Raw genomic sequence first — 230,686 nt, 5'->3', positions numbered from 1 at the left:
CTTTCTGTCACTACGAAGGAGTCGATCAGGAAAAAGTTTCTGAAAGACTCAAAACGTTTTCTGGTGTTAAAAGAAGATTTACTGAAAAACAAGTAATGGACACAATTATTATTGACGACTATGCACATCATCCAGCTGAGATAAAAGCTACATTGGATGCAGCACGCCAAAAATATCCAGATAAAGAAATTGTCGCTGTTTTTCAGCCGCATACATTTACAAGAACCGTTGCTTTGTTAAGTGATTTCGGAAAGTCACTGGATCTAGCTGATTATGTTTATTTATGTGAGATTTTCACTTCTGCTCGTGAGCAATCAGGCGAGATTACTATTCAAGATTTGCTCAACAAAACAGAAAAAGGCTTAGCAGTCGTTGGTGAAGAGGATATGTCTCCGCTACTTAAACACAGAGGTTCTGTATTTGTGTTCATGGGTGCAGGCGATGTAGAGAAGTTTGAACATGCTTTTGAAACCTTACTGAGCCAATCTAAAGCGCAGTATTAAGTTAAAGTCTTAATGATTTTAATAGTAAAAAGGCTATCTCTTTTGAGGTAGTCTTTTTGTTTTGAGACATTCGTATAAAGAGTCATGATAGGAAACATAAGAGTTTAGGTACGTTCTCTTTTTTGTAGGCGCCATTTTTGTTAAAATACATTAACAAGAGTCTTAAATGAACTGAGAAAATAGAGGAGTCGAGACGAATGCCTGAACAGAAAAAATTACTTTTGATTGATGGATATAGTATAGCTTTTCGTGCGTTCTACGGGTTACACAGTCAATTAGAACGAATGAAAAATAGAAATGGATTACACACGAATGCCCTTTACGGTATTCACAATATGCTTGAAGTCGTTGTGAATAAAGAACAACCTACACACGCTCTTGTAGCGTTTGATGCAGGTAAAACGACTTTCCGTCATGAATTTTTTGAAGAGTATAAAGGCGGACGTTCAAAAATGCCTGCTGAATTTGCTGAACAAATTCCCTTTATCCAGGATTTGTTATCAGGATTTGGGCTACAGTCTTATCAACTAGTCAATTTCGAAGCCGATGATATTATTGGAACGCTTTCTACTCAAGCAGAAGCAGACGGTTTTGAAGTCGTTATTTTAACTGGGGACCGAGATTTGACTCAACTAGCTTCAGATAAAGTTAGAATCGATATTACTAAAAAAGGCGTTAGTGATATTAAAGAATATACTGCAGATTCGATCATGGAAGAAATGGGTATTTCGCCGAATCAGATTATCGACATGAAAGGTCTCGCAGGAGATGCATCTGATAATATTCCAGGAGTTTCAAACATTGGAGAAAAGACAGCTTTAAAACTCTTAAAAGAATACAGCACAGTTGAAGGCTTGTATGAAAATATTGAAGAGATGAAGAAGTCCAAACGAAAAGAAAATCTGATCAATGAAAAAGAAACAGCACTATTAAGTAAAAAGTTAGCAACAATTGATATCCAAGCACCTATTGAAATTTCTGTAGAAGAATTAAAGTACAGTGGAATGAACATGGAGAAACTCATTTCTTTTTACAAAGAAATGGATTTTCAATCCCACTTGAACAAATTGGATACCGCTGAGTATATGGAACAATTAGCAGAAGATGTAGAAGATATTGACTACGAATACGCCCAATCCATCACATCAGATATGTTCAAACCAGATATGGCATTGTATATCGAAATGCTTGAAGATAATTACCATCAATCGGAAATTGTCTCAGTAGGTTGGGGTAATGATCAAAAGATATATGTTGTGGAACCTGAGGTCGCTTTTAAATCTCCAGAATTTAAAAAATGGATTGAATCAGAAGATGTTCCTAAAACGCTTTATGATACCAAAAGAACTTACGTGGCTTTAAATAGAAAAGACATTAACCTTAAAGGAACCGAGTTTGATATTTTACTGGCTTCTTATTTATTGACAGCGGAAGACAGTAGTAGTGGGGACGTAGCGGATGTAGCGAGCAAGCACCATTATAATGGACTGTCTCCAGACGAAGTGGTTTATGGAAAAGGAAAGAAAAAGAAAGTTCCGGAAAATCTTGTATTGATGAGAGACCATATCGCACATAAAATTAATGCTATCTTCAAATTATCTCACCAGATGAATGAAGAACTGGCCAAAAATGAACAGGAAAATCTACTCAAGGAGATGGAAATCCCTCTAGCAATCGTGCTAGCTGAAATGGAAATCCGAGGAATTACCGTAGACGCTCAAAGACTAGAAAAAATGAAAGCTGAATTCGCTGAAACCTTACACACGATTGAACAAAGAATTTACAAAGAAGCTGGAGAAGAATTCAATATTAATTCTCCGAAACAACTTGGTGTTATTTTGTTCGATAAAATGGGTTATCCTGTTATCAAGAAAACAAAAACTGGCTATTCTACAGCTCAAGATGTACTTGAAAAGCTTCAAGATCAAGCACCTATTGTAGAATTCATTTTACAATATAGACAAATCGCAAAAATTCAGTCTACTTATATTGAAGGTTTGCTCAGAGTGATTCAACCAGAAACAGGGAAAATCCATACACGTTATCTTCAGACAGTTGCGAGGACAGGACGCTTGAGCTCAGTGGATCCTAACCTTCAGAATATACCCGTTAGACTAGAAGAAGGGCGAAAAATCAGACAAGCTTTCATACCCAGAAAAGAAGGCTGGAAAATCTTTGCATCCGATTATTCTCAAATCGAATTAAGAGTACTCGCACATATTTCTGACGACGAACATCTGAAACAAGCCTTTATCGAAGAACAAGATATTCATACGAGTACAGCGATGCGAGTATTTGATCTTAAAGATCCAAGCGAGGTAACTGTAAATATGAGAAGGGATGCTAAAGCCGTTAACTTTGGAATTGTCTACGGAATCAGTGATTATGGTCTTTCTCAAAGTTTGAATATCACTCGAAAAGAAGCTCAAGAATACATTGATACGTACTTTAGTCGATTCCCTGGTGTTAAAACCTTTATCGATGATGTTATTCGCGAAGCAAAAGACAAAGGGTTCGTTGAAACCTTGTTCCATAGAAGAAGATATTTACCGGATATCAATTCTCGAAACTTCAATTTAAGATCATTTGCTGAAAGAACAGCTATGAATACGCCAATCCAAGGTAGTGCTGCAGATATCTTGAAAGTAGCTATGATTAATATGGCGGAAAAAGTGAAAGAAAAAGGACTTGAAGCTACGTTGCTTTTACAAGTTCACGATGAGGTCATCTTCGAAGCACCTGAAGAAGAGATACCGGTTCTAGAAGAACTAGTCAAAGAAGTTATGGAAAATGCAGTAGAACTATCTGTACCGCTCAAAGTTGAAAGTAGCTGGGGTAAGAGTTGGTACGAAGCCAAATAATATAACTAATCAGCTAAGAAGCGAGTTTACTCTCGCTTCTTTAACTGTTTTTATAGGAGAATGAAAGGAAGAACCGTGTGCCTGAATTACCAGAAGTAGAAAGTGTCCGGACAGGACTCGAAAAGCTGATCAAAGGATTAAAAATCAAACAAGTGACCGTTTTATGGGATAGAATTATTGCGGAACCGAGTGACATTCGCCTATTTAAAGAAAAAATTAAAAACCAACGCATTGAATCAATAGGAAGAAGAGGAAAATTTTTATTATTTTTCTTAACAGATTACGTAATGATCTCGCATTTGAGAATGGAAGGGAAATACCGAATAGAATCAACGGATGTCCCCATTTCAAAGCACACCCATGTGATTTTTGAACTAGAAGATGGACGGGAGCTCAGATATCTTGATGTTAGGAAATTCGGTAGAATATCACTGATTCCAAGAGACACTGAGCTTGCTCACGCATCGATTGCCAAACTAGGGCCAGAACCAGTAAGAGAAACTTTGGTGTTAGAAACATTTAAAATTCAATTGCTTAAAAGGAAAAAAACGATCAAAGCAACACTTTTAGATCAAACGGTCATTGCCGGTATTGGGAATATTTATGCAGATGAGATTTTATTTGAAGCAAAAATTCACCCAGCACGTATGGCGAACACGTTAACTGAAAGAGAAATTGTTACTCTATACGAAGCTATTTTACTCGTTATGGGTAAGGCAGTAAAAGCAGGTGGGACAACCATACGAACCTACCAGAACGCTTTTGGAGAAACAGGGTCTTATCAATCATTCTTGAACGTATATGGAAAAAACGGGCAACCTTGCCCACGTTGCGAAACAACTATTGAAAAAACGAAAGTAGCGCAAAGAGGAACGCATTACTGTCCAAATTGCCAGTCAGATATTCAGTTGGTTCGTTAATAAGAGAAAAGAGTAGAAAAGGAGGCTGATTATGACTTATGTATTAGGTTTGACAGGAGGTATTGCATCTGGCAAGTCGACTGTCAGTCGTTTATTCTTAAAACATGATGTTCCTGTGGTGGATGCAGACGTCGGGGCTAGAATTATTATTGAACCAGGAACTGAAGCTTTAAAAAAAGTACAGAACCTATTTGGTGAAGAAATTCTACTGGAAAATGGAGAATTGAATCGGAAAAAACTAGGAGAACTCATTTTTAGTGACCCTTTAAAGAGAAAACAGTTAAATGACTGTCTGTCTTATTATATTAGAGAATGGATTCTTTCAGAGAAAGATCGATTAATTACTTCTGGACATGATCTGATTGTACTAGATATTCCATTATTATTTGAATCAGGTTACAAAAAAGATGTTGATGAGATTATGGTTGTTGCAGTAGATAAAGAGACGCAACTGGCACGTTTGATGAAGCGAAACGAACTTAGTCAAGCAGAGGCGATTCAAAGAATGGAGTCTCAGATGGATTTATTAGAAAAAGTAGCCCAAGCAGATTATGTTATCTATAACAATGGAACACTAGAAAATACAGTGAATCAAGTCGAAGAATGGCTTATAAGTAAAGGGTATTACAGTACTTAAAGCTATGGTATACTGAATATAACTGAAGGTACCGTTAGATTATAAGAAAAGGACTGATTCCTATGCAATGTCCTCGCTGTCAGCATAATGGAAGTAGAGTAGTCGATAGTAGACCAGCTGATGAAAATAAAGCCACTCGTAGACGAAGAGAATGCGAAAGTTGTGGATTCAGATTTACAACCTTTGAGCGATTAGAGCAATCACCAATACTCGTTGTGAAAAAAGATAAAACTCGTGAAGAATTCAGTCGAGAAAAACTTTTAAGAGGTCTGAGACGAGCGTTTGAAAAAAGACCCGTTACAGCTGAAGAACAAGAAAAAATTGTCACTCGAGTAGAGTATAAGATCAGAGACCGTGGAGATAGCGAAATTGAATCTACTAAGATCGGTGAGTACATTATGCAAGAACTTGCTGAAGTAGATGATGTAGCTTATATACGGTTTGCGAGTGTATACAGACAATTCAAAGACATAGAGGTATTTATGAAAGAAATGCAAGAACTAGCGAAGAAAAGAAAGAATGACAAATAATGTTCAAGATAGATAAAATGAAAGGAGAGAGTGCACAATGAATTATCCCTGGCAACAAGTCAACCCAAAAGATTTTTTCACATTACGTCAAGTTGTACCTCTCTCTGATCAAGATGTACGTATTTTGACAACAATCTACCAACCCCTTATTGGAAATGCGGCATTCACATTGTATATGAATTTAAAAGAATCAATCAGAAGCGGCAGTGGTTGGACAGAGGCTAAACCTTTATCTGAGCTGATGACGCTTCTTGATATTGGAATACCAGAATTATATCAGGCACGCATTCGACTTGAAGGTTTGGGGTTGTTGAGCGTTTATAAAAGTAAAAAAGACTCAGATCAGTTTCTTTTTGAAATTAAACCGCCACTTTCTGCCGAACGGTTTTTTAATGATCATCTGATGAGTCTGATCTTGTTTGAAAAAATTGGAGAAAGAATGTTCAACGAAATTAGACAGCAGTTTTTTAGTGAAAAGCCTAAAGCAGAAGATTACGAGGAAATTACAAAGTCTTTCTTAGATGTCTACTATTTTGACATTCAAAAACATAATCAATTGTCAGTAGTCGAATTTGATGACAATGAGTTTTCATCTTCGATGCATTCACCGGTTCAAATGATGAGTGAACAAAGTGACTTCGATTGGACGTTCTTTGTAGAAGGATTAAATCATCATTTTATCAATAAAAAATCACTTACAAAAGAAATCAGAGAATTAATTATCTCTATCTATGAAATTTATGGCGTCAACGAACTGGATATGCAAAAATATGTTCTTGAGTCTACAGATATAGAGACTTCAAATATCGACCAGGAAAAACTACCACAAATTGTTCAAAGAGATTTCCATAAAAAACAAGCTAGACAAGTTCAGATACAAGATAAAGTAACAGGCTCAATCCAAGAAGAACAATCTGTTAAAAGTGGGCGAAAAACACAATTGAAACAAAAAGGATTTAACAATCAGGAAATCGAAATCATCCTGCATGCTCAGGAAGTAAAACCAATTGAATACTTGAAATCTATTAAGAATCAAAAGGGTGGATTTGTTTCCAGCAATGAAACATGGGTTATTAAAGAACTTGTAGAACAATCTTCTCTTTCGACAAGTGTGATCAATATACTAATCAATTATGTATTGATCGGGAAAAACGCACCCGTGCTGGAAAAAAGTCTTGCACTGAAAGTCGCAAATGACTGGGCGCAAAACGATATAAACTCACCAGAAGATGCTCTACAGAAAGTAAAACAACTATATGCTGAGTCAAAAAGCGATAGACAAAGCAAACAAAGATCCGGTTCAAATCGTTCAAATTCTCAAAAGTATGTTAGGAAAGAAACTTTACCAGATTGGGCAACAGAAGAGAACGTTGGAGAAGAAATCGATGCTAAAAAGCAAGAAGAATTCAGACAAAGACTTGAGCGGATCAGAAATAGAAGTAAAGGTGGTGACAGTTAATGGAAAGCATTCGTAACCAGTTGGAAAATATGATGAATTCAACTAAAATGAACGAGAAATTTAGAGAAATCATGAAAAATGAAGTGTTTAAAGATCCCGATGTTCGACGGTTTATTGCTGAAAACAGGACGGTACTCGATAACGAAGCAATTGAAAAAAGTGCGTCTAAGTTGTATGAATTTGTTGTCGAAAAGAAGAAAGCCGCCGCTCAGAGTGGACAGCTTATGCCGGGGTATAAACCAAGCCTTTCGATCAACAATAAAAGAGTAGATGTAACCTACGAGCCATCTTCTGATTTGATTAATCGTCAGAAACAAGAAGCTATCAATAAACGGATCCATTCAATGTATATGTCAAAAGACATTAAGCATTTCAATATTGATCAGTTTGATAGTACACCAGGAAGAAATAAAGCGGTAGAGGAAGCCTATGATTTTATTGATCAGTTTCTTGAGAATCCTGATACCTTCCAGCAAGGGCTATACCTTCATGGAAAATTCGGAGTCGGGAAAACGTTTCTTCTTGGAGCGATTGCTCACGAGTTATCGAAACAAGGTCATCCATCAACACTCGTTCATTTCCCAACATTTGCTGTCGAAATGAAGAATTCGATTGGTCAAAATACAACTGAAGAAAAGCTTTCTGCCTTGAAAAATGCGAAAATATTAATGATTGATGATATTGGGGCAGATTCTATGTCGAGCTGGATTAGAGATGATATCCTGGGAGTCGTTTTGCAGCATAGAATGCAGGAACAACTTCCAACGTTCTTCTCTTCTAATTTTGATATGGCCCACTTGGAACAAGAGCATCTTAGAGTGACACAAAGAGGCGAAAATGAGCCGTTAAAAGCTAAACGGATTATGGAACGAGTAAAGTTTCTTTCCAAAGAAGTAGAAATGACAGGCGATAACAGGAGACATGCTTAACAAGAAAACTGTTGAAAGCTAAAGTCAAGCGTGGTATTCTACTATTATTCTAATAATAAAACTTAGAGAAAGATAAATTTGATAAGAACTTGTTTTAAAGAGAGGAAGACACTAGCTGAAAGTCTTCTAAAACAATTTATCATCTACCCCTTTCGAGTGCTGCTTTGAACTGAGTAAGAGCAGACGCGTCTCTGCGTTAAAGAGCTAATGAAGACAGAAAGTCAGCTTTCTGTAAAACTGGGTGGAACCACGTAATCCATTACGTCCCAATGAATGAGATCAATCTCATTCATTGGGACGTTTTTTGTACGATAAGTAAAGAGAATAAAAAGCAGGAGGAATTTATATGTCAGAAATCGCAGTTAAATTACCAGATGGTTCCGTGAAAAATGTGGAATCAGGATCATCACCAAAAATGATTGCAGGCAGTATTGCTAAATCATTGGAGAAAAAAGGCCTAGCCGGTAAGTGGAATGGCCAGCATGTTGATTTTGATCAACCCCTTTATGAAGACGGAGAACTTGAAATCATTACACCAGATCACGAAGATGCTTTAGGAATCCTTCGTCATTCTACTGCCCACTTAATGGCTCAAGCAATCAAGAGATTATTCCCAGATGTTAAATTCGGAGTAGGACCAGCGATTGAAACAGGCTTTTACTATGACACAGATTCAGAAACACCTATCACAGAAGAAGATTTAGAATCTATTGAAAAAGAAATGATGGCAATTGTTAAAGAAAACCTGCCATTTGTACGAAAAGAAATTTCTAGAGAAGCAGCGCTTGAATTGTTTGCAGCAGATCCTTATAAAGTAGAACTTATTACAAATTTATCAGAAGATGAAACAATATCTGTTTATGAACAAGGTGAATTTGTCGATCTATGTAGAGGCGTACACGTGCCTTCGACTGGTCGTATTCAAGTATTTAAATTACTTTCTCTAGCAGGAGCTTACTGGAGAGGGAATTCAGATAATAAAATGATGCAACGTGTTTACGGTACGGCTTTCTTCGATAAAAAAGCCTTGAAAGAGTTTATCAAGATGCGTGAAGAAGCTAAACAACGCGATCACCGTAAGTTAGGTAAAGAACTGGATATCTTTATGCTGTCACCAGAAGTTGGATCAGGCCTTCCTTTTTGGCTACCTAAGGGAGCTACGATCCGTCGAGTGATTGAAAGATACATCACAGACAAAGAAATCAGCATGGGTTACCAGCACGTATATACTCCGATTATGGCGAATGTCGATTTCTACAAAACATCTGGACACTGGGATCACTATCATGAAGATATGTTTCCACCAATGGACATGGGTGATGGAGAAATGCTTGTATTGCGTCCGATGAACTGCCCGCATCACATGATGGTATTCAAAAATGACGTAAGAAGTTACCGAGATTTACCAATCCGTATCGCGGAATTAGGTCAAATGCACCGTTATGAGAAAAGTGGCGCTTTATCAGGACTACAGCGCGTTCGTGAAATGACTTTGAATGATGCTCACGTATTTGTAAGACCAGATCAAATCAAAGAAGAATTCCGCAGAGTTGTTGAATTGATGCTAGCTGTATTCGAAGATTTCGATATTAAAGACTATCGCTTCCGACTAAGTTATCGTGATCCGAAAAACACAGAAAAATATTTTGACGACGATGAAATGTGGGAAAAAGCACAGTCTATGTTGAAAGATACTTTGGACGAGATGGGGATGGATTACTTCGAAGCCATTGGTGAAGCAGCCTTTTACGGTCCAAAGCTGGACGTACAAGTCAAGACTGCGATGGGGATCGAAGAAACATTATCAACTGTTCAATTAGATTTCTTGCTACCGGAAAGGTTCGACCTGACTTACGTTGGTGAAGATGGTAATGACAACCATAGACCAGTTGTTATCCACCGTGGTATTGTATCAACAATGGAACGATTTGTAGCTTACTTGATTGAAAGATACAAAGGAGCTTTCCCTACATGGTTAGCACCAATACAGGCTAAAATCATTCCAGTTAACTTGGATATCCATGCTGACTATGCTAATCAGTTGAATGAAGAACTGAAAGCGAAAGGATTACGAATCGAAATTGATAATCGCAATGAAAAAATGGGATACAAGATTCGTCATGCACAAACGCTTAAAATCCCCTATCAAATCGTAGTCGGTGACAGTGAAGTAGAGAACCAGACAGTGAGTGTTCGTAAATATGGTGAAAAAGAAACCATCACATATTCTAAAGATGAATTCATTTCAAATATTGTAGCTGAATCCAATAAATGATTTAATACTCAAATAGTGTTGACAGGTGAATAAATATTTGGTATTATATAAGAGTTGAGAAAACAAAGCAGAAGCACCCGCTTCTCGCCTTTTGGATTCAGATCCATGGGCAGATATCGAACGTATATAACTCAAAATAGTTACGACTATTTTGAAATCAGATGAGTACTTCTTGTCTGATTGCGGAGATAGAGACGGGGCTTTGAAAAAGGTCACGTCTCTTTTTCTGTCTCTGTTTTTTTCGCAAATACTTTGGAGGTGAACCACCATAGCAAAAGACATGATTGTCAATGATCGTATTCGTGCTAGAGAAGTACGTTTGATCGGCAAAGACGGTGAACAGATCGGGGTAGTCCAACGCAATGAAGCAATGCGCTTAGCTGAAGATGCCAATCTAGATTTAGTTCTAGTGTCACCTAACGCTAAGCCACCTGTTGCTCGTGTAATGGATTATGGGAAGCATCGCTACGAAATGCAAAAGAAAGAACGTGAAGCAAGAAAGAATCAAAAAATCGTTAACGTCAAAGAGATTCGTTTGAGTCCAACTATCGATGATCACGATTTTGATACAAAATTGCGTAACGCACGTAAGTTCTTGGAAAAAGGCGATAAAGTGAAAGTATCTATTCGATTCCGTGGACGTGCGATTACTCACAAGGAAATAGGACGTGTAGTATTAGAACGCATGGCGGAAGCAGCATCTGACATTTCACAAGTCGAATCGAAAGCTAAAATGGATGGTCGTAGCATGTTCTTGATGCTGGCACCGAAATCTGAGAAATAAGATAAGTGTAGGAGGAAATCAACAATGCCTAAGCAAAAGACACATAAAGGTTCAGCAAAACGTTTCAAGAGAACGGGTTCTGGTAAACTTAAACGTAGCCACGCAAAACGTAGCCACATGTTTGCAAACAAATCTCAAAAACAAAAACGTCACTTGCGTAAATCTACAATGGTTTCACACAGTGATTACAAACGTATCAGACAACAACTTGCTAAAATGAAATAATAAATGTACGAGCACTCGTTTGATCGAGAGTGCAACCAAGGAGGAAATCAACAATGGCACGAGTTAAAGGTGGAGTAGTCTCCCGCAAGCGCCGTAATCGCGTTTTAAAGCTAGCTAAAGGGTATTACGGAGCGAAGCATCGCTTGTTTAAAGTTGCAAAACAACAAGTAATGAAATCTTACCAATATGCATACAGAGACCGTAAACAAAACAAACGTAACTTCCGTAGATTATGGATTGCACGTATTAACGCTGCAGCACGTATTAACGGCCTAAGCTACTCTAAATTGATGCACGGACTTAAACTTGCAGAAATCGACATGAACCGTAAAATGTTAGCTGAACTTGCAGTAAGTGATGCAGCAGCATTTACAACTTTGGCTGACCAAGCTAAAGACGCTTTAAACAAATAATACGTTAAAACCCGCTTATATAAGCGGGTTTTTTTTATACACTTTTTATGAACCCTATTTATAGTATTCGCTCACCAGTGGACGATTATGAATAGATAGATTAGGAAAAACAGTAGAATATTTATAGAGACTATACTTCATATTTATACGAATTCAAGATAATTTATATGTCAAATATGACGAAAAATAGTCGGGGTAGCCTAATTTGTTTTAAACGAGAGATTTCGATATAGAAATTGTATAAAAATAAGATATAATCTTTTAATACATGATATAATAAAACAAATGACAAGAATCCCAGTTTGCCCAAATTGGAGTATAGTCTCTTGAAACAGCTAACGAGGAACTCAATAATGAATAGCGGCAATATTTATTATATGAGCCTATACATAAGTTGCAATCCCTTATATAGAAATGGAAGGTATGAGGCAATGAAAAGATCTAAAAAGCGAATAGCAGTCATTGGAACGGGCATAACAGGGCTCACGACAGCGTTCAGATTAAAAAAAACAATAGAAAAATACAGCCTTCCTTTCGAATTGCTTGTATTGGAAAGTTCTATCCGTTCTGGTGGGAAAATCCATACAATGAAGATGGGGGAAGATTACGTAGATTTAGGAGCTGAATCAATTGATGTAGGATCCGGTGAAGCAATGGATCTGATTAATGAACTCGGCTTAACTGAACAAATAAGATACAGCCAGAATGGAAAACAGGATATTTATGCATTCAACAAGTTGTATCATATAGATAGTCCTACTTATAAGGGCATACCGGCTAAACGGTCTGAAATCTGGAAATATGATTTGCTATCGTTTCAAGGAAAAGTATCCTATTTAAAAGATACCTATCTTCCATCTTCAGAAATAACAGAACAGACAAGTGTGATTGATTATTTGAATGAAAGAATCGGAACAGAACTAACGGAATATGTAGCAGAACCGTATTATTCTGAAATCTACATGAATCACATGGAGTCCACTGGTATAGACATGATTGATAGTACCATTCTGAAATTAGAGAGGGAACACGGCAATCTGACGAATGCTCTTGAAGCGAATCCTGATATATTAGATTCTAATAGAAAACAGATTTCTTTTGAGAAAGGTTTAGAAACATTAACGAATAGGTTGATGGATTTACTCAAGGAACATGTTGTTTTTTCAAAGAAAGTCACAGAGATTAAAAAGAGTATTGAAGGTACTTATATACTGGATATAAATAAAAAAGAACAAGTCAGAGTTGGGGCGGTTGTAGTCGCAACAGACCCTGGTAACTACAAAGAGATCTTCACAGATGTAGAATTCAAAGAACCATTCAAAGAGATCAAAACAAACTCAATTGGTTTTGCAATGTTCAGTTTTCCAAAAGGTTCTTTGAAAATCAAACCTGAAGGAAATGGCATACTGTGTTCTAGAAGAAATGATTCTCATATCTCAAGCGTTGTTTGGTTGAATAAAAAATGGGCAAGTTTGAAAAATAAAGATGAAGAGTTATTAGGCGTTTATTTTGGTCACGGGAATGAAGAAATTATGCTATCTTTAAGTAACAAACAGATTGAAGAATTGCTACTTAAAGACTTAGAGAAAATGCTTGGCATAGATGCACCGCCAATTTACCATGTTCTTAAAAGATGGAAAAACTCTTTCCCTAAACAATCCTTTAATGGGGAAAATGCTGGAAGTAAATTAATTGACTCAATTCAAACTGCTTATCCCGGGATTTATCTGGCAGGGAATGGCGTCAAAGGATTTGGCATCAATAGCTGTATAAAGCAGGGCAACGAAGTCAGTGAGCACATTATCACACACTTAAAAAAACAAAATAGTTTGTAATAAAGTCTTTTAATCTAATTCGAGGTTAAAAAACAACTGAATTGAACTCATTAGAGTGGATTTAGTTGTTTTTTTATTTTCATCTGGAGTATTCTAGAATAAAATAGAAAGGAAGGCTGATTATGCAAGTCACAGTTTTAGGATATTATGGAGGATATCCTACGAATGACGTAGGAACGAGTGCTTATCTGATACAATCGGAAGGGTTTAATTTATTACTCGATGCTGGGAGTGCATCTCTATTAACGCTGGAGCATCACATTGACCCACTAGAATTGGATGCCGTTTTACTTTCTCATTATCATCATGACCATATTGCAGATTTAGGTGTCCTTCAGTTCACTAGGCAACTTAAAAAAACAGACAAAGGTGATCGTGCTCCACTGTTGTCTATTTATGGGCATAGCGAAGATAAGCAAGCTTTTGAGAAAACAACTCTTGAAGAAGTGAGCCAAGGAATTGACTATACAAAAGAAAGCCAGACATCAATCGGACCATTTGATGTTACGCATCTAAAAACGTTACACCCAGTTCCCTGCTATGCTTTTAGAATCGTTGAGAGAGTTACAGGAAAAACAGTTGTGTATACAGCCGATTCTGGTTATATTGAAGAGTTCATTCCTTTTGCAAAGAATGCGGATTTGTTCATTACGGATACAAATCTTTTCAAAGGAATGGAAAGGCATCTGGTTCATATGACTTCTAGAGAGTGCGGATATATTGCCCATAAAGCAAATGTTCAGACAATGGTACTCAGTCACCTTCCACAAACAGGAGACTTAAAGCAATTACAAAAAGAAGCTGCAGAAGAAGCACCTAAAACTAAAACGTTACTGGCTGAAAAAAATTTGCAGATTATTATTTAAAGGAGACCAACCATGTATTATGTTAAAAATGAACGAAATGGACAGGAAATAGTAGACGCGCGAATTAACTTAGCGATTGAATATTATCTATTAAATGAAATAGAACTGGATGAACCTATGCTGTTGTTTTACATTAATGATAATGCCATTATAGTAGGCAAGAACCAGAATACATTTGAAGAAGTCAATACGGACTATGTCAATCAGCATGATGTAACAGTCGTCAGAAGATTTTCAGGCGGAGGTGCTGTGTACCACGATTTAGGTGTACTATGCTTTTGTTTTATAACAAAAGACGATGGAGATTCTTTCAGAGACTTCAAAAAATTCACTTCACCGGTCATTGATGCGCTTCATAAAATGGGTGTAGAAGGTGCTGAGTTAAAGGGTCGTAACGATCTGGTCATTGATGAGAAAAAATTCTCAGGAAACGCGATGTATTCTAAGAATGGTCGATTAACGGCTCACGGTACACTAATGTTTGATTCGGAAATAGAAGCAGTAGTAGGCGCTTTGAGACCTAAGAAGCATAAGCTGGAATCGAAAGGAATTAAATCGATTAGAAGCCGTGTAACAAACATTAAGCCTTATTTGAGTGATGAGTATCAATATATGAATGCAAAAAACTTTAGAGAAAAGTTATTGCTGAATATATTTGATGTCTCAGAAGTATCCGAAGTGAAAGAATATAAACTAACTGAATCGGACTGGGAGAAAATAGATAAATTTGCAGAAACTTATACAGCGAACTGGGACTGGAATTATGGGAAATCCCCTGTATTTGATCTGGAGCGTAGTGAAAGACTATCTGTTGGAACGGTGGAAGTGAAACTGAACGTGAACAGAGGGGTAATCCAAGATATTAAAATTTTCGGAGATTTCTTTGGCTTAGGGGAAATATCAGACGTAGAGGATAAGTTGATCGGTAAGACTTATGAAGAGAAAGCTATTCGTGAAGCATTTGAAGAAGTAGATATAAATAAATACTTTGGAAAAGTAGAGATTGATGAATTAGTTAATTTATTTTACTAAGTGGTTGTAGAAAATAGTCTTGGTGATGTCCAAACAAGGACATCATCAAGACTATTTTTGCATATCTATTCATACTCATAAGAAGGAATGTTCAGCTCATTAAGCCATTTAACGACTTAAAGCATATTGAAAAAGAATCAATGTGACAGAACAATTTCTTATTTATAATGATTATAATTTATTGTCGTTTTAGTACGGTTATTGTAAATGACCTATAAACCCTTTGATAAAGACGTTTTAACGCATATGTCTACATGTGTCGATCGAAAAAAAAGCGATATTTGACAAAAAAATGACGAAAGGGGTTTACAATAGTTCACAATTGATATATAGTTATAAATGTAGTCAACAAGCAAACAAATATACTATAAAAAAACAGAGATTTGAAGGGAGCAATACATAATGGTCACATTATTTACATCACCAAGTTGCGCATCATGTAGAAAAGCGAAGGCATGGTTAGAAGAATTTGGCATCCCTTATGAAGAAAGAAACATTGCCTCAACACCTATTACAATTAGTGAAATAAAATCTATTATGCGTATGACAGAAGAAGGAACTGAAGAAATTATTTCAACGCGTTCAAAAGCATTTCAACAGTTAAACGTTGATATTGACGATCTTTCTTTACAAGAGCTTTTCACATTGATTCAAGAAACACCAAGTTTACTACGTAGACCAATCGTTTTAGATGAAAAACGTATGCAAATTGGATACAATGAAGATGAAATTCGTCAGTTTATCCCTAGAGAAGTAAGAGCTTTAGAATTACAAAAAGCCCAGCGTCTAGTTGCACTTTCAAATAGTTAAGCAGAATACTGAAAATATTTTAGAGCTTATCAAAGATTCGACACTGTCTGGTACGGTCGAATCTTTTTTATTTTCTTTAAATCATTGACTTGTATTCGTTTCACTCATTTTGTATAATAGCTAGAGCGCAGTAACTCTGTGTGAAGAGGTTACAGGTCTTCAATTTATCTAATAAAACCTCTATAATATAAATAGAAAGTATTGTCGGAAATAATTAATAGGCAGTACTCAAAAAAAGCTTAATGCCTGACACTGATTGAAGGAAAGAGGTGCTACAAATATGGAAATCGAACATATTAACGAAGATACGATTCGTGTAAAGATTGAGAATACGGATCTTGAAGAAAGAGGCATCACTTTTCTTGATTTATTGGGTAACCAGAAACAGATTGAAAATTTCTTCTATAGTATTTTAGAAGAAGTTGATATTGATGAAGAATTTCAAGAATCTGACGCTGTTACTTTTCAGGTCATGCCTAATAATAATGGTTTGGAATTGTTTATCAGCAAAGGTGCACAATATAGAGAAGATATGGAAGATGATCTTGAGGACGACTCAATCATAGATCCGGTCAAAATGCTAAATGAATCGCTATCTCAGAATAAAAAAGAAGATGGAGTAGAAGAATACATGAACGCTCAGGACACCAAGACCATGGAAGCTGTATTCGTATTTCATAACTTTGAACAGATGATTATGATGGCTCAAGAATATTATTTGGAAAGTGGCTTGTCAAACCTTTATAAATTCAAAGATCAGTATTACTTGCATATTGTGTTTTTCATTGAAGAGATGACGTTAAAAACGACAGATGAAGAAATTGCTCATGCACTAGAATTTGGTGAGAGAAGTCGAATATCAGCAGATGTCTTAGATGAATATGCTGACAAAATCATGGATACAAACGCACTAGAACTCGTCAGACACTATTTTAAATAATTTTTTTAACCACGAGATGTTTATTCTCGTGGTTTTTTTAATGACTTTTTTTCTGTTTTCATCAGTATTTAATAGAGAAGCAGAAAGGATGATAGCATGCTCATAGCGATGAATGAAATGCACAGAACAATTTTTGCTTTTGAAGAAGGTGCGCGTAATCTGAAAAAGTTATATTGTCCAACATGTAAACAAAGCGTTTTTTTAAAAAAAGGTGCACTCAAAGTTCCACATTTTTCTCATTATAAAAAAGAGGCTTGCGAGAGCTTTTCAGAAGGAGAAACGATGGAACATCTTAATGGAAAGCTGCAGTTGTATACAATACTAAAAAATTACAAACTGAACGTAGAACTTGAAGCGTATCTACCAAATTTAAAGCAGAGGCCTGATATCCTTTTAAACATAGAACAACGAAAGATCGCAATAGAATTTCAATGTAGTCAATTACCGATTCAGAAAATGCTGGAGAGAACAAGGAACTATCTGAAACACGGGTATCAGCCATATTGGATTCTTGGAGATCGTTTTTTTAAAAACACTCAGATGACTCAATTGAAACGATCTTTCATTCGGTTTAATCCAAAATGCGGACTTTACTTGTTACATTATAAAGCCGAAAAGAATCGTTTAGAGATTATACATAGTTTTGATAAAAAGGCGAATCGAATCTGGAATACAGAAAAGACGACCATCTCAGATCGAAACTTAGTGCAAATCTTTCTAGATGATTTTTCGTTTACTGAAAGAGTTTCTGAAAAACGTGTAGAAAATTTCTCATTGTATCATGCACATTTAAATCTACAGAAACAAATGGCCTATTCAAATCCTGGGATCAGAAATTTCGCCAGTTTATTGTATAGTGAGTCAGAAAGTCTGATGAGTATGCCTATTGAAGTCTATTATCCACTGGATAATCAATGGATTGTATTAACTGAACCAGTTGAATGGAAGTATCGACTTTTAGTTTGGGTTGAAAAACATGAAAGTCATCAAATTATAACTGAAAAGCGCCTATTCAGTTATATTGAAGAATTGCGTAAACAAGAAAAACTCTTACTATCAAAAATGCCGCTTTTACAAAAAGATTACTTTTATCAGATTTTTATGAGCTATATGAAGATACTTGTTGAAATGAAAATATTACGTGAACTAAGAGCAAAGAAATGGGTTATTTTAAGGCCCGCTAAACGATTTAATAACGAAGATGAAAAAAATCTGGCATTGATTTCTTAAATAAACAGATAACATAATTTGTGTATTCTCTTAGAATTCAAATTATGTTATCATTATTTCATAGTTATATATTAGGAGGGGAATTATGTCAAAGACGAACAGTTTACCAAACCGCGAAGAAGTTTCTGAAGAGTTGACATGGGATTTAACCGTTATATTTAAATCAGATGAAGAATGGGAAGATAAGATCAAAGATACTGAACAAAAAGTGAAGGAAATCTCTCAATTACAAGGAACGTTAAGTAATGGTGCAAAGGCATTTCTTGATGCGCTTGTATCTATGCTAGATGTATTCCAGTCCTTTGGATCAGTTTACGTATACGCTCATTTGAAAAATGATCAAGATACTTCAAACGGAACCTATCAGGCTATGAATGACAGAGCAAGACTGTTAGCAACTAAAGCTGGGGAAGCAACGTCTTGGTTTGAGCCAGAGTTATTGACACTTAAAGAAGAAACGTTAAATAGCTATTTTGAAGAAGAACAGGAATTGAAACAATACAAGCATTATATTGATCAGTTAACAGCTAATCGTGAGCATGTACTTTCTGCTGATATGGAGGCTTTGTTGGCTGGAGCTAGTGACATCCTGTCTGCTTCAAGCCAGACATTTAGTGTATTGAACAATGCAGATTTGACGTTCCCGAAAGTGAAAGGTGAACAAGGAGAAGAAGTTCAATTATCACATGGTATGTATGGGGAACTTCTTGAAAGTACAAACAGAGAGGTGAGAGCAGAAGCCTTCAAAAAAATGTATGAAGTATATGAGGGGTTAAAAAATACATTTGCTAGTACGCTCTCTGCTAACGTTAAAAACCATAATTACCAAGCTAGTGTTCATAAATTTGATTCTGCTAGACATAGAGCATTATCTGGGAATCATATACCTGAGTCCGTTCATGAAACGCTTATTGACATCGTAAATGAACATTTACCTTTATTACACAGATATATGGACTTACGTAAAAAATTGTTAAATGTGGACGAACTTCATATGTACGATCTTTACACACCAATCACAGGTGAAGCTAGTCTTAAGTACAGCTATGAGGAAGCAAAACAAGAAACCTTTAAAGGTCTTGCACCTTTAGGCGAAGAGTACCGTAATGTATTAAATCAAGCTTTTGATAATCGTTGGATAGATGTAGTCGAAAATAAAGGAAAACGAAGTGGAGCTTATTCTTCAGGAGACTATGATACAAATCCATATATTCTCTTAAACTGGCATGATTCATTGAATCACTTATATACATTGGTTCACGAATTAGGTCATAGTGCACATAGTTACTTTACAAGAGAAACACAACCTTATGTATATGGAGATTACTCAATTTTTTTAGCAGAAATCGCTTCAACTACGAATGAAAACATTCTTACGGACCATCTGCTTAAAACGACGACAGATCCTAAAGCACGTGCATATGTATTAAATCATTATCTAGATGGTTTCAAAGGAACTGTTTTCCGTCAAACACAATTTGCAGAATTTGAGCATTTTATGCATGAGGAAGCAGCGAAAGGGATACCTTTAACAGCAGATTACTTGAGCGAAAGTTATGCAGAAATCAACAGTAAGTATTACGGAGAGTCTGTGGAAAAAGATCATGAGATTCAGTTCGAGTGGGCACGGATTCCACATTTCTACTACAATTATTATGTCTATCAATATTCCACTGGATTCTGCGCTGCTACAGCATTGGCTGATAAGATTCTAGCTGAAGAAGAAGGTGCACTTGAGCATTATCTGGCATATCTGAAATCAGGGAGCAGTGATTTTCCGATTGAAGTTATGAAAAAAGCTGGAGTGGATATGACGAACAAAGAATATATCGAAAAAGCGATGAAAGTATTTGAAGAAAGATTGAATGAACTGGAGTCTGTATTAGAAGAATTGAAGCTTTAAAAAGAAAGAGGCTGGGACAAAACTAGCCAAATAGAAGAAAAGCCGTCAAATCTAGGATATCTATCCCTTGATTTGAAGGCTTTTCTACTTGTCTGATTTTGCGAAACAATATTAATCAGAGACTTTTGTCTCAGCCTCTTTTTATACCATTTGGAATTTATATTTATTTTTTAAATCTGGAAGTTCAGTAGTAAGCGTACTATCAGAACAAATTCCATGTAATAAGCTGCTAGTAATAGTTGTTTCAATTCGGTATCCGCACTCTGCGTCTGAACCATTAAATAAAACACAAGCTGGAGTTTCGTTAACAGCCATTTCTTCAGCAAGCTTTTGATCTTTAGTGAAAGCTGCTTTTGCAAGATCAGATTCTAAATCTTCTTCGAACATATCCGTGTCTAATTTAGCTGATTCTGCGCAATCCAACATCATTGATTTAGTAAGAAATCCATTGGAATTCAAGATGCTTTCTTGAAGGTTCATAAGGAATGTTCTTGCTTTCTTTTTACCTTGCATAGAAGCAGCAGCGAAAGCTAGACTTGCGTTAAAAGAATCAGTATATAAACGATTACGATTCTCTACAGAAGTGCTATTGTACTTTTCGTCTAATAATTGCTTTTTAACTGATTTAAAGTTCAATAGTGGAACGAATCGTATTTTAACTTTTTCGTCTCTTTCTTTGGAGAATGTTTCGATAACTTCTTCAGCTTCGTAACTTTTAACTCCTAGAGGATTAACAAACAAGAAAATTTCAATAACATTATTTAAACTCATACTCTACTCACCTAACGATCATTTATTTTTGAATCTAGTTCTAGTTTTAGTAATAATTAATTATGTCGGTTTATTGTTAATTTCTGGTAAACGTTGTTTACGTCCTTTACATATATTAGATTAACAAAGACTCTTATAATTTGATAATTATCTGCACACAATTTGTCATAAAAAAAGTTTGGCTGTGACAATTTCGACACAATTGTTCGAATGTCAGATTTATCATAGAGTCCTTTTTTGTTGATCCTGTACGGCTCTTGAAATTTTATTAGGGGTATCACGCTCAGGAATGTCGTATTGAGTTAGGAGATTCTTAATAAACTGTTTACCCTCTGTAGAAGTCGTGCTTTCTATTTCAAGTTCGTAATCGATTTGGTCACCGTACCAGCTTTTATCAAGAACGATCAGACAAGAATGTACTTTTTTTTCTAACCGCTGTGTGCGAAGTTGTGCAATGATATATAAAGGGGTCATTGAATCAATACCATAGGAAGCAAGTAGATCTGCTATTTGGCCAGTAGGATAAATGACTGTCTTCTCAACTAATGCACGAGCTCGCTCGATTGTTAAGGATTCATTTGTTTCGAGTAAATGTCCTTCATGAGGTGACTTAAGTGTCATCTCAGCAACATCATCCTTGATACGGATTCTTAAAGCCAACTGATTTTCTTTCAGGACCATTTCTTTGGAATCAAAATAGATATTTTCTTGGGTAAACGATTCGGCTTTGTTTATTTCAAAAGCTTTGATTAGTTTCTCGTATTCTAATTCAGTCAATAAGTTTTTATATTCGATTTCAACATTCTGGCTCATTATTATCCCCATTTCATCGTCTGTGGTACGGATTTATACCTGAATATGGTACAATAGATAAGAGAAGAATGAAAGTAGGAAATGAAAAGAAGGTTGTATATATGGATAGAGACTGGGAATTATTTTTACTTCCGTATACCCAAACAGTTGATGAATTAAAAGTTAAACTTAAAGGTTTACGGTCAATGTACAAACTAAGAAAAGAACACGGACCAATTGAATTTGTGACGGGGCGAGTAAAACCTGTCAATAGTATTTTACTGAAATCAAGAACGAGAAATATTTCTCTTGATAAATTGGAAACTGATATGGAAGACCTAGCCGGTATTCGTATTATGTGTCCGTTTGTGGAAGATATACATGATGTTGTAAAGATGCTTAAGCAAAGAGAAGATATAAAAGTATTACAAGAAAAGGATTATGTGTCTCACAAAAAAGAAAGTGGGTACCGTTCGTATCATTTAATCTGTGAATACCCAGTCCAGCTGATTGATGAGTTGAAATATGTACTGGTTGAAGTTCAAATACGTACGCTTGCCATGAATTTCTGGGCATCTATAGAGCATTCGTTGAATTATAAGTACCAAGGAGAGTTTCCGGATGAAATCAATATCCGTTTGCAAAAAGCTGCAGAATCGGCTTTTAGATTAGATGAAGAAATGTCTACAATTAGAGAAGAAATCAAAGAAGCTCAAAGGAATTTCAGATTCAAAGATGAGCAGGAAGCATTTGATCTGAATAACTGGAAGGAATAATAACGTGAGAATAGCGATTGTTTATAACTCTACCGAAGAATCCGTTAAAGTGTTCAAGAAATTAAGAGCGATGCTGCTAGAACATCAGTTTATTTTAGACCAGAAAAATCCTTCAATTGTTATATCGGTTGGAGGAGATGGAACATTGCTCTCCGCATTCCATCGCTATGCCCATATGCTGGATGGTGTAAGATTTATCGGTGTGCATACTGGACATTTAGGGTTTTACACAGACTGGCGTGAATATAATATCGGTGAATTAATCGAAAGTCTTAAATCCGACAACGGTGAATATGTTGAATATCCACTATTGGATGTAGAAATTTATTATAATCACAAACCTAAACCTACCCATTTCCTTGCATTGAATGAATCTACAATTAAACGAGTAGATGGAACATTGGTTTGTGATGTCTACATAAGAGATGAACACTTCGAACGTTTCAGAGGAGACGGACTTTGTATTTCAACACCTACAGGTTCTACAGGCTACAATAAATCTATTGGCGGAGCCGTTTTGCATCCTAGACTTGAAGCTTTACAGCTGACTGAAATGGCTTCACTCAATAATAGGGTGTTTAGAACACTCAGTTCACCACTCATTATTGCACCCGATGAATGGATAAGAATCAGACCAATCGAAACAAATGATTTTGTATTTTCCATTGACCAAGTAGTTACCAATGAAACTCAAGCAACTGAATTGAGATTTAAAATTGCAGAAGAGCGGATCCGGTTTGCACGTTACCAACATACGCACTTTTGGAATCGTGTAGAGGATGCATTTTTAGGTGCCAAAAAGAACGAAGACTAACCTTTTGAATAATAATTCAATCGGATTAACTTAATGGACTAGTAAAGCAGGTAGATTTTGATTTAATCAAAATCTACCTGCTTTACTGATGATATCAGAATATAAAAAGAGACGTGTAGCAAGGTTAAAGTTAAAATTTTTGACCATTTATGGTTACTATCTGATTAAATATACTTGATAAACGCTGAGCCAGTATGAATTTTGTGATAGTATAAATGCAGTCTAATGACAAGTAAGAGAGTAAAACTCTCTAAGGAGAGAATAAACGTAATGATGATTGAATGGACATATAAAAAATCTGAACAAAACACCTTGAAGTCTTTTTTGCAAGAACAATCTGTTTCTAAAAAAATGCTGGCGAAAGTTAAATTTAAAGGCGGTCAGCTTGAAGTAAATGATCAGATCGTAAGAGTTAGAGAATTATTGAATTACGGAGACGTGGTTAGAATGTCTATTCCAATAGAACCGTCGAATCCACATCTGATTCCTTCCTATAATGAACTAGATATTCTATTTGAGGATGAACACTATATCATAATCAATAAACCTTCTGGACTGGCATCTGTTCCTTCACCGACGCATAGAGAAGATACAATGGCCAATAGAATTAGAGGGTACGTAGAAACCCAGCAATATATTCATAAGACAGTGCACGTCGTTACTAGACTGGATAGAGAAACGTCTGGGGCAATGATTTTTGCAAAACACGCTTTTGCGCATTCCATGATCGATCAAATCTTGAGAAGACAAGAAATCGATAAAACCTACCAGGCAGTCGTATCTAAAGTGTTAACTGAAAAGCATGCTTATATAGACGGACCTATTGGTCGTACAGTGGATTCCATTATTACTCGGATGGTTAGAGATGACGGGAAGCCCTCATTGACTGAGTACTGGACAGAAGAGATACTAGAGGAAGCTACGTTGGTTAAAGTTAAATTACACACGGGAAGAACGCATCAGATCAGAGTCCATTTTGCATATGACGGTCATCCTTTGATAGGGGATGATCTTTACGGAGAAGACAGTGGAAGATTTCATAGACAAGCTCTACACTGCTCTAAACTTCAGTTCAAACATCCCTTTACTAATGAAGACGTTCTAGTTGAGGCGCCACTCCCAGAAGATATCACTGGCTTAATAGAAAATCTAAGAGGTAATTAAATGGTTAGAAAGAAAAAAATGACTAAAAAACAAAAACAGCAGAGAATACAAGTTTCTGTGACAGCTTTCCTGATTGCTTTAGCATTTTTTATAGGATTATTTTTTGGAGATAATCCATATGATGCGAATTACTTTGCAGATAAGTGGCAGGAACTCACAAGAGAATGGGCTATGTATATTCCAAGCTCTGAACCGGAAAGTAGCTCCAATGGAACGATTCGCTTTTTTGATGTTGGCCAAGGCTCTTCCACATTGTATCAGTCAGAAGATGGTACAAATATTGTCATTGATACGGGTAGATATGACGATTCAGATAAGCGGATTGTTAGTTATCTTGATAAATATATTGGCACTGGTGGAAAAATTGATCTGCTGATTTTCACCCACAATGATGCAGATCATATTGGGAATGGAGATTTAGTGTTGGAGTACTTTCAAGTGGATGAGGTTTGGATGAACGGGGTTGATCATACTACTAGAGTTTATGAAAAGCTGCTGGACGCAATTAGTGAATCAGATGCTAATTATTATGAACCTAAGGCTGGTGAGACTAAAGATATCGGTCCTTTTAAGATAGAAGTATTAAATCCTCAAGAAGACAATAGAACCACAGACCACAATGAAGAATCGATTGTGACAAGAACGACGATTAGTAAAACGAGCGTCATGAACTCAGGAGATGCATCTTCGACGGTAGAAAAACAAATAGTAGAACAATATAGAAATTTGAAGGCAGAGGTTATGTTGATTGGACACCATGGTTCTAAAGATAGTAATAGTACAGAGTGGCTAAACGCTGTCGATCCGAAAGTAGCCATCATTCAAGCTGGTTTGAACAATAGCTATGGACACCCACATAAAGAAACACTTGAACGAATCAATCATCAAGGAATTCCCTTGTATAGTACGATGGAAGAAGGGACAGTCACCATTGCCGTTGAAGAAGATGGTACGTTTTCAATAAACAAGGAGCAGCCTTAAACCTAAAAGAATAACAAAAAAGTAATGGAGAGGATATCATGCGTGTTGTTTTGGAATCTGTCAATGATGAGTTAGCTACGTTGATTCCAGATGATGGATCAGGTGCAATCGTTATTGGAAAAAGAGAGCTTCCGGAGTATGTTCATGTTGGTGATGTTCTTGAAGTAGTATTTCGACTGGAAGGTTCTGTCCAATCAATCGAGTCAATTGAGCGGATAGTAGGAGAAACAGAAAAAAGGAAAGCAAGAATTAAAAGTAAAAGAGAAAAATTGAAGAATCGAAAAAACTGATGGGACCAGATCGGTTCCATCAGTTTTTTTAGTTATACAACAATTTAAAGCTCTTTGATCATTCTGTGGTGTGGAATACCAGCATCTGGAAAACCTTCCCCCTCAATAGTATATCCTGATTTTTCATAAAAATTGAGTGCGTGATCTTGCGCATCAAGTATCAGTTTTTTTCCTTTAAGAGATTGAACTTTAGCTTCTACTTCGGCCATAAGAACTTTTCCAGTCCCTTTGCCTCTAGCCGTTTTTGAAACAGCAACTCTTTGGATTTTATAAACGTCAGGTTCTTTTTCATATATCCTAGCTGTTGCGACGGGAGTGCCATCTAAATAGCCCACCACATGTGAAGTCTGATCTTCTAATTCATCAATTTCTAGTTCAATAGGAACTTTCTGTTCCTCAACGAACACTGTTTTTCTTATATGTATAGCATCTTTATAAGTTGGATCAGATAAATCCGTAGTCCATTTAAATTCCATGATCTTTCCTCCTAAGTGAATGATTCTTATAATCTTATCATTATTTTTACTTTTTCGTCAATGAATAGTACCAACTCCCCCTTTTAATTCTAGGCGCACTGTCATATAATGAAGTGTGAATATAAAAGCTGAGGAGATATAAAAATTGATAAATTGGAAAAATTCTAAAATAATGTTTTGGACGATATGGTTTTTAGCTGTAGCCTTACTGATTTTTATATTACAACAAATCGATTTTATATTGAATCCTATACTCGCTATTTTAACGTCTTTGTTTATGCCGTTATTAATAGCAGGGTTTTTATTTTATCTATTGAACCCTATAGTCAAAGGGCTTGAAAAAATAAGAGTGAAAAGAATATTTGGAGTCGCACTCGTTATGATTTTTTTAGTGGGATTGGTTGTACTGACGGTATTTCTAGGTCTGCCTATCTTAATTGAACAAACGAGTTCTTTAATTGCGGGGATTCCAGATTTTATAAATGAACTAGATTTTTATTTTAGAAAACTAGGGGACGAGCCGTGGATGGATCAGGTGGATTTCAATGAAATTCTTCTGAATATCGAAACTTGGCTCAGAAATCTATCATCAGGATTTTTAGGAGGTATGATGACCAGTGTAGGAAGTTTCCTTCAAAGTCTGACTGATTTCTTTTTCACCTTTATCACAGTACCTGTCATTTTATTTTACATGCTATATGACGGTCATAGATTTCCAGGATATTTAGAAAAAATCAGTCCAGAACCATACAAGAAAAATACAAAAGAATTAGCATTGAAAATAAACGAGACGATTGCAAGTTATATAAGTGGAAAAGGGATGGCTTCTTTACTTGTTGGAATATTACTATTCATCATGTATTCAATTGCTCAGTTTCCTTTCGCTTTACTCTTGTCAGTATTTGCAGCAATCACCAATTTTATTCCCTATGTTGGTCCGTTCATTGGAGCTGGTCCGGCTATCGTAGTAGGATTAATAGACTCACCAGGAAAAGCAGTGCTTGCAGCGATATTTGTTCTGATTGTTCAACAATTAGATGGTAATCTGTTTACACCTTTCCTAGTAGGGAAGTCACTTTCCGTTCATCCGCTTACCGTCATTTTGATCTTGTTGGCTTCTGCCAATATTGCTGGACTATTAGGGATGTTGATTGGTGTTCCAGTTTTTGCGATCATTAAAACTGTGTTACTTTATATACTGAAAATCAACAAAGAAAAGAAAATAACACTGACGAAATAATGAATAAGATAAACTTAATGATGCTTGATAGAAGAAGGAGTTACTATGTCGACAGAAGTAAATGAAAACAAACAATTAAAAAAAGAAGTAGAATCTAGAAGAACCTTTGCGATTATTTCGCATCCGGATGCTGGTAAAACGACCATCACAGAGCAATTACTACTATTTGGTGGTGCAATCAGACAAGCAGGTACTGTTAAGGCAAAGAAATCTGGTAAATTTGCAAAATCCGATTGGATGGAAATTGAAAAGCAACGTGGAATCTCTGTAACCAGTTCGGTTATGCAATTTGATTATGATGAAAAAAGAATCAATATTTTGGATACTCCAGGACACGAGGATTTTTCTGAAGATACCTACCGTACATTGATGGCCGTTGATGCTGCTGTCATGGTAGTAGATAGTGCCAAAGGTATAGAAGAGCAGACAAAAAAATTATTTAAAGTTTGTAGAATGCGGGGTATCCCAATCTTTACATTTATGAACAAACTGGATAGAGATGGTAGAGAGCCGCTTGAACTCGTTGAAGAACTTGAAGAGGTTCTTGAAATTGATGCTTACCCGATGAACTGGCCGATTGGATCTGGGAAAAACTTCCTTGGCCTATATGATTTGTTCCATAACCGTATTGAAATGTTCCGCCCAGAAGAATCAAATCAAGGGAATCGATTTATTCCACTTAATGAAGAGGGAGAAATCGAAGAGGAACATGCTTTAAAAAATGAAAGTTTATATGATCAGGTTCTTGAAGAAGCATTGCTTTTAAAAGAAGCAGGAAATGAATTTTCTAAAGAAGCGATTCTAGATGGAGAGTTGACACCAGTATTCTTTGGCTCAGCTTTGACAAATTTTGGAGTTCAAACGTTTTTAGAAACGTTCTTGCAATTTGCTCCAGCGCCTGTAGGACATACGGATGTAGATGGGAACGAAGTTGCACCTACTAAAGAAGAATTTTCAGGATTTGTATTCAAAATACAAGCTAATATGGATCCTAAACATCGTGACCGTATCGCTTTTGTCCGAATTTGTTCAGGCGAGTTTGAAAGAGGTATTGATGTAACTTTATCTCGTACAGATAAAAAAATGAGACTATCTAATTCTACTCAATTTATGGCTGAGAATAGAGAAAGTGTTAAAGGAGCTGTAGCAGGAGATATTATTGGCCTTTATGACACTGGGAACTTCCAGATAGGCGATACGATCTATGAAGGTAAACAGGAAATTAATTTTGAAAGTCTTCCTCAGTTCACCCCTGAATTATTCGTTAAAGTGGAAGCTAAAAACGTTATGAAACAAAAGTCTTTTCACAAAGGAATTAATCAATTAGTGCAAGAAGGTGCGATTCAATTATATAAGTCGTTCCATACGGAAACATATATTATCGGTGCAGTAGGACAATTGCAGTTTGAGGTGTTCCAGCATCGTATGCTGAATGAATACAATTCTGAAGTCGTCATGACTTCCATTGGTAGTAGAATCGCTCGATGGATTGATCCTGAACAACTAGATGAAAATATGGGATCTAGCAGAAATATGCTAGTTAGAGACCGTTTTGATCGACCGTTGTTCTTGTTTGAAAATCAATTTGCAGAAAGATGGTTCAGCGACAAATATCCTGGAGTTGAATTAACTTCATTACTATAAAATAGAAAACGCACCTCCGTTACTGCACAATTGCAGTTTGAACGGAGGTGCGTTTTTGTGTTTATATCTTATTCATCTGTTTCTTCAGAAGATTCAGAATCATCATTTTTTGTTTCAATCGTTTCGGATGGAGTCGAAGATTCTTCAGAATATTGGGTAATGACGATTGAATTTGAATCGTCTACCGTAGCCATAATATTTCCGACTTGAGGATTGTTTAGATAAAACTCAGCAACTTTATCTTCGATTTGCTCTTCAATCACTCTACGGAGTGGACGCGCACCCATTTTAGGATCGTAACCAAGATCCACTAATCTTTCTTTTGCAGCATCATCCACTGTAACTGTAATATTATGTTGTTTAAGTGCTGTATTAATATCTTCTAACATCAACGTAACGATTTCCAGCAAATGTTCTTTGGATAATGAATGGAACTCAACAATACCATCTAATCGGTTCAAGAATTCTGGTTTAAAGAATTCCCCTAGATTGTTTAAAAGTGAATGCTGACGTCCGCTGATTTGAGCACCAAAACCTACACTTGATTCAACATTCGTTGTCCCAGCGTTACTTGTCATAATGATAATGGTTTCCTTAAAGTTCACGGTACGACCTTGAGCATCTGTTAAACGTCCATCATCCAGAATCTGTAGGAACATATGAAGAACGTCGGGGTGGGCTTTTTCAACTTCATCCACGAGTATTAAGCTATATGGATTTCGACGTATTTTTTCGGTCAACTGTCCAGCTTCTTCATATCCTACATAACCAGGAGGAGAGCCAATCAGTTTGGAAGTGCTGTGTTTCTCCATAAATTCACTCATATCTAAGCGAACGTATGAATCTTTACTTCCGAATAACTCCAAGGCTAATGTTTTAGCTAATTCCGTTTTACCAACACCAGTTGGTCCTACAAATAAGAATGAACCAATTGGTCTATTTTTTTGTCTCAATCCGATTCGATTTCTTCGAATAGATTTAGCTACTTTTTCAACGGCATCATCTTGACCAATAACGTGTTTGCGAAGAGAATCATCGAGATCTCTTAATTGCTCTTGTTCTTTTTCTTTCAGTTCTCCGACTGGAATACCTGTTTTCTGTTCAATAATATGCACCATATCTTTTTCAGTAATAACAGGCAAATCAGATTCTGGAGTTTGCTGATTCATCATTTCTTTGTGTTTCGTTACTTGATCACGGTAGAAAGCTGCTTTTTCGTAATCTTCTTGCTGAAGAGCGGTTTGTTTTTGTTTTTCAGCTTCATCAATTTTCTCTTGAATTTCTTCAGGATCAATTGTGCGTATCGTTAAGTTCTTTTTAGATCCAGCTTCATCGAGTAAATCGATGGCTTTGTCTGGCAAGAAACGGTCTTGTATATATCGATGAGACAATTCAACCGCACTCTGGATAGCTTTATCCGTATAGTTAACGTGATGATAATCCTCATATTGTTTTTGAATACCTTTAAGAATAGTGACGGCTTCTTCAAGAGATGGCTCGCTCACTCGGACTGGCTGTAAACGACGTTCTAATGCTGGATCTTTCTCTATTTTTCTGTACTCATTTAATGTTGTTGCGCCTACCATTTGAAGCTCGCCACGAGCTAATGCTGGTTTCAGGATATTGCCTGCATCCATGCTGCTGCCTTCAGCTGTTCCAGCGCCTACTAATTCATGAACTTCATCGATAAATAGGATAATGGAATCATCATCTCTTAATTCTTTGATCAATTGCTGCATACGCTCTTCAAATTGACCACGAATACCTGTACCTTGAACAAGTGAAGCAACATCTAATCGAATCACTTCTTTTTTCAATAATTTTTGTGGGACGTCGTCATTAATAATTTTCAACGCGAGTCCTTCTACGATAGCTGTTTTACCGACACCAGCTTCTCCTGTCAAAACAGGGTTGTTTTTAGTTCTACGGTTAAGGATTTCAATAACCCGCTCAATTTCTTTATCACGGCCGATTACAGGATCGATTTTTCCTTCTTTAGCCATTTGAGTTAAATCTACTCCGTATTCGCCTAGAAGCCCACCTCTACGATTTGGATTTTGAGGAGGTTGTTGACCATTACCTCTAAAATTCTGTTGAGTAGGGGGTGTCTGTGGATTTTGTGGTCCTGTATTGTTTTGTGATAAAGCTTTGAAAAGATCATCGAAGTTTCCAAAACCGAAAGGATCTTGTCCCGCTCCTTGATTCATTCTTCTTTGCTCCTCTTGTTGTTTAATTTCTCTATAACATTTCTGACATAAGTCTATTTCACGTTTTTTTCCGTTAACACTTGTCGTTAAATGAATGGTTGCATTTCGTTGCATGCATCTTTGACAAATCATTTCTAGTCACGACCTTTCTATTATTTATCGTAATTACAGTATACTAGGATAGAAGCAAAAGGTCAGTTGGAAAGATTAGTTGATTTTTGGTGATCAATTACACAGATAGATATCCGCAAAAAGCGCATTGACCAATTTTGACCTATCGCTATCTTTTATTATACTCTGACCTATTTTGACTTTCAAGTGATAAATACCTCTAAATAGTAAAAAATAGTTGTAGGTAATTAAGAAAAGTGGTAATCTGTATAGGAAGAAAGGTAAAATTGACTTATTATGCCTAAATTTACTGTTTTTGAGTATATTATATGGTAACGGTTATTTTACTATTTTCAAAACTATTAAATTTGTAAAGGGGAAACTTACAATGGAAAAACGCAACTATAACGTAACTGCAGAAACAGGTATTCACGCACGTCCAGCAACTTTATTGGTACAAACTGCGAGCAAATATAACTCAGATATTACTTTAGAGTACAAAGGTAAATCTGTAAACTTGAAATCTATCATGGGTGTTATGTCACTTGGTGTAGGTCAAGGCGCAGAAGTTACAATCTCTGCTGAAGGTGCAGATGAAACTGAAGCAATCGAAGGAATCGAACAAACAATCAAAAACGAGGGAATGGCTGAATAATGGCATCACAAGTATCTGGTATTGCTGCAAGTGATGGTATCGCTCAAGCTAAAGCGTATCTTTTAGTAGAACCTGATTTATCATTTGAGAAAAAGACGATTTCAGACGTTGAATCTGAAGTAACTCGTCTTCAGGCTGCTATTGATACTGCTAAAGAAGAGCTTGCTAATATACGATCAATTGCTGCTGAGTCACTTGGAGAAGAAGAGGCGCAAGTCTTTGATGCACATACTATGGTGCTTTCTGATCCTGACTTGATAGAGCAAACAAACACTGTAATCAATGATGAAAAGGTTAATGCAGAAGCTGCTTTTCAAAAAACATCTGACATGTTCATTACAATGTTTGAAGGCATGGAAGATAACCCTTATATGCAAGAAAGAGCAGCGGATATCCGTGACGTGCGTAAGCGTGTAATGTCTCACTTGCTTGGCGTAAAACTTCCAACTCCTGCAACTATTGATGAAGAAGTTATTATCATTGCAGAAGATCTAACACCGAGTGATACTGCTCAGTTAAATAAAGAATTTGTAAAGGCTTTTGTGACAAATATTGGTGGACGTACGTCTCACTCTGCTATCATGGCTCGTTCGTTGGAAATTCCTGCAATTGTAGGAACAAACAACATTACGGAACTTGTATCAGAAGGTGACTTTTTAGTAGTTGATGGAATGGAAGGCGATGTATTCGTTAATCCTTCTGAAGATACTAAAAAAGCTTACAACGATAAAGCAGAAGAATTTGCTTCTTTAAAACTTGAATGGGAACGCTTGAAAGACGAAAAAAGTGTAACTAAAGACGGTAAACATGTTGAGTTAGCTGCTAATATCGGAACACCTAAAGATTTAAATGGTGTAACTGAAAATGGTGGCGAAGCAATCGGTTTATACCGTACTGAGTTCCTTTATATGGATTCAAAAGAACTACCTACTGAAGACGAACAATATACTGCATATAAAGCAGTACTAGAAGGCATGGATGGAAAACCTGTTGTTGTACGTACGATGGATATTGGTGGGGATAAAGAACTTCCATATCTAGAACTTCCTAATGAAATGAACCCATTCTTAGGATACAGAGCGATTCGTGTAAGTTTGGATCAAGATGAGATTTTCCGTACACAACTACGTGCTTTACTTCGTGCGTCAGTTCACGGGACTTTGAGAATCATGTTCCCTATGATTGCGACTCTTCCTGAATTTAGAAGCGCGAAAGCCATTCTAGAAGAAGAAAAAGCAAAATTAGTTGAAAATGGTATTGAAGTTTCTAATGACATTCAAGTTGGTATCATGATTGAAATTCCAGCTGCAGCTGTTTTAGCTGATCAGTTTGCTAAAGAAGTTGACTTCTTTAGTATTGGAACGAATGATTTGATTCAATATACAATGGCAGCTGACCGTATGAATGAACGCGTTTCTTACTTGTACCAACCATATAACCCTTCAATTTTACGCTTAATCAAGAATGTTATTGATGCAGCGCATAAAGAAGGCAAGTGGGCTGGTATGTGTGGAGAAATGGCTGGAGATCAAATCGCTGTGCCGATTCTTGTTGGACTTGGACTTGACGAGTTTTCAATGAGTGCAACTAGCATTCTTAAAACACGTAGTCTATTAACTGAACTTGATTCAACTGAGATGAAAGAATTAAGTGAAAAAGCACTTAACGAATGCACTTCAGCAGAAGAAGTTATCAAACTAGTTGAACAATATACTGCAAAATAAACAAAAGCACTTCAGAAGACGTTAAGTCTTTTGAAGTGCTTTATTTTTATGGCTTATTAATGAAAATTCTAACTGAACTAAGGTCGAACGAGTGCTATACTGTAATCAGTATTTCTATAAGGGAGAGAATAGTATGAAAACAATCGGATTTATCGGTACTGGCGTAATGGGTGCTTCAATTGTTGGTCATCTAATGGATGCGGGTTATCATGTTAATGTGTATAATCGTACAAAAAGCAAAGCAGAAGAGCTGATTAATAATGGTGCGCAATGGAAAGAAACACCAAAAGAGATTGCTAAATCTAGTGAGCTGATTTTTACGATGGTAGGATTTCCTGAAGATGTAGAAGAAGTTTACTATGGAGAAAACGGAATTTTTGAAGGGGTCAACGAAGGATCTGTCCTAGTAGATCTGACAACGAGTAAGCCATCTCTTGCTCAGAGAATTTACGATACGGCAAAAGAAAAGAACGTACACTCGTTAGATGCTCCAGTTTCTGGAGGCGATCTAGGGGCAAAAAATGGGACAGTAACGACTATGGTAGGTGGAGATGAATCAACCTTCAAGCAAGTTGAGCCTATTTTTATGACGTTTTCTGGAACGCTTGAGTTACAAGGAGCAGCAGGAAGTGGTCAACATACTAAAATGGCTAATCAAATTATGATAGCCGGAACGATGACTGGACTATCTGAATTACTTGTCTACGCTAAAGCAGCTGGATTAAATCTGGAAAAAGTGCTGAAGACAGTTGGTGGAGGAAGTGCTGCTAACTGGTCACTTCAAAACTACGGTCCACGTATTCTTAAAAAAGACTACTCAGCAGGATTCTTTGTCAAACATTTTATTAAAGATCTTGGTATCGCTCTAGACGAAGCTGACAAAATGGGACTAGATCTACCTTCTACAAAAAATGCTAAAGCACTCTATGATCAACTAAAAGAAGCTGGGCATGCAGATGAAGGCACACAAGCTTTAATTCAGTTATGGTGGAAAGACTAATATATAGAAAAAAGCCAATCAGTGCTGATTGGCTTTTTTCTAGTTTACTGATGGTTGTTCCATGTATTTTGTCAATCGGTGCATAGCTTCTTCGATTTCAGCCATACTGGAAGCATAACTTAATCGAACAAAACCTTCTCCTGCTTTGCCGAAAGCAACACCAGGAATAAATCCAACTTTAGCTTTTTGAGCTAGATCATAGCAAAAGTCAAAGCTGTTTTGGATATAACCTTCAGGAATTTTTGCGAATATATAAAAAGCTCCGTTTGGTTTAGCAATTTCAAACCCTAATCTATGCATGATTTCATAAATATAATCTCTTCTTTTCTTGTACTCTTCTCGCATGGGAAGAGCATCATCCATGCCGTTTTCCAGTGCTTCAATTCCAGCGTATTGAGTGATACTGGAAGCACTCGTTACAAGATACTGATGAACTTTAATAATTTGTTGCGTAATTGCTTTTGGAGCTAAAGTGAATCCAAGTCTCCACCCGGTCATAGCATGCGATTTTGAAAGACCGTTGACAACAATCGTCTGATCAAAAAGATATTCTCCAAGAGAAATATGGCTACCTTCATAAACCAGTTCGCTATAAATTTCATCACTGATTGCAAAAACATCAGGATATTGTTTCAATGTATTGGCGATTGCAATGACTTCTTCGCGATTCCAAGTTACCCCTGTAGGATTCGTTGGATAATTCAAGATAATAGCCTTCACTTTATCTCCATGTATAGACATCGCTTCTTGAATCATTTCCGGTGAAAGAATAAAATCATTTCCAGTAGTATCGATATAAACGGGTTCAGCCTTCCCTAAAATGACGAGTGGCTCGTATAGTGAAAAGAACGGAGAAGGGATCAGTACTTTATCTCCAGGGTTTAAAATCGCGAGCAAGGATGCTGCCAAAGCTTCAGTTGCGCCGACAGTTGAAAGAATCTCTGATTGAGGATCATAGGAAATGTTGTACTTCACTTTCATAAAGTTGGCCACAGCTTCTCTTAAGCGTAATTCTCCAGCCATACCTGTGTAAAAAGATAGATTATTCTTTATGGCTTCAATACCTGCATCTTTAACGTGCTGAGGAGTTGGGAAATCTGGCTGACCTAAAGTCAATTTAATCAAACCATCTATAGAAGCAATTTTTTCGTCAAATAATCGTATTCCGGATATTTCGATTTCTTGTGTCTGGGCATTGAATAATTGGTGCAAATTGGTCATATCCATGAAGATCCTCCTAATGATTGTTAGAAATCATTTTATCATACTATGAGAAAAAAAGTAGGGAATTCTTTTATTTTTATCATTTAAGGTGAGATCTTGAAAAAGAACCAGCTCTCTTACTGTAATTTACAGGGAAATCTGGTAAAATAAGTAAGTGAAAGTTTAGAAGACAAGCAGGAAGGGGAATACCAGATGAAACCATCCCAACTTATACCGATTATAAGAAGATTAGATGCGATGAGAGAAGACGAAAGCGATGAAGTCCAAGTCAGAAGATTTGAAAAAGACGGCAAGGAGCAATGTATCGTTCGTTATGACAAAGCCTCACGCATGTATGAATTGGAAGATCGTACAAGTGCGCAGACGTATGAATTTGATAACATTGACTATGTCGCTGTTGAGATTTTAGAACTCGTACAACCAGCAACTTCGACTGAAGATTAAAGTCATGCACATAGGAAGTGCTTAACGGTGCTTCCTATTTTTTTGAATATTTATAGAACCCATTTATTAGGCCAATGCTCTTCCTGCGAGAGCCTGTAATATATAAATAGTCGTCAACGAGAACGGTTCATCTCATTGGAAAGGAAGAAGCGAATGCTAAACAGTTTCAAGCCAACTTGGATGGTCAATTCCATTTATCAAATTACGCCTGAACAGTTGAAGAAAAAAAACATAAAAGTTGTATTGACAGATCTTGATAATACGCTCATTGCATGGAATAATCCTGAAGCAACGGAAGAAACACTAGAGTGGATAGAATTGATGAAGAAAAGTGGCATTCATGTTGTCATTATCTCAAATAATAAACGTAAAAGAGTGGGTAAAGTAGCTACTTTGCTAGAGCTTGACTTCATCCCCAACGCAATGAAACCTCTTCAGAAAGGGTTTAAACAAGCTCAAGCGCAATTTGATATGACGAAAGATGAAATCTTAATGGTTGGTGATCAAATTATAACTGATATAAAAGGCGCTAATCATGCTGGTATTCGAAGTGTGCTTGTGAAACCCATACTAGATTCAGATGCTTGGAATACTAGATTCAATCGATTTATCGAACTGAAAATTATGAATTACCTTATAAAAAAAGATCCTGATATGAAATGGAGGAACTCAATCCATGAACGAGTCTAACGACACTGATATGATCTGTATCGGTTGTGGTGCAGTACTACAGTCCGAACACGATAATAAAGCTGGATTTTTACCGCAATCCGTTATCAATAATATTGATGAAGACCAAGAAGTTTACTGTAAACGATGTTTTCGGTTAAGACATTATAATGAAGTTCAAGACGTTGAGCTAACAGATGCTGATTTTTTGAATATGCTACACGAAATTAGCGATAAAAAAGCCTTAATCATCAATATTGTAGATATTTTTGATTTCAATGGAAGTTTTATTCCTGGAATTCAACGATTTGCTGGAAATAATCCGGTGATTCTAGTAGGAAACAAAACAGACTTGCTTCCTAAATCTTTAAAAGAAGGAAAAATGAGACAGTGGCTTACAGAACGAGCTCATGAAGCAGGTTTACACCCAAAAGCAGTTTTCTTAACTAGTGCGGTCAAAGCTGATTCAGTAGAAGCATTAATGAAAATGATCGACAAAGAACGTAATGGACAAGATGTATATGTCGTTGGGACGACAAATGTTGGTAAATCAACCCTGATTAATCAAATTATTAAGCTCGCTACGGATACTGAAGATGTGATTACAACATCTTATTTCCCTGGTACAACACTTGGTAAGATAGAAATACCTCTGGATGATAACCACGTACTAGTCGATACACCAGGAATTATTCAATCTTCTCAAATTGCCCATTATCTAACTCCAAAAGAACTGAAGTACGTAACACCTAGAAAAGAAATTAAACCAAAAGTATATCAATTAAACGAAGAGCAAACACTGTTTCTTGGTGGATTAGCAAGATTTGACTATATCAAGGGTAACGGTAAGCAACCTTTTGTTTGTTATTTATCCAATGAATTGACTATACACAGAACAAAACTAGAAAAAGCGGATGACCTGTATGCAAGACAAAAAGGGGCAGTGTTAACGCCTCCTTTCGAAGAAAGTCTAGATACACTTCCAGAATTAAAACGATTCGAATTTATGATCAAAGAACCTACTGATTTAGTGTTTTCTGGATTAGGTTGGATCTCAATCGAACATGCTGGAACAAAAGTTGCCGGATGGGCTCCTAAAGGCGTCGATATCATAATCAGAAAATCATTAATTTAACGAAACTAAGCAGATTCAAGGAAGGACAAAACTATGAAACTCACTGGAAAGCAAAAAAGATTTTTAAGAGCACAAGCTAACGAAATGTCTCCAATCTTCCAGATCGGAAAAAACGGTCTAACAGAAGAAATGGTAGCAGAATTTGAAGAATCAATCGAGAACAGAGAATTGATGAAAGTTCAATTACTTCAAAACACAGATTTAGAGCCTAAAGAAGCGAAAGCTTTCATTGAAGATCATTCTTCTATAGACGTTGTGCAAACGATTGGTAAAGTACTTGTATTGTTCAAACCATCTAAAAAAGAAAAGTACCAAGCTTATTCAACTAGATTACCCCGCTCAAATTAACGAAAAGAAAGAGTAAGGAAGGCGAAGGAAAGTGTCTGAAAAACTATCTAAAGTCATTGAACCTCAAGTGATGTTTGAGAGTACGCTGTTAGATGAAAGAAAAAAAGTTGGTATTCTAGGTGGAACATTCAATCCGCCACATTTGGGCCATTTGATTATAGCAGATCAGGTCAAGAATCAGCTTGGACTTGAAAAGATTCTTTTTCTTCCATCCGCTGAACCTCCGCATGCACAAGGCAAAAAAACAATCGATGCAAAACACAGAGTCAAAATGGTTGAGCAAGCGATAGCTGAACGACCGGACTTTGAGGTTGAATTGTCTGAGATCCAGCGTGGTGGAAAGAGTTATACTTACGACACCATTCGTAGGTTAACTGAAGAAAATCCAGAAATAGACTATTATTTTATTATTGGGGCAGATATGGTTGAAAACCTCCCCACATGGTATAAAGTAGAAGAATTGATCAACCTTATACAATTTGTTGCGGTCAATCGGCCGTCCTATTCGGTCGAAACAGAGTATCCGCTAATCTTTATTGATGTTCCAAATATTGAAATTAGCTCTAGTCTAGTTCGTCAGAAAATAATGGATCACTGTTCAGTGAATTACCTTATACCTGATTCAGTCATCCAATATATCGAAAAGGAAGGGTTGTATGACATTGAAACTTAAAACAGTAACGTATTCTAATGCATATATCGACCTTTCTAGAGAAGAGCTTCTCGAACAAGTCAGCCAAGTAATGAGTGATAAACGCTTCACTCATGTTAAAGGGGTAGAACAAGCCGCTCTAGAACTAGCTGAAAGATATGGAGCGAATCTTGAGCAAGTGAGTATTGCGGCATTGCTTCATGATTTCGCAAAAGAACAATCTGACGAAGAGATGCGAGATATCATTATCAGTGAAAATATGGACCTGGAATTGCTTCAGTATGGTAACAATATCTGGCATGGACCAGTAGGCGCTGTAGTTGTTAGAAATCAGTTCTCCATTCAAGATCAGGACATATTGGATGCAATACGTCATCATACTGTAGGCTCTCCTCATATGGGAATTGTTGAGCAGATCATCTATCTAGCAGACTATATCGAGCCCAATCGCACCTTTAAAGGTGTTGATAAAGCTAGAAAACTAGCTGAAATAGATATGGAAAAAGGCATAGCCTATGCGACGTTCAAAACACTGAAGCACTTATTAAATAAAAACGTAAAAATCTACCCAAAAGCCATTGAAACATATAATGCATGGGTCGTACAAAAACAGGAGGAATTACATGACTAAAACAGCAGAGCAAATTCTAGAATTCGTAGTAAAAGCAGCAGATGACAAACTATCCGAAGAAATCGTCGCACTTGATATGAGAGGTGTTTCTTTACTGGCTGATTATTTTGTTGTCACACATGGAAATAATGAAAGACAAATTTCTGCGATAACAGAAGCTATTAAAGATGCAGCAGAAGAAAATCAAGTTGAAGTTAGAAATGTCGAAGGTAAGGACGGCGGAAACTGGATATTGATTGATTTAGGAGAAGTGATCGTCCACTTATTCAACCAAGAGGAAAGAGAATTTTATCAATTGGAAAGACTATGGACAGATGCACCTTTCGTAGATGTGTCTAACTGGACTGAATAGTGAAGTACAATTGGTTTGCAAAGGTCTATGACGAGCTAATGGACGACACCTTGTATCCAAAATGGGCTACGTATACAGGGCAGCATTTGACTGGTCAAGATCATATTCTAGAATTAGGATGCGGTACTGGGATTCTAGCAACAGAGTTGACAAAAGCCGGATTTGATATTACAGGACTAGACCTTTCTTCAGACATGCTCAGCCTGGCATATGATAGACAAATCGATACAGGCATTCAGTATCCGCTGGTAGAAATGGATATGAAAGATTTTTCTGAATTAGGAAAGTTTGATGGTATCCTTTGTTACAGTGATGCTTTGTGTTATATCCAATCTGAAGAAGAAAAGAAACAAATTTTTCAAGAAGTATATAATCAATTGACTGAAGAGGGAACCTTTTTATTCGATGTTCACTCTATCTATCAAATAGAACAATTCAAACAATTTTCTTACCACGATGAAGTCAATCAAATTGTTTTCCTTTGGGATAGTTTCGAAGGTGAACAAGATTATTCTATAGAACACCAATTAACCTTCTTTGTTGAAAATGAAAATGAAACATACGAACGATTTGAAGAAGTACACAGAGAATGGACACACCCACTAGAAACTTATATTGATCTGTTGAAGAGCGTCGGATTTAAAAACATCGAAGTAACAGCAGATTTTGGTGGCACAGTATCAGATACAAGTAAAAGATGGTTTTTTGCAGCTAAAAAGTGAGGGATACGATGAAAGCTTGCGGAATAGTAGCTGAATATAATCCATTTCACAATGGACACTTATACCAGATATCTGAAGCGAGAAAAAGAAGTCGTTCCGATGTCATGATTGTTGTAATGAGTGGAAACTTTCTACAGCGTGGAGAACCAGCACTAATTGATAAGTGGACAAGAGCTGAAATGGCTCTCAAACATGGCGCAGACGTCGTTTTAGAACTTCCTGTTGCATATAGTGTACAACCAGCAGATATCTTTGCGAAAGGTGCTGTTGGCATTCTTCATGCGATGAAGTGCAGCGCACTGAGTTTTGGATCAGAATCAGGGAATAGTGATCAATTTAAACTTGCTTCTAAGCTTATGGTGGATCAAGCAGGCAGAATTGATCAGCTATTTAAAGAACGGGCTGAAAAAGGCCAAAGTTATGCCTCAAGGATGGAACAAGCCATTAGTGAGAGTCTACCCAACTTTCCTATTGACTTATCTTTGCCAAATAATCAGCTTGGTCTTGCTTATGGTAGAGAAAATTATAAATTAGGATCGCCTTTACAATTAGAAGTCATCCAGAGAAAACAAGCGAATTACCATGAGAAAACATTGCAAAATGGTGGTATGATTTCAAGTGCTACGGCTATTCGTAATCAATTGTTATCCTCAGAACTCGATTCAGATGCTGTCGCGAACTTTATGCCAGTGGTGAGTATGAATCTATTAAGAAATCAATCATTAAGTTCTTGGGTCGATTTCTGGATCTTTTTGAAATATCAAATTCTCTCTTCCACAGTTGAAGAATTGAAACAGATTTATCAAATGGAAGAAGGATTAGAGAATCTTTTAAAGAAGTCTATCCAACAATCACACTCTTTTGAAGAATTTATGATGCGTATCAAACACAAAAGGATGACTAGGACAAGATTGCAACGACTTTGCGTTTATATCTTGCTTCAAATCAAAAAGACAGATATTTCTGGATCGAGTACTGTTCATGCGACTAGAGTGCTTGGCTTTAGTTCTGTGGGACAAGAATACTTGAATCAAGTCAAAAAAGAAGCGCCTTTAACTTTGTTAACAAAAATAGACAAACAATCAAAGAAATTCTGGGAACTTGATATTAAGGCCGGGAACCTTTATGAATTAGGCAATGGAGCGAATCTTGGAAGACAAGATTTTGGTCGAATGCCTATAAAAAACATTGACATTAGCCCGCATCACTAGTATACTGATTTTTGTTGCCTTAAAGTCAAGAGGCTTTGTTTTTAGTATCGAAAAACACTATAATCTATTTGATTGTAAAGTGCAGTGCGGTTGCTAAAAATTGATTAAACCATTTATAATAAGGCCAAGAGGTGATAACACATGAAAATCAAATGGGCTTTAAACGAATTGAAAAAGTTTAAAGAAGAACCATTAACATTGAATGGCGAAATCGACTTGACAGATTCGTTGATAGAGAGAAATTCTTCAATTATCGATGCTACGCCATTATCAATGGACGGTATTCTAGTTGTGGAGAAAACAGATGAGTTCTTAGTAGATTTGAATCTGACTATTAGCTTGACGCTTCCTTCATCGCGCTCTCTTGAGCCTGTAAAAGTAGATTTACGTATACCCTTTTCTGAAACGTATCTTGTTGCTGGAACAACTATTGATCCAGAAAGATATGGAACAGATGAAATCGTTGTGGAACTCGAATCAGATTCACTTGATCTGAGAAAACCGCTTGAGGATGCTATCCTTACGGCAATTCCTACTCAAGTCTTCACTGAAGAAGAACTTAAAAAGGAAGATATGCCGAGTGGGAGCGACTGGAAAGTTGTATCTGAGGGAGCCTATGGCGATGGTGTGCGAGAACGATTATCTGAAGAAGAAGATCCTAGATTTGCAGCTTTAAAAGGACTTTTTTCGGAAGAGAATGAATAAGTATTGTAAGGTATAAACCGAACGATAAAATGAGATGATTACACGGTTGTTGATCGATTTTAGCAATCTAAATCTTAGAAACCCTTTTAAGGAGGTGTGTTGGAACATGGCAGTACCTAAAAGAAGAACATCTACAGCAAGAAAAGCTAAAAGACGTACTCATATCAAATTAAATCTTCCAAATATGAGCGATTGCCCTAAATGTGGAGAAGTAAAACGTAACCACCACGTATGCTCATCATGTGGATTTTACGCTGGAAAAGACTTTTCAAAATAATAAATAGTCTGTTAAAAAACCTCTATTTTATATAATAGAGGTTTTTTAGTATGATATTTCAGTAGAATAAAGTAGGATAAGTATGTTGCCTGTTCTGGCTTCGTAGGATACCTGTCTCATTATGATTAAGTAGGTGATATCTTGTTCGATCCACATATAGATATTTATTTTATACTGTTTTACTTATGTCCGCTATTGATGCTCATCCCAAGCAAGAGTATCAATAAATTTTTTAAGAAGCAAGGTGTAAAAATTAAATGGGTAGACTTTGTCACGCCAGTCTTTCTGTTATCGGTTCACATTTATAGTATGCTAATCGTTAATAGAAGTTTTATTCCATATCTATTGATTATAATATCGCTTATCGGAATTGTGCTTGCTTCTGTGTTTGCATTTAAAGTCAAAAAAATCAAGTTGATTCATTTTTTCAGAGTTTGGTGGAGATATGTGTTTATCACTGCATTTTTACTGCATATTCTTTTAGGAATATTACTCTTTTTCTGATTGCGAAATGGTGCCACTTAGAAACTTATAAAAAGCTTAATACGAAAACCCTCATTCATTGAATGGGGGTTTTTATATTGGGAACATATATACGCTTAATAAATTTAAAGATGATCAAAATAGTCAAGTGATTTGCTTGAAATTTTATAAAGGGAACATAAGTTATAATTATTAGTATAAAGCGGATATTATTACATATTTTTTGGTTATTTTTCCAAGATTAGGTGGTGGAAAGTGGGGCATTGTGGTAGACTATGGCTTATAAGTGGGGAGAGGGGGCTTTGAAATGTTACTGGGAGAATTTAAGCACAATATCGATGCAAAAGGTCGCTTGATTGTTCCGGCTAAATTCCGAGAGGATTTAGGTGAATATTTCATTGTCACAAGAGGACTGGACGGCTGCTTGTTTGGTTACCCACAGAAAGAATGGGAAGCACTTGAACAGAAACTAAAGTTACTTCCACTCGCTAAAAAAGAATCACGCGCATTTACAAGATTTTTGTACTCTGCGGCTACGGAATGTACTTTGGATAAACAAGGTAGAATCAATATACCACAGACCCTTAGAGACCATGCAAAATTAGAGAAATCTTGCTTTGTAATCGGTGTTTCAGATAGAATCGAAATCTGGAGTGAAGAGAAATGGGTCGCTTTTTCAGCAGAAGCAGAAAGTTCATTTGAAGATATTGCAGAAGAAATGGTTGATTTTGGATTTTAATGAGAATAGATAAAAAGACTATAGATTGTTAGATAGGAGGTTGGAGCGTGGAGTTTAATCATGAAACGGTCTTACTCAATGAAGCAACAGAAGGTTTAAACATAGATCCTGACGGTATATACGTTGATTGTACATTAGGAGGAGCTGGTCATACTTCGCTGATTCTTGAAAAGTTGAGTGATAAAGGTCACCTTTATGCATTCGACCAAGATCAAACGGCAATAGACTATGCGAAAGAACTGCTGAAAGATGAAGTAGACAAGGGTAAAGTGACTTTTGTTCAATCAAATTTTAGATATATAAAAGAATCCTTGAATGAGTTAAATGTTTTTCATGTTGATGGAATCTTATATGACTTAGGCGTCTCTTCACCTCAATTGGATGATGCAGAAAGAGGATTCAGTTATCATCAAGATGCTAGGCTTGATATGAGAATGAATACATCTCAAAGTTTAAGCGCACACGAAGTTGTAAATAACTGGGAATATTCCGATCTTGTTAGAATCTTTTTCAGATACGGAGAAGAGAAATTTTCAAAACAGATTGCAAGAAAAATTGAAGCTCATAGAGAACAGCATGAGATCAATACAACACAGGAATTAGTGGATATTATTAAAGAAGCAATTCCGGCTCCAGCAAGACGTAAAGGTGGTCACCCAGCAAAACGTGTCTTTCAAGCAATCCGAATTGCAGTGAACGATGAGTTGGCTGCAATCGAGGAGTCACTTGAACAAGCCATCTCTTTGCTTGAAATGGAAGGTAGAATAAGTGTCATTACGTTCCACTCTTTGGAAGATCGAATTGTAAAACAACTATTCAGAGATTTTTCAAAACTTCCAGAAGTACCAAGAGGTTTACCCGTAATGCCAGATTTTAAAAAACCGATTTTGAAATTGATCAATAGAAAACCGATTCTTCCTGGAGAAGAAGAATTAGATCAAAACAACAGAGCACGTAGTGCGAAGTTACGTATTGCAGAAAAACAAGCTTAATCGTTTAATAAAAAGATAGAAAGGAGTATTCGCATGGCAATGAATGACAATCTAGCGAGAAACTTAACAGCGCAAGCTACACCCAGACCTATACAACAGCCTGAAACGCAACCAGGTGGTTTACATACTAAAAAAATTATAAAACGAGGGATCACCCGCTTTGAAGTATGGGCGATCAGTTTTTTCGGTATTCTTTTATTCGGACTTTTAGTAGCAAATATCACAATGGCAATGCAACTATCAACAACAAACCGAACGACACAAGATCTAGAACAGCAATCTGCTGATATAGTAGTGGTGAATGAAAACCTTGAACAGAAAATCCAAGAACTCTCACGCTACGATAGAGTTTACGAAATTGCAAAAAATAATGGCTTGGAAATGAACGAAGAACAGATTAGGAATGTATTCCCATGAGAAAAATAACAAAAAAAATAAAAGCTACGAATCCACTTCGCAACCGTAAAATCATTGCCGTATTTTTGTACATGGCATGTTTTATACTGTTTGGATTTGTAGCTCTTCGTTTTTCTTGGATTATGGTAAAAGGTGAAATCAATGGAGAAAACCTTATACAGAATTTAGATAGTCAGTATACAAGAAGTACAGTGACGCAAGCTAATCGTGGGACAATCTATGATAAAAATGGAAATCCCATTGCAATGGATGCAAATACGTACAAGATGGTGGCTGTGCTAACGGATCAATGGTCCAGTCCAACAAGACCGCAGCATGTTCAAAAACCTAAAGAAGTGGCTGGGATATTAGCTAAGTATATTTCAATGAGTGAAGAAGAAATATTCAAACGACTAACAGAAGAACAATCTCAGGTTGAATTCGGTGCAGCCGGGAACAACCTTTCTTATGATATTACGAGTAAAATCAATGAAGAATTAGACCAACAAGAACTAACCGGAATCACATTTGAAGATAAAAAAACAAGGTTATATCCAAACGGTGTTTTTGCTTCTCATACGGTAGGGTTAGCACAAATCTCTGATGAAGAAGATTCCAAACAATTAAAAGGGATTATGGGAATCGAACAAACTTACGACGATTTACTCAGTGGGATAAATGGATCAGTAGAATATCAAAAAGATAAATATGGGTACGTTATCCCTGGGCAAGAAGAAAAAAGAGTCGAAGCCGTTGATGGTAATGATATTCATATGACGATTGACCGAAGACTCGAAGTGGTTTTAGAAAATGCAATGGATCAAGTAGAAGAAGAACATTCTCCAGAAAGAATGACGGCTACTCTGATGAATGCTAAAACGGGTGAAATTCTAGCAACTTCACAACGTCCTTCATTTAATGCTACAACAAAAGAAGGCATTGAACAGACGTGGCAGAACTTGCTAGTTGAATATGCATATGAACCTGGATCAACCATGAAAGCTATGACACTTGCAGCTGCCATTGAGGAAGGTGTTTTTCAACCTGAAGGTGTTTATAAATCAGGAAAGATTTCTGTCGCTGGTGGCGTCGTTCGGGACTTTAATCCAGATGGATGGGGACCAATTACCTATCTGGAGGGGCTAGCACGGTCAAGTAACGTCGCTTTTGTCCATCAAGTAGAAAAAATGGGATTCGATACTTGGAAAAAGTATCTTGATGATTTTGGTTTTGGTCAAGCTGTAGGAATGAATCTACCAAACGAATACAGTGGTAGTAACATGTATGCAGGTGCTCTTCAAAAGGTGAATACCTCTTTTGGACAAGGAATCAGTGTCACACCAGTTCAGATGTTACGTGCTTTTTCAGCAATAGCCAATGAAGGTAAGATGGTAAAGCCGTATTTGATAGATCACATCACGAATCACGCTACACAAGAAGAAACAACGTTCGAACCTGAATATACTCAGAGTCCAATTTCAAAAGAAACTGCAGAGAAAGCATTACAGTATTTAACTGAACCTGTTACAAATGAAAATGGTTCTGCAAAAGGATATAAAATAGAGGGATATAACATTGCTGCTAAAACTGGGACTGCGCAATTAGTCAATCCTGAGACAAATAGATACTATAATGGAAACGGGGATTATATTTACTCCGTTGTAGGTATGGCTCCCGTAGAGGATCCAGAATTAATTTTATACGTTACTGTACAGCAACCTAAATTTAATGGCGCTAGTCACGGTAGCGAAGTTGTACAAAAAATATTTAATCCAGTTATGAAAAGAGCATTGGAATCTATGGATGTTTCTGATGAAGAACAAGAAAGTGAACTGACTGAAACGATGCCTAATTTGATCGAACAAGATATTGCGGGTGCAATCGAAGACGTCCAAAGTAAAGGATTAGAAAGTGCCGTCATTGGTTCCGGTGACAAAGTCGTTCAACAGTTTCCACGAAAAGATTCTTCACTTTATGAGGATCAACGTGTTATTCTGTTAACGAATGGTGCAATGACTTTACCGGATCTGACAGGATGGTCTAGAAGTGATGTGATGAAAATCGCGGAACTGACAGGTGCTGAATTTGAATTTGAAGGGGAAGGGTATGTAACGGCCCAAGATCTTGAACCGAATACTTTTATAGAAACCGGTACAAAAATCAAGTTGACTTTATCCCCTGCATCTCAATAATAAAAAAAGTAGGATAAAGCTTTAAAGGAGAACGAATAGAGAATGATAGAATTAACAAGAATCATATTTCCGATTGTATTGAGTTTGATTATCACGGTATGCTCAATGCCATTCGTAATACGATATTTTGCAAAAAAACAATTAGGTCAAGTCACTCGAGAAGAAGGACCGAAGTGGCACGAAAGTAAGTCAGGAACACCGACTATGGGAGGTGTTTCAATCATTATGGCGGCTTCAGCAACTGTACTGATAGCTAGCTTGTTTTTAAGAATCTTTACAACAGGAACGCTTCTGCTAGTATTTATTCTTGTGTTTTATGGATTGATCGGTTTTTTAGATGATTACGTCAAAGTCGTTATGAAGCGAAATTTAGGATTAACTAGTCTACAAAAATTGGTTGGACAAATTTTAGGCGGAATCGTGTTCTTCGTTGGATTATCCTTATTGAATTATCCTACAGCAATCATGATTCCTGTGGTGGGATCCATTGATATTGGTTGGTTCTATAGTCTGTTTGTTTTATTCTGGTTAGTTGGTTTTTCAAATGCAACTAATTTGACAGATGGTATCGATGGTTTAATGGCAAGTACTGGAATGATTGCTTACCTTTCGTATGCTATCATAGCAGCAATGCAGTCTCAGTGGGACATTGTGATTTTTGCACTTTCTGTCTTTGGAGGACTCCTGGGTTTCTTCTTTTTCAATAAAAAACCCGCTAAGATCTTTATGGGGGATGTAGGATCTTTGGCATTAGGAGCAGGTTTAGCAGGGATTTCAATACTGTTGAACCAAGAATGGACATTACTTTTAATTGGTTTTATCTTCGTTTGTGAAACAGCGAGTGTCATGCTACAAGTTGGTTCATTTAAATTAAGAGGGAAAAGAATCTTTAAAATGAGTCCTATTCACCATCACTTCGAAATGGTTGGTTGGAGCGAATGGAAATTGGTCGGTGTATTTTCACTAATTAGTCTCCTTATGGCTTTAGTCGTACTTTTTATTTTGGTATAATGTTTGAGGAAAAGCTGGACGTAGAGTAATCTACATCCAGTTTTTTAAAGTATAATATAGAAATTTAAAGAATCTGCTTTCAATAACAATGATGAGCCATCAATGAAGAAGAGGGATAATGATGAAACCAATTGATAAATATGCAAACAAAAAAATACTTGTTCTAGGACTAGCCTTGAGCGGTGTTAGTGCTGCCAAATTACTACATAAATTAAAAGCATTAGTAACCGTAAATGATTATAAAAATCTTGATGAAAATCCAGAAGCGAGAGAATTAGTCAATGAAGGTTTAAGAGTGATTACTGGAGGTCATCCTATAGAATTGATGGATGAGGACTTTGAACTTGTTGTAAAAAATCCAGGTATTCCTTACTCAAATCCAATTATAAAAAAAGCTCAGGAAAAAAATATACCTATTATAACAGAGGTAGAGTTAGCTTATGAAGTAGCCGAAAGTCCAATAATCGGAATAACTGGAACAAATGGTAAAACAACCACAACAACAATGATTACAGAAATTTTGAATACTGAACGAACTTCTGGTAAAGCGTATGCTGCTGGAAATATCGGAACACCTGCAAGTCAGGTTGTAATGGCAGCGACTCCTGAAGATGAAATTGTACTTGAATTATCTAGTTTTCAATTATTAGGTGCACCTAGTTTGAAACCGAAAATTTCTGTAATCACTAATCTTTACTCGGCTCATTTAGATTATCACGGTACGAGAGAAGAGTATGTTCAAGCAAAAATGGAAATCACTAAAAACCAAACAGAAACGGACTACTTGATTTACAATGCAGATCAGACAGAATTAACAGATTTGGTTCATCAACACAGCCATGCTCAGCTGATTCCTTTTTCACGTAAAACAGTTGTTGAAAAAGGTGCCTATGTAAAAGATGATGGGATTTATTACAAAGATCAGTTGGTTCTTGAAGTGAAAGATATTCTTTTACCAGGGAAACACAATCTGGAAAATGCTCTAGCGGCGGTTGCGGTATCCAAGATCATGAATAAATCAAACAAAGAAATCAAAAAAGCACTGAGTTCTTTTAAAGGCGTTAGGCACCGGACACAATATGTTCGGACATTTGAAAATCGTAAATTTTACAATGATTCTAAAGCGACAAACACACTAGCAACGATTAATGCACTAGAAGGATTCGATAAACCTGTTATCTTACTTGCGGGTGGCTTGGATCGCGGGGTTTCGTTTGATGATTTGATACCAGCAATGGAAAAACATGTCAAAGGTGTTTTAGCTTTCGGAGAAACGGCGGAACAAATCCTTGATACAGCCAGTAGAGCAGGAATAACGCAGGGAATAAAAGTTGTTGATGTAGAACAAGCAGTACCTGAAGCCTATAATATTAGCGAACCAGGAGACATCATCTTACTTTCACCAGCTTGTGCGAGTTGGGATCAGTATCCAAGTTTTGAAATTAGAGGGAATGCTTATATGAACAGTATCGATCGTCTTATACAGCAGAAACAAGAGGAGGCATAAACACTTAGCGTGTTTGAAGTGATATGAAGGTATTATTAACTGGAGGCGGAACAGGTGGACATATCTATCCTGCGTTAGCCTTGAAAAAAAAAATCCAAGAACAATATCCTGATTCAGAATTTCTTTATATAGGAACTGAACGAGGTTTAGAAAGTAAAATCGTTCCTGAAAGCGGTGTGCCTTTTAAAGCCATAAAAGTGGAGGGGTTTAAAAGAAAGTTGAACCCTTCAGGAATAGCTTATAACGTGAATACAATCAGACTTTTCCTAGGTAGTATTCGAAAAGCTCGAAAATTGATTAAGGCTTTTAATCCTGACGTTGTAATTGGAACAGGAGGATACGTATGTGCACCCGTTTGCTATGCGGCCTCAAAACAAAAGATTCCCACTATTATACATGAACAAAATAGTGTAGCGGGCATCACAAATAAATTTTTAGCGCGTTTCGTAGATAAGATTGCAGTTTGTTTTGAAGAAGCAAAAGTTCAGTTCAAAGGACAAGAAGATAAAGTTGTATTCACAGGAAATCCAAGAGCTCAGGAAGTAGCGCTCTTAAAACCAAATGCTATATTGGAAACATTTGGTTTAAATAGTGAAAAAGAAACGGTATTGATTTTCGGAGGCAGTCGAGGAGCGCAGAAGATCAATCAAACTTTTATGGATAGTTTCGAACAATTGGTAGGTTCTCCCTATCAAGTGCTTTATGTAACTGGAGAAATTTACCACGATGAAATCACTCAAGAAATTCAGACAAAATACAAAGCATTAAATCTTCAGGATTCTGTGAAGATCGTACCTTATATCAACGATATGCCACAAGTTTTTGCATCAGTGTCGCTCGTCGTAGGGAGAAGTGGCGCGACCACACTTGCAGAGTTAACTTCTTTAGGTATGCCTAGTATTTTGATCCCTAGTCCAAATGTCACAGAAGACCATCAAACGAAAAATGCACTCAGTCTGGTCAACAAAGAAGCAGCTTTGATGATACGAGAAACAGAACTAACTGTTGAAAGATTTGTGAAAGATATAAATGTACTGATGTCAGATGAGCAAAAAAGAAAAGATATGGCTGAAAATTCCAAGAAAATGGGCAAACAAAGAGCATCAGATGAGCTGATTGAAGTGATACAGTCGATTATAAATTAACACCGTAAGGAGGAGAGCTTTGATGAGTAAGAAGACGGATCATTCAGTAACGAATATTGAAGATATCTATAACAAGAAATATGCAGACTCTCCTCAAAATAAAAAAAGTAAATGGAATCGATTGAAAGCTAAATGGTTCGGACTCGTTCTGTTTTTTTCATTAACTTTGTTTATAGGTATTTACTTTTTAACCCCTTACAGTCAAGTTGGGGCGATTGTTGTTGAAGGAACTAATGAAGTGTTTGATCAAGAAATCATCAATGAAAGCAAAATCCGTTCTGGGGACTCATTATGGCAGACTTACTTTAACAAGACGGAAATAGAAAAGGAAATCAAAGCAGCATTACCCCAAGTTAGATCAATGGAATTAACGATAAATGATTTCCATGATGTTCACTTTAATATCTCCGAATACGAAACCGTTGCCTATCTATACAAAGATAACACCTATTTTAAGATACTAGATAATGAAAAAGTTTTAAGAGAACCTTATCCGAACAACGTAGGAAATCTGCCAACGTTTTTCAATTTTGTAGATGAAGATGTACTTCAACAGATGCTGTCTGAATACAATAAACTAGACCAATCCATTCAGTCCATGATCTCTGAAGTTGAATGGATTGAAAACGAGCGAAATCCACTGCTTGTCAAAGCATATATGAATAATGGCAATGAAGTATTAGCTTCGATACCGAGCTTTTCGGAACGGCTCAAACGCTATCCCCAGCTTGTCAGAGCAGTTAAAGGTGAGAACGGTCTTTTCGATTTAGAAGCAGGTGCTTACTTTTTACCATTTTCATCAGTTGAAGATCAAGAGTATGATGAGGAAAACAGTATTGAATTAGATAATGAAATAGAAGAATAAAGTTCATAATCGTTTTTAAAGGAAACAAGCGTTCTTCTGTTACACAAAAGTTATGTTTTGTATTGAGAAATCAATAAACTAACTTCAATAACCGTTGGTATTTGTGGTAAAATAAGCCATATTCACATGCATAATGATCAAACTGACATGTTTATATAAAATATCAAAGTTTAAAAGAAAAAAGAGTAAATTCTACAGCTAGAACTATATATAAATAATGCCTAGTGTAGACTGGAGGTTTCAATCGATTATGGAAAATGGCGTATACGCGAGTTTAGATATAGGAACAACTTCAATAAAAGTTATCGTAGCTGAAGTTCTGAATAATCAGATGAATGTTATTGGTGTTGGTAGTGAACGATCTAAAGGCTTGAATAAAGGCATGATCGTAGATATTGATGAAACGAGTCAAGCTATAACAGCTGCCGTTCAACAAGCAGAAGAAAAATCTGGATTAAAAATTGAAGAATTGATTGTTGGTATACCTGCAAATGGAGTAGATATTATTCCTTTTAATGGATATATCCAAATTGATCATAACAGTCAGGAAATAACAGATGCAGATGTTGAAAAAGCCATCAATGAAACGTGTTTGAATCATATTCCTTCAGACAAAGAAATGATTTCGGTCATGGTTGAAGAATTTTTAGTGGATGGTTTTGATGAAATTAAAGATCCAAGAGGTATGGTTGGTGAAAGACTAGAGATTTACGGTACAGTACTAGCGGTGCCTAAGTCAATCGTACACAACGTCAAGAAATGTGTTAGAGAAGCTGGATATGTGATTCAAGACCTGATCATACAACCACAAGCTATGTCACACCTTGTATTATCAGAAGATGAGCGACAATTTGGAGCTGTTCAAATAGATATGGGTGGAGGACAGACAACGGCATCAGCATTACACGATCATCAGTTGAAGTACATGCATGTCGAACAGCAAGGTGGAGAATTTGTAACTAAAGATATTTCTATGGTACTAAATACGTCTACAGTAAATGCTGAAAGCTTGAAAAGAGAAGTTGGGTATGCTTTATCTAGTAATCTAGATAGTGATCAAACCATTCATGTGGACACCGTAGGTCAGAAAGAACCGATAAAGGTTAAAGAAACCTATATTGCAGAAATCATAGAAGCAAGAATTGAGCAGATATTTCAATTGTTGAAAGAAGATTTGGATAAAATCGGCGCTTTGTCTTTACCGGGTGGAGTGAAACTCACAGGTGGAGCTGCGGCCATACCAGGTGTTAGAGAACTTGCAGAAGAGATATTTGATGTACAAGTGGATGTTTACATACCTGATTTCATGGGAGTGAGATACCCTTCTTTTACAAATGCGATATCACTTGCGTATTATGAGGGGAAACTGGATGGTATACAGAAACTGATTAATAAAATATGTCTATCCGGACATCAGTTTAATCAACATGAAACAACTCAAAGTACTCATGGAAATACAGCTAGTTCTACTAGCGCACATCAAGATGAGACGCATGTACAAACAAGCGAACCATCAAATGGACCATCATTTACGGAAAAAGTAAAAAACTTTTTCTCAACATTTTTTGATTAAATATCGTAAACAGGAGGAAAAAGAATGGAATTAGAATTCGATTCAATTGCATCTCAAGGAGCCGTATTAAAAGTTATAGGTGTTGGTGGAGCTGGAGGTAACGCTGTAAACAGAATGATCCAAGATGGCGTTCAAGGCGTAGAATTTATCGTAGCCAATACAGATGTTCAAGCATTAGATATGATGAGTGCTGAAACTAAAATACAATTAGGACCCAAATTGACTAGAGGATTGGGTGCTGGAGCTAATCCAGAAGTCGGAAGAAAATCAGCTGAAGAAAGTGAAGAAGCGATTGCAGAATCCTTGCGTGGAGCTGACATGGTATTTGTTACTGCTGGTATGGGCGGAGGAACTGGTACTGGAGCTGCTGGAATTGTGGCGCGCATTGCAAAAGAGCAAGGAGCTTTGACTGTTGGTGTGATTACACGTCCGTTCACTTTTGAAGGACCTAAAAAAGGTCGTTTTGCTGCAGAAGGTATTGCATTAATGAGAGAACACGTCGACACCTTAGTTACAATCTCTAACAACCGTTTACTTGAAATTGTAGACAAAAAGACACCGATGATGGAAGCTTTCAGAGAAGCTGACAATGTATTGCGTCAAGGTGTGCAAGGAATCTCTGATTTGATTACCAACCCAGGGTATGTCAACTTGGACTTTGCTGACGTTAAAACCGTTATGGAAAACCAAGGTTCTGCCTTGATGGGTATCGGTACAGCTACTGGGGAAAATAGAACTGCAGAAGCAACTAAAAAAGCCATCTCTTCTCCACTACTTGAAGTTTCGGTTGATGGCGCTGAAAATGTCTTGTTAAACATCACTGGCGGATCTGACTTAACATTATTTGAAGCTCAAGATGCATCAGATATTGTTTCAGCAGCAGCAACAAGTGAAGTCAATATTATCTTCGGGACTTCTATCAATGAAGAACTTGGAGATGAAGTAGTTGTTACAGTTATTGCTACTGGAATTAATGGTGAAAAAAAAGAAACTAAAAAACCTGCTTCAGTAAATAAAAATAATGTTCAACAGACTCAACAAAAAAAATCTGAAAATGATCCTTTCGGAAACTGGGATATTCGTAAAGAACCTAACCAGAGAGATCGTCAAAATTCTGATTTAGATGCATCTAGAGAAGCTTCTAAAGAGAATAGTGAAAAAGATTTATTTTCTAGAGATGAGACTGAATCACAGTCAAGCTCAAATGACGAAGTTGATACACCACCATTTTTTAGAAGAAGACGGAAAAGATAGAGAATAGTTCTCTGCGAAAGGAGACGAGATTATGGGGATCAAAGATCGGTTAAACAATTTTTTCTTTTTAGAAGAAGATTCTGAGGAGATAGAAGAAATAACTGAGAAGAAAAGCGCACCAAAACAGGTCAGAGAAAAGCCAGCGCCTAAAGTAGAAAAAACTGTCGTAGCTAAAACTCAACCAATCCGTAAATCTGCAGCACCTGCACAGAGTCAAAACATTGTAGCAATCAATCATCAGCAGGCGAATAAAAAGCCACGTATCAATGTGATGGAACCTCGCACATACTCTGAAGTTCAAAGTGTGGCGGATATTCTATTAAATAATCAGTCTGTGATTTTGAATTTCAGAAGAATGGAAAAAGATCAGGCTAAAAAAGTGATTGATTTCTTAATGGGTACGACCTATGCAATTAAAGGTGATATTGAAAGAATCGGCGATGAAATTTTTGTTTGTACTCCGAATTCTGTTGAATTAGATGGAGCTGAGTTACAAGCTTTAAAAAACCAGGATTTCTAACGGAAACGGAGAACGTATTTTATGGTATATCAAGTTATACAATTTTTACACGACATTTCACTGAGAGCGGTCGATATTTATAGAATGTTGATCCTCGTCTACTTTTTAATGTCTTGGATTCCAGGAGCGTATCAGTCTAGTATTGGAAGAATTTTAATCAGAATTTGTGAACCTTATGTAGGATTCTTTAGACGGTTTGTACCGCCAATCGGAATGATCAGTCTTGCAGGGATCGTTGCGCTTTTTGCTCTTTCGTTTATCAGAATGGGGATTACACCCGTTTTTCAAATCATTTTGAATCTTTTCAATCAAATCGGATTAGTGTGAGGTTGAAGGCTAATGGATAATGTATACCAGCATTTTAGAAAAGACGAACAGAATTTCATTGATACAGTCATGGATTGGACTAATCAAGTGGAAGAACAGTATACGCCTTATCTGACACCATTTTTGGATCCGAGACAGCAGTATATTGTTGAATCAGTCGTAGGGCAGAGTACTGAGATATCTTTGCATTACTTTGGAGGATATGAAGATGCAGAAAGAAAAAGACTCTTTCTGTCTCCGCCTTATTTTGAACCCGAGCAACAAGACTACAATATCACAATCTGTGAAATCAATTATCCAACCAAGTTTGCGACTCTATCACATGGGAGTATACTTGGAACGCTTACTGGAGCTGGAATTAACCGAGAAACTCTTGGAGACATTATAACCGATGGAGAAACATGGCAGTTCTTTATGGATCAACCGATGCTGCCATACTTACTTTCACAAATTGAAAGTATTGGTAAAATAAAGGTTCATCTGGAAGAAAAGTCATACACTGAAATTATCCTGCCGAGAGATAAGTGGGATAGTCACAGTGTCATTGCTTCTTCATTAAGAATAGATGTTGTCCTTGCAGCTGCATTCAATCTGTCTAGACAAAAGTCGAAAGAATTGATTAGTTCAAACAAAGTGAAAGTCAACTGGAATGAAATTTCTAGACCGGATATTTCTTTAGGAATATCAGATGTTATTTCTATTAGAGGGTTCGGAAGAATCAAATTGAAATCCATTGAAGGTAAAACACGTAAAGAAAAAATCAGATTGGAACTTGATATTCTGGATAGAAATCAATAAGGTCTTGTCTAAGGACGGATTATTATTTATACTGGAAAAAAACAGGAATCAAACTGCTCAAAAAAAGGTAACGGAGGAATTCGATCATGGCATTAACACCTATGGACATACATAACAAAGAATTTTCTGTTAAGATGAGAGGGTACGATCAGGATCAAGTAAACGATTATCTGGATCAAATCATCAAAGATTATGAATTGTTATTGAAACAAAAAAAGGAAACTGAAAAGAAATTGGAATTTGCTGAAGAAAAATTAGCAAGTTACGATCAAATGCAAGATTCACTTAATAAGTCGATTATTGTTGCACAAGATGCTGCTGATCGTTTGAAAGTGAATTCTGAAAAAGAAGCAGATATGATTTCTAAAGAAGCAGAAAACAAAGCTTCCAAAGTTCGTCAAGATGCTGAAAATCATGCAGATCAACTACTGAAAGAAGCTGTTGGTAAAGCCCGTAAAATCGAAGAAGAAACAGAAGCTTTGCGCAAGCAAAGTCGTATTTTTCGCCAAAGACTTCAACTTATGATTGAATCGCAACTTGAGCTAGTAAAGAAAGATGAATGGGATGATATTTTACAAGCACCTATTTCAGAGAAACCAGAAACACATACATTGAACGAAGTGAAAACAGAACTTGATCAAAAAGATGAATCAGAAGAAATCGAACCTACATCGGATGTAGTAGAATCAGATGAATCTGAAAATCAAAATTACGAAGAAGGCATGACACCTGCTGTGGAATTGCCAAACGTATAAATGAATAGTAGCGATTACTGAAATTATATAAGTTGAAACACTTTTCAGAGAGCCAACGGTGGTGCGATGTTGGCAAGTCAATTTCAACTTGTAATCATTCAGTAGCTTTTTTAATGAAATTTAGTAGTTAAAAACGTAGCTCTGCGTTAAAGAGAAGAGAGAAACTGGATAATTTACCTTAAATAAGGGTGTCTATGTTTCTAAAGTAAGGTGGTACCACGAAGACTTCGTCCTTTTTTAGGGATGGGGTCTTTTTATTTCGCCGATTGTAAAATTAAGCTAGACAACTAAAAAAGTCATTCGTGGTACACTCAAAATGTATTTCCGACCAAAGAAAACATAGGAGTGATCACGAATGACCTACACCCATCTTACCACGGAAGAACTTGTAATGATAGAAGCCTATTTCCACCAGAATATATCTGTCTTGAAGATCTCGACCTACCTCCATCGGTCGCGTCAAACGATTCACAAAGTCATTACTTTCCTAAGGAAAGGATGTACTGCGCTTGATTATTTCAAACAGTACAAAGAAAATAAACAACGGTGCGGGAGACGCTCTATTTGTTTACCGCAAGATCAAAAATCTTACATTCAAAAGATGGTTGCTCAAGGATGGACACCCGATGTCATTATAGGGCGTGCAGAGAAGCCCATCGCTTGCTCTGTACGTACCTTGTATCGACAGTTCAAACAGGGACTTTTTGATCAAGCAACGCTTCCGATGAAAGGAAAGCGCAAACCAAATGGTCATAAGGAAAGACGCGGTAAGCAAGCATTCAAAAGAAACATTTCCGAACGGCTAGATGATTATCCTCATTTTACAAAAGAATTTGGTCACCTAGAAGGTGACACAATCGTTGGGGTTCATCATAAAAGTGCTGTGATCACATTAGTCGAACGATTATCAAAAGTCATTATTACTTTGAAGCCCGACGGGCGCAAGGCACGTGATATCGAAGCTGCGGTAAATAATTGGTTCAAGACTATTCCAAGAAATCTCTTCAAATCTATCACGTTTGATTGTGGAAAAGAATTTTCTAACTGGAAATCCATTAGTAATCAACAGGATATAGCGATTTACTTTGCGGATCCAGGGACACCCTCCCAACGAGCTTTAAATGAACATTCTAACGGTCTACTCCGAAAAGATGGTCTCCCTAAAGAAATGGACTTCAATCAAGTAGATCAATCATTTGTTTCAAATATCGCTTCAAATAGGAACCATATTCCAAGAAAATCTTTGAACTACCATACACCATTAGAAGTATTTTTGAGACACATTGATGGACAAGAACTGTCTAACTTAATTTGACAAATGGAATTTTCAAAAAATAAAAGTAAAAGAGGCTGCAAAATATGGAAGTAAAAGAAACTCTGAATTTATTGAAGACAGCATTCCCAATGCGTGCTGGACTCCCAAACAAAGAACCGGATCGTCAAGCAGAATGGGAAGAAAACAATATTTATGCAAATAGACAAGAATTAAACCAGAACAAACCAACATTTATATTACATGATGGACCTCCTTATGCAAATGGGAATATTCATATGGGCCATGCATTAAACAAAGTTTCAAAAGACATTATCGTTCGCTACAAATCTATGTCTGGATTCCGTGCACCATATGTTCCAGGATGGGATACACATGGTTTACCTATTGAGCAAGCTTTAACAAATGCAGGTGTTGATCGTAAATCAATGTCTGTTGCCGAATTCAGAAAGCTTTGTGAAGAGTATGCTTGGGAACAAGTCGATAAACAACGTGAAGACTTTAAACGATTAGGTGTTGCTGGGGAGTGGGATAATCCATACGTGACCCTTACAAAAGATTACGAATCAGAACAAATCAAAGTATTCGGTAAAATGGCAGAAAAAGGCTACATCTATAGAGGGTTAAAACCGATTTATTGGTCTCCATCTAGTGAGTCTGCTTTAGCTGAGGCTGAAATCGAGTATCACGATGTTCGTTCGGCTAATATTTATGTGGCGTTTGAAGTTAATGACGGAAAAGGTATTCTGGAACAAGATACTTCTTTAATTATCTGGACAACAACCCCTTGGACATTGCCTGCAAACTTAGCCATTGCTGTAAACCCTGAATTTGATTATGCTGTACTAGAAGCCGATGGACGTAAATACGTAGTCGCTTCTAAAATGGCTGAAGAAGTAGCAGAAATACTTGGCTGGGAAAAAATTGAACTAATCAAAGAAGTTAAAGGATCGGATTTGGACCGATTAACAACAAAACATCCATTCTATGACCGTGATTCGTTAGTGATTATGGGAGACCATGTAACTTTAGACAGTGGTACTGGTTTAGTTCATACAGCACCTGGACACGGAGAAGATGACTTTATTGCCGCTCAGCAATATGGCCTTAAAGTCCTTTCACCAGTAGACGGAAGAGGGTGCTTTACAGATGAAGCTCCAGGTCTAGAAGGAACGTTTTATGATGATGCAAATAAAATCATCACAGAGTGGTTAAAAGAGAAAGATGCTTTGCTTAAAATGGATTTCTTCACACACAGCTATCCACATGACTGGAGAACAAAAAAACCGGTTATCTTCCGAGCAACACCACAATGGTTTGCTTCCATCAAAGATTTCCGTGAAGATATTCTACAAGCTGTTCAAGAAGTAGACTGGCTTCAGCCTTGGGGAATGCAAAGACTCTACAACATGGTAAGAGATAGAGGAGACTGGGTGATTTCACGTCAGCGTGCCTGGGGTGTTCCTTTACCGATCTTCTATGCTGAAAATGGAGATGCAATCATTACACCTGAAACTATTGCCCGTGTATCTGACTTATTTGCTGAACATGGATCTAACGTTTGGTTTGAACGTGAAGCAAAAGACTTGCTTCCAGAAGGATTTGAATCTCCTTCTAGTCCAAACGGTTTATTCACTAAAGAAACAGATATCATGGATGTTTGGTTCGATTCGGGATCTTCTCATCAAGCAGTTCTAAAAACAAGAGATAACCTATCTTTCCCAGCTGATATGTATCTTGAAGGTTCAGATCAGTACCGTGGATGGTTTAATTCGAGTTTGACAACAAGTGTAGCTATCAATGGTGAAGCGCCATATAAATCTGTTTTATCTCAAGGATTTGTTTTAGATGGGGATGGACGTAAAATGAGTAAATCACTCGGAAATACGATCCTTCCAAACAAAGTCATCAAACAAATGGGTGCAGATATTATTCGTTTATGGGTTTCTAGTGTCGATTCTCAAGCTGATGTGCGTGTAAGTATGGATATCTTGAAACAAGTATCAGAAGTATACCGTAAAATCAGAAATACCATTCGTTTCTTGATTCAAAATACAGAAGACTTCTCGTATGCTGAAAACAATGTACCTTATGAAGAATTAAGAACTGTTGATCAGTACATGATGAACCGTTTGAATCGTACTGTTGAAAATGTTTTAAATGCTTATGAAGCTTACAACTTCTCTGAAATTTACAAAGAAATCAATCAATTCTGTACGGTTGATATGTCAAACTTCTACGTAAACTTTGCAAAAGATGTGCTTTATATTGATGCTCCAGATGCGCATTCTAGAAGAGCCATGCAATCTGTTTTCTATCAAGTAATCGTGAAATTGACTAAGCTGTTGACACCTATTCTTCCGCATACTGCAGAAGAGATTTGGACATATTTAGAAGAAGATGAAGCGTATGCTCAATTAACTGAAATGCCTCAAGTAGAAACATACGAGCAATCAGAAGCACTTGTAGAAAAATGGGATCAGTTTATGCGATTAAGAGACCATATCCTTAAAGCGAATGAAGTCGCGCGTGAAAACAAAGTGATTGGTAAGGATTTTGAAGCAGATACGACGCTTTACGTATCAGATGATGTTCAAACGTTATTGGAATCACTAGATACTAATCTGCGCCAGATTCTAATTGCTTCAAATGTTACGGTTAAACCACTTTCTGAAAAACCAAAAGATTCCTCTATATTAGACTTCGAAGGGCTTTCAGTTCGAGTTCAGCATATGGAAGGCGAGGTTTGTGAAAGATGTCGAATCACTTCTAATGAACTTGTGGAAATTGAAGGAGTCGGCAAACTTTGTCCTAGATGTCACCATATCTGTGAAGAACACTTCCCAGAATTATTTGAAGAAAAAGAAGAACAAGAATAACCATAAAGCTGGCCAAATGGTCAGCTTTTATTTTTTTGTTTGAAATAGGAACTGATAAGGGATACAATCGCTAAATATTTTATATTTTGATGAAGAAAGCCCTTGCAAAAAGAGTGGGGGTTTTGTATACTGAAACTGTAATAGATGTATGCAACGTTTATTAAACAATAAATGAACTTATAGGCAGTCTGTTGCAAGTATTTACTTAGGAGGAAAAGTAGGATGGCTAGAGGAACAGTGAAATGGTTTAACGCAGAAAAAGGATTTGGCTTTATCGAAGTAGAAGGTAGCGAAGATGTATTTGTACACTTCAGTGCAATCAATAGCGAAGGATACAAAGCTTTAGATGATGGACAAGAAGTAGAATTCGACATCACTGATGGTGATAGAGGACCACAAGCTTCTAACGTTGATAAAGTATAAACTAAAAAAGCTCCATGTAACCGCCTAGGCGAGTACATGGAGCTTTTTGATATAATTGCAGTTTAACGCAATTATTATTTTTTAGCAAGTAGGCTGAATAGGAATACTACAATTACAGCACCAACGATTGCTGGAATAAGCGCAATACCTTCAATTGAAGGACCTAAGTCACCCAATAAATATCCACCTAAAGCAGAACCGATAAAACCTACAACGATATTACCAATAATTCCACCTGGTACATTTTTACCGATGATTGCTTGACCAATGGCACCTACAACTCCACCGATGATTAACATTAAAATAAAACCTAACATAATAACTCTCTCCTTTTTCTTTGCTTCTTTATGTTACTAACTATACGGGATTGCTATAAAATGTTCAAAGAATACGACTCGTAAATAAAAAACTTCCCTAGGAAGGGAAGTTTTTGGCTTAGTTTTCTGTGATTTTAAGCAGTTGATCTCTTAAACGATCTTCCATTCTAACGAGCTGTTGTTCAGCTTCTTTACGCTTAGAACGGCCTTCTTGTTGAATCGAAAGAGTTTCTTCAAGTGTCTCAACCAAATCAGTTTGTGTTTTCTCCAGTGTTTCAATATCGATGATACCACGTTCGTTTTCACGAGCAGTTTCAATAGAAGACTGTTTCAGCATTTCGGAATTTTTAGTTAATAAGTCGTTGGTTGTTTCAGAAACTTGTCTTTGAGCAGTGACGGCTTCTTTTTGACGTAATAACGTTAACGCAATAACAATTTGGTTTTTCCATAAAGGGATAGCTGTATTAACAGAAGTTTGAATCTTTTCTGATAATGCTTGATTGGTATTTTGAATCAAACGGATCTGAGGCGCTTGTTGAATCGTCATTTGTCTTGCAACTTTTAAATCATAAACTCTTTTTTCAAGACGATTCTGGAACTGGTTTAAATCATTTACACGTTGAACGTCCATCTGATTTGTGCTGCTTTCTGCAACTTTCATCGCATTCGGTATGGATTCTTTTTGCAATTGTTCCAATTTTAACTCTCCGGCAGCAATATAAATGTTTAAAGCTTCAAAGTATTCAAAGTTTTTCTCATATAACGCTTCAAGCATTTCGTTATCTTTTAGCAGCATATCTTTTTCTTTGTCTAGTTTAACGGCAATTTTATCTATTTGAGCGCCAATCTTTTGATATTTGGCAGTCGTTTCATAAATCGAACGGTTAATTTTCTTGAACATCTTTTTGAAGATATTTGAATTATCTGCACGTAAATCATCGGGATTACTTTCTTTCAATCGGAACATTAAGTCATTCAATGTTTCACCGATATGCCCAGTTTCTTGATTCTGCACATGATTCAGAACAGAATGCGAAAAATCTCCTAAGCGCTGCTGAGCAGCCGATCCATAATTCAAGACAGCATCTATATCGTTCTCTGCGATTTGATTAGAAAGTTGTTGCGCTTGCTTTTGTCGTTCTTCAGGTAAAGTATCAAACAATCTTCTCGTTTCTTCAGCTTGTTCACCTGTCAAAGAAGTACTCGTATTAGCACTAGGAGCAGGAGGGTCTTTCATGGTTTCTCCAAAGGGATTCGCCAGTAAATCATCCAACTCACTTGTTGACTGATCTTTTACTTTTGTAAGGTCTTGCTGTGTATTCTTATCATCCATATAACGTGACATCCTTTCAGAATCAAAATAGGTTAAACTTCTTCATTGTTGATTGTATCTTCTTGGAAACCATTATCCTTGTCCAAAGATCTTTTTGCAAGTTCTACCTCTACTTCCATATCCACAATATCGTCAGACTTGAATTGAACGTAGTCCTCAGCGATTTGCTGACACATCTTATCTAAAGTTTGAGAAGCTTTTTCTAACATATCGTAAGTTGCTTTACTTTTAGCTTGGTGGTTATTGATTTCATTATACTTACCAGACAAGTCTGCTAACGAAGGTAAGTGTACATAAAGAAACTGATCAACTTCATGAAGACGGTTTGGCTCCTTGATAATTTCTCTGAACATAGACTTCGTCAGGTGGACTGTATTGTTACGATTTTCAATCGCTTTTAATTTTCCAGTAGCGAGCATGTTCTTTTCAATGTCTCTGATTTGCTGTTTAGCTTTTTGCATAGTTTGACGGAAGTACTGGATGTCTTCTTTCTCAAGACCTTTAGAGACATAAAAAGCCTCTTTGTCAGAAGAAAGTTTTGGTAATTTCTTTTCATCAGCAGGTCGTTGTTTTTTTCCACGTGCGTAGAGCAAAACGAAACCTAAGGCGATACTTAGTAATCCTGAGAGATAAATATTTAACCCAAAAGCGACTAAAAAAGTAAATAAAAAGATAATAGTTATACAAGTCAGTAGATAAATCAATTTATCTGTTAAATGATTTTTATTCATATTGGCTCCTCCATATTTTCCTATGTGATTTGTACCCTCATTTTATCACACATTTTAAAAAGAATGACATAGGACCTTAGTAGGATATATGAAACTTTATAAGAATCTTAAACTTCATAGAAGTGAGACTTGTGTTCTATACTACTAATGAAATATGATAATAGATACTGTATGATATCAATAGTTGGAAAGGAAAGTGATCGCTATGGATTTTGAAGAAAAAACACTTAAAAGTGAAATGATTTATGATGGTAAAGTAACAAAATATGTAGTAGAAGATGTACTATTGCCAAATGGGAAGCGATCAAAAAGAGAAATCGTTAGGCATGCCGGAGCATCTGCAGTTATTGCTTTCACTGATGATAATCGTTTACTACTAGTCAAGCAGTACCGTAAAGCTATCGAACAAATTAGTATCGAAATTCCAGCAGGACTAAAAGATGCTGAAGACACTGATGGAATGACAACAGCTAAGAGAGAACTAGAAGAAGAAACTGGTTATCAGGCGAAAGAGTGGTCATTTGTCACCTCTTTTTATAGCACGCCCGGCTTTACAGATGAATTTCTAGAGATTTATGAAGCCAAGCAATTAATGACTGTAGAGAACCCTTTACCTAAAGATGAAGATGAAACGATTGAATTGCTCGCTTTGACATTTGATGAAGCCTGGGCTGAATATGAAAAAGGATATTTACGTGATTCAAAGAGTGTTTTTGCATTGTTTTACTGGAAAATGAACAGAATACAAAACAAGTAGAGGGTATAATATTATGGTATCCAGAAAAGAAATTAGAGATCAGAAGTTAAAAGAAACAAAAGACAGAGCAAGAGAAAACAGAAAACTAAAGAAAGAAAACCGTAAAAAGGAACGACAATTATCTAAGCAGGGAAGAACAACAAAAAAACGATTGGATGAAATGGAACGTTATAGAAGAACTGAAAAAGTTCTTACGAGAGCCATTATCATCGTGTCACTTTTATTGATTATCGTTCTAGTTTTTGCATTTTATGGTTAATTTGAAGAGGTAGGTAAAAAAATGAAAATTGGCATTATTGCAGCAATGGAACAAGAAGTGAAAGATCTCGTTAAACAACTCGAACAAAAAGAAGAGATAACAATTGCAAATCAGACATTCTACAATGGGTGCATTCAAGGGCAGGAAATTACTCTAGTCCAATCGGGTATTGGCAAAGTAAATGCCTCGATAGCTACGACTTTGCTAATTCAGACCTTCAATGTGAATGCTGTCATTAATACAGGTTCTGCTGGTGGAATCGGAAAAGGTCTTCGAGTAGGCGATTTGGTCGTCTCTACTGAACTATCCTATAACGATGCAGATGCACGCGTATTTGGATACACTTTTGGTCAAATCCCTCAAATGCCTGCTGTTTTTTCAGCTGATCCGTCTTTAAATGATCAAGTGATTGCGGCAGCATCAGAGACTAGTTGGAACGTTTCATCAGGAATGATCGTTACAGGAGACTCATTTATTGCGGGTAAAGATCAAACAGATAAAATTAAAGAGTTCTTCCCGGAGGCACTAGTAACTGAAATGGAAGGGACAGCTGTAGCTCAAACTTGCTATCAGTTCAATACACCTTTCACGGTTGTTAGAGCGCTCTCTGACACCTCGGATGAAGAAGCTTCTGTATCGTTTGATGAATTTATCGAACTGGCTGGAAAACAATCAGCGGATTTAGTATTGAGATTTATAAAGAATATTCAATAATAAAAATAAAAAAGAACAGACCTTTTTTCATCTCTCTAAAAGGTCTGTTCTTTTTTGGTTATAAGTTGATTCTTGAAGGGTAGTTCGATATACTAATTTTGATAGTGATAATCATTCTCAATTAGAGATAGATAAGTCACGGGGAGGTTAGAATGAAAAAAGTCGGTTTATTAATCCTATTTCTGGTAAGCGCTACGATTTCTTTGATGGTTGGTGTTGAGAACGTAACGTTCACGCAACTGTTATCGCCAGATGAGTTAACAAGAATTATTTTATTCACATTAAGAATCCCGAGAACAGTCAGCCTGCTAGCAGCGGGGGCTATTCTTTCAGTTTCTGGACTACTGATGCAACAGATGACCCAGAATAAATTTGTTTCCCCTACAACTGCCGGAACTATGTCTAGTGCACGTTTGGGAATGATCTTAGCCATGGCTTTTTTCGGTCAGCATACATTGTTTCATCGAACGCTTTTCGCTTTTATATTCTCAATAATAGGTACTGTTGTGTTTTTACAATTTCTTAAAACGGTTAAATTGAGAAATTCAATTATGATTCCTATGGTGGGTTTAATGTTTGGTAATGTTGTCGGTGCTATAGGGACATTCGTAGCTTACCAATATGATCTGATTCAAAATGCGACCGCTTGGCTTCAAGGAAATGTATCATTAGTTAGTTCACAAAATTATAAACTGATTTTACTTACGGTACCCCTTTTAATTTTAATCTACTTATTTTCTCAGTACTTTTCTGTTATGAATCTAGGAAGAGAACAAGCATCAAGTTTAGGAGTTGCTTATCAGCAAATTGAACTGATTGGGATCATTATCGTATCTATAGCGACAGCAGCCGTACTTTTAACGGTTGGTAACATACCGTTTATAGGATTGGTTGTACCGAATCTCTTGTCACTCAGATATGGAGATCACTTCAGGAAGTTACTATTTCCAACCGCATATTTTGGAGCATTGTTTCTAATATGGAGCGATATCTTTTCTAGAATCGTGATACACCCATACGAAGTACCGGTGAGTCTAGTTGTAGGCGTGCTAGGAACTGCACTGTTTTTATTTTTATTACTCAAAGGAGAAAAAGCATGACGGCAAACAAACACGTTTACAGAAATATTTTCATTGTAGCTTTAATGGCTATAATTCTGGCTAGTACATACATGACAATTGGTTCAAGAGGGAACTGGTCTTATATTCTATCACTTAGAGGGAAAAAATTAGCCGCCTTGACTATCGTGAGTATCTGTTCGACAACCGCAACAATCTTATTTCATACGATAGCTCAAAACCGGATATTGACTCCTAACATTATCGGGATGGATGCGATTTACATATTTTTTCAGACGATTAGTTTATTTTTATTTGGACACAGTCATAGGCTTCTACAAAATACATATACAAACTTTTTTCTTTCTACAGTTTCTATGACCTGTTTTAGTCTGCTATTATACTGGTTTTTCTTTAAAAAGTTTCCAGGGAGAATCTATTTATTACTAATGACAGGCTTAATATTAGGGACATTTTTTAGAAGCGCAACTTCGTTTTTACAAGTATTAATAGATCCAAATGAATTTTTGATTCTTCAAAATCGTTTGTTTGCTAGCTTCAATAATGTCGATCGCTCACTGATTAGTATCAGTATGGTCATAGTACTACCAGTACTGATTTATATTTTCCACAAAAATAAGGCAATGGATGTTTTACACCTTGGCCGAATAAACGCTATAGGGTTAGGGATTGATGTAGACCGTTTAACTCTTAAACTATTCATTTCAATCAGTTTGCTTGTTTCAGTCTCAACAGCTTTGGTAGGGCCGGTGATGTTTTTAGGTTTTTTAGGCACGAATGTGTCGTACAAATTATTTAAAACGTATCAACATTGGTTATTGATTATCGGAGGATGTCTCTTTACCATCTCTTTTGTTTTATTTGGTCAGATTTTGATTGAACATGTCTTCAAATTTCAAACGACTCTAAGTATCATATTGGAGTTTATAGGAGGTAGTTATTTCTTATTTATTTTATTAAAAGAAAAGGAGGTAGCCTGATGATTGATTTAAATCAAGTTTCAAAGATTTATAAGGAGAAAATTATTGTAGATAGTGTAACGATTCCGATTGAAAAAGGAAAGTTGACTGCTTGCATTGGTCCAAATGGTGCTGGTAAGACGACTTTACTAGAAATGGTCAGTCGCTTAATCCCAAAAGATACTGGAGAAATCTATATTGACGGCGCCGAAATCAAGAGTTGGAAGTCCGGTGAACTAGCGAAGAAATTATCGGTATTGAAACAATCCAATAAATTATCCATGCGTTTGACCATAAAAGAATTAGTATCCTTTGGTAGGTTTCCTTACACAAAAGGGAGGCTGAATGACCACTGTCATGAATTAATCGAACAATCTTTAAACCAAGTTGGCTTACTTGATATAGCGGATCAGTACATTGATACACTTTCTGGTGGGCAATTACAAAGAGCTATGATTGCGATGGTGCTTGCTCAGGATACAGACTATATCTTACTAGATGAGCCACTGAATAATCTGGATATGAAATACAGTGTGCAGTTGATGGATATCATCAGAAAATTTGTGGATGAATTTGGGAAAACGGTTATTACAGTGATTCACGATATCAATTTTGCTGCAGCGTATGCTGACAATGTAATTGCTATGAAAGAAGGTAAAGTCTTTGCAGCAGGACCAGTGAAACAAATTATTACCCCGAAGAATATTAAAAATATTTTTGACATAGATGTAGAAGTCATTGACCGTAAGGGGAAAAAGTTTGTAATGTACTACTAAAAAACTAAAAAAAGGATGATAAGAGATGATCAAAAAAATCGTTGCGTTCAGTTTAGGTACAATCATGATAGCTGGAGGTTGTGCAAGTGAATCTGCGGAAGTAATCGATACAGAAGAATATAGTGAAAATAGTATAGAATCAATTGAGGTAAAAGATTCTAATGGACTAGGAGTTGAGGTGCCTGTGAATCCTGAAAAAGTCGTCATATTTGATATGGGCTTACTGGACACTTTTGAAGTGCTAGACTCAAAGGAAAAAGTGGTCGGTACAGTAACGCAGAGCCTTCCAGATTATCTTAGCAACTTCAATGATTCAGAGGTTGTTTCTGTAGGGAGTTTGAAAGAACCAGATCTTGAAGCCGTGTATGAGTTGGATCCAGATTTAATCTTGATTTCTGGAAGACAATTGGATTTTTTAGACGAGCTAAATAAAATCGCACCGACACTTTATTTAAGTGTAGACCTAGAAAATTACTGGGATTCATTTGCAGGAAACATGCAAACGATCGGTCAGATTCTTTCGATGGAAGGACAAGTTGAAGCTGAGCTAGACTCTATTCAAAAAGAGATGAACGCACTGCAAGAAGCAGCGCAGACTTCTGAAAAATCTACACTAGTAACGATTTTAAATGAAGGTAGCTTATCGGCTTTTGGAGAACACTCTAGATATGGTATGCTGTATGAAGAGTTTGGGTTTATCCCCGTAGATCATAGCATAGAATCTTTTATACATGGACAGTCAATTTCTTATGAATATATCCTACAAGAAAATCCTGATTTGTTGTTTGTTGTTGACCGCTCACAGGCTATTGGAGGAGATACATCGGTTAGTGATTTATCTCTAAATCCTGTTATACAAGAAACAAGAGCTTATCAGCAAGATGCGATTATATATCTTGATGCTGACTTATGGTATTTATCTGGTGGCGGGTTACAATCCATTCAGTTAATGATGCAAGAAGTTCAAGACCAAGTAGAGTTTTAAACGTCTTTTTGAAATATTTAGATTAATTTAAACTATATATTTAAATTAATGGTTATTTATGTTAAAATTATTAAGCAGTTTTGGAGGAGTACAATGCATAAAGGATTCAATAAACAAGACTTTGAATTGTTTTTAATTGAGGGTCTTGAAGACAGAATGAACAAAATTAGAAATACCATTCAACCTATTTTCCAAGATATAGGTGACACATATGTGCCTCTGATTCAGGATGAAACTGGATATCCTATGAATTTTCATATTGCACAACATAGAAGAAGAACATCGAATCCTCCTGAATCAACTTGGTGTGCAATCGGCGGAGATGTTAGAGGGTATAAAAAATATCCTCATTTACAAATCGGTATAAACGAAGATCACATTTTTATCTTTATTTCTATTATAGATAATCCTCTTTATGAAATCGAAATGGGCAAAGCGCTCCTATCTAAACCTGAGAACTTAAAATCATTGACTGAGCAGTTTGTACTCTCAGGAGATCATACAAAATCAAAAGTTGAACCCGTTAGTGAACAGAAAGTAATTGAAAAGCTCAATCGACTTCTTAAGGTGAAAAAAGGGGAATTCTTGATTGGAAGAGTGATAGAAAGAGATAGTGATCTTTTAGAGAATATTGAAGCACAAAACGACTATATTAAACAGACTATAAACCAACTTATCCCATTATTTAGACAGTTGTTAGACATTCATCACGAACAGAGTGAATCGGTGTAGTCAGTAAGCTATGACATTGCCGATTCAGATCAGGGAGGCAAAGTTGATTATCAAAACGAAAAGATTAGTGTTAAGACCATTTCAGCAAAACGATTTTGAGGAAATTTTCGCAATATATAAAGACGAACAAACTTGTAGATTCTTACTACATGAGCCATGGAAATTAGATAATGCGCATGAAGAATTTGACAAAAAAGTTTTGAAGAATATTCTGGATAAAGACCGTACTTTAAATCTTGCAATTATCTATGAAGGACGAGTGATTGGAGATCTTTCAATATGGTATACAGATGTGAAAGAGACCGTAGAAATCGGGTATAGTCTTAATCGTTCGTTTGTCGGCAATGGTTTTGCTTCTGAGGCAGTTCACGAAATGATTCATCAGCTTTTTTATGAACTTGGTGTCCACAGAATCCAGGTTAATATGGATGCTAGGAATACGAGTTCCCAGAAAGTTTGTATTAGAAATGGTATGAGGAAAGAAGCTCACCTCGTTCAAGATTTTTGGTACAAAGGAGAATGGTCGGATAGTTTCGTATACGGAATGCTAAAATCTGAATACATGGAGCACAGTTAATCTATTAGTTGACACCCGGTCATGAATTCGTGACTGGGTTTTATTGCATATCTTTAGACAATTTATGATGGATTAGATATGATGAAGTCATAGTTATCTTCAGGATGATTACTTTGTACTAATGAGTGAAACTCTTGAAGAAATAGATAATGGAAGGTGAAAACATGAAAGAATTATTTGCATTTCCAACAGATGAGATTTTACAGACGGATGAGGTCTATCTTTCTATTTCGATGAACGCGCAAGATAACGCGTTTGAAACAGAGGCAAACCAGATTCAGTTTCAGAATTTATTAAAGGACGCAAAAGAAAAAATTTGCGATGTATATGATGAAAAAACATGTGACACTTTCTTAAATGAATTAGAAGGTTTAAGAGATGATACAAATTTCTGGAGAAGAGCGACTAAAAGTATTGTTTTCTATGTAACACAGACAGATACATTCTTTTATAGATTAGGTGTTGAAGTAGATACTAATGTGGTCGTATCTAATCAGGCATACGTATTACCACTGATCGCTAATTTCCAGTATGTTAGTTATTTCCACTTACTATGTTTAAACCATGATAAGTTTACATTATACAACGGTCGAGGTAGTGAGTTACAGGAAATCCCGCTTCCAGAAGATGCACCAACAGACTTGGAAAAAGCACTTGGAGAAGAACTGACTGGTGGAAACTTAAACTCAGGTGAATACAATGGTGCAGGTGGATCTGCGATGTTCCATGGACACAATGAAAAAAGTAATGAAGTCCAGATTGATCAAGACAATTACTTCAGAGTCGTAGATAAGTATGTATTTGAACACTACAGTAAACCTACTGGTCTGCCGCTAGTATTGTTTGCTTTACCAGAGAATATTGCAGATTTTGAAAAAATCTCTAAAAATCCTCACTTAGATGAAACGAAAGTTGAAGGATCAACCGCACAACTTTCAAGTACTGAAATTGAAGCTAAAGCTAAAGAAGTAGTCAATGAGATTATTAATCGTCGTTACAAAGAATTAGTAGAAAGATTCAATGAAACAACACCTGAATTCAAACTTGAAGCTCAGTACAATGATTTGGCTATGTCCAGTATTCAAGGACAGATAGATGCGTTATTAATTGAAGATCATTACCAAGTTCACGGAACCATTGATGAAAATGGTCAGTACCAAGAAGGATCAGAAATCAATGCCTACGTGAACCAACTTGTTCAAAACGTTCTGAAGACCAATGGGAAAGTTTACGTGCTAGATACACCAAGTATGCCTTCTGATACTGGAATCGCAGCGCTACTGAGATTCTAAAATTTTTCATATTTACTATCAGAATAGCCTTCGATCTTCAAAAATATGAAGTTCGAAGGTTATTTTTCTTTCCTATTGACTTAGTAGAGTATAAAAGGTATACTAGCATTTGTGTAAAATAATGCAGCAAGAAATGGTAACCGCGTCAACAGTTTCTTAATTAAGTAAACTAGTAACCTGCGGCTGCAATGGCGAACGTTCGTAGGAACTGCACGTATTACTGAATTTCTATCACGTTATTTTACTCCAAAAAAATTATTGGAGGAATACAATTATGGCTCGTTTCACAGGATCTTCTTGGAAGAAATCTCGTCGTTTAGGCATTTCACTTTCAGGAACTGGAAAAGAATTAGCACGTCGTCCTTACGTTCCAGGACAACACGGACCTACAAGCCGTATCAAACTTTCTGAGTATGGTATGCAATTAAAAGAAAAACAAAAACTACGTTTTATGTATGGAGTTAATGAACGTCAATTCTTTAACTTATTCAATAAAGCTGGTAAAATTCGTGAAGGTAAACACGGTGTTAACTTCATGATCTTACTTGAACAACGTCTAGATAACGTTGTTTACCGTCTAGGTCTTGCGACTACACGTCGTCAAGCTCGTCAGTTGGTAAACCACGGTCACATCACTGTTGACGGAAAACGCGTTGACATCCCTTCGTACAGCGTAAAAGTTGGAGAAGTTATTGGTGTTCGTGAAAAATCTAAAGACATGAAAATTATTAAAGAATCTGTAGAATCTTTATATGGTCGTCCAGACTTCGTTACTTTTGACGAAGAAAAATTAGAAGGCTCACTTACTCGTTTACCATTACGTGAAGAAATGTCTGCTGATGTTGACGATTCATACATCGTTGAATACTACAACCGTTAATCTTAACTGGTTAGAAAAGCTTGCACATAGTGCAGGCTTTTTTTTACGAATATAATGAAACCGTTCTATAAACTTTTAACGTATGATAGAATAAAAAAAGATTAGGAGAATACTAACTTAGCAGGGATACTATGAAATATTTCATAGTAGTTTTACTTGCATTAACGATTTTCTCAATCGCTGGATGTGATTTAGAAAGTGTTCAAGAAGAACCAGAGAATCAGACAGAAACTGTAGAGCAAGAGTCAGAAGCCGAAGCACAAGAATCGAAAGAATTTCCGGATGATTTAAATGGGGTCGGCTTAGTGGATGCCGTTGGTCAAGAAAATGAATATTCCTATTATTTCTTGGATGGTGACCTTGGAATTTATGACGGTAATATACAGGGCTATAGTACAGAAGATATCCAAGCAAAATTTATTGAAGCAATTGAGTCCGTTCAAATAGAAGAAACGGGAGACGCTTATACAGTAACCGCTGAAGAGTTCGAATTGATCCTGATAAAAATGGGGGGCTCATTGGTGAGAAATGCTGATAACGGAGATGAGTACGAAATGGTTTTACAATAGAAAAAACCTGGTTTCAGTCAGCTAAAGAGCGACTAAGACCAGGCTTATTTAAATAGATGAATTATAGATGAGAGACCAAAACTGCGGCAAACTCTTCTAAAACTTCTTTATCTGTTTCAGAAAATCTGTTTTTAATAGGCGCATCAATATCCAGCACACCGATTTGAACAGAATCTTTGGTCAGTGGTATCACAATTTCAGATTCGCTTGCAGCATCACAAGCGATATGGCCTGGGAAAGCATGGACATCAGGTACCAAGTAAGTTTTTTGTTCTTTGAAAGCTGTTCCGCAAACACCAGATCCATTTGAAATTCTAACGCAGGCTACTTTACCTTGGAATGGTCCGAGTACAAGTTCTTGATCAGCTTCTTCCCATAAATAGAATCCAGCCCAGTTAATATCTTTTAGTTGATCGGACAAGAGCGCGGAAGCGTTGCTTAAGTTTGCGATTAGATTACTTTCTCCAGTTAGTAAAGCATCTAGCTGCTTATTCATCATGTGTTTGATTGCTTTTGTTTCCAAATAATCACCTTTTCATTTTTATAATAGTTGACTAATACAAGCAATTAAGTTGTAATAACAATTTATTTTGAACCTAATTTATAGAATTTGCTTGTAAGTATAACATAATCCCCTAATATTTGATATACTGTTAAGAAGAGAAAAGTAGGCATCGTTCTTTGCTTGTAAGGCCTAGTCGGAGGGAAATCAAATGACGTTAGAAATCATCGTGATCATTTTAATTGTTTTAATCGTTGCCCTGTACATAACTACTTATTTAGTCAGAAAGAAACATTACAAAAAAATTGACGAACTGGATATCAAGAAAAAAGCGTTGATGGAACAATTTCCAACAACTAAGATACAGTCGATAGATAAAAAAAGTATGACTGGACAATCTCAGGATACAGCAGATGAACTGAAAAAAATATGGGATCTTATTGAAACAAAACAGTTCCCATCTATTGAAAGCTTATTATTCGAAGCGGAGCAGGCAACAGATCGTTATCGCTTTAAAAAGGCGCGCACTGATCAAGAAGCTGCTGAAGAAAAACTGGTAGAAGTACGCCTGGCACTTAAAAATTTAAATGATCAATTAGATGAATTGATGCAACGAGAAGAAGATAATTTAAAAAGAATTGAAACCATCAAAAAAAGGTATCACAGTATTCGAAAAGATTTGCTTGCTAAGAGTTTTTCATTTGGGAGAGCGGTTGATGCGCTTGAAGATAAACTTGGGACAATGGAATCCGATTTTGCAACTTTTTCACATCTAACAGTAACTGGCGATCACGAAGAAGCGAATCAATTATTGAAACAATTGGATGAAACGATTAGCGAGATGGAAATTTACATGGTAGATATTCCAGTGATACTGGAGAAAATAGAAGAAGAAACAAAAGAACAAATCCAAGAATTGGAAAGTGGCTATCAGAGTTTGAAAGAAGAAGAGTACATCTTCCCTGATGATTCTATAAAAGAAGCACTTTCGCTGATTCACGTTAAAATAGAAAGTATCAACAAGGATATAAGTAAACTTGAGATCACTAAAGCGGAAGAAGAATCAGCCGAGTTAGATCAAAAAATCGATTCGGTTTATGATCAATTAGAGCTTGAAATTGAATCCAAGTCGGAAGTAAAAGAACTGCTGAATCAAATTAGAAAAATCCTTCTCTATTTAAAAGAACAGAATCGAAATTTGTTGGTTGAAATCGATCGTCTTTCTCAAAGTTATCATTTGTATCGAGATGAGGCTGAAGGTGCAGAAACTGTGAATGAAAGTATATCGGAACAAGAAAAATTGTTTATGAAAATCAACCAGAATCTAACAGATAAACAAATCGCTTTTTCTGAAGCTAGTGAAAAATTGAATGGCTTATTTGATGAATTAGAAGAACTGAACGAAAAACAGGTAGAAATTAGTTCGAATCTATCCGATTACCGTAATAGTGAGTTAGAAATTAAAGAAGATTTAGAAGAAATGGAATTGGCAATGCGAGAAATGAAGAGATATGTTGAAAGCAAAAACTTACCAGGATTGCCTCAGGAATATTTGGAATTTTTCTTCTACACAACGGATCATGTTCAACAATTAAATCAAGTGCTTGCTAAGCCGCGCTTAGACATGAACGAAGTCTACAAGCTTCATGAAATGTGCGAAGATGATGTAGACAAACTTGCAGATAAGACAGATAAGTTAGTTGATCAAGCGATTTTAAGCGAACTAGTTAGTCAAAGGTTGTATAGATACAAAAATGAGCATAGTGAAGTTGCAGAGACGATTCGTTATAGTCGTAGTTTGTTCACAGAAGATTACGATTATGAGACTTCTTTGAAGATGGTTCGAGAGAAACTTGAATCAATTGAACCAGGAGCTTATGAATCAGTAGAAAAAACCTATTTAAAAGAAAAAAGCTTTGCTCAATAAAAAGAGAAAAGTTGGATTGTGATCGTCTATTCACAGTCCAACTTTTTTTTGCTACTTGATGGGCGTCACTTTTTTGCTATAATGGAACTCGTTTGAATAATCGATTATAGAGAAGTGACTAGATTGAAGAGGTGGAAGATGATTTATTTCGATAATAGTGCGACGACCATGATAGATAGTACAGTTTTAGAGACATATAATAAAGTGAATCAACTTTATTATGGGAACCCTTCTAGTCTGCATGCAATAGGAGAAACAGCCTCTGGTCTACTTAAACAGTCCCGTAGTTTAACAGCAGATCTTTTGGGTGTTCTTCCGGAAGAAATCTTTTTTACTAGTGGTGGTACTGAAGGAGATAATTGGACCATCAAGGGTACAGTTATAGAGAAAATGTCATCCGGAAAGCACTTGATCACAACACAAAGTGAGCACCCAGCAGTGCTTGAAACGTTTAAACAACTGGAACTGCTAGGTTGGGATGTCACTTATCTTCCAGTAAATCAGTACGGTGTGATTTCGTTAGAAGACTTGAGAACTGCACTTAAAAACGATACGGTACTTGTTTCCGTTATGGCAGTAAATAATGAAACGGGGAGTATCCAACCGATAGAAGAAATCGGTAGACTACTCGAAGCTTATCCAACTGTTCACTTCCATGTTGATGCAGTGCAAGCAATTGGAAAAACGGATATCAAGTTAGGGAAGACTAGTCGAATCGATATGGCTGTATTTTCTGGACATAAATTTCATGGACCTAAAGGAACAGGATTTGTTTATATAAAGAATGGTAGAAGAGTATCGCCCCTTTTAAGCGGTGGAGGTCAAGAATCAAACGCAAGAAGCGGAACGGAAAATATTCCAGGAATTGTCTCTATGGCTAAAGCGTTAAAGATACTCTTGGAGTCAAAGGAAGAAAAGCAGCTCGTTATGAATCAGATGATGGATATGCTGAAAAAGGATCTAAGTACACGGAGTAAGGTTACGATATTTTCGCCGGAGATTCACGCTCCGCATATTCTGTGCTTTGGAATAAAAGGGATTAGAGGAGAAGTCATCGTGCACGCTCTGGAAAAACGAGAGATTTATGTATCGACTACAAGTGCTTGTTCCAGTAAAAAACAAAGTGAATCTAGTTCGTTGATTGCAATGGGGATTCCTAAAAAGCAAGCTGAAACGGCTATTAGAGTCAGTTTATCTGAATGGAATACAGAAGACGAGATGACGCAGTTTATTGACCACTTTGATGAGATATATAAAGGATTTAATGGGATTTTTTAGAATAGAAATTGAGGGATAAGATGATTACAGAAGTTATGGCAAGGTATGGGGAACTATCAACTAAAGGTAAAAATCGCAAACTATTTATTAAGCAACTAGGTAAAAATGTAGCGTATGTATTAAATGACTTTCCAGCTCTTACGATTAAAGCGAATAGAGATCGATTGCATATTGAATTGAACGGAGAAGCATACGAAGAAATCGTAGATCGTTTGAAAAAAGTCTTTGGCATTCAAACCATTTCTCCTGTTATAAAAGTGGATAAAACCATTGAACAAGCTAATCTTGCGGCACTTTATTTACTCAACCAAGAGTATAAAGACGGAAAAACATTCAAGATTACTGCTAGAAGAGCCGATCATGACTGGGCGTATGAAACAAATGAAGTGAATCAAATCATTGGTCAGTATATTACAGAAGCTATACCTGGAATCAAAGTTAAAATGAAAAATCCAGATATCAATATCAGAGTTGAAATTAGATTGGATGGAATTTTCCTATCTACTGATTCGATTCAAGGAGCTGGTGGACTTCCGGGAGGTACAAGCGGAAAAGGAATGCTGATGATTTCTGGAGGAATTGATTCTCCGGTAGCAGGGTATTATGCTTTGAAAAGAGGGATAGAATTAGAAGCAGTCCACTTTCACAGCCCACCTTATACAAGCCCGCAGGCGCTCCAAAAAGCAAAAGACCTGACAGGGAAATTAGTTGAATTTACTGGACCCATTACATTTATTGAAGTGCCTTTCACTGAGATACAGGAAACCATTAAAAAATATGTACCTCAAGGTTATATGATGACCATAACGCGACGCATGATGTTGAGATTGACAGACATTATACGGGCACAGCGAAGTGGGTTAGCCATCATTAATGGAGAATCACTTGGACAAGTAGCTTCGCAGACTTTGGAAAGCATGTCTGTAATCTCAGAAGTAACCAATACACCGGTTCTTAGACCGTTGATTTCAATGGATAAGAATGACATCATCAAAATTGCAGAAGAAATCGATACTTTTGATCTATCCATTTTGCCTTATGAAGATTGCTGTACAATATTTTCACCGCCCAAACCGCGGACAAAGCCAAAGTTATCTCACGTACTGGAAAACGAAGCTAAAATAGACATTGAAGGAATGATTGAGAGAGCTATCGTAGGGATCTCTATTGAAAAAATCGGTCTGAATCAGTCAAAAGAAACAGATCAGAAAGCATTATTCGAAGACCTTCTGTAGATTTTGTTGTACAAACAGCTTTCTTACCGTTAAAATGAAACTATTAAAAGATAGAAAGAGGTTATCAGCATGGATGTTAAAATGAAAGGTAAACCACTTACTACTAATGGAGAGATACCCGCTAAAGGGTCGCAAGCTCCAGCGTTCACTTTAAAAGATTTGAATGACCAATCAGTGTCACTTGAAGATTATAAAGGATATGTCGTTTTGATCAGTACGTTTCCGGACATTAACACAAGTACGTGTTCAAGACAGACCGGTAAATTTAATGAAATGGCAGGCACTTTGAAAGATACCAAAATTATTTCTATATCTTCAAACACAGTAGAAGAGCAAAAAGACTGGTGTGCTGCAAAATCAATCGATATGGATCTATTACATGATAGTGAAAGAAGTTTCTCTAAAGATTATGGACTTTATGTAGAAGAAATGGATAAAACTGCTCGAGCAGTTCTTGTGCTAAACAGACAAGGTCAAGTTGTCTATAATGAAGTCGTTAAAGAAATGTCTGAAGATCCAAATTATGAAGCAGCGGTTGCGGCTGCCAAACATGAAGAGGCAGAGATATCTTAAATAAAGCTTTATTTTCAAAGAGTAGTTTGATAGAATATCAATAAATCATAAAAGACCAACTAATTGAATATAGAGCAATGATCAAGAGAAGTATCTGTCGTGTATTCTGTTTAAGAGAATGGGTGTCTGCTGAAAATCCCTAACAGAACCGATAGAGAAGTAGCTTGAGAGCTAACAGAGTGAAATTTGAGTAACTTTGTTTGAAGTAACGGATCATTACATCCGTATATGAAGAGGTTTGAAGGCACAGTCGTGTTCTTTGATCAATTTAGGTGGTACCGCGAATAAGAGCATTCGTCCTATTGTTACAGGACAAATGCTCTTTTTATTTTGTGTTTAATTTGATGTTAAAAATAGGAGATGAGTATATGACAGAAGAAATCAGCATGTCAAAAAAGTATCAGCCTACTGAAGTAGAAGCCGGCAGATACGAACAATGGATTGAAAAAGATTTATTTAAGCCAAGTGGAGATCAAAAAGCAGAGCCTTATTCAATCGTAATTCCGCCTCCAAACGTTACCGGGAAATTACATTTAGGTCATGCTTGGGATACAACACTACAAGATATTATTATTCGTCAGAAAAGAATGCAGGGATTCGATACTTTATGGCTTCCAGGAATGGACCATGCGGGGATTGCTACCCAAGCTAAAGTAGAAGAAAAATTAGCACAAGATGGTATCTCTCGTTATGATCTGGGAAGAGAAAAATTCTTGGAAAAAGTATGGGACTGGAAAGAAGAATATGCGTCAAACATCAGAGCGCAATGGGCTAAAGTCGGGATTTCTGTTGATTATAGTCGGGAGCGATTTACGCTTGATGAAGGATTAAATGATGCTGTTAAAAAGGTCTTTGTCGATCTTTATAACAAAGGATTGATCTACCGTGGAGAATACATCATCAACTGGGATCCTAAAGCTCAAACAGCTTTGTCTGATATCGAAGTTGACCACAAAGATGTTAATGGTGCTTTCTATCATATGAAGTATCCTTTAACAGATGGTTCTGGAGAAGTTGAAATTGCAACGACGAGACCAGAAACGATGCTTGGCGATACGGCTGTTGCCGTACATCCAGAAGACGATCGCTATAAAGATTTAATCGGTAAAACACTTAAATTACCATTAGTAGGTAGAGAACTGCCAATCATTGCGGACGATTATGTTGAAATGGATTTTGGAACAGGTATGGTTAAAATTACACCAGCTCATGATCCAAATGACTTTGAAGTGGGTAATCGTCATGATCTAGAAAGAATCAATGTAATGAATAACGATGGTTCAATGAATGATTTAGCTGGGGAATATGCGGGAATGGATCGATTTGAAGCCCGTAAAGCGATCATCAAAGATTTAAAAGAGCAAGGATATCTGATTAAAGTAGAAGAAATGGTTCATAGTGTAGGACACTCTGAAAGAACAGGAGTCGTAGTTGAACCAAGACTATCTACTCAGTGGTTCGTAAAAATGGATCCTCTGGCTAAAAGAACACTTGATAACCAGAAAACAGATGATAAAGTACATTTCGTACCTGAGCGGTTTGAGAGATCATTTTCAATGTGGATGGAAAACGTCCATGACTGGGTTATATCAAGACAATTATGGTGGGGCCACCGTATACCAGCTTGGTATCACAATGAAACTGGTGAAGTATATGTTAGTGAAACAGAACCTGAAGATAGTCAAAACTGGACCCAAGATAATGATGTTCTAGATACTTGGTTTAGTTCAGCGCTATGGCCATTTTCTACAATGGGTTGGCCAGACAAAGAATCTTCTGACTTTAAACGTTATTATCCTAATAGTACACTTGTAACAGGTTATGATATTATACCTTTCTGGGTAAGTCGTATGATATTCCAGGGATTAGAATTTACAGACAAAAGTCCATTCAAGCATGCCTTGATTCACGGGTTAATTCGTGACGAGCAAGGAAGAAAAATGAGTAAGTCTTTAGGTAACGGGATTGATCCTATGGAAGTGATCGACAAGTACGGTGCAGATGCTTTACGCTGGTTCCTGTCGAATGGTTCAGCACCCGGTCAAGATGTCCGCTTTAGTTATGAAAAAATGGATGCCGCTTGGAATTTCATCAATAAAATCTGGAATGCCAGTCGATATGTCATCATGAACTTAGAAGACTTTGACTTAAAAGACATGAACTTAAGTGGTAAACAATCAATCGCTGATAAATGGATTTTAGCTAGATTGAATGAAACCATTGCACAGGTAACCGATCTCTTTGAGAAGTTTGAATTTGGAGAAGGTGGAAGAGCCCTTTATAAATTCATCTGGGATGATTATTGTGACTGGTATATTGAAATGAGTAAAGAAATTCTTTTCAATGGTTCAGAAGAAGAGAAAAACTCAACACGAAGCATTTTAGTGCATGTTCTAGATCAAACACTTAAGTTATTGCATCCAGTTATGCCATTCGTTACAGAAGAGATTTGGGAGAATATGCCACACTCTGGAGAGTCCCTAGTAGTTGCGGAGTATCCTCAAGTGAATGCTGACTTTGAAGACGAAGAAGCTGTTAGCAATATGAACATGCTGATCGAACTTATTCGATCTATCAGAACGATTCGAGCTGAAGTGAACCGTCCATTATCTAAAAAAATCGATATCTTAGTTCGTGCGAAATCAAATAAAGAAAAACAATTCTTGACAGATAATAAAAGTTTCATTGAAAGATTCTGTAATCCCGAAGCTTTAACAATCGATACAACGATATCAGTGCCTGATGAAGTGAAGACCGCAGTGATTTCAGGAGCAGATATTTTCTTGCCGCTTGCTGGATTAGTAGATGTTGATGAAGAAATCGAGCGTTTAAGCAAAGAACTGGACAAATGGGCACAAGAGATCAAACGGGTGGAAGGTAAATTATCAAACCAGAAGTTTGTTGCCAATGCACCTGAGAAAATTGTTGAAGAAGAAAGAGCAAAAGAAAGTGAATACAGAGCAAGACAAGTTTCTGTTGCAGACCAACTTGAAAAACTTAAAGCTTTAAAAGGAGCAGAGTAATGAGCAAAGTGAAAGCTGTCATATTTGATATGGACGGATTGATTTTTGATACAGAAAAAATTTATTATCAGTCCAACCAATCTATTGCAGATCAAATCGGTCTACCATTCACATATGAATTTTACGAAAGATATGTGGGTGCCAGTGATAAAGACTTTTTTGCAGCGTTACATGAAGAATATAAAAATCAATCTTTAGTTGAAGAATTTATTCAAAAAAGTCAAATTGATATTCATGAGTCCCTTTTAAAGACGACAATTCCTAAGAAAAAAGGATTGCTTGAATTACTGGAATTTCTGACTGATCAGCAGATTGAGATGGTTGTTGCTTCTTCCACTGAACGTAGTATGGTAGAAACTTTGATCAAAAATGCCGGAATTGCGGATTATTTCATTGGAGTTGTAGGTGGAAACGAAGTTGAGAATTCTAAGCCAGATCCTGCAATCTTTTTGAAAGCTATCAGTCTGACAGTAGCTGAAAAAGAAGAAGCTGTTGTCTTGGAAGACTCATTGAATGGTGTAAGAGCAGCACATGCTGCCAATATCCCAGTGTTGATGGTACCGGATTTACTCACTCCAAATGAAGAAGCCAAAGATAAAGCCACACATATTATTGAAGATTTAACTAAAGTGATCGATTATGTAAAAAATAAGACTAAATAAATCAATAATCTATTTTTCCGTAAGTATATAGAAGAGAGAGGTGATCATTTACCTCTCTCTTTTTTATATAGAGGAGGACTTTGATGACTGTCTTAACACAAAAATTTGTAGATGTACCGGAACAATCCAGACCAAGAGAGCGACTAAATGAATATGGTGCGAAGGCACTCGCGAACCATGAGCTGCTTGCCATACTCCTAAGAACGGGAACTAGAAATTTGAACGTGCTACAACTCAGTATGAATGTTTTCTCTGAGTTTGATGATTTGTTTTCTCTTCGTCATGTTAGTGTGGAAGAATTGATGAGAATCCAGGGGATTGGAAAAGCCAAGGCGATAGAGCTGGTTGCGGCAATTGAATTAGGTGGGCGGGTCGCAAGAGCTTCTCAGATCAAAGAAGGCACGGTGACTTCTAGTTCATATATAGGCAATCTGCTTCAAGAAGAATTAGGTGGATTGCATCAAGAGCACGTTATGGCAATCTATCTAAATACAAAAAACGAAATTATAAAAAAAGAAACGGTATTTAAAGGTAGTTTGAATAGCTCTGTTGCACATCCAAGAGAAATTTTTAGAGGTGCAGTGAAATATGCTGCGGCGAGAATTATTATAGCGCACAATCATCCTTCTGGAAATCCAGATCCTTCAGAAGCGGATATTTCTTTTACTGAAAGAATGACTAAAGCAGGCGAGATGATAGGGATCGACTTACTAGACCATATCATTGTTGGGGAAAATTCTTATATCAGTTTAAAAGAGTGTGGACTGATCTAATTCTATAACCGTACATAAAATTAGTAAAATAAAAATCTCTTTTTTTGAGAAAGCGTTAGTAAAAAGTTTATAAAATTCAAAATTAATTTCAAGTAAATTTTATTTAATTGAGGTAATGGCTTGCGTTATTAAAAAAAGCATGGTATAGTTAACTTAGCATTTTGTTAGGGAAAGAAAAAAGATATGTGTAATAACATTCCGATTCGTTACCATAGCAATAATGTGAAATATAATGTGCTTACGGCACGAGGAGGAAAAGTAATATGGAAAATGGTACAGTAAAATGGTTTAACGCAGAAAAAGGTTTTGGCTTCATCGAACGTGAAGGTGCAGATGATGTATTCGTACACTTCTCAGCTATCAACGAAGAAGGATTCAAATCATTAGAAGAAGGACAAGCTGTAACTTTCGACATCGAAGAAGGCGCACGCGGACCTCAAGCTGCTAACGTAGAAAAAGCTTAATTAAACTTAAAAATTTTCAACCGAGAGAGCGTCTAACGCTCTCTCGGTTTTTTAATTACTCAGAAAAGATTTTATCTTCAAGGGTTACATAGAATGTATAGGCATTTTTCATGTCCTGTGTTAGAATTAAGCAACAATTTGAGTTTCTTCTATCAAATTGGTGTCAAATATAAAAAAAGAATTAAAGTCGCAATCTAGTAGTGAAAAATTCTTTGTAAAAGGGTACAATGAAGCAATGAATCTTTGCAATTAAACGAATGAATATCTAACAAAGATCGTAATGTTTTATTTTGAGAGGGGAACGAACACGTGCGTTGGTTTAACAAAAAAGGAATTGGGATTGATTTAGGCACAGCGAATACAAATGTTTACGTAGAAGGAAAAGGTATCGCTATAGGAGAACCTTCCGTTGTTGCCAAAGATAATACAACAGGAGAAGTCGTTTCAGTAGGCCTAGACGCTCAGAAAATGATCGGCCGTACTCCTGGAAGTATTGTAGCCATCCGTCCAATGAAAGATGGCGTTATCGCAGATTACGATACAACGATCGCGATGATGGAATACTTTATTTCTAAAGGAACAGGCAAAAAAAATTCTAAGCCAAGTGTCATTGTATGTGTACCTGGTGGAGGAACTGAAGTAGAAAAAAGAGCCATTATTGATGCAACTAAAATGGCAGGCGCAAGTGAAGCATTCTTAATCGAAGAACCATTTGCTGCTGCAATCGGAGCAGGTTTACCAGTCAATGATCCTACCGGAAGCATGGTAGTAGATATCGGAGGCGGTACAACAGACGTTGCGACGATTTCACTGGGCGGTATCGTCAGTAGTCGTACAATTAAAATGGCTGGAGATCAGATGGATATTTCAATTATCCATTATATCCGTAATAAATATAATTTATTAATTGGAGAAAGAACAGCTGAATCAGTGAAAATGGAACTTGGTTGTGCTTCAATTGAAGCAGCAAAAGAACTAGGTTCTACAGATATCCGTGGTAGAGATTTATTGACAGGTTTACCAAAAACCATTGAAATCTCAGCTGTAGATATTGCTGAAGCTATTCAAGAAGTTGTAGACAGCATTGTCGTTGCTGTTAAAGGAACGCTTGAAGATACATCTCCAGAAATCTCAGCAGATGTTATTGACAGAGGAATCGTCTTGACAGGTGGAGGCGCAATGCTGAAACACCTAAGTGAAGTGATTGCAGAGCAAACTGAAGTACCAGTATTTGTTGCGAATGATCCATTGAACTGTGTTGCAATTGGTACTGGAGAAGCTTTAAATCATCTAGATCTTTACCGTAAGCAAAGCAGATAAATAAATTGCATAACTGAAATAGGCGGGAAGGGCTACTTCCCGCTTATTTATTGAATTCAAGTAAAGTGAAAAACTGCTCGGAGATGATCTGATTTTTTTATAGATGACTTTATAAAAACTACGAATATGCTTGGAATTATGGTAAAATGACCAAAGCTATAGTATTTGAGGTGTGAGAAGTGAACCAATTTTTTACAAACAAAAAAATGATCGTATTACTAGTGAGTGTTATATTATTTGTGTCGTTACTGTCTTTATCTTTGACGCAAGTCGGTTCATCTAATTTTGTACAGCAGTTTACAAACGATATCACAGCAGTTACAGGACGGGTTTTTGCTAAGCCAGTTAATGCGGTGAGTGATCTTTTCGGTTCGATCGATCGATTACAAGATACTTTTGAAGAAAATCAGCGATTAAAAAAAGAAATTGACCGTATTTATGAAACACAGGCTGAACTTGCAGTATTAAGAGACGAAAATCAAATTATGCAAGAAGAACTCGATTTACAGAACTCTTTAACAGATTTCCAGACGATTACTGGATCTGTCATTTCTAGAAATCCCGACTCTTGGGTTGATCAAGTGACCATTGACCGGGGAAGTCAAGATGGTCTAGAAAACGGCATGTCTGTGATGTCTAATAATGGTTTAGTTGGTAGAGTCATTGAAACCAACCCAACAAGTTCGAAAGTCGTTCTTTTGACAAACCTTGAAGGATCTTCAAATCAAGTTTCTGCGGAAATTTTATCAGAAGAAGTGATTAATGGGCTTATCAGTGGTTATGATGTTGAATCCAATCGATTAATCATGACTCAAATAACGTCTACTGCAGAAATTGCAGAAGGAGAACAAGTGATTACTTCCGGTTTAGGAGGATCTATCCCTCGTTCACTGGTTATTGGAACGGTAGATGAAGTTACAATGGATGACCATGGACTAGCACAAAGAGTTTATATCAAACCAGCTGCAGATTTTGAGCATATTCGATATGTGACGATTATCAATCGTACTGCTGAAAGCGGGGAGTAAGAATGAGTCAATGGAAAAAGATTCTTTACCCCTTAATACTCCTTTTAGTAGCCTTGCTACTTGATGGAGTACTGACGGCTCAATTAAAAGCAGTATTCACAACGGATGTCGGGACAATTGTTCCAAGACTCACAGTACTTGTATTACTGATCCTTTCTTTCTATCTGAGCTTTAAACATATTATATGGCTCTCTTTGATTATGGGATTTTTATATGATAGTTACTATACTGGGTATTTAGGTATCTATATGGCTACATTTACATTGATCGCCTATGTGATTCTCCAACTTAGAAGTTACTTCAAACCTAATTTACTGATTTATGTACTGTTAAGTGTCATCGTGATTACACTTTTAGAGTTTTTTGTATTTGGAGTCTACCGTGCCATCAATATTACGCAGCTATCTATGCAACTTTTCATTGTAGAACGTCTGGGGATAAGTTTACTCTTCAATGGAATTATGATGTTAATCATAGGATATCCTGTGGACAAAATAGGCCAGAAGGTTGTACAAAAAGAAGAGATAAGATTCAAAAGATAAGCTTCATTTAATAGGAATGATAAGTGAAATAGGGAATGCCAATCTTTATTACAGAGGTGAAAAACTTGCAGAAGATTGTAACACTTAAAGGAACTAAAGAAGGATTTCAATTACTCGTTGATCAGTCAGCAGCGTTTCTTACAATCGTTGAAGAAACGACGAAATTAATTAATCCATTAAAAAAAGAAGCGACAGCCGCGAAACCAATCGAATTGACAATCAAGACCGGAAATCGATTGTGGAACGAGAAAGAAAAAGAAGAAATCAGAACGTTGATTGAAGAAAAGTCCTATCTAAAAATCAAAGCGATTGATTCAGAGGTCGTTAAAATAGAAAGAGCTTTAGAGTGGCATGATGAAGTAAGCACGAAGCTTGAAGTCAGTACTGTTCGTAGCGGTCAAATCATCGATGTGGAAGGTGATTTACTTTTAGTTGGTGGTGTACATCCAGGCGGGACTGTGAAAGCGTCTGGTAGTATCTATATTATAGGAGACCTCAGGGGTATTGCTCATGCGGGTACGAAAGGTAAAGAACAAGCTGTTGTCATTGCTAATTTTTCTTACAACGCACAAGTTCGTATTGCTGACCATGTACATGTAGTCGATACTGCTGAAAAAGAAACACAGGATACTGCAGCAAAATTTGAAGTGGTTTATTTGGATGACTTACATATTTTGAGAGTGTCGCCACTCAATGAATTGAAAAAGATTAGACCAGAATTAGGAAATGTTACAGGAGGATTAATCAATGGGTAAAGCCATCGTTATAACATCAGGTAAAGGCGGAGTTGGAAAAACAACTTCAACAGCTAATATTGGTACTGCATTAGCGCTACAAGGGAAAAAAATCTGCCTAGTCGATATGGATATTGGATTAAGAAATCTGGATGTCATATTAGGTCTAGAAAATAGAATTATATATGATATCGTGGATGTACTTGAAGGGCGAGCTAAGCTCCACCAAGCCATTATCAAAGATAAAAGATTCAATGATCAACTATTTCTACTACCTGCAGCTCAGCATGCAGATAAAAATGTCATCAATGAAGATCAGATGATTGAACTGATCAGCGAGTTGAAGAAAGATTATGATTATGTACTCATCGACTGCCCAGCAGGAATCGAACAAGGATTTAAAAATTCAATTGCAGCAGCAGATGACGCTATTCTTATCACTACTCCAGAAATCTCGGCCATCAGAGATGCAGATAGAATCATCGGCTTAGTAGAACAGACTAAGATTGGTTCACCAAAACTAGTCATTAACAGAATTAGAAAGCGTATGATGCAACAAGGTGATGTCATGGATATAGATGAGATTACGAGACATCTTTCTGTTAAGCTTTTAGGGATTGTTTTTGAAGATGATGAAGTCGTCCGTTCTTCAAACAAAGGAAATCCAGTTGCATTAGATCCGGATAACATCTCTTCTCAGGGATACAGAAATATTGCACGAAGAATTCTTGGAGAAACGGTACCTTTAATGACGCTTAAAGAAGAGAAGAAATCTTTCTGGCAAAAGATATTTAATAAAAACTAATTGACTTGAACCGTTCGTTTTGGTATCATAATAACGTTGTATTTGTGCCGCACCACAGCTACAACCGCTCGTATATGAGTTTTCAAGATCTGATTAAGGTCACTTATAACGGCGAGTCTTAGTGCAATAGAGAGCATGGCGTTATGCGGTGTGCTCTACTAAATAAGGAGGTGCAACAAACATGTATGCAATCATCAAAACAGGTGGCAAACAAATCAAAGTAGAAGAAGGAAAAGCAATCTTCGTTGAGAAATTAGAAGGTGAAGCTGGAGATTCTGTTACTTTTGGTGAAGTATTGTTTGTTGGAGGAGACAACGCAATCGTTGGAACTCCAACAGTTGAGGGAGCTTCAGTAGAAGCTATCATCGAGAAACAGGGACGTGCTAAGAAAGTTACTACGTTCAAGTATCGTCGTAGAAAAGACTCTCATACTAAACGTGGACATCGTCAACCATACACTAAAGTAACAATCAACTCGATTAAAACAAAGTAAGCGAAAGAAGGATTTTAAATGATTCAAGCGCATTTTGATCGTTTGAAGAATAACCAAATCATTTCTATCGAGATTTCTGGTCATGCAGATTCTGGTCCATATGGACAAGATCTTGTATGTGCCGCAGTTTCGGCGCTTAGTATTGGAGCGATAAATAGTATAATAGAGCTGGCTAAATTGACCCCTTCTATTGATATCGATGAAGAAAATGGAGGCTATCTTTCCATGACTCTTCCAGACAATCGATCTGAAGAACAGTCTAATGTAGCTCAGATTTTATTGGAAAGTTTATTGCTATCGCTTAAAAGTGTACAGGAAGAGTCCCCAAAATATATCAAGATTAAACAGACTAAATAAAGATGGAGGTGCATTCTAATGTTGAAAATGAATTTACAGTTGTTCGCACACAAAAAAGGTGGCGGATCTACAACTAACGGTCGTGACTCTCAATCAAAACGTTTAGGCGCTAAACGTGGAGATGGTCAAGTCGTTTCAGGTGGTTCGATTTTATTCCGTCAACGCGGAACTAAAATCTATCCTGGAGAAAACGTTGGAAAAGGCGGAGACGATACTCTATTTGCAAAAATTGATGGCGTTGTTCGTTTCGAACGTAAAGGTAAAAACAAAAAACAAGTATCTGTATATCCAGTAGCTAACTAATTTAACGGACTAATTCGTTAAGAAGTTTGCCTGAACGGAAACTATAAGGAATTATGAGGACCTAAGTTAATGGATCCTCATAATTCCTTTTTTGTTAGTGTGAATCCTTATTTTAATCCCTTGAGAAAACCAATAGAATCAGTTAAAATGAATATGTTACAGAGTTTAATTTTTCGATTACTTGACCGATTATTTCGTAACGCACACGTTTAGCAACAAAAGCTATTTTTCTCGATTCCAATTCTAGATTCTAGCTTGACGTGTACGGAATGAATAGTCTTAGTCTTGTAGAAAGGCGGGCTAAAGTGTCGACAGAACATATCGAATCTGTTTACCAAGTTCTGGATCAATCTGCTATGATGCTTAAAGAAGATCTTCAGGTCTCCTACATGGAAGCGTTGATTGAAACAGGAGAAAATTTACTGGATAACAAAACCGTTCGCATTCTGGATGGTAAACCGTCCAAGTATACTCAAGATGAACTTGAAGCTCTGTATGAGCAATTAGATCTTTCAGAAATCGCTTCAAATGAATTGAGACAGGCAATACAACTTTCAATATTGAGAGGAATGCGTGAAGATTTCGTTCAAGCAAACCACCAGATGACACCAGACTCTATTGGATCATTGATGGCTTACTTGGTAGAAGTCTTAGCGCCACCGAAATCAGAAACACCGTATCATTTACTGGATCTATCCATAGGAACGGGTAACTTAACCTATACACTCTTTCACTTTTTGAATAGAGATAATAGAATTATTCAACTTTCAGGAATAGATAATGATGAGTTACTTTTGTCGTTAGCCGCTACTAGTGCTGCTCTTCAGAATGTAACCATTAGTTTAACGCTCCAAGATGCTTTAAGTAATCTGCTCATTGAACCAGCCGATACTATTGTATCCGACTTACCAGTAGGATATTATCCGTTAGATGAACAATCTGAAAAGTTTGAAACATCTTTTCCGACAGGACACTCCTTTACCCATCATTTAATGATTGAACAAGGAATGAACTATTTGAAAGAAGGAGGCTTTGGGTTTTATCTGGTACCTTCAAATATTTTTGAATCAGAAGAAGCCAAAGACTTACTTGCATTTATCCAGAAAGTAGGACACTTTCAAGGAATGCTTACATTACCTAAAGAATTATTCAAGACAGAACAGTCCAGGAAATCTATATTAATTGTTCAAAAAAATGGTGTGGGTACGCAACAGGCAAAAGAAGTCTTGTTAGCAACTGCTCCTGATTTTAAGAATTTACCAGCTATGCAAGATTTAATAGCTGAAATAACGCAATGGAAACATAATTTTCTAAACTAATCAACTATAAAAGGAGAGACATGCATGTCTAAGACAATCGCTATTAACGCTGGAAGCTCCAGCTTGAAATGGAAACTTTTTGAAATGCCTGAAGAAACTGTATTAGCTTCTGGTATCGTAGAACGTATCGGATTGAACGATTCGATTTTTACAATTAAATACGGTGAAGGTCAAAAATATAAAGAAGTATTAGATATTAATGATCATGAAGTTGCCGTTGAAATGTTACTAAAACAATTAACTGAATTAAATATTATTGAAGACTTCGACGAAATTACGGGTGTTGGACACCGTGTTGTTGCTGGTGGTGAAATCTTCCAAGATTCTGCACTTGTCACAGATGAAGTTATTGATCAAATCGAAGATCTTTCTGAATTTGCACCACTTCACAACCCGGCTAACGCTACTGGAATTAAAGGTTTCCGTAAGATCTTACCAGATATCACAAGTGTTGCTGTATTCGATACTTCTTTCCACCAAACAATGCCGAAGGTAAATTATATGTACAGTATTCCAATGGAATATTACAAAAAACATAATGCACGTAAATACGGCGCCCACGGAACGAGTCATAAATATGTAGCGGAACGTGCTGCTGAAATGATGGGTAAGCCAGTTGAAGAACTTAAAATCATTACGTGTCATCTAGGTAATGGTGCTTCAATCACTGCTGTTGATGGCGGGAAATCTGTTGATACCTCAATGGGATTCACACCTTTAGCGGGAGTAACAATGGGTACTCGTTCTGGTGATATTGATGCTTCATTACTTCCATTCTTAATGGAAAAAGAAGGTATTGATAACATCAACGATATGATCTACATCTTGAATAATGAATCGGGCTTAAAAGGTCTTTCTGGAATCTCAAGTGATATGCGTGATCTTGAAGATGCAGAACATACAAATGAAGATGCTGCTTTAGCGCTTCGCATTTTTGAAGATAGAGTTAGAAAATATGTAGGTTCATACGCAGCAACTATGAACGGCGTAGATGCAATCGTATTTACTGCTGGTATTGGTGAGAATGGTGTTGAAACACGTGAGAACGTGATCAACGGATTGACATTCTTAGGAGCCGAAATCGATACTGAGAAAAACGATGTTCGTGGAGACGAGCGTTTTATCTCTACTGAAGATTCTAAAGTTAAAGTCTTACTAGTTCCAACTGATGAAGAAGTCATGATTGCTCGTGACGTTGAAAAACATAGATAATAACTAAATAAAAGCACATTGCCTTTATGAGGAAGGGTAATGTGCTTTTTTTGTATGTTGTTATTTACTTAAGTTGTTTTTCACATCTGTTCGAACGACCAATACATCACAATCTGCATGTCGAATGACGTATTCAGAAACAGAACCTACAAATATTCGCTCAACAGCATTAAGTCCTGTAGCACCTAGCATAATCAAATCGACATCATTGGATTCTGGAATTTGTTTGGCAACCATTACTTTTGGGGAGCCGTACTCAAGTACAATTTTAACATTAGAGACGCCGTCTTTTTCAGCTTCAGCTTTGTACTGTTCTAAAGTGTTCTGCGCTTCTTCCCGCGCATTATCAGCAATGGATCCATCAAAAGTAGAAAAAGACTGATAAGCACGTGTATCGATAACATGGGCTAAAACTAGAGAAGCACGATTTCGCTCGGCCACAGCAACGGCTTTCTTGAAAGCTTTTTCGGCCGCTTGGGAGCCATCAACAGCAACGAGTATTTTATTGTATTCTTGTAACATAGGGATTCCTCTCCTTTGTATTCAAGTTTTCTATATTTGTATACTTATAGTATACAAGAAAAAATAAAGATTATGATAATAGTTTAACCTTTTTTGCAAAACCAGAGTATAAAAAAACCACTTTAGAAAACTAAAGTGGTTCAATCGCTAAGTATAAGAAATCCGATGGTGCCGGTAGATTGTCGTGTTTGGTTGAACCCGCAATATAGCAGGTGGGCTTCACCGGAAAAATATCTGACTACCAAGTGATAAGGCATGTCATGAATTCTTCCTTCAGAATCCCAGTTTTTAAAGAATATGTTCGGTCAACACAGTAGCCGACAACGCGTACACCTCAGAAATCTTACTCTTATAATAGCATCGATTCCTTACTTTGTCAATCATTTGAATTACATGCTTAAAACAATATAAGCAAAATAGTTCGTTGTAATCGTTTGTTCGTTGGATTAAGTTCATGAATTGAACTTGTTATATTGCTTTGATAATGCTTCTTCAAATTTACTTTTTGAATTGGGAATATAGTAAAGTGCACCTTTTAGCGAATTAGGTAAATATTGCTGATCTACCCATGAATCAGGATAGGCATGCGGATATTTGTAAGTGACTCCCCGATCAAGTTCCTTTGCACCTGTATAATGACTATCCTTTAAATGGTTAGGCACGTGTCCACTTTTTCCTTGCCTTACATCTGCAAGTGCTTGATCGATTGCAGAAATAGCGGAATTTGATTTTGGAGAAAGTGCTAATTCAATGACTGCATTTGCTAACGGAATTCTTGCTTCGGGGAAACCTAACTTTTCTGCAGATTGAACAGCTGTTACGGCTCGAGCAGCGCCCGCAGGATTGGAGAGACCGATATCTTCATAGGCAATAACCATTAGTCTTCTACAGATAATTTGAAGCTCTCCAGCTTCGACCAGTCGTGCCATATAATGCAAGGCGGCATGAACATCACTACCTCGGATAGATTTTTGGAAAGCTGAAATAACATCATAATGTGCATCACCATCTTTATCATGGGTAAGCACTTTTCTTTGCAAACATTCTTCGGCAATCGCTAATGTAACACGAATAATGCCTTCATGATCTACGGGAGTCGACTCAGCAGCCAGCTCAAGAGCATTCAAAGCACTTCTAAGGTCTCCATTCGTTGCTCTAGAAAAATGCGTTAGAGCCTGCTCATCTACAGCAAGTGATAGCTTGCCTAGACCATTTTCCTTATCAGTTAAGGCTCTGTTTAGTGCCGATGTGATTTGTTCTTCGGTTAGTGGCTGTAATTCAAATATTTGTGATCGGCTTCTAATAGCCGGGTGAATAGAAATATATGGATTTTCTGTTGTAGCACCAATCAAGATGATACGACCATTTTCAAGGTGAGGTAAGAGGAAATCTTGTTTTGGTTTATCTAAACGATGGACCTCATCTAATAATAAAATAACCGTTCCACTCATTTTTGCTTCTTCAGCAACGATTTGTAAGTCTTTCTTTGAATCGGTCGCTGCATTGAGCATTCTAAAAGCATACTGAGTTGATCCCGCAATGGCACTTGCAATACTGGTTTTTCCAATTCCAGGTGGGCCATACAAAATCATGGAAGATAAGCGTTTAGCTTCCACCATACGCCAGATAATTTTTTCTTTTCCTACAAGATGTTCTTGTCCAACAATCATGTCTATAGAAGTTGGTCGCATACGATAAGCTAATGGCTGACTCAAACTAGCAGCTCCTTTCAATTTCATTATAGATAGTATAACACGAGAAAAATAGAATCTCTAATTCTAGTGAACGTCCGTTTGTGTGAATAGGAAATATTTATCGCAATCTTATACTGTCTAGACGTACTACTTTGTGATACTATGTATAGTGAATTAGTTCCAAAAAGGGAATAGATGAGGGCATGATATGATGGATATTAGAGAAATAATCAGCAATAATCGATTAAATAAAAGTGTAATGCAAGGATCTTTTGGTATTGAAAAAGAAGGCATTCGTGTGGATGAAGAGCAGCGACTTTCGCTAGAAGAACATCCTGCAGTTTTTGGGGATCGTTCGTATCATCCCTATATTCAAACTGATTTCAGCGAAGCACAGTTGGAAGTTGTAACACCACCTATGTCTTCACTTGACGAAACGTTTAAATGGATGAAAGCACTAAATGATGTTACTCAACGCTCCGTTAGTAAAGGTGAATACGTTTGGCCATTTAGTATGCCAGCTGTTTTACCCGACACAAAGCAGATTCCAATTGTAAGAGTTAGTGATCAAAGTGAAGTAGCTTACAGAGAAAAACTTGCAAAAAAATATGGAAAGAAAAAGCAATTGATCAGTGGTATCCACTATAATTTTGCATTTTCGGATGAGTTTATCCAAGCTATTTTCGAAAAACAAGAAGCATACAGAACAGCTAAAGAAGTTAAGGATGAAATTCACCTTAAGCTAGCGCGTAATTTCTTAAGTCATCAATGGATATTGACGTACCTATTTGGCGCTGCGCCTTTTGCACATGAATCCTTCTTTGAAATAGATAAAAAAGAATCCATTTTAAAAGATCCGATTCGTTCTATCCGCAATAGTCAGCATGGCTATCACAACACGAACGATATCGTTGTTCGATATGACGAATTAAAGCACTATGTGCAAGACGTTGAAGATATGGTTGCAAAAAACACTCTTAGTGAAGAACGAGAATTTTACGGAGCAGCTAGATTAAGAGGTAAATCCAAGAAAATTGGTTGTATGATCGAGACAGGTATTGATTATGTTGAGTTCAGATCATTTGATATCAATCCTTATAGCGCTCTCGGATTGACGAAAGAACAAGCAACGTTCATTCATCTGTTCTTTGTACTCATGATTTGGATGGAAGATTCCAAAGATTCAGCTATGATTCAAGAAGGAACTCGTAAGAATGAAGAAGTTTCTGTAGAAAATCCTTTTAGTCAAACAAAGTACCATAAAGAAGGTCTTGAGCTTTTAGAGACTATGAAGCAAATGGCAGAAGAATTGACCTTAGATGCGGTGTATCACGAAGTAGTAGATACGGCTATAGAACAGTTCAATTATCCAGAGAAAACACTTGCTGCTGAATTGACTGCTCAAATAGGATCAGCGGATCAGTATCTTGAAATTGGAAAACTACTTGGACAAGGGTATAAAAAAGAAGCGAATGAAAAACCCTATCTTCTTAGCGGTTTTGAGACGATGGAGATGTCTTCTCAATTATTGATTTTTGATACACTACAAAAAGGTATTCGATTAGAAGTTCTGGATGAAGTCGACCAATTTTTGAAATTGTCCCATAAAGGACATGAAGAGTATGTGAAAAACGGAAACATGACCGCAAAAGATACCTATATTTCACACTGGATCATGGAAAACAAAACGGTCACGAAAAAAATTCTTAAAAGCAAAGGATTTAAAGTACCTGGTGGAGAAGAGTACCAAACTAAAAAAGATGCGCTTGACGACTTTTATAAATTTAAAGATCGTTCTATAGTTGTTAAACCAAAGTCGACTAATTATGGACTAGGTATTACGGTATTTAAGCATTCTCCAAGTATAGAAGACTTTGAAGAAGCCATTGATATTGCATTCAGTGAAGATGCTTCGGTACTCGTGGAAGATTTTGCAGCCGGAACAGAATATCGATTTTTTGTACTTGATGGTAAGGTGAAAGCTGTCTTATTAAGAGTCCCGGCAAATGTAACCGGTGATGGTGAACGTTCCATACGTGAACTGATTGAACAAAAAAATAGAAATCCTTTAAGAGGGACAAAGCACAGAGCACCTCTTGAGAAAATACAATTAGGTAACATTGAAAGATTAACGTTAAAAGAACAAGGGTATACTTTTGAAAGTATTCCTGAAAAAGGCGAAACAGTTTATTTAAGAGTAAATTCAAACATTTCGACTGGTGGGGATTCTATCGACTTCACAGATGAAATGGACGAAAGTTATAAATTACTGGCAGAAAAAATGGCCGTACCTATTGGGGTAAAAGTAACCGGAATCGATTTGATCATCCCGGATTACACAAAACCTAGTACAGAAGCTGATCCTGGATACACAGTTATTGAAGCCAATTTCAATCCAGCCATGCATATGCATGCGTTTGTGTCTCAAGGAAAAGGTAGAAGACTAACAGTAGAAATTCTTAAAATGCTGTTTCCAGAGGTTTACGCATAAAGTCAGTACCTGTTGATTTCCCAAGGAACGCATAGAAAGAAAGTGACATAATGAATCAATCTGTTTATTTAGATTACGCAGCAACAAGTCCAATGCATCCAAAAGTCATTGATGAAATGTCAAAAGCCATGCGCAGTCATTTTGGCAATGCCTCTAGCACGCATCAGTATGGGCGGCTTAGTAGAGGTTTGTTAGATGAAGCAAGAATTGTTTTTGCGAAGAGTATTCAAGCAAAGCCTAATGAAATTTTGATGACAAGTGGTGGCACAGAAAGTGACAATACGGCTATCTTGAAGACCGCTGAAAAGTTCGGTACAAAAAAACGTCATATTATTACAACAAATGTAGAACACCAAGCTGTATTGAAACCAATGGAATATTTAGAAGCATTAGGATATGAAGTGACTTATTTACCTGTCAATGAAGAAGGTTTCGTTACGGCTGATCAAGTAGAACAAGCTTTAAGAGAAGATACCTTTCTGGTTTCAATCATGTTTGGTAATAACGAAGTCGGCACAGTTATGCCGATTGCCGATATTGGTCAATTGTTGAAAGATAAAGAACAGTCCATTTTGTTCCATACGGATGCTGTTCAAGCTTACGGTTCAAAAGCTATCGATGTTAACCAGTTGAATGTCGACTTGTTATCTGTTTCTGCACATAAAATTGGTGGACCAAAAGGCATCGGATTCTTATATTGCAGAGAAGGACTGTCCTTACCGAGTCTGATTCTTGGTGGAGAGCAAGAAACTAAAAGACGAGCAGGTACAGAAAATATCCCAGCTGTCGTCGGATTTAAAACAGCTGTCGAATTAATGTTAAGAGATCAAGCTCAACGCGTTCAAAATTATCTAAAGTTAAAGGCACGACTGTTGAATCAATTAGAAAAATTTGACATTGCCTATAAGATCAATGGAAACTTAGAAAAGTCATTACCTCAAATCATCAGCTTACACCTAACGGGAGTAGACGCTGAGCGGATGTTGATCAAGTTGGATCTTTCCGGCATAGCAGTATCGGCCGGATCAGCCTGCACAGCGGGAAATATTGATCCAAGTCATGTACTCACAGCAATGTACGGAGAAAAGCACCCAGCAATCAGTGAGACCATTAGAATTAGTATGGGATTTGAAACAAAAGAACAAGATATCGACAGGATTGTTACAGTATTAGATAAAGAAATCAACAAGCATTGAGCACAAAAGGAAAATGAATTTTAGTGATAAGGAGAACGTAAAATGGCCACTAAACCAATCGACAGTTTAACAGGAAGCAAGGATCAGTATAAAGTGAATGACCAGGCAAAAAGGTATACTTTAAAAGACCACGGATTTACTGAAACTAAAAATGGGTCTTTTCAGTATGAAAGAACGTTAAGTAGCGTGATTTCAGAAAAAACAGCACCTAAATTAAAAATCACAATCTCAAAAGATTTAAAAGAACTAAAGCTTGTAACGGTTACAGCAAATGGCTTAAAAAAGATCGACATTTTTAAAGACACTGACCTTAAACAAGCTCAATTGATGGTTGAAAATATTTTAAGTACTTTTGTAGAAGAGTCTGTGCTAGAAAAAGCATAAACAATCATCAAAGCAGTCTTATCAGATTAAAATACTTTTAAACAACTTGATTTCTTCTTTTAAGTAAGTATAATGATATAGACTGAAACTTACGAACCTTCAATTCGTGTATAGTTCAGAATCTAAACTGAAATGATGGTGATTTTATGACAGACAACTCGAAAACTAGAGTCGTCGTCGGAATGAGCGGAGGAGTGGATTCTTCTGTAACAGCTTTGTTGCTCAAAGAACAAGGTTATGAAGTTATAGGCGTATTCATGAAAAACTGGGATGATACAGATGAAAATGGCGTTTGTACGGCTACCGAAGACTATAAAGATGTCGCATTAGTCGCAAACAAAATTGGTATACCTTATTATTCTATCAACTTCGAAAAAGAATATTGGGACAAAGTATTCACGTACTTCTTAGATGAATATAAAAAGGGTAGAACACCCAATCCTGACGTTATGTGTAACAAGGAAATCAAGTTCAAAGCATTCCTTGATTATGCTATTGAATTAGGTGCAGATTACGTTGCTACTGGTCATTACGCTCGTGTAAGTCGTGACGAAAATAATGTCACGCATTTACTAAGAGGACTAGATAATAATAAAGATCAAACGTATTTCTTGAATCAATTATCTCAAGAACAGTTATCAAAAGTGATGTTCCCACTAGGGGATATGGATAAGAAAGAAGTTCGTAGAATAGCTGAAGAAGCAGATCTTGCAACAGCGAAAAAGAAAGATTCCACTGGGATCTGTTTTATCGGAGAAAAAGATTTCAAACAGTTTTTGATGAACTATCTTCCAGCACAACCGGGTAATATGGTGACACTGGATGGAGAAATCATGAAACAACATGATGGTTTGATGTATTATACGATTGGTCAGAGAAAAGGTCTTGGAATCGGTGGAAATGGCACCTCAAACGAGCCGTGGTTTGTTATCGGTAAAGACTTAGAGAAAAATGAGTTATATGTTGGACAAGGATACGAACATCCAACGCTTTATGCCACTCATTTAGATGCAAGTGATTTTTCTTTCACTAACCATGATGAAAAACCAGAAACGTTTCACTGTACTGCTAAATTTAGATACAGACAAACAGATGTTGGCGTAACGGTACACCTTGATAAAGAACAAAGAACAGCGCAAATTGAGTTTGATGAGCCAGCTCGTGCAATCACACCTGGACAAGCAATCGTTTTGTATGATGGAGACGAATGTATCGGTGGCGGATTAATAGATGCTGCTTACAGTAAAGAAACTGAACTACAATATGTTTAGCAACAGTTAAATAACTAAATAAGAAAGGAGATAAATGGACAGCCATCTATCTCCTTTTTTATTTTAGTGTATACTGATTTAAGTCAGGCACTAGAAAAACAGCTGCGATTTCGATAAAATAGTAAAAGCGAAAACGAGGAGGGATATGATGGAAGAAGAAACGCTTCAATTAGAAGATCATCAAGAGAATTACATCAACGGAGAAGTTATGGCTATTTATTTCTCCAGTCCTTCGAACTTTTTCAAGGTTATGCTCGTGTCTGTTACAGAGACAAATACTACGTATGACAGCACGCAAGTAGTCGTTACTGGTAGTTTTGGACAAGTGCATGAAGGGGAAAGTTATCGTTTTTTTGGAAAACTTACGGAGCATCCAAAGTATGGGCTTCAATTCTTAGCGGATCGTTATGCAAAAGAACAACCTTCAAGTGGTCAAGCCGTTGTCTCATACTTATCCAGTAGTCGATTCAAAGGTGTTGGAAAGAAAACGGCGGAAACCATTGTAGATACATTGGGTGAGGGTGTCTTAGATTTGATTTTAGATGACCCAAATCAACTTGACCGAGTCCCGGGTTTGAATCAAACAAAAAAACAAATGATCATGGACGTTCTTGATAAAGAACAAGGGATGCAAAGAGTCGTCCTCGCTTTAAATAAATACGGACTAGGAAATCAGTTAGCTTATAAGGTCTATCAGAAATACGAAGGCAAAACCTTATCGGTTATTCAGGAGAATCCTTACCAGTTAATAAAAGAAATCGAAGGAATTGGATTTAACCGTGCAGATTTGATTGCCGAAGAGATTGGAATCAAGTCGGATGCACCTGCTAGAATTCAGGCAAGTATTTTGTATTCTATTCAAGAACTTACATTAAGTGATGGAGATACATATGCTTCTAGCAAACCACTTCTTCAAAAAACCATACAGGTGCTTGAAGAAAGCCGACCATTTATTATTGATCCGGAAATCGCTGCGGACAATATCATTGAGCTGGTTCAAAACCAAGAAATCATTCAAGATGAAGACCGCTTTTATATTCCTTCCTTGTATGCATCTGAGTGGGGAATCGCAACATCAGTAGAAAGACTCATCGAGCATGCTAGTGAGATTGCTCATTCAAAAAAGTCTATCCACAAAAAACTCATAAAACTGGAAAAAACAATGGGTATTACCTATGGAGATTCTCAGAAGAACGCCATTGAAGAAGCGCTTAAATCACCTGTCTTTTTACTTACAGGTGGACCAGGTACTGGAAAAACGACCGTATTAAATGGTATTGTGACACTTTTTGCTGAATTGAATGATTTGTCACTTGACCCGAATGAGTACAAAGATGAAGCCTATCCTATTCTACTAGCGGCCCCCACAGGAAGAGCAGCCAAACGTATGAAAGAAACAACTGGATTGCCCGCCTCTACCATTCACAGACTACTCGGGTTGACGGCTACAGATGATGAAGAAGATCTGGGTGATCATGATCGCAATCTTAAAGGAAAACTACTCGTAATCGACGAGATGTCAATGGTCGATACCTGGCTTGCTTATCAGCTTTTCAAAGCTGTTCCAAGCGATATGCAGGTGATAATGGTTGGAGATAAAGACCAACTCCCCTCTGTAGGACCGGGTCAAGTTTTAAGAGACTTTCTTGAAAGTGACGTTGTACCACAGAAAGAATTAAAAGATATTTATCGTCAGGGAAATGATTCTTCCATTATTCCTCTAGCCCATAGTATCAAGGAAAACAAACTACCAGACGATTTCAGAGAAAAGAAAAGCGATCGTAGCTTTTTCCCCTGTTCAACCAATAAAGTACTGGATGTTATCACACAAGTTGTATCAAGAGCGATTGAAAAAGGCTTTTCGGCTCAAGATATACAGGTCTTAGCGCCCATGTATAAAGGTCCTGCAGGTATCAATACATTGAATAAGCATTTACAAGATTTATTTAATCCAAATCCAAATGGTGAAAAAAAAGAAATGAAATTCGTAGACAGTGTCTATAGAATCGGCGACAAAGTACTGCAACTCGTCAATGACCCTGAAAGAAATGTGTTCAATGGGGATATGGGGATGATTACAGGAATTATTCCAGCTAAAGAATCAGAAACAAAGACGGACAATCTGGTTATTGATTTTGAGGGAAATGAAGTAACCTACCTCAGAAATGAATGGAATAAAATCACGCTCGCATACTGCTGTTCTATCCATAAAGCCCAAGGGAGCGAGTATAAGATGGTCATCTTGCCGATGGTCAATGGCTACCGTAGAATGTTGAAGAAAGACTTACTCTATACCGCGATCACACGTGCCAGTCAAATCCTGATTTTATGTGGAGAAGAAGAAGCCTATAGAAGTAGTTTACACTCTACAAGTATGCTGAGAAAAACGACGTTAAAAGAAAGATTACTAGCGGAAGATCCTTTAAGTATTGAAGAGTCTGAAGAGTTCACAATGGTTGAAGAGACTAAAGAACAAGATAATCAGACTGAAAAGCAATCTACATACCTTACTCCAGATATGGTTGATAACAATGAAGTAGATCCGCTTATCGGAATGGTTGGTATAACACCTTATAGAGAATAATAAACGCCTAAGAAGACGATTTTGAGCCTTCTTAGGCGTTTAGTCATTACCATATTTTAACGAATCCAGAAGGCTCTTTTTTTGCTTGAAATGGTGTAATCGCCATAAAATTCTTTTAACTCACCATCATGTTGTCCGTATTGATGAGACTGTATGTTTATAGCGTAATCTGCTACTTTAACAACATGCATTTTTTTATGAGCAAGGTGGTCTTTTTTTAAGATGACTCTAATTAGCAAAGACAAAAGTTCGCTAAAAGACACTTTTTCAGCAATCACTAGCTCAAATACACTATCAGTTGGATCGGCTTTTGGATGAATCGGAATTCCTCCACCGAAAAATCGATGATTCACGCAGACAGCCAGTAATATATTTGAGAATTCCAAAGAATGCTTACCCGCATCTATACTGATATTGAAGGGTCTTTGCTTAAAGTAGGCATATAGAATCGAACTAAAATAAGCTGCATTACCAATGAGGTTTTTTAATTTCGATTCAGCTAACGAATGGATAACCATTCCGTCAATTCCAACCCCAAAACTATTTAAAGCATATGAGCGCCTATGTTTATGTTGAATTTCAATGATATCAAGTTGTCTAGGTTTAGTTGTTTGAAGCATATATTGAATAGATGCCTGAATTGTCAGAGGAATGTTATGAGAACGAGCAAAATCATTTCCAGAACCTGTTGGAATATAGCCAATAGGGCAGTCAGCATTTTTTGATTCTAATCCATTAATGACTTCACTAAGTGTACCATCTCCACCAACCACTACTAGAAGATTATGGGTTGATAACTTAGGAGCAAGCGAACGAGCTAATTCGAAAGCATGACCAGGATATTGAGTTTTGTGAACAGTATAAGTATAATCTAGTTCGTCAGAGTACTGTTTAATCTGCTTCAAAGCTTTATGACCATTTCGAGAATGTTCGTTTAGTATGTAAGTAAACTGTAGATTTGTATTCATGGAATCACTCCATTCTTTATATAACAGTAGTATACGGTATCCAAGGTCTTTGTAAACCCTACTATGATAAAATACTCATGAATCCGCAAACAGGGTTGAGAAAGTGATTTGCATAATGATAGAATGATTCGAGTTACTAACGAATTGAGGAGGAATGATATGCTAAAAATGGCAAGACGATTTACTTTAAGTGCAGTCGATTATGTTTATATCGTGATTGGATGCTTGATTACGGCGGTTTCTTTCCAAGTGTTTTTATTACCAAATGAAATTGTATCTGGAGGGATAACAGGGCTATCGATTATAGCCAATAACCTTTATGGATGGACTCCAGCAGTTTTTCAGTATGCGGTCAATATTCCCTTACTAATATTATGTTTTGCACTACTTGGTAAAGCCGCAGGATACAAAACGATTCTTGGAAGCATGTTACTACCTTTTTATCTAATTTTCCTTGAAGATTTAAGCCCTCTCACAAATGACCCTTTACTAGCAGCTATTTTTGGTGGAGTATTCACAGGACTAGGATTAGGGATTGTATTTCGTGCTAAGGCCACAACTGGCGGAACAAGTATTATTGTTCAGATTTTATATAAATACGCTCGCCTTCAATTTGGGTTGAGTACTGTCTTGGTAGATGGAGCAGTGATTTTCTTCGCATTAATTGTATTTGATCCAGAAACAGTTATGTATTCACTGATTGCTTTATTTATCATTTCAAGAACGATTGACTTGGTGCAGCTTGGTTTCAATCGAAACAAAAATATCTTTATTATTTCTGATAATCCAAAAGCAATCAAACAAGAAGTCTTGCATACTCTACAAAGAGGTGTAACGAATCTTGGTGTACGTGGGGGATATGGAAATACAGAAAAAGATATGCTAATGGTTGTCATACAAGAAAGAGAGTTCACACTCTTGAAAGAAACGGTGTTGGAAGTTGATCCGGATGCATTTGTTGTTGCAATGAGTGCAAGTGAAGTGTTGGGTAGAGGATTTTCTCTTCATAAACAATTCAATGTAGACGAACCGATGCTGTAAATACACTTAAAGATTGTTTGATAAACAGTCTAGATTTTCAGCAAGTATTGACTGTATTTGAAAACTAGGCTATACTCATTTTAACGAAACTATAGGATATAGTTGATGAAAATGCTATTTAAGAGAGATTCTTGTCTTGGTGAAAAAGAATCATAGCAAACCTTTAACTGCTCCCTATTGTACTGTGTGAGAAATCATACCGCTTTCTTGGCGTTAACAAGACTTAAGAGGTAATGACAAACTGAGTAAAGTCATTGCAAACGAGGTGGTACCGCGTGTAATACGTCCTTGTGAGCAGTGTTCTTTAGTCAGTTTTTTTGTGTGATCAAAAGTTAAAAGACGAGAGGACAGATTTGAAAATGAAACAAGTAAATAGTTCTGAATTAAGACAACTCTATCTAGATTTTTTTGCAGAGAAACATCACAAAATTGAAAAAAGTGCATCTTTAGTACCGATCGAAGATCCATCACTATTATGGGTCAATTCTGGGGTTGCTACAATGAAAAAATACTTTGATGGTTCTGTGAAACCAGATAACCCTAGACTTGCAAGCTCACAAAAAAGTATTCGTACCAATGATATCGAAAATGTTGGTAAGACAGCAAGACACCATACTTTATTTGAAATGCTTGGCAACTTTTCTATCGGTGATTATTTCAAAACAGAAGCAATCGAATGGGCTTGGGAATTTCTGACAAGTGAAAAATGGATGAATATGGATCCTGAAAAGTTGTATGTAACAGTGTATCCTGACGACAAAGAAGCGTATAGAATTTGGAAAGAAGTCGTTGGGCTAGGTGAAGACCATATCGTTGAAGAAGAAGGTAACTTCTGGGATATCGGTGAAGGTCCTTGTGGTCCTAACTCAGAGATTTTTTATGACCGCGGACCTGAATACAATGATTTGTCAGAAGATGATCCTGAAAGCTATCCAGGAGGAGAAAATGAACGCTGGTTAGAAATCTGGAACTTAGTATTCTCTCAATTCAATCATAAGCCTGATCATACCTATGACCCACTTCCAAATAAAAATATTGATACGGGTATGGGACTTGAAAGAATGCTTTCTGTTGTTCAAGATGTGCCAACAAACTTTGAAACAGACTTGTTTATGCCAATTATTCAAAAAGTAGAAGAAATTTCTGGAAAAACGTATACAGATGCAGAGAACAAAGGAATGAGTTTCAAAGTGATTGCAGACCATGTGCGTGCAATTACGTTTGCGATTGGAGATGGCGCATTACCTTCTAATGAAGGACGTGGATATGTTTTAAGACGCCTTCTCAGACGTGCTGTTATGCACGGCCGTAAGTTAGGTATTGAAAAACCGTTCTTAACCAAACTAGTTCCAGTAGTAGGCGAAATTATGCAAGAACACTACCCTGAAGTACTAGAAAAGGCTGATTTTATTACCAAAGTCATTTCTAATGAAGAAGATCGATTCCACGAGACTCTAGCTGAAGGTCTAGGAAGACTTAACGAAATCACTGAGCACATTCAAAAAAATCAAGAAACGGTTATTAGTGGAGAAGATGCATTTCAGTTATATGATACCTTTGGTTTCCCCATTGAGTTAACAGAAGAAGTAGCGAATGAACAAGGGTTAACAGTAGATATCAGTGGATTTGAGAAAGAGATGGAGAAACAGCGCGAACGTGCTAGATCTGCTCGAAGTGACGAAGGGTCTATGTCAGTTCAAAGTAATCTTCTAACTTCTCTGGATAAAGATAGTGAGTTTATTGGGTATAACAACATCCAGTCCGAAGCGACTCTTGAAACTATATTGTTTGAAGAAGCTTTTCAGGATACAATCGCTTCTGGTAATAAAGCTAGACTTATATTCGATGTAACACCTTTCTATGCTGAAAAAGGTGGACAAATTGGAGATAATGGTCAAATCAAAAATCAATCTGGAGAAGTTGTGGCTAAGATAGAAACGGTTAAATCAGCTCCAGCAGGACAACCACTTCATGAAGCAACCGTATTAGCTGAAATGAAAACAGGAGAAGTCTATTCATTAGAAGTTGATCGTAATCGTCGAAACTTGATTGAAAGAAATCATACAGCAACACACTTATTGCACCAAGCGCTTAAAGATGTTCTTGGGGATCATGCTAATCAAGCGGGTTCATTAGTAACACCAGATCAGTTAAGATTCGACTTCACTCACTTTGGACAAGTAACAGACCAAGAATTAAAACAGATGGAAGAAATCGTGAACCAAAAGATTTTTGAAGGACTTTCAGTTTCAACTGTGGTGACTTCAATTGAAGAAGCTAAAAAACTTGGCGCAATGGCACTTTTCGGAGAAAAATATGGCGATAGCGTCCGCGTTGTAATGATTGGAGAATATTCCAAAGAATTTTGTGGGGGCACCCATGTTTCAAATACATCAGATATCGGATTATTCAAAATCGTATCGGAATCTGGTATCGGAGCAGGTACAAGAAGAATCATTGCTAAAACCAGTGAAGGGTATTATAGATGGATGGAAAGCCAGCTAGCATTACTACAAGAAACAAGTGCAATGCTTAAAGCTCAGACGATTGAAGAAGTGCCTAATAAGGTTTCTCAATTATTAACAGAATTGAAAGAAGTTAAACAAGAAAATGAGTCATTGAATGCTAAAATGGCCAATGCTCAAGCGGATGACGTATTCAAACAAATCGAAGAAGAAGCTGGAATGACGTTTATAGCACAAGAAGTTCAGGTTAAAGACATGAATCAATTGCGTCAACTAGCAGATAAGTGGAAGCAAGAAGCTTATTCAGATGTACTAGTATTAGGATTGAAAAATGAAGATAAAGTTAATTTGATTGTTGCAATGAGCGATAAAGCTATATCTGCCGGACTCAAAGCAGGAAATCTAATCAAAGCGATTGCTCCTAAAGTTGGCGGTGGCGGTGGCGGACGCCCTGATATGGCTCAAGCTGGTGGTAAAAATCCAGAAGGACTTGCAGATGCTCTAAGTGCTGTGCAAAACTGGATTCTAGAAAACCAATAAATGAATCAAAAACATCTTTCTAGGCATGTAGTTTAGAAAATCCCTTTGAATAATATGAAATAAAGGGATTTCTTGATTTCACTATATAATAGGCAAACCGTTTATTGGTCATTGTACTTTTATTGAATTTCTTGTAAAATAATAACACATAAGCTTTATACGAAGACAAAAATTAAAGGATTTGCTTATGAAGTACGGAGGGAGATTTATGACTTCAAACGATCATACAGTACGCTTTAGTGTAGGTAACAATCAAGAACACAACGTAGAGGATACTTTGAGAATTGTATATAAAGCACTTGAAGAAAAGGGGTACAACCCGATCAATCAAATCGTTGGCTATCTACTTTCCGGTGACCCAGCTTATATACCAAGACATCATGACGCTAGAAATTTGATCAAACGACACGAACGTGACGAAATTTTAGAAGAATTAATGACTAAATATCTAGAAAGTGACAAATAAATCATGCGTGTAATGGGATTAGATGTCGGATCTAGAACAATTGGAATTGCCGTTAGTGATCCGCTTGGGTGGACAGCACAAGGTATTGAAATCATCAAAATCAATGAAGATAAAGGTGATTACGGGATTGAACGTATGAAAGAACTCACTGAATCTTATGAAGTAGAGCGTTTTATCGTAGGTTTACCAAAAAATATGGATAGTTCAATAGGTCCAAGAGCAGAAGCCTCGCTTGAATATGGTAAACTGTTAGAAGAGACATTCGGATTACCTGTCGAATATCAGGATGAGCGATTGACCACAATGCAAGCTAACCGCATGCTGATAGAAGAAGGAAATGCGTCTCGGAAAAAAAGAAAACAAGTAATCGATAAGTTGGCTGCAGTAATGATTTTACAAGGCTATCTTGATCGAAAAGCAAATAATTATTAATGAGGAGATGGAAAAATGGCAAACGACCATAATCACGATCACGATCATGACCACGAACATATTACAATAATTGATGAAGAAGGTAATGAAGAATTATACGAAATCTTATTTACTTTTGATTCAGACGATTTCGAAAAATCTTATGTACTTGTTTACCCTGCTGGTACAAGTGAAGGGGAAGAAGTTGAACTTTCAGCATTCTCATATACTGAAGTAGACGGAGGACTTGAAGGAACACTAAGTTCTATTGACTCTGATGAAGAATGGGAAATGATTGAAGAAGTACTCAACACTTTCATCGAAGAAGAAGACGAAGAAGTTTAAAAATGATAACAATAGCCATGCGAAATGCTCCTGTTAATTTCACATGGCTATTTTCTTTTGTGTATTAGGTTTGAACGATAGCGTACATACAAGATGCTTGATCAAATAGAACCTTTAGAAAATCACCTTTAATCTAGCAAGTGTATTGTGTATAATAGAACAGATATAAACATTTTTGAAAAGGAATGGTTCAAATATGCCAGACCAGGAATCTACACATACTGTGCGCAAAATCGTACTGAGTATCGTGGCTGTATTAATCGTTTTGATTGTGATTCTAGGGTTTTCAAGTTATCACTACTATACTTCTTCTCTAGAACCTCTAGACCCAGAAAGTAATGAAGAGATACCTGTTGAGATACCAATTGGATCTTCTAGAACAGATATTGCTCGTATTTTAGAAGAGAAAGGCATCATAAATAGTGCGTTTGTATTTAATTACCACCTTAGATTTAATGGTGAACAAGGATTTCAAGCAGGATACTATCTATTCTCGCCTGCTTTGTCTTCAGATGAAATTGTTCAGAGTTTGAAAGAAGGTGGCTCACCTATAACAGAGGAATCAGCTGGCAGATTAACGATACCAGAAGGATATACAATCGAGCAAATTGCTGTAGTTATTGATGATCAGACTGATTTCACAGAAAAAGAATTTTTTGATTTGATCAAAAGCGAAACTTTTCTTCAAGAAAAAGTTGAAGAATTTCCTGAGCTTCTAACAATTGCATATGAAGCGAGAGAAGAGACCATATATGCTTTAGAAGGCTATCTATATCCTGCAACATATGAGTTTAACGATGATACGACACTGGAAGCCGTCGTCACTCAGATGCTTTCTAGAATGGACCAGGTTATAGAAACGTATTATTCAGATATTCAAGAACAAGAAACAACCGTTCATGCGATTCTGACGATGGCATCTTTCATAGAGCGAGAAGGAATCACTTTTGAAGATCGCGAAGTGATTTCGGGTGTATTCTATAATCGCTTAGCAATTGATATGCCACTTCAAACTGATGTTAGTGTGACCTACGCTTTAGGAGAGCACCAGGAAAGAATCACTTATGATGATCTGGAAACGGACTCTCCCTATAATCTCTATCAACATAGAGGGTTAGGACCAGGCCCGGTTAACAGTCCGGCAGAAGATTCTATAAAAGCGAGTGTTTATCCAGCTGAAACGGATTACTACTACTTTATAGCAGATCTATCTACGAGAGAAGTTTATTTCTCGCAAACGTATCAGCAACACTTAGAGTTACGAGAAGAATTAAATTAAAGCATTGAGCCTTCTGGGCTCAGTGCTTTTATTGAGAAAATCGGACTACCTCTGTAAATGAGCGTGTTCAATCGAGAGGAAAATTCATTATGAAAAAAACAAAACCAATAGTAATAGGTGTCACAGGCGGTTCAGGTAGTGGAAAGACAAGCGTGAGTCAAGCAATCTTTAATCATTTTCCTGGTAGATCGATTATGATGTTAGAGCAAGATTCCTACTACAAAAATCAGGATCATCTCGACTTTGAAGAAAGACTTGCTACAAACTATGATCATCCTTACGCATTTGATACAGATCTATTGATCGAGCATCTAAACAAACTCGTTAATTATGAAACCATCGAAAAGCCTGTATATGATTACACTAAACACACTAGAAGTAGCGAAGTGATCGTTCAGGATCCAAAAGAAGTCATCATACTTGAAGGGATCTTGATACTAGAAGACCCAAGACTTAGAGAAATGATGGATATCAAAGTATATGTTGATACAGATGACGATATTAGAATTATTAGAAGAATTAAAAGAGACATCGAAGAGCGCGCACGTACATTAGACCAAGTTATTGAACAATATCTTACTGTTGTGAAACCGATGCATGCGCAATTTATTGAACCTACTAAAAAGAATGCAGATATCATTATACCTGAAGGTGGAAGAAATCAAGTTGCGATAGATTTGATGACAACTAAAATTGATACGATTTTCAAAAAACGCTCTCTTTAAGCAAATTATTCAAGGGGTATTTAATAAAAAAACGCTTTACAAGATGTTAAGTTCGTGGTATCTTGATTCCATTGAGATTCCGAGCATTGTGTTTGAATCGATATAGTAAGGGTTAGTTTATATCCGGAATACTTGTTTGATCAGATTTTAACGAATATATTATGGGGTGAAGCACGTGATGACAGAAAAAGTATATCCAATGACTTTAGAAGGTAAAGAAAATTTGGAAAATGAATTAGAAGAACTAAAAACAGTCAAAAGAAAAGAAGTTGTAGAAAGAATAAAAATTGCTCGAGGGTTCGGAGATTTATCAGAGAATTCTGAATATGAATCAGCTAAAGATGAGCAAGCTTTTATTGAAGGTAGAATCAGTACAGTTGAACACATGCTGACAAACGCCGAGATCATTGATAATTCTAAGTCAAAAACAGATGAAGTATCTTTAGGACGTTCAGTTATCTTCAAAGAACTACCAAATGGTATCGATGAAGAATACACAATCGTCGGTAAAGCAGAAGCAGATCCTTTCTCTGGAAAAATTTCAAATGAATCGCCAATTGCTCAAGCTCTTCTTGGTAAAAAAGTTGGAGAAAAAGTTGAAATCAGTACTCCAGGTGGGTCAATGACAGTAGAAATCACAAAAGTATTCTAAATAAAATACCAGAAGAACAAAAGATGTGAGTTGTCTTTTGTTCTTTTTTTCTTTTTCTACTCATACTTAAGACTGATTTTTCCTCTGTAGTAGTGCGGTATGATCAATTATCCATTATACTGTAGTTACATCAATCTTGAGGAGCATGCAAAATGAATCATCCATTATTCAAACTGGTTATGGGGCTACTAGGTATCTGGTTGCTTTACGATATCGTTACGAGCGGATCACTTCTAGTTCTATTTTTACTTGGGCTATTTTTAATGATTTTTCCAGATAAATTATTTAAAAAAAATCATAAACAAGAAAATCTATTCTGGTTAGGTCTCATATTGTTTTTGCTATCTATATTCTTCACGAGTGCAGCTTGGGTGATTTTGATTGTACTGCTTATCTTTAAAGTTGGAGAGGATCATAAGATGTTCAAGACTATAAAGGATCCTTTAACTAAAAAACAACCAAAATGGAGAGAAAAAGATTATGTTTCTTTCCATTTCAAAGAAGAACAAGAAGAAACGGTCAAATTATCTAGAAAAAAATGGTTTGGGGACGATTCAATAGGATATGATATCTACGAATGGGATGATATCAATTTTTCTAAAGCGATGGGTGACACAGTGATCGATCTAGGAAATACCATACTTCCGAAAAAGGAAAATATCGTTATGATTCGAAAAGTACTGGGCGATACTAAACTACTGATTCCTGAAGAAGTTGGTGTATCATTAGATCTTTCTGTATTACTTGGGAAAGTTAAAATTGGGAACGATCATTTAGATTTAAAGAATGAAACATTGAAATGGCAGTCAGCGACTTACCCGGAAAGTTCCAGAAAGATCAAGATTGTATTGAACGCTTTAATTGGAGAAGTTGAGGTGATCTTTATATGAAACGCACTGCGACTGAATTCTCCAAGTACTTTTTTCTATTCTTTATCATGATTTTCTTGTTCACATTGTTTATCTGCTTTACGTATACAAGTGAAGATTGGTTTTATATGATTTTTCAGTATCGATTTCAAGGATTTCCTTTGATCTTTTATTTATTCTTTTTTTCCGTTTTTTTGACTTTTGTCATGTTAGCCTATATGAAATCTTACGAACGAAAGAAACTCAAGAAAGTCGAAGAAGGACTTAAAATGATGTCAAAAGGCCATTATTCCGCTTCAATTTTTCTTGATATGTATTCTTTAGACACACCACTACAGGTAAATAAAGAAATTGATCGTCAATTTATTAAGCTTCACGAAAAATTGATGAGAATGGCAGAAGAAGCGATTATGGCCAGTCAGAGATCAACACAGATGAGTAATGAGACAAAAATTGAAATTCTTGAGAATGAACGTCATAGAATTGCTAGAGAGTTGCACGATTCTGTAAGTCAGCAACTTTTTGCGGCCTCGATGATGTTGAGTGCTGTTAACCAGCAATCGGATGAATTGGATGATAAATTCAGCACTCAATTAAATTTAATTGAAAAAATCATTAATGATTCTCAAACAGAGATGAGAGCATTGCTATTACATCTTAGACCAGTTAAATTGGACGGAAAAACCTTAAAGCAAGGTGTAGAACAATTACTTAAAGAATTATGCACTAAAATCAATACAGAGATTCGTTTTGAAATCGAAGACGTCAGACTGGCACATGGTATTGAAGATCATTTATTCCGAATTGTTCAAGAATTACTTTCCAATGTATTAAGACATGCAAAAGCTGAAGAATTAGAAGTTTACCTAAAAAGGGTACATGAAACTGTTTTGCTTAGAATGATTGATGATGGGGTCGGTTTCGATATGAGTCATAAAAAATCCGGAAGTTATGGTCTGGAAAATATTCGCGAAAGAATTAATGGGATCGGTGGAGATGTCAAAATCATCTCTTTTCCAGAAAAAGGTACTAGTATTGAAATTAGTATTCCAATTGTAGCAGGAGGAGAAAAATGATACGACTATTATTAATTGATGACCATCAAATGGTTCGTCTAGGACTTTCATCATATTTTTCGATACAGGAAGACATGACGGTTGTTGGTGAGGCAGAAGATGGGCTTCAAGGATACGAGATTGCAATAAAAGAAAAGCCAGATATTATACTAATGGATTTAGTAATGGAAGTAATGGATGGAATTGAATCTACTCAAAAAATTCTCCATGAGTGGCCGGAAGCTAAGATAATTATTCTGACCAGCTTCATCGATGATGAAAAAGTCTTTCCAGCTATGGAGGCGGGGGCCTCAGGGTATCTTCTTAAAACTTCTTCAGCTGGTGAAATAGCAGAAGCCATACGATGTACATACAACGGCGATCCTTACTTTGAGACAGAAGTTACAGAAAAACTGATAGAACATGAAAATAACAAGGGTAAATTGATCTTACATGATGAATTGACGAATCGAGAAAAAGAAGTGCTCCAACTGATTTCTCAAGGATACTCTAACCAAGAAATTGCAGACACGCTTTTCATCACACTAAAAACTGTAAAAACACATGTATCGAATATTTTATCCAAGCTTCAAGTAGAGGACCGCACACAAGCCGCAATTTATGCCTTTAGACATGATTTAGTAGAATAAAAAATACCCGGTGGGCATGCCCGCCGGGTATTTTGCTGTTGACTAATTTATTTAGTTAAGATTACTGGCAATATTATAGGCTTACGTTCTGTTTCAGCAAATAAGAACTGTTTGATATCTTCAATCAGATCGTTACGCATTTTGTATTCATTCACTTGTTTGAACTCAAAAGATCTTTGGATACTTTCAAAAGCAACTTTTTGAGCACTTTGAATCAGTTTTTCAGATTCTCTCATGTAAATGAACCCTCTTGAAATGATGTCTGGACCTGCAAGAACCGTTCGTTTATCTGTATCAATCGTTGCAACGACAACAACAAGACCGTTGTCAGACAATAATTTACGGTCTTTTAATACGACATTTCCGATGTCACCAATACCGCTACCATCAATATAAACGTCTTGAGCATTAAACTCTCCAGCGCGTCTAGCAGAATCTTCTGTGAAAGCAACAATTTGACCATTGTCAAGAATAAAACAATTGTCTTCAGGCACACCCGTTTGCTGGGCTAATTTAGCGTGAATACGTTGCATACGGTGCTCTCCGTGAATAGGAACAAAGAATTTAGGCTTCATCAAGCGAAGCATTAATTTCTGTTCTTCTTGACCACCGTGACCAGAAGTATGAATATTGTTAACTTTACCATGGATAACGTTAGCGCCAGCTTCTAGCAATTGGTTAATGACTCTATTTACACTAACTGTATTACCCGGAATTGGAGAACTAGAAAATACCACTGAATCTCCTGGATGAATCGTGATCTGACGGTGTGTACCATTTGCAACACGACTTAAAGCAGCCATTGGTTCTCCTTGAGACCCAGTACATAAAATCAGCACTTCATTGTCCTTATATCGTTTTAACTCATTAGGATGGATAAAAGTACCTTCCTCAGCTTCAATATAGCCAAGTTCTTGTCCTGTTTCTAAAGAAGTTACCATGCTACGTCCAAAAACGGCTATTTTACGACCTGTTTCGTTTGCAGCTTTGACCACTTGTTGCACTCGAGAGATATTGGAAGCGAAGGTAGCGAAAATAATTCTACCGTCAATCTTTTTCAGCAAGCTTTGAATGGACTCTCCGACAACTTGTTCTGATTTTGTAAAGTTGGGAACTTCAGCGTTGGTACTGTCAGAAAGTAACGCCAAGACGCCTTCTTCACCGATTTTAGCCATTTTATGCAAATCAGCAGGTTCTCCAACAGGTGTAAAGTCAAATTTGAAATCACCTGTTTGGACAATGTTACCATTCGGTGTTTTTACAACTATACCGTATGATTCTGGAACACTGTGTGTCGTACGAAAGAATGAAATAGACGTTTTTCTAAATTTTACGACTGTATCTTCATTGATTTCATTAAGCTCAGCAGAACGTAGTAGTTGATGTTCATTTAATTTGTTACGAATCAAGGCTAAAGCTAATTTGCCAGCATAAATAGGAATATTTAGCTGTTTAAGAAGGAAAGGAATTCCTCCAACGTGATCTTCGTGACCATGCGTAATGAATAGTCCTTGAATCTTGTCTTTGTTTTCAATGATGTAAGAATAGTCCGGAATAACATAGTCAATACCTAGAAGATCATCTTCAGGGAATTTGATACCAGCATCGATCAAGATAATTTCATCTTGGAACTGAACTCCGTAAGTATTTTTACCAATTTCATTTAAACCACCTAAAGCAAAAATAGCAGCTTCATTATTTTTAATATTCGGTTTCATCAAAAATCTCCTTTTAATATTGTTTTCAATCAGATTGTATATTTGACGTTTGAACGTAAGCTTGAACAAACGAATACAGTGAAGACTAGGTTAACCAAGTCTTTTTGCATATTATGAAAAAAAGCCACTTTGAGTATAGTTCGATCATGACATGGCTCGAGTTTTCATTTTTCATTTTTAATATCCGTCCGATGAGTTGGCCTATTTCAGCCAACGGTTAGTATAATTCTACCATACTCAAAACAATAAGTATAGAAGAAGCGAACTCATGAAAACAGAGTCTGACAAGGTGATTTAATTTAATCCAATCACTGATCTGTTCATTTTAATATTCCTAGTTGTGTGGAATGGATTACACGGGTTACACTAGCAGAGTAAAGACAAATAGAGCTAAGAATTTAAGGAGACGGACAATGACTAAAAAAATGATCTTTTTCGATATAGATGGCACGCTTTTAACAGATGAAAAAACGATTTTGAGCAGTACTAGAGAGGCAATCAAGACTTTACAAGAAAATGGTCACGAAGTAGCCATTGCAACAGGTAGAAATGCATTGATGGCAAAAGAGTTGATCGATGAACTTAACGTACCCAATTATATCGTTTGTAACGGTGCTGCTGGTTTTTTCCATCACGAAGAAGTTTATTCTAATCCTCTGGATGAGCAGGCTTTAGAACGGTTGATCAAAGTTGCGGATAAGAACGATCATCAGATGATTTACGAAACCGCTAAAGAACTTAAAAGACGAAGCGAAAAGGTCAGTGAAGCAGTCAGTTCAGGAATGAAGCATGTCGGCTTCCCAGTTCCAGATGCTAATCGATCGTTCTATGAAAATCATGATTTAATTCAAGCATTGATTTTTTATAGTGAAAAAGAGAGTCATCTATATGAAGAAGGGCAGTTTCCTGAATTCAGGTTTGTAAGATGGTACGAGTCTGGTGTGGATATTCTTCCAGCAGATGGTTCGAAATTTGAGACAATAGCAAAAATGGCTGCTTTAAAAGGGTTTGAAAAAGAAGACGTTATAGCTTTTGGTGATGGACTTAATGATTATGAAATGATAGCAAATGTTGGACTAGGCATATCTATGGGGAATGGAGAAAGTATTGTTAGAGAAGTGGCCGATATGGTTACGGCCTCGAACAACGATGACGGAATTTACAAAGCTTTAAAAGAATTAGAGCTGATTTAACAATCAATAAAAGTTCGTTTAAAAAATTCTTATTCAGTTATTTCAAGAAATTTTATTCCTTTCTAAACAGGTACAATTTAGCGCGTTTAATTAAGATATTGAATCTAGTCTAGTCATTCGATATAATTAGTTTTACTATTCTATTAAATAAAGCGGTTTACAGAAATTGTATTTGATTTAGAAATGGAGATGTTCATGGAAACAAACAATAAAATAGTTGCTACTTCAGCTCGTCAGATCACTCAAAATACTCAATACTGGATGCTCATATCATTTGGAATATTTCTGGTGCTCATTTCATTTGTTTTCAATACACCTTTTGAAATTATTAAAGGTCAGGCAATTATTCTTACAGCTGCATCCAACTTAATGACTGACTATTTCGAACTTGCCAACGTGGGCGCAACGTTTTTTAATTCCGGAATACTAACGTTGCATGCTTTACTTTTGATAAAAGTAACCAAAGCCAAAATTAACGGTTCACTGATTGCCGCTGTATTTACAGTTGCGGCTTTTTCATTCTTTGGTAAAAACCTCTATAATTCCATGCCGATTGTCGTCGGAGCATTCACCTATGCTTGGGTAACGAAGGTACCTGCCGAAAGATCATTACTAGCTGCTTTGTTTGGAACAGCGCTAGGACCACTTGTCAATGAAATCACATTTAATATCGGCTTACCTTTAGGCATAGGCGTACTGCTAGGAAGCGCGGCCGGATTTGTAGCTGGATTTATTTTGCCACCATTAGCCCATCATTTTGTTGGCTTCACCAAAGGATTTAGTTTATACAATATTGGATTTTCGAGTGGTGTAGTCGGTACAATTTTCACTTCAATCCTTAGAGCTACTGGAGTCGTAATAGAACCAATTTCACTAATCTCTAAAGGAAACAATATGCCGATGTCATTATTATTTTTCCCGTTATTTACAGTCATGTTAGTATACGGGCTCTATTTAAATTCTTGGTCATTAAACGGGTATAGTCGTATGATGAAGCATTCTGGACAATTATCCTCAGACTTTGTGAAAAAGAATGGGTTCAACCTTACGCTGATTAATATGTCTCTATTAGGGTTTATAGCTTTGGGATTCGTATTATTGTTAGGAGGAGAACTGAACGGCCCAGTCATTGGGGGCATTCTGACTGTAGTAGGGTTCGGTGCGTTTGGTAAACATCTTAAAAATGTTATCCCTATCTTGTTGGGCGTTACATTGATCGGGCATCTCAACAATTACGATATGAGTGATACTTCAGTTATCATAGCAGGATTGTTTGGAACAACGATAGCACCTATAGCTGGTCGATACGGACTAGTTATGGGAATGGTTGCTGGTGGATTACATTTAACGGTTGTTAGTAATACGAGTTACCTTCATGGTGGAATCAACCTTTACAATAACGGTTTTGCAGGTGGTTTTGTAGCTGCGCTAATGATTCCGTTATTAGAAGCTGTTCATTACCATAGAGAGCAGCGCAGAGAAATTAGAGAACCAGTCGATCCAGCAGAATCTATTAGAACAGAAGAAGATTAAAAAAGCTGAAAATGGTGTGTTTAACTTTACTCAAAAAGTTCGTTAAACATCATTTTCAGCTTCTTTATTATAATTAATCTATTCTCCTGAGCCTAAGACGTCGATTCCGTCTGGAAGAGCAAGTGGATTTTCTGGATCAATTCGGTCGTAGAACATAACACCATTCAAATGATCGATTTCGTGCTGAACCACAATAGCTGGGAACCCTCTTAATCGTTCTTTATGTTTTTCACCATCCAAATCAACATATTCAACAGTTATGCGTTTATGTCTTGGAACAAAACCTTCAACTTCTCTATCAACAGATAAACAGCCTTCGCCATCAGGAAGACAAGTCTGTTGAACTGAATGACTCACGATTCTTGGGTTGATCATGATTCTACTAAATTCGGGTTCGTCTGATTCTTCATCAGCTGCTGGTAAATAAACAGCTAAAAGTTGACTAGAGACATTCACTTGGGGAGCAGCGATACCTACACCAGCTCTTAATTCATATTTTTCTGCAATTTCAGGGTCTTGACTGTTGATCAGAAACTGTAACAGTTCATTAGCTAACTGTTTTATGTCTTCTGACAAAGGGAAATCTACTTTTTTTGCGATTTTACGTAAAGTAGGGTGACCTTCCCTGATAACATCTTTCATTGTAATCAATTGAATACACTCCTTCATTCAGCATTCTTCTACTCTGAGAGTTAGCTTCACCATTTTAACAGTTTTATTAAAGAAATGCACGTCACAATAGACTCTTTAGCAGTTGAAATATTAGAGCAAACAGTAAATTAATCATTGGATGATATAGTGAATAAAATCACAAATGAAAGCGATTGAAACTGTTGAAAAACACGTCTTGGATATTCATTAATATTATATAACAGTTTAAAAGACTGTATTACTATCGTTAACACTAATTAATGGTATTTAAAATCGCGGAATAAAAACACATCGATAGTGTTTGTTTTCACAAAAAGCTTTATAACCTTGTTCTATCAACGTTTTTAGACATATTCTCAGAGTCAATGACTTGCAAAATGGAGTGATGCATGGTAAATTTAACGAGGAATCGAGAAAAATGATACAGTTGATTTCAGCTGTTTCAACTAATAAAAAGTTTAACTAAAAGAGAGGAATGTATAGTCTATGGCAAAGCAACCAGTTGATTACGAAGCATTACTAAGTTCAATCGAAGCTTCGTTTCCGATGGTTCAGATTCTTGATAAAGATGGTAAAGTCGTAAATGAAGACATTATGCCTGATTTATCAGATGATGAGTTAGTAGAATTAATGGAGAGAATGGTGTGGTCACGTGTGTTACATGATCGCTCTATGGCTTTAGCACGTCAAGGACGTTTAGGATTTTACGCTCCAACTATGGGACAAGAAGCTTCTCAATTAGCAAGTCACTTCGCATTCAAGAAACAAGATTGGCTATATCCAGGTTACCGTGATGTTCCGCAATTGATCCAACACGGTTTACCATTATCACAAGCATTCTTGTGGTCAAGAGGTAATGTTGAAGGAAACAACTATCCAGAAGGTCTTAACGCAATTCCACCTCAAATTATCATTGGTGCACAATATATCCAAGCAATGGGTAACGCAGTTGGACAAAAATTTGCTGGAAAAGAAGACGAAGTTACTTTCACTTATACTGGTGATGGCGGTTCTTCACAAGGTGATGTTTACGAAGGTATGAACTTTGCTGGACGTTACAAAGCCCCAGTAGTATTTTATATCCAAAACAACGGCTATGCGATTTCTACTCCACGTGAGAAACAATCTGCAGCAAATGCATTAGCTCAAAAAGCAGCAGCAGCAGGTATTCCTGGTATCCAAGTTGATGGAATGGATCCGTTAGCAGTATACGCTGTTTCTAAACAAGCACGTGACTGGGCAGCGGCTGGTAATGGTCCTGTTCTTATTGAAACAATCACTTCACGTTTCGGACCACACTCAACTTCTGGGGATGATCCAACTCGTTACCGTGAACAAGAATCATTCGATTACTGGGAACAACGTGATCCACTGATCCGTTTCCGTAACTTCTTAACTGAAAAAGGTCTATGGACTGAAGAACGTGAAGAAGAATTGATTGAAAAAACTAGAGAAGAAGTTAAACAAGCTGCTAAAGAAGCAGATCAAGCTCCAAAAATGAAAATCTCTAAATTCTTAGAAAGTATGTTTGATGCTCCAGGTCAAAACATTACTGAACAGATTGAGAAATACCAAGCAAAGGAGAGTAAATAAGCATGGCGAATCTAACAATGATTCAAGCAATCACTGAAGCTTTAGATCAAGAATTAGCTCGTGATGAAAAAGTCTTGATTTTCGGAGAAGATGTTGGTAAAAACGGAGGAGTTTTCCGTGCGACTCAAGGTCTTTACGATAAACATGGTGAAGAAAGAGTTAACGATACGCCTCTTGCTGAGTCAGGTATCGGTGGTATGGCATTTGGTTTAGCTGTACAAGGTTTCCGTCCAGTGATGGAAATTCAATTCTTTGGTTTCGTATTCGAAGTAATGGATTCAGTTGTAGGACAAATCGCTCGTACGCGTTACCGTATGGGTGGAAACATGAACATGCCAGTGGTTGTTCGTTCTCCATTCGGTGGAGGGGTTCACACTCCTGAAATGCATGCTGATTCACTTGAAGGATTAATGGCTCAATCTCCTGGATTGAAAGTTGTTATTCCTTCTAACCCTTACGACGCTAAAGGACTTTTAACTTCAGCAATTCGTGAAAACGATCCTGTAGTATTCCTTGAGCATATGAAACTTTATCGTTCATTCCGAGATGAAGTACCTGAAGAACAGTATACTGTTCCAATCGGTAAAGCAGCTGTTGCAAAAGAAGGTACTGACGTAACAGTTGTAGCTTATGGTTACATGGTTCGTGAAGCACTTAAAGCAGCTGAAAAACTTGAAAAAGATGGCGTTTCTGTAGAAGTAGTAGATCTACGTACAGTTTCACCAATCGATTACGAAACAGTCGTAGCATCAGTTGAAAAAACGGGTCGTATGGTTATGGTTCAAGAAGCTCAACGTCAAGCTGGCGTGGGTAACACTGTAATTTCTGAAGTATCTCAACGTTCTGTACTTTCACTTGAAGCACCAATTGGATTTGTATCTGCACCTGATACAATTTATCCATTTGGTCAAGCTGAAAATACTTGGTTACCAAGTGCTGACGATATTTCTGAAGCAATCAATGAAGCTGTAAACTTTTAATTAAATCAATCAGATCGGTATTTTAAGCATTGATCTATCAACAAAAGGAGAAAAACTAGTTCAGTATCTCGAGCATCTGTATTGTTTTTTCTTCCTATTGTTGTATGTATTGATCAACGTAGTTAGAAAACAGATGATTGAATAATCATAAACGAGAAGGGAAGAGCGCAAACATGGCTTTTACATTTAAACTCCCTGATGTAGGGGAAGGAATGGCAGAAGGCGAGATCGTTAGCTGGTTAGTTTCTGAAGGAGACACAGTAGAAGAAGGCGACTCAATTGCTGAAATTCAAAATGATAAATCAGTAGAAGAATTAGCATCACCAGTTGATGGAACAATTAAGAAATTTTTGGTTGAGCCAGGTACTGTTGCAGCAGTTGGAGATCCAATTGTTGAAATCGACGCTGAAGGTCACGAATCAGAAGAAGCTGCAGCTCCGGCTGAAGAGAAAGCTGAAGAAAAACCAGCAGAAGCTAAAACTGAATCTAAAGGATCTACAGGTACGTTCACATTCAAACTTCCAGATGTTGGAGAAGGAATGGCAGAAGGCGAAATCGTCAGCTGGTTAGTTTCTGAAGGAGACACAGTAGAAGAAGGCGACTCAATTGCCGAAATTCAAAACGATAAATCAGTAGAAGAATTAGCATCACCGGTTGATGGAACAATCAAGAAATTCTTGGTAGAACCAGGTACTGTTGCAGCAGTTGGAGATCCAATTGTTGAAATTAGTGCAGAAGGTCACGAATCTGAAGATTCTTCAGAATCTAATGCTTCTTCAATTGAATCTGGAACTGCTAAAACAGATCCAGCAGGAGCTGAAGCTGCAACTTCTGGACAAGTTGTTAAAACTTCAAACCCTGATAGACGCGTTCTTGCAATGCCGTCAGTTCGTCAATATGCTCGTGAAAAAGATGTTGATATCAGTGCTGTAGAAGCTACTGGTAAAGGCGGACGTACTACTCGTGAAGACATCGATACATTTATATCAGGTGGCGGATCTGTTGCTGCGAAAACTGAAGAAACTTCGTCTGCTAAAGAAGAAGCTACTCAGTCTACTGCTAAAGCATCTGCTTCTAAATCTACAGGATCATCTAAAACTGTTTCAGCTGATGCTAAACCGTTTAAATCTGGTCGTGCAGATGAAGAGACTCGTGAGAAAATGAGTACAACTCGTAAAGCGATCGCTAAAGCAATGGTTAACAGCACGTTAACAATTCCTTCAGTTGCATTGTTTGACGAAGTAGACTTCTCTAAAGTTATCGCTCACCGTACGAAATTTAAAGCAATCGCGGCTGAAAGAGGAACTAAATTAACGTTCTTACCATACGTTGTTAAAGCTTTGATCTCAGTAATGAAAAAATACCCAGCCCTGAATGCATCAATTGATGATACTACTGATGAAGTGGTTTACAAAAACTACTTTAACATCGGTATCGCTGCTGATACAGAGCAAGGTCTATACGTACCAGTAGTTTCAGATGCGAATACTAAATCAGTATTTGATATCGCTGACGAAATCAATGACTTGGCTTCTAAAGCACAAGAAGGAAAACTTAAAGGAAGCGATATGGCAGATGGATCTATTTCAATCTCTAATATCGGTTCTGTAAATGGTCAGTTCTTCACACCAATCATTAATCACCCAGAAGTGGCGATTTTAGGTGTAGGACGTTCATTCAAGAAACCAATCGTTAACGCTGAAGGTGAAATCGTAGCGGCTCCAATGCTTCCATTGTCACTTGTTTTCGACCACCGTATTATTGATGGTGCGACAGGACAAGCAGCAATGAACGAATTGAAAAAATTATTGGCAGACCCAGATTTACTATTAATGGAAGGCTAAGGTGAAAGTTAAATGGTTGTAGGAGATTTCGCAATTGAGTTAGACACAGTCGTAATCGGCGCTGGACCTGGTGGCTATGTAGCTGCCATCCGCGCTGCTCAAATGGGACAAAAAGTTGCCATTGTAGAAAAAGAATTTATTGGTGGAGTTTGCTTGAACGTTGGATGTATTCCTTCTAAAGCATTAATCTCTGCTGGACACAAATACCAAGAGTCATTAGATTCTCAAGTTTTCGGTATCACTACTGAAAACGTAACTCTTGATTTTTCGAAAACTCAAGAGTGGAAAAAAACTCAAGTTGTTGATAAATTAACTAAAGGGGTAGAAATGCTTCTTAAAAAGAACAAAGTTGAAATCCTTTACGGAGAAGCTTTCTTCAACGATGAACACACTTTACGTGTAATGGGTGAAGATAGTGCTCAAACTTATTCTTTCAACAACGCTATTATTGCAACTGGTAGCCGTCCAGTACAAATCCCTGGATTTAAATTCAGTGATCGCGTACTAGATTCTACGGGAGCTTTGAACCTTACTGAAGTTCCTAAGAAAATGGCTATCGTTGGTGGTGGTTACATCGGTTCTGAATTAGCTGGAGTCTATGCTAACTTAGGTACTGAAATCACTATCCTTGAAGGTCTTCCTTCAATTCTTAATGGTTTTGACAAAGACATGGTTAAATTAGTTGAGAAAAACTTCAAAAACCGTGGCGTTAATATTGTCACTAAAGCTATGGCTAAAGAAGCAGTAAAAACTGATGATGGTGTAACAGTTAAATACGAAGCTAACGGAAAAGAAGAATCTTTAGACGTTGATTATGTATTAGTAACCGTTGGTCGTCGTCCGAATACTGATGAACTTGGTCTAGAACAAGCTGGTGTAAACATGAGTGATCGTGGCTTGATCGAAGTAGATAACCAAGGACGTACAAATATCGAAAGCATCTTTGCTATTGGTGATGTTGTTCCTGGTCCTGCACTAGCTCACAAAGCTAGCTATGAAGCTAAAATTGCTGCAGAAGCAATTTCGGGTAAAAAAGTTGCTGTTGATTATCGTGCGCTTCCAGCAGTAGCCTTTACAGATCCTGAAATTGCATCAGTAGGTTTAACTGAAGCAGAAGCTAAAGACAAAGGTCTTGACACTAAAACGACTAAATTTTCATTAGCTGGAAATGGTCGTGCGTTATCCCTTAACGCTACTGAAGGTTTCGTACGTTTAGTAACGACTAAAGAAGATAACGTAATTGTCGGAGCTCAAGTTGCTGGACACAGCGCTTCTGACGTTATTGCTGAACTTGGGTTGGCGATTGAAAGTGGTATGAATGCGGAAGATATCGCAATGACTATCCACGGACACCCTTCACTAGGCGAATCTGTAATGGATGCAGCAGAAGCTGCTTTAGGACTACCAATCCACATGTAAATATTGATAGATTTAATCGAGTGGGTATTCTTCTCACTCGATTTTTTTACATAGTTTAAACATAACAGCTATACTTTGATAGAAAACCTAAAAACTTATATAATGAACAGAACGAATAGAAAAGAGGAATGTACATGTCTGATATTCAAAAAAGAGACCAGTTAATCAAACAATGGATAAAAGAAACCGCTGAAATGATTGAAGAAGCAAAGGAAAAAAGTTTAGAAGTAGAAGAAAAATCAGCAAGAAATGATCTTGTGACAAATATGGACAAGAAAATTGAAGAGGTTTTGACTGATAAAATTAGAAGCCATTTTCCTGATGATCGTATCTGTGGAGAAGAAGGTTTTGGAGATAACCTTGAAGATTTGAAGGGGACTGTCTGGTTTATCGACCCGATTGATGGAACGTTAAACTTTGTTCTCCAACAAGAGAATTTTGCCGTAATGATTGCAGTATACGAAGAAGGCAAAGGTGTACAAGGATATATCTATAACGTGACTGAAGAGAAACTTTATCACGCTATTAAAGGACAAGGTGTATTTTGCAATGGCCAGCCAGTAAGCGCACCTGATAATAAAAGTTTATCGGATGGACTGATGGCTACAAATAGTCAATTGATGACACAAGATGCTTTCAGCGATTATAGAAAAATCGCAGGCCGATCTATGGGTGTTAGAATGCTAGGCTCAGCTGGATTAGAAGTGACCGAATTGATCAAGGGTAACATCATGGCTTATGTAGCTACAAAATTGAGTCCTTGGGATATTGCACCTGGTAAAATTATGTTAGAAGAATTCGGTTTTAAGATCTCAAATTTCTCTGGAGAACCAGTTGATTTACTGAAAACAAACCAGACGATTTTTGCAACACCAAGTGCCTACAACGAAATTGTGACAACAAATTTTAAATAGTTTCAAAAAATAGTGTATTTTCTGAAAATTACTGTTATAATAAGAAGTGGAAAAAAAGGTCCAATGACTTAGCATTTATTCTTGCGTTGAAGTCAAACCAAGAGTAAGTGTCTTTTTGTGTGAAAATCTGTTAAACTTTTTTAGAACTTTTAACTTGACTAAATATGAAATATTGGATTCTAAAGATTTGTAGTTTAAAAAATGATGAAGTCTCACCGTAGTTATTAAGGAGTGAATGATTAAATGGAAATTAGAAATGATATTCGTAACATTGCAATTATTGCCCACGTTGACCATGGTAAAACAACACTGGTTGATGAATTATTGAAACAATCAGATACACTGGATGCTCGTAACCAACTTGGTGAACGTGCAATGGATTCAAATGATCTTGAAAGAGAACGTGGAATCACGATTCTTGCGAAAAACACGGCTGTTAAATACCAAGATACGCAAATCAATATTTTGGATACACCTGGTCACGCCGATTTCGGTGGTGAAGTTGAACGTATCATGAAAATGGTTGATGGTGTAATTTTAGTTGTTGATGCATATGAAGGTACGATGCCGCAAACGCGTTTTGTATTGAAAAAAGCATTAGAGCAAAAATTACGTCCAATCGTAGTTGTAAACAAAATCGACAAACCTTCTGCTCGTCCTAAAGAAGTTTTGGATGAAGTATTAGACTTATTAATTGAATTAGATGCAGACGAAGAACAATTAGAATTCCCGGTAATCTATGCTTCAGCATTGAACGGAACTTCAAGCTTCTCTGACAACCCAGATGATCAAGAAAATACGATGAATCCAGTCTTTGAAACAATTGTTTCTGAAATTCCTGCACCTGTGGATAACAGTAATGAGCCGTTACAATTCCAAGTTTCTCTATTAGATTATAATGATTACGTTGGACGTATCGGTATTGGTCGTGTATTCCGCGGTACAATCAAAGTTGGAGACAACGTAACATTAAGTAAATTAGACGGATCAACTAAAAACTTCCGTGTAACAAAACTATTTGGTTTCTTCGGCCTAGGCCGTGTTGAAATTCAGTCAGCTAAAGCTGGTGACTTGATTGCAGTATCTGGTTTTGAAGACATCTTTGTTGGAGAAACCGTTACACCTGTTGACCATGTAGATCCACTACCAATCTTACGTATCGATGAGCCAACATTACAAATGACTTTCTTAGTCAATAACTCTCCTTTTGCAGGTCGCGAAGGTAAATGGGTTACTTCGAGCAAGTTAAATGAAAGATTGAATATGGAATTACAGACAGATGTTTCTCTAAAAATCGATCCGACTGACTCTCCAGATGCATGGATTGTTTCAGGTCGTGGTGAGTTACACTTGTCTATCTTGATTGAAAACTTACGTCGTGAAGGATACGAGTTACAAGTATCTCGTCCAGAAGTTATCATCAGAGAAATCAACGGTAAAAAACACGAGCCGTTTGAGCGTGTTCAAATTGATACCCCAGAAGAATACATGGGATCAATTATTGAAAACCTTGGACAACGTAAAGCTGAGATGAAAGATATGGTCCATACTGGAAATGGTCAAGTACGTTTAATTTTCTCTGCTCCTGCACGTGGTTTAATCGGATTTACAACTGAATTCCTGTCTATGACTCGTGGATATGGTATCTTGAACCATACATTCGAGGAATATTTACCAATGGTTGCTGGTGGAGCTGGAGAGCGACGTCAAGGAGCACTGGTTTCTATGGAAAATGGTTCTGCTACAACATACGGTATCATGAACTTAGAAGACCGTGGTGTAATCTTTGTTGAACCAACAACTGAAGTATATGCTGGAATGATTGTTGGACAACATAACCGTGATAATGACCTTTCTGTTAACGTTGTTAGAGAAAAACAAAAAACAAATATCCGTTCTGCGAATAAAGATCAGACAAATGTTATCAAACGTCCTCGTATCTTAACGCTTGAAGAATCATTAGAATTCTTGGCTGAAGATGAGTACTGTGAAGTAACACCTGAATCTATTCGTCTACGTAAAAAAATCTTAGATAAAAATCTACGTGAAAAAGCTGGTAAAAAATCTAAATAAATATTCTAAGTCAGTAGTGCTTACTACTGGCTTTTTTTAGTGCGCCCGGCGTGGGCGACAACTTGGTGGTGAAAGTCCACTACAGGCTTGGCAGTAGGAACTGTTAGCGAAAGACAAGGGTGTCCGCCGTGAGGCGGAATCTGAAGGAAGTCGGACGCAAATGCTCGCACTGACGAACAGAAACTTCATATCAAGGCTGAATCAGGACGGACGAGCTTGCTAAACAAAGTAAAGTCCAATACTGCACGAATCCTGTACAGTAAATGAAGCAGTGACATGAGCGGAAGGTTGTCGTTCTTACCCGGGGAGGTCTGTCTAGCGACCGTTCGGTCGTAGTAACAACGAATAGGCAGAAGTCAGCCGAGGTCATAGTAGGGAAAATGTACTGAAGGACCAAACAATATCAAATACAAAGTATAGATTGGAGGTTAGAAGGGACGTTTACTGCAGAAAACAACCGAATGGTTGGCAATCTACAGAGGGATAAGGTGGAACCGAAAGAGTATGTAGATGTGTAGAGTACCCTTCTAGGTCAAATGAAAGAACTGTATCGTAAGTCTCCATCTTTGATGGAGCTCGTTGTAAGTAGAAAGAATCTATCGACACCTGCCACGAAAGTTAGACGTAATAAAGGAGCAGCTGGGATAGACGGTATGACAGTATGGGAAGTCGAGGAACATATTGAAGAAATTTATCTGCCATTGAGGCAGAAACTCCTTAATGGAACTTATAAACCTCAACCCGTTAAACGAGTTGAAATTCCTAAGCCAAACGGAGATAAACGTAAACTCGGTATTCCTTGCGTTCGTGACCGTGTTGTACAAAAAGCTATCAAACAAGTGATTGAACCACTGATTGACCCGCACTTTCTTCCGCAAAGTCATGGATTCCGACCGAATAAAGGAACCCATACAGCATTGAAGCAATGTGTAGATTATTACGAAGAAGGATATAAATTCGTGGTCGATTGTGACTTGAAACAATGTTTCGATACATTAAGTCATGATAAACTGATGTACCATCTTGAAACCTTTATTCAAGATACAGCGATTTTAAAGGTTGTCCGTAAGTTTTTGATGAGTGGTGTCATAGACCTGTCTGGCGAATTCGTAGAAAGTAAAACAGGCGCACCGCAAGGTGGCGTACTCTCGCCCCTTCTCAGCAATGTTTACTTACATGAACTGGACAAAGAACTAGACCGTCGTGGTCATCGATTTGTTCGTTACGCGGATGACTTCGTCATCTATGTGAAATCTAAACGAGCAGGTGAACGTGTGATACAAAGTGTGACACAATTCATCGAGAAAGATTTGAAACTAATCGTTAACAAAGATAAGAGTAAAGTCGGGTCTCCTACTCGTTTAAAGTTCTTGAGCTGTCTGATAAGGAAAGTGAATGGAACCTGTCGTTTTATCCCTACAAAATCAGCCAAACAGAAATTTAAACGAACACTCAAACGACTAACGAGTCGTAAACGTTCCGGAACCTTTGAAGTTATTATAAAGGAAATCAATCAAGTGACTCGAGGGTGGATTGGCTATTTTGGTCTTGGATTTATCAAAATGTTCATAAAACGGATAGAACAATGGTTACATCATAGAATCAGACAGCTGATACTCAAAAAATGGAAGAAAAGCAAAACGAAAATAACGAAGTTATTCAGCTATGGATTGGATATGGATAGTGCTAGAAGAATCGGATTTTCCCGCAAGAAGTACTGGAGGCTATCCATGACGCCTGTAGTTCATCAGGCACTTATAACGAAAAGACTCCACCATTGGGGCTTAGTCTCTTTAAGCTCCTTGGTAGAGTCAGCTTGCGCAAGGTATTGAACCGCCGTGTACGGAACCGTACGCACGGTGGTGTGAGAGGACGGTAAATCAATTAATGATTTACCTCCTACTCGATTTTAACAAATATAAATGATTAGTTGTCTCAAAGCGCTTTTATGCTATACTGTTATTGACAATGATTATCAAGGGGGCCTGCAGAGTGGATCGCTTAAGAAATGCACTTGCTAAAGATATTCTAATGGAAGACGCTAGTAAAATTTCTACTTTGATCGAAAATCAGAAACACTTGTGTGTGGCATGCCCTGCTTTTGAAGAGGTTATTGATACACAGATGTTTGGATTCTCAAAAAAGATTGAATTTGCTTCCTCTTTGGGGATATTAGATGAAGAAGAAGGTCAGCTCATGTTAAGTGAACTGGAGAAACATCTGAATGATTTAATTAATGAAGCTTACGACGAATCAAAAGAATGAGAAAAAGATAAATACTAAAATCCTCTCATATTGAGTGGATTTTTTTGTTATAATAGGTGAAATCAATCGTTTCGAGGAGAGAATTAAATGTTAGAAGACCAAAATGAAAGATCCTGTCTAGTCGTATGGGTCTATACAACCAAATATATTAATAAATTGAAACGATATGGATTAGTCCATTATGTCTCAAAAAAAATGAATTATGCTATTTTGTATATAGATAAAAAGGATAAAGAATCCGTTCAACAAAATCTTTCCAAGCAACATTTTGTAAAAAAAGTTGAAGAATCTTATCAATGTGAGATGCCTAAGACTTTCGACGGCGTACTTGATGAAGTCCGAGTACTCGCAGCTCAAAGAAAAAAAGAAGATGAAAGTAAAGAAATTTCAATATTTAATCAGCTTTCTTCTGGCTGGAATTGAGGTTAAAAATGAGAGTGATATCTGGAGAATATGGTGGTCGCCCTTTAAAAGCAGTACCGGGAACGACTACTAGACCAACAACCGATAAAATCAAAGAATCTGTATTCCACATGATTGGTCCGTATTTCGACGGAGGAACTGTCTTAGATTTGTATGCTGGAAGTGGATCTTTGGGAATAGAAGCTGTTTCAAGAGGGATGGATCGAGCAGTTTTAGTAGATTTTAATTTCAAAGCAATCAGGGTTATTCAAGAAAATGTCGAGATGACAAAAGAACCTGAAAAATTCACAGTTTTAAAGAAAAAAGATCGTCAAGCCATAGTAGAATTAGAAACAGCTAAGCGATTATTTGAATTAGTCATCCTAGACCCCCCATATGCATTGCAAAAAATTACAGAGATTGTTAAAGATCTTGAAAGCAGAAATTTGATTGACTCAACTTCGATGATCTTATGTGAAACAGATAGAAACACAATTTTACCTGAATCTATAGGATCTTTCAGTGTAACAAAACAAAAAGTCTATGGATCAACAAGAATCACCGTTTATAGAGGAGGCCGTGAGTGAGTATGAAGGCTCTATATGCAGGTAGTTTCGATCCATTTACGAATGGACATTTAGATATTGTCCAACGAGCATCTACGCTATTCGATGAAGTCATTATTGCTGTTAGCGAAAACATTTCAAAACAACCTTTATTTGACGTTGACCAAAGAATGCAGATGATTATTGATTCACTTGAATCTCAATTACCAGATTCAAATGTAAAGGTGTTGAAACATAAGGGTGGTTTAACGATTGACCTGGCAGAAGAGTTAGAGGTCAAAGCCTTGATTAGAGGTATCCGTTCTATTAAAGATATGGAATATGAGATGGATATTGCTTCAATGAATAAAACTCAAAACAAAGAGATTGAAACAGTTTTCCTCATGTCAGATGAACACTACCGCTTTGTCAGTTCTTCGTTGGTTAAAGAAGTTGCAAAGTTTCATGGGAATATCCAAGGATTGGTTCCTGAAAACATAGAAAAACAAATAAAGCAAAAGAATAGGTAACTAGGAAAGCAGGGAAAGTGATTGAAAAAGATACCTTTATGGATAAAACTTGTCGTGATACTAGGATTTGGCTACTTATTTTTTTTAAGGCCTATTCCTTATTATATTGAAAGACCGGGTGGCGTTTTAGATCTAAATCCCGTAGTAGAAGTTGAAGGAGCTTATTCTGAAGAGCCTGGTAAATTCATGATGACGACGGTTGAAATTCTTCAAGCTACACCTTTTTCTTACTTATTCCAGTTTCTGCCCTATAATGATGTCGTCACCGAAGCAGAACTCTTTGGGGAAATAGATGACTACGAAGCTTATAATAGATTGCAGAAATACTATATGGATAGCTCAGTTCATTCAGCAGTGGTTGCTGCATTTGATGCCGCAGAGTTACCTTATGATCTTACTTATAACGGTGTTTACGTTATGAGTGTAACTGAAAATTCAAACTTTTCGTCCTCTCTTCAAATGGGGGATACCATTACTTCTGTGGATGAGTTAGAGTTTGAGAACACAGACCAATTTATGGACTACATCAAATCAAAAGAAGTGGGCAATACCGTTACGATTCATTACGAGCGTGACGGCGTAGAGAGTGTGTCTGAAGGACAGTTGATCGAATTAGAAGAGACTGGAGAGCCTGGTATTGGAATCTCTTTAGTAGACCAGTCGACCGTCGTAACCGATCCGGAAGTGACCATTCATTCCGGTCAAATAGGTGGGCCTTCTGCTGGATTAATGTATTCTCTACAAATTTATTCGATGATTACAGACTCTGATTTGAGAGACGGACAAACTATTGCAGGGACGGGAACCATTTCAGATGATGGAACCGTTGGACCTATTGGTGGAATCGACAAAAAAGTCGTTGCTGCTGATAAAGAAGGGGCGACTGTTTTCTTCGCTCCAGATGATGAACTGTCTGCTGAACTGAAGGAAGATTATCCTGATTATAAAACAAATTATGAAGTCGCTGTAGAAGCTGCTGAAGATATTGATACGGATATGGTGATCGTACCAGTTAAAACGTTTAGCGATGCAGTCGACTATCTAAAAAGCTTAAGTCCTGTAGCTCAATTGCCTTCTGATAAGGACCTTGTTCCTTTAATCGCTGCATAAATCATTCAAATAAGGAGATCAGGTGAAAAACTTGATCTTCTTATTTTTTTGTTCATTAGTTTTAGAAAAGGAAAACAGTATATATAGTAGATGGTCAAACTGGAGGAGATGATACATGGAAAAGTTCGTCTATTGGTTAAAAAATCAGCCGCCGTTAAATTACTATATCATAGGTTTTACTTCTATCATTCTAGGGCTTTTATTCATCTTAGTGTTTGCTGTAAATAAACCTGAGACATTTGTAGAAGAAGAATTAACAGAATTATATTCCGATACAAGTATGTCAGCAGAAGAAACCTTTAATGATGAAGCTGAGGAAGACATTAGCGAATCGTCAGAGCTTATTATCGAGCTCAAAGGACAAGTAGTCTATCCTGGAGTATATACTTTAAAAGAAGGCGCGCGATTAGGAGAGGCGATTATAGAGGCAGGTGGCGTAACAGAAACAGCGGATGATCGAACGATCAACAGAGCGCTTGTGCTTGTTGATCAGATGATGGTCTACATACCAGCAATCGGTGAAGAGGCGTTTACAAATATTGACACCGGAGTAAATGATGAAACTCAAAAAAATAAAATAAACATCAATAATGCTGATCAAGGGGAATTAACACAGCTCAACGGAATTGGAGATTCTAGAGCTCAGTCAATCGTCCATTACCGGGAAGAAAATGGTCGATTTAAGACGATTGAAGAAATTAAGAATATATCGGGTATTGGTGAAAAAATATTTGACTCTATAAAAGAAGATATTGTAGTAGATTAACCTTTGAGTGATTGATATGCAAAATACTCTCTTGTATACTATATAGACGTAGGAACACATTATTGGTTTAATACCAGTAAAGATTGTGAGGAAAAAGATGACAGATAGAATTCCATGGAATCAATATTTCATGTCACAGAGTATGTTGCTAGCTATGAGAAGTACTTGTACTAGACTATCAGTAGGAGCCACCATCGTTAGAGAAAAGAGAGTGATTTCTGGCGGATACAATGGATCTGTAAGTGGAGACGTACACTGTATTGAGCATGGATGTTATGTAGTAGATGGACACTGTGTCAGAACGGTTCATGCCGAAATTAATGCTATTTTACAATGCTCTAAATTTGGTGTTAAGACAGAAGGTTCCGATATCTATGTGACGCACTTTCCATGTTTACAGTGTACAAAAACGATTATACAAGCAGGTATTCAAAAGATATACTATTTAAGAGATTATCACAATAACGATTATGCTTTGAAACTTTTAGAGCACGCTAAAATTGAGGTTGAACAGATAGATGTTCCTAATGACTTTTTTCAAAATATAGGACATCTTTATAATTCAGATTCAAAACCCGATCATACGGTTTCATAAAATTTGAAATAAAAGGTTTTCTAATCTTTCCGGCTATCCTTTCATTATCAATGATAATGATGGTCTTAGAAAACTTTTCAGCACTGTCTGTGGCAGTGGTGATAATCGTCATTATTCGCTTGATTATGACCAGAAATGGTCAGATTCTGTTCATTTCGGTGTTTATCGCATCGATTCTTTGTGGCTTAACGATGTTAAAGACACATAACGAAAAAACATGGTTAAATGAAGGTGTACAAACGACTCGTGTGCTCGTCAAAAAAAGCACGATTGATATTGATGGAGATCGACTCAGATTTACGGGTCTAGTTAAGCTAAATAATAAGCCTAATGAAGAAGTGATCGTTACCTATAAAATCCAGTCAGAAGAAGAGAAGAATGACTTTTTAATCGATTCTTTCTTTGATTATGTTGAACTGACCGGTTCTTTATCAAAACCCAATCAAGCGCGTAATTTTAATCAGTTCGATTATAGAAAGTATTTATACAGAAATCAAATCTATTGGATTTTTCAAGCGGACACTATCCGAAAACTTCCTGAAGAAAAGATCAGTATGCCTTTTTCATATCGAGTAGATAGGGTAAGAACACTTTTTTTAGAATTTATTGATAGGATTCTTTCTGGTAAAACGAGTGCCTATATCAAAACATTACTTTTTGCGGATAAGCGAGAAATGTCTGAGTCTACCTTGGAAAACTACCGAGATTTAGGTGTGATTCACCTTTTAAGTATATCAGGTTTGCATATTCAGTTTATGATCGCCTTGGTGAGAAACGGTCTACTAAAATGCAGACTAACAAAAGAGACGACAGCAGTCTGGCTACTGGTATTCTTACCCATTTATGGATATCTTTCTGGATTTGGAGTCAGTGTGTTTCGAGCGATTGTACAAGCTTTGATTGCTACAATTTTCACACTACTGAAACGCCCATCGTCGTCACTTGACAATTGGGCATTAACCTTGATGCTGGCATTACTGATTGACCCTTATCAAATGTATTCTGCAGGTTTTCAGTTAAGTTACTTACTGAGTTGTCTGTTGATTTTACTTTCAAATCAAAAAAATGTTCAGTTGATGTCTCCTTTGAAGCAAACGGTTGTATTGAATTGTACGCTCTCAATTGTGAGTATTCCAGTACTATCTTTTCATTTCTTTGAATTTTCTTGGATTGTTATCCTACTGAACTTCTTTTTTATTCCACTATTCTCTTATTTGCTGTTGCCGTTATTAGTCAGTTTATTTATTTTGGGAGTCCTGTTCAGTAAATGGCCATTGTTTAAATGGGTTAACGCTGTTTCAGACTATTTACTAGATGGAATAGAACAAGGCGTAAAAATTTTAAGTGAAAGCTATGATTTTTCTTTTGTAGTCGGCAGGCTATCAGTAATCGGCATGATTTTTTTAGTTTTGGGTATCCTAGTGTTTTTGATCACTTTAGAAAAGAATAGGGGTCATAGGAAAAATGGCATAATCCTAATTGGATGTCTTTTGTTCTTTGTAGGGTTATTTTCGGAACAATTATCACCTGTTGGAAAAGTTATGATGATAGACGTGGGTCAAGGAGATTCGCTGTTGATCAAACAGCCATTTGGTAAAGGCAATTATTTGATTGACACTGGTGGACTAGTGGAATGGAAGTCAGTAGAAGAGTGGAGAAAAAGAGAAACACCTTTTGCAGTAGGGGAAGATATTGTCTTGCCGACTATAAAATCACTAGGTGTAAATAAGCTTCATCAAATTTATCTTTCCCATGCCGATGCTGACCATATTGGAGCTCTTGAAGAAATCATTCAAGGCATACAGACACAAGAAATCTTAGCGACTCAATCGACCTTTTTGGATCCATCACTTGAAGCAATGATGCCAGAGTTCAAAAAACGAAAGATTCCATTCACTATCTTAAGTAGGGACTTAGAAAGTGTCTTGGGACCTGGTCTAAGAGTCATTTATCCAGATGAGGATAAAAATCTAAAGGAGAATCAAAATAAAAACGAGGCTTCATTAGTCTTGTATGGTAAAATCGGTCGATACAGATGGTTATTCACAGGAGATCTTGAAGCGACCGGAGAAGAGGTTATCACACAAATGTATCCAAACCTAGCAGTGGATATATTAAAGGTCGCTCACCATGGAAGTTCGACTTCTTCTCAAGAAGTTTTTTTAGATTCTTTGAGACCAAAAGTAGGATGGATTTCGAGCGGTGTAAACAACATCTACGGACATCCAAACCCTGAAGTGTTGAGTCGATTAGAAGACAGAGCAATCGATGTTTACAGAACAGACCTAAGAGGAGCTGTTCTGTATGAATACTATACTTTCCCCTTTATTAAACTTAATGATGATCGTATGATACAAGTAATATCTCATCATGATGATACAAATTAGTGAGGAGCTCAGGATGATTGAGTTAAAAAAACAAATCAAAGCAATAGAAAATAAAACATACTCAGCCGTTTATCTGATTCAGGGAACGGAACAATATCTAAGTGAAAAGGTGAAATTTGCGCTCATCAATTCAGTATTGGATGATGAAGTTTCTGAGTTCAATTTTGGCCAGTTCGATATGAGAGAAACAACGATTGATGTAGCTTTACAAGAGGCTGAATCCTTTCCGTTCTTTGGAGATAAAAGACTCGTATTTGTACAGTCTCCTTATTTTTTGACTGGTAAAACGGTAACTAATGGACCTGATCACGATATGAGTTATTTTGAATCATACCTAGGAAATCCTTCCGATTTTTCGGTGCTTGTTATATTTGCACCTTATGAAAAACTGGATAAACGAAAAAAAATAACCAAAACCCTTTTGAAGCAAGCTGAAATCATCAATATTGAGCCGCTGAATGAAAAATCTGTTTACGATCTTGTGAAATCTACATGTGAGACCGAAGGGTATTCTATTGACTCGAATGCACTAGATAAATTGATTCAGCTCACTGATCGAAATCTTTCTAAAAGTATGACCGAATTAGATAAACTAATGATTTATCATCAACAAGATAAGCATATCAATATATCTACAGTAGAGCAGTTAGTTCCTAAAACGCTTGAACAGAACATTTTTGAATTAAATGATTTAGTGTTGAGTAAAAAGGTTCAGGAGTCCGTTGAACTTTATCAGGATCTGTTAACGCAAAAAGAAGACCCCATTAAAATAATAGCGTTGATGATTGGTCAGTTTCGATTGTTACTTCAAGTGAAAATTTTAAGAAGAAAAGGGTACCAGCAAGCTGATATTGCAAAAATCTTAAAAGTACATCCTTTCAGGGTGAAGCTAGCACTGCAAAAAGAAAAGAAATTCGAACAGAAAATACTCTCTAAAGCTCATCACCATCTTATAGATGCAGACTATTTAATCAAATCAGGTAGAGTAAATCCAGAGCTTCAAGTGGAACTATTTATTTTAAAATTTTCTGATGATCAGTCACATTTACAAGTAAACTAAATAAGTTTCTGTTTGAAATATTGCAAAAGTAATTATTATCCTGTACAATGGAGAATGTTGAAAATCAACTGAATAGAGAAGGTTCCATTCGGTAAAAAACGGACAGAAATGTACGGTTTATAGAGAATGAACTGGATTTAAAGAATTTTTTATAAAGGAGTGTTTTCAGAATGCCAAACATGGTACAAGCTATTAAACGTCAACGTCAAGATGTTAAAAAGAATGCTAACAATGTTGCGCAAGTGTCAGCTATGCGTAGCACTAAGAAAAAATATTTAACTGCGGTTGAAAACGGACAAGATAATTCAGCTGAATTATTTAAATCAGCTGTTAAAGCTATTGACCAAGCAGCGTCTAAAGGATTAATCCACAAAAACAAAGCTGCTCGCGACAAGTCTCGTTTATCTAAAAAATTAGGTTAATGACCTTAAGTTCGTATAAAAAGTTCTTCTTTCAGACATCAGTCTAAAGGAGAACTTTTTTTGACCTTTTGTGGTATTATTATTAATACGAATGTATGTTTAGGTTTAGGAGGAAATGAAGGATGTCTGAGAATCAATTCAAGTTAAAATCTGTTTATGAGCCTAGTGGAGATCAGCCAGAGGCAATCAAAAAACTCGTCAAAGGAATTAATGAAGGTCAGAAGGAACAAGTTTTACTGGGTGCTACGGGTACAGGAAAAACTTTTACGATGTCCAACGTTATCCAGCAAGTCAACAAACCGACTCTTGTGATTGCACACAACAAGACACTTGCGGGACAATTATATTCAGAATTCAAAGAGTTCTTTCCTGATAATGCAGTAGAATATTTTGTAAGTTATTATGATTATTACCAGCCAGAAGCTTATGTACCTTCAACCGATACATTTATTGAAAAAGATGCATCAGTAAACGATGAAATAGATAAATTGAGACATTCGGCTACTAGTTCACTATTAGAAAGAAGAGACGTGATTGTCGTTGCTTCGGTTTCTTGTATCTACGGACTTGTAAATCCCAAAGATTATGCAGAACATGTTTTGTCTCTTAGATCTGGTATGGAGATCAGTCGAGATGCTGTACTCAGAAGATTAGTAGATATGCAATTCGAAAGAAATGATATCGACTTTCAACGAGGTAGATTCCGTGCTCGAGGAGATATCGTCGAGATATTCTTAGCTTCTAGAGAAAGTGAAGCGATCAGAGTTGAATTTTTTGGAGATGAAATTGAACGGATAAGAGAAGTGGATGTACTAACAGGAGAGGTTAAAGCAGATCTTTCTCATGTGGCTGTTTTCCCAGCTACCCACTTTGTTTCAAATGATGAACAGACGAGATCAGCAATCGAGTCCATAAAAGATGAATTAGGTGGAAGACTAGAAGAGCTGAAAGAAGACAACAAGTTACTTGAAGAACAGCGTTTAGAGCAGCGGACGAATTACGATATTGAAATGCTGATGGAAATGGGCTACTGTTCAGGGATAGAGAATTACTCTAGACATATGGATGGAAGAAAACCTGGAGAATCTCCTTATACCTTACTTGATTTCTTTCCAAAAGATTCACTTTTCATTGTAGATGAGTCTCATATTTCAATTCCGCAGATTCGAGGCATGTATAACGGAGACCGTGCAAGAAAACAACAACTTGTAGAACACGGATTCAGACTGCCAAGTGCGCTGGATAACAGGCCACTTCGTCTGGAAGAGTTTGAAGAAAGAGTTCCGCAGATCACCTATATTTCTGCAACACCAGCAGATTATGAAATGGAACGTTCAACTCAAATTGTTGAACAAATCATCCGACCTACTGGACTTCTTGATCCTATTATTGAAATTCGACCAATCAAAGGACAGATCGATGACTTAATTGAAGAAATCAATCTACGAATTGAAAGAAATGAAAGAGTCTTTATTACCACATTAACGAAGAAAATGTCTGAAGATTTGACGGACTACCTTAAAGAAGTTGGGATCAAAGTGCAGTACCTTCACAGTGATATCAAGACCCTCGAAAGAACACAGATTATCAGAGATCTACGCATAGGGAAATTTGACGTATTAATCGGTATCAACTTGCTTCGAGAGGGATTAGATGTACCAGAAGTTTCAATGGTTGCGATCCTTGACGCAGATAAAGAAGGCTTCTTGAGAAGTACCCGTTCTTTAATACAGACAATGGGCCGTGCAGCTCGTAATGAAAATGGTCGAGTCATTTTGTATGCTGACAAACGAACAGACTCAATGAACAGAGCGATTGAAGAAACCGAGCGTAGACGTGAAATTCAAGAAGAATACAACCGGGTTCATGGTATTACCCCTAAGACAATTAAGAAAGAAGTACGAGATCTCATAAAAATTTCTACAATCATCGAGGACGGGGAAGATTTGACAGAAGACACGTTCAAACAGCTTTCAAGAGAAGAAAGAAGAGAACTGATCGAGACAATGGAACTCGAAATGAAACAAGCAGCCAAAGAGCTGGACTTCGAGAAAGCCGCTCAGCTTCGTGATGTAGTTCTGGAGATTAAAACGAAATTTCCTAAGTGATCAATAGAAGCTTGTTGACTTTTATTTGAGAAACCTGTAAAGTAAATGAAAAGTTAATAGATATCCTTTAATAAGTAGTCCTGTGAGGCTAATAAGGAGCAGAACCTTCATTCAGAGCAGTTTATATAAGCTTTTAGTGGAGATTCATGGGTGAAGTGTACCTTCATCTTTAAACCTAACAAATCATTAGGAAGCTCTCTTATCGCACAAGGATAAGAGAGCTTTTTTTGTCTGTTGGCATTTATATGTTGCTTCGATACGGATTATTAACGAAAAGTAAAAACAAATTTGGAGGAGTCAATATGCAGAACAGTCAGGAAATAGAAGTAATCAACGAAGTCGCAATCAAAAGAGCTTTGACGAGAATTACCTATGAAATCATTGAAAAAAATAAAGGAATCGATAATCTAGTTCTTCTGGGTGTAAAGACAAGAGGTGTATTCCTCGCTCAGCGCATTGCCCAAAGAATTGAACAATTAGAAGGACATAAAGTTGAAATCGGGGAGTTAGATATTTCTAATTACCGTGATGATCATAAAAACGAAACAATGACTATTCCGGCACCGGATATTGCTACTTCAATCGAAAATAAACAAGTCGTGATTGTAGACGATGTATTATATACAGGTCGTACAATACGTGCAGCATTAGATGCAGTTATTGATAGCGGAAGACCGAAAAAAATTTATCTTGCTGTGTTAATAGACCGTGGACATAGAGAGTTACCGATAAGAGCAGACTTTGTAGGAAAAAATATTCCAACCGCTAACGATGAGACGATTCAAGTCTCTTTAAAAGAAGTCGATGATAAAGATACTGTCACGATCATTAAACCAACTAAATCATAAGTGAACTTTAAAAAGTAGTCCAGAGAGGCACTAAAGGTCACTGAGGAATCCATTAGAAGGATTGAAGAAGCTATCACATTCGTGAGAAGATTCTTTACCAGATTAATGGAAGCAGACTACCCTCAGACCTGACGTGCATCTGGCTCAGGTCTTTTTTTGTAAATAAAAGCAGAAAAGAAAGGAATTTGAAAATGAAAAATGGGTTACAACAACTTAAACGTAGACATTTTATTACCTTAAATGATTTTACACCTGATCAGATTCAAACACTGATTGATCATTCATTAAAATTTAAACTGGGTCAGATGATTGCCCGATTTCATGATCGTTATGCAGTAAATCTTTTCTTTGAAGACAGTACACGCACACATAAGAGCTTTGAAATGGCAGAGAAAAAATCAGGCATGCAGGTTTTAGAATTTTCTCCTGAAAATAGTAGCCTAAAAAAAGGCGAAACTTTATACGATACCGTAAAAACGTTTGAAGCGATTGGGGTAGATCTTATCGTGATCAGACATGGACAAGAAGCTTTTTACGAAGAATTGATTAGTATACCTGACTTGAGGTGTTCGATTGTGAACGGTGGAGATGGAGCCGGTCAGCACCCAAGCCAATCGCTTTTAGATCTAATGACTATCTATGAAGAATTCAAGACATTTCAACACTTAAAAGTCGCGATTGCTGGAGATATAAGACATTCCAGAGTAGCAAAAAGTAATGCTCAGATACTAAATAAACTGGGTGCTGATGTTTACTTTACTGGACCAGAAGAGTGGATGGATGATTCGCTTCACATATATGGAACTCATGTAGAAATGGATGAGTTGATCGATAAAGTAGAAGTTTTGATGTTACTTAGAGTACAGCACGAACGGCACAGTAATCTTGGACAAGTTTTTTCTAAAGAGGATTACTTAAATAAATACGGATTAACTGTTGAACGTGAAAGACGAATGAATGAAAACTCAATCATCATGCATCCGGCACCGGTAAATAGGGGTGTAGAGATTGCAACAGAATTAGTCGAGTGCCAACGCTCGAGAATTTTCAAGCAAATGGAAAATGGTGTATATGCTAGAATGGCCATTATCGACTCATTACTGAACGAATATTAGGAGGATACAATGACACTACTGATAAAAAATGCGCACACCTTACCAAGACACTCAAAGCAGCTTCAAGATATCTTGGTTGAAGGCGGAAAAATAAAAGAAATAGGAGAGCAACTCTCTTCTGATGGGGTAGAAGTCATTGACGTTCAAGGAAAGCTGGTTGTACCAGGTCTGATAGATGTACATGTTCACCTTAGAGAACCTGGATTTGAGTATAAAGAAACCATTGAAACAGGTTCGGCTGCAGCTGCTCGAGGAGGATTTACAACGATCTGTGCGATGCCTAATGTAAATCCAGCTCCAGATACTGCTGAAAAGATGCAAAGAATACAACAGTTGATTAAAGACACAGCCTTAGTAAATGTTAAACAGTACGCGCCTATCACAGAATTGCTTACAAGCGAGGATCTTACAGATCAAGAATCTTTAATAGAAGCAGGTGCTTTTGCCTTTACAAATGATGGCTTAGGCGTTCAAACAGCAGCGACCATGTTTAAAGCAATGGAAGAAGCTACCAGAAACCATGTTGCGATTGTTGCGCATACAGAAGATGATTCGTTGCTATTTGGTGGGGGTGTGATGCATGAAGGCATCCGAAACAAAGAATTGAACTTACCTGGAATGAGCCAACTAACAGAATCCACTCAGATCGCTCGAGATGTGCTGTTAGCCGAAGCAACCGGTGTGCACTATCATATTTGTCATGTATCAGCGAAAGAAAGCGTCAGAGTGATTAGAGAAGCTAAAAGAGCTGGAATCAACGTTACAGCCGAAGTTACACCACATCACTTACTATTATCAGAACAAGATATTCCGTCAGACAATACGCTGTATAAAATGAATCCACCACTTAGAGGGAAAGACGACCAAGAAGCTCTTTTGGAAGGCTTACTAGACGGGACAATTGACATGATCGCAACAGATCATGCCCCTCATAGTGAAGACGAGAAAAAGGGGTCAATGATTGGATCACCATTTGGAATCATCGGAAGTGAAACAGCTTTTTCATTACTCTACACTTATCTAGTTAAAACGCATAAAGTCACACTTGAACAACTTATTGACTGGATGACGATAAACCCCGCCAAAGTATTTGGTTTTGAAGCCGGCAGACTAACAGTAGGTGCTCCGGCAGATATCGCTTGTTTTGATTTAGAAAATAAAACCAAGATTTCAAAAGAGACGATAAAATCTAAATCGTCTAACACACCATTTATCGGGTGGGACATCGCTGGAGATACGTATCTGACGATTGTAAATGGAAAAGTTGTATACCAGGAGGGAAACTAGTTGAAAAAAAGAATGTTGATTTTAGAGGATGGGAATATATTTAAAGGATACGGATTTGGATCAGACAAAGAAACGATTGGAGAAGTCGTCTTCAACACAGGGATGACAGGATATCAGGAATCCATCACGGATCATTCTTATAATGGACAACTGCTAACATTTACTTATCCGCTAATAGGAAATGCAGGAATCAATCGCGATGACCATGAATCAGTTTTTCCAACGACAAAAGCAGTCATCGTTAAAGAATATGCTAGAAGGCCCTCTAACTGGCGTAGTCAGATGAACTTAGATGAATTTTTAAAAGAAAAAGATATTCCAGGACTTTCAGGGGTAGACACAAGAAGATTAACTAAAGTCATTAGAGAACATGGAGCTATGAAAGCAATCTTAACGGACGCTACAGAAAATGTCGAAAAATACCTAAAAATGCTAGCTGAAACGCAACTTGATCACAATCAAGTTGCGCAAGTTTCCACAACGAGGCCTTACGTAAGCCCAGATAACGGCAGAAAGGTTGTTGTCATCGACTTTGGCTTAAAACATAGTATTTTACACGAACTGAATAAACGCTCTTGCCATGTAACAGTCCTTCCACATGATACAAAAGCTGAAACCATTATGAATCTTGATCCAGACGGCGTTATGCTAACGAACGGACCTGGAGACCCAACGGATCTGCCAGAGGTATTAAAGATGATTCAAGCCATTCAACCTCAAGTTCCAGTATTTGGAATTTGCTTGGGTCATCAATTAATTGCTCTAGCCAATGGCGCTAGAACATACAAAATGAATTTTGGACATAGAGGATTCAATCATCCAGTCAAAGAAATTGCAACTGGAAAAATCGCTTTTACTTCTCAAAATCACGGATATTCAGTGGAGAAAGAATCCATTGACCCTAATCAACTAAGAGTCACACATCTTGAGATTAATGATGGAACGATTGAAGGACTAAGACACCGTACTCATCCGGTATTTAGTGTGCAGTATCATCCTGATGCAGCACCTGGACCACATGATGCAGAAGATTTGTTTGATCAGTTCACAGAACTGATGGATTCTTGGAAAGCGGGGAATAAAGATGCCTAAAAGAGACGATATTCATAAGATCCTAGTTATTGGATCGGGACCAATCATTATTGGACAAGCAGCGGAATTTGATTATGCTGGAGCACAAGCTTGTCTGGCACTCAGAGAAGAAGGATATGAGGTTGTGCTGGTAAATTCCAATCCAGCTACAATCATGACCGATAAAGAAATCGCAGATAAAGTCTATCTGGAGCCACTGACACTTGAATTTGTTTCTAAAATTTTAAGAAAAGAGCGCCCTGATGCAATCCTACCGACTCTTGGTGGACAGATGGGACTGAATATGGCTATTGAATTAGATGGTAGCGGGATATTAGAAGAGTTGGATATCGAATTACTTGGAACAAAATTGTCAGCGATCAATCAAGCAGAAGACAGAGATTTATTCAGAACGTTGATGCATGAGTTGAATGAACCCGTCCCTGACAGTGAAATCGTCCACTCTGTAAATGAAGCGGTCGACTTTGCAGAAAAAATTGGGTACCCTCTAATTGTTCGTCCTGCCTTTACAATGGGTGGAACAGGTGGCGGTCTTTGTGATAACGAAGAAGAGCTAAGAGAAATCGTAGCGAACGGCATCAAACTATCTCCAGTTCATCAATGTTTGGTGGAAAGAAGTATCGCAGGATACAAAGAAGTTGAATATGAAGTCATGAGGGACAGAAACGATAATGCAATGGTTGTTTGTAATATGGAGAACTTTGACCCAGTAGGTATTCATACTGGAGATTCAATTGTATTGGCGCCTAGTCAGACATTGACAGATAAAGAGTATCAAATGTTGCGAGACGCATCCTTGAAAATTATACGAGCGTTAGAAATTGAAGGTGGATGTAATGTTCAATTAGCACTAGATCCTGATAGTTTTAACTATTACATTATAGAAGTAAATCCGCGCGTGAGCCGGTCTTCAGCACTTGCGAGTAAAGCAACCGGGTATCCGATTGCGAAACTGGCAGCTAAGATTGCTGTTGGACTGACACTCGACGAAATGAAAAACCCTGTTACAGAAACAACTTATGCTCAATTTGAACCAGCACTAGATTATGTAGTCGCGAAGATTCCAAGATGGCCTTTTGATAAATTTGAATCAGGGGACCGTAGACTGACAACTCAAATGAAAGCTACTGGGGAAGTCATGGCTATTGGAAGAACCATTGAGGAAAGTCTTCTGAAGGCAGTACGCTCACTGGAAATAGGCGCAGAACACGCTGAGCTCGAAGAATGTAAGCAAATAGATGATCAGCGACTGATCGACAAAATCGTTAAAGCAGAAGACGACCGCCTTTTTTACCTTGTTGAAGCGATCAGAAGATCTTACCCAATTGAAGAGCTGGCGCAACTAACAAAAATCGATTTGTTTTTCTTAGATAAACTACTCCACATCGTAGAAATCGAACAAATGCTAGAAAAAGCACCCTACGACTTGGATACGTTGACTTACGCTAAGCAATATGGGTTTTCCGATTATAAAATCGCTGAGGTCTGGGGAACGACATTAGAAGTCATTGCGGATACAAGAAAAAAAGCACAGATTTTACCAGTCTACAAAACCGTCGACACTTGTGCGGCAGAGTTTGATTCTTCAACGCCATATTTTTATAGTACTTACGAAGAAGAACAGGAAAGTATCCGTACAGATAAAAAATCTATTCTAGTTCTAGGATCAGGACCGATTCGAATCGGTCAGGGTGTAGAATTTGACTATGCAACGGTCCACTCGGTAAAGGCGATCCAACAAGCGGGATACGAAGCCATCATTATGAACAATAATCCAGAAACAGTATCAACCGATTTTTCGATATCTGACAAACTTTATTTTGAACCTTTAACAATAGAAGATGTGATGAATGTCATTGACCATGAACAACCAGAAGGTGTCATCGTACAATTTGGTGGGCAGACAGCGATCAACTTAGCAGAGCCACTAGAAAAACGCGGCGTCAAAATTCTGGGTACGACTGTTGAAGACTTGGACCGTGCTGAGAATAGAAATGCATTCGAAAAAGCATTGAAGAGTCTTGGTATACCGCAACCTAAAGGGGACACAGCACGTACAGAAGCTGAAGCATTAGCCATTGCAGAAACGATTGGATATCCTGTTTTAGTGAGACCAAGCTACGTTCTAGGCGGAAGAGGTATGCAGATTGTGGATAATACAGCGGATCTTTCAGTCTATATGAATGGTGCCGTTAAACTATCTTCTGAACACCCAGTACTGATTGACCGTTATCTCATTGGTAAAGAAGTAGAAGTAGATGCTATCTGCGACGGAGAATCCGTTCTGATACCAGGAATTATGGAACATATCGAACGTTCAGGCGTACATTCTGGAGACTCTATGGCTGTATATCCACCTCAAAACTTATCAGATAAGATCAAAAATACCATCGTTGATTATACTGAAAAACTCAGTAAAGGACTAAATTGCTTTGGACTAATGAATATCCAGTTTGTTATCCATGAAGATCAAGTATTCGTTATTGAAGTCAACCCAAGAGCAAGTCGGACAGTACCTTTCTTAAGTAAAGTTACAGGTATACCTATGGCTCAAGTCGCTACAAAAATCATTCTTGGACAATCTTTGAAGGATCAAGGCTATACAAATGGACATTACAAAGAGCCGAAGCTCGTACATGTAAAAGCACCTGTCTTCAGCTTTTCAAAATTACACCGAGTAGATGCATCACTCGGACCAGAAATGAAATCAACTGGAGAAGTCATGGGAAGTGACAGAACACTTGAAAAAGCGTTATATAAAGCTTTTGAAGCGAGTAGCATGCATTTACCTGATCACGGTAAAGTCTTGATGACATTAGCGAATGAAGATAAAGAAGAAGGGATTGAACTTGCCAGACGATTCCGAGAAACCGGATATTCCATTATCGCGACTGCGGGTACTGCGGAAGTATTGAAAAATGTGGGCATACTAGTTGAATCTATAACAGAAATAACTACTGAACAGACAGAAGAACCTGTTTTAACTTTAATTCAAGCTAACCAAGTAGATCTTGTTGTCAACACAATGGGCAAGAATATAGAAGCAATAACTGATGGGTTCTATATTCGTAAAGCTTCGATTGAAAAAGGCATTCCTTTAATGACTTCACTGGACACAGTATCTGCCATTTTAAGTGTATTAGAATCTAGATCGTTTTCTACTAGCGCACTATAAAAAGTTCACGGAGGAATGTATATGGAAAATTTAGCTGTATCTCTACCAGGATTGAATATGAAGAACCCAATCATGCCAGCAAGTGGTACGTTTGGATTTGGAGATATGTATCATGATCTATATGACTACAATACGCTTGGAGCAATTGTACTTAAATCCACAACAAAAGAAGCTAGAAATGGAAACGAAGATCCCAGATTCTTTCTGATGGAGCATGGAGCATTGAATGCTGTAGGGTTGAAAAATCCAGGAGTAGATAAAGTGCTTTCGGATAAACTTCCTAATCTAGCAAAGTATCATACGCCTGTTATGGCAAGCGTCGCAGGAAAGACAGTAGAAGAATTTGCTTACGTAGCTAAAAAACTGAGTGAATCAGAGGGGATTTCAGCTCTAGAAATCAATGTATCTTGCCCGAATGTAAAAGAAGGTGGACTAGCCTTTGGAACGGATGCGGAAAAGGTCAGAGAGATCACAGAAGCAGTGAAAAAAGTGACGACACTACCGGTTTATATCAAACTATCACCAAATGTTACAGACATCGTAGCGATCGCAAAAGCAGCTGAATCTGGTGGAGCAGACGGTATAACCTTAATCAATACGGTTTTAAGTATGCAATTTGATGTTACGACCAGAAAACCAGTCCTAGGAAATGTCATGGGCGGATTATCTGGAGAAAGCGTACTGCCAATAGCTGTTCGTATGGTTTATCAGATCGCACAAGAAGTTGATTTGCCAATTATAGGCATGGGTGGTGTTCAGTCGACTGATGATGTTTTGCAAATGTTACTTGCCGGAGCATCTGCAGTAGCGATTGGAACAGCGACTTATAGAAATCCCCTGATTATGAAGCAGATTATAGCTGAATTGCCTAAACGCTTAAGTGAATTAGGAATCCTTTCAATAGAATCTCTAATTTCTGAAGTGAAAAAGGAGAGAAGCAATGGATAATAAGCCGATTATCGCACTGGATTTTTCTACAAAGAAAGAAGTAGAACATTTTCTGACGCACTTTCCAAAACAAACTCTCAACGTTAAAGTCGGGATGGAATTGTTTTATCAAGAAGGTATTGAAATCGTAAAACAATTAAAAGAATCTGGACATGATGTGTTTTTAGACATTAAGCTTCACGATATCCCGACAACGGTTTATAAGGCAATGAGAGGCTTAGCTAGTTTTGGAGTGGACATGGTCAACGTGCATGCAGCAGGAGGGGTAGAGATGATGGCAGCCGCTAAAGAAGGGCTGAAAGATGGAAACAAAGCAGGATCAAAAAAGCCCTTGCTCATAGCAGTAACCCAATTGACAAGTACAACTGAAGAAAACATGCAGAGAGAACAAAGGGTCTCTGGTACACTCGAAGAGAGCGTGTTAAACTATGCTCGACTCTCTTATTTTGCCGGTGTTGATGGTGTCGTTTGTTCGGTTCATGAAGCAAAAAAAGTTGAACAAGTGACTGCGCCAAAATTCTTGCGTGTTACACCGGGCATTAGACTGTCAGGAGATCTGACGAACGATCAAAAAAGAATTGCTACTCCACTGGAAGCAAAGAGAGAAAAAGCGACACATATTGTAGTAGGGCGAACAATCACAAAATCAAAAGACCCGGCTACTGCTTATCAAGAAGTATTAAAATATTGGAATGGGGAATAATATGAATTACTCATCGAAAGTATCCAAGGATTTGCTTGAAATCGGAGCAGTCTCAATACAACCTAATGATCCATTTACTTGGACAAGCGGAATGAAGAGTCCAATTTACTGTGATAATAGGATCACTATGAGTTATCCAGAAATCAGAACTACAATTGTTGAAGCATTTGTTTCAATTATCAAACAAGATTACCCAGAAGTAGAAGTGATAGCAGGAACGGCTACAGCGGGTATCCCACATGCTGCCTGGATCGCACAGAAATTAAATCTTCCAATGGTTTATATTAGAAGCTCTGCTAAAAAGCATGGAAAAGGCAAACAAATTGAAGGAACCTTCGAACCAGATGCTAAAATGGTCATCATCGAAGATTTGATTTCTACTGGTAGCAGTGTCATCAATGCTGTTCAAGAAGCTAGAAGAGAAGGCGCGGAAGTATTGGGTGTAGCAGCAATCTTTTCCTATGAATTAGAGATCAGTACGTATGCATTCGATGAGTTACAAGTTGCTCTGAAAACGATCACCACATACTCTGAAATGATACAGGTAGCCTTAGAATCAGGTAGAATTAAAGATAGTGATAGAACGAGTTTGATGGAATGGAAAAAGGATCCTAAAAGTTGGCAGTGATACTTGATTTTTAGTATGAAGTGCTGTAAGATTTATAAAGTGCTATAGTACTGAAAAAGACTTTTCGTTTGATTCAGACTTTAGAACACAGACCATTACTTGGATAAACGTAACACCAACGTTATCTCAGTAACTGGATTCAAAAAAAGAGGAAGAGGTGTAGTGAAATGGCTATAACAAAAGAACTTAAAACACAAATCATGTCAGAATATGCTCGTCACGAAGGAGATACTGGTTCTCCAGAAGTGCAAATCGCTGTATTGACTGCTGATATCAACGAATTGAATGAGCATGCTCAAAGACATAAAAAAGATTTCCACTCTATGCGTGGACTAATGAAAAAAATCGGTCACCGTCGTAACTTGTTAGCTTATTTACGTAACAAAGATATCACACGTTACCGTGAATTGATCCAACGTTTAGGACTACGTCGTTAATAAAAGGCTATATAAACCGCTTAGTTATAAAAGTTAGATGGATATGCGGGTAAAGATATATACGCCTGCCATCATCTTAATAGCGAATCCGGATTTATAAGCTGGATTTGGTTTATAAAAAAGCGGGATTCTTTTGAATCTCGCTTTCTTTATAGTCAAAATTTGGAAAAATCGGGAAGATTTGATTCTCTACTATGCAAATGTGATTTTTTTAATAGGAAAAATGACATTTGTTTAGTAGAACGAACTTCCTGTCAATAAAGATCAAAAGGAGAATATAATGTCAGATAAAAAAGTATTTTCAACCGAAATCGGTGGAAGAACCTTAACAGTAGAAATCGGTCAATTAGCCAAACAAGCCAATGGTGCTGCATTACTTAGATATGAAGATACTGTCGTATTAACTGCTGCAGTAGCAAGCAATCAAGCTAGCGACCGTGACTTTTTCCCGTTAATGGTTAGTTATGAAGAAAAAATGTACTCAGTTGGAAAAATTCCTGGTGGATTTATCAAAAGAGAAGGACGTCCTTCTGAAAATGCAACCTTAACTGCTCGTCTAATTGATAGACCATTACGTCCAATGTTTGCTGAAGGATTTCGTAATGAAGTTCAAATTACCAACACAGTAATGTCTGTTGATCCTAACAATTCTCCAGAAATGACAGCTATGCTTGGTTCGTCATTAGCATTAAGTATTTCAAACATTCCGTTTAATGGACCAATTGCAGGTGTCAATGTAGGTAGAGTAGATGGAAAACTTGTAATCAATCCAACTGAAGAGCAAACAGAACAGTCTGATATTCACTTAACAGTTGCAGGTACTAAAGAAGCAATTAACATGGTTGAAAGTGGAGCAGAACAAGTTTCAGAAGAAGACATGCTTGAAGCATTGCTTTTCGGACATGATGCAATCAAAGAACTTGTAGCATTCCAAGAAAAAATTGTAGCAGAACTTGGACAAGAAAAAATGGAAGTCATCCTTTCTGTTCCAAATCAAGATCTTAAACAAGAAATCACTTCAGCTTACAACGATCAAATGAAAGAAGCTATTCAAACTTTTGATAAGCAAGAAAGAGCTGAAAAAACAGAAGCTGTTAAGCAAGAAATTATTGAAGCTTATCAAGAAAAACTAGCTGATCATGAAGAAAAAGATAGCATGATGAAAGATGTTAAGGCAATTGCGTCTGATATGGAAAAAGATGAAGTACGTCGTTTGATCACTCAAGAAAACGTTAGACCTGATGGACGTAAAGTCGATGAAATTCGTGCACTTGAATCAGAAGTTTCTATTCTTCCTCGTGTTCATGGTTCTGGGCTGTTTACTCGTGGACAGACACAAGCATTATCTGTTGCCACACTTGCACCACTTAATGAGCACCAGATTATTGATGGTCTTGGAAGTGAAAGCAGCAAGAGATTCATCCATCACTATAACTTCCCGCAATTTTCTGTAGGAAGTACTGGACCAGTAAGAGGACCAGGTCGTCGTGAAATTGGGCACGGAGCTTTAGGAGAAAGAGCTTTAGCACAAGTGATTCCGAGTGAAGAAGAATTCCCATACATGATCCGTTTAGTAGCAGAAGTACTTGAATCAAACGGTTCTTCTTCTCAAGCAAGTATCTGTGCAGGGACATTAGCATTGATGGACGCTGGAGTACCGATTAAAGCACCAGTTGGCGGTATCGCAATGGGATTGGTTATGGAAGGTGACGATTACACCGTACTGACTGATATCCAAGGGCTAGAAGATCACCTTGGCGATATGGACTTTAAAGTTGCTGGAACAAGAGAAGGTATCACAGCGCTACAAATGGATATTAAAATCGAAGGAATCACTAGAGAGATCTTAGAAGAAGCATTGACTTCTGCTAAAAAAGCTCGTCTTGAGATTCTTGATAATCTAGAAGCGGCTATTGCAGCTCCACGCACTGCGTTGAGTGCATATGCACCGAAAATTGAATCAATCAAAATCAAGCCAGAACAAATCAAAGTGGTTATTGGTAAAGGTGGAGATACGATCAACGGTATCATCGCTGAAACAAACGTTAAGATTGATATCGATGAAGAAGGAACAGTCTCTATCTACGGTCAAGATGCTAGTGCAATTCAACGCGCAATCGAAATCATCGAGCAATTGACTGAAGAAGTAGAAGTTGGAAAAATTTACAAAGGAACCGTTAAGAGAATTGAAAAATTCGGCGCATTTGTAGAAATCATCAAAGGGAAAGATGGATTAGTCCATGTATCCGAACTTTCTGATAAATACATCAAGAATGTTGAAGATGTGATTTCAGTTGGGGATGTTCTTGAAGTTAAAGTAACAGAAGTTGATAAAATGGGCAGAGTGAATCTTTCCAGAAAAGCTGTTCTTGAAGCGAAAGAACCAGAAGCTGAAAAAGAATAATTTAAGCCAATAAAAAAGCACCCTTTTAAAATCTCACTGAAATCAGTTGATGGATAAAAGGGTGCTTTATTGTATTCTGGATTCAGATGTATCCATTGTCCCCTCGAATAGAATAATGAGTAGAAACGAGTGGCATTGTCTCAGAAGTATCTAAATAAGTTACGACTAGAGCCCCGTCATCATCTAAAGAGTCGATAGAAGCTTTTCTTCTACTAACTGTGTCTTCAATCCAATAGCGATGACCGATCAAAGCGGAGTGTTTTCTGCAAACATCTAAAAAAGGCTTCGTGTCCTGATCAGAGAGCCAAGATTCATAATAGGTTTCAAAAAACTCTAAAAATCTAGAAATAAGCTTGTTTGGATCAACTGTGTCGACTTCTATTTTGAGAGAACTGGCTTTTTCTTTTAAGGATAGAGGAATATCATCTTTATCCAGATTGGTATTGACACCTATACCAATGATGATGCCTTCAAGTTGACTTCCTGAATATTCTGCTTCAGTTAAAATACCTGAAATTTTCTTTTTATTGACCAAGACATCATTGGGCCATTTGATTTCAGCGTGACTATGAGTTTCCAAAGATCGGACAAGCGCAGCAGCGGCCATTTGTGTCAAAATAGAGTAACGGAGTTTCTGATTTGATGGTTTAAGTAGTAGACTCATGGATATGGTTTTTCCAGCAGGTGAAGACCACTCTCTTCCTAACCGTCCTTTTCCCACTGTCTGTTCATGCGCAAGAACTAAGGAACCATGATTTAATGAGCTCAGATGCTTTTTGACATAATCATTTGTAGAGTCAATTGACTGAAGAAGTTTTATATGATGACCAATTCTTTCAGTTTTCAGCTGGTTTATGATAGACGCTTCAGATAAAATAGGATTCAAGAGTATGACCGTTTGAGCGTCAAAGTGGATAGGCATTCCGTCTTCTGATATTTCTTTTAATACATTCTTTGTCATTTCTTCAGAACACGCACAAGCCGTACTAACTTCTACTATTGAAGCAGAATGAGTGGGCTCACTATTTAAGTAATCCAGATGATGAGCTTTTAAAGTTTGAGGAACCATGATTTTGATCTCCATTTCCTTCAAGTTTTATAGTAGTAAAGTATACAGATACTAAAAGAGAAAGTCGACACGTTTCCAAGTTGAAGATTAGTAGGAAATAAGGAATTTCTATGCTATACTAAAATCAGTGTAGAGTGAACGGACGTAAGAAAAATAGGTGAAATAAACTATAATAACTAAGTTGAACTATACGTTAAATCAACTTTTAGAGGTGAAAAAATTGAGTAATATTAAGATTATTCCTTTTGGAGGAGTAAGAGAAAACGGAAAAAATTTATATGTCATTGAATCAGGAGAGGACATTTTTGTCTTGGATTGTGGATTAATGTATCCAGAAGAAGATTTGTATGGTATTGACGCAGTTATTCCTGACTTCAGCTATTTATTAGAAAACAAAGACCGTATTGCTGGTGTATTTTTATCACACGGACATGAGGATGCTATAGGCGCATTGCCATATTTCCTTGAATCTTTCAATGTACCTGTATTTGGATCAGAACTAACCATTGCATTAGCAAAATTATTTGTTAATGAATCTAGTCTTGGCGCCAATTTTGATGATTATCATGTAATCGATGAACACACAGAAATTGATTTCCATGGAAACCTAGTGAAATTTTTCAGAACAACGCACACTATACCTGACTCTATGGGAATTTCTGTTAAGACTGATGATGGCAACATTGTCTACACTGGAAACTTTAAGTTTGATCAAAGTGCAAGTGAGGGATACCGTACGGACTTTTCTCAGATTTCTGAGATTGGTAAAGAAGGTGTACTTGCGTTATTAAGTGATTCAAACGAAGCAGAAAGTACGATAGAAAATGTTTCTGAGAAAAAAGTTCAAGAAGAAGTGTTGGATATTTTCCAAGACTCGAATAGTAGAATTATTGTTGCCGCAGTAGCAAGTAATATTTTACGTATTCAACAAGTACTGAATGCTGCACATGCATCTGGAAGAAAAGTTTTCATTACAGGACGTAATCTTGAAGCAATTCTAGCAACAGCGATAGAATTAGACAAACTGACACTCCCTGATGAGAATTTAATCGTTTCAGTCGATAAAATTGATCAGTTTGATGATAACCAAATTATCGTACTTGAAACAGGCGCTTCTGGTGAACCGATTAAAACACTTAGCCGTATGGCAACAGGCAATCATGGACAAGTGAATATTAAAGAGAATGATCTTATATTTATTGTTACAAGTCCATCTATTGCAATGGAAGTAACTGTTGCTGAAACAGAAAACTTGATTTATAGAGCAGGTGCTACCGTTAAGCATATTTCTGATAATATGAAAGCTTCTGGTCATGCTACGCCTAACGATCTACAATTGATGATCAATTTACTTCAACCGAAATATTTCATACCAATTCAAGGAGAGTATCGTATGCTTGCAGCTCACGCTGATTTAGCAAATGAAACAGGTATGGATAACGCAGATATCTTTATTTTAAGTAATGGAGATGTTTTGAACTATCAAAATGGCAAAATGAATCAGACTGGTCAAGTTCCAGCTGAAAATACGCTAATTGATGGAATTGGTATTGGAGACATTGGAAATATTGTTTTAAGAGATAGACGACTATTATCTGAAGATGGTATTTTTGTAGCCGTTGTAACGATTGACCGGAAAAAACGTAAAGTTGTATCTGGTCCGCACATTGTAACAAGAGGATTTGTCTTTGTTAAAGAAAATCAGGATTTGATTAATGAATCTAACGAAATCGTTACTGATGTAGTTCGCAAAAATCTTGAACATAATGATTTCGACTGGGGATCTATCAAGCAAGATATTAGAGAAGAACTCGGAAATCATTTATTTAAAAAAACACGTAGACGTCCAATCATTTTACCTGTTATAATGGAAGTGAATCAAAATCGTCGATTCAAGTAGATCGCGATAAATTAACTATTTGTACTAGGGGAGCCAATTAAATTGGCTGAGAGTGGACTATTAGTCCAGACCCTTTGAACCTGTACGTTCGTACGTGCGTAGGGAGAGTACCTAGAATCAGTGTCTAAAAGTATCTTTTTGCTTTTTTGCTATGATGATAAGAATTTACTCCTCCTCTAGTATACATAGTATCTATAGGAGGAGTTTTTGTATGCAGAACGAAAAGTTAAGAGTTTATATTGAAGGGACATTGTTTGCGGCCATAGCTATGATTTTGTCTTTAATACCAGTAGGGATTGGAGCCTCTTTTAGTGTTTCTTTAGGTACGATTCCGTTGACCTTTTTTGCAATCAGAAGAGGCGTGTTACCTGGTTTATTTGCTGGGTTTTTGTGGGGAATCTTGCATGTAGTAGCTGGAACAGCTTATATATTGAATATCTATCAATTTATTATTGAATATGGATTTGCTTTCACTTGTGTTGGGTTTTCCGGTTACTTTAGCCAAACCATCGTCAAAAATATAAAAGAAAATTCACTAAGTACCGCTAAAAAATATTTGATCATTACGACATTCATAGGATCAGCTGCCCGCTGGTTCTGGCATTTTGTAGCTGGTGTATTCTTTTTTGGAGACTATGCAGTGTGGGGGCTTGATCCTGTAACGTTTTCGCTACTATTCAACGGAGCGAGTATGCTCGCAACCATAGCGGTCACAATTATTGTATTGGTGTTATTATTCGATAGAGCTTCATCTATGTTTGTGCCTAAATCAAAAAATTAATCCTTGAAAATAAATCCCATCAAGCAGTCTCTACTATTAGAGGCTGCTTTGTTATTTTCCGCACCAGTTGTTACAGAATATCGTATGCTTTTAATGTATACTTCGTTTTAAGGACCCCCTGGGGATAATATATGTAGACGGGTAAAGGTGTAATAGTGTAAACTGATTAAGAAAAACTCTAGAAGGCTTAGTATCAGGTGTTCGTAGAGGAGTCAACAAAAAGACTATAAGGGGTATAAAATGGAGATTATTAGAACGTTATTCTGGTTATTTATCATTGTCAATTCAATTTTAGCATTTATAACAGTTTTCAGAGAAAGAGAAAGAGATATTGCAGCAATATGGGCTTGGTTACTCGTTATTACGATGTTACCGGGCATTGGATTTGTTATTTACCTATTTCTTGGACGGAAAATCTCTCAAGAAAATATATTCGACATTCGGTCACAGAAGAGAATTGGTATGACTCAATTGGTTGAAGCACAAAAGCAATTAATTGAGTCTGAAAATCTAGATATCCCAGAATCGAAGTACTTGGATTCTACCTTGGAACTGGTTTCTCTTTTTCTAGAGAGTAACGAAGCTATTTTAACTAAAGGTAATAAAGTAGATATTATTACAGATGGTAAAGAAAAATTCGATAAATTAATAGAAGACATCGGTAAAGCGGAACATCATATTCATGTGACTTATTATATATTTAAAGCAGATGGCATTGGTACAAGATTGTTGAAAGCGTTGGAAGAAAGAGCTGAAAATGGTGTTGAAGTTAAAGTTTTATATGATCCGATTGGAGCTAGAGTCGTAGGCGCTCATTTTTTTGAACACCTAAAAGCTCTTGGAGGAAAAGCTGAACCTTTCTTCGGTTCTAAATTTTTCAGACTGAACTACAGAAATCACAGAAAAATTGTCGTAATTGATGGAAAAGTAGGGTATACAGGAGGCTTTAACGTCGGAGATGATTATTTAGGTCTCTATGAAAAGATGGGATACTGGAGAGATACACATCTTAGAATCAATGGAAACGGTGTGCTTCCTTTGCAAACAAGGTTTTTGATGGACTGGAATGCATCTGTTAAACATCATCCAGTCAGTTATGAAGAAAATTATTTTCCAGTTTCTTCTTTTATAGGCTCTACTGATCTACAAATTGTTTCCAGTGGCCCAGATACTGAAATGCATGCAATAAAAAAAGGTTTTCTTAAAATGATCAGTATGGCCAAGGAGTCCGTTTATATCCAGACACCCTATTTCATACCAGATGAAGCGTTAATGGAAACGATAAAAATTGCGAGTTTATCTGGTATTGATGTTAAATTGATGATTCCTAACAAACCGGATCATCCTTTCATATACCGAGCTACACTTAGTTATGCTGAAGAGATGATTAACTCAGGCGTTAAAGTATATATTTATGATGCTGGATTTATCCATGCAAAGACGATTGTGATAGATGGAGAAATCTTGTCAGTTGGTACAGCCAACTTTGATATCCGAAGCTTTAAGCTGAATTTTGAAGTTAATACCTTTATGTACGATCGCCATTTAGCGAGAGAGCAAGTAGCCATTTTCGAAAAAGATATGGAAGCTTCCTATGAATTAACTCGAAAAATCATAGACCAGTATTCTAAATGGGAATTATTCAAGCAGCAATTTAGTCGCTTATTTTCGCCAATACTATAGGATTTTTTATAAGTATGTATAAGATTCATTTGTAATGAAGTAAAAAAGTCTTCAAAGGGACCGTGTTTCTCCCTCTGAAGACTTTTTTAGTGTTAAGAAGTATACTAGCAATAAATAAAACGAAAGTTTAAACCATATAGTTTAATTAGCAAGTCTAATGTGTCTGATTTGATCACTGTTTATCAAATGAACAGTATTACTATTATGGCTATTCAATATAATTTGGCTACTATAAGGAGAAAAAGAAGCTGTTCCAGTACATTCGGATATGGATGAGTCGTGTGCAGATGGATTCAATTGTATAGTAATAAGTTTCTGTTTGCGCACAGCTTGTTTGATGAAATGTCTTAGCTGTAAAGCTGGCATTTGTTTGTGAACTGCAAAGTGACTACGATTTAAATAAGTTTCTTTGAAATAATGAAGAATTTGATTTTTTTCAACTGCAAATTTTTCCATGAGCTCATCTCCCGAACGTTTGTTTAAATAGATTATACCGAACACGCATTCCGTTTGTCAATAAAGAATTAAAAAACACACTTTGAGCATTTGAACGCTCAACTTATAAAATTTTTATGGATAAATATACTCAGAAAAAATTGTTCCTAGCTTAGGATAATTTAGCCAAGTTTTATTTCAGTATGGATTTTTATATAAGATTAATTGCTTAAATTATAAGAAAGAAATACGAACTTTAAACATGCAAAATATAGCGATGAAAACTCTATTGAAAACACGTGATATTAAGAATCTTAGATTAGAGTGTCTACAATTGGTTGGAGTAAACTTAAAATAAAGAAAATGAAGTTGCAAGTGCTAACAATCTTTGATTCTGCAACAAAACTCTTCATTTATAGTATGGCTGTCGAATTGAAATCCTGTGAGACGTATGGTATTATGTTACTCGTAGTCGAAATAAAATATTAATGCGGTTGGGCGTGAGCTTTCAAGGATAATTTCTTCTGGGGTGAGAAGAGGCTTGTTAGTTGCGCCCTTTTTGGCGGAAGGAGGCACGATATGAACCGTGAGGCAATTAATTATGTAAAAGACGCTGAAGCACGCGCTTCTCAATTACGGAAAGACGCTGATGACGAAATCAAGCAGATCGAAAGAGAAACAGCTCAAGAAGTTGAATCTATTCGAACAGCACTTGAAACAGAGTTGTCAGAATACAAGTCTGAGCAAGAGCAAATTTACAGTAGTAAATTAGAGAAAGACAAAGCTGAAATGGATGAATCCGCTAGTAGAGAAGCAGAGCGGTTCGAACAGGCTTATCAAGAGAACAAAAATGCTCTAGCCAATCGAATAGCAGAGGAGGTAGTGCGTCGATATGGCAATCGCTAAAATGAAAAAACTGACTTTGATGGCCGAGCAACAGAACAAAGAAACATTGTTGCGTTCTATTCAAGAAATGCAGAGTATCGAAGTCATTTCACTATCGGATGTTTTAGAAGAAGAAATTCTTGATCAGTTTGAAGTCACAGACTCTTACAAAGAAACTGCGGATTTCCAAACAAAGATTCAAGATATTGAACACGCGATCACTTATGTTAACAAGTATGTTCCTCAACCTGGAACAATTGAAAAATTAAAGACAAAGCGTGATGTTTTCTCTTTGGAAGAATTGGAGAGCCATGTTTCAAACGTAGACGTGGATGCTTTGATCGAAAAAGTGAATTCAAGAGAACAAAAGTTGAATCAAATTGAAGAGCAGAGAAAAGCTCTCCAAGAAGAAGAATCATTTTTAAGAAAATGGCGCGGACTTAATTTCCTTCCTCAAGAAGTTAAAGGACTTAAGTTGTTGAATGTTCACATCGGAACAGTTGATAATGAACATGCACCTTTATTAACCCAAGGATTAGATGAGTTAGCTACTGTATACTTTGAAGAAATTTATAGTAGACAAGATGAATCTGCTTATATGATTATTGTTCCAAAGGATAATGAAGAAGCTTTCAATAAACTCGTTATAGAATTAAGTTTCAGAGAACTAAAATACACGTATGACTTGTTACCAGAAGATGCATTATATGCTAATTTAAATGCTCAAAAAGGTTTACGTGAAGAAGAGTCCGCTGCTAAAAAAGAAATGAAAGAGTGGAAATCACTTGTTAAAGATCTTGAATTAGCAGAAGAATATTACTATAATCTCGGGCAAAGAGATTTAGCTAAAGACTTAGTTTTAAATAGTGAACACTTATTTATTGCTAGTGGATGGATTGAAGAAGAGAAAGTTGATTTATTGAAAAATACTCTTCATTCTGAACTTGGAGAAGATAGTATTGTCGTTATGATAGACGATGTGAAAATGGAAGAATTCAACCAGGTTCCAATCGTCTTGAAAAACAGCAATTTAATCAAACCATTCGAATTGATTACTGAAATGTTTAGTTTGCCAAAATACAATGAAGTCGATCCAACACCACTTATGTTCCCGTTCTTCATGATTTTCTTCGGTATGATCGGAGCAGATCTAGGATACGGAGTCTTGCTTGGACTCGTTACTTTTGTCGCATTGAAATTCTTCAGTGTGGAAGGCTCTACGAGAAGATTTATGAAGTTTCTTCATATACTATCGTATCCTACTATGGCATTCGGACTGTTTTTCGGAAGTTTCTTTGGAATATCGTTACCTTTTCACGTGCTTTCACTGCAAGATAACGTCATTGAAGTCATGATTTTATCTGTTGCTCTTGGTGTAATCCAATTGATTTTTGGGTTAGTTATGAACGGAATTATCAAAAATCGTCAAGGACAAAGAGCTTCTAGTTATGTAGACGGTTATGCTTGGGCAATGATGCTACTGGGACTTGTTGTTTACGTTCTAGGCTCAATGGTCTTCAATATACCAATTGTTTCTCAAGTTGGTCTTGGTTTAACACTGATTAATGTTGTAGGGATTATTGTCGTATCAACAATTTCCAGTAAAAACAAAGGTCTTGGATTCGGATTGGGATTATACAACTTGTACGGTGTTACTGGTTATGTCGGAGACGTCGTCAGTTATACTCGTTTAATGGCATTGGGTGTAGCAAGTGCGAACATCGCAATGGCCTTTAACTTGATTATCGGATTCTTACCGCCACTGTTCAGATTCACGATCGGGGTAGTATTGATCATTGCTCTTCAAGGAATGAACATTGCGTTATCATTCTTGAGTGCATATGTCCATTCATCAAGGTTACAATACGTGGAATTTTTCGGTAAATTCTTCGAGGGTGGCGGTAAGCCATTAACCCCTCTTAAAACACTTGAAAAACACATTTGGTTAAAAAAAGAAACTAATTAAATTAATGGAGGAATAATATAATGGAATTTTTACAAACACTTTTAGGTGACAACATGGGTCAAATTTTTGCAGGATTAGGAATAGCTATGGCTGTTATCTTTTCAGGTATCGGATCTTCACGCGGGGTAGCAATTGCCGGTGAAGCTGCAGCAGCATTAACAAAAGAACAACCAGAATCATTTGGTCGTGCGTTAGTACTACAAATGCTACCAGCAACACAAGGTCTTTACGGTTTCGTTATCGGATTCTTGATTTTCCTACAAATCACTCCTGAATTAGCAGTATCAGAAGGTTGGTACCTGTTTATGGCTGGATTACCAGTAGCATTCACATGTCTTTCTTCAGGCGGTAACCAAGGACGCGTTTCTGCAGCAGCTATGCAAATCTTAGCTCAAAAACCAGAACACACTACTAAAGGTATCATCTACTCAGCAATGGTTGAGACTTATGCAATCTTAGGATTCGTTATTTCCTTAGTAATGATCATCTTATAATAAAAATAGAATCACTTCTTTAATAGAGTAAAGACCGTATTGAACGTAATCTTTACTCTTTACTGAAAGAAGAAATACTAAGGAGGTTCAGTATGGCGGATTTAAAATTATTGACAGAAAAAGTTATTGAAAAAGAAAAAGTAGCTATTCGTCAACGTGTTGAAGAAGCACGCAAAAACGCTGAAGATGAAGTTCAGGCGGCTCGCGCTAAAGCAGAGCAAGATAAAATTGCGCGCAAGCAAACAATTGACGAAAACGCACAACAAAACTATACGATTCGTAACAATACGCTTGAGATTCAAAAAAGAAATGATGTCTTATCTGCTAAACAAGCAATCCTTTCACGCGTTTTGGAAGATGCTAAAGTTGAGTTAGACCAAATTAACGAAGCAGCTTTTAAACAGTTTACAAAAGATGTTATTTCTCAATTCCAATCAGAAAGTAAAGTAACCATTGTACTAGGTTCTAAAACAGTCGGTTTAATCGACCAAGCATGGTTGGAAAGTGCAACTGGCTCATCAATTGAAGCGACTCTTTCAAACGAAACGGTTCAAAATGAAGCTGGATTGCTAGTTCAGATAGAAGGTATTGAATACAATTTCTTATTCGATGCATTGATTGAAGATGCTAGATCTGAAATTGTACCGATCATAACTAAAGAATTATTTGTTTAAGGAGGAGAAAAACTTGAAAGATACCGCTTATGGTTCAAGTAATGTACTCATTCGTGTGTATGAAAATAACCTCCTTAATCGGGGACATTATGACCGTATGCTGGCAGCTGACTCATTTGAGGATGCTGTAAATGTACTACGTGAAACCCCATATAGAAATGATGTTGATCGAATAAAAGAGGATAAAGATTATGACACCATGCTAATGAATGAGTTACACCAAACATTTGATGAGTTATTTAAAATCTCACCAAATAAAGCTCTAGTAGAAGTTTTTGGCTTACGTTATGCATACCATAATCTAAAAGTGTTATTCAAAGAGGAGTTTACAGAACAAGATTTGGATCACCTGTTTATCCCAATTGGACGTTACGATATCTCTGAATTGAGACAAGCCGTTAGAACAGGAACTTCAGACGTTCTTCCTCAGCCTTACTTGGATAGTATAAATGAAGTACAAACGGACTACGATGAGTACCAGAATACTCAGTCAATAGACATTATTTTAGATCGTCGATTCTTCAGTCATATGCGTATACTTGCTGACGAAACCGGTGAGCAAGGTATACCAGAAATGGTTGAGACTTTTATCGATTTCCAGAATTTATCTACACTGACTCGAGCAATGAAACAGAATAGAACACGTAACTTCTTGGTTACGATTTTGTCTAGCTCTGGTTCTATTCCAAAAGCTGATCTTGTGGATATTGCGAATAAAGATATGAGTACAGCTGCAAACACTTTGAAAGATACTAAGTATAAATCAATCATTGAAGCATCTGTTGACTCTGATACAAACGAGATTTCACCAGTGAAACTAGATTTTGAAATTGATAATGCCTATATGAAAATGATGCAAGATGCTAAATTGAAGTCTTTCGGTCCTTTACCGATTGTAGCTTTTATTTACGCAAAAGAAACTGAAGTCAAAAATCTACGTCTCATTCTCTCTGGTAAGGAAAACGGCGTTTCTGCCGATGGAATTAGAGAAAGGATGCGATTGAATTATGCCTAGTAAAATTGGTGTTGTTGGAGACAGAGAATCTGTATTGGCATTCAAAATGCTTGGGTTCGATGTATATTTTGCTTCTGAAGCAAAAGAGACCAGACGTACGATTGACAAACTCGCAGACCAGAAATACGGGGTTATTTATTTAACTGAGCAATTGGCAGAACTGATCCCAGATACGATAAGAAGATATGATGCTAAGTTAACACCTGCCATCATTTTGATCCCGAATCATGCTGGTTCACGCGGCATTGGGAAGAAACGTGTCCAAGAAAACGTAGAAAAAGCTGTGGGTCAAAATATTTTATAGGAGGGTACGAATTTGAGTAACGGAACAATCGTTAGTGTTTCCGGACCTTTAGTTACGGCTAAAGATATGGAATCAGCTAATATACAAGATATTTGCCGAGTAGGTAATTTAGGATTGATTGGTGAAATCATTGAAATGCGAGGAGATATCGCATCTATTCAGGTATATGAAGAGACTTCAATGGTTGGACCTGGTGAAAAAGTTGAAACGACTGGAGAACCATTGTCAGTTGAGCTTGCACCGGGAATGATTGCGCAAATGTTTGATGGTATTCAACGACCATTAGATGAATTTATGGACAAAACACAAAGTAACTTCTTGGAACGTGGTATGGAAATCAAGCCACTGAACAGAGATAAAGAATGGGAATTCACAGCTACAGTTGAAGTAGGAACTGAAGTTGTTTCTGGAGATATTTTAGGTACTGTTCAAGAGACTAGTGTATTAGAACACAGAATCATGGTACCAAATGGTGTTAATGGAACAGTTAAATCAATTGCTAGTGGAACGTATAAACTTACAGATCCACTATATGTTATTGAAACTGAAAATGGCGACAAAGAATTCACAATGATTCAAAAATGGCCCGTTAGACGTGGTCGTCCAATTCAACGTAAATTAAACCCAGTTGAACCATTAATTACTGGACAGCGTGTTATTGATACATTATTCCCTGTTGCAAAAGGTGGAGCAGCTGCAGTTCCTGGACCATTTGGTGCCGGAAAAACAGTTGTACAACACCAGATCGCTAAATGGGCAGATGTAGATTTAGTTGTTTATGTTGGTTGTGGAGAACGTGGTAATGAAATGACGGACGTTATCAACGAGTTCCCTGAATTGATTGATCCTAATACTGGAAAATCAATCATGGAAAGAACTGTGTTGATCGCCAACACTTCTAATATGCCCGTTGCAGCACGTGAAGCTTCTATCTATACTGGTATTACAATTGCTGAATACTTCCGTGATATGGGTTACTCAGTAGCCATCATGGCAGATTCAACTTCTCGTTGGGCAGAAGCACTTCGTGAAATGTCTGGTCGTCTAGAAGAGATGCCAGGGGATGAAGGTTACCCGGCTTATCTAGGTAGTCGTTTAGCTGAGTATTACGAAAGAGCTGGCAAAGTTGTTTCTTTAGGTTCAACAGGACGTGAAGGATCAATCACAGCTATCGGAGCCGTTTCACCTCCAGGTGGAGATACTTCAGAGCCCGTTACACAAAATACTTTGCGTGTAGCTAAAGTTTACTGGGGTCTTGATTCATCACTTGCACAAAGACGTCACTTCCCATCTATCAACTGGTTAAGCTCGTATTCTTTATATTCAAATGAAATGAATGAATATGTTGGTAATAAATTAAATGTTGACTGGAACGGTAAAGTTACACGAGTGAAATCTTTACTACAAGATGAGTCAGAACTTCAAGAAATCGTTCGTTTAGTTGGGGTTGAGTCTTTATCTGAGAAAGACAGACTGAAATTAGTTGTTGCTCGAATGATTCGTGAAGATTTCCTACAACAAAATGCGTTTGATGATGTTGATACGTATACTTCTCGTGAGAAACAATTTGAAATGATTGAAACGATTCTTGATTTCCAAGATAAAGCTCTTCGTGCAATGGACTTAGGTGCTTATTATGATGAAATCAATGAGGGTACTGAAGAAATCCGTGAAAGAATCGGACGTTCTAAATTTATCCCTGAAGAAGAACTTTCTCGTTTCGCTGATATTCGTAAACAAACAGAAGAAACGATTCAAAAGGTTATTGAAAAAGGTGGTGTAGAGTCAGATGCTTAAAGAGTATAAAACAGTTTCCGAAATAGTCGGACCCTTAATGACCGTTACCGGTGTTGAAGGTGTTAAATATGATGAACTTGTTGATATTGAACTTCAAGACGGTACTAGAAGACGTGGACAAGTACTTGAAATTAACGGTGAGAATGCTGTTGTTCAATTATTTGAAGGGTCAACTGGTATTAACTTGAAAGATACTAAAGTACGTTTTTTAGGTAGACCTCTATCACTAGACGTATCTGAAGATATGATCGGTCGTACGTTTGATGGAATGGGCCGCGTAAACGATGGCGGACCAGACCTTATCCCTGAAAAAAGTTTAGATATCAATGGTATTGCAATTAACCCGATTGCACGTAATTATCCAGATGAATTTATTCAAACTGGTATCTCAACGATCGATCATTTGAACACTTTGGTTCGTGGACAAAAACTACCTGTGTTTTCTGCATCTGGTTTACCACACAAAGAGCTTGCGGCTCAAATTGCTAGACAAGCAAGTGTTACAAATTCTGATGACAAATTTGCCGTTGTATTTGCTGCAATTGGTATTACGTTTGAAGAAGCTGAATTCTTCATGGAAGATTTCAAGAAAACCGGCGCAATTGATCGTTCAGTATTATTTGTCAACTTGGCAGATGATCCTGCAATCGAACGTATTGCAACACCTCGTATGGCACTAACAGCTGCTGAATATTTAGCTTTTGAGAAAGATATGCACGTTTTAGTTATCATGACTGACATGACAAACTATGCGGAAGCACTTCGTGAAATCTCTGCCGCTAGACGTGAAGTTCCTGGTCGTCGTGGATATCCTGGTTACTTGTATACCAACTTAGCAACATTATATGAGCGTGCTGGACGTCTGGAAGGATCTAAAGGATCTGTTACTCAGATTCCAATCCTGACAATGCCCGAAGAAGATATCACGCATCCGATTCCCGATTTAACGGGTTACATCACAGAAGGACAAATCATTCTGTCTCGTGACCTATTCAACCAAGGGTATCAACCACCAATCGATGTACTACCTTCTCTTTCTCGTTTGAAAGATAAAGGTACTGGTGAAGGTAAAACACGTGAAGACCACTCAGCTACAATGAACCAGATTTTCTCCGCTTATGCACAAGGTAAAGAAGCGAAAGAATTATCTGCAGTACTTGGGGAAGCTGCTTTGTCTAAAAGTGACCGTAGTTATGTTGAATTTACGAACAAATTCGAAAAAGAATACGTAAATCAAGGTAACTATGCAAACCGTTCGATTCAAGAAACACTTGATTTAGGATGGGACTTATTGAAAGTCTTGCCACGTGGTGAACTGAAACGTATCAAGGATGATATGCTGGATAAATATTTACCAAAAGGAGAGTGAGGTAAATGGCTAAATTAAATGTCAACCCCACTCGAATGGAACTATCAAACCTTAAAGATCGTCTTTCGTTAGCTTCTAGAGGACATAAACTCCTCAAAGATAAGCAAGATGAACTGATGAGACGTTTCATTACGTTGATTCGTCAAAACAATGAATTGCGTATCGAAGTGGAAGAAAAACTATCTAAAGCTATGCAATCTTTTGCGATGGCTAAGTCACTTGTTCATGAGAACTTTATTGAAGAGCTCATGGCAGTGCCGACTCAAAGTGTTAATCTAAACATTGATCAGAAAAATATCATGAGTGTTCGAGTTCCTCAAATGCATTTTCAATATGATGACAATGCTGGGGATCCAAAAGACTTAAGTTATGGATATCTGAATTCCAATGGTGAATTAGATCTGACCTTTGAATATCTGGTTGAAGTTATGCCAGACATGCTAGAGTTAGCTGAAATTGAGAAAACTTGTCAATTGATGGCTGATGAAATCGAAAAAACTAGACGTCGTGTAAATGCACTTGAATTCATGACAATTCCACAACTTGAAGAAACCATTTACTTTATTCAAATGAAACTTGATGAAGCAGAACGTGCTTCTATCACACGTTTGATGAAAGTAAAAGACATGGGTTAAGGGATATGAAAAAGCATCGATACTTGGTATCGGTGCTTTTTTGTTTGAAGTGATTAAAGTTGTCAAAAATCTTAACAGGTTGTACTATAAACAAGAATGATCTGACTGAATAGGAGGCACTACAATTGAATGAAAATTTTTTCGATTTAAAAGAAGATGAAAAAAGTGCACTTGTTCTAGGCGGCGGGGGAGCAAGAGGTTCTTTCGAGATTGGTGTTTGGAAAGCTTTAAAAGAATTGAATTTTGTTCCAGATATTATAACTGGAACCTCAGTAGGCGCTTTAAACGGAGCTTTGATGCTTCAAGGAAATGTTGAAGAGGCTGAAACCATGTGGAAGGATATCGAAGGTTCGTCAATTCTAGACTATGAATTTCCATTAAGTATTGATAGTTTCAATGATTATCAAAGAACATTAGGTGGCTTCTTCATTAAAGCTATTGGCTCCAAAGGATTGAGTTCAGCGCCTTTGAAAGAACTCATTAGTGAATATATTACTGATGAATCAGCCATACGCAAGTCTCCCATTGATTTTGGACTATCAGTAACGAATGGTGATACTGGGGGAATAGAATTCTTTTACTTAAAAGATATACCTGAAAATCGCTTGAAAGATTACTTGTTAGCCAGTGCTTCATTGTATCCAGCAATGGAAAAAACCATTATTGATGGTACACCATATATGGATGGAGGCTATAAAAACAATATACCTTATGAGATGGTTATAGATAGAAAGCCAGATAAAATGATTGTTGTAGATTTACAAGGTCCTGGTCTTTTTAGCGTTGACCACCAAGTGGATAGTGTTCCAACTAAATGGATTCGAACACAGTGGTCATTGGGTGATTTGCTCTTGTTTAATAAAAAAAGAACCTCATTAAATATTAAATTAGGCTATCTAGAAACAATGAAACTTTCTAATCGATATAAAGGATTCTGGTATACGTTTGAAACAGACAGTATGGAGAAAGACTACCGTGCTTTTTATCACTCTCTAAATAAAATCATGCAAGGAAACGTTTATGATGGCTTAGAAGATTTTCTTGAAGATGAGGAATACCAGATAAATATGGTTGGAGAGATCTCAAATAAGTGGAACAAAGAAGTTACTTACGAAACACTCCCGTTAGTAATGATGGAACTGGCTGGAAAGTGTTTTAGATTATTGCCTGAAGAAGCGTATAACGCTGAATCTTTTCAAAGAGAAATATTAAGTAGAGTACAGACTCTAAATAACGAGGGTTCTTTTAGTGAACTTGCACCCGAATTTCATTTAAGTGGAACAGAATGGGCAGAAAAGATTAAAGAAAACGTTCCTTTTATATCTGATCGTCAAATGACTTTGTTTATCTACAATACACTCAAAAACTCTACTAACGATCTTTCAAGTATTTTATCCAAATTTGTAGCTACTATCAAACCATTTCCTTTTATGCTGGCACTTTATATGCTTTATCTCGAAGATAAATTCAACCATTAAGAAAAATAACTAAAAAAATTCCCAAAAGATTTCTTTTATGTGGTAATATTGAGGATAAGGGTTCAAACGAGAGAAATGTTTTGGGAAGGAAGTAGTAATGACTGATCGAGGATTATTGATTGTTCTATCTGGGCCGTCAGGAGTAGGCAAGGGGACAGTTAGAAAAGCCATTTTTGATAATTATAATAATGATTTTGTATACTCTGTTTCAATGACTACTAGAAAGCAAAGAACAGGCGAAGTAGAAGCGGTGGACTACTATTTTCGCACGAAAGAACAATTTGAACAATTGATTCAAGAAGACGGATTACTTGAATATGCAGAATACGTCGGTAATTATTATGGGACACCTTTAGAATATGTCAATAAAACACTAGATGAAGGCAGAGATGTTTTTCTAGAGATTGAAGTACAGGGAGCACTGAAAGTTAGAGAAAAAATGCCAGAAGGTATTTTTGTGTTCTTATCCCCACCGGATCTTGAAGAACTGAACTCGCGTATTGTCAATCGCGGAACGGATAGTCATGAGATGATCCAAAAACGTATGACAAAAGCGGTGGAAGAATTAAAACTGATTCAATACTATGATTATGTGGTAGAAAATGATACAGTTAATAATGCTGCTAGAAAAATTCGAAATATCATTGAAAGTGAACATCTTAAGGTTACACGTAATTTAAAAGAGTTTGCAGAAATTATAGAGGAGATGGAATAATATGTTATTATATCCTTCACAAGATAAGTTATTAGACAAAATCGATTCAAAATATTCATTAGTTATACTTGCTTCTAAAAGAGCAAAAGAAATGCAAAGTAGTCACAACGTAGATTTGTTAGATGACTATCAGTCTATTAAAAATGTAGGTAGAGCTCTTGAAGAAATTGAATCTGGAGATATCGTTCTAGATCCCGAAAGTATCCAACACTAAACGAGTATAAATGAACAAAACCTCTGCGGGTATTGTGTTATTGTAGAAAAGGAACCTTCTTATCTGCAATAAACACTGGCAGAGGTTTTTTTATGAGTAGCCAGTTTAAATCTATTATCGAGAGTAAATGGAGGTCTTGAAGACTTTCGTTCTATTTCTTGGTAAAATAATCTTATCAGATAAGTGAGGATGTGTAGATCATGAAAAATTTAAAAGTAGCTCTTTATGTAACGGGTGGAATTGCTGTTTACAAGTCTATTAGCTTGATGAGGGAATTCATTAAAATGGGCGCTGATGTCCAAGTTGCTATGACCCCTTCAGCTACAGAGTTTGTATCTCCATTGACGTTTCAAGTGTTGAGCAAGCATGCCGTTCATATAGATACCTTTTCAGAAGAAGATCCGCACTACGTACAGCATATACATTTTGCCGACTGGGCAGATGTTTCTATTGTTGCCCCCGCTACAGCAAATACAATTGCAAAACTAGCAAATGGAATGGCTGATAATTTCGTGACGTCGGCGTTATTGGCAACTGTATCGCCAATATTTCTAGTTCCAGCAATGAATGAGCATATGCTGGAGCATCCAGCGACGCAAAAGAATATTGAAACACTGAGAAATCGTAACCATTATGTCATGGAGCCTGAAACTGGATTTCTCGCAGAAGGCTATAGTGGTAAAGGGAGATTTCCAGAAACAGATGCCATTATTGAAGCTTTAGAAGGCTTCTTGATGGAATTCAGAGAAAGTTTGCCATTAAAAGGGAAAAAAGTACTGATTACTGCGGGAGGAACGAAAGAGAGAATCGATCCGGTTCGCTTTATCTCAAATGATTCTTCAGGAAAGATGGGACATGCGCTTGCAGAAGCCGCATGGAATGCAGGTGCAGAAGTGACCTTGATCACAGTGAGCGATTTGCCGTCACGTAAACAGATTAACCGAATTCAAATTGATTCTGCTGCACAGATGTACGAAGCCGTTAATCAAGCGTTTCAAGAAATAGATGTGCTGATTATGGCGGCGGCTGTTTCAGACTATGCGCCTTTAAAAGTTGAAGAACATAAAATGAAAAAACAAAATCAGTTAACGATTGATTTGAAAAAAAATCCAGATATTTTAAAAGAAATGGGTAAAAAGAAAACAAAACAATTTTTAATTGGATTTGCCGCAGAAACAGAAAACATTGAAACCTATGCTTTGAAAAAGTTGACTGAAAAAAATGCAGATCTAATCATAGCAAACGACGTTGGTAAAAAGGATAGAGGATTTAATTCCAATCATAATGAAGTCACAATATATTCAGACATCAATCAGCCTGTAACCATTAAATTATCCAAGAAAGCAGAAATTGCTCAAAGTATCATTGAAATACTGATCGAACGTTTAGAATGAAAGGAAGACCAAAATGCCTTACGTAGCCGAAGTGATTGTTGATGTTCCAGTACTGCAAACAAATAGACCGTTTCACTATGAGATTCCTCAAGCGTTCGAACAGCGTATAGAACCAGGGATGAGAGTAGTAATTCCATTTGGTAAAGGGTCTCGATTAGTACAAGGGTTCGTTACAAATATATTCGAGTCGAGCGATTATGAAGGAGAACTTAAAGAGCTCGATGAGTTGATGGATCTTGCGCCAGTTTTAAAACCGGAATTGATTCAACTTGGCGAATATATGGCTAGAAGTACGTATAGTTTTCAAATTAGTTGTTATCAGACTATGCTTCCCGCAGTATTAAGAGCAAAATACAAAAAAACAGTCACTGTTGTCGATGATATCGATGAAGAGTTGTTTTTTGAATTATTCAAAGGTAAAGATACCTTGTCTTGGGAAGAAGTGATTGATCGAAATTTAGTCAAGCAGATGCTGGAACTTAAAGCTGCAGATAAAGTAGAGGTTAATTACAATGTTAAGGATAAGCGTACGAAGAAAACTGTTAAGAAAATCAAACCTGTATTAGATTTTGAACAATTGGAAGAAATACGTGAAACACTTAGACAAAATGCTAAAAAGCAAATTGCTTTGATTAATGTTTTACAATCAATGCAAGAAAATGAATGGGTTGATACGAAGTGGATTAAGGAAGAATACGGAATTTCCCTTTCTTCTATCAATGAAGCTCAGAAAAAAGGCTGGCTAGAGATCAAAGATGTTGAGGTTTATCGAGATCCTTTTAAAGATATCACTATTGATAAAAGCCATCATTTGAAGCTTAACGATGAACAGCAAGTAGCCTATGATCAAATAAGTCAAAAACTGGACAGCAAAGAAAATCAAGTGTTTTTGTTGAAAGGCATAACGGGTAGCGGAAAAACAGAAGTTTATCTTCAGACGATTTCAAAAGTTATTGATCAAGATCAGGGAGCGTTAATGCTCGTTCCAGAAATTGCATTAACACCCCAAATGGTATACAGATTTAAAAGTCGATTCGGTGAAAAGGTAGCTGTGCTGCACAGTGGACTTTCGGAAGGTGAAAAGTACGATGAATGGCGCAAAATCAATAATGGTGAAGCGTCAGTTGTTGTAGGTGCTAGATCCAGTGTATTTGCGCCATTGAAAAAAATCGGCTTGATCATCATTGATGAAGAGCATGAGACCAGCTACAAACAAGAAGAAAACCCAAGGTATCATGCGAGAGATATTGCAATATGGCGAGGTGATTTCCACAACTGTCCAGTTATTTTAGGAAGTGCGACGCCATCCTTAGAATCTAGCGCAAGAGCAAGTAAAGGCGTTTATACTTTACTTGAATTAAATGAACGGGCAAATAAGAAAGCTTTACCAGAAGTAAAAGTCATTGATATGCGAGAAGAAGCCAAGATAGGGAATCGAAGCAACTTCTCAATGGAATTACAGTCAGCCATTAAAGATCGAATAGAAAAAAATGAGCAGGCTGTTTTGATGTTAAATAGGAGAGGTTACTCTTCATTCGTGATGTGCCGAGACTGTGGATTTGTGTTGGAGTGCCCGAACTGTGATATTTCGCAGACACTGCATATGGATACAAAAACCATGAAATGCCATTATTGCGGACATGAAGAAGGGATTCCATCTATCTGTCCAAGTTGTCGCAGTAAGAGTATCCGTTATTTTGGAACGGGAACGCAAAAAGTTCAAGAAGAATTACAAGAACTATTTCCGGAAGCTAGAATTCTTAGAATGGATGTAGATACGACCAGAAGAAAAGGCGCTCATGAGCGCTTACTGAGTGATTTTGGCAATAAAAAGGCCGATATTTTGCTAGGTACTCAAATGATTGCAAAAGGTCTGGATTTTCCAGATGTTACACTAGTTGGGGTAATCAATGCAGATACATCACTAGGGCTGCCAGATTTTAGATCAGCGGAAAGAACTTTCCAGCTACTTACGCAAGTCAGTGGACGAGCAGGTAGAGCTGAAAAAATAGGGAAAGTCTATGTACAATCATTTAATCCAGACCATTATGCCATTCAATACGCAAAGAGACATGACTATAATGCTTTTTATAAAAGAGAAATGCAGTTAAGGCATATCAGTGATTATAGTCCTTACTATTTTCTGGTCAGTATCTCTGTCAGCCATGAAAATGAAATGACTGCCGCAAAAAAAATCGGAGAATTTATGCATTTTATTAAGCCGGTGCTGAGTGATAAAGCAATCGTTTTAGGACCAACACCTAAATCAATTGCTAGAACACATAATCGTTATCATTTTCAAGCCCTTATAAAGTATAAAAAAGAGTCAGCGTTGTCTGAAAGATTGCATGAACTATTGATGAATAGCCAAAAAGATCAGGCCAAAGGTCTTTTCGTTTCCATTGATGCGCAACCCATGAACTTCATTTAAAGAATCAATCATTAGGAGGAACACTGTGTATAAAATTGTCTTTATGGGAACTCCCCAGTTCTCAGTCCCTATATTGAAAGCACTATCCGAATCAGATCAAGTTGAGGTTATTGCTGTCGTTACACAACCAGATAGAAAAGTAGGACGGAAAAAAATTCTGACACCACCACCCGTCAAAGCTTTAGCGCTAGAACTGGATCTGCCAGTTTACCAGCCGGAAAAATTATCTGGATCTGAAGAAATGCAGCAAATTCTCGATTTGCAACCAGATTTATTAATAACTGCGGCTTATGGACAATATGTTCCAACTAAATTACTTTATACCCCAGAATTCAAATCCATCAATGTTCATGCCTCTCTTCTTCCAAAATATCGTGGTGCTGCACCTATTCATTCAGCGATAATCAATGGAGATGATGAGACGGGTGTTACGATCATGTACATGGAAAAAGAAATGGATGCTGGGAATATTATTGCTCAACAGACGATACCAATTACAAAACAAGATGACGTAGGATCCATGTTTGAAAAACTAAGTCTCTTGGGAAGAGATACTTTGATGGAGATATTGCCAGCTATTTTTAATAGAACAAATCCTTCAATTGAGCAAGATCCGAGTAAAGTGACTTATGCACCTATGATTCACTCAGAACAGGAAAAAATCGACTTCAATCAAACAGCTGAAGAAATCGACTGTAAAGTGAGAGGATTGAGACCATTCCCAGGTTCACATACTTATTTTCAAGGAAAAAGAATGAAAATTTGGTCAGTCAACCCAGTTGAAGGTACAGCTACTAAAGAACCCGGAACGATTGAAGAAATTCAAAAAAATGCCATTGTGGTTGCTTGTGGTTCGAAAACGTTAATTGAACTGATTGAAATCCAACCCTTTGGGAAACAAAAAATGAAAACAAGAGATTACCTTGTTGGTGCAGGTAGTCAACTGAAAGAAGGATGTAACTTTGGCGAATAATACGATTAGAAACAGTAGCCGCTATCTGGCTATGACTATACTTGAAAAAGTGAATACTAAAGGGGCATTCAGTAATATTGTCTTGAATCAGACAATTGAAAAACATGCGCTATCAAGAGAAGACAGCAATTTATTAACGGAACTGGTTTATGGTGTGATTCAAAGAAAAAGAACGCTGGATTACACGTTAGAACCATTACTTGATCAGAAAAAAAAGCTAGAAAACTGGGTGCTGGAACTTTTAAGACTTTCAGTTTATCAGTTACATTACCTTGAACGCGTTCCAGATCACGCTGTGTTAAATGAAGCGGTAAATATTGCTAAATCCAGAGGGCATAAAGGCATTGCTGGGTTAGTGAACGGTGTGCTTAGAAACGTTTTGAGAAGTGAAAAACCGGATTTTCTTAAAATTGAAGATCCAGTAAAGAGACTGGGTATCCAGTATAGTCTTCCTGACTGGATGATTGAAACAAGTATAAATAAAATTGGGATTGAAGAAACAGAAAAATATGCACAATCTCTTTCTGAAAAATCAAAAGTCAGCTTGCGAGTGAATCAGAAACAAATTACGATCGAAGAAGCTATTGAGCAATTGACAGCAGAAGGTTATAGCGTCAAGAGAAGTATCGTATCTCTTCAAGGTTTGATCAGTGAAAGTGGATTGCCTGCAAAATCGGAGTTATTTAAATCAGGTAAACTGACGATTCAAGACGAAAGTTCAATGCTAGTTGCACCTTCGCTACAATTAGAGCCAGGAGATAAAGTTTTGGATGCTTGCGCAGCGCCTGGTGGTAAGACAACACATATCGCTTCGTATCTAGATGCTCAGCTAGGAGGAGAAGTGCTGGCACTTGATCTTCATAAGCATAAGATCAAGCTCATAGAAGAAAACGCGAAGAGACAGAACGTAGAAGCCGTTGTTACAGCTAGAAATATAGATGCTCGTAAAATTGGTGAAGAAGTTCAAGCTGAATCGTTCGAGAAAATACTAGTGGATGCACCTTGTTCAGGTTTAGGATTGATGAGAAGAAAACCTGAAATCAGATACTCTAAAACAATAGAGGATCTAAGATCCTTGAAAAAAATACAAATCGATATTTTGACACACATGGCCCCTTTATTAAAAGCCAAAGGTCGACTAGTTTATAGCACGTGTACCATAACACCAGAAGAAAACGAAGAAGTTATTCAAGCTTTCCTAGAAAAGCATCCTGATTTCAAAGTAGAACCAGTGATTTTAGAAAGTAACCAATTGAAATTGGATAGTGACGATATGTTAAGACTGTATCCTCATGAATATCAAACGGATGGCTTCTTTATCTGTTCATTAGTTAAAGAGAATTGATACTTGTACATCTAGAAAAAATAAGACATACTAATAGTTAAAAGCACCTATCCAATGATTTGGGTAGGTACATAGAGACCAGAAGAAAGTACGTTATTTATAAATCAGAGGTGAACGAAACTGAACATTACAACTAGATCTAATATTGGTAAGCGAGATTCGAATCAAGACTACGTTTCTACGTTTGTTAATGCAGATAATCAAACGTTAGCTGTTTTATGTGATGGGATGGGTGGGCATAATGCCGGTGATATTGCGAGTGAAATGGCTGTTTTGCAGCTAGGAAATAGCTGGGAACAGTCTGATTTTAAAAATAAAGACATTGAAGCTGTAGAAGACTGGTTTCAAAATCATATTAATGAAGAAAATAAGAGAATTTATGATGCTGCCAATATATTTAAAGACCTTCAAGGTATGGGGACAACACTAGTTGCAGCTGCTGTATTTGAAGAAATGACGGTAATCGCAAATATTGGCGATAGTAGAGCGTATATTATAGAAGAAACTTCTATTACGCGCATCACAGAAGACCATTCTTTTGCCAATGAATTGAAAATGACGGGGCAAATAACAGAGGAAGAAGCATTAACGCATGAGAAGCGAAATACACTTACACGTTCTCTGGGGGTTCGCTCTGAAGTGAAAATTGACTTTTTCAGTTTTTCTAACTCTGGAAAACAATTACTACTGCTTTGTTCTGATGGATTGACGAATGCTATAAGTGAAAAAGATATCCTTTCAATCGTTTCTAAAAACAAAAGTGATGCCTCTAAAGCAGATGAATTAATTGAACAAGCTTTAAAGAATGGCGCAACGGATAATATTACGGTATGTCTGCTAGAACTTGCCCCACAAAGCCTAGGTCTTGAACAAACAGTAGAAAAAAAGGAGGGGAATTAGATGGAGACTGGAGAAAGAATCAATGGAAGGTACAAAGTCATCAAGAGTATTGGTGCAGGTGGTATGGCTAAAGTCTACCTTGCTAAGGACCTTATCCTGGAAAGAGACGTTGCTGTTAAGTTAATGGCTTATAATTTTCATAATGACGAAAACAGTATTAGAAGGTTTAAAAGAGAAGCACTTGCAACGACAGAACTCGTCCATCCAAATATTGTGAATATTTATGATGTTGGAGAAGATGAAAATCCTTATATTGTAATGGAATACGTAGAAGGTACAGATTTGAAGCAATATATCCATGATCACCATCCAATTCCATATAAGAAATCGATTGGTATAATGAGTCAAATACTAGATGCTGTTCGGTACGCTCATCAGCACCATATCATTCATAGAGATATCAAGCCACAAAATATTTTAATTGATCATCATGATTCAGTTAAAATAACAGATTTCGGGATAGCTGTGGCGCTTTCTCAAAATTCTATTACGCAAACCAACTCTTTACTAGGTTCTGTTCATTACCTGTCTCCTGAACAAGCACGTGGAAGTATGGCCACCAAGCAGTCGGACATTTATTCATTAGGGATTTTGTTGTTTGAATTACTAACAGGAGATGTTCCCTTCGATGGTGAGTCTGCTGTTTCTATTGCATTGAAACATTTTCAAAATGAGCTACCGTCTATCAGAGATATTGATAACCGTATTCCACAGCCGCTGGAAAATGTTGTTTTAAAAGCAACGGCAAAAGAAGCAAGCCAACGCTATCAGACCATTGACGAGATGAAAGAAGATCTAATGACGGCACTTTCACCTGAGAGAGCTAGTGAAAGCAAGTTTGTACCGAGAGACTCTGATAAAGAAGATACCATGGTCATTACGCCAATTGTAGTACCTGATCAACCAGAACAGAACCAGTCAGAAAGCGAAGTCAAACAGAACGCTGATGATCCACAGGCTGAAGAAAAGACTCCCCCTAAAAAACGTAAAAAAAGAAAATGGATCTGGTTGGTACTGATCCTTTTATTCTTAACGTTCGTTGTAGGGGCCATTGGATTCTTCACAAGACCTGGAGAAGTCACGGTTCCAGAACTTGCTGGAATGACACAAGAAGCGGCTGAAGAACAACTAACGGAATTAAACTTAACACTTGGCGAACCGATAGAGCAGGCTAGTGAAGAGATAGAATCAGGCGATGTGATTCGCTCTAATCCTGCAGCAGGCTCTACACTGAGAGAAGAAGCTGAGGTTATTCTTTATGTTAGTACTGGACAAGAACCTTATGAAGTTGAAGATTATGAAGGGGAAGTTTACGAAGACATTCGGGCAGAACTGACTACATTAGGATTTACTGTTGAGAGTGTCCAACAAAGTAGTGATACAATAGCAGAAGGAAATATCGTTTCTCAAGATATCAAAGCTGGAGAAGAAGTCATTCCAGGAGAAACAACCATCACGCTAACTGTCAGTACAGGACAGGCAGGTTATACTTTAAGAGATTTGACTGGATATTCAGAAGCGGGTGTTTTAGACTATGCAGATGAACTGGGTTTATCCATATCTAGTACAGATGAACCGAGTGATGAAATTCCTGCTGGACAAGTCAGTAGTCAGTCGCCGGAAGCTGGAACAACCATTTATTCAGGAAGACGTATTTCCGTTGTGTTTTCTACAGGACCAGAAGAAGTCTCACAGTCAACATTTGATGAAGGGATTATTATTCCTTACGAACCATTAGAAGAAGAGCCCGATCAGGATCAAGATCCAGAATCTGAAGAGGAAGAAGAGCCAGCGCCAGAACCTGTGCCAAATCTGATCAGAATCTATATAGAAGACGCAGAAAACTCCATTGATACAGTTTTTAAAGAATACGAGATTACTGAGGATACTCCTGAAATCTTGAGTTTTGTTGTTGAAGAAGGACAATCTGCTAGTTATAGAGTAGAACGTGACGACGAAGTTATAATGGAAGAATCTGGCTTAACGGAATAAAATTATTAGAAGGGAAGGAACTATTTGCAAAAAGGACAGATAACAAAGGCACTTAGCGGATTTTATTATGTAACGGATGATTCCAAAACAATATATCAAACAAGAGCTAGAGGGGTTTTTAGAAATCAGAATTTGACGCCTTTGGTTGGAGATTATGTGGAATTCGAAAGTGGCAACTTAACAGAAGGTGTTATTCAAAATCTTCTTGATCGAAAAAATGAATTAACAAGACCTCAAGTAGCAAATGTAGATGTAGGCATTATTATCATGTCAGCAATTGATCCTGGATTTTCGACACAACTCCTAGACCGATTCTTAGTGATGCTTGAATCCAAACATATAGAGCCAGTTATTTTTATAACAAAATTGGATCTATTAACTGAAGAGCAAAGACTGGAAATGCTTCAATACCAGAAAGACTATACTGAGATTGGCTATCAGTTTATTCTTACAGAAGAGTCTGAAACGAATAAAAAAGAACAAGTTGAAAAAATCTTTAAGGATCAATTTGGAGGCAAGTTGATTGTCTTTATTGGGCAATCTGGAGCGGGTAAGTCAACCTTATTGAACACGATTGACGGCTCTCTTGAGTTAAGAACTGGAGAAACGTCTAAATCTTTAGGTAGAGGTAAGCACACGACTAGACATGTCGAATTGATTCCATTGATGGATAGTCTAATAGCAGATACCCCGGGATTCAGTTCTTTGAATTTCGATGATATTGAAGCAGAAGAATTGACGGAATATTTCCCTGAAATGTGGGCATTAAGATCGGAATGTAAATTCAGTGGTTGTATTCACTTAGAAGAACCTAAGTGTGCCGTTAAAAACGCTGTTGAACAGCATACAATCTCACAATATAGATATGATCATTACTTGCTTTTCTTAGAAGAAATTAAGAACCGAAAACCACGTTATAAGAAAAAAGGAGCGTTTTAATGAAGATAGCACCTTCGATTTTAAGTGCAGATTTTTCTAGACTAAAAGAACAAATTGCTTTAGTGGAACAAGGCGGAGCGGACTGGATTCATGTCGACGTTATGGACGGTCATTTTGTTCCAAATATCACTTTTGGCTATAATGTTGTAGAGGCTATCAGACCGCATACTTCTCTACCTCTTGATTGCCATTTAATGATTGAGAACCCTGAAAATTATATTGAAGATTTTGCAAAAGCAGGCGCAGATTATATATCTGTTCACTTTGAGAGTACACCCCATATCCATCGGGCGTTACAACTCATTAAAACGCATGGTGTGAAAGCAGGAATCGTCATTAATCCTGGAACTTCAGTTGATTCCATTAAGCCTCTACTTCATATGGTCGACATGGTACTAGTTATGACGGTCAATCCAGGATTTGGCGGACAAAGTTTCTTACCTGAAACGACACAGAAAATTAGTGAATTGGATGCGATCAGAAAAGAGCAGCAATTCAATTTCCTCATTGAAGTCGATGGTGGAATTGTACCTGAGACAGCAAAACTTTGTAGAGAAGCTGGAACAGATGTCTTTGTAGCAGGATCTTATGTATACGGAGCTGAAGATCCAGAAGGACAAATAACCAATTTAAAGCATGCGGTGAATTAAATGAGTGTAGTGCACATCGTATTGGGAAGTCCAGACAAGCAAAATGTCCTCCCAGAAAAGAATCTTAAGGATATATATGTAGGTGTTGATAGGGGCGGACTTTTTCTAGTGGAAAAGGGGTATACGCCCGATCTAGTATTGGGAGATTTTGATTCTATAACAAAAGAAGAGAAAAGTCTGATTGAGCATAAGGCAAAAAAAGTGATTCCATTCAAACCTGAAAAAGATGACACAGATGCTGAACTTAGTCTCGTTTATGCAGAAAAACTGTTCAATGTAGAAAAAATATATCTATATGGCTGGGCAGGAGGGCGTATCGATCATCTGATGAGTACGTTAATGATTCCACTACAACCAAGGTTTGAACAACTGGTTTCAAATCTGATATTTGTGGATCAGACGAATTCTATCCACTTCTATAGTTCTGGAGAGTATAGTGTCCAAAAAGAGGCGGATAAGCAATACTGTTCGATCATCGGATTGACTCCCATAGAAGAAATGACGATTGGTAATGGCTTTAAATACACTGTATCAGACACCAATTATGATTATCCAATTGCATTGATCAGTAATGAATTTATAGAACCCCACGCGTATTTTTCATTCAAAAAAGGACTCGTCGCCTTTGTGCAAAGTAGAGACAATACACTTTAAAAAAAATTAGATTTGAGGGAATCAAAATAAAAGTTGCTAAGGAAACTTTTATTCATTCTCATCAAATCTGATTTTTCTGTATCTACGAGTGTTTTAATAGGTAATCATAGAGGAATACGGTAAAGTAAACATAAAAGGGATGAGCTCTATGCCACTAGTAGTTACTAAAGACTTTCTGAATGAAATGAAAGAAAAATATGGGAACGATACAGCTGTTTCAGGTTACGCAGAACAATCAAAACTATTATCTATTCCGATGCCCAAGTTTTACATTGTTGTATTGGATGAAACGAATCTTACATTAGTTCAACTGAATTTCAAGCTAGAAGAAAAAGTTGCAACGGTTATTCCTATTGAGTCAATTGATAGCTTTAATCTTAGTGGATTATATATGAAGAAAGTCGTATTTAAAACTGGGGATCAGACTTATAAATTAGTGATCAGACCTACATTGATTGGTATCAAAGAACATCAAACGGTGTTGATTCGAAAATTAGAAATGTTGAATCGTTAGGAAAAATAAGTAGATCTCTAAAACAAATTAAGGTTTATGATAAGTCTTATTTGAATAATATAACAGGTCTCTTCTAGACTGGAAGAGACCTTTTGTGTATGCTTAGATAGTATTCAAGTATAGTATTAAACAATCTTAGTTAGAATAGTCGCTTTTTAACTTAGAGATAAAATTTAGTTCGTACCTCTACTGACTGACTATTTTATGTTAAAATAGAAAAGCGAAATTAACTGAATAAATAAACAACATACATAGTAAGAAAGAACGTCTTCAAAAATCTATCTAAATTGAATGAGAAGAGGTAAAATTAAATGATCAATAGAAGAAAGTTTTTCAGAGTTAGGATAAAAGGGTTTAAAGATGCCATCATGATTCTTCCAGGAAAAAAAGATACTACATACGAAATTACGCTGGTCGATATAAGCGGAAACGGGCTTTCTTTTGTGAGTAGAGAAAAATTTCTGATATCCGAATTTCTTAAATACAATTTTCAGTTCGATTTAGCAGGTGAAAAGTTTGAGCTGGTGGGATGTATTGTAAGAAAGTATTCAGAAGATGAGGATCGATATATTCGATACGGTGTTAAATTGGTTTCTGTGTCGACTAAAGAAGAATCAGAATTGATCAGAAGAATTAATAAATATCAAAGTAAGCATTATCGAGACAATATCTTTGAAAATGAAGAGGCATAATCAAAATGAGAAGCGAGCCCAGTGCTGGTTTCTTTTTTTGGCTTATAGTTTAACGAAAAATGACAAACAAAAAACCAACAACCATTGAATATTCAACGTTTGTTGGCTCTAAGACTCATTAAGAATTATACGCGTTCTACTTTACCTGATTTAAGGGCACGTGTAGAAACCCATACTTTTTTAGGTTGTCCATCAACCATAATACGTACTTTTTGCAAGTTTGCAGCGAAGCGACGTTTAGATTTATTGTTAGCGTGTGAGCGGTTATTTCCACTTCTAGCTTTACGTCCAGTTACGAAACATTCTTTAGTCATAATTAACTCTCCTCCTTTACGCAATAGCTTCTACGATAAGAAGCTAAATCATACTTATATAAGATACCATAGACATAACAAACAAGCAAGAAAATATTATCATTCTTTCAAGTAATGTACCTTGACAGTGAAATCTCGATAAGAGAGCTAAAACTTATAAAATAGGTATTGTCTTCCATTATAAAACACGATATGCTAAAATATGTTTGAGTATTCAATTTGTAATTCATGAAAATAAAAATCATCTTTAATTGTGATCATGAGAATTTTGAATAGAGAGGGGAAAATCATTAATGACAGTAAATCTGAAAACTCAATTCGGCAATGTTGAAATTTCAAATGAGGTAATCGCAACTGTGGTAGGCGGAGCCGCAACAGAAAATTTTGGTATCGTAGGCATGGCTAGCCGAAAACAAGTACGTGATGGACTCATTGAGATTTTGAATCGTGAAAACTATTCGCGCGGAATTGTTGTAAGACAAGAAGATGAAGAAATTGTAATTGATGTTTATATTATCGTTAGTTACGGTACTAAAATTTCTGAAGTATCAAAAAACGTTCAAGAACATGTGATTTATCAATTAGAAGCAAATCTTGGTATTAAAGCTAAATCAGTAAATGTTTTCGTACAAGGCGTACGCGTATAAATAGAGAATACCATAGTCACAAATCCTTGTGACAAGGGAGGAAATCAATAAAGTGGAAGTATTAAATTTAACATCTGAAGAATTCAAAAATATGGTTGCAGCCGGTAGAACGAGACTGGACGACAATACTGAATACGTCAACTCTCTGAACGTATTTCCGGTTCCAGATGGAGATACTGGTACAAATATGAATTTGTCTTTTACAAGTGGAGCAAAAGCAGTAAAAGAAACAGATAGTGATCATCTAGGAGAAATCGCTCAAGCCTTGGCAAAAGGATTGTTGATGGGTGCTAGAGGAAATTCTGGAGTAATTTTATCACAACTTTTCAGAGGGTTTGCAAAAGAGATTCAAGAACATAAAACAATCGATTCAAAACAATTTGCAGCTGCATTCCAAAATGGTGTGGAGTCTGCTTATAATGCTGTCATGAAACCTGTAGAAGGAACTATTTTGACTGTAGCAAGAGAATCCGCTAAATCAGGTGTGAAAAAAGCAAAAGAAACAGATAATATCATTGAAGTAATGGAAAAAGTTTTATCGTCAGCAAAAAAATCACTTAAAAAAACCCCGGATCTATTACCAGTACTTAAAGAAGTTGGCGTTGTAGATAGTGGTGGACAAGGGCTAGTATACGTATATGAAGGTTTCTTGTCGTCATTAACTGGAGAAGCGCCGGTAGAGGAAACTCCAGAACTTGAAGAGCTTGTTCGTGCTGAGCACCATAGAAGTGACGTTCATGAACACGTGCATACAGAAGATATCACATTTGGATACTGTACTGAGATCATGGTTCGTATCGGTGAAGGCGAAACGGTTGATAGTGAATTTGATTACGATCATTTCCGCAATCATCTTGATAAGATGGGAGATTCTTTACTTGTAGTAGCCGATGATGAAGTTATCAAAGTTCATGTTCATACAGAGCATCCTGGAGAAGTTATGAATTATGGACAAAAATTCGGTTCGCTAATGAAAATTAAAGTAGACAACATGAGAGAACAGCATTCTGCGTTATCTTCTGATACAGCTACGCCTAAAAAGAAAGCTGAAGAAAAAGAGATTGCTGTAGTTGCAGTGGCTGCTGGCGAGGGTATCAAGAAACTGTTTGAAAGTTTAGGAGTCGATTACGTACTTCTAGGCGGACAGACAATGAACCCGAGTACAGAAGACATTGTAAAAGCAATGGGAGAAGTACCAGCTAAACAATATATTATCCTTCCAAACAACAAGAATATCTTCATGGCTGCAGAGCAAGCGGCAGAAGTTTCTGAAGTTGATACAGTTGTTGTGGAGACAAGAACAATCCAACAAGGTTTGACTTCAATGTTAGGCTTTAATGCGACTCATGATCTTGCAACCAACAAAGAAGATATGACAGCAGAATTAAAAGCCGTTGTCTCAGGTCAAGTAACCTTTGCTGTTCGTGATACGGAAATCAATGGCGTTACAATCAAAAAAGATGATTTCATGGGTATTATTGATGGAACAATAAAAGTTTCAGCTACTGATATCAAACAAGTCACTCTAGATACTATCGATCAAATGATTAACGACGAAAGTGAGATTCTGACTCTTCTTTATGGAGAAGATGGCTCACGAGAAGTTGCTGAAGAGATAGGAAAAGCTGTTGGAGAAAAGTATGAAGAGATAGAAGTTGAAATCCACGAAGGTGGACAACCTGTCTATCCGTATCTGATTTCAGTAGAATAAAAGCCATTATTTTAATCGTCATATAAATCTAAAGGGGGAATAGATGAAATAACGAAGATTTATCTTTGTTGTTTTGTCTATTCCTTTCTGGTTTCAGGTAGTGAAAAAAGGAGGGATGTTATGACAAGTAAAAGTATTTCTGATCCCGTAACGGTCTTATCTGGCGTCGGTCCTAAAAGAGTCGATGCACTAAGAGAATTAGGAATTGAAACGATTTATAATCTATTGACATATTATCCCTTCAGATATGAAGACCTTACTGTAAAAGCTATTGACGAAATAGAAGACAAAGAAAAAGTTGTACTAAAAGGACCGCTCGTATCAGACCCAGTTTTAAGTCACTTTGGTAGAGGAAAGAATCGTCTATCTTTTCGGTTGAATGTTGAGCATGTGATTGTTCCGGTTACTTTTTTCAATCAGCCCTACTTAAAACAACAATTGGCAGCAGGCAAAGAAACAGCTATATTCGGTAAATGGGATGCCATTCGAATGCAATTAAGTGGTATTAAAGTATTGAGTAACAGCTTAAGCGATGAAAAAGAAAACAGAGAACCTGTTTACCATACTTCAAAGCATATAAAACAAGCTACACTGATCAAACTGATTCGACAAGCTTGGCAAGACTACCAAGAACTCATTCCGGAAATTGTCCCAGAATCGATTAGGAAAAAATATCAAACTGTTTCTCAAAGAGACGCTATCAGAATGATGCATTTTCCTGAAGAGGATGGGGATAATGAGCGGGCTAGAACAGCTATCATATTTCAGGAATTTTTTATCTATCAATTACAGATGCAGTGGTTAAGGAAGCAACACAAAATGACTGACCATGGAAATGTGATAGATTATGATGTTGAAAAGCTCAGAGCATTCTTTCGATCATTACCCTTTGAGTTGACTGCCGCTCAAAAGAGAGTAGTAAACGAAATCTGTAAAGATTTAAAACTTCCGATTCAGATGTACCGATTGCTTCAGGGGGACGTAGGAAGTGGTAAGACTGTTGTAGCGGCAGCAGCTATTTATGCGGCTTGGACTGCAGGTCTACAGTCTGCATTGATGGCCCCTACAGAAATTCTTGCGACGCAACACATGGAAAGTCTTTCTGAGATGTTCAAAGAGATGGATATTCGTATTGATCTGTTGACAGGATCCACAAAAGCGGCCAAACGTAGAGAACTGTTAGAACAATTAGCAAATGGAGAAATCGATGGACTGCTTGGAACGCATGCTTTGATCCAAGAAGGAGTTAACTTCAACAAGTTAGGATTAGTGATCACAGATGAACAACATCGATTTGGTGTAAATCAACGAAAAGTTCTACGAGAAAAAGGAGATCATCCAGATGTATTATTTATGACAGCGACACCGATACCTAGGACCTTAGCGATCAGTGCCTTTGGAGAAATGGATATTTCTGTAATCGATGAATTACCACCGGGGAGAGAACCCGTTGCAACTCATTGGATCAGACCCAAGCAGTTTACTCAAATGCTCCCGTTTATGGAAAAAGAACTGAGCAATGGATCTCAGGTCTATGTCATCAGTCCACTTATTGAAGAATCTGAAATGATGGATCTTCAAAATGCGACTGATCTATATAGGACCTATGCAGAAAAGTTCGGACCTAAGTATAAGGCGGGATTATTACATGGGAAAATGTCTGCTGCTGAAAAAGACTCCATAATGGAACAGTTCAAACGTAATGAGTTACAGATACTTGTATCTACTACTGTAATCGAAGTCGGTGTAAATGTCCCTAATGCAACGCTGATGATCATTCATGATGCTGATCGATTCGGACTGGCTCAGTTACATCAATTAAGAGGAAGGGTAGGACGAGGTAAAAAAGAATCTTACTGTATATTAATTGCTGATCCTAAAGGGGAAACAGGTGCCCAGCGTATGGAAATACTGACCCAAACAAATGACGGATTCGTTTTAAGTGAAAAGGATTTGGAAATGAGAGGTGCTGGGGAGATATTCGGTAAAAAACAATCCGGTTTACCCGAATTCAAGGTTGCTGACATTGTCGAAGATTTCCAGATACTTGAAAGTGCCAGAAACGAGGCAGCTCTTTTACTGAATAATTCAGAATTTTTTGAAGCAGAAAAGTACCAATTTTTGAGAAATGAAGTAGGGATAGATGAACAAGCAAGATACTCATTTTTAGATTAGTAAAAAAGTACTGAATAGGAGGAAAAGAAATATGAGAATTGCAGTAGATGCTATGGGTGGAGATAATGCACCGCAAGCGCTAGTTGAAGGAAGTATTAAAGCAGCTAAGGAATTCAAAGATATAACGATAGTGTTGTACGGAAAAGAAGAATTGATCAAGAAATATATCAATGAAGAGTTAAGTAACATCGAAATCGTACACACGGATGAGAAAATTACCAGTGAAGATGATCCCGTTCGTTCAATTAGACGAAAAAAAGATGCTTCTATGGTCATGGCAGCAAACTCTGTTAAAAACGAGGAAAATCATGCACTTTTCTCCGCTGGTAATACTGGAGCACTTCTTGCATCAGGAACCTTAATTATTGGACGTGTAAAAGGCATTGAGCGTCCAGGTCTGCTAGCAACCTTACCAGTAATGAGTGACAACCTTGATGCATTCAATCTTTTGGATGTCGGAGCAAATGCAGATAGCAAACCGAGCAACATTAATCAGTATGCTACGCTAGGGACGTATTATGCCAAGTTTGTAAGAGGGATAGACAATCCTCGAGTCGGCTTATTAAATAATGGTACGGAAGAAAATAAAGGAAACGAAGTGACTAAAGAAGCTTACAAATTATTAAAAGAAAACGATGCAATCCATTTTGTTGGGAATGTAGAAGCAAGAGAACTGTTAAATGGAGTAGCTGATGTTGTTGTATCTGATGGCTTCACAGGGAATGCTGTATTGAAGACTATCGAAGGAACAGCACTCTCTATGTCTAAACTGATTAAGAGCTCTATAATGAATAGTGGCATTAAATCAAAAATAGGTGGCTTGCTTTTAAAAGATAGTTTGTCTAACATGAAAGATGTAATGGATTACTCAAAACACGGAGGGGCAGTGATGATCGGTGTTAAAGCTCCAGTAGTTAAAACACATGGTTCTGCAACTGCTGAGCCAGTTTACCAAACAATCAAACAAATTAGAGAAATGTTAGCCTCTAATATGGTTAGTGATTTAGTGAAGTATTATGAGAACGATTAGATTAATGGCAAGGTAACGCTTTATTCTTAGAGTGATAACGTTTGAAATCTGATAAATCAAAATGCTCGAAAAGATGTTTTTAGATTCAACGTGGAAATTATAACTAAAATAAGCTACAATAACTCTTGTGAGTTAGGTTAAATAAGATTAAAAATGAGAAACTAAAAGTATAACTTAAAATGTTATACTTTTGGCCACAATAAGAATAATTGGAGGAATTAGAAGATGGCAGAGCAAGAAGTTTTCGATAAAGTAAAAGGAATTATTGTAGAAAGATTAGGTGTAGACGAAGAGAAAATTACTAGAGATACGACATTTAAAGAAGATTTAGGTGCCGATTCTCTTGATATTGTTGAATTGGTCATGGAATTGGAAGACACTTTCGGAAATGAGATTTCTGACGAAGATGCAGAAAATATTACAACCGTTGGTAAAGCTGTAGATTATATTAAAGCGAATCAGTGATTCGCTTTTTTTTTACCCTTTTATGACAAATTTATGATAAATATGCTGAATATTATCAGGAAAATTAGAAATCGACTTGTTTTTTTAATATTCTGTTATAAAATGATAAATGTGCTATTGAAATTAAAAATTAGAAAGTGTATAATTCATTTTATAATATTAAGTAGTTGATTAAAAAGATAGCAACTATTTAATGTTCTCCTCATTTTTGTCAATGAGGAGAAATGCATAGGAGGTTAAACAGTGGCCGTCGAACGAAACTTACTTGAAGTAAATAATTTAAAAACTGGATTCCGATTCGGTGAAGAGTACCATAACGCAGTTGATGGTGTTTCACTGACGCTAAAGAAAAATGAAATTTTAGCAATCGTTGGAGAATCCGGGTGTGGCAAGTCTACATTAGCTACAGCGATCATGGGGCTACATGATCCTAACAATACTAAAATTACTGGAGAAATTTTATATAAAGATTTAAATCTAACTGACTTGAATGAAAAATTATACAATCGAATTCGAGGAAACGATATCGGTATGATCTTCCAAGATCCGCTAGGGTCATTGAATCCTTTGATGACCATTTACAATCAAATTGCGGAAGCATTGATTTATCATTCAGACTTCGACGAAAAACAAATTAAAGCACGAGTGCTTGAATTACTGAATCAAGTAGGAATTCCAAGACCTGAACAAATCATGAAAGCTTATCCACATGAACTGTCTGGTGGTATGAGACAAAGAATCGTTATTGCAATAGCATTGGCGAATAAACCACCAATTATTATTGCGGATGAACCAACAACGGCACTAGATGTTACAATCCAAGCTCAAATCTTGGATCTGATGAGAGATATTCAGGCCGAAACAGGATCAGGAATCATCTTGATTACACATGATTTGGGTGTAGTAGCTGAAACAGCAGATAGAGTGGCTGTTATGTATGCTGGTCAAATCGTAGAAGAAGCACCAGTGGATGTATTATTCAAAGATCCTAAACATCCATATACACGTTCACTATTAAATTCAATTCCTCATGAACTTGAAGAAGGCGAAGAATTACACGTTATTCACGGTACTGTACCATCTCTTCAAAACTTACCGCGTAAAGGGGACCGCTTCAGACCGAGAATTCCTTGGATTCCAGACGAAGCCTTTGATGAAGAACCAGAATTAACGGAAATTGCTCCGAACCACAAAGTAAGAGGAAATAGCTGGAAACATTTCCACTTTGAAGGGGAGGAAAAATAACCATGGGATTTTTGGAAGTTAAAGATTTAAAAGTGCATTATCCTATTCGCGGAGGCATACTAAACACGATTCAAGATCATGTGCGAGCTGTCGATGGGGTCAACCTTACAATCGAAAGTGGAAAAACTTACGGTTTAGTTGGTGAATCGGGTTCTGGTAAGACAACGATTGGCAAAACAATTATTGGACTGGAAAAAGCTACTTCCGGAGAAATATTATATGAAGGTGAAAATGTTACAAATAGAGCAAGAAGCCGTAAAAAGAAATATGCCAATTACAACAAAGATGTTCAGATGATTTTTCAAGATTCTACTTCATCAATGAATCCCAAGAAACGTATCATTGATGTAATGGGTGAACCAATGCGAAATTATTTTGATTATACTCCTGATGAAATTAAACGTAGAGTTGCAGAATTGCTGGATATTGTTGGTATGAATGCAGAAGCAATGTACAAATACCCTCATGAGTTCTCAGGTGGACAACGTCAGCGTATTGGGGTTGCCAGAGCTGTAGCCAGTGATCCAAAGTTAATCATCGCTGATGAACCGACTTCAGCACTTGATTTATCTGTACAAGCACAAGTTTTGAACTTCATGCGTAGAATCCAAAAGGAATACGATTTAAGTTACTTATTCATTTCTCACGATTTAGGTGTTGTTCAACATATGGCTGATAATATAGCAATTATGCATAAAGGACGGTTCGTAGAGCAAGGTCCAAAACAAGATATTTATAGAGACCCACAACACATTTACACTAAACGACTACTTTCAGCAATACCAGATATGGATCCTTCAACTAGAGAAGCGAAGAAAATCGAACGTCAACGAGTTGAAGCAGAGTACGATGCACAAGAAACAGAATATTATGATGCAGATGGTCGTGTATATGATCTTCAAGAGTTTAGAGGAAGTCATTTTGTAGCGACTAAGCCTGAAGGACCAAATCGTTCTCTTCAAAATGAGGCAATCAATACAGGAGGGGAAGCATAAGCCATGTGGAAAACAATATTTAGAAGACTCTTACTGATGATTCCCCAAATGATCATCTTAAGTTTACTAATCTTTATCATTGCAGAATTTATGCCGGGAGACCCATTTACCGGAATGATTGATCCGAATATCGATCCTGCTCAATTGGATGTTTTGCGTGAGCGATTTGGGTTAAATGATCCATTACCTGTTAAATATGTACGCTGGGTTGGGAATGCTTTACAAGGAGACTTCGGAAGAAGTTTCAACTACAAGACAAGCGTTGTAAATGTAATTGGGGATAGACTCGGGAATACGGTTAGACTTTCTCTACTCTCAACCGTATTGACATACATGATTGGACTGCCTTTAGGAATCCTCTCAGGACGTTTCAATGATTCAGTTCTTGATAAAACGGTTATCATTTATAACTTTGTAAGTTTTGCAGTGCCTACATTCGTTTTAGCATTATTGATGGTATACATCTTTGGATTCAACCTAGGATGGTTCCCATCTCGAGGATCAATCGATGTGTCAGCAGTGACGTTCTGGGAAAGAACTTGGAGTCGAACCTATCACTTGATTTTACCTTCTATTACAACTGCTGTTTTAGGAACGGTTGGAATTATTCAGTATTTACGTACTGAAATCATTGATGCAAAAGTATCAGACTATGTCAAGACAGCGCGCTCTAAAGGCGTACCAATAAATAAAGTGTATTCAAAACATATCTTCCGTAACGCATCACTTCCTATTGCATCCGGATTTGGTTATACCATTGTCGGTTTGTTGACGGGTTCGATCTTTATCGAAAGAATCTTCAGTTACAGTGGTATGGGGAATTTATTCTTAGACTCGATCAATACGCGTGATTACAGTGTAATCTTTGTTCTTGTCCTGTTCTATGGGTTTCTGGGCTTAATTGGAACCTTAATCTCAGATTTGATCTTAATGGCAGTAGACCCACGTATACGTATTGATTAGATATCTATTAAATTGAAAGGAATGAATTTCTTATGGCTTCAAACCAAGATGCAGCGATCATGTCAGAAGACGCTACTGCTTCTTTACCCCCAATGGGATTTAGAGTAATAATAAAAGAATTTGCCAAAGATAAATTGGCATTAGCTTCATTGATTTTAATGGTTATCATTCTTGTAGCGGTTTATAGTGTGTCGTTTTTATTAGATCAACAAACCGTTACAACAGTTAGTCTTTTTGACTCTTATCTACCACCGATGTCTTTGAGTACAGACCCATTTACAGAAGGAACTCAGTACTTACTAGGTACAGATTCAGCCGGACGTGATGTTTTTGGACAACTCATCATCGGAGCTAGAAATTCATTGTCAATTGGCCTAGCGGTTACTTTTATTACGAGTATATTAGGTGTTTTAGTAGGGATTCTAGCAGCTTACTACGCTGGAGCAGTTGATAACGTCATAATGAGAATCATTGATTTTATAATGATCTTACCTCAAACGATGATTATTATTATTTTTGTAACATTAGTGCCAAACTATAATGTATTCTCCTTTATTCTAATCATGAGTGCTTTCTTATGGGTAGGACAGGCGAGGTTCATACGTGGGCGTGCACTAACTGTTGGAAAACTTGATTTTATTAGCGCCTCTAAAACTATGGGCACACCTACAATATTAATTATACTTCGCGAAATGATGCCAAATATCAGTTCATTGATCATTGTTAATTTGACTTTGAACTTTGCCGGTAATATCGGGCTAGAAACAGGATTGTCTTTCCTTGGATTTGGGCTTCCACCCAGTGTACCAAGTTTAGGATCACTAGTTTCTACAGCTCAAAACCCAGATGTTCTGGGTAATAAAGCATGGGTTTGGTTACCAGCCTCAATACTAATATTAGTATTGGTGTTGTGTATAAACTATGTCGGTCGTGCATTACAACGTGCGGCAGACTCTAAACAAAGATTAGGTTAAGAAAAGGGGAGAAAGAAAATGTCAAACAAAAAAAGATATAGCTTATTAGCAAGTTCAGCAGCTGTAGCATTTGTACTCGCAGCTTGTGGTGGGGGATCATCAGATGATTCAGGAACAGATACAGGTACTGGTAATGGGGGAACTGACTCTGCAACTGAAGGAGACGACGCAGAAGGTGGCCCATTAACATTCGAAACACGTGTTGAAAATGATGGCGAAGCCATTGAAGGCGGAACGATGAGTATTGGTTACGTATCTGATTCTCCGTTCACTGGGATATTCAGTTGGGAACTTTATAGTGGTAATCCTGATGCTCAGGTTATGGCGTATACTATGGGGGAACTTGTAGGTTCTGATGAAAATTATCAAATCGACGATTCTGGTGCAGCTACAATGGAACTGGATGAAGAAGCGAATACAGTAACTTTAACTGTTAAAGACGGCATTACATGGCATGACGGAGAACCATTAACAGCGGATGATATTCTTTTCGCGCATGAAATTATAGCTGATCCTGACTACGTTGGTGTTCGTTATACTTCTGATTTACAAAACATTGTCGGTATTGATGAGTACAAGACTGGAGCAGCAGATTCTATTTCAGGTATGACTTTATCAGATGATGAGATGACTTTGACAATCCAATATCAAGAAGTTGGAGTTCAGATGCTCCAAGCCGGTGGTGGTGTATGGACTTACGCAGCACCTCGTCACTATCTAGGAGAAATTCCAGTTGCTGATTTAGAATCAGCTCCAGAAGTTCGTGAAAGACCATTAGGTTATGGTCCATTTAAAGTAGATAATATCGTTCCTGGGGAGTCTGTTTCTTATTCTCGTTATGAAGATTACTGGCGTGGAACTCCGATTCTTGACGGTATCGAATTACAAACCGTTCCAACATCAACTGCGGTAGCAGCAATGGAGAATGCGCAGTTTGACCTATTCATCAGTATGCCTACGGATCAATATGATACATTTGAGAATCTACCTGGTTACCAAATTGTTGGTAGTGATGAAAACTCATATACTTACATTGGTTTCAAATTAGGTGAATGGCAAGAAGCGGATGGGGATGAACCAGCTAAAAATGTTTATAACCCAGATGCTAAGATGGCAGACGTAAACTTACGTCAAGCAATGGCATATGCGATTGATAATGATGCAGTGGGAGAAAGATTCTACCAAGGTTTACGCCGTCGTGCAACTTCTCCAATTATCCCGAACTTCTCAGATTACTTCAATGAAGATGTCGAAGGCTATCCATTTGATGTAGATGAAGCTAATAGAATTTTAGATGAAGCTGGATATGAATTAGCTGAAGGAGAAGAGTACCGTACAACTCCTGAAGGAGAAGAATTGGTTATCAACTTTGCATCAATGTCTGGTGGAGATGTTGCTGAACCAATCGCTGAATACTACATCCAATCTTGGGCTCGTATTGGTCTAAACGTTCAGTTACTGGAAGGTCGTTTACATGAATTCAACTCATTCTATGATCGTGTAGAAGCGGATGATCCTCAAATTGATATCTATCAAGGAGCTTGGGGTACAGGTACTGATCCGACTCCAGATGGCCTTTATGGAGAAACTGCTCCATTCAACTATACTCGTTGGGTAACTGACGAGAATACTGAATACATGGAACAAATGTTAAGTAAAGAAGGCTTTGATACTGAATGGCGTGCAGGCGTCTTTAATGAATGGCAAGAATACTTCATGGAAGAATTGCCAATCATTCCAACGTTATTCCGTACAGCAGTGTTCCCAGTTAACAACCGTGTAGGTGCTTACGATGTTACTGTCGGTGCAGATCCGGATCAACCGGGTGTTGCTTACCACACTTGGTACTTGACTTCTGAAGATCGTGCTACTGAATAATCAATAAAATCAATTAATTACTTTTTATAATAAGAAAACCAGTTAGCTAAACGCTGACTGGTTTTTTTGTAATGTTCGAATTCACTTCATGCACCACTTGTAAGTAATCTGTGATAATATAGTGTTTGGGCTATACAAACAAGTGTTATACATAATTACAAAAGAAGGGAAAAATGATATGTTTTTAGCTTGGAAAGAAATTAGATACTCTAAAACAAGATTTGCCTTGATTATCGGTATCGTAGTATTGGTATCGTATCTGGTTTCGTTTTTGACAGGATTAGCTTACGGGTTAGCTCAAGAAAATCGTACAGCTGTTGATAAATGGGATGCGGATGGTATTGTTTTAACCAATGAGTCCAATTTAAACTTGAATAGCTCAATATTTGAAGTTGAAGAACAAGATTATGTCACTTTAGATGAAAAAGCTATTTTAGGTGTTAGTTCTAATATTGTAAGAATAGACGGATCAGAAGATACAGAGGATAACATCAATGTAACGATATTTGGAATCGAATCGGATGAGTTTCTCAACCCGGACATTGTTGAAGGAGATACGTTTGAAGAGGATACAGTAGTAGCAGATATTTCCTTATCTGAAGAAGAAGGATTGCAAGTAGGGGATATGCTCAAGCTATCTGGGCAGGACCGTACAATAAAAATTGCTGGTTTCACGGATGGAGCAAAGTTTAGCGTAACGCCTGTCTTATATACAACTGTAGATACTTTTCAAAAAATCAAGCAAGACGTTGATACTATTGAAGAGGATCAAGAATTCCCCATTAATGGAGTTGTTGTGAGGAATGAAGGAGATATAGATACAGTTTCAGTTGACAGCGATGATTTGGAAGTATACTCAACTAGCGAATTTATCAATAAACTACCCGGATATAATGCACAAGTTTTGACATTCGGTTTGATGATTGGATTTCTAGTATTAATTGCTGCGCTTGTCATAGGCATTTTTATCTATGTATTAACACTACAAAAAGCTTCAATGTTAGGTGTGATGAAAGCACAGGGAATTTCTTCTGGGTATATTGCAAAATCCGTTATTGCTCAAACCTTCCTGTTAGCTTTAATAGGTATATTCATCGGATTTGGATTAACGATGCTTACAGGGTTCTTTTTACCTTCGGCAGTACCTTATCAGAATAATTATTTGTTCTTAGTTGCAACAATGGTATCACTCATTGTGTTTGCACTACTGGGAGCCGTTTTCTCAGTGAGAACAGTAGTGAAAATCGATCCTTTGGAAGCGATAGAATAGGGGGGAACTATGAAATCGATTGAGTTGAAACAAGTCAGCAAAAGTTTTAAAGATGGTAGTAAAACAATAGAGGCATTGAAAGAAACAAACTTTTCAGTTGAACCAGGAGAATTTGTTGCGATCATTGGTCCTAGTGGATCTGGTAAAAGCACCTTTTTAACGATTATCGGAGGACTACAGCAACCGTCAGAAGGTAGTGTGAGGATTGCTAATGAGAAGTTCAGTGAACTGAAAGAAAAAGAAAGAGCAAAAAGACGCTTCAAAGAGATTGGATTTATTCTTCAAGCCTCGAATCTTGTTCCGTTCTTAACAGTCAAGGAACAGTTAATACTTGTAAATAAAGTAGAAAAATCAAGTATAAATTCGGATAGAATTCACACATTACTAGAAGAGTTGGATATAATGGACTTAGCAGATAAATATCCTGGGGATTTGTCTGGTGGAGAACGACAAAGAGCAGCTATCGCGAGAGCGCTTTATCATGATCCTACAGTGATATTAGCAGATGAACCTACGGCTAGCTTGGATACTTCTAGAGCTTTTGAAGTGGTAGAAATACTTGCAAGAGAAACTAAAAACAAGAAAAAAGCCACAATCATGGTAACGCATGATGAGCGATTGACAGAATATTGTGACTCTGTATATGTCATGAAAGATGGTGTACTTGAAAAACAGACAGACAAAAAGAAAAGAGGAAAAAATGAAGAAGACAGTTAGCGTAGTTGGTGCAGGTGCAGCAGGTTTAGCGAGTGCGATTAGATTGCAACATGCAGGATACGACGTAACCTTATACGAAAAAGAATCGATTCCTGGTGGAAAGATGAATCAGTTACAAAAAGATGGTTTTACTTTTGATATGGGACCAAGTCTGGTGATGATGCCAGATATATATAAAGAAGTTTTTGAATTAGCGGGTCGTAATCCAGACGATTATATTCCAATGCAAAGACTAGACCCAATGTATACAGCCTTTTTTGAAGATGAAAAAATCAATGTTTCTTCAGATTTAACAAAGATTACGCAAGAAATGGAAAACATTAGTGATCAGGATATGGCTGGATTTTTAGGATATCTGAAAGATATCTATGGACGTTACATCGTAGCAAAAGATCATTTCATTCAAAGACCTTTTAGAAATGCAAGTGACTTTTATAATCCTAAAGTGATACACCAAGCGCTTAAATTGAAGACATTTGACAGTGCCAACCATTCAATTGGTAAATACATCAAAGATAAAAGACTACAGCAAATCCTCAGTTTTCAAACTTTGTATATTGGAGTTTCGCCGAATAACGGTCCTTCACTATATACTATTATTCCAATGATTGAGTATTTATATGGTATATGGTTTATTAAAGGCGGAATGCATACGATGGCCACTGGTATGGAGAAGCTATTTTTAGAGTTAGGTGGAAAAGTTCAATATAATACTTCAGTAGAAGAAATTGTTATTGAAAAACAAGAAGCAAAAGGCATTAAAGTCGGTAACGAAATCATTCATTCTGACTTTGTCATGTGTAATGCTGATTTTCCATATGCTATGAAGCATTTAGTGAAAGATCAAAAATCTAAAGGCAAGTATACAGACAAAAAAATTGATAAAATGAAGTACTCTTGTTCTTGCTTTATTATGTACCTTGGTATGGACAAAAAATATGAGCAAATTGAAAATATCCATAATTTTATCTTCTCTAAAGATCTCGATGAAAACTTAGAAGACATATTTTCAGGAGATGTTCTAAGCGATCCTTCTTTTTATGTATACATGGGCTCTAAAATGGATCCATCCCTTGCGCCTGAAGGAAAAGATGGGCTTTATATTCTGGTACCTGTATCAGATTTATCTACTTCTAAGTACGAATGGAATGAAGATACGATTCAATATTATCGAGACAGAGTTTTCATGAAGTTGAAAACCATTGAAGGGTTTGAAAACGTAGAAGATGAAGTTATATCTGAGTCTTATATGACTCCAATTGACTGGAGAGACAAGTTCAATGCGTATAATGGTGCGTGCTTTGGACTTCAACCTACGTTAACTCAAAGTAATCACTTTAGACCGCAAGCAAAAGCGAAGAATTGTGAGAATCTTTACTTCACAGGTAGTAGTACACATCCTGGAGCAGGTGTTCCAATCGTATTGACTTCTGCTAAGATTGCAGTAGATGAACTATTATTAGACGATAAGAAATAAAAAAACACTTTGAGCAAAAAGCAGTCTAGTCATTGCTTTTACTCAAAGTGTTTTTTATAGGTTGAAATAGTTGGTCAAGTAATCTGCTAACCCGTTATCGTGATTCGTTTTTCCAGTAAGATCATCAGCGACAACTTTCAATTTATCGTTACCATTTTTCATGACTACACCGTGTCCAGCATACTGAATCATTTCATAATCATTTTCTTCATCACCAAACGCTAGAATATCTTTGCGGTCGATATTGTAATAAGAAGCAATACGCTCAACACCCATTGCTTTTTGAACACCGGCTGCAACGATTTCAAGACAGGGAGCGAATCCTCCCCATGTTCTGACTTCAACAGCCTCTCCGTAATGTTTGATAATGCGTTCTTCAATTTTAGACTGATTTTGCTGTGTATTTGTGAAGACGCCTACTGAAGTTGGATCAATCAGGAGTGTTTCAGAAGATAATTGCTTACTAACTTTCACACCATCCGGGAAAAAGTCTGGATAAGGAACGTAGTCTCCATGAACATAAATACCGTCCCTAGATTCAGCAGCAATCAATTGAACTTCTGGATCGTCTTTCAATGATAACATTGAAATCGCTAAATCTCTGCTAAGTGATTTATGGTAACCATAATCCCAATCTTTATCTGAAGGATTGTGACACCATGCGCCGTTAAAGTTTACGATGGGTGTTGTCATTTCTAATTGTTTGTAATAATAGTGACTATTTCTAAAAGGTCGACCAGTCGCAATGGATACGATATGTCCTTGGTCTCTTAGCTTATTTAAAACACTGTGCGTTTCTGATGTGATCTGTTGAACATCATTTAAAGTTGTTCCGTCTAGATCGAGTGCAATCAATTTTCGGTTCATCCCAATACTCCTTTTAACTAATAAATATCAGTTAGTCTGATATTAAATAAATTTGATATGTGATAAAATAATCGAAGATATCTATTTAAGTATAACAAACTGAAAATAAAAAGTATATGTAGTAGGAGTGTGTGTATGTTTCAGATCATTCAAAAAACAATCAATGAAATACCGATACTTGAAGTAGTGAAAGAAGACCTCATAAATGAAGAAATTCCGACGGTTATTTTCTATCATGGATGGACGAGTCACAAAGAATCTGTTCTTGTGCAGGGCTATGAGTTAGCTAAAAGAGGGATTAGAGCAATTTTACCTGAAGCTTATATGCATGGAGAAAGAGTACAGGCTACGGATAACCCCCAAGATCATACGGTGTTTTGGAGAGTCGTTTCGCAGAATTTAAAAGAAGTTTCAGACATACGAAACGACTATCTCTCAAAAGGCTTATCTGATCCAGAAAAATTTGGCATCAGTGGATTATCAATGGGCGGGATTACCACCAGTGCCATGTTAACGCAATTTGACTGGATTCACTCAGCAGCAATTTTAATGGGAAATCCTTCGCCGATTGAATTTTCAAAATGGTTACTGACATCAAAATGGTACGATGGTTATGAAAGTGTCGACGGACTCATCAACGATGAAATGAAAAGACAACTGGATACAATCTCGCTGAAAGAACAGCCCCAAAAATTAGCAGGTAAACCTGTGTACTTCTGGCATGGTACGAAAGATGAGCTTGTTCCATTTGAGCAAACAGAAGTATTTATTGAGATGATCAAAGATGAGCCATATGCAGAAAACATTTCATTCTCAATCGGTTCAGGTCATGGTCATAAAGTACCATATGAAATTGCTGTAGAAATGGCAAAGTTTTTTGCTAAAAGTTTCGGTTTATAATGACTAGACAACTGAATACCATGTGGTATGATGAAACAAAGACACGTGAATGAGGAGGTAGGCTAATGTCAGAAGAAAAATCTGTATGGTCAGAAGAAAAACTGAGCGATATAAAAAATCAAATCATGGAAGCAATGGAACAAGTTATTGATCCGGAGCTAGGGATTGATATCGTGAATCTAGGATTAATTTATGAAGTTAATGTCTTTAATGGTGGATATTGTGAAGTCAAGATTACTTTAACGACTATGGGATGTCCTTTAGCGGATGTTATTACAGAAGATATTTTGAACGCAATGGATTCTGTACCTGAAATTACAGAAACAGACGTTAAACTAGTCTGGTATCCTGCGTGGGACACAACTCGAATGAGCCGTTACGCTCGAATTGCATTAGGTATACGATAATAAGATCAAAAGAATTGAGTTCAATTTAAAGCTCAGTTCTTTTTTATTAGAGAAAAACCAAATTATTAGGGAAAAGAAGGAGAAAATATGGCTGAATATACAACGGTCATGCAGGAATCCATTTCAGAAGCTCAAAATATTGCTAAAGTGAGACGTCACCAGTTTATTGAAACGGCACATCTCTTTAGAATTTTTCTGCAGCCAGATCATCTAGCGTATAAGTTATACGAACAATGTGAAGTGAATATGAGTGCTCTGATTGAACAAATCGAAAATCAACTGGATAAGATCCCAATCGTAGAGGGAGCTTCAATTGAATATGGTACTCAACTATCCTCTGAATTATTTGCGCTTCTTCAAAAAGCAGAAAAAATAGCAGAAGAATTCGGAGATCATTTTATTGCAGTCGATGTTGTGATGGTTTCACTGATGTCTCAAAATCATCCTCTGCGTTTTTATTTAGAGAACGTTGGATTATCAGAAAAATTGTTGAAAGATAAAGTTGTAGAATGGAGAGGTGGAGAAACTGTGCAGAGTGCATCACAGGAATCTTCTTATCAAGCATTAGAAACGTATTCTGTAGATATGATTAAACAAGTCAAGGAAGGCAATCAAGATCCTATTATCGGTAGAGATGATGAGATTAGAGATGTCATCAGAATTTTATCCAGAAAGACCAAGAATAATCCTATACTAATAGGAGAACCAGGTGTTGGTAAAACAGCCATTATTGAAGGTCTAGCTCAAAGAATCGTGAGAAATGACGTTCCAGAAAATATTAAGAACAAAAAGATTTTCTCACTAGATATGGGCGCTTTGATAGCTGGAGCTAAATACCGTGGAGAATTTGAAGAAAGACTGAAAGCTGTTTTAAAAGAAGTAAAAAAGAGTGATGGTACCATTATCTTATTTATCGATGAAATTCATACAATTGTGGGGGCTGGTAAAACTGAAGGTAGCATGGATGCGGGGAATTTACTGAAGCCGATGCTAGCTAGAGGGGAATTGCACTGTATTGGAGCAACAACGATCAATGAATATAAAACCTATATGGAAAAAGACAAAGCGCTAGAAAGAAGATTCCAAAAAGTTTTGGTTAATGAACCTTCAAGTGAAGAAGCAATCAGTATTCTTAGGGGATTAAAAGAACGGTTTGAAATCCACCACGGGGTGAACATTCAAGATAATGCCCTAGTCGCGGCGGTTCAGTTATCAAGTCGTTATATGACGGAGCGTTTCCTTCCAGACAAAGCCATTGACCTGGTCGATGAAGCGTGTGCGAGTATCCGAGTTGAGATGAATTCTATGCCAACAGAACTGGATCAATTGACTAGAAGAAAAATGCAACTTGAAATAGAAGAGCAAGCATTGAAAGAAGAAACAGATGATAAGAGTCAGTCAAGACTAGAAATCATCCAAAAAGAATTAGCTTCTTTAAGAGAAGAAGTGGAAAATCTTACATTGAAATGGAACAAAGAAAAAATTTCAATGCAAGATATACAAGACAAGAAATCAGAAATCGATCAAGAAAAACGAAGACTTGAAGATGCTGAATCTGAATATAACCTAGAAGAAGCAGCTAGATTAAGACACGGTGTAATTCCTTCACTTGAAAAAGAATTGCTGGAACTAGAAGAAATTCAGCAATCAAATGAGGCTTCAGAAAATAGACTGGTACAAGAAACAGTTACAGAAGACGAGATGGCTGAGGTTGTAGCCAGAATAACAGGCATTCCTGTAAATAAACTGGTACAAACCGAAAGAGATAAACTTCTAAATCTGAACACTGCAATGAAAACTCAAGTAATCGGCCAGGACAAAGCAGTAGATGTTGTAACAGATGCGATTATGAGAGCAAGAGCAGGAATACAAGATCCAAATCGACCACTAGGCTCTTTTCTTTTTCTAGGACCCACTGGTGTTGGTAAAACAGAATTGGCTAGAACCTTAGCGATGAATTTATTTGATTCCAAAGATCAGATGATTAGATTAGACATGAGTGAATACATGGAGAAACACAGCGTCTCTAGATTAATAGGTTCACCGCCAGGATATATAGGGTACGATGAAGGTGGACAACTGACGGAAGCAGTCAGAAATCATCCTTACACTATAGTGTTGCTAGATGAAATTGAAAAGGCACATCCAGATGTTTTTAACATTTTACTTCAAGTTCTTGATGAAGGCAGACTAACGGATTCTAAAGGACAGTTGATTGATTTCAAGAATACAGTTTTAATCTTAACAAGCAACATTGGTTCCGATCTTTTGCTTGAAGAAACGTCTGAAGAAGGAATCATTGACGAAGCTACTGAGTCTACAGTCAGAAAAAAGTTATTTGAGTCATTTAGACCCGAGTTTTTAAATCGACTGGATGATATTGTGTTATTCTCACCAATTACGAAACGAGACATGGTAAAAATCGTAGAAAAATTAGTCTTAAATTTGGAAGAGAGACTTTTTACTAGAGGTTACCATCTAGAATTAACGGATAAAGCAAAAGAATGGATAGCTGAGGAATCCTACAATCCTGCATTTGGTGCACGACCGATTAAGCGTTACTTGACCAATGAAATTGAAACCCCTATAGCGAAAATGATTATTGCTGATGAGATTAAAACAGATGCAGTCATTACTGTAGATGAAAAAGATCATCAGCTTGTCTTCAAAACAAAGTGATTATTTAAATGAACACTTTCGAAATGGTTAGAAAATCGTTAAGATAATATTGATTACGGATAGGTAAGGAGTAAAAAGAGTGCCTACAAAATTGCATGTAACAAGTACGTACTCTTTACTAAAGAGTACGACCACAATAGATCAGCTGATCCTAAAAGCTAAAGAGCGAGGATACACAGCTATTGCGCTCACCGACCACAATGTGCTTTACGGAGCAGTGGAATTCTATGAGAAAGCTACAAAAGCTGGATTAAAACCAATACTAGGCTTGAAACTGGATATCGAATCGGTGCATTCACCCGAGAATACTTATCCTATTCTTTTGCTTGCTAAAAATGAAGAAGGTTACAAACGATTGATCCAGTTATCAACCAAAGTCATGACAGAAGAGACTTCAGTAGCGCTCGATGATCTGGCGATGTCGACGGATAGCCTTATTGCCATATCGCCAGGAATAACAGGTGAGATCGAAGCTTTACTATTACAAGAGGACATACATTTAGCGCAAAAAGTATTAGAGACGTACAAAAAGTACTTTAACCGGTTCTTTCTCGGCTACTCTCTACACGAATCATTAGATCCAATTAGAAGTGGGCTTGAAGCATTATCAGAAAATTATCAGGTTCCACTCGTAGCAGCTGACGAAGTCAATTACATTGAAAAAGATGATGCGTTTGCTACAGACGTTCTTAAAACAATTGGGGCCAATGAAACGATTGATCTCGATAAAGAATTGGACAATGATCAATACCTGGTCTCAGCAGATGAACTCATCGAACGATATCAGCGAGTTGGATTAGAACACTTCCTTGATAAAGCGGACGAAATAGCAAATAGTACTCATTTAAAGTTAACCTTAAATCAACCAGTACTTCCAAAGTTTCCAATTCCAGAAAACAAAGAGACAGATCCGTACCTTTATGAACTGTGTGAAAAAGCGCTCAATCAGAAAGTAAAGACCGTAACACCAGTTTACACAGAAAGACTGGAAAAAGAATTGGGAATCATCTCGAAAATGGGCTTTTCAGATTACTTTTTAATTGTCTGGGATTTGATGAAATATGCTCACAGCCAAAATATCGTAACAGGTTCAGGAAGAGGTTCTGCTGTTGGTTCACTAGTCTCTTATGTTCTTAATATCACAGACGTTGACCCAATAGCCTACGGTTTACTATTTGAGCGGTTCTTGAATGAAGAGAGATACTCTATGCCAGATATCGATCTGGATTTTCCAGACAATAAACGAGAGCAGATTCTTCTATATGTAAATCAAAAATACGGGAATCAGCACGTAGCTCAAATTGCAACATTCGGGACTTTTGCTGCTAAAATGGCCTTGCGTGATTCTGGAAGGGTATTTGGGTTGAGTACTCAGGAATTAAAAAAATGGTCAGACGCTATACCAGGTAGCTTAGGCATGACACTAACAAAAGCAATGAAAGAATCCTCAAAGTTAAAAAACCTAGTAAATGAGTCAGAACAGAACCTTCTAATTTATGATACGGCAACAAAATTAGAAGGTTTGCCGCGGCATGTATCTACGCATGCGGCGGGAGTCGTCATTTCAGATACGCCCCTTACGGATTCTGTACCGCTGCAAAACGGGAATAGCGATCTTTCTCTGACTCAATTCGCTATGGCAGATGTTGAAAAAGTAGGTTTACTGAAAATGGATTTTTTAGGGCTGAAAAATCTAACCATCTTATCGGATTGTATACAGTTTGCAAGACAGCAATCTAAAGACATTAGTAAACTTTCAGATATTCCACTGAACGATCCTGAGACACTCAAGCTTTTCGAAAAAGGAGATACAAATGGTATTTTCCAGTTTGAATCTCCAGGAATCAAAAGAGTCTTGCGCAAACTTGGACCAACGGATATAGAGGACGTTGTAGCTGTTAATGCTCTGTACAGGCCGGGTCCTATGGAACAGATAGATACATTTATATCTAGAAAAAAGGGATTAGAGCCAATCAGCTATCCTCATAATGATTTAGAAAGTATTTTGGATGTCACCTATGGCATTATGGTCTACCAAGAGCAAGTCATGAAAGTCGCTTCTAAATTAGCAGGGTATTCACTTGCGGAAGCGGACATGTTAAGAAGAGCTATTTCAAAGAAAATAAAGACTCAAATCGATTCTGGTCGTAGGCAGTTTATTCAAGGAGCGCTCAATAAAGGATATACTGAAGAAACAGCGGCGCAAGTTTATCATTACATTGAACAATTTGCTAATTACGGATTCAACCGATCGCACGCGGTTGCCTATTCAATGGTAGCTTATCAATTAGCCTATTTTAAAACACATTATCCGGCTGCTTTTTTTGCGGCACTGATGAAAGCTTCTTCCAATAACAAAACGAAACTTCAAGAATATGTCTTGGAAGCTCGTAAACGCAAAGTGGAATTAAATGGTCCGGACATCAACAGGAGTCAATATTCTTTTTCTTTGCACGAAAATACGATTCAATTTGGTTTGGATATTATTAAAGGTCTTCGAAGGGATTTAATTTATTCTATCTATAAAAACAGAAAAGACCAGGGAGCCTACAAGGATCTGACAGATTTCACGAGCCGTCTAGACCAGAAATGGCGAAAAGAAAATTATATCAAACCACTTGTTTACTCTGGGGCATTTGATGGATTAAGCTACAATCGTGGAACAATGATCCGAGCGTTAGAAGGCGTAATTGAAAGTGTCCGTATGAGTGACGGGAATCTTGAATTGTTTGCTTCTTTAGCTCCAAGAATTGAAGTAACAGAAGACATTGATTCTGAAACGAAGTTGGAACAAGAATTTGAAGTGACCGGGTTTTATTTCTCGGAGCATCCAAGTGAGAAATACAATAAAATCAGAGAGTCTCAAAATATTGATTATATTGCGGATGCTAAAATGAATAAAAATATGAAGTTTATTGGTACAATTAAAGCGGTTAAAACGATTCAGACTAAACGAGGAGAACCGATGTCATTCGTTGAAATAGCTGATCAAACAGCATCGTGCTCGCTGACTTTATTTCCTGAACAACATAGGAAATATATCAAGTCTTTGAAAAAAGATGTCGCTATTTTGGTAGAAGGCAAAGTAGAGGGAGACAGTGACCGCTATAAAATTCTAGTTAGAAGAGTCGAATTGGCTGATACGTTAACATTGGAACAACCTCAGAAGACACTCTTTTTGAAAATTGATTCTCTTGAACAAAATCAATCACTTTTTCAACAAGTTCAGTCTATATTGAGAGAATATATCGGGACAACTCCAGTACTTGTATACGACTCAAACACTGGGAAGAAACACCTATTAAAAAGTTCCTATTCTACGAATGGATCTGAGGAACTGATTAAGATGCTGAGTGAAATATTAGGATCAGAGAATGTCATTCTTCGTTAATTTCATAAAAAACTTAGTTAGTTACCATTTTTATGAGACATCAATCGCAAAAAGTGATAGAATGTTACTTGTATGGAAACTAGATGAATGAATGAGAACGTTTTTCAAAAGTCGTTTTTCTTTGATTAAGTTTTCTCATTATAGCGTTATCATAAATCATACTAACGGATCAATTCATCATAGGTAATTTAATTAATTGTTTTAGATGATTAAAATATGTATTAGAGGTGAAAGGTTGATATGAAGCGTATTGGAGTTTTAACAAGTGGAGGAGATTCTCCAGGCATGAACGCTGCTGTTCGTGCAGTAGTAAGAAAAGCTCTATATGAAGGTATGGAGGTTTACGGAATCAATTATGGTTACGCTGGTCTTGTAGCGGGAGATATACGTAAGTTGACTCGTCGAGACGTAGGAGATATTATCCAACGTGGCGGAACGTTCTTGTACTCTGCTAGATATCCACAATTCGCTACTGAAGAAGGACAACTTAAAGGAATTGAACAATTGAATCGCTTTGGTATCGAAGGATTAGTTGTTATCGGTGGAGATGGATCATACCGTGGTGCTTATGCATTAACAAAACATGGATATCCTTGTATTGGTTTGCCTGGTACAATCGATAACGATATACCTGGTACAGATTATACGATTGGTTTTGATACAACAATCAATACAGTACTAGATGCTTTGGATAGAATCAGAGACACAGCAACTTCTCACGTTAGAACTTTCGTTATTGAAGTAATGGGAAGAGATGCTGGAGATATTGCCTTATGGGCTGGTATTGCTAGTGGTGCTGAACAGATTATTATTCCTGAAATGGGATTTGATCTTACTGCCGTAGCGGATAACATTCGTGAAGGTAGAGAAAAAGGCAAGAAACATACAATCATCGTTTTAGCTGAAGGCGTAATGGATGGAAAAGAATTCGCAGAAAAATTAGATGCTATTGACAACTTCCATGTACGCGTAACAGTTTTAGGACACGTTCAACGTGGTGGTTCACCAACTGCTCGAGATCGTGTTCTTGCAAGTAGATTTGGTGCTAGTGCAGTAGAATATTTAAAAGAAGACCGCGGAGGATTAGCTCTTGGGTTAATCAATGAGCAAATCGTTGCACATGACATTGTGGATACTCTTGATAATATGAAGCACAAACCAAACCTAGAACTATACAAGCTCAACGAAGAAATCTCCACCTAAGAAAAGAATACTCCATACTTGAATTCAACGTACGCTAGACAATTTGCAGATTCGAACAGAAAATGTGATACGCACTAGTTAACGTAAATTAGAACAAAAAATAAAACATATACGAAAGTGGGCGTTATTTTTTATGAAGAAGACAAAAATCGTTTGTACTATTGGACCTGCAAGTGAATCAGTTGAAACACTATCGAAGTTAATGGAAGCTGGAATGAACGTTGCTCGTCTAAATTTTTCACACGGAGATCACGAAGAACATTTAGCTCGTATTAAAAACATTCGTGAAGCTGCTGAAAAAACAAACAAACTGATTGCGATCATGTTAGATACTAAAGGTCCAGAAATCAGAACTCAAAATATGGTAGACGGAAGAATCGAAATCCTTAAAGGAAGTACGATTCGCGTTTCTATGACTGAAGTAGAGGGTACTACAGAAAAGTTCTCAGTTACTTATGAAGACTTAATCAACGATGTAAATCCTGGTTCTAACATCTTACTAGATGATGGACTGATTAATCTACAAGTTACAGATATTGACCACGAAAACGGTGAAATCGTAACAACTGCATTAAATACTGGTATTCTTAAAAATAAAAAGGGTGTTAACGTACCTGGCGTTTCAGTAAACCTTCCTGGTTTAACTGAAAAAGATAAAAGTGATATCTTATTCGGATTAGAAAACGATATCGATTATATCGCTGCGTCATTTGTACGTCGTCCATCAGATGTTCTAGAAATCACTGATTTACTAGAAAAAAATGATAAAACGCATGTACAAATCATTCCAAAAATCGAAAACCAAGAAGGTGTCGATAACTTAGAAGAAATTCTTAAGATTTCTGACGGTTTAATGGTTGCTCGTGGTGATTTAGGTGTTGAAATTCCAGCTGAAGAAGTACCAATCGTGCAAAAACACATGATCCGTATTTGTAATGCTGCTGGTAAACCAGTTATCACTGCTACTCAAATGCTTGACTCAATGCAAGCTAACCCACGTCCTACACGTGCTGAAGCTTCAGATGTTGCGAATGCGATTTTTGATGGTTCAGATGCAATCATGCTTTCTGGTGAAACTGCTGCCGGAGATTATCCAGTAGAATCAGTACAAACAATGTACAACATTGCTATTCGTACTGAAGCTGCGTTACTTGAACAAGATGCTTATGCACTTAAAGCATATGATCAAAGTGATATGACTGAAGCAATTGGACAAGCTGTTGGACATACTGCACGTAACTTGAAAATCAATACAATTGTTGCAGCTACTGAATCTGGACATACAGCTCGTATGATTTCTAAATTCCGTCCTAAAGCAGACATCTTAGCAATTACTTTCTCTGAAGAAACTGCACGTGGATTATCTCTACAATGGGGTGTTATTCCAACACTTTCTGAAAAACCTACGTCAACTGACGATATGTTTAACTTGGCTACTCAAACAACTATGGAAAAAGGATACGCTAAAGAAGGCGATCTTATTATCATCACTGCTGGAGTGCCAGTTGGAGAACGTGGAACAACTAACGTTATGAAAATTCAATTAATTGGTTCTAAACTTGTAAGTGGACAAGGTGTTGGATCAGAATCAGTTATTGGTAAAGCAATCGTTGCTTCAACTGCAGACGAAGCTAATGAAAAAGCTGTTGAAGGCGGCATTTTAGTTGTTCAAAACACTGATAAAGACTATCTTCCAGCTATCGAAAAATCAGCAGCAATCGTTGTTGAACAAGGTGGATTAACTTCTCACGCTGCAGTTATTGGAATCGCAATGGGTATTCCTGTAGTTGTTTCAGCTGAGAATGCTACTGGATTGATCGAACAAAACGAATTAATCACAGTTGATGCTCGTCGTGGAATTATCTACCGTGGAGCAACTACTGCCATCTAATACGCTTTATATTAAGAATGTTCAGTCAATAATGATCATAATCAGACGATGAGATTATAATGATCTTGGAATAAGTTGAATTTCAGATGAGGCTAACTGATCTGGAGTAGAAACAAGACTTACTCCAAGATCTGATCTCATCGTCTTTTGATTTTATAGAAAACAAAAAAAGGAGTGGAATTATGTCTAATTTTGGAAATGTCGTCATGGGCATCGTTACAGATAAAAATGAGAAAGCCACCTTTGTTCAAAATAATGGTGTTACGTATGAAGTTTTAACAAAGAATCACGAAGAACTAGAACTAGGTCAAACAATTGAAGGTTTTTGTTATGTAGATAAAGGCGGAAATCAGTTATTTACAACTGAAATACCTGAAGTAAGAGTAGGGAATTTCGGCTGGGGAGAAGTCATAGATATTAAAAGATCTTTAGGCGTGTTTGTAAACGTTAATTGGCACAATAAAGATCTAGTTATCTCACTTGATGATCTTCCATATGAAGGACATTTATGGCCAAAAAAAGGAGACAAACTTTACCTAACGGTCTCAGTTGATGAACAGGATCGTATGTGGGGACAACTTGCTGATGAAGAAGATTTCTATGCAATCTACGAAAATGGTGAGAAAGAAGCGCACAACAAAGATATCAATGGCTATACTTTCCGACTTAAAAAAGCTGGAACATATTTCATCACAGAAGATCATTTCATTGGATTCATTCACCCGTCAGAGCGTGAACGAGAACCAAGATTAGGCGAACATGTCTCTGGCCGTATTATTGGGCTAAGAGAAGATGGCGTTTACTACGTTTCTATGCTACCCAGAGCTTATGAGGTATTAGATGAAGATGCGGCGATGATACTTGAGGTTCTAAGACGTGCTGGAGATCAATACATTAAATTCAACGACAAAAGTGATCCTCAAGCAATCAAAAATCAATTTGGTATCAGTAAGGGTCAGTTTAAACGAGCGCTTGGGAGATTGTTTAAACAAAGATTAATTGAACAAGATGACTTTGGAACAAAACTGATCAAAGATCCTCAAGAAGAAAGTGAAGGTTAAAAATGAAAGACAGTTGTAAGTCTCTTCTTTCTAGATTATACTGATTATAATTAAACAAAGATTTAGTAGATAAATATAATGGTTTTGATCTAAGGGGATAAAGATGGAAAAGACGGATACAACTATACAATCAATTAAGCAAAAGCTTTATAAATCTGGATTCAAATTGACCCCTCAACGAGAGATCATTTTGAAAGTCTTGGTTGAAAAAGAGCATCTAAGTGCAGAAGAAATCTATCTGGCTGTTCGATCAGAGCATACAGGCATTGGATTAGCAACCGTTTATCGGACGCTAGAACTATTGACTGACCTGAAGTTGATCAATAAAATAGCCTTTCAAGATGGTATTGCAAGATACGATATTAACAATAGCGAACATAACCATCAGCATCATTATTTGTTATGTCTCAACTGTGGGAAAATCGATGAAGTCGAGCAAGATATGCTGATGGATATTGAAAGAAAGATCGAAAAAACGTATCAGTTTAAAATAAAGGATCATCGACTGACTTTTCATGGTCTATGTGGAGAGTGTCTGATACAAGCTGATAATGATCAATAAGGAGTTATGTAAAGTGTCAATTGAACTAGGAACAGAAGCCTTAGAAGACTATCTTACCTTTTTAAAAATCGAAAGAGGGCTCTCTAAAAATTCTATTGAAAGTTATCAGCGGGATCTAAATCAATACATCACTTTTCTAAAAAAAGAAAAAATTGGTTCTTGGAATCAAATTGATCGTTACCTTATTTTGAATTTTCTGGAATCACAAAAAGAAGGTGAGAAAGCGGATAATTCCTTGATTAGGATGATTTCAAGTTTACGAAGATTTCATCAATTTCTGAAACAAGAGAACATCTCCAGTGAAGATCCGATGTTGTATATTCAAACACCTAAGAAAGCTCAGACCTTACCCAAGGTGATTTCAACCAAACAGATAGATGTTTTACTCTCCGTACCAGATGTTTCGAACAAGATTGGTATTCGTGATCGAGCGATTCTGGAAGTTATGTACGCTACAGGAATAAGAATATCGGAGTTAGTAAACTTGAGGTTAGATGAGCTGCATCTATCGATGAACTTAATTCAGACAATTGGTAAGGGAGATAAGGAACGAATTTTACCAATTGGAGAACAAGGCGTTAAATGGGTAGAATATTATCTTGAATTCAGCCGACCAAAGCTTGCGCTGAAATCTTCTCAAGAGTCCCCGTATGTTTTTTTGAATCCGAGAGGCTCTCAACTAAGTAGACAGGGCGTCTGGAAGAAAATCAAGAAAATGGTCTTGCAGGCAGGGATTGCGCAGAATGTAACACCACATACTTTGAGACACTCTTTTGCAACGCATCTACTTGAAAATGGCGCAGATCTTCGTGTAGTACAAGAATTACTGGGGCATTCGGATATCTCAACGACTCAAATTTATACGCACATTACAAAGCATAGATTAAAAGAAGTCTATGACACGTATCACCCTAGAGCCTAAGAAGCAAACGGGTAAAAGATGAACTAACAGGAGGAAATGTAAATGAATTTTGACCGCGTACATTTAATTGTTATGGATTCAGTAGGTATCGGAGAAGCACCTGATGCTAAAGCCTTTAATGACGAAGGATCTCATACACTTGGTCATATAGCTGAAAATACAGATTTGAAATTACCTAACCTTAAAACACTTGGACTTGGTAACATCGAACCATTGAAAGGCGTGGATGAAACACCAACCAGTATAGGATATTATACAAAACTAGAAGAAAAGTCAGTCGGAAAAGATACAATGACAGGCCATTGGGAACTAATGGGTCTGCACATTAAAAAACCTTTCCGAGTATTTCCTGAGGGCTTTCCTGAAGATTTGATCAATCAAATCGAAGAACATACTGGAAGAAAGATTGTTGCGAATAAACCAGCATCGGGAACAGCTATCCTTGATGAATACGGTGAACACCAAATGAAAACTGGCGATTTGATCGTTTATACGTCTGCGGATCCTGTATTACAAATTGCAGCACATGAAGAGATCATTCCGTTAGAAGAATTATATGAAATTTGTGAATATGTTCGTGAAATTACTAAAGATGATCCTTATATGATTGGACGTATTATTGCGCGCCCTTATCTAGGTGAGCCTGGTGCATTTACAAGAACCAGTAACAGACACGACTATGCCTTAAGTCCATTTGGGGATACTGTGTTGGATTCATTAAAGAATGCTGGTAAAGATGTAGTAGCAGTTGGGAAAATCGATGACATCTTTAATGGTCAAGGAATCACGGAATCTGTTCGTACAAAATCCAATATGGATGGAGTAGATAAACTGATTGAGGTTATGCAAAAAGACTTTAATGGACTAAGCTTTACCAATTTAGTTGATTTCGATGCTTTGTTTGGACACCGTAGAGATGTAGAAGGATACGCAAATGCACTTCAAGAGTTCGACGCTAGAATCCCTGAAATCATTAGCGAATTAAAACAAGATGACTTACTAATCATTACGGCTGACCACGGAAATGATCCAACGCATCCTGGGACAGATCACACAAGGGAATTTGTTCCTGTCTTGATCTATTCACCTAGTTTTGAAAACAATGGTGCTTTACCGCAAGGGTTCTTTGCGGACATCAGCGCTACTATAGCAGAAAACTTTGATGTGGCTGCAACAGGATTTGGGTCTAGTTTCTTATCTGAATTAAAATAAGAACAATCTAGTTAAGTAGAGGCAGGACCTCTTACAAATTTGGTTTATCAGGAGGAAGTTTTAATGGAAAAAGAGTATCTAGAGAGTATCGATAAAGCAGCAGCCTATTTAAAAGATAATGGAATGGAAAAGCCGGTTGTTGGTCTGATTCTAGGCTCAGGATTAGGCGAGTTAGCTGAGGAAGCAACAAATCCAGTAGCAATACCTTATGAAAATATCCCTGGATTTCCGGTGTCTACTGTAGAAGGGCATGCAGGACAACTTGTTTATGGAGAACTTGGCGGTAAAATGGTTCTAGCTATGCAAGGTCGATTCCATTTTTATGAGGGTTATGCGCTAGAAGATGTAACGTTCCCTGTTCGAGTAATGAAAGCTTTGGGAATCGAAACATTAGTGGTAACAAATGCAGCAGGTGGTGTAAACACATCCTTTAATCCAGGAGACTTGATGATTATTACCGATCACGTGAACTTCACTGGCGTTAACCCTTTAATGGGTAAAAACGATCCTGAAGTTGGTCCAAGGTTTACAGATATGACTGAAGCTTATGACAAAGGGTATCAACAGCTCATTCGTGAATGTGCTCAAAGTAACGGACTCGAGATTAAAGAAGGTGTCTACTTTGGCTTAACTGGGCCAACATATGAAACACCCGCAGAAATTCGTATGATCCGTACGATGGGTGGCGACGCTGTAGGAATGTCTACAGTGCCAGAAGTCATTGTTGCAAAACATGCCGGATTAAAAGTTGCAGGAATTTCTTGTATCACAAATTATGCGGCAGGCATGCAAAGTCATTTAAATCATGATGAAGTAGTTGAAGTAACAACAAGAGTAAAAGAATCTTTTAAATCATTAGTTAAAGATTTTGTCGCTAAAGTCTAATCATTGAACTGAGACTAGATAGAAAAAAAGATAGATGAGGGTGTTTGAAACATCTTCATCTATCTTTTATTATCTTCGAGTAAAAGCAACGCTAAGGTACTGATTCTTCAATGTAAATTTGATTTTTGGTGTATATGTCTGTATTATTGTCATGAGTATGTAAAAATAAACGGATAATGAAAATCTTTAAAAATATACCTTTTACGAAATAGAGACTAAAGAAATGTGGGAATCAAATAATGGATCAATTCAAAAATAAACAGCTTCCTGAGTTTTCAGGAAACACAACAATTAATGATAAAAATCACCTGGAAATTGGTGGTGTGGATAGCGTATATTTAGCTGAGAAATACTCAACGCCTTTGTACGTATACGATACAGCTCTCATTAAAGAGAGACTTAATGAGTTCAAAGAAGCATTTTCTTCATATGAAAAAGAAACACAAGTAGCTTACGCGAGTAAAGCATTCTCTTCACTAGCGCTTTATCAAATGCTAGCTAAAGAGTCTGTATCTTTAGATGTTGTTTCTGGAGGGGAACTATTTTTAGCCATCAAAGCTGGGTTTCCTTCAGAGAAGATTCATTTCCATGGTAATAATAAATCTCATCAAGAACTAGTGGAAGCTTTAAATGCAGACATTGGATGTATCGTTGTGGATAATTTTACAGAGTTGGATATGATCAATCAACTAACCACGCTTCATCAAAAGAAAATAAATGTCTTGATTCGAATCACTCCAGGGATTGAAGCGCACACTCATGAATATATTACAACTGGACAAGAAGATTCGAAGTTTGGTTTCGATTTAGCCTCTGGTCAGGCGAAAGAAGCGGTTAAAGAAGCTCAGTCTCTGAAATATATTGATGTTATTGGATTACACGCCCATATTGGTTCGCAGATTTTTGAAACTACAGGATACGAAGCCGTTATTGAGCGTTTAATGCAACATTCAAAAGAATGGCAAGATCTTTTTAACTTTGATCTTAAAGTATTGAACGTGGGCGGTGGATTTGGTATTCGGTACACAAATGAAGATGCGCCTCTACCCATCAAAGATTATGCTATCAGTATAATGAGAAGTGTTAAACAATATTCAAAAGAACTTGGTCTTGAGTTGCCTGAAATCTGGGTTGAACCAGGGAGAAGTATAGTCGGTGAAGCAGGAACGACACTTTATACTGTAGGTACTCAAAAAACGATTCCTGAAGTTAGAAAATATGTATCAGTAGATGGTGGAATGGCCGACAACATCCGACCAGCTTTATATGATGCAAAATATACTGGTGTATTGGCAAACAAAGTATACGCACAGTATGATACAAAAGTGTCTATTGCAGGAAAAGCTTGCGAAAGTGGAGACATGCTGATTTGGGATCTATCGTTACCTGAGGTGGAACAAGGAGATTATCTAGCGGTTTTGAGTACAGGAGCTTACGGATACTCAATGGCGAGTAATTATAACCGCCTACCAAGACCAGCTGTTGTTTTTGTAGAAGATGGTAAAGATTTCCTAGCAATCAGAAGAGAGCGCTACGAAGACTTTTTAAACTTAGAGCAATCAGTGGACTCGAAATACTAAACCACTTTGAGGAGGTAGAGTATGTTAACGGAATACAAATCGGATTACCATAAGATTACTATGGGGCTATTATCTTATGTGCCAGATCTTAAAGAAACAACGAGATTGACAAAAGAATTGGAATGGTACAAGCAAGAAGACAATCGTCAACTGTATTTATGGAAAAGCGATGAGACAAATGACTTCGCCGGAGTACTCGGTGTTGAAGTGGAAGATGAATTTGTGTTGGTAAGACATATTTCAATCAATCCATCGTACCGAGATGAAGGGCTAGCGCATCAGATACTAGACGCAGCAGCAGCAAAATTCTCACCTAGACAGTTAGTTGGAACGATCGAAACGAGTTCTCTTATAACAAAGTGGCATACTGAAGATTAAGTTAAAGCGACTAAAAGGAAAATAGATATGAGTGAAAATTGGGAAGTGAACTTAGATGTATTTGAAGGGCCTTTAGACCTTCTTTTACATCTGATCAATAAATATGAGATCGACATTTACGATATTCCGATTGCCAGAATTACGGCTCAGTATATGGATTATCTTCACGCAATGAAAAGTCTACAATTAGATGTTGCTGGAGAATACTTAGTAATGGCTGCTACGCTGATGTCTATCAAAAGTCAGTTACTTGTTCCACGTAACGATAGCTGGGATGAAGAGGGAGAAGACTTTATCCCTGAACATGAAGATCCAAGAGAAGAATTGATGGATATGTTGATTGAGTATAGGAAATTTAAAAATGCTGCTAATCAACTTGACCAGAAACAACTGGAAAGATCTGTTTTTTTCACCAAAGAACCTGCGGATGTTTCTGAATTTCAAAAAAATGTTCCTCTAGAGAACGGTGAAATACAATTGCAAGATTTGATTGATGCTTTTAAAACAGTGATGAAAAGAAGCGAATTAAGAGAACCGGAACTGACTACGATTGAAACAGAGGAAATAACAGTAGCAGATCGTATGGAATGGATTGAATCAGAGCTTAGAGGCCGATACAGAACAAAAGTCGCTTTTCAGGATTTGTTTAGCCACTATTCTAGAAAAGACATCGTCGTAACGTTTCTTGCTTTACTTGAACTCATTAAAGAAAACAAAGTAGCTTTTACTCAAGAAGAAACTTACTCGGATATCGAGTTATCTTATATCGGTTAGATTATTAGTAGAGAGGGAGGGGATTAAATGAACGAAACGGCGGTATATGAGTCACTGTTATTTGTGGCTGGAGATGAGGGGCTTACTTTGAAGGAGATGGCTAAACTCACGAATGCTACAACAGAACATGTACTTGTTTCACTCGAAAAATTGCTAAATGATTATAATTCTAGAGATACGAGTGCTTTGACAATTATAGAAACAGCCAATAAATATAGACTTGTTACGAAAGAGACCTACTCTAGCGTCGTAAGTAATTATGCTCAGTCTCCCTTAATGCAGAAGTTAAGTAAGGCTTTACTGGAAACACTAGCAATTATTGCATATAAACAACCCATTACTAGAATGGAAATCGAAGAAATTAGAGGTGTGCAACTTGCAACAGCACTCCATAAATTAAGATTGCGTGATCTTATTCAAGAGGTTGGAAGACTTGAAGCGCCAGGAAGACCCGTTTTATATGGTACAACGGATTATTTTCTAGATTACTTTGGATTAAATACTCTATCAGAATTACCAGAGCTAAGAATGGAAGAAGAAACTGAGGAAACGTCTTTATTTTTTGAAAGTTTCCAGCAGTCATTTGAATAAAAAATAGAAGGAGGAGTTATATGGATAGATTACAGAAAGTCATGGCTCACGCGGGCATTGCATCAAGAAGAAAGTCTGAGAGTATGATTGAAGAAGGACGCGTAAAAGTTAATGGAAAAGTCATGACGGAACTTGGATACCAAGTGAAAAAACATGATACGATCTCTGTAGACGATGTGCCGATTCAAAAAGAAAAACCAGTATACTTCTTGTTAAACAAACCTAGAGGGGTCGTATCAACAGTTGATGATCCAAAAAATAGAGATACGGTTGTTCAATTACTCCAAGAAGTTGAAGAACGAATTTATCCAGTAGGACGATTGGATTACGATACGACAGGTGTATTGTTACTGACCAATGATGGCGAATTAGCAAACAAATTGATGCACCCGAAATATTCTGTTGAAAAAACATACATCGCAAAAGTAAACGGAAGAATGACAAGAGAAGACGTTATGCATCTTGAAAAAGGTGTTGTTTTTGATAAGGTGAAATCAGCTCCTGCGAAAGCAAGAATCATTGATTATGATAGAAAAAGAGATATCTCAACTGTTGAATTAACCATTCATGAAGGTAAAAATCATCAAGTTAAGAAAATGATGCAGGCAATTAAACATCCAGTAGAAAAATTGACTAGAACTCACTATGGATTTTTAACGGTAGAAGGCATGCAGTCTGGTGTATGGAGAGAACTCAAACAATTTGAGGTCAACAAGCTTAAACAACTAGTGGATGAAGAAGTTTAATCATTGATTCTTGACGTATAAGATCGGCTAGAGCGATTCCAGTTGGAATTAGTGGCGCATTCATCTTATCTTAGTTATAATTAAACTTGAGTAGGATATAATATTGTACTAGTTACGTATTATAATATAAAGTCAATAGTATCACGTGCTAAGGAGTGTCTAATCGTGACGGATGAAAAATTACAAGGCAGTACAGAACAGCAAGCGAAAAAAATATTGGTGGTTGACGATGAAAATCGTATTCGTAGATTATTGAGAATGTATCTAGAAAAGGCCAAATATGAGATTGACGAAGCTGAAAACGGAAAAATCGCATTACAATTAGCACTAGAAAATGATTACGACTTAATTCTTTTAGACCTTATGATGCCTGAAATGGACGGAATCGAAGCTGCTGAAGAATTGCGAAAAGAAAAAGATACACCCATTATGATGCTTACAGCAAAAGGTGAAGAATTGAATCGTATTCAGGGATTCGAAGTCGGGGCCGACGATTATATTGTCAAACCTTTCAGTCCAAGAGAAATTGTATTAAGAGTTTCTGCGATTCTTAAGAGAACTCAATCCGGTAGTGGAAGCATGAATAAAGCTGCCGATGTCTCTGATACATTGACTTTACCGCATCTTGAGATCGATAACGATTCTAGACGTGTAACAGCTGACGGCCGATCAGTAAATCTGACGCCGAAAGAATATGATCTTTTACACTATCTGATGTCTTCTCCTGATCAGATTTTTGGTAGAGAACAATTATTAAGAGAAGTCTGGAAATACGAATTCTTTGGTGATTTAAGAACAGTCGATACACACGTGAAACGTTTGCGTGAAAAATTAAAAAAAGAATCCCAAACCGCTGCTAAAATGATTGAAACTGTATGGGGGCTTGGATATAAACTGAACTCATACCCTCATGAAGAAGAGGAGTAGGATAGAAGTATGAAGCTGAATATCGTTGCGATAAGAGTTTGGCTGATTACTTCTGGACTTATCCTTATATCTCTTGTTGCCACATCTTTATTTTATGCCCAATTCTATTCCCAACAGATTAAGCAGAACTATTTGAATGACTACGAATCCTTTATTCATAACGTAGAAACCCTTTCTGAAAGTAATCCTCAATATATAATGACTTATCTTCAGGAAGCTAATGTTATTCATGCGAAGCTCAATTTTGCAATTCGTTCTGAGGGTCAAGATGTTTATAACGAAGAAGAGTGGGATCTCCAATTTTCTGATGATATTTATCAGAGAGTAATCAGTAATCCCAATTTAGTTGAAAAGATCGTGTCTGGTGAAGAAACTCAGATTCGTTCTGATTCAGATCCGGAATATGAAAGTAAAATACCCTATATCTTTCACGTCAAACATATTAATTTTCAAGGTGAACAATTGACATTTTATGCATATGCAGATTTGTCTTTTATCGCTGAAGTTGAACGCACAGTTTTCTATGCGTTAAGTTTACTTATTTTGTTTAGCGTATTTTTAAGTTACGCTTATTATTTATATTTACGTAGACATATATCGGAACCAATCAATGCCATGACGAATATTGCCTTTGATTATGCACGAGATGACTTTAGCCACCAACTACCGGTCTCAGGTAGAGATGACTTATCTGAACTTGCAATGGCAATGAATAAAATGGGGCATTCTCTCGAAACAAATAGAACCGTGGTCAGGCAGGAAAAAGAACTTTTATCTCATATCATGACAAGTATTGATACAGGAATTTTATATTATGATTCCGATCAGAGCCTGATTCTTTCCAATCCTGCTGGAGATTTATTCTTAACGCAATATCAAGTTGAAAAAGGTAATTTTTCAACGAAAGATGACTATATTGATATAGAGTTAAACTTAAAAGAAGCTGTTGAAACAAAGAAATTTTCTCAGTTCAATATTGAAATGGTCGAATTTTATTATGAGGTGACGATCTTACCTCTGATTGAAGACGATACTCTGGAAATTAGAGGCATTCTGGTGTCCACTAAGGACCTGACACATGAACACAGATTAGATAAAATGCGCGTTGACTTTATCAATAATATTTCGCATGAACTTAGAACGCCTTTAGTGATGGTTCAGGGTTATAGTGAAGCGATTATTGATGATATAGCTGAGACAATTGATGAGAAGAAAGAAATGGCTCAAATTATCAGTGATGAATCGCAACGGATGAATCGAATGGTTAATGAAATGCTTGATTTATCAAGAATGGAAGCTGGATTTATTGAGATTGAAAAAGATTCTCTAAACTTGAACCGTTACTTGAGTACACTCGTTTCTAGATTCAATAAAATGGCTTCAGAAGTCGACGTAAGATTAGCATTAGACGTTCCAGAAAAAATAATCGAATTACCTATTGATAAAGACAAGATGGACCAAGTTTTTGTGAATCTAATTAATAATGCAATTAGACACACCGGGATGACGGATAAATCTGCCAAGACGGTTACATTGAGGTTATTTGAAGATGAAAATCTAGAAGAAGTTATTATGGAAGTTAGAGATACAGGAACGGGTATCCCTAAAGAAGATGTTCCATATATCTTTGATCGATTCTTTAAAGCAGACAAATCTAGAAAAAATTATTCAGATAATGCATCAGGTACAGGAATTGGGTTATCTGTTGTGCAGAGTATTATTGAAGCACATGGAGGGCGCTTAAGTGTAGAATCTACACTTGGTAAAGGTTCAACCTTCATCATACATTTACCTATTGATCAAAATTCTACGAGTACTTTTGATTCGTTTTAAACGGAGCTGTTGACAATTCTGTACATTTTTGTATAATAGTAATGTGCTTATTAAAAATAAGCAAAAAAATAATATGATTCATCTTCAGGGGCAGGGCGTAAATCCCGACCGGTGGTAAAGTCCACGAGCGAAACAATTGTTTTGCTGAACTGGTGTAATTCCAGTACCGACAGTATAGTCTGGTATAAAGAAGATGGAGCTTTTTGACTGAATCATTATGTCTATTTAGCTCTGTTCATTTCCTGAGGTGGAACTGAACAGAGTTTTTGCATTTCTAGAGTGCATTCTCTGACCAGTCTCACTTCGAAATGTCGGAACAAAATAGAGGTAAGCATCAATAAGTTCAATACCCTAACCAGGATGAATCCTTCTAGGAGGATTTTCAATGTCAAGCAACAAAACGCAAAAAGTAGTTGGTATCGCAGTATTAGCTTCACTAGCATGGATCATTTCTATGTTTTCGTTTCCTATTTTACCCGGAGCATCTTTTCTGAAGATTGATTTTAGTGATCTCCCAGTATTATTCGGAATGTATATGTATGGACCTATAGGAGGTATGACCATTGCCTTTATTCGTTCTTTACTATCTTTCGTTCAAAAAGGTGGAGACATGGGTTTACCAATAGGTGATTCAGCGCAGTTTATCGCTTCTTTAGCTTATACGTTACCCATATACTTTATTATCACGAAAATGGGCTTACGAACTAGAGAAAAAGTATTAGCTACTATAGCAAGTACATTATCATTAAGTGTCGTTATGGCTCTTTTGAATTGGGTATTCCTAATTCCTGCTTATATGGCTGTCATGGGGTTCAGTGTTGGACCGATTAGAGAGTATCTAGTCTACTCAATTGTTCCTTTCAATTTAATTAAAGGTCCAATTGTAGGCATCATCTTTTTCGTAGCATTTCAAAAACTTAAACCTTGGTTAGTTAAATCAAGAACCAGACTTTATAAAAAACAGTCTAAACGATATGTTTTAGAAAATGAGAATTAAGCTTTATCAACTAGCGAATAGTTATTCTAAAAGGCGGGTCTATATGACCGCCTTTTTTATATTGAAAAAATGGATTTGAACGTGTATTCTGAAAAGAAGAAGAGGTGAACTATGGCTACTCAAAATCGATACTTTTTGTATTTTTTATTATCCTTTTTTAATAATCATTATCCATCGAAAAGCTCTCAGCTAATTCATGTGTTTCATGGAAGAAGAACACCTTCAATATTATACAAAGTTGAAAATGAGCAGCTGTTTCCTGCTTTTGGACTATTCAAAGAATTAAAAAAAGAACATCTAGAACATTATCTACAGACGCTTTCTTCTAAAAATTTACTTCAAGGTAGTGAGGAAGATGGTTACCTTTTAACTTCGCTTGGCTACAAAGCATTGACTCAGTATTTTGAAAATAAAAAGTATCCAGAAGCTATTCGTTCTCTTGAAAATGCCACACTTAGAAATTCGTTTTATCTACAAATACAATTAGTTTCTCAAATATTCTCTGAGAAAAGATATGACAATAAAAAGTATAGTCCTTCCATTAAGGAACCAATTGATCAGGAATCGGTTAAAGAATGGTTGAGTAAGCAGAAAACACCAATGGATCAATTAGCTCTCCAGTGGGCAACCGAATTGTATGACTTGCTTTTAATGTTTACAGAAGAGGAAGCAAGTATGATTGTTGGAAAATTAACTGGGCATGATATCATTGGAAAAACGAATCGACAGCTAGCGGAAAGTCTAGAAATGGAATCTGTAGAATTGAATGTACGCTTAAACGATACCTTCGAACAATTGATCATCCAAGCCAAAGCCTCTGAAGGTCTTTTGTTAAATGATTTTGTAGCCTATCTAGATCAGCGTACTTATTTCGGATTATCTAAAAGTACCTACGATACTTATTTGATGATAAATGAAGGGCATAGTGTAGAGAGAATCTCAGAAATTAGACAATTAAAATTAAATACGATTAGAGAACATATCCTTGAAATTTATCTTATTCACCCAGGCTTCAATATCCAGCCATATATTCCAGCGGATCAATATGAGCGTTTAAATAGTGCCTTTGAACAAAATCCCAAGTATTCCTATAAACAAGCAAAACAAGATCATGAAGATCTGATGTTTATGTGGTTTAGACTAGTAGAGATTGAAAGGATTAGATATGGCAGAGAAAACACTAGAGCAAATACTTTATGAAAAATTCAATTACAAGACCTTTAGATCTGGTCAAAAAGAAGCTATTCAAGCAGCCCTTCAAGAAGTAGACTCGGTGGTTATGTTACCAACTGGGAGTGGAAAATCAATCTGTTATCAATTACCTGCTTATATAAAAGAAGGTCTAGTTCTGATTGTCTCACCACTACTATCATTGATGCAGGACCAGGTTGAAAAACTGAAAAGTAATGGAGAACGGCAAGTAGCAGCTTTAAATAGCTTATCGTCTAGAAACGAAAAAAGAAGAATTATAAAAAATCTTCACAAGTTGAAATTTCTTTATATCTCTCCAGAAATGATTCAATTCGAGTTTTTGATGACAAAACTTTCTCAACTAGACATTGCCTTGTTTGTCGTTGACGAAGCCCACTGCATCTCTCAATGGGGAATGGATTTCCGACCAGATTACCTTAAAATTGGTGAGGTCAAAAGGAAACTCAATCATCCTACAACAATGGCTCTGACCGCAACAGCAACGGAACAAGTTCGTAGTGAGATCAAACAATCTTTGGACATTGATTCTATGGAAACTAGAGAGATTATCCACTCAGTGGACAGATCCTCGATAAAATTAAAAGTAGAGATCTGTGAGGGGAATAAAAAAGATCGCTTAAAGGAACTCGTTCATCAGTTGAAAAGTCCTGGAATTGTTTATTTTTCAAGCAAAAAACTGGCTGATGAAATGGCTTCAGTCTTGAGAACTGAATTAGGGATCCGAGCTGAAAGTTATCATTCTGATTTGACGATTGACGACAAAGTTAAAGTCCAGCAGCAGTTTATAGACAACTCGATTCAAGTTATTTGTGCAACAAGCGCTTTTGGGATGGGCATCGATAAACCGGATATAAGGTACGTTATCCATTATCATATGCCCTCTAATCCTGAGATGTACTTGCAAGAAATCGGAAGATGTAGCCGAGATGGTAAAGAAGGTATTGCCATACTGCTTTTCGAGCAAGGAGATCAGTATTTACAAATTAGACTGCAAGAAAATAGCCTACCCGATGCATCTCTACTAGAATACATTTATAAGTATCAGCACAAAATCAAACAAGAGCAAACAGATCCTAAAGTTCAAATTGCCCAGTATTATGTGAATGCCTCTATCCCTTATAGAGTTGCTTTACACCAGATAGAGTCTAGAGAACGTCTTAAAAAAGAGCAATTAGAATATATGATGCAGTACTTGTTCACCAAAGAATGTAAAAGAGCACATCTGCTTCGATATTTCGATGAGTCAATAACGGAAAAGCCAGAACGTTGTTGCAGCCAGTGCACGGCAGATTTGGAGACTTATTTCTTTGATGAAGAAGAAGATCATTTAGTCGTCAAAAGCGCAACAATTGACTGGAGACTTCGTTTGAAACAATTGTATAAACTTGATGAGGAATCTATGAATTAAGCTAAAATATGATACAATAACTATGATAGAACTTGAGGAGGAATCACTATGAGTAAGAAAGATCGCGAGTCGATGGAAGAACTGTGGTCGAAACGATTTGATGAAGAAGTAGATTATGACGATCAGGCTATGTCTCGAAAAGCTAAACGAGAACGCGAGAAAAGTATTTCTCCTATCCTGACTGTTACAGTGGTATTTCTAGTTTTAATCATTGTTGTAACATTAGGTACATACGCCTGGTATAGTCAAAGAGAACCTAATTTCCCTAATTCACAACAACCGACTGTAGAACAGCCAGCAACTACAGAATCAGAAGAAGAGCCCGAGGCCGAAGAAGAACCTGAAGTAGCTGAGGAACCAGAAGATACTGAAGAAACAGTGGAAGAGCCTGCTGAAGAAACTGTAGAAGAACCCGTGCAGCCACAACCGGATTCTGAGAGTGAGTCAGAAACGGAAACGACTGAAGAAAATCAACCAGCTAGTGAGCCAGCAGAATCTAATACAGATCAAGCAGGTAGTAATGATGCTTCTGAAGAAGCCGATGAAACCACTGAAGAACCAGCAGCGGCAGGAGAAACGTATACGGTAAAAGCGGGGGATAACATGTACCGCATTGCCTTAAATCATGGAATGACTACACAGGAACTGATGCAATTAAATGGATTGTCTAGTGAAACAGTCTTTGTGGGTCAAGTGTTAAAAGTAAACTAATCGACTTAAATAAAAATTGAAAGTGTGAAGTATGTGTTGAATAATCAATTGACTGTGGCTATAGATGGACCTGCCTCGTCAGGGAAAAGTACAGTGGCTAAAAAGATTGCTGACCACCTTGACTTGATCTATGTAGATAGTGGAGCAATGTATCGAGCAATCACCTATATTGCTATAAAGAATCAATTAGATTTGACGAACCAGAATGCAATCGTCAATGAACTGAATCAGTTAGTCATCGACTTTAAGAGATCAGATAACGGTCAACTGGTCTATTGTAACGATGTGGAAGTGACGATGGACATCAGACAAAATGATGTAACGAATGCAGTTTCTCTTGTTGCTGCTCATCCAGATGTGAGAACGGTATTGGTTCAGCGACAAAGAGAGATGGCCTCCAGTAAAAATGTGATCATGGATGGTCGTGATATTGGGACCGTGGTACTACCAAATGCCAGTGTGAAAATCTTTTTGGTAGCAAGCGTAGACGAGCGAGCTGAGCGCAGACACAAAGAGAATTTGGAAAAAGGAATCGAATCTGATTTAACAAAATTAAAACAAGAAATCAGAGAGAGAGATCGTAAGGATTCTACAAGAGCAGTTTCTCCGTTAAAAAAAGCAGATGATGCAGTTGAAATCGATACAACAGCCTTTTCTATTGAAGAAGTGACTGAAAAAATTGAATCTATTATCTTTGAAAAATATCCAGAATATCAGAAATAATGCGTTTCAAATGTTTTAGTGGAAAATTCAGCTTATTTTATGTACAATTAATAGAGTAGAAATATTGGCATTGGGAGGCACACATATTATGACAGATAAAGAAAATACAAACGAATTCGAAAACAACAACACAGTGGATCAAGAATCACAAGAAGTTGCAAAAGAGCAAGTGATTGTAAACTCAGCAGCTGGAACAGATCCAGAAGATGTAATGGCAGAGAACGAAGACGCTCAAGTTCAACCAGCTGTCGGTTCTTCAGATTCTGATTCAGAATCAATGTCAGACGTTTTAAAAGACGTTGTAGACATTACACCGGGAGACCTGGTTCAAGGTGAAGTTCTAGTAATTGATAGCGAAAAACAAGTCATCGTAGGACTTGGTGGAGGACAAGAAGGTATCATCCCTCCAAAAGAACTTTCAACTGAACGTTTTGAACACCCATCAGACGTTGTTAAAGTTGGCGACGTAATTGATGTAGTTGTTTTACGTGACGTAAAAGATAAAGAACAAGGAAGCTTTGTTCTTTCTAAAAAACGTGTAGATCAAAGAAAAGTGTGGGAAGAACTTCAGACTAAATTTGATAATGGCGAAACGATTGAAGCGCCAGTTACTCGTGTAGTTAAAGGCGGATTAACTGTAGATGCTGGAGTAAGAGGATTTGTTCCTGCTTCTCAAATGGATGTACAGTATGTAAGCGACCTGAATCAGTTTGAAGGTCAAACGTATACGTTTAAGATTCTTGAAATCGATCCTAACGAACGCCAATTAATTCTTTCTAGAAAAGCATTAATGGCTGATGAACAAGCTAAAATCAAAGAAGAAGCTTTTGACGCATTAGAAGAAGGTTCAACAGTTAAAGGAACAGTTGTTAGATTGACTAACTTTGGTGCTTTCGTTAACCTTGGTGGCGTTGATGGACTTGTTCACATTTCTGAAATTTCTCATGAAAGAATTGGACATCCTAAAGAAAAATTAAACGCTGGTGACGAAGTTGATGTTAAAGTATTAAGCGTAGATAGAGATAAAGAACGTATCTCATTATCTATCAAAGATACTTTAGCTGGACCTTGGGATAATCTTGAAGAAGAATTACCTGAAGGATCTGTTGTTACAGGTAAAGTTAAACGCGTAACAGATTTTGGAGCTTTTGTAGAAGTTAAACCGGGTGTTGAAGGTTTAGTTCACATTTCTGAAATGGCACACAAACATGTAGAAACACCTCATGAAGTTGTGGCTAAAGATGAAGAAATTCAAGTGAAAGTATTAAGTGTTAGCCCTTCTGAAGAACGTATTTCACTAAGTATCAAAGCTTTGGAAGAAGCGCCTGAGCAAGCATCTAAGCCGGCTGCTAACAAATCTAAGAAACCATCATCATCTAAACCACAACAAGTAACTAAATCTTCGTTTGGTGACGATGATGAAGATGGCACTTTCACTTTAGGTGACCAAATTGGTGATCAATTATCAAGCCTATTGAACAACGACGATCAAGAGTAAGCAAACTATATCTTTTAATTCATTAAAACGATAGCACCCAAACCCGCTGAAACGATTTTCTGTTTTCGTGGGGTTGGGTGTATGTTTTTGAAATGCTGTAATCACTAAATGAACTTACAAAAATCAAGAAAGAAGGTGAACGTTTATGACAAAACCGGTAGTAGCAATAGTTGGACGTCCAAACGTCGGAAAATCAACCATTTTTAATCGTATAGTAGGAGAACGTATCTCCATAGTAGAAGATGTTTCAGGCGTAACACGTGATAGAATTTATGCAAGTGCAGAATGGTTAGGGAAAGAGTTTACGTTAATTGATACTGGTGGTATAACGATGGAAGATGAACCGCTTAATGCGCAAATCAGAAATCAGGCACAAATTGCTATTGAAGAAGCAGATGTCATTATTATGCTGGCTAGTATTCGTGAAGGTGTAACAGATGCCGATGAGCAAGTTGCGCCAATTTTATATCGTTCAGGAAAACCAGTTGTATTAGCTGTTAATAAAGCAGATAATCCAGAATCAAGAACGTACAGTTACGAATTTTATTCATTAGGATTGGGAGATCCATTTCCAATTTCTGGTTCACATGGTTTAGGGCTTGGAGACTTATTAGATGCAGTTGTTGCTGAGTTTCCAGAAGATCTTGATGAAGAGTTTGATGAAGGTACGATTCGTTTCAGTTTGATTGGAAGACCCAATGTAGGTAAATCCAGTCTGGTGAATGCGATCATTGGTGAAGACCGAGTGATTGTTTCAGATATTGCTGGAACAACAAGAGAAGCCGTCGATACAAAATTCGAAACAGATGATGGTCGAGAATTTGCTATTATAGATACAGCAGGTATTCGTAAAAAAGGTAAAGTCTATGAGAACACTGAGAAATATAGTGTCTTGAGAGCCATGAGAGCCATTGAAAGATCTGAAGTTGTTCTATGTGTCATCAATGCTGAAGAAGGTATTAGAGAGCAAGATAAGAAAGTATTTGGTTATGCTCATGAAGCGGGTAAAGGTATCATTATTGTTGTCAATAAATGGGATACGGTTGAAAAAGAAACAAATACACTTAGAGATTTTGAGTTAGAAGTTAGAGAAGAATTCAGATATTTAAGTTACGCTCCAGTTATCTTTGTTTCAGCAATTTCTAAAAAACGCCTAGATAAGCTTCCTGATATCATTGAACGCGTTTATAGAAATCAGCATCTACGTATTCAATCGTCTATCTTAAACGACGTGGTGATGGATGCTGTAGCAACTAACCCAACACCAACAGATAAAGGTAGAAGGCTTAAAATTTACTATACAACTCAAGTGAGTGTGAGTCCGCCGACTTTTATTATCTTTGTAAATGATCCGGAATTACTACACTTTTCTTATAAACGTTATCTGGAGAATAGGTTTAGAGCAACATTTGATTTTGAAGGTACGCCTATTCATATTATAGCACGTAGACGTACGTAGACAGCCTATCTGCTTATTTTGCTCGTACCTAGGATATCACTAGGTAAACAGCCTATAGACAGTGTAAGCTTCTGTAAATCGAAATTAAAAATTTCTTTATAAGTCAAGTGAAAAAGGTTATGACGAAAGAAATAAAGTTTAGTGATTCTTTTCAACAAAATCATTGCAGTATCAACGTTTCTATGGTATCTTTTTAAATGAAATGTCGTAAGAAGACTATTTCACCCAACACATTCATTTTATGTTTAAAGGGATGTTTTTGAAAGATCGTAAGTCACATCTGATGGCTTACATAGATCTTCTTATGAGGAGGTGAAAATGTACGATGGCTAATAAAGCAGAATTAATCGAAAAAGTTTCAGCAGCAACTGACCTTACTAAAAAGGACGCTACTGCTGCAGTAGAATCAGTATTCGAAACAATTAAAGAATCACTAGCTAACGGAGAAAAAGTTCAAGTAATTGGCTTCGGTAACTTTGAAGTTCGTGATCGCGCTGCACGTAAAGGACGTAATCCTCAAACTGGGGAAGAAATCCAAATCCCTGCAAGCAAAGTACCTGCATTCAAAGCGGGTAAAGCTCTTAAAGATGCAGTAAAATAGTACGTAGAAAAAGTATATACTTTTATAGAGTCGCTGTTCCTTCGGGGGACAGTGCTCTTTTTGTTTTAAGACCTAAATATATAGATGGACCGACATAATGAACTACAAAATACATAATTGCTTGAAGACTTTTAATCTAGCAATATAGCCCTTATTATTTGACAATGATGAGGGTGTCCTTTAGTCTAATAAGAGACAAAATTATAAGAAACTGAAGGGATGAGTGTTGATCAATGTCCTCCTTTACCAAAGAGGAAATTTTAAAGCAAGCTAAAGAGAAAGAGGTACGCTTTTTGCGTCTTATGTTTACAGACATAGATGGCATTATAAAAAATGTAGAAGTACCT

At 37.0% G+C, this 230,686-nt stretch carries 217 protein-coding genes, 1 other RNA gene, 2 riboswitches and 6 other annotated features (2 of these 226 cut by a window edge); of the genes, 199 read left to right on the top strand and 19 right to left on the bottom strand.

The genetic code is table 11. The features are described 5' to 3' along the window. The 18 genes from murC to pepF form a co-directional block, all read left to right on the top strand. On the top strand, window positions 1-503 hold the 3' end of the coding sequence (gene murC, locus LG377_RS09295) for a UDP-N-acetylmuramate--L-alanine ligase (RefSeq protein WP_225744382.1). Its footprint begins 826 nt before the window's first position; 503 of the gene's 1,329 nt are visible here — the last part of the coding sequence; its start codon lies off the left edge, out of view; its stop codon occupies window positions 501-503. 197 nt (window positions 504-700) lie between these two features. After that, window positions 701-3,364: a DNA polymerase I gene (gene polA, locus LG377_RS09290; protein WP_225744381.1), complete on the top strand. Its 2,664-nt coding sequence runs from the start codon at window positions 701-703 to the stop codon at window positions 3,362-3,364. Window positions 3,365-3,441: 77 nt separating this feature from the next. Beyond that, complete coding sequence (mutM, locus tag LG377_RS09285) at window positions 3,442-4,284, top strand: DNA-formamidopyrimidine glycosylase (RefSeq protein WP_225744380.1); 843 nt, start codon at window positions 3,442-3,444, stop codon at window positions 4,282-4,284. A gap of 31 nt (window positions 4,285-4,315) precedes the next feature. Next, the gene (gene coaE / locus LG377_RS09280; RefSeq protein ID WP_225744379.1) at window positions 4,316-4,921 is read left to right on the top strand and encodes a dephospho-CoA kinase; all 606 of its coding nucleotides are present in this window, start codon (window positions 4,316-4,318) and stop codon (window positions 4,919-4,921) included. A gap of 62 nt (window positions 4,922-4,983) precedes the next feature. Then, window positions 4,984-5,451: a transcriptional regulator NrdR gene (gene nrdR, locus LG377_RS09275; protein WP_225744378.1), complete on the top strand. Its 468-nt coding sequence runs from the start codon at window positions 4,984-4,986 to the stop codon at window positions 5,449-5,451. 37 nt (window positions 5,452-5,488) lie between these two features. Next, window positions 5,489-6,910 carry a replication initiation and membrane attachment family protein gene (locus LG377_RS09270; protein ID WP_225744377.1) on the top strand — a complete coding sequence of 474 codons (1,422 nt, stop codon included), beginning with the start codon at window positions 5,489-5,491 and terminating at the stop codon, window positions 6,908-6,910. Beyond that, window positions 6,910-7,839 (top strand): primosomal protein DnaI, encoded by a 930-nt coding sequence (gene dnaI, locus LG377_RS09265; protein ID WP_225744376.1) that lies wholly within the window; start codon window positions 6,910-6,912, stop codon window positions 7,837-7,839. The genes LG377_RS09270 and dnaI overlap by 1 nt, the downstream gene beginning before the upstream one ends. Window positions 7,840-7,893: 54 nt before the next feature. Further along, window positions 7,894-8,111, top strand: a binding site (T-box leader). 74 nt (window positions 8,112-8,185) lie between these two features. After that, window positions 8,186-10,114, top strand: coding sequence for a threonine--tRNA ligase (thrS, locus tag LG377_RS09260; protein WP_225744375.1), 1,929 nt, complete (start codon window positions 8,186-8,188; stop codon window positions 10,112-10,114). Window positions 10,115-10,173: 59 nt separating this feature from the next. Further along, window positions 10,174-10,295: a sequence feature (ribosomal protein L20 leader region), on the top strand. A gap of 99 nt (window positions 10,296-10,394) precedes the next feature. Beyond that, window positions 10,395-10,898, top strand: a complete 504-nt coding sequence (gene infC / locus LG377_RS09255; protein WP_225744374.1) for a translation initiation factor IF-3 — start codon at window positions 10,395-10,397, stop codon at window positions 10,896-10,898. A 24-nt stretch (window positions 10,899-10,922) separates the two neighbouring features. Next, complete coding sequence (gene rpmI, locus LG377_RS09250) at window positions 10,923-11,123, top strand: 50S ribosomal protein L35 (protein WP_225744373.1); 201 nt, start codon at window positions 10,923-10,925, stop codon at window positions 11,121-11,123. 53 nt (window positions 11,124-11,176) lie between these two features. After that, window positions 11,177-11,536 carry a 50S ribosomal protein L20 gene (rplT, locus tag LG377_RS09245; protein WP_225744372.1) on the top strand — a complete coding sequence of 120 codons (360 nt, stop codon included), beginning with the start codon at window positions 11,177-11,179 and terminating at the stop codon, window positions 11,534-11,536. A gap of 431 nt (window positions 11,537-11,967) precedes the next feature. After that, window positions 11,968-13,371 carry a protoporphyrinogen oxidase gene (hemG, locus tag LG377_RS09240; protein WP_225744371.1) on the top strand — a complete coding sequence of 468 codons (1,404 nt, stop codon included), beginning with the start codon at window positions 11,968-11,970 and terminating at the stop codon, window positions 13,369-13,371. 122 nt (window positions 13,372-13,493) lie between these two features. After that, window positions 13,494-14,237, top strand: a complete 744-nt coding sequence (locus LG377_RS09235) for an MBL fold metallo-hydrolase (protein WP_225744370.1) — start codon at window positions 13,494-13,496, stop codon at window positions 14,235-14,237. Window positions 14,238-14,249: 12 nt separating this feature from the next. Then, entirely contained in the window at window positions 14,250-15,269 is a 1,020-nt protein-coding gene (locus LG377_RS09230) for a lipoate--protein ligase (protein ID WP_225744369.1), read from the top strand. A 402-nt stretch (window positions 15,270-15,671) separates the two neighbouring features. Continuing rightward, window positions 15,672-16,079 carry a transcriptional regulator SpxA gene (gene spxA / locus LG377_RS09225; RefSeq protein ID WP_225744368.1) on the top strand — a complete coding sequence of 136 codons (408 nt, stop codon included), beginning with the start codon at window positions 15,672-15,674 and terminating at the stop codon, window positions 16,077-16,079. 280 nt (window positions 16,080-16,359) lie between these two features. Next, window positions 16,360-17,019: an adaptor protein MecA gene (locus tag LG377_RS09220; protein WP_225744367.1), complete on the top strand. Its 660-nt coding sequence runs from the start codon at window positions 16,360-16,362 to the stop codon at window positions 17,017-17,019. 96 nt (window positions 17,020-17,115) lie between these two features. Then, window positions 17,116-18,249 carry a competence protein CoiA gene (locus LG377_RS09215; protein WP_225744366.1) on the top strand — a complete coding sequence of 378 codons (1,134 nt, stop codon included), beginning with the start codon at window positions 17,116-17,118 and terminating at the stop codon, window positions 18,247-18,249. Between the two features lie 85 nt (window positions 18,250-18,334). Beyond that, window positions 18,335-20,152, top strand: coding sequence for an oligoendopeptidase F (gene pepF, locus LG377_RS09210; protein ID WP_225744365.1), 1,818 nt, complete (start codon window positions 18,335-18,337; stop codon window positions 20,150-20,152). Window positions 20,153-20,293: 141 nt separating this feature from the next. On the opposite strand, the gene LG377_RS09205 is transcribed toward pepF, so the two are convergent. Together LG377_RS09205 and LG377_RS09200 are read right to left on the bottom strand one after the other, a co-directional pair. Beyond that, the gene (locus LG377_RS09205) at window positions 20,294-20,923 is read right to left on the bottom strand and encodes a DsbA family protein (protein WP_225744364.1); all 630 of its coding nucleotides are present in this window, start codon (window positions 20,921-20,923) and stop codon (window positions 20,294-20,296) included. Between the two features lie 222 nt (window positions 20,924-21,145). Further along, window positions 21,146-21,736, bottom strand: coding sequence for a CYTH domain-containing protein (locus tag LG377_RS09200; protein ID WP_225744363.1), 591 nt, complete (start codon window positions 21,734-21,736; stop codon window positions 21,146-21,148). 101 nt (window positions 21,737-21,837) lie between these two features. Here LG377_RS09200 and LG377_RS09195 point away from each other — a divergent pair, with 101 nt between their 5' ends. The 5 genes from LG377_RS09195 (at window position 21,838) to LG377_RS09175 (ending at window position 25,740) form a co-directional block, all read left to right on the top strand. Further along, entirely contained in the window at window positions 21,838-22,491 is a 654-nt protein-coding gene (locus LG377_RS09195) for a GTP pyrophosphokinase family protein (RefSeq protein ID WP_225744362.1), read from the top strand. A gap of 4 nt (window positions 22,492-22,495) precedes the next feature. Beyond that, window positions 22,496-23,305 carry an NAD kinase gene (locus LG377_RS09190; RefSeq protein ID WP_225744361.1) on the top strand — a complete coding sequence of 270 codons (810 nt, stop codon included), beginning with the start codon at window positions 22,496-22,498 and terminating at the stop codon, window positions 23,303-23,305. Window positions 23,306-23,575: 270 nt separating this feature from the next. After that, complete coding sequence (locus LG377_RS09185) at window positions 23,576-24,469, top strand: RluA family pseudouridine synthase (protein ID WP_225744360.1); 894 nt, start codon at window positions 23,576-23,578, stop codon at window positions 24,467-24,469. Continuing rightward, entirely contained in the window at window positions 24,470-25,450 is a 981-nt protein-coding gene (locus LG377_RS09180; protein WP_225744359.1) for a ComEC/Rec2 family competence protein, read from the top strand. It abuts the gene before it with no gap. 38 nt (window positions 25,451-25,488) lie between these two features. Next, window positions 25,489-25,740: a DUF3006 family protein gene (locus LG377_RS09175; protein WP_225744358.1), complete on the top strand. Its 252-nt coding sequence runs from the start codon at window positions 25,489-25,491 to the stop codon at window positions 25,738-25,740. A gap of 44 nt (window positions 25,741-25,784) precedes the next feature. Here LG377_RS09175 and LG377_RS09170 read toward each other — a convergent pair whose 3' ends face one another. Next, complete coding sequence (locus LG377_RS09170) at window positions 25,785-26,216, bottom strand: GNAT family N-acetyltransferase (protein ID WP_225744357.1); 432 nt, start codon at window positions 26,214-26,216, stop codon at window positions 25,785-25,787. Window positions 26,217-26,361: 145 nt separating this feature from the next. On the opposite strand from LG377_RS09170, the gene LG377_RS09165 reads away from it, so the two are divergent. Next, window positions 26,362-27,456: an AI-2E family transporter gene (locus LG377_RS09165; RefSeq protein ID WP_225744356.1), complete on the top strand. Its 1,095-nt coding sequence runs from the start codon at window positions 26,362-26,364 to the stop codon at window positions 27,454-27,456. Window positions 27,457-27,501: 45 nt separating this feature from the next. After that, complete coding sequence (locus LG377_RS09160; protein WP_225744355.1) at window positions 27,502-29,100, top strand: peptide chain release factor 3; 1,599 nt, start codon at window positions 27,502-27,504, stop codon at window positions 29,098-29,100. A 68-nt stretch (window positions 29,101-29,168) separates the two neighbouring features. Here LG377_RS09160 and LG377_RS09155 read toward each other — a convergent pair whose 3' ends face one another. After that, window positions 29,169-31,439 (bottom strand): ATP-dependent Clp protease ATP-binding subunit, encoded by a 2,271-nt coding sequence (locus LG377_RS09155; protein WP_225744354.1) that lies wholly within the window; start codon window positions 31,437-31,439, stop codon window positions 29,169-29,171. A gap of 367 nt (window positions 31,440-31,806) precedes the next feature. On the opposite strand from LG377_RS09155, the gene LG377_RS09150 reads away from it, so the two are divergent. From LG377_RS09150 to LG377_RS09140, 3 genes are all read left to right on the top strand, one after another. Continuing rightward, window positions 31,807-32,073, top strand: coding sequence for a phosphocarrier protein HPr (locus LG377_RS09150; protein WP_225744353.1), 267 nt, complete (start codon window positions 31,807-31,809; stop codon window positions 32,071-32,073). Further along, window positions 32,073-33,797, top strand: coding sequence for a phosphoenolpyruvate--protein phosphotransferase (gene ptsP / locus LG377_RS09145; RefSeq protein WP_225744352.1), 1,725 nt, complete (start codon window positions 32,073-32,075; stop codon window positions 33,795-33,797). The genes LG377_RS09150 and ptsP overlap by 1 nt, the downstream gene beginning before the upstream one ends. Before the next feature lie 91 nt (window positions 33,798-33,888). Then, window positions 33,889-34,797, top strand: a complete 909-nt coding sequence (locus tag LG377_RS09140) for an NAD(P)-dependent oxidoreductase (RefSeq protein WP_255612811.1) — start codon at window positions 33,889-33,891, stop codon at window positions 34,795-34,797. 39 nt (window positions 34,798-34,836) lie between these two features. Here the strand turns inward: LG377_RS09140 and LG377_RS09135 are convergent, their stop codons facing one another. Continuing rightward, window positions 34,837-36,024: a pyridoxal phosphate-dependent aminotransferase gene (locus LG377_RS09135; RefSeq protein ID WP_225744350.1), complete on the bottom strand. Its 1,188-nt coding sequence runs from the start codon at window positions 36,022-36,024 to the stop codon at window positions 34,837-34,839. Between the two features lie 189 nt (window positions 36,025-36,213). Between LG377_RS09135 and LG377_RS09130 the strand changes: the two genes are divergently transcribed. The 29 genes from LG377_RS09130 (at window position 36,214) to LG377_RS08990 (ending at window position 62,299) form a co-directional block, all read left to right on the top strand. Next, window positions 36,214-36,465 carry a YkuJ family protein gene (locus tag LG377_RS09130; protein ID WP_225744349.1) on the top strand — a complete coding sequence of 84 codons (252 nt, stop codon included), beginning with the start codon at window positions 36,214-36,216 and terminating at the stop codon, window positions 36,463-36,465. Between the two features lie 153 nt (window positions 36,466-36,618). After that, complete coding sequence (locus tag LG377_RS09125; RefSeq protein WP_225744348.1) at window positions 36,619-37,155, top strand: YqeG family HAD IIIA-type phosphatase; 537 nt, start codon at window positions 36,619-36,621, stop codon at window positions 37,153-37,155. Further along, complete coding sequence (gene yqeH / locus LG377_RS09120) at window positions 37,142-38,269, top strand: ribosome biogenesis GTPase YqeH (RefSeq protein ID WP_225744347.1); 1,128 nt, start codon at window positions 37,142-37,144, stop codon at window positions 38,267-38,269. The genes LG377_RS09125 and yqeH overlap by 14 nt, the downstream gene beginning before the upstream one ends. Before the next feature lie 33 nt (window positions 38,270-38,302). Next, on the top strand, window positions 38,303-38,617 hold the full coding sequence (gene yhbY / locus LG377_RS09115; protein ID WP_225744346.1) for a ribosome assembly RNA-binding protein YhbY: 315 nt from the start codon (window positions 38,303-38,305) through the stop codon (window positions 38,615-38,617). Window positions 38,618-38,648: 31 nt separating this feature from the next. Beyond that, complete coding sequence (locus tag LG377_RS09110) at window positions 38,649-39,290, top strand: nicotinate-nucleotide adenylyltransferase (RefSeq protein ID WP_225744345.1); 642 nt, start codon at window positions 38,649-38,651, stop codon at window positions 39,288-39,290. Next, window positions 39,274-39,900, top strand: a complete 627-nt coding sequence (yqeK, locus tag LG377_RS09105) for a bis(5'-nucleosyl)-tetraphosphatase (symmetrical) YqeK (RefSeq protein ID WP_225744344.1) — start codon at window positions 39,274-39,276, stop codon at window positions 39,898-39,900. The genes LG377_RS09110 and yqeK overlap by 17 nt, the downstream gene beginning before the upstream one ends. Continuing rightward, window positions 39,893-40,252 carry a ribosome silencing factor gene (gene rsfS / locus LG377_RS09100; RefSeq protein ID WP_225744343.1) on the top strand — a complete coding sequence of 120 codons (360 nt, stop codon included), beginning with the start codon at window positions 39,893-39,895 and terminating at the stop codon, window positions 40,250-40,252. Before yqeK ends, rsfS begins: the two co-directional genes overlap by 8 nt. Then, entirely contained in the window at window positions 40,252-40,974 is a 723-nt protein-coding gene (locus LG377_RS09095; protein ID WP_225744342.1) for a class I SAM-dependent methyltransferase, read from the top strand. Before rsfS ends, LG377_RS09095 begins: the two co-directional genes overlap by 1 nt. An 8-nt stretch (window positions 40,975-40,982) precedes the next feature. Beyond that, a complete protein-coding gene (locus LG377_RS09090) occupies window positions 40,983-42,185 on the top strand; it encodes a nucleotidyltransferase (RefSeq protein ID WP_225744341.1) in 1,203 nt (400 codons plus the stop codon). 141 nt (window positions 42,186-42,326) lie between these two features. Continuing rightward, window positions 42,327-42,890: a DUF177 domain-containing protein gene (locus LG377_RS09085; RefSeq protein WP_225744340.1), complete on the top strand. Its 564-nt coding sequence runs from the start codon at window positions 42,327-42,329 to the stop codon at window positions 42,888-42,890. Window positions 42,891-42,996: 106 nt separating this feature from the next. Further along, window positions 42,997-43,167: a 50S ribosomal protein L32 gene (rpmF, locus tag LG377_RS09080; protein ID WP_225744339.1), complete on the top strand. Its 171-nt coding sequence runs from the start codon at window positions 42,997-42,999 to the stop codon at window positions 43,165-43,167. A 141-nt stretch (window positions 43,168-43,308) separates the two neighbouring features. Then, window positions 43,309-43,671 (top strand): DUF3397 family protein, encoded by a 363-nt coding sequence (locus tag LG377_RS12535; RefSeq protein ID WP_225744338.1) that lies wholly within the window; start codon window positions 43,309-43,311, stop codon window positions 43,669-43,671. Between the two features lie 286 nt (window positions 43,672-43,957). Continuing rightward, window positions 43,958-44,389, top strand: coding sequence for a division/cell wall cluster transcriptional repressor MraZ (gene mraZ, locus LG377_RS09070; RefSeq protein ID WP_225744337.1), 432 nt, complete (start codon window positions 43,958-43,960; stop codon window positions 44,387-44,389). A gap of 47 nt (window positions 44,390-44,436) precedes the next feature. After that, complete coding sequence (gene rsmH, locus LG377_RS09065) at window positions 44,437-45,381, top strand: 16S rRNA (cytosine(1402)-N(4))-methyltransferase RsmH (protein WP_225744336.1); 945 nt, start codon at window positions 44,437-44,439, stop codon at window positions 45,379-45,381. Window positions 45,382-45,414: 33 nt separating this feature from the next. Beyond that, window positions 45,415-45,798 (top strand): cell division protein FtsL, encoded by a 384-nt coding sequence (gene ftsL / locus LG377_RS09060; protein ID WP_225744335.1) that lies wholly within the window; start codon window positions 45,415-45,417, stop codon window positions 45,796-45,798. Then, window positions 45,795-47,969, top strand: a complete 2,175-nt coding sequence (locus tag LG377_RS09055; RefSeq protein ID WP_225744334.1) for a penicillin-binding transpeptidase domain-containing protein — start codon at window positions 45,795-45,797, stop codon at window positions 47,967-47,969. Before ftsL ends, LG377_RS09055 begins: the two co-directional genes overlap by 4 nt. Window positions 47,970-48,014: 45 nt before the next feature. Further along, on the top strand, window positions 48,015-48,980 hold the full coding sequence (mraY, locus tag LG377_RS09050; protein WP_225744666.1) for a phospho-N-acetylmuramoyl-pentapeptide-transferase: 966 nt from the start codon (window positions 48,015-48,017) through the stop codon (window positions 48,978-48,980). Window positions 48,981-49,101: 121 nt separating this feature from the next. Continuing rightward, window positions 49,102-50,487: a UDP-N-acetylmuramoyl-L-alanine--D-glutamate ligase gene (murD, locus tag LG377_RS09045; RefSeq protein ID WP_225744333.1), complete on the top strand. Its 1,386-nt coding sequence runs from the start codon at window positions 49,102-49,104 to the stop codon at window positions 50,485-50,487. 23 nt (window positions 50,488-50,510) lie between these two features. After that, window positions 50,511-51,632, top strand: a complete 1,122-nt coding sequence (murG, locus tag LG377_RS09040; protein WP_225744332.1) for an undecaprenyldiphospho-muramoylpentapeptide beta-N-acetylglucosaminyltransferase — start codon at window positions 50,511-50,513, stop codon at window positions 51,630-51,632. Window positions 51,633-51,654: 22 nt separating this feature from the next. Continuing rightward, window positions 51,655-52,497 (top strand): cell division protein FtsQ/DivIB, encoded by an 843-nt coding sequence (locus LG377_RS09035; RefSeq protein WP_225744331.1) that lies wholly within the window; start codon window positions 51,655-51,657, stop codon window positions 52,495-52,497. 250 nt (window positions 52,498-52,747) lie between these two features. Then, the gene (ftsA, locus tag LG377_RS09030; protein ID WP_225744330.1) at window positions 52,748-54,070 is read left to right on the top strand and encodes a cell division protein FtsA; all 1,323 of its coding nucleotides are present in this window, start codon (window positions 52,748-52,750) and stop codon (window positions 54,068-54,070) included. Between the two features lie 24 nt (window positions 54,071-54,094). Then, window positions 54,095-55,324, top strand: coding sequence for a cell division protein FtsZ (gene ftsZ, locus LG377_RS09025; protein WP_225744329.1), 1,230 nt, complete (start codon window positions 54,095-54,097; stop codon window positions 55,322-55,324). A gap of 31 nt (window positions 55,325-55,355) precedes the next feature. Further along, complete coding sequence (locus LG377_RS09020; protein WP_225744328.1) at window positions 55,356-55,844, top strand: cell division protein SepF; 489 nt, start codon at window positions 55,356-55,358, stop codon at window positions 55,842-55,844. Window positions 55,845-55,865: 21 nt separating this feature from the next. After that, entirely contained in the window at window positions 55,866-56,171 is a 306-nt protein-coding gene (locus LG377_RS09015) for a YggT family protein (protein ID WP_225744327.1), read from the top strand. 12 nt (window positions 56,172-56,183) lie between these two features. Beyond that, on the top strand, window positions 56,184-56,969 hold the full coding sequence (locus LG377_RS09010) for an RNA-binding protein (protein ID WP_225744326.1): 786 nt from the start codon (window positions 56,184-56,186) through the stop codon (window positions 56,967-56,969). A gap of 86 nt (window positions 56,970-57,055) precedes the next feature. Further along, window positions 57,056-57,724 (top strand): DivIVA domain-containing protein, encoded by a 669-nt coding sequence (locus LG377_RS09005; protein WP_225744325.1) that lies wholly within the window; start codon window positions 57,056-57,058, stop codon window positions 57,722-57,724. Between the two features lie 4 nt (window positions 57,725-57,728). Then, window positions 57,729-57,962: a binding site (T-box leader), on the top strand. Window positions 57,963-58,079: 117 nt separating this feature from the next. Then, window positions 58,080-59,039, top strand: a complete 960-nt coding sequence (locus tag LG377_RS09000) for an IS30 family transposase (protein ID WP_225743103.1) — start codon at window positions 58,080-58,082, stop codon at window positions 59,037-59,039. Window positions 59,040-59,083: 44 nt separating this feature from the next. Beyond that, window positions 59,084-61,876 carry an isoleucine--tRNA ligase gene (ileS, locus tag LG377_RS08995; protein ID WP_225744324.1) on the top strand — a complete coding sequence of 931 codons (2,793 nt, stop codon included), beginning with the start codon at window positions 59,084-59,086 and terminating at the stop codon, window positions 61,874-61,876. 222 nt (window positions 61,877-62,098) lie between these two features. Continuing rightward, on the top strand, window positions 62,099-62,299 hold the full coding sequence (locus LG377_RS08990) for a cold-shock protein (protein ID WP_225744323.1): 201 nt from the start codon (window positions 62,099-62,101) through the stop codon (window positions 62,297-62,299). Window positions 62,300-62,373: 74 nt separating this feature from the next. Here LG377_RS08990 and LG377_RS08985 read toward each other — a convergent pair whose 3' ends face one another. The 3 genes from LG377_RS08985 to LG377_RS08975 form a co-directional block, all read right to left on the bottom strand. Then, entirely contained in the window at window positions 62,374-62,616 is a 243-nt protein-coding gene (locus tag LG377_RS08985) for a GlsB/YeaQ/YmgE family stress response membrane protein (RefSeq protein ID WP_225744322.1), read from the bottom strand. 118 nt (window positions 62,617-62,734) lie between these two features. Further along, window positions 62,735-63,949 carry a toxic anion resistance protein gene (locus tag LG377_RS08980; RefSeq protein WP_225744321.1) on the bottom strand — a complete coding sequence of 405 codons (1,215 nt, stop codon included), beginning with the start codon at window positions 63,947-63,949 and terminating at the stop codon, window positions 62,735-62,737. A 32-nt stretch (window positions 63,950-63,981) separates the two neighbouring features. Next, window positions 63,982-64,680: a 5-bromo-4-chloroindolyl phosphate hydrolysis family protein gene (locus tag LG377_RS08975; protein WP_225744320.1), complete on the bottom strand. Its 699-nt coding sequence runs from the start codon at window positions 64,678-64,680 to the stop codon at window positions 63,982-63,984. 205 nt (window positions 64,681-64,885) lie between these two features. Here LG377_RS08975 and LG377_RS08970 point away from each other — a divergent pair, with 205 nt between their 5' ends. The 12 genes from LG377_RS08970 (at window position 64,886) to LG377_RS08915 (ending at window position 74,259) form a co-directional block, all read left to right on the top strand. Further along, window positions 64,886-65,437: an NUDIX hydrolase gene (locus LG377_RS08970; RefSeq protein WP_225744319.1), complete on the top strand. Its 552-nt coding sequence runs from the start codon at window positions 64,886-64,888 to the stop codon at window positions 65,435-65,437. 13 nt (window positions 65,438-65,450) lie between these two features. Further along, the gene (locus LG377_RS08965) at window positions 65,451-65,696 is read left to right on the top strand and encodes a hypothetical protein (RefSeq protein ID WP_225744318.1); all 246 of its coding nucleotides are present in this window, start codon (window positions 65,451-65,453) and stop codon (window positions 65,694-65,696) included. Window positions 65,697-65,717: 21 nt separating this feature from the next. After that, a complete protein-coding gene (locus LG377_RS08960) occupies window positions 65,718-66,410 on the top strand; it encodes a 5'-methylthioadenosine/adenosylhomocysteine nucleosidase (protein ID WP_225744317.1) in 693 nt (230 codons plus the stop codon). A gap of 152 nt (window positions 66,411-66,562) precedes the next feature. Further along, a complete protein-coding gene (locus LG377_RS08955; RefSeq protein ID WP_225744316.1) occupies window positions 66,563-67,510 on the top strand; it encodes an ABC transporter permease in 948 nt (315 codons plus the stop codon). Beyond that, the gene (locus tag LG377_RS08950) at window positions 67,507-68,469 is read left to right on the top strand and encodes an iron chelate uptake ABC transporter family permease subunit (RefSeq protein WP_225744315.1); all 963 of its coding nucleotides are present in this window, start codon (window positions 67,507-67,509) and stop codon (window positions 68,467-68,469) included. The genes LG377_RS08955 and LG377_RS08950 overlap by 4 nt, the downstream gene beginning before the upstream one ends. Next, on the top strand, window positions 68,469-69,224 hold the full coding sequence (locus LG377_RS08945; protein ID WP_225744314.1) for an ABC transporter ATP-binding protein: 756 nt from the start codon (window positions 68,469-68,471) through the stop codon (window positions 69,222-69,224). Before LG377_RS08950 ends, LG377_RS08945 begins: the two co-directional genes overlap by 1 nt. Before the next feature lie 25 nt (window positions 69,225-69,249). Further along, the gene (locus tag LG377_RS08940; RefSeq protein WP_225744313.1) at window positions 69,250-70,209 is read left to right on the top strand and encodes a siderophore ABC transporter substrate-binding protein; all 960 of its coding nucleotides are present in this window, start codon (window positions 69,250-69,252) and stop codon (window positions 70,207-70,209) included. 93 nt (window positions 70,210-70,302) lie between these two features. Next, window positions 70,303-70,941 (top strand): DUF1054 family protein, encoded by a 639-nt coding sequence (locus LG377_RS08935; RefSeq protein WP_225744312.1) that lies wholly within the window; start codon window positions 70,303-70,305, stop codon window positions 70,939-70,941. A 43-nt stretch (window positions 70,942-70,984) separates the two neighbouring features. Then, window positions 70,985-71,518 (top strand): GNAT family N-acetyltransferase, encoded by a 534-nt coding sequence (locus LG377_RS08930; protein WP_225744311.1) that lies wholly within the window; start codon window positions 70,985-70,987, stop codon window positions 71,516-71,518. Between the two features lie 164 nt (window positions 71,519-71,682). Next, a complete protein-coding gene (locus LG377_RS08925; protein ID WP_225744310.1) occupies window positions 71,683-72,810 on the top strand; it encodes a hypothetical protein in 1,128 nt (375 codons plus the stop codon). A gap of 274 nt (window positions 72,811-73,084) precedes the next feature. Next, window positions 73,085-73,690 (top strand): 30S ribosomal protein S4, encoded by a 606-nt coding sequence (gene rpsD, locus LG377_RS08920; protein ID WP_225744309.1) that lies wholly within the window; start codon window positions 73,085-73,087, stop codon window positions 73,688-73,690. 131 nt (window positions 73,691-73,821) lie between these two features. After that, window positions 73,822-74,259 carry a hypothetical protein gene (locus tag LG377_RS08915; RefSeq protein ID WP_225744308.1) on the top strand — a complete coding sequence of 146 codons (438 nt, stop codon included), beginning with the start codon at window positions 73,822-73,824 and terminating at the stop codon, window positions 74,257-74,259. A 61-nt stretch (window positions 74,260-74,320) separates the two neighbouring features. Here the strand turns inward: LG377_RS08915 and LG377_RS08910 are convergent, their stop codons facing one another. Then, entirely contained in the window at window positions 74,321-74,758 is a 438-nt protein-coding gene (locus LG377_RS08910) for a GAF domain-containing protein (RefSeq protein ID WP_225744665.1), read from the bottom strand. 214 nt (window positions 74,759-74,972) lie between these two features. Here LG377_RS08910 and LG377_RS08905 point away from each other — a divergent pair, with 214 nt between their 5' ends. The 18 genes from LG377_RS08905 (at window position 74,973) to LG377_RS08820 (ending at window position 92,809) form a co-directional block, all read left to right on the top strand. Further along, the gene (locus LG377_RS08905) at window positions 74,973-76,688 is read left to right on the top strand and encodes a septation ring formation regulator EzrA (RefSeq protein WP_225744307.1); all 1,716 of its coding nucleotides are present in this window, start codon (window positions 74,973-74,975) and stop codon (window positions 76,686-76,688) included. Window positions 76,689-76,826: 138 nt separating this feature from the next. Next, complete coding sequence (locus tag LG377_RS08900; RefSeq protein WP_225744306.1) at window positions 76,827-77,966, top strand: cysteine desulfurase family protein; 1,140 nt, start codon at window positions 76,827-76,829, stop codon at window positions 77,964-77,966. Window positions 77,967-77,986: 20 nt separating this feature from the next. Then, complete coding sequence (gene thiI, locus LG377_RS08895) at window positions 77,987-79,201, top strand: tRNA uracil 4-sulfurtransferase ThiI (protein WP_225744305.1); 1,215 nt, start codon at window positions 77,987-77,989, stop codon at window positions 79,199-79,201. 69 nt (window positions 79,202-79,270) lie between these two features. Then, window positions 79,271-79,774 carry a thiol peroxidase gene (tpx, locus tag LG377_RS08890; RefSeq protein ID WP_225744304.1) on the top strand — a complete coding sequence of 168 codons (504 nt, stop codon included), beginning with the start codon at window positions 79,271-79,273 and terminating at the stop codon, window positions 79,772-79,774. Window positions 79,775-79,842: 68 nt separating this feature from the next. Next, window positions 79,843-80,079 (top strand) — a binding site (T-box leader). A 63-nt stretch (window positions 80,080-80,142) separates the two neighbouring features. Further along, window positions 80,143-82,797 (top strand): valine--tRNA ligase, encoded by a 2,655-nt coding sequence (locus LG377_RS08885; RefSeq protein WP_225744303.1) that lies wholly within the window; start codon window positions 80,143-80,145, stop codon window positions 82,795-82,797. Further along, complete coding sequence (locus tag LG377_RS08880) at window positions 82,797-83,459, top strand: HAD family phosphatase (protein WP_225744302.1); 663 nt, start codon at window positions 82,797-82,799, stop codon at window positions 83,457-83,459. The genes LG377_RS08885 and LG377_RS08880 overlap by 1 nt, the downstream gene beginning before the upstream one ends. Window positions 83,460-83,542: 83 nt before the next feature. Beyond that, window positions 83,543-84,232, top strand: a complete 690-nt coding sequence (gene radC / locus LG377_RS08875) for a DNA repair protein RadC (protein WP_225744301.1) — start codon at window positions 83,543-83,545, stop codon at window positions 84,230-84,232. Between the two features lie 263 nt (window positions 84,233-84,495). After that, window positions 84,496-84,696: a cold-shock protein gene (locus tag LG377_RS08870; protein ID WP_034302391.1), complete on the top strand. Its 201-nt coding sequence runs from the start codon at window positions 84,496-84,498 to the stop codon at window positions 84,694-84,696. A 309-nt stretch (window positions 84,697-85,005) separates the two neighbouring features. Then, window positions 85,006-86,016 (top strand): rod shape-determining protein, encoded by a 1,011-nt coding sequence (locus LG377_RS08865; RefSeq protein ID WP_225744300.1) that lies wholly within the window; start codon window positions 85,006-85,008, stop codon window positions 86,014-86,016. 179 nt (window positions 86,017-86,195) lie between these two features. After that, a complete protein-coding gene (gene mreC / locus LG377_RS08860) occupies window positions 86,196-87,044 on the top strand; it encodes a rod shape-determining protein MreC (protein WP_225744299.1) in 849 nt (282 codons plus the stop codon). Window positions 87,045-87,046: 2 nt separating this feature from the next. Next, window positions 87,047-87,586, top strand: a complete 540-nt coding sequence (gene mreD / locus LG377_RS08855; RefSeq protein WP_225744298.1) for a rod shape-determining protein MreD — start codon at window positions 87,047-87,049, stop codon at window positions 87,584-87,586. Between the two features lie 65 nt (window positions 87,587-87,651). After that, window positions 87,652-88,341 carry a septum site-determining protein MinC gene (locus LG377_RS08850; RefSeq protein ID WP_225744297.1) on the top strand — a complete coding sequence of 230 codons (690 nt, stop codon included), beginning with the start codon at window positions 87,652-87,654 and terminating at the stop codon, window positions 88,339-88,341. Continuing rightward, window positions 88,334-89,125 (top strand): septum site-determining protein MinD, encoded by a 792-nt coding sequence (gene minD / locus LG377_RS08845; RefSeq protein WP_225744296.1) that lies wholly within the window; start codon window positions 88,334-88,336, stop codon window positions 89,123-89,125. The genes LG377_RS08850 and minD overlap by 8 nt, the downstream gene beginning before the upstream one ends. 52 nt (window positions 89,126-89,177) lie before the next feature. Continuing rightward, window positions 89,178-89,254 (top strand) — a sequence feature (ribosomal protein L21 leader region). 52 nt (window positions 89,255-89,306) lie between these two features. Next, window positions 89,307-89,618 (top strand): 50S ribosomal protein L21, encoded by a 312-nt coding sequence (gene rplU / locus LG377_RS08840; RefSeq protein ID WP_225744295.1) that lies wholly within the window; start codon window positions 89,307-89,309, stop codon window positions 89,616-89,618. Between the two features lie 18 nt (window positions 89,619-89,636). Next, complete coding sequence (locus tag LG377_RS08835; RefSeq protein ID WP_225744294.1) at window positions 89,637-89,975, top strand: ribosomal-processing cysteine protease Prp; 339 nt, start codon at window positions 89,637-89,639, stop codon at window positions 89,973-89,975. Window positions 89,976-90,002: 27 nt separating this feature from the next. Next, complete coding sequence (rpmA, locus tag LG377_RS08830) at window positions 90,003-90,278, top strand: 50S ribosomal protein L27 (RefSeq protein WP_305067565.1); 276 nt, start codon at window positions 90,003-90,005, stop codon at window positions 90,276-90,278. A 305-nt stretch (window positions 90,279-90,583) separates the two neighbouring features. Beyond that, a complete protein-coding gene (locus tag LG377_RS08825; protein ID WP_225744292.1) occupies window positions 90,584-91,597 on the top strand; it encodes a class I SAM-dependent methyltransferase in 1,014 nt (337 codons plus the stop codon). A 24-nt stretch (window positions 91,598-91,621) separates the two neighbouring features. Continuing rightward, complete coding sequence (locus LG377_RS08820; protein WP_225744291.1) at window positions 91,622-92,809, top strand: acetate/propionate family kinase; 1,188 nt, start codon at window positions 91,622-91,624, stop codon at window positions 92,807-92,809. Between the two features lie 60 nt (window positions 92,810-92,869). Here LG377_RS08820 and LG377_RS08815 read toward each other — a convergent pair whose 3' ends face one another. The 3 genes from LG377_RS08815 to LG377_RS08805 all read right to left on the bottom strand — a co-directional run bounded on the left by LG377_RS08815 (window position 92,870) and on the right by LG377_RS08805 (window position 95,046). Further along, the gene (locus LG377_RS08815; RefSeq protein WP_225744290.1) at window positions 92,870-93,331 is read right to left on the bottom strand and encodes a universal stress protein; all 462 of its coding nucleotides are present in this window, start codon (window positions 93,329-93,331) and stop codon (window positions 92,870-92,872) included. 155 nt (window positions 93,332-93,486) lie between these two features. Then, window positions 93,487-93,675, bottom strand: a non-coding RNA gene (gene ssrS / locus LG377_RS08810) — 6S RNA. A gap of 108 nt (window positions 93,676-93,783) precedes the next feature. Further along, window positions 93,784-95,046, bottom strand: coding sequence for a replication-associated recombination protein A (locus LG377_RS08805; RefSeq protein WP_225744289.1), 1,263 nt, complete (start codon window positions 95,044-95,046; stop codon window positions 93,784-93,786). 187 nt (window positions 95,047-95,233) lie between these two features. On the opposite strand from LG377_RS08805, the gene gshAB reads away from it, so the two are divergent. The 5 genes from gshAB to LG377_RS08780 all read left to right on the top strand — a co-directional run bounded on the left by gshAB (window position 95,234) and on the right by LG377_RS08780 (window position 102,951). After that, the gene (gshAB, locus tag LG377_RS08800; protein ID WP_225744288.1) at window positions 95,234-97,516 is read left to right on the top strand and encodes a bifunctional glutamate--cysteine ligase GshA/glutathione synthetase GshB; all 2,283 of its coding nucleotides are present in this window, start codon (window positions 95,234-95,236) and stop codon (window positions 97,514-97,516) included. 50 nt (window positions 97,517-97,566) lie between these two features. After that, a complete protein-coding gene (locus LG377_RS08795; RefSeq protein ID WP_225744287.1) occupies window positions 97,567-98,712 on the top strand; it encodes a cysteine desulfurase family protein in 1,146 nt (381 codons plus the stop codon). Window positions 98,713-98,754: 42 nt separating this feature from the next. Continuing rightward, the gene (locus LG377_RS08790; protein WP_225744286.1) at window positions 98,755-99,096 is read left to right on the top strand and encodes a DUF1831 domain-containing protein; all 342 of its coding nucleotides are present in this window, start codon (window positions 98,755-98,757) and stop codon (window positions 99,094-99,096) included. A gap of 146 nt (window positions 99,097-99,242) precedes the next feature. Continuing rightward, window positions 99,243-100,367: a tRNA 2-thiouridine(34) synthase MnmA gene (gene mnmA, locus LG377_RS08785; RefSeq protein WP_225744285.1), complete on the top strand. Its 1,125-nt coding sequence runs from the start codon at window positions 99,243-99,245 to the stop codon at window positions 100,365-100,367. Between the two features lie 145 nt (window positions 100,368-100,512). Beyond that, window positions 100,513-102,951: an ATP-dependent RecD-like DNA helicase gene (locus LG377_RS08780; RefSeq protein ID WP_225744284.1), complete on the top strand. Its 2,439-nt coding sequence runs from the start codon at window positions 100,513-100,515 to the stop codon at window positions 102,949-102,951. Between the two features lie 56 nt (window positions 102,952-103,007). Here LG377_RS08780 and LG377_RS08775 read toward each other — a convergent pair whose 3' ends face one another. Continuing rightward, entirely contained in the window at window positions 103,008-103,919 is a 912-nt protein-coding gene (locus tag LG377_RS08775) for a diacylglycerol kinase family protein (protein WP_225744283.1), read from the bottom strand. Between the two features lie 159 nt (window positions 103,920-104,078). Here LG377_RS08775 and LG377_RS08770 point away from each other — a divergent pair, with 159 nt between their 5' ends. The 11 genes from LG377_RS08770 to LG377_RS08720 all read left to right on the top strand — a co-directional run bounded on the left by LG377_RS08770 (window position 104,079) and on the right by LG377_RS08720 (window position 114,417). Then, the gene (locus LG377_RS08770; RefSeq protein ID WP_225744282.1) at window positions 104,079-104,960 is read left to right on the top strand and encodes a YitT family protein; all 882 of its coding nucleotides are present in this window, start codon (window positions 104,079-104,081) and stop codon (window positions 104,958-104,960) included. Window positions 104,961-105,319: 359 nt separating this feature from the next. Beyond that, window positions 105,320-107,965, top strand: coding sequence for an alanine--tRNA ligase (alaS, locus tag LG377_RS08765; protein ID WP_225744664.1), 2,646 nt, complete (start codon window positions 105,320-105,322; stop codon window positions 107,963-107,965). Between the two features lie 208 nt (window positions 107,966-108,173). Further along, window positions 108,174-108,431 carry an IreB family regulatory phosphoprotein gene (locus LG377_RS08760; protein ID WP_225744281.1) on the top strand — a complete coding sequence of 86 codons (258 nt, stop codon included), beginning with the start codon at window positions 108,174-108,176 and terminating at the stop codon, window positions 108,429-108,431. A gap of 3 nt (window positions 108,432-108,434) precedes the next feature. Continuing rightward, window positions 108,435-108,863 carry a Holliday junction resolvase RuvX gene (gene ruvX / locus LG377_RS08755; RefSeq protein WP_225744280.1) on the top strand — a complete coding sequence of 143 codons (429 nt, stop codon included), beginning with the start codon at window positions 108,435-108,437 and terminating at the stop codon, window positions 108,861-108,863. Between the two features lie 15 nt (window positions 108,864-108,878). Next, entirely contained in the window at window positions 108,879-109,187 is a 309-nt protein-coding gene (locus tag LG377_RS08750; protein ID WP_225744279.1) for a DUF1292 domain-containing protein, read from the top strand. Window positions 109,188-109,383: 196 nt separating this feature from the next. Beyond that, entirely contained in the window at window positions 109,384-110,466 is a 1,083-nt protein-coding gene (mltG, locus tag LG377_RS08745) for an endolytic transglycosylase MltG (RefSeq protein WP_225744278.1), read from the top strand. An 89-nt stretch (window positions 110,467-110,555) separates the two neighbouring features. Then, on the top strand, window positions 110,556-111,191 hold the full coding sequence (gene udk / locus LG377_RS08740; protein ID WP_225744277.1) for a uridine kinase: 636 nt from the start codon (window positions 110,556-110,558) through the stop codon (window positions 111,189-111,191). 178 nt (window positions 111,192-111,369) lie between these two features. Beyond that, window positions 111,370-111,843 (top strand): transcription elongation factor GreA, encoded by a 474-nt coding sequence (greA, locus tag LG377_RS08735; protein WP_225744276.1) that lies wholly within the window; start codon window positions 111,370-111,372, stop codon window positions 111,841-111,843. 152 nt (window positions 111,844-111,995) lie between these two features. After that, entirely contained in the window at window positions 111,996-112,733 is a 738-nt protein-coding gene (liaF, locus tag LG377_RS08730) for a cell wall-active antibiotics response protein LiaF (RefSeq protein WP_225744275.1), read from the top strand. After that, window positions 112,730-113,788, top strand: coding sequence for a sensor histidine kinase (locus LG377_RS08725; RefSeq protein WP_225744274.1), 1,059 nt, complete (start codon window positions 112,730-112,732; stop codon window positions 113,786-113,788). The genes liaF and LG377_RS08725 overlap by 4 nt, the downstream gene beginning before the upstream one ends. Beyond that, complete coding sequence (locus LG377_RS08720) at window positions 113,785-114,417, top strand: response regulator transcription factor (RefSeq protein ID WP_225744273.1); 633 nt, start codon at window positions 113,785-113,787, stop codon at window positions 114,415-114,417. Before LG377_RS08725 ends, LG377_RS08720 begins: the two co-directional genes overlap by 4 nt. Window positions 114,418-114,464: 47 nt before the next feature. On the opposite strand, the gene rnjA is transcribed toward LG377_RS08720, so the two are convergent. Beyond that, window positions 114,465-116,135: a ribonuclease J1 gene (gene rnjA, locus LG377_RS08715; protein ID WP_225744272.1), complete on the bottom strand. Its 1,671-nt coding sequence runs from the start codon at window positions 116,133-116,135 to the stop codon at window positions 114,465-114,467. A 413-nt stretch (window positions 116,136-116,548) separates the two neighbouring features. On the opposite strand from rnjA, the gene LG377_RS08710 reads away from it, so the two are divergent. Continuing rightward, the gene (locus LG377_RS08710; RefSeq protein ID WP_225744271.1) at window positions 116,549-117,328 is read left to right on the top strand and encodes a Cof-type HAD-IIB family hydrolase; all 780 of its coding nucleotides are present in this window, start codon (window positions 116,549-116,551) and stop codon (window positions 117,326-117,328) included. 195 nt (window positions 117,329-117,523) lie between these two features. Then, window positions 117,524-118,861: a DUF1576 domain-containing protein gene (locus tag LG377_RS08705; protein ID WP_225744270.1), complete on the top strand. Its 1,338-nt coding sequence runs from the start codon at window positions 117,524-117,526 to the stop codon at window positions 118,859-118,861. Window positions 118,862-118,939: 78 nt separating this feature from the next. Here the strand turns inward: LG377_RS08705 and def are convergent, their stop codons facing one another. Beyond that, the gene (def, locus tag LG377_RS08700) at window positions 118,940-119,512 is read right to left on the bottom strand and encodes a peptide deformylase (protein ID WP_225744269.1); all 573 of its coding nucleotides are present in this window, start codon (window positions 119,510-119,512) and stop codon (window positions 118,940-118,942) included. Between the two features lie 486 nt (window positions 119,513-119,998). Here def and pdhA point away from each other — a divergent pair, with 486 nt between their 5' ends. The 28 genes from pdhA (at window position 119,999) to pnp (ending at window position 153,162) form a co-directional block, all read left to right on the top strand. Then, window positions 119,999-121,105 carry a pyruvate dehydrogenase (acetyl-transferring) E1 component subunit alpha gene (gene pdhA / locus LG377_RS08695; RefSeq protein WP_225744268.1) on the top strand — a complete coding sequence of 369 codons (1,107 nt, stop codon included), beginning with the start codon at window positions 119,999-120,001 and terminating at the stop codon, window positions 121,103-121,105. Window positions 121,106-121,107: 2 nt separating this feature from the next. After that, a complete protein-coding gene (locus tag LG377_RS08690) occupies window positions 121,108-122,085 on the top strand; it encodes an alpha-ketoacid dehydrogenase subunit beta (protein WP_225744267.1) in 978 nt (325 codons plus the stop codon). Window positions 122,086-122,258: 173 nt separating this feature from the next. Next, window positions 122,259-123,929: a 2-oxo acid dehydrogenase subunit E2 gene (locus tag LG377_RS08685; protein ID WP_225744266.1), complete on the top strand. Its 1,671-nt coding sequence runs from the start codon at window positions 122,259-122,261 to the stop codon at window positions 123,927-123,929. 12 nt (window positions 123,930-123,941) lie between these two features. After that, window positions 123,942-125,348 (top strand): dihydrolipoyl dehydrogenase, encoded by a 1,407-nt coding sequence (lpdA, locus tag LG377_RS08680; RefSeq protein WP_225744265.1) that lies wholly within the window; start codon window positions 123,942-123,944, stop codon window positions 125,346-125,348. Between the two features lie 134 nt (window positions 125,349-125,482). Further along, window positions 125,483-126,262 carry an inositol monophosphatase family protein gene (locus tag LG377_RS08675; RefSeq protein ID WP_225744264.1) on the top strand — a complete coding sequence of 260 codons (780 nt, stop codon included), beginning with the start codon at window positions 125,483-125,485 and terminating at the stop codon, window positions 126,260-126,262. Window positions 126,263-126,505: 243 nt separating this feature from the next. Continuing rightward, window positions 126,506-128,335, top strand: a complete 1,830-nt coding sequence (gene typA, locus LG377_RS08670) for a translational GTPase TypA (RefSeq protein WP_225744263.1) — start codon at window positions 126,506-126,508, stop codon at window positions 128,333-128,335. Window positions 128,336-128,871: 536 nt separating this feature from the next. Further along, window positions 128,872-130,167: a group II intron reverse transcriptase/maturase gene (ltrA, locus tag LG377_RS08665; RefSeq protein ID WP_225744262.1), complete on the top strand. Its 1,296-nt coding sequence runs from the start codon at window positions 128,872-128,874 to the stop codon at window positions 130,165-130,167. Window positions 130,168-130,327: 160 nt separating this feature from the next. Next, window positions 130,328-130,600: a DUF1507 family protein gene (locus LG377_RS08660; RefSeq protein ID WP_370632553.1), complete on the top strand. Its 273-nt coding sequence runs from the start codon at window positions 130,328-130,330 to the stop codon at window positions 130,598-130,600. Between the two features lie 87 nt (window positions 130,601-130,687). Continuing rightward, window positions 130,688-131,023: a YlbG family protein gene (locus tag LG377_RS08655; RefSeq protein ID WP_225744261.1), complete on the top strand. Its 336-nt coding sequence runs from the start codon at window positions 130,688-130,690 to the stop codon at window positions 131,021-131,023. A gap of 8 nt (window positions 131,024-131,031) precedes the next feature. Beyond that, window positions 131,032-131,589 carry a 16S rRNA (guanine(966)-N(2))-methyltransferase RsmD gene (rsmD, locus tag LG377_RS08650; RefSeq protein ID WP_225744260.1) on the top strand — a complete coding sequence of 186 codons (558 nt, stop codon included), beginning with the start codon at window positions 131,032-131,034 and terminating at the stop codon, window positions 131,587-131,589. 2 nt (window positions 131,590-131,591) lie between these two features. Further along, complete coding sequence (coaD, locus tag LG377_RS08645) at window positions 131,592-132,077, top strand: pantetheine-phosphate adenylyltransferase (RefSeq protein ID WP_225744662.1); 486 nt, start codon at window positions 131,592-131,594, stop codon at window positions 132,075-132,077. 21 nt (window positions 132,078-132,098) lie between these two features. Further along, complete coding sequence (locus LG377_RS08640; protein WP_225744259.1) at window positions 132,099-133,187, top strand: SepM family pheromone-processing serine protease; 1,089 nt, start codon at window positions 132,099-132,101, stop codon at window positions 133,185-133,187. 115 nt (window positions 133,188-133,302) lie between these two features. Next, on the top strand, window positions 133,303-133,953 hold the full coding sequence (locus LG377_RS08635) for a helix-hairpin-helix domain-containing protein (protein WP_225744258.1): 651 nt from the start codon (window positions 133,303-133,305) through the stop codon (window positions 133,951-133,953). Window positions 133,954-134,050: 97 nt separating this feature from the next. Then, window positions 134,051-134,548: a ComE operon protein 2 gene (locus LG377_RS08630; RefSeq protein WP_225744257.1), complete on the top strand. Its 498-nt coding sequence runs from the start codon at window positions 134,051-134,053 to the stop codon at window positions 134,546-134,548. Between the two features lie 50 nt (window positions 134,549-134,598). Further along, window positions 134,599-136,935, top strand: coding sequence for a DNA internalization-related competence protein ComEC/Rec2 (locus tag LG377_RS08625; protein WP_370632552.1), 2,337 nt, complete (start codon window positions 134,599-134,601; stop codon window positions 136,933-136,935). A gap of 13 nt (window positions 136,936-136,948) precedes the next feature. Further along, a complete protein-coding gene (holA, locus tag LG377_RS08620) occupies window positions 136,949-137,995 on the top strand; it encodes a DNA polymerase III subunit delta (protein WP_225744256.1) in 1,047 nt (348 codons plus the stop codon). Between the two features lie 170 nt (window positions 137,996-138,165). Next, window positions 138,166-138,417: a 30S ribosomal protein S20 gene (rpsT, locus tag LG377_RS08615; protein ID WP_225744255.1), complete on the top strand. Its 252-nt coding sequence runs from the start codon at window positions 138,166-138,168 to the stop codon at window positions 138,415-138,417. Window positions 138,418-138,539: 122 nt separating this feature from the next. Further along, entirely contained in the window at window positions 138,540-140,525 is a 1,986-nt protein-coding gene (uvrB, locus tag LG377_RS08610) for an excinuclease ABC subunit UvrB (RefSeq protein WP_225744254.1), read from the top strand. A gap of 302 nt (window positions 140,526-140,827) precedes the next feature. Beyond that, window positions 140,828-141,373 (top strand): bifunctional pyr operon transcriptional regulator/uracil phosphoribosyltransferase PyrR, encoded by a 546-nt coding sequence (gene pyrR, locus LG377_RS08605; RefSeq protein WP_225744253.1) that lies wholly within the window; start codon window positions 140,828-140,830, stop codon window positions 141,371-141,373. A gap of 191 nt (window positions 141,374-141,564) precedes the next feature. Beyond that, window positions 141,565-142,488 carry an aspartate carbamoyltransferase catalytic subunit gene (locus tag LG377_RS08600; protein WP_370632551.1) on the top strand — a complete coding sequence of 308 codons (924 nt, stop codon included), beginning with the start codon at window positions 141,565-141,567 and terminating at the stop codon, window positions 142,486-142,488. Window positions 142,489-142,497: 9 nt separating this feature from the next. Then, window positions 142,498-143,775: a dihydroorotase gene (locus LG377_RS08595; RefSeq protein WP_225744251.1), complete on the top strand. Its 1,278-nt coding sequence runs from the start codon at window positions 142,498-142,500 to the stop codon at window positions 143,773-143,775. Window positions 143,776-143,787: 12 nt separating this feature from the next. Then, window positions 143,788-144,867: a carbamoyl phosphate synthase small subunit gene (locus LG377_RS08590; RefSeq protein ID WP_225744660.1), complete on the top strand. Its 1,080-nt coding sequence runs from the start codon at window positions 143,788-143,790 to the stop codon at window positions 144,865-144,867. Next, complete coding sequence (gene carB, locus LG377_RS08585; RefSeq protein ID WP_225744250.1) at window positions 144,860-148,042, top strand: carbamoyl-phosphate synthase large subunit; 3,183 nt, start codon at window positions 144,860-144,862, stop codon at window positions 148,040-148,042. The genes LG377_RS08590 and carB overlap by 8 nt, the downstream gene beginning before the upstream one ends. 15 nt (window positions 148,043-148,057) lie before the next feature. Next, a complete protein-coding gene (locus LG377_RS08580; protein ID WP_370632550.1) occupies window positions 148,058-148,990 on the top strand; it encodes a dihydroorotate dehydrogenase in 933 nt (310 codons plus the stop codon). Then, window positions 148,983-149,693, top strand: a complete 711-nt coding sequence (pyrF, locus tag LG377_RS08575; protein WP_225744248.1) for an orotidine-5'-phosphate decarboxylase — start codon at window positions 148,983-148,985, stop codon at window positions 149,691-149,693. Before LG377_RS08580 ends, pyrF begins: the two co-directional genes overlap by 8 nt. 1 nt (window position 149,694) lies before the next feature. Further along, entirely contained in the window at window positions 149,695-150,321 is a 627-nt protein-coding gene (pyrE, locus tag LG377_RS08570; RefSeq protein ID WP_225744247.1) for an orotate phosphoribosyltransferase, read from the top strand. Window positions 150,322-150,488: 167 nt separating this feature from the next. Continuing rightward, window positions 150,489-150,758, top strand: a complete 270-nt coding sequence (rpsO, locus tag LG377_RS08565) for a 30S ribosomal protein S15 (protein ID WP_225744246.1) — start codon at window positions 150,489-150,491, stop codon at window positions 150,756-150,758. A 280-nt stretch (window positions 150,759-151,038) separates the two neighbouring features. Further along, entirely contained in the window at window positions 151,039-153,162 is a 2,124-nt protein-coding gene (gene pnp, locus LG377_RS08560) for a polyribonucleotide nucleotidyltransferase (RefSeq protein ID WP_225744245.1), read from the top strand. A gap of 82 nt (window positions 153,163-153,244) precedes the next feature. Here the strand turns inward: pnp and LG377_RS08555 are convergent, their stop codons facing one another. Beyond that, window positions 153,245-154,231 carry a biotin--[acetyl-CoA-carboxylase] ligase gene (locus tag LG377_RS08555; protein ID WP_225744244.1) on the bottom strand — a complete coding sequence of 329 codons (987 nt, stop codon included), beginning with the start codon at window positions 154,229-154,231 and terminating at the stop codon, window positions 153,245-153,247. A 220-nt stretch (window positions 154,232-154,451) separates the two neighbouring features. Here LG377_RS08555 and LG377_RS08550 point away from each other — a divergent pair, with 220 nt between their 5' ends. The 3 genes from LG377_RS08550 (at window position 154,452) to cls (ending at window position 158,595) form a co-directional block, all read left to right on the top strand. Further along, on the top strand, window positions 154,452-156,131 hold the full coding sequence (locus LG377_RS08550) for a ribonuclease J (protein ID WP_225744243.1): 1,680 nt from the start codon (window positions 154,452-154,454) through the stop codon (window positions 156,129-156,131). Window positions 156,132-156,147: 16 nt separating this feature from the next. Beyond that, a riboswitch (TPP riboswitch) is annotated at window positions 156,148-156,254 on the top strand. Between the two features lie 88 nt (window positions 156,255-156,342). Continuing rightward, a complete protein-coding gene (thiT, locus tag LG377_RS08545) occupies window positions 156,343-156,912 on the top strand; it encodes an energy-coupled thiamine transporter ThiT (RefSeq protein WP_225744242.1) in 570 nt (189 codons plus the stop codon). A gap of 240 nt (window positions 156,913-157,152) precedes the next feature. After that, window positions 157,153-158,595: a cardiolipin synthase gene (gene cls / locus LG377_RS08540; protein WP_225744241.1), complete on the top strand. Its 1,443-nt coding sequence runs from the start codon at window positions 157,153-157,155 to the stop codon at window positions 158,593-158,595. A 141-nt stretch (window positions 158,596-158,736) separates the two neighbouring features. Here cls and LG377_RS08535 read toward each other — a convergent pair whose 3' ends face one another. Continuing rightward, complete coding sequence (locus tag LG377_RS08535) at window positions 158,737-159,051, bottom strand: hypothetical protein (RefSeq protein ID WP_225744240.1); 315 nt, start codon at window positions 159,049-159,051, stop codon at window positions 158,737-158,739. Between the two features lie 471 nt (window positions 159,052-159,522). Then, window positions 159,523-159,569 (top strand) — a sequence feature (sodium ion sensor (DUF1646 type); this cis-regulatory element may regulate processes involved in with the transportation of sodium ions). A 40-nt stretch (window positions 159,570-159,609) separates the two neighbouring features. Here LG377_RS08535 and LG377_RS08530 point away from each other — a divergent pair. From LG377_RS08530 to LG377_RS08420, 23 genes are all read left to right on the top strand, one after another. Continuing rightward, a complete protein-coding gene (locus LG377_RS08530; protein WP_225744239.1) occupies window positions 159,610-159,936 on the top strand; it encodes a hypothetical protein in 327 nt (108 codons plus the stop codon). After that, window positions 159,923-161,881 carry a V-type ATP synthase subunit I gene (locus LG377_RS08525; RefSeq protein WP_225744238.1) on the top strand — a complete coding sequence of 653 codons (1,959 nt, stop codon included), beginning with the start codon at window positions 159,923-159,925 and terminating at the stop codon, window positions 161,879-161,881. The genes LG377_RS08530 and LG377_RS08525 overlap by 14 nt, the downstream gene beginning before the upstream one ends. Window positions 161,882-161,901: 20 nt before the next feature. Then, on the top strand, window positions 161,902-162,375 hold the full coding sequence (locus tag LG377_RS08520; RefSeq protein ID WP_225744237.1) for a V-type ATP synthase subunit K: 474 nt from the start codon (window positions 161,902-161,904) through the stop codon (window positions 162,373-162,375). 92 nt (window positions 162,376-162,467) lie between these two features. Further along, a complete protein-coding gene (locus LG377_RS08515; RefSeq protein WP_225744236.1) occupies window positions 162,468-163,049 on the top strand; it encodes a V-type ATP synthase subunit E family protein in 582 nt (193 codons plus the stop codon). 13 nt (window positions 163,050-163,062) lie between these two features. Next, window positions 163,063-164,064, top strand: coding sequence for a V-type ATP synthase subunit C (locus LG377_RS08510; protein ID WP_225744235.1), 1,002 nt, complete (start codon window positions 163,063-163,065; stop codon window positions 164,062-164,064). Beyond that, window positions 164,057-164,368, top strand: coding sequence for a V-type ATP synthase subunit F (locus tag LG377_RS08505; protein WP_225744234.1), 312 nt, complete (start codon window positions 164,057-164,059; stop codon window positions 164,366-164,368). The genes LG377_RS08510 and LG377_RS08505 overlap by 8 nt, the downstream gene beginning before the upstream one ends. 12 nt (window positions 164,369-164,380) lie before the next feature. Further along, the gene (locus LG377_RS08500) at window positions 164,381-166,165 is read left to right on the top strand and encodes a V-type ATP synthase subunit A (RefSeq protein WP_225744233.1); all 1,785 of its coding nucleotides are present in this window, start codon (window positions 164,381-164,383) and stop codon (window positions 166,163-166,165) included. Next, the gene (locus tag LG377_RS08495) at window positions 166,158-167,534 is read left to right on the top strand and encodes a V-type ATP synthase subunit B (RefSeq protein ID WP_225744232.1); all 1,377 of its coding nucleotides are present in this window, start codon (window positions 166,158-166,160) and stop codon (window positions 167,532-167,534) included. The genes LG377_RS08500 and LG377_RS08495 overlap by 8 nt, the downstream gene beginning before the upstream one ends. Window positions 167,535-167,539: 5 nt before the next feature. Next, window positions 167,540-168,169, top strand: a complete 630-nt coding sequence (locus LG377_RS08490; protein ID WP_225744231.1) for a V-type ATP synthase subunit D — start codon at window positions 167,540-167,542, stop codon at window positions 168,167-168,169. Between the two features lie 125 nt (window positions 168,170-168,294). After that, on the top strand, window positions 168,295-169,647 hold the full coding sequence (locus tag LG377_RS08485) for a patatin-like phospholipase family protein (RefSeq protein ID WP_225744230.1): 1,353 nt from the start codon (window positions 168,295-168,297) through the stop codon (window positions 169,645-169,647). A gap of 97 nt (window positions 169,648-169,744) precedes the next feature. Continuing rightward, window positions 169,745-170,362 carry a guanylate kinase gene (gene gmk, locus LG377_RS08480; RefSeq protein ID WP_225744229.1) on the top strand — a complete coding sequence of 206 codons (618 nt, stop codon included), beginning with the start codon at window positions 169,745-169,747 and terminating at the stop codon, window positions 170,360-170,362. Window position 170,363: 1 nt separating this feature from the next. Then, complete coding sequence (gene rpoZ, locus LG377_RS08475; protein WP_225744228.1) at window positions 170,364-170,576, top strand: DNA-directed RNA polymerase subunit omega; 213 nt, start codon at window positions 170,364-170,366, stop codon at window positions 170,574-170,576. Window positions 170,577-170,776: 200 nt separating this feature from the next. Then, entirely contained in the window at window positions 170,777-171,970 is a 1,194-nt protein-coding gene (gene coaBC, locus LG377_RS08470; RefSeq protein ID WP_370632549.1) for a bifunctional phosphopantothenoylcysteine decarboxylase/phosphopantothenate--cysteine ligase CoaBC, read from the top strand. 13 nt (window positions 171,971-171,983) lie between these two features. After that, the gene (gene priA / locus LG377_RS08465; RefSeq protein WP_225744227.1) at window positions 171,984-174,401 is read left to right on the top strand and encodes a primosomal protein N'; all 2,418 of its coding nucleotides are present in this window, start codon (window positions 171,984-171,986) and stop codon (window positions 174,399-174,401) included. Window positions 174,402-174,426: 25 nt separating this feature from the next. Beyond that, a complete protein-coding gene (fmt, locus tag LG377_RS08460) occupies window positions 174,427-175,374 on the top strand; it encodes a methionyl-tRNA formyltransferase (RefSeq protein ID WP_225744226.1) in 948 nt (315 codons plus the stop codon). Continuing rightward, window positions 175,364-176,719 carry a 16S rRNA (cytosine(967)-C(5))-methyltransferase RsmB gene (gene rsmB / locus LG377_RS08455; RefSeq protein WP_225744225.1) on the top strand — a complete coding sequence of 452 codons (1,356 nt, stop codon included), beginning with the start codon at window positions 175,364-175,366 and terminating at the stop codon, window positions 176,717-176,719. The genes fmt and rsmB overlap by 11 nt, the downstream gene beginning before the upstream one ends. Before the next feature lie 120 nt (window positions 176,720-176,839). Next, window positions 176,840-177,619: a Stp1/IreP family PP2C-type Ser/Thr phosphatase gene (locus LG377_RS08450; RefSeq protein ID WP_225744658.1), complete on the top strand. Its 780-nt coding sequence runs from the start codon at window positions 176,840-176,842 to the stop codon at window positions 177,617-177,619. Further along, complete coding sequence (gene pknB / locus LG377_RS08445; protein WP_225744224.1) at window positions 177,620-179,611, top strand: Stk1 family PASTA domain-containing Ser/Thr kinase; 1,992 nt, start codon at window positions 177,620-177,622, stop codon at window positions 179,609-179,611. It begins immediately after the preceding gene. A gap of 24 nt (window positions 179,612-179,635) precedes the next feature. Next, entirely contained in the window at window positions 179,636-180,550 is a 915-nt protein-coding gene (rsgA, locus tag LG377_RS08440) for a ribosome small subunit-dependent GTPase A (protein ID WP_225744223.1), read from the top strand. After that, the gene (gene rpe / locus LG377_RS08435) at window positions 180,550-181,200 is read left to right on the top strand and encodes a ribulose-phosphate 3-epimerase (protein WP_225744222.1); all 651 of its coding nucleotides are present in this window, start codon (window positions 180,550-180,552) and stop codon (window positions 181,198-181,200) included. The genes rsgA and rpe overlap by 1 nt, the downstream gene beginning before the upstream one ends. Beyond that, window positions 181,201-181,854 carry a thiamine diphosphokinase gene (locus LG377_RS08430; RefSeq protein ID WP_225744221.1) on the top strand — a complete coding sequence of 218 codons (654 nt, stop codon included), beginning with the start codon at window positions 181,201-181,203 and terminating at the stop codon, window positions 181,852-181,854. A 148-nt stretch (window positions 181,855-182,002) separates the two neighbouring features. Beyond that, on the top strand, window positions 182,003-182,368 hold the full coding sequence (locus tag LG377_RS08425) for a hypothetical protein (protein ID WP_225744220.1): 366 nt from the start codon (window positions 182,003-182,005) through the stop codon (window positions 182,366-182,368). A gap of 311 nt (window positions 182,369-182,679) precedes the next feature. Continuing rightward, window positions 182,680-183,060 carry a PilZ domain-containing protein gene (locus LG377_RS08420; RefSeq protein ID WP_225744219.1) on the top strand — a complete coding sequence of 127 codons (381 nt, stop codon included), beginning with the start codon at window positions 182,680-182,682 and terminating at the stop codon, window positions 183,058-183,060. A 125-nt stretch (window positions 183,061-183,185) separates the two neighbouring features. Here the strand turns inward: LG377_RS08420 and rpmB are convergent, their stop codons facing one another. Further along, window positions 183,186-183,374, bottom strand: coding sequence for a 50S ribosomal protein L28 (rpmB, locus tag LG377_RS08415; RefSeq protein WP_225744218.1), 189 nt, complete (start codon window positions 183,372-183,374; stop codon window positions 183,186-183,188). A gap of 293 nt (window positions 183,375-183,667) precedes the next feature. On the opposite strand from rpmB, the gene LG377_RS08410 reads away from it, so the two are divergent. The 13 genes from LG377_RS08410 to LG377_RS08350 all read left to right on the top strand — a co-directional run bounded on the left by LG377_RS08410 (window position 183,668) and on the right by LG377_RS08350 (window position 198,921). Beyond that, window positions 183,668-184,021: an Asp23/Gls24 family envelope stress response protein gene (locus LG377_RS08410; RefSeq protein ID WP_225744217.1), complete on the top strand. Its 354-nt coding sequence runs from the start codon at window positions 183,668-183,670 to the stop codon at window positions 184,019-184,021. Window positions 184,022-184,073: 52 nt separating this feature from the next. After that, window positions 184,074-185,732 (top strand): DAK2 domain-containing protein, encoded by a 1,659-nt coding sequence (locus LG377_RS08405; protein ID WP_225744216.1) that lies wholly within the window; start codon window positions 184,074-184,076, stop codon window positions 185,730-185,732. A 120-nt stretch (window positions 185,733-185,852) separates the two neighbouring features. Then, window positions 185,853-187,907 carry an ATP-dependent DNA helicase RecG gene (recG, locus tag LG377_RS08400; protein WP_225744215.1) on the top strand — a complete coding sequence of 685 codons (2,055 nt, stop codon included), beginning with the start codon at window positions 185,853-185,855 and terminating at the stop codon, window positions 187,905-187,907. Window positions 187,908-187,938: 31 nt separating this feature from the next. Beyond that, window positions 187,939-188,937, top strand: a complete 999-nt coding sequence (gene plsX, locus LG377_RS08395) for a phosphate acyltransferase PlsX (protein WP_225744214.1) — start codon at window positions 187,939-187,941, stop codon at window positions 188,935-188,937. 225 nt (window positions 188,938-189,162) lie between these two features. Beyond that, window positions 189,163-189,402: an acyl carrier protein gene (gene acpP, locus LG377_RS08390; protein ID WP_225744213.1), complete on the top strand. Its 240-nt coding sequence runs from the start codon at window positions 189,163-189,165 to the stop codon at window positions 189,400-189,402. 243 nt (window positions 189,403-189,645) lie between these two features. Beyond that, window positions 189,646-190,647: an ABC transporter ATP-binding protein gene (locus LG377_RS08385; RefSeq protein WP_225744212.1), complete on the top strand. Its 1,002-nt coding sequence runs from the start codon at window positions 189,646-189,648 to the stop codon at window positions 190,645-190,647. A gap of 2 nt (window positions 190,648-190,649) precedes the next feature. Beyond that, window positions 190,650-191,642, top strand: coding sequence for an ATP-binding cassette domain-containing protein (locus LG377_RS08380; RefSeq protein WP_225744211.1), 993 nt, complete (start codon window positions 190,650-190,652; stop codon window positions 191,640-191,642). Between the two features lie 3 nt (window positions 191,643-191,645). Beyond that, the gene (locus LG377_RS08375; RefSeq protein WP_225744210.1) at window positions 191,646-192,605 is read left to right on the top strand and encodes an ABC transporter permease; all 960 of its coding nucleotides are present in this window, start codon (window positions 191,646-191,648) and stop codon (window positions 192,603-192,605) included. 32 nt (window positions 192,606-192,637) lie between these two features. Beyond that, complete coding sequence (locus tag LG377_RS08370) at window positions 192,638-193,579, top strand: ABC transporter permease (protein WP_370632548.1); 942 nt, start codon at window positions 192,638-192,640, stop codon at window positions 193,577-193,579. An 18-nt stretch (window positions 193,580-193,597) separates the two neighbouring features. After that, the gene (locus LG377_RS08365) at window positions 193,598-195,457 is read left to right on the top strand and encodes an oligopeptide ABC transporter substrate-binding protein (protein WP_225744209.1); all 1,860 of its coding nucleotides are present in this window, start codon (window positions 193,598-193,600) and stop codon (window positions 195,455-195,457) included. Window positions 195,458-195,635: 178 nt separating this feature from the next. Continuing rightward, window positions 195,636-196,727 (top strand): ABC transporter permease, encoded by a 1,092-nt coding sequence (locus LG377_RS08360; protein WP_225744208.1) that lies wholly within the window; start codon window positions 195,636-195,638, stop codon window positions 196,725-196,727. Between the two features lie 9 nt (window positions 196,728-196,736). After that, window positions 196,737-197,444, top strand: coding sequence for an ABC transporter ATP-binding protein (locus LG377_RS08355; RefSeq protein ID WP_225744207.1), 708 nt, complete (start codon window positions 196,737-196,739; stop codon window positions 197,442-197,444). Beyond that, window positions 197,428-198,921 (top strand): NAD(P)/FAD-dependent oxidoreductase, encoded by a 1,494-nt coding sequence (locus tag LG377_RS08350; RefSeq protein ID WP_225744206.1) that lies wholly within the window; start codon window positions 197,428-197,430, stop codon window positions 198,919-198,921. The genes LG377_RS08355 and LG377_RS08350 overlap by 17 nt, the downstream gene beginning before the upstream one ends. Before the next feature lie 54 nt (window positions 198,922-198,975). Here the strand turns inward: LG377_RS08350 and LG377_RS08345 are convergent, their stop codons facing one another. Continuing rightward, entirely contained in the window at window positions 198,976-199,788 is an 813-nt protein-coding gene (locus LG377_RS08345) for a Cof-type HAD-IIB family hydrolase (protein ID WP_225744205.1), read from the bottom strand. Window positions 199,789-199,923: 135 nt separating this feature from the next. Here LG377_RS08345 and LG377_RS08340 point away from each other — a divergent pair, with 135 nt between their 5' ends. The 27 genes from LG377_RS08340 to glnA all read left to right on the top strand — a co-directional run. Continuing rightward, window positions 199,924-200,688: a dienelactone hydrolase family protein gene (locus LG377_RS08340; protein WP_225744204.1), complete on the top strand. Its 765-nt coding sequence runs from the start codon at window positions 199,924-199,926 to the stop codon at window positions 200,686-200,688. Window positions 200,689-200,753: 65 nt separating this feature from the next. Next, window positions 200,754-201,095, top strand: a complete 342-nt coding sequence (locus tag LG377_RS08335; protein ID WP_225744203.1) for a metal-sulfur cluster assembly factor — start codon at window positions 200,754-200,756, stop codon at window positions 201,093-201,095. Between the two features lie 87 nt (window positions 201,096-201,182). Next, entirely contained in the window at window positions 201,183-203,774 is a 2,592-nt protein-coding gene (locus tag LG377_RS08330; protein WP_225744202.1) for an ATP-dependent Clp protease ATP-binding subunit, read from the top strand. 79 nt (window positions 203,775-203,853) lie between these two features. After that, window positions 203,854-207,165 carry a DNA polymerase III subunit alpha gene (dnaE, locus tag LG377_RS08325; RefSeq protein WP_225744201.1) on the top strand — a complete coding sequence of 1,104 codons (3,312 nt, stop codon included), beginning with the start codon at window positions 203,854-203,856 and terminating at the stop codon, window positions 207,163-207,165. 240 nt (window positions 207,166-207,405) lie between these two features. Next, window positions 207,406-208,368: a 6-phosphofructokinase gene (gene pfkA / locus LG377_RS08320; RefSeq protein WP_225744200.1), complete on the top strand. Its 963-nt coding sequence runs from the start codon at window positions 207,406-207,408 to the stop codon at window positions 208,366-208,368. A gap of 133 nt (window positions 208,369-208,501) precedes the next feature. Further along, window positions 208,502-210,259 carry a pyruvate kinase gene (pyk, locus tag LG377_RS08315; protein WP_225744199.1) on the top strand — a complete coding sequence of 586 codons (1,758 nt, stop codon included), beginning with the start codon at window positions 208,502-208,504 and terminating at the stop codon, window positions 210,257-210,259. Window positions 210,260-210,441: 182 nt separating this feature from the next. Next, complete coding sequence (locus LG377_RS08310) at window positions 210,442-211,320, top strand: S1 RNA-binding domain-containing protein (RefSeq protein ID WP_225744198.1); 879 nt, start codon at window positions 210,442-210,444, stop codon at window positions 211,318-211,320. Window positions 211,321-211,423: 103 nt separating this feature from the next. Next, window positions 211,424-211,882, top strand: coding sequence for a Fur family transcriptional regulator (locus LG377_RS08305; RefSeq protein WP_225744197.1), 459 nt, complete (start codon window positions 211,424-211,426; stop codon window positions 211,880-211,882). A 19-nt stretch (window positions 211,883-211,901) separates the two neighbouring features. Further along, window positions 211,902-212,804 (top strand): site-specific tyrosine recombinase XerD, encoded by a 903-nt coding sequence (gene xerD, locus LG377_RS08300; RefSeq protein ID WP_225744656.1) that lies wholly within the window; start codon window positions 211,902-211,904, stop codon window positions 212,802-212,804. 42 nt (window positions 212,805-212,846) lie between these two features. Next, entirely contained in the window at window positions 212,847-214,016 is a 1,170-nt protein-coding gene (gene deoB, locus LG377_RS08295; RefSeq protein ID WP_225744196.1) for a phosphopentomutase, read from the top strand. Between the two features lie 63 nt (window positions 214,017-214,079). After that, window positions 214,080-214,901, top strand: coding sequence for a purine-nucleoside phosphorylase (locus tag LG377_RS08290; RefSeq protein ID WP_225744195.1), 822 nt, complete (start codon window positions 214,080-214,082; stop codon window positions 214,899-214,901). A gap of 239 nt (window positions 214,902-215,140) precedes the next feature. Beyond that, a complete protein-coding gene (lysA, locus tag LG377_RS08285) occupies window positions 215,141-216,481 on the top strand; it encodes a diaminopimelate decarboxylase (protein ID WP_225744194.1) in 1,341 nt (446 codons plus the stop codon). Between the two features lie 21 nt (window positions 216,482-216,502). Continuing rightward, window positions 216,503-216,859: a GNAT family N-acetyltransferase gene (locus tag LG377_RS08280; protein WP_225744193.1), complete on the top strand. Its 357-nt coding sequence runs from the start codon at window positions 216,503-216,505 to the stop codon at window positions 216,857-216,859. Window positions 216,860-216,886: 27 nt separating this feature from the next. Next, entirely contained in the window at window positions 216,887-217,633 is a 747-nt protein-coding gene (locus tag LG377_RS08275; protein ID WP_225744192.1) for a ScpA family protein, read from the top strand. 27 nt (window positions 217,634-217,660) lie between these two features. Further along, window positions 217,661-218,224: an SMC-Scp complex subunit ScpB gene (gene scpB, locus LG377_RS08270; RefSeq protein WP_225744191.1), complete on the top strand. Its 564-nt coding sequence runs from the start codon at window positions 217,661-217,663 to the stop codon at window positions 218,222-218,224. A gap of 20 nt (window positions 218,225-218,244) precedes the next feature. Next, complete coding sequence (locus LG377_RS08265) at window positions 218,245-218,970, top strand: pseudouridine synthase (RefSeq protein WP_225744190.1); 726 nt, start codon at window positions 218,245-218,247, stop codon at window positions 218,968-218,970. 165 nt (window positions 218,971-219,135) lie between these two features. After that, window positions 219,136-219,897: a response regulator transcription factor gene (locus LG377_RS08260; RefSeq protein WP_225744189.1), complete on the top strand. Its 762-nt coding sequence runs from the start codon at window positions 219,136-219,138 to the stop codon at window positions 219,895-219,897. A gap of 9 nt (window positions 219,898-219,906) precedes the next feature. Further along, window positions 219,907-221,730, top strand: coding sequence for an ATP-binding protein (locus tag LG377_RS08255; protein WP_225744188.1), 1,824 nt, complete (start codon window positions 219,907-219,909; stop codon window positions 221,728-221,730). Window positions 221,731-221,806: 76 nt separating this feature from the next. Then, window positions 221,807-221,929: riboswitch (FMN riboswitch) on the top strand. 186 nt (window positions 221,930-222,115) lie between these two features. Next, window positions 222,116-222,727, top strand: coding sequence for an ECF transporter S component (locus LG377_RS08250; protein ID WP_225744187.1), 612 nt, complete (start codon window positions 222,116-222,118; stop codon window positions 222,725-222,727). Between the two features lie 111 nt (window positions 222,728-222,838). After that, a complete protein-coding gene (locus tag LG377_RS08245; protein ID WP_225744186.1) occupies window positions 222,839-223,927 on the top strand; it encodes a helix-turn-helix domain-containing protein in 1,089 nt (362 codons plus the stop codon). Then, window positions 223,893-225,347: an ATP-dependent DNA helicase RecQ gene (locus LG377_RS08240; RefSeq protein WP_225744185.1), complete on the top strand. Its 1,455-nt coding sequence runs from the start codon at window positions 223,893-223,895 to the stop codon at window positions 225,345-225,347. The genes LG377_RS08245 and LG377_RS08240 overlap by 35 nt, the downstream gene beginning before the upstream one ends. Window positions 225,348-225,395: 48 nt before the next feature. Next, window positions 225,396-226,058 (top strand): LysM peptidoglycan-binding domain-containing protein, encoded by a 663-nt coding sequence (locus LG377_RS08235; protein WP_225744184.1) that lies wholly within the window; start codon window positions 225,396-225,398, stop codon window positions 226,056-226,058. A gap of 48 nt (window positions 226,059-226,106) precedes the next feature. Then, window positions 226,107-226,781: a (d)CMP kinase gene (gene cmk, locus LG377_RS08230; RefSeq protein WP_225744655.1), complete on the top strand. Its 675-nt coding sequence runs from the start codon at window positions 226,107-226,109 to the stop codon at window positions 226,779-226,781. Window positions 226,782-226,992: 211 nt separating this feature from the next. Continuing rightward, window positions 226,993-228,279, top strand: a complete 1,287-nt coding sequence (rpsA, locus tag LG377_RS08225; RefSeq protein WP_370632567.1) for a 30S ribosomal protein S1 — start codon at window positions 226,993-226,995, stop codon at window positions 228,277-228,279. A gap of 145 nt (window positions 228,280-228,424) precedes the next feature. Then, a complete protein-coding gene (gene der / locus LG377_RS08220; protein WP_225744183.1) occupies window positions 228,425-229,738 on the top strand; it encodes a ribosome biogenesis GTPase Der in 1,314 nt (437 codons plus the stop codon). 325 nt (window positions 229,739-230,063) lie between these two features. Continuing rightward, complete coding sequence (locus LG377_RS08215) at window positions 230,064-230,339, top strand: HU family DNA-binding protein (protein WP_208558767.1); 276 nt, start codon at window positions 230,064-230,066, stop codon at window positions 230,337-230,339. A 233-nt stretch (window positions 230,340-230,572) separates the two neighbouring features. Then, window positions 230,573-230,686: the start of a type I glutamate--ammonia ligase gene (gene glnA, locus LG377_RS08210; protein WP_225744182.1), read on the top strand. The gene runs 1,227 nt beyond the window's last position; 114 of the gene's 1,341 nt are visible here — the first part of the coding sequence; the start codon lies at window positions 230,573-230,575; its stop codon lies off the right edge, out of view.

Origin of the sequence: Marinilactibacillus sp. Marseille-P9653, assembly GCF_916618885.1 — a bacterium.
GTDB lineage: Bacteria > Bacillota > Bacilli > Lactobacillales > Carnobacteriaceae_A > Marinilactibacillus.
Note: the sequence above shows the minus strand (reverse complement) of the source record. Positions and strands in the feature narration are given on the sequence as shown.

Bases quoted from the DNA above. Each gene is read 5' to 3' on its own strand.
- plsX (WP_225744214.1), top strand. From the start codon at position 187,939: ATGAGAATTGCAGTAGATGCTATGGGTGGAGATAATGCACCGCAAGCG.
- LG377_RS09195 (WP_225744362.1), top strand. From the start codon at position 21,838: ATGGATAGAGACTGGGAATTATTTTTACTTCCGTATACCCAAACAGTT.
- LG377_RS09020 (WP_225744328.1), top strand. From the start codon at position 55,356: ATGGGGATCAAAGATCGGTTAAACAATTTTTTCTTTTTAGAAGAAGAT.
- tpx (WP_225744304.1), top strand. From the start codon at position 79,271: ATGGATGTTAAAATGAAAGGTAAACCACTTACTACTAATGGAGAGATA.
- LG377_RS08535 (WP_225744240.1), bottom strand. From the start codon at position 159,051: ATGGAAAAATTTGCAGTTGAAAAAAATCAAATTCTTCATTATTTCAAA.
- radC (WP_225744301.1), top strand. From the start codon at position 83,543: ATGACTGTCTTAACACAAAAATTTGTAGATGTACCGGAACAATCCAGA.
- rpsT (WP_225744255.1), top strand. From the start codon at position 138,166: ATGCCAAACATGGTACAAGCTATTAAACGTCAACGTCAAGATGTTAAA.
- LG377_RS08425 (WP_225744220.1), top strand. From the start codon at position 182,003: ATGCCACTAGTAGTTACTAAAGACTTTCTGAATGAAATGAAAGAAAAA.
- LG377_RS08775 (WP_225744283.1), bottom strand. From the start codon at position 103,919: ATGAATACAAATCTACAGTTTACTTACATACTAAACGAACATTCTCGA.
- LG377_RS09015 (WP_225744327.1), top strand. From the start codon at position 55,866: ATGGTATATCAAGTTATACAATTTTTACACGACATTTCACTGAGAGCG.
- LG377_RS08240 (WP_225744185.1), top strand. From the start codon at position 223,893: ATGGCAGAGAAAACACTAGAGCAAATACTTTATGAAAAATTCAATTAC.
- yhbY (WP_225744346.1), top strand. From the start codon at position 38,303: ATGAAACTCACTGGAAAGCAAAAAAGATTTTTAAGAGCACAAGCTAAC.
- LG377_RS08690 (WP_225744267.1), top strand. From the start codon at position 121,108: ATGGCGAATCTAACAATGATTCAAGCAATCACTGAAGCTTTAGATCAA.
- rpsO (WP_225744246.1), top strand. From the start codon at position 150,489: ATGGCTATAACAAAAGAACTTAAAACACAAATCATGTCAGAATATGCT.
- minD (WP_225744296.1), top strand. From the start codon at position 88,334: ATGGGTAAAGCCATCGTTATAACATCAGGTAAAGGCGGAGTTGGAAAA.
- mraZ (WP_225744337.1), top strand. From the start codon at position 43,958: ATGTTACTGGGAGAATTTAAGCACAATATCGATGCAAAAGGTCGCTTG.
- LG377_RS08900 (WP_225744306.1), top strand. From the start codon at position 76,827: ATGATTTATTTCGATAATAGTGCGACGACCATGATAGATAGTACAGTT.
- LG377_RS08265 (WP_225744190.1), top strand. From the start codon at position 218,245: ATGGATAGATTACAGAAAGTCATGGCTCACGCGGGCATTGCATCAAGA.
- LG377_RS08795 (WP_225744287.1), top strand. From the start codon at position 97,567: ATGAATCAATCTGTTTATTTAGATTACGCAGCAACAAGTCCAATGCAT.
- LG377_RS08960 (WP_225744317.1), top strand. From the start codon at position 65,718: ATGAAAATTGGCATTATTGCAGCAATGGAACAAGAAGTGAAAGATCTC.
- LG377_RS08410 (WP_225744217.1), top strand. From the start codon at position 183,668: ATGACAGTAAATCTGAAAACTCAATTCGGCAATGTTGAAATTTCAAAT.
- uvrB (WP_225744254.1), top strand. From the start codon at position 138,540: ATGTCTGAGAATCAATTCAAGTTAAAATCTGTTTATGAGCCTAGTGGA.
- mnmA (WP_225744285.1), top strand. From the start codon at position 99,243: ATGACAGACAACTCGAAAACTAGAGTCGTCGTCGGAATGAGCGGAGGA.
- LG377_RS08245 (WP_225744186.1), top strand. From the start codon at position 222,839: ATGGCTACTCAAAATCGATACTTTTTGTATTTTTTATTATCCTTTTTT.
- LG377_RS08750 (WP_225744279.1), top strand. From the start codon at position 108,879: ATGGCAAACGACCATAATCACGATCACGATCATGACCACGAACATATT.
- gshAB (WP_225744288.1), top strand. From the start codon at position 95,234: ATGATGGATATTAGAGAAATAATCAGCAATAATCGATTAAATAAAAGT.
- LG377_RS08580 (WP_370632550.1), top strand. From the start codon at position 148,058: ATGTATATGGAAAATTTAGCTGTATCTCTACCAGGATTGAATATGAAG.
- LG377_RS08630 (WP_225744257.1), top strand. From the start codon at position 134,051: ATGACAGATAGAATTCCATGGAATCAATATTTCATGTCACAGAGTATG.
- LG377_RS08555 (WP_225744244.1), bottom strand. From the start codon at position 154,231: ATGGTTCCTCAAACTTTAAAAGCTCATCATCTGGATTACTTAAATAGT.
- udk (WP_225744277.1), top strand. From the start codon at position 110,556: ATGAAAAAAACAAAACCAATAGTAATAGGTGTCACAGGCGGTTCAGGT.
- LG377_RS08495 (WP_225744232.1), top strand. From the start codon at position 166,158: ATGCTTAAAGAGTATAAAACAGTTTCCGAAATAGTCGGACCCTTAATG.
- LG377_RS08760 (WP_225744281.1), top strand. From the start codon at position 108,174: ATGACTTCAAACGATCATACAGTACGCTTTAGTGTAGGTAACAATCAA.
- LG377_RS08595 (WP_225744251.1), top strand. From the start codon at position 142,498: ATGACACTACTGATAAAAAATGCGCACACCTTACCAAGACACTCAAAG.
- LG377_RS08525 (WP_225744238.1), top strand. From the start codon at position 159,923: ATGGCAATCGCTAAAATGAAAAAACTGACTTTGATGGCCGAGCAACAG.
- LG377_RS08815 (WP_225744290.1), bottom strand. From the start codon at position 93,331: ATGTTACAAGAATACAATAAAATACTCGTTGCTGTTGATGGCTCCCAA.
- polA (WP_225744381.1), top strand. From the start codon at position 701: ATGCCTGAACAGAAAAAATTACTTTTGATTGATGGATATAGTATAGCT.
- thrS (WP_225744375.1), top strand. From the start codon at position 8,186: ATGTCAGAAATCGCAGTTAAATTACCAGATGGTTCCGTGAAAAATGTG.
- rpmI (WP_225744373.1), top strand. From the start codon at position 10,923: ATGCCTAAGCAAAAGACACATAAAGGTTCAGCAAAACGTTTCAAGAGA.
- ftsL (WP_225744335.1), top strand. From the start codon at position 45,415: ATGGCAATGAATGACAATCTAGCGAGAAACTTAACAGCGCAAGCTACA.
- ileS (WP_225744324.1), top strand. From the start codon at position 59,084: ATGGAAGTAAAAGAAACTCTGAATTTATTGAAGACAGCATTCCCAATG.
- LG377_RS09230 (WP_225744369.1), top strand. From the start codon at position 14,250: ATGTATTATGTTAAAAATGAACGAAATGGACAGGAAATAGTAGACGCG.
- LG377_RS08720 (WP_225744273.1), top strand. From the start codon at position 113,785: ATGATACGACTATTATTAATTGATGACCATCAAATGGTTCGTCTAGGA.
- rpsA (WP_370632567.1), top strand. From the start codon at position 226,993: ATGGCAGAGAACGAAGACGCTCAAGTTCAACCAGCTGTCGGTTCTTCA.
- LG377_RS08935 (WP_225744312.1), top strand. From the start codon at position 70,303: ATGCATAAAGGATTCAATAAACAAGACTTTGAATTGTTTTTAATTGAG.
- LG377_RS08820 (WP_225744291.1), top strand. From the start codon at position 91,622: ATGTCTAAGACAATCGCTATTAACGCTGGAAGCTCCAGCTTGAAATGG.
- yqeH (WP_225744347.1), top strand. From the start codon at position 37,142: ATGAACGAGTCTAACGACACTGATATGATCTGTATCGGTTGTGGTGCA.
- LG377_RS08255 (WP_225744188.1), top strand. From the start codon at position 219,907: ATGAAGCTGAATATCGTTGCGATAAGAGTTTGGCTGATTACTTCTGGA.
- LG377_RS08370 (WP_370632548.1), top strand. From the start codon at position 192,638: ATGGCTTCAAACCAAGATGCAGCGATCATGTCAGAAGACGCTACTGCT.
- LG377_RS08955 (WP_225744316.1), top strand. From the start codon at position 66,563: ATGAAAAAAGTCGGTTTATTAATCCTATTTCTGGTAAGCGCTACGATT.
- murD (WP_225744333.1), top strand. From the start codon at position 49,102: ATGAAACCAATTGATAAATATGCAAACAAAAAAATACTTGTTCTAGGA.
- deoB (WP_225744196.1), top strand. From the start codon at position 212,847: ATGAATTTTGACCGCGTACATTTAATTGTTATGGATTCAGTAGGTATC.
- dnaI (WP_225744376.1), top strand. From the start codon at position 6,910: ATGGAAAGCATTCGTAACCAGTTGGAAAATATGATGAATTCAACTAAA.
- coaBC (WP_370632549.1), top strand. From the start codon at position 170,777: ATGAAAAATTTAAAAGTAGCTCTTTATGTAACGGGTGGAATTGCTGTT.
- cls (WP_225744241.1), top strand. From the start codon at position 157,153: ATGGAGATTATTAGAACGTTATTCTGGTTATTTATCATTGTCAATTCA.
- LG377_RS08885 (WP_225744303.1), top strand. From the start codon at position 80,143: ATGACAGAAGAAATCAGCATGTCAAAAAAGTATCAGCCTACTGAAGTA.
- priA (WP_225744227.1), top strand. From the start codon at position 171,984: ATGCCTTACGTAGCCGAAGTGATTGTTGATGTTCCAGTACTGCAAACA.
- LG377_RS08290 (WP_225744195.1), top strand. From the start codon at position 214,080: ATGGAAAAAGAGTATCTAGAGAGTATCGATAAAGCAGCAGCCTATTTA.
- LG377_RS08350 (WP_225744206.1), top strand. From the start codon at position 197,428: ATGAAGAAGACAGTTAGCGTAGTTGGTGCAGGTGCAGCAGGTTTAGCG.
- pyrF (WP_225744248.1), top strand. From the start codon at position 148,983: ATGGATAATAAGCCGATTATCGCACTGGATTTTTCTACAAAGAAAGAA.
- lysA (WP_225744194.1), top strand. From the start codon at position 215,141: ATGGATCAATTCAAAAATAAACAGCTTCCTGAGTTTTCAGGAAACACA.
- LG377_RS09155 (WP_225744354.1), bottom strand. From the start codon at position 31,439: ATGATTTGTCAAAGATGCATGCAACGAAATGCAACCATTCATTTAACG.
- LG377_RS08905 (WP_225744307.1), top strand. From the start codon at position 74,973: ATGACGTTAGAAATCATCGTGATCATTTTAATTGTTTTAATCGTTGCC.
- LG377_RS08520 (WP_225744237.1), top strand. From the start codon at position 161,902: ATGGAATTTTTACAAACACTTTTAGGTGACAACATGGGTCAAATTTTT.
- liaF (WP_225744275.1), top strand. From the start codon at position 111,996: ATGAATCATCCATTATTCAAACTGGTTATGGGGCTACTAGGTATCTGG.
- LG377_RS08970 (WP_225744319.1), top strand. From the start codon at position 64,886: ATGGATTTTGAAGAAAAAACACTTAAAAGTGAAATGATTTATGATGGT.
- LG377_RS09135 (WP_225744350.1), bottom strand. From the start codon at position 36,024: ATGGATATGACCAATTTGCACCAATTATTCAATGCCCAGACACAAGAA.
- rnjA (WP_225744272.1), bottom strand. From the start codon at position 116,135: ATGAAACCGAATATTAAAAATAATGAAGCTGCTATTTTTGCTTTAGGT.
- LG377_RS08275 (WP_225744192.1), top strand. From the start codon at position 216,887: ATGAGTGAAAATTGGGAAGTGAACTTAGATGTATTTGAAGGGCCTTTA.
- ftsZ (WP_225744329.1), top strand. From the start codon at position 54,095: ATGGAATTAGAATTCGATTCAATTGCATCTCAAGGAGCCGTATTAAAA.
- LG377_RS09000 (WP_225743103.1), top strand. From the start codon at position 58,080: ATGACCTACACCCATCTTACCACGGAAGAACTTGTAATGATAGAAGCC.
- LG377_RS08430 (WP_225744221.1), top strand. From the start codon at position 181,201: ATGAGTGTAGTGCACATCGTATTGGGAAGTCCAGACAAGCAAAATGTC.
- LG377_RS08280 (WP_225744193.1), top strand. From the start codon at position 216,503: ATGTTAACGGAATACAAATCGGATTACCATAAGATTACTATGGGGCTA.
- LG377_RS08790 (WP_225744286.1), top strand. From the start codon at position 98,755: ATGGCCACTAAACCAATCGACAGTTTAACAGGAAGCAAGGATCAGTAT.
- LG377_RS09235 (WP_225744370.1), top strand. From the start codon at position 13,494: ATGCAAGTCACAGTTTTAGGATATTATGGAGGATATCCTACGAATGAC.
- spxA (WP_225744368.1), top strand. From the start codon at position 15,672: ATGGTCACATTATTTACATCACCAAGTTGCGCATCATGTAGAAAAGCG.
- rpoZ (WP_225744228.1), top strand. From the start codon at position 170,364: ATGTTATTATATCCTTCACAAGATAAGTTATTAGACAAAATCGATTCA.
- LG377_RS08600 (WP_370632551.1), top strand. From the start codon at position 141,565: ATGAAAAATGGGTTACAACAACTTAAACGTAGACATTTTATTACCTTA.
- pnp (WP_225744245.1), top strand. From the start codon at position 151,039: ATGTCAGATAAAAAAGTATTTTCAACCGAAATCGGTGGAAGAACCTTA.
- LG377_RS08310 (WP_225744198.1), top strand. From the start codon at position 210,442: ATGTCTAATTTTGGAAATGTCGTCATGGGCATCGTTACAGATAAAAAT.
- LG377_RS08950 (WP_225744315.1), top strand. From the start codon at position 67,507: ATGACGGCAAACAAACACGTTTACAGAAATATTTTCATTGTAGCTTTA.
- yqeK (WP_225744344.1), top strand. From the start codon at position 39,274: ATGACATTGAAACTTAAAACAGTAACGTATTCTAATGCATATATCGAC.
- LG377_RS09180 (WP_225744359.1), top strand. From the start codon at position 24,470: ATGGTTAGAAAGAAAAAAATGACTAAAAAACAAAAACAGCAGAGAATA.
- LG377_RS08770 (WP_225744282.1), top strand. From the start codon at position 104,079: ATGCTAAAAATGGCAAGACGATTTACTTTAAGTGCAGTCGATTATGTT.
- LG377_RS08355 (WP_225744207.1), top strand. From the start codon at position 196,737: ATGAAATCGATTGAGTTGAAACAAGTCAGCAAAAGTTTTAAAGATGGT.
- pyk (WP_225744199.1), top strand. From the start codon at position 208,502: ATGAAGAAGACAAAAATCGTTTGTACTATTGGACCTGCAAGTGAATCA.
- LG377_RS09035 (WP_225744331.1), top strand. From the start codon at position 51,655: ATGAGTAAGAAGACGGATCATTCAGTAACGAATATTGAAGATATCTAT.
- LG377_RS08505 (WP_225744234.1), top strand. From the start codon at position 164,057: ATGCCTAGTAAAATTGGTGTTGTTGGAGACAGAGAATCTGTATTGGCA.
- rsfS (WP_225744343.1), top strand. From the start codon at position 39,893: ATGACTAAAACAGCAGAGCAAATTCTAGAATTCGTAGTAAAAGCAGCA.
- LG377_RS09150 (WP_225744353.1), top strand. From the start codon at position 31,807: ATGGAAAAACGCAACTATAACGTAACTGCAGAAACAGGTATTCACGCA.
- hemG (WP_225744371.1), top strand. From the start codon at position 11,968: ATGAAAAGATCTAAAAAGCGAATAGCAGTCATTGGAACGGGCATAACA.
- coaE (WP_225744379.1), top strand. From the start codon at position 4,316: ATGACTTATGTATTAGGTTTGACAGGAGGTATTGCATCTGGCAAGTCG.
- mreD (WP_225744298.1), top strand. From the start codon at position 87,047: ATGAGTCAATGGAAAAAGATTCTTTACCCCTTAATACTCCTTTTAGTA.
- LG377_RS09170 (WP_225744357.1), bottom strand. From the start codon at position 26,216: ATGGAATTTAAATGGACTACGGATTTATCTGATCCAACTTATAAAGAT.
- typA (WP_225744263.1), top strand. From the start codon at position 126,506: ATGGAAATTAGAAATGATATTCGTAACATTGCAATTATTGCCCACGTT.
- LG377_RS08940 (WP_225744313.1), top strand. From the start codon at position 69,250: ATGATCAAAAAAATCGTTGCGTTCAGTTTAGGTACAATCATGATAGCT.
- LG377_RS08945 (WP_225744314.1), top strand. From the start codon at position 68,469: ATGATTGATTTAAATCAAGTTTCAAAGATTTATAAGGAGAAAATTATT.
- LG377_RS08705 (WP_225744270.1), top strand. From the start codon at position 117,524: ATGGAAACAAACAATAAAATAGTTGCTACTTCAGCTCGTCAGATCACT.
- LG377_RS08330 (WP_225744202.1), top strand. From the start codon at position 201,183: ATGGCTGAATATACAACGGTCATGCAGGAATCCATTTCAGAAGCTCAA.
- gmk (WP_225744229.1), top strand. From the start codon at position 169,745: ATGACTGATCGAGGATTATTGATTGTTCTATCTGGGCCGTCAGGAGTA.
- rpsD (WP_225744309.1), top strand. From the start codon at position 73,085: ATGGCTCGTTTCACAGGATCTTCTTGGAAGAAATCTCGTCGTTTAGGC.
- LG377_RS08250 (WP_225744187.1), top strand. From the start codon at position 222,116: ATGTCAAGCAACAAAACGCAAAAAGTAGTTGGTATCGCAGTATTAGCT.
- LG377_RS09005 (WP_225744325.1), top strand. From the start codon at position 57,056: ATGGCATTAACACCTATGGACATACATAACAAAGAATTTTCTGTTAAG.
- pepF (WP_225744365.1), top strand. From the start codon at position 18,335: ATGTCAAAGACGAACAGTTTACCAAACCGCGAAGAAGTTTCTGAAGAG.
- holA (WP_225744256.1), top strand. From the start codon at position 136,949: ATGATTGAGTTAAAAAAACAAATCAAAGCAATAGAAAATAAAACATAC.
- pfkA (WP_225744200.1), top strand. From the start codon at position 207,406: ATGAAGCGTATTGGAGTTTTAACAAGTGGAGGAGATTCTCCAGGCATG.
- LG377_RS08910 (WP_225744665.1), bottom strand. From the start codon at position 74,758: ATGATGAATAAGCAGCTAGATGCTTTACTAACTGGAGAAAGTAATCTA.
- rplU (WP_225744295.1), top strand. From the start codon at position 89,307: ATGTATGCAATCATCAAAACAGGTGGCAAACAAATCAAAGTAGAAGAA.
- rpmA (WP_305067565.1), top strand. From the start codon at position 90,003: ATGAATTTACAGTTGTTCGCACACAAAAAAGGTGGCGGATCTACAACT.
- LG377_RS08835 (WP_225744294.1), top strand. From the start codon at position 89,637: ATGATTCAAGCGCATTTTGATCGTTTGAAGAATAACCAAATCATTTCT.
- coaD (WP_225744662.1), top strand. From the start codon at position 131,592: ATGAAGGCTCTATATGCAGGTAGTTTCGATCCATTTACGAATGGACAT.
- thiT (WP_225744242.1), top strand. From the start codon at position 156,343: ATGCAGAACGAAAAGTTAAGAGTTTATATTGAAGGGACATTGTTTGCG.
- LG377_RS08380 (WP_225744211.1), top strand. From the start codon at position 190,650: ATGGGATTTTTGGAAGTTAAAGATTTAAAAGTGCATTATCCTATTCGC.
- LG377_RS08335 (WP_225744203.1), top strand. From the start codon at position 200,754: ATGTCAGAAGAAAAATCTGTATGGTCAGAAGAAAAACTGAGCGATATA.
- LG377_RS08725 (WP_225744274.1), top strand. From the start codon at position 112,730: ATGAAACGCACTGCGACTGAATTCTCCAAGTACTTTTTTCTATTCTTT.
- LG377_RS08530 (WP_225744239.1), top strand. From the start codon at position 159,610: ATGAACCGTGAGGCAATTAATTATGTAAAAGACGCTGAAGCACGCGCT.
- LG377_RS08235 (WP_225744184.1), top strand. From the start codon at position 225,396: ATGAGTAAGAAAGATCGCGAGTCGATGGAAGAACTGTGGTCGAAACGA.
- LG377_RS08710 (WP_225744271.1), top strand. From the start codon at position 116,549: ATGACTAAAAAAATGATCTTTTTCGATATAGATGGCACGCTTTTAACA.
- LG377_RS08925 (WP_225744310.1), top strand. From the start codon at position 71,683: ATGAAAGAATTATTTGCATTTCCAACAGATGAGATTTTACAGACGGAT.
- LG377_RS08340 (WP_225744204.1), top strand. From the start codon at position 199,924: ATGTTTCAGATCATTCAAAAAACAATCAATGAAATACCGATACTTGAA.
- pdhA (WP_225744268.1), top strand. From the start codon at position 119,999: ATGGCAAAGCAACCAGTTGATTACGAAGCATTACTAAGTTCAATCGAA.
- LG377_RS09215 (WP_225744366.1), top strand. From the start codon at position 17,116: ATGCTCATAGCGATGAATGAAATGCACAGAACAATTTTTGCTTTTGAA.
- recG (WP_225744215.1), top strand. From the start codon at position 185,853: ATGACAAGTAAAAGTATTTCTGATCCCGTAACGGTCTTATCTGGCGTC.
- rpmF (WP_225744339.1), top strand. From the start codon at position 42,997: ATGGCAGTACCTAAAAGAAGAACATCTACAGCAAGAAAAGCTAAAAGA.
- LG377_RS08365 (WP_225744209.1), top strand. From the start codon at position 193,598: ATGTCAAACAAAAAAAGATATAGCTTATTAGCAAGTTCAGCAGCTGTA.
- pyrR (WP_225744253.1), top strand. From the start codon at position 140,828: ATGCAGAACAGTCAGGAAATAGAAGTAATCAACGAAGTCGCAATCAAA.
- LG377_RS09220 (WP_225744367.1), top strand. From the start codon at position 16,360: ATGGAAATCGAACATATTAACGAAGATACGATTCGTGTAAAGATTGAG.
- greA (WP_225744276.1), top strand. From the start codon at position 111,370: ATGACAGAAAAAGTATATCCAATGACTTTAGAAGGTAAAGAAAATTTG.
- LG377_RS08675 (WP_225744264.1), top strand. From the start codon at position 125,483: ATGTCTGATATTCAAAAAAGAGACCAGTTAATCAAACAATGGATAAAA.
- der (WP_225744183.1), top strand. From the start codon at position 228,425: ATGACAAAACCGGTAGTAGCAATAGTTGGACGTCCAAACGTCGGAAAA.
- LG377_RS08685 (WP_225744266.1), top strand. From the start codon at position 122,259: ATGGCTTTTACATTTAAACTCCCTGATGTAGGGGAAGGAATGGCAGAA.
- LG377_RS08375 (WP_225744210.1), top strand. From the start codon at position 191,646: ATGTGGAAAACAATATTTAGAAGACTCTTACTGATGATTCCCCAAATG.
- LG377_RS09200 (WP_225744363.1), bottom strand. From the start codon at position 21,736: ATGAGCCAGAATGTTGAAATCGAATATAAAAACTTATTGACTGAATTA.
- ruvX (WP_225744280.1), top strand. From the start codon at position 108,435: ATGCGTGTAATGGGATTAGATGTCGGATCTAGAACAATTGGAATTGCC.
- LG377_RS08305 (WP_225744197.1), top strand. From the start codon at position 211,424: ATGGAAAAGACGGATACAACTATACAATCAATTAAGCAAAAGCTTTAT.
- LG377_RS08975 (WP_225744320.1), bottom strand. From the start codon at position 64,680: ATGAATAAAAATCATTTAACAGATAAATTGATTTATCTACTGACTTGT.
- lpdA (WP_225744265.1), top strand. From the start codon at position 123,942: ATGGTTGTAGGAGATTTCGCAATTGAGTTAGACACAGTCGTAATCGGC.
- LG377_RS08635 (WP_225744258.1), top strand. From the start codon at position 133,303: ATGGAAAAGTTCGTCTATTGGTTAAAAAATCAGCCGCCGTTAAATTAC.
- LG377_RS09185 (WP_225744360.1), top strand. From the start codon at position 23,576: ATGATGATTGAATGGACATATAAAAAATCTGAACAAAACACCTTGAAG.
- acpP (WP_225744213.1), top strand. From the start codon at position 189,163: ATGGCAGAGCAAGAAGTTTTCGATAAAGTAAAAGGAATTATTGTAGAA.
- nrdR (WP_225744378.1), top strand. From the start codon at position 4,984: ATGCAATGTCCTCGCTGTCAGCATAATGGAAGTAGAGTAGTCGATAGT.
- LG377_RS09055 (WP_225744334.1), top strand. From the start codon at position 45,795: ATGAGAAAAATAACAAAAAAAATAAAAGCTACGAATCCACTTCGCAAC.
- LG377_RS09010 (WP_225744326.1), top strand. From the start codon at position 56,184: ATGGATAATGTATACCAGCATTTTAGAAAAGACGAACAGAATTTCATT.
- LG377_RS08980 (WP_225744321.1), bottom strand. From the start codon at position 63,949: ATGGATGATAAGAATACACAGCAAGACCTTACAAAAGTAAAAGATCAG.
- LG377_RS09085 (WP_225744340.1), top strand. From the start codon at position 42,327: ATGAAAATCAAATGGGCTTTAAACGAATTGAAAAAGTTTAAAGAAGAA.
- pknB (WP_225744224.1), top strand. From the start codon at position 177,620: ATGGAGACTGGAGAAAGAATCAATGGAAGGTACAAAGTCATCAAGAGT.
- ltrA (WP_225744262.1), top strand. From the start codon at position 128,872: ATGAAAGAACTGTATCGTAAGTCTCCATCTTTGATGGAGCTCGTTGTA.
- LG377_RS08780 (WP_225744284.1), top strand. From the start codon at position 100,513: ATGATGGAAGAAGAAACGCTTCAATTAGAAGATCATCAAGAGAATTAC.
- LG377_RS08990 (WP_225744323.1), top strand. From the start codon at position 62,099: ATGGCTAGAGGAACAGTGAAATGGTTTAACGCAGAAAAAGGATTTGGC.
- mltG (WP_225744278.1), top strand. From the start codon at position 109,384: ATGCCAGACCAGGAATCTACACATACTGTGCGCAAAATCGTACTGAGT.
- rpe (WP_225744222.1), top strand. From the start codon at position 180,550: ATGAAGATAGCACCTTCGATTTTAAGTGCAGATTTTTCTAGACTAAAA.
- pyrE (WP_225744247.1), top strand. From the start codon at position 149,695: ATGAATTACTCATCGAAAGTATCCAAGGATTTGCTTGAAATCGGAGCA.
- rpmB (WP_225744218.1), bottom strand. From the start codon at position 183,374: ATGACTAAAGAATGTTTCGTAACTGGACGTAAAGCTAGAAGTGGAAAT.
- rsmD (WP_225744260.1), top strand. From the start codon at position 131,032: ATGAGAGTGATATCTGGAGAATATGGTGGTCGCCCTTTAAAAGCAGTA.
- infC (WP_225744374.1), top strand. From the start codon at position 10,395: ATGATTGTCAATGATCGTATTCGTGCTAGAGAAGTACGTTTGATCGGC.
- LG377_RS08880 (WP_225744302.1), top strand. From the start codon at position 82,797: ATGAGCAAAGTGAAAGCTGTCATATTTGATATGGACGGATTGATTTTT.
- LG377_RS08420 (WP_225744219.1), top strand. From the start codon at position 182,680: ATGATCAATAGAAGAAAGTTTTTCAGAGTTAGGATAAAAGGGTTTAAA.
- LG377_RS09160 (WP_225744355.1), top strand. From the start codon at position 27,502: ATGTCGACAGAAGTAAATGAAAACAAACAATTAAAAAAAGAAGTAGAA.
- LG377_RS09205 (WP_225744364.1), bottom strand. From the start codon at position 20,923: ATGAGTTTAAATAATGTTATTGAAATTTTCTTGTTTGTTAATCCTCTA.
- alaS (WP_225744664.1), top strand. From the start codon at position 105,320: ATGAAACAAGTAAATAGTTCTGAATTAAGACAACTCTATCTAGATTTT.
- LG377_RS08345 (WP_225744205.1), bottom strand. From the start codon at position 199,788: ATGAACCGAAAATTGATTGCACTCGATCTAGACGGAACAACTTTAAAT.
- rplT (WP_225744372.1), top strand. From the start codon at position 11,177: ATGGCACGAGTTAAAGGTGGAGTAGTCTCCCGCAAGCGCCGTAATCGC.
- LG377_RS08985 (WP_225744322.1), bottom strand. From the start codon at position 62,616: ATGTTAGGTTTTATTTTAATGTTAATCATCGGTGGAGTTGTAGGTGCC.
- LG377_RS08490 (WP_225744231.1), top strand. From the start codon at position 167,540: ATGGCTAAATTAAATGTCAACCCCACTCGAATGGAACTATCAAACCTT.
- LG377_RS09125 (WP_225744348.1), top strand. From the start codon at position 36,619: ATGCTAAACAGTTTCAAGCCAACTTGGATGGTCAATTCCATTTATCAA.
- LG377_RS08655 (WP_225744261.1), top strand. From the start codon at position 130,688: ATGTTAGAAGACCAAAATGAAAGATCCTGTCTAGTCGTATGGGTCTAT.
- ftsA (WP_225744330.1), top strand. From the start codon at position 52,748: ATGGAAAATGGCGTATACGCGAGTTTAGATATAGGAACAACTTCAATA.
- ptsP (WP_225744352.1), top strand. From the start codon at position 32,073: ATGGCATCACAAGTATCTGGTATTGCTGCAAGTGATGGTATCGCTCAA.
- LG377_RS08870 (WP_034302391.1), top strand. From the start codon at position 84,496: ATGGAAAATGGTACAGTAAAATGGTTTAACGCAGAAAAAGGTTTTGGC.
- LG377_RS08915 (WP_225744308.1), top strand. From the start codon at position 73,822: ATGAAATATTTCATAGTAGTTTTACTTGCATTAACGATTTTCTCAATC.
- LG377_RS09270 (WP_225744377.1), top strand. From the start codon at position 5,489: ATGAATTATCCCTGGCAACAAGTCAACCCAAAAGATTTTTTCACATTA.
- LG377_RS08590 (WP_225744660.1), top strand. From the start codon at position 143,788: ATGTTGATTTTAGAGGATGGGAATATATTTAAAGGATACGGATTTGGA.
- LG377_RS09130 (WP_225744349.1), top strand. From the start codon at position 36,214: ATGAAACCATCCCAACTTATACCGATTATAAGAAGATTAGATGCGATG.
- LG377_RS08965 (WP_225744318.1), top strand. From the start codon at position 65,451: ATGGTATCCAGAAAAGAAATTAGAGATCAGAAGTTAAAAGAAACAAAA.
- LG377_RS08515 (WP_225744236.1), top strand. From the start codon at position 162,468: ATGGCGGATTTAAAATTATTGACAGAAAAAGTTATTGAAAAAGAAAAA.
- LG377_RS08625 (WP_370632552.1), top strand. From the start codon at position 134,599: ATGATAATGATGGTCTTAGAAAACTTTTCAGCACTGTCTGTGGCAGTG.
- murG (WP_225744332.1), top strand. From the start codon at position 50,511: ATGAAGGTATTATTAACTGGAGGCGGAACAGGTGGACATATCTATCCT.
- thiI (WP_225744305.1), top strand. From the start codon at position 77,987: ATGATTACAGAAGTTATGGCAAGGTATGGGGAACTATCAACTAAAGGT.
- LG377_RS08215 (WP_208558767.1), top strand. From the start codon at position 230,064: ATGGCTAATAAAGCAGAATTAATCGAAAAAGTTTCAGCAGCAACTGAC.
- carB (WP_225744250.1), top strand. From the start codon at position 144,860: ATGCCTAAAAGAGACGATATTCATAAGATCCTAGTTATTGGATCGGGA.
- scpB (WP_225744191.1), top strand. From the start codon at position 217,661: ATGAACGAAACGGCGGTATATGAGTCACTGTTATTTGTGGCTGGAGAT.
- LG377_RS09090 (WP_225744341.1), top strand. From the start codon at position 40,983: ATGAAAGCTTGCGGAATAGTAGCTGAATATAATCCATTTCACAATGGA.
- LG377_RS09175 (WP_225744358.1), top strand. From the start codon at position 25,489: ATGCGTGTTGTTTTGGAATCTGTCAATGATGAGTTAGCTACGTTGATT.
- LG377_RS08360 (WP_225744208.1), top strand. From the start codon at position 195,636: ATGTTTTTAGCTTGGAAAGAAATTAGATACTCTAAAACAAGATTTGCC.